This is a genomic window from Sporosarcina sp. FSL K6-2383, from assembly GCF_038618305.1.
Taxonomy (GTDB): Bacteria; Bacillota; Bacilli; order Bacillales_A; family Planococcaceae; genus Sporosarcina.
In genome coordinates this window covers 2556364-2787049 of record NZ_CP152017.1, presented here as the reverse complement: position 1 = coordinate 2787049, position 230686 = coordinate 2556364, and the positions used below count along the sequence as shown (strand labels likewise).

The 230686-nt window shown below is 41.5% G+C and carries 214 protein-coding genes, 2 riboswitches and 4 other annotated features (2 of these 220 running past the window's edge); of the genes, 170 read left to right on the top strand and 44 right to left on the bottom strand.

All coding sequences use genetic code 11. The annotated features are described in order from the left end of the window. On the bottom strand, positions 1–400 hold the 5' portion of the coding sequence (locus tag MKZ10_RS13720; RefSeq protein WP_342505504.1) for a metallophosphoesterase family protein. 311 nt of this gene lie to the left of the window's left edge; 400 of the gene's 711 nt are visible here — the first part of the coding sequence; its start codon is at positions 398–400; its stop codon lies beyond the left edge, outside the window. A 267-nt stretch (positions 401–667) separates the two neighbouring features. Between MKZ10_RS13720 and MKZ10_RS13715 the strand changes: the two genes are divergently transcribed. Together MKZ10_RS13715 and MKZ10_RS13710 are read left to right on the top strand one after the other, a co-directional pair. Then, positions 668–1387, top strand: a complete 720-nt coding sequence (locus tag MKZ10_RS13715; RefSeq protein WP_342505503.1) for an NAD-dependent deacylase — start codon at positions 668–670, stop codon at positions 1385–1387. Between the two features lie 70 nt (positions 1388–1457). Further along, positions 1458–2012, top strand: a complete 555-nt coding sequence (locus MKZ10_RS13710) for a hypothetical protein (RefSeq protein WP_342505502.1) — start codon at positions 1458–1460, stop codon at positions 2010–2012. Positions 2013–2058: 46 nt separating this feature from the next. Here the strand turns inward: MKZ10_RS13710 and MKZ10_RS13705 are convergent, their stop codons facing one another. Further along, positions 2059–2673: a DUF3298 domain-containing protein gene (locus tag MKZ10_RS13705; protein ID WP_342505501.1), complete on the bottom strand. Its 615-nt coding sequence runs from the start codon at positions 2671–2673 to the stop codon at positions 2059–2061. A 149-nt stretch (positions 2674–2822) separates the two neighbouring features. Between MKZ10_RS13705 and MKZ10_RS13700 the strand changes: the two genes are divergently transcribed. After that, positions 2823–3257: a YkvA family protein gene (locus MKZ10_RS13700; RefSeq protein WP_342505500.1), complete on the top strand. Its 435-nt coding sequence runs from the start codon at positions 2823–2825 to the stop codon at positions 3255–3257. Positions 3258–3365: 108 nt separating this feature from the next. On the opposite strand, the gene MKZ10_RS13695 is transcribed toward MKZ10_RS13700, so the two are convergent. Continuing rightward, positions 3366–4226 (bottom strand): S-adenosyl-l-methionine hydroxide adenosyltransferase family protein, encoded by an 861-nt coding sequence (locus MKZ10_RS13695; protein WP_342505499.1) that lies wholly within the window; start codon positions 4224–4226, stop codon positions 3366–3368. A 76-nt stretch (positions 4227–4302) separates the two neighbouring features. Beyond that, positions 4303–4580: a binding site (T-box leader), on the bottom strand. A 212-nt stretch (positions 4581–4792) separates the two neighbouring features. Between MKZ10_RS13695 and MKZ10_RS13690 the strand changes: the two genes are divergently transcribed. The 8 genes from MKZ10_RS13690 to brnQ all read left to right on the top strand — a co-directional run bounded on the left by MKZ10_RS13690 (position 4793) and on the right by brnQ (position 15887). Next, positions 4793–5167: a nucleotide excision repair endonuclease gene (locus MKZ10_RS13690; protein ID WP_342505498.1), complete on the top strand. Its 375-nt coding sequence runs from the start codon at positions 4793–4795 to the stop codon at positions 5165–5167. 75 nt (positions 5168–5242) lie between these two features. After that, a complete protein-coding gene (locus tag MKZ10_RS13685) occupies positions 5243–6505 on the top strand; it encodes a hypothetical protein (protein ID WP_342505497.1) in 1263 nt (420 codons plus the stop codon). Positions 6506–7186: 681 nt separating this feature from the next. Continuing rightward, on the top strand, positions 7187–7930 hold the full coding sequence (locus MKZ10_RS13680) for a metal ABC transporter ATP-binding protein (protein WP_342505496.1): 744 nt from the start codon (positions 7187–7189) through the stop codon (positions 7928–7930). Then, positions 7930–8787 carry a metal ABC transporter permease gene (locus MKZ10_RS13675; protein WP_342510208.1) on the top strand — a complete coding sequence of 286 codons (858 nt, stop codon included), beginning with the start codon at positions 7930–7932 and terminating at the stop codon, positions 8785–8787. The genes MKZ10_RS13680 and MKZ10_RS13675 overlap by 1 nt, the downstream gene beginning before the upstream one ends. 17 nt (positions 8788–8804) lie before the next feature. Next, a complete protein-coding gene (locus MKZ10_RS13670) occupies positions 8805–9737 on the top strand; it encodes a metal ABC transporter substrate-binding protein (RefSeq protein ID WP_342505495.1) in 933 nt (310 codons plus the stop codon). Between the two features lie 165 nt (positions 9738–9902). Continuing rightward, on the top strand, positions 9903–11060 hold the full coding sequence (locus tag MKZ10_RS13665; RefSeq protein WP_342505494.1) for an exonuclease SbcCD subunit D: 1158 nt from the start codon (positions 9903–9905) through the stop codon (positions 11058–11060). Then, complete coding sequence (locus MKZ10_RS13660) at positions 11057–14146, top strand: SMC family ATPase (protein ID WP_342505493.1); 3090 nt, start codon at positions 11057–11059, stop codon at positions 14144–14146. The genes MKZ10_RS13665 and MKZ10_RS13660 overlap by 4 nt, the downstream gene beginning before the upstream one ends. Before the next feature lie 382 nt (positions 14147–14528). Then, the gene (brnQ, locus tag MKZ10_RS13655; RefSeq protein WP_342505492.1) at positions 14529–15887 is read left to right on the top strand and encodes a branched-chain amino acid transport system II carrier protein; all 1359 of its coding nucleotides are present in this window, start codon (positions 14529–14531) and stop codon (positions 15885–15887) included. Positions 15888–15934: 47 nt separating this feature from the next. Here the strand turns inward: brnQ and MKZ10_RS13650 are convergent, their stop codons facing one another. From MKZ10_RS13650 to MKZ10_RS13640, 3 genes are all read right to left on the bottom strand, one after another. Next, positions 15935–16591 (bottom strand): GntR family transcriptional regulator, encoded by a 657-nt coding sequence (locus tag MKZ10_RS13650; RefSeq protein WP_342505491.1) that lies wholly within the window; start codon positions 16589–16591, stop codon positions 15935–15937. Positions 16592–16671: 80 nt separating this feature from the next. Next, a complete protein-coding gene (locus MKZ10_RS13645; protein WP_342505490.1) occupies positions 16672–17256 on the bottom strand; it encodes a VanZ family protein in 585 nt (194 codons plus the stop codon). Positions 17257–17283: 27 nt separating this feature from the next. After that, positions 17284–17799 carry a GNAT family N-acetyltransferase gene (locus tag MKZ10_RS13640; protein WP_342505489.1) on the bottom strand — a complete coding sequence of 172 codons (516 nt, stop codon included), beginning with the start codon at positions 17797–17799 and terminating at the stop codon, positions 17284–17286. 125 nt (positions 17800–17924) lie between these two features. Here MKZ10_RS13640 and MKZ10_RS13635 point away from each other — a divergent pair, with 125 nt between their 5' ends. Together MKZ10_RS13635 and MKZ10_RS13630 are read left to right on the top strand one after the other, a co-directional pair. Further along, entirely contained in the window at positions 17925–18509 is a 585-nt protein-coding gene (locus tag MKZ10_RS13635) for a 3D domain-containing protein (RefSeq protein ID WP_342505488.1), read from the top strand. A 155-nt stretch (positions 18510–18664) separates the two neighbouring features. After that, positions 18665–19387 (top strand): SDR family NAD(P)-dependent oxidoreductase, encoded by a 723-nt coding sequence (locus MKZ10_RS13630; protein WP_342505487.1) that lies wholly within the window; start codon positions 18665–18667, stop codon positions 19385–19387. A 47-nt stretch (positions 19388–19434) separates the two neighbouring features. Here the strand turns inward: MKZ10_RS13630 and MKZ10_RS13625 are convergent, their stop codons facing one another. Then, positions 19435–20022 (bottom strand): class I SAM-dependent methyltransferase, encoded by a 588-nt coding sequence (locus tag MKZ10_RS13625; protein WP_342505486.1) that lies wholly within the window; start codon positions 20020–20022, stop codon positions 19435–19437. Then, positions 20019–20978 (bottom strand): TIGR01212 family radical SAM protein, encoded by a 960-nt coding sequence (locus MKZ10_RS13620; protein ID WP_342505485.1) that lies wholly within the window; start codon positions 20976–20978, stop codon positions 20019–20021. Before MKZ10_RS13620 ends, MKZ10_RS13625 begins: the two co-directional genes overlap by 4 nt. Before the next feature lie 146 nt (positions 20979–21124). Between MKZ10_RS13620 and MKZ10_RS13615 the strand changes: the two genes are divergently transcribed. The 4 genes from MKZ10_RS13615 (at position 21125) to leuS (ending at position 26529) form a co-directional block, all read left to right on the top strand. Further along, a complete protein-coding gene (locus MKZ10_RS13615) occupies positions 21125–22312 on the top strand; it encodes an MFS transporter (protein WP_342505484.1) in 1188 nt (395 codons plus the stop codon). Positions 22313–22416: 104 nt separating this feature from the next. Beyond that, positions 22417–23103, top strand: a complete 687-nt coding sequence (locus MKZ10_RS13610; protein ID WP_342505483.1) for a CoA transferase subunit A — start codon at positions 22417–22419, stop codon at positions 23101–23103. A gap of 19 nt (positions 23104–23122) precedes the next feature. Then, on the top strand, positions 23123–23782 hold the full coding sequence (locus tag MKZ10_RS13605; RefSeq protein ID WP_342505482.1) for a 3-oxoacid CoA-transferase subunit B: 660 nt from the start codon (positions 23123–23125) through the stop codon (positions 23780–23782). 42 nt (positions 23783–23824) lie between these two features. Continuing rightward, positions 23825–24040 (top strand) — a binding site (T-box leader). 71 nt (positions 24041–24111) lie between these two features. Further along, on the top strand, positions 24112–26529 hold the full coding sequence (gene leuS / locus MKZ10_RS13600) for a leucine--tRNA ligase (protein ID WP_342505481.1): 2418 nt from the start codon (positions 24112–24114) through the stop codon (positions 26527–26529). A gap of 132 nt (positions 26530–26661) precedes the next feature. Here the strand turns inward: leuS and MKZ10_RS13595 are convergent, their stop codons facing one another. Next, positions 26662–27927, bottom strand: a complete 1266-nt coding sequence (locus tag MKZ10_RS13595) for an NAD(P)/FAD-dependent oxidoreductase (RefSeq protein ID WP_342505480.1) — start codon at positions 27925–27927, stop codon at positions 26662–26664. A 120-nt stretch (positions 27928–28047) separates the two neighbouring features. Here MKZ10_RS13595 and MKZ10_RS13590 point away from each other — a divergent pair, with 120 nt between their 5' ends. Beyond that, positions 28048–29664, top strand: coding sequence for a polysaccharide biosynthesis protein (locus tag MKZ10_RS13590; RefSeq protein WP_342505479.1), 1617 nt, complete (start codon positions 28048–28050; stop codon positions 29662–29664). A 4-nt stretch (positions 29665–29668) separates the two neighbouring features. Next, positions 29669–30388 (top strand): pseudouridine synthase, encoded by a 720-nt coding sequence (locus tag MKZ10_RS13585; protein WP_342505478.1) that lies wholly within the window; start codon positions 29669–29671, stop codon positions 30386–30388. A gap of 51 nt (positions 30389–30439) precedes the next feature. Here MKZ10_RS13585 and MKZ10_RS13580 read toward each other — a convergent pair whose 3' ends face one another. Next, a complete protein-coding gene (locus MKZ10_RS13580; RefSeq protein WP_203246612.1) occupies positions 30440–30661 on the bottom strand; it encodes a DeoR family transcriptional regulator in 222 nt (73 codons plus the stop codon). A gap of 319 nt (positions 30662–30980) precedes the next feature. Between MKZ10_RS13580 and dat the strand changes: the two genes are divergently transcribed. The 4 genes from dat to MKZ10_RS13560 are packed head-to-tail and all read left to right on the top strand — an operon-like array spanning position 30981 to position 34396. After that, entirely contained in the window at positions 30981–31835 is an 855-nt protein-coding gene (gene dat, locus MKZ10_RS13575) for a D-amino-acid transaminase (protein ID WP_342510206.1), read from the top strand. Between the two features lie 32 nt (positions 31836–31867). Then, the gene (locus tag MKZ10_RS13570; RefSeq protein WP_342505477.1) at positions 31868–32854 is read left to right on the top strand and encodes an NERD domain-containing protein; all 987 of its coding nucleotides are present in this window, start codon (positions 31868–31870) and stop codon (positions 32852–32854) included. 25 nt (positions 32855–32879) lie between these two features. Beyond that, positions 32880–33524: a tRNA (guanosine(46)-N7)-methyltransferase TrmB gene (gene trmB / locus MKZ10_RS13565; protein WP_342505476.1), complete on the top strand. Its 645-nt coding sequence runs from the start codon at positions 32880–32882 to the stop codon at positions 33522–33524. 26 nt (positions 33525–33550) lie between these two features. Further along, positions 33551–34396, top strand: coding sequence for an MBL fold metallo-hydrolase (locus tag MKZ10_RS13560; protein WP_342505475.1), 846 nt, complete (start codon positions 33551–33553; stop codon positions 34394–34396). A 43-nt stretch (positions 34397–34439) separates the two neighbouring features. Here MKZ10_RS13560 and MKZ10_RS13555 read toward each other — a convergent pair whose 3' ends face one another. Then, complete coding sequence (locus MKZ10_RS13555; RefSeq protein WP_342505474.1) at positions 34440–34754, bottom strand: hypothetical protein; 315 nt, start codon at positions 34752–34754, stop codon at positions 34440–34442. Between the two features lie 177 nt (positions 34755–34931). Between MKZ10_RS13555 and MKZ10_RS13550 the strand changes: the two genes are divergently transcribed. The 9 genes from MKZ10_RS13550 (at position 34932) to MKZ10_RS13510 (ending at position 44037) form a co-directional block, all read left to right on the top strand. Further along, entirely contained in the window at positions 34932–36005 is a 1074-nt protein-coding gene (locus tag MKZ10_RS13550) for a M42 family metallopeptidase (RefSeq protein WP_342505473.1), read from the top strand. 81 nt (positions 36006–36086) lie between these two features. Then, positions 36087–36605 (top strand): DUF84 family protein, encoded by a 519-nt coding sequence (locus MKZ10_RS13545; protein WP_342505472.1) that lies wholly within the window; start codon positions 36087–36089, stop codon positions 36603–36605. Between the two features lie 175 nt (positions 36606–36780). Continuing rightward, on the top strand, positions 36781–37290 hold the full coding sequence (locus tag MKZ10_RS13540; RefSeq protein ID WP_342505471.1) for a hypothetical protein: 510 nt from the start codon (positions 36781–36783) through the stop codon (positions 37288–37290). A 53-nt stretch (positions 37291–37343) separates the two neighbouring features. Then, the gene (locus MKZ10_RS13535) at positions 37344–38162 is read left to right on the top strand and encodes a DUF1444 family protein (RefSeq protein ID WP_342505470.1); all 819 of its coding nucleotides are present in this window, start codon (positions 37344–37346) and stop codon (positions 38160–38162) included. Next, positions 38159–38764, top strand: coding sequence for a YtpR family tRNA-binding protein (ytpR, locus tag MKZ10_RS13530; protein ID WP_342505469.1), 606 nt, complete (start codon positions 38159–38161; stop codon positions 38762–38764). Before MKZ10_RS13535 ends, ytpR begins: the two co-directional genes overlap by 4 nt. 112 nt (positions 38765–38876) lie before the next feature. Continuing rightward, positions 38877–41336 (top strand): DNA translocase FtsK, encoded by a 2460-nt coding sequence (locus MKZ10_RS13525; RefSeq protein ID WP_342505468.1) that lies wholly within the window; start codon positions 38877–38879, stop codon positions 41334–41336. Between the two features lie 55 nt (positions 41337–41391). Further along, positions 41392–42696, top strand: a complete 1305-nt coding sequence (gene murC / locus MKZ10_RS13520; protein WP_342505467.1) for a UDP-N-acetylmuramate--L-alanine ligase — start codon at positions 41392–41394, stop codon at positions 42694–42696. A 222-nt stretch (positions 42697–42918) separates the two neighbouring features. Next, positions 42919–43383, top strand: a complete 465-nt coding sequence (locus MKZ10_RS13515) for a DUF948 domain-containing protein (RefSeq protein WP_342505466.1) — start codon at positions 42919–42921, stop codon at positions 43381–43383. Positions 43384–43455: 72 nt separating this feature from the next. Beyond that, complete coding sequence (locus MKZ10_RS13510) at positions 43456–44037, top strand: YtxH domain-containing protein (protein WP_342505465.1); 582 nt, start codon at positions 43456–43458, stop codon at positions 44035–44037. A gap of 59 nt (positions 44038–44096) precedes the next feature. On the opposite strand, the gene MKZ10_RS13505 is transcribed toward MKZ10_RS13510, so the two are convergent. Further along, a complete protein-coding gene (locus MKZ10_RS13505) occupies positions 44097–46109 on the bottom strand; it encodes a cell division FtsA domain-containing protein (RefSeq protein WP_342505464.1) in 2013 nt (670 codons plus the stop codon). A 287-nt stretch (positions 46110–46396) separates the two neighbouring features. Between MKZ10_RS13505 and MKZ10_RS13500 the strand changes: the two genes are divergently transcribed. Further along, entirely contained in the window at positions 46397–47479 is a 1083-nt protein-coding gene (locus MKZ10_RS13500) for a bifunctional 3-deoxy-7-phosphoheptulonate synthase/chorismate mutase (protein ID WP_342505463.1), read from the top strand. 158 nt (positions 47480–47637) lie between these two features. Continuing rightward, a complete protein-coding gene (ccpA, locus tag MKZ10_RS13495) occupies positions 47638–48636 on the top strand; it encodes a catabolite control protein A (protein ID WP_342505462.1) in 999 nt (332 codons plus the stop codon). Between the two features lie 71 nt (positions 48637–48707). On the opposite strand, the gene MKZ10_RS13490 is transcribed toward ccpA, so the two are convergent. From MKZ10_RS13490 to MKZ10_RS13480, 3 genes are read right to left on the bottom strand one after another with little or no spacing between them, the layout of a single operon-like run. Beyond that, positions 48708–49871, bottom strand: a complete 1164-nt coding sequence (locus MKZ10_RS13490; protein ID WP_342510204.1) for an acetoin utilization protein AcuC — start codon at positions 49869–49871, stop codon at positions 48708–48710. Next, positions 49871–50518, bottom strand: coding sequence for an acetoin utilization AcuB family protein (locus MKZ10_RS13485; RefSeq protein WP_342505461.1), 648 nt, complete (start codon positions 50516–50518; stop codon positions 49871–49873). Before MKZ10_RS13485 ends, MKZ10_RS13490 begins: the two co-directional genes overlap by 1 nt. 16 nt (positions 50519–50534) lie before the next feature. Further along, a complete protein-coding gene (locus MKZ10_RS13480; protein WP_342505460.1) occupies positions 50535–51167 on the bottom strand; it encodes a GNAT family N-acetyltransferase in 633 nt (210 codons plus the stop codon). A gap of 365 nt (positions 51168–51532) precedes the next feature. Here MKZ10_RS13480 and acsA point away from each other — a divergent pair, with 365 nt between their 5' ends. Continuing rightward, the gene (gene acsA / locus MKZ10_RS13475; protein WP_342505459.1) at positions 51533–53251 is read left to right on the top strand and encodes an acetate--CoA ligase; all 1719 of its coding nucleotides are present in this window, start codon (positions 51533–51535) and stop codon (positions 53249–53251) included. A gap of 53 nt (positions 53252–53304) precedes the next feature. Here the strand turns inward: acsA and MKZ10_RS13470 are convergent, their stop codons facing one another. Continuing rightward, positions 53305–56193: a transglycosylase domain-containing protein gene (locus tag MKZ10_RS13470; RefSeq protein WP_342505458.1), complete on the bottom strand. Its 2889-nt coding sequence runs from the start codon at positions 56191–56193 to the stop codon at positions 53305–53307. 578 nt (positions 56194–56771) lie between these two features. Between MKZ10_RS13470 and tyrS the strand changes: the two genes are divergently transcribed. Continuing rightward, positions 56772–58037 carry a tyrosine--tRNA ligase gene (gene tyrS, locus MKZ10_RS13465; protein WP_342505457.1) on the top strand — a complete coding sequence of 422 codons (1266 nt, stop codon included), beginning with the start codon at positions 56772–56774 and terminating at the stop codon, positions 58035–58037. 205 nt (positions 58038–58242) lie between these two features. Here tyrS and MKZ10_RS13460 read toward each other — a convergent pair whose 3' ends face one another. Together MKZ10_RS13460 and rpsD are read right to left on the bottom strand one after the other, a co-directional pair. Next, positions 58243–59055 carry a cobalamin-binding protein gene (locus MKZ10_RS13460; RefSeq protein WP_342505456.1) on the bottom strand — a complete coding sequence of 271 codons (813 nt, stop codon included), beginning with the start codon at positions 59053–59055 and terminating at the stop codon, positions 58243–58245. 84 nt (positions 59056–59139) lie between these two features. Beyond that, a complete protein-coding gene (gene rpsD, locus MKZ10_RS13455) occupies positions 59140–59742 on the bottom strand; it encodes a 30S ribosomal protein S4 (protein WP_342505455.1) in 603 nt (200 codons plus the stop codon). Between the two features lie 343 nt (positions 59743–60085). Between rpsD and MKZ10_RS13450 the strand changes: the two genes are divergently transcribed. Then, positions 60086–61951 carry a sensor domain-containing diguanylate cyclase gene (locus tag MKZ10_RS13450; RefSeq protein WP_342505454.1) on the top strand — a complete coding sequence of 622 codons (1866 nt, stop codon included), beginning with the start codon at positions 60086–60088 and terminating at the stop codon, positions 61949–61951. An 81-nt stretch (positions 61952–62032) separates the two neighbouring features. Continuing rightward, complete coding sequence (megL, locus tag MKZ10_RS13445; RefSeq protein ID WP_342505453.1) at positions 62033–63223, top strand: methionine gamma-lyase; 1191 nt, start codon at positions 62033–62035, stop codon at positions 63221–63223. A gap of 51 nt (positions 63224–63274) precedes the next feature. Here megL and MKZ10_RS13440 read toward each other — a convergent pair whose 3' ends face one another. After that, a complete protein-coding gene (locus MKZ10_RS13440) occupies positions 63275–63754 on the bottom strand; it encodes a GAF domain-containing protein (RefSeq protein ID WP_342505452.1) in 480 nt (159 codons plus the stop codon). A 198-nt stretch (positions 63755–63952) separates the two neighbouring features. Here MKZ10_RS13440 and ezrA point away from each other — a divergent pair, with 198 nt between their 5' ends. The 8 genes from ezrA to rarD all read left to right on the top strand — a co-directional run bounded on the left by ezrA (position 63953) and on the right by rarD (position 72290). After that, complete coding sequence (ezrA, locus tag MKZ10_RS13435; protein ID WP_342505451.1) at positions 63953–65644, top strand: septation ring formation regulator EzrA; 1692 nt, start codon at positions 63953–63955, stop codon at positions 65642–65644. Between the two features lie 219 nt (positions 65645–65863). Beyond that, positions 65864–66997 carry a cysteine desulfurase family protein gene (locus tag MKZ10_RS13430; RefSeq protein WP_342505450.1) on the top strand — a complete coding sequence of 378 codons (1134 nt, stop codon included), beginning with the start codon at positions 65864–65866 and terminating at the stop codon, positions 66995–66997. Continuing rightward, a complete protein-coding gene (gene thiI / locus MKZ10_RS13425; protein ID WP_342505449.1) occupies positions 66997–68199 on the top strand; it encodes a tRNA uracil 4-sulfurtransferase ThiI in 1203 nt (400 codons plus the stop codon). Before MKZ10_RS13430 ends, thiI begins: the two co-directional genes overlap by 1 nt. Positions 68200–68280: 81 nt before the next feature. Further along, the gene (locus tag MKZ10_RS13420; protein WP_342505448.1) at positions 68281–68493 is read left to right on the top strand and encodes an alpha/beta-type small acid-soluble spore protein; all 213 of its coding nucleotides are present in this window, start codon (positions 68281–68283) and stop codon (positions 68491–68493) included. A 447-nt stretch (positions 68494–68940) separates the two neighbouring features. Next, complete coding sequence (locus MKZ10_RS13415; protein WP_342505447.1) at positions 68941–69147, top strand: alpha/beta-type small acid-soluble spore protein; 207 nt, start codon at positions 68941–68943, stop codon at positions 69145–69147. Between the two features lie 167 nt (positions 69148–69314). Next, entirely contained in the window at positions 69315–69518 is a 204-nt protein-coding gene (locus MKZ10_RS13410; RefSeq protein WP_340737325.1) for an alpha/beta-type small acid-soluble spore protein, read from the top strand. 132 nt (positions 69519–69650) lie between these two features. Further along, positions 69651–71222: an AMP-binding protein gene (locus MKZ10_RS13405; RefSeq protein ID WP_342505446.1), complete on the top strand. Its 1572-nt coding sequence runs from the start codon at positions 69651–69653 to the stop codon at positions 71220–71222. 162 nt (positions 71223–71384) lie between these two features. Then, on the top strand, positions 71385–72290 hold the full coding sequence (rarD, locus tag MKZ10_RS13400; RefSeq protein ID WP_342505445.1) for an EamA family transporter RarD: 906 nt from the start codon (positions 71385–71387) through the stop codon (positions 72288–72290). 18 nt (positions 72291–72308) lie between these two features. Here the strand turns inward: rarD and MKZ10_RS13395 are convergent, their stop codons facing one another. Next, positions 72309–73109: an NAD kinase gene (locus tag MKZ10_RS13395; RefSeq protein ID WP_342505444.1), complete on the bottom strand. Its 801-nt coding sequence runs from the start codon at positions 73107–73109 to the stop codon at positions 72309–72311. Between the two features lie 105 nt (positions 73110–73214). Here MKZ10_RS13395 and sppA point away from each other — a divergent pair, with 105 nt between their 5' ends. Genes sppA through MKZ10_RS13370 form a run of 5 tightly spaced genes read left to right on the top strand, consistent with a single transcriptional unit; the run spans position 73215 to position 77579 of the window. Continuing rightward, positions 73215–74228, top strand: coding sequence for a signal peptide peptidase SppA (gene sppA, locus MKZ10_RS13390; protein ID WP_342505443.1), 1014 nt, complete (start codon positions 73215–73217; stop codon positions 74226–74228). Between the two features lie 14 nt (positions 74229–74242). Then, a complete protein-coding gene (locus tag MKZ10_RS13385; protein WP_342505442.1) occupies positions 74243–74821 on the top strand; it encodes an RDD family protein in 579 nt (192 codons plus the stop codon). A gap of 43 nt (positions 74822–74864) precedes the next feature. Beyond that, complete coding sequence (tpx, locus tag MKZ10_RS13380) at positions 74865–75371, top strand: thiol peroxidase (RefSeq protein WP_342505441.1); 507 nt, start codon at positions 74865–74867, stop codon at positions 75369–75371. Positions 75372–75423: 52 nt separating this feature from the next. Next, positions 75424–76335 carry a class I SAM-dependent methyltransferase gene (locus MKZ10_RS13375; protein WP_342505440.1) on the top strand — a complete coding sequence of 304 codons (912 nt, stop codon included), beginning with the start codon at positions 75424–75426 and terminating at the stop codon, positions 76333–76335. Positions 76336–76388: 53 nt separating this feature from the next. Beyond that, positions 76389–77579 carry an acetate kinase gene (locus MKZ10_RS13370; RefSeq protein WP_342505439.1) on the top strand — a complete coding sequence of 397 codons (1191 nt, stop codon included), beginning with the start codon at positions 76389–76391 and terminating at the stop codon, positions 77577–77579. Positions 77580–77637: 58 nt separating this feature from the next. Here the strand turns inward: MKZ10_RS13370 and MKZ10_RS13365 are convergent, their stop codons facing one another. Then, the gene (locus MKZ10_RS13365) at positions 77638–78087 is read right to left on the bottom strand and encodes a universal stress protein (protein WP_342505438.1); all 450 of its coding nucleotides are present in this window, start codon (positions 78085–78087) and stop codon (positions 77638–77640) included. 293 nt (positions 78088–78380) lie between these two features. On the opposite strand from MKZ10_RS13365, the gene ald reads away from it, so the two are divergent. Continuing rightward, a complete protein-coding gene (gene ald / locus MKZ10_RS13360) occupies positions 78381–79499 on the top strand; it encodes an alanine dehydrogenase (protein WP_342505437.1) in 1119 nt (372 codons plus the stop codon). A 57-nt stretch (positions 79500–79556) separates the two neighbouring features. On the opposite strand, the gene MKZ10_RS13355 is transcribed toward ald, so the two are convergent. Next, the gene (locus MKZ10_RS13355) at positions 79557–80654 is read right to left on the bottom strand and encodes a Xaa-Pro peptidase family protein (RefSeq protein ID WP_342505436.1); all 1098 of its coding nucleotides are present in this window, start codon (positions 80652–80654) and stop codon (positions 79557–79559) included. A gap of 105 nt (positions 80655–80759) precedes the next feature. Here MKZ10_RS13355 and MKZ10_RS13350 point away from each other — a divergent pair, with 105 nt between their 5' ends. Together MKZ10_RS13350 and MKZ10_RS13345 are read left to right on the top strand one after the other, a co-directional pair. Then, on the top strand, positions 80760–81440 hold the full coding sequence (locus MKZ10_RS13350) for a metal-dependent hydrolase (protein WP_342505435.1): 681 nt from the start codon (positions 80760–80762) through the stop codon (positions 81438–81440). A 220-nt stretch (positions 81441–81660) separates the two neighbouring features. Beyond that, positions 81661–82968 (top strand): DRTGG domain-containing protein, encoded by a 1308-nt coding sequence (locus MKZ10_RS13345; protein ID WP_342505434.1) that lies wholly within the window; start codon positions 81661–81663, stop codon positions 82966–82968. Between the two features lie 161 nt (positions 82969–83129). Here the strand turns inward: MKZ10_RS13345 and MKZ10_RS13340 are convergent, their stop codons facing one another. After that, positions 83130–83444, bottom strand: a complete 315-nt coding sequence (locus MKZ10_RS13340) for a YtpI family protein (protein ID WP_342505433.1) — start codon at positions 83442–83444, stop codon at positions 83130–83132. 92 nt (positions 83445–83536) lie between these two features. Here MKZ10_RS13340 and MKZ10_RS13335 point away from each other — a divergent pair, with 92 nt between their 5' ends. From MKZ10_RS13335 to MKZ10_RS13300, 8 genes are all read left to right on the top strand, one after another. Then, positions 83537–84472: a bifunctional oligoribonuclease/PAP phosphatase NrnA gene (locus MKZ10_RS13335; RefSeq protein ID WP_342505432.1), complete on the top strand. Its 936-nt coding sequence runs from the start codon at positions 83537–83539 to the stop codon at positions 84470–84472. A gap of 22 nt (positions 84473–84494) precedes the next feature. Continuing rightward, entirely contained in the window at positions 84495–87527 is a 3033-nt protein-coding gene (gene dnaE / locus MKZ10_RS13330) for a DNA polymerase III subunit alpha (protein ID WP_342505431.1), read from the top strand. A gap of 158 nt (positions 87528–87685) precedes the next feature. After that, the gene (locus tag MKZ10_RS13325; RefSeq protein ID WP_342505430.1) at positions 87686–88369 is read left to right on the top strand and encodes a GntR family transcriptional regulator; all 684 of its coding nucleotides are present in this window, start codon (positions 87686–87688) and stop codon (positions 88367–88369) included. Further along, positions 88359–89201 carry an acetyl-CoA carboxylase, carboxyltransferase subunit beta gene (gene accD / locus MKZ10_RS13320; protein WP_342510202.1) on the top strand — a complete coding sequence of 281 codons (843 nt, stop codon included), beginning with the start codon at positions 88359–88361 and terminating at the stop codon, positions 89199–89201. Before MKZ10_RS13325 ends, accD begins: the two co-directional genes overlap by 11 nt. A gap of 1 nt (position 89202) precedes the next feature. Further along, positions 89203–90156, top strand: coding sequence for an acetyl-CoA carboxylase carboxyltransferase subunit alpha (locus MKZ10_RS13315; RefSeq protein WP_342505429.1), 954 nt, complete (start codon positions 89203–89205; stop codon positions 90154–90156). A 74-nt stretch (positions 90157–90230) separates the two neighbouring features. Then, positions 90231–91190, top strand: coding sequence for a 6-phosphofructokinase (gene pfkA, locus MKZ10_RS13310; RefSeq protein ID WP_342505428.1), 960 nt, complete (start codon positions 90231–90233; stop codon positions 91188–91190). A 126-nt stretch (positions 91191–91316) separates the two neighbouring features. After that, positions 91317–93077 carry a pyruvate kinase gene (pyk, locus tag MKZ10_RS13305; protein WP_342505427.1) on the top strand — a complete coding sequence of 587 codons (1761 nt, stop codon included), beginning with the start codon at positions 91317–91319 and terminating at the stop codon, positions 93075–93077. A gap of 204 nt (positions 93078–93281) precedes the next feature. Continuing rightward, on the top strand, positions 93282–93665 hold the full coding sequence (locus MKZ10_RS13300; protein WP_342505426.1) for an FxsA family protein: 384 nt from the start codon (positions 93282–93284) through the stop codon (positions 93663–93665). Here MKZ10_RS13300 and MKZ10_RS13295 read toward each other — a convergent pair. Then, a complete protein-coding gene (locus MKZ10_RS13295; protein WP_342505425.1) occupies positions 93655–94629 on the bottom strand; it encodes an AI-2E family transporter in 975 nt (324 codons plus the stop codon). The genes MKZ10_RS13300 and MKZ10_RS13295 overlap by 11 nt on opposite strands. 178 nt (positions 94630–94807) lie before the next feature. On the opposite strand from MKZ10_RS13295, the gene citZ reads away from it, so the two are divergent. The 14 genes from citZ to dnaI all read left to right on the top strand — a co-directional run bounded on the left by citZ (position 94808) and on the right by dnaI (position 110936). Then, a complete protein-coding gene (gene citZ, locus MKZ10_RS13290; protein WP_342505424.1) occupies positions 94808–95926 on the top strand; it encodes a citrate synthase in 1119 nt (372 codons plus the stop codon). A 90-nt stretch (positions 95927–96016) separates the two neighbouring features. Next, positions 96017–97285, top strand: a complete 1269-nt coding sequence (gene icd / locus MKZ10_RS13285) for an NADP-dependent isocitrate dehydrogenase (protein ID WP_342505423.1) — start codon at positions 96017–96019, stop codon at positions 97283–97285. Between the two features lie 123 nt (positions 97286–97408). Next, entirely contained in the window at positions 97409–97885 is a 477-nt protein-coding gene (locus tag MKZ10_RS13280; protein WP_342505422.1) for a MaoC/PaaZ C-terminal domain-containing protein, read from the top strand. Further along, positions 97885–98616, top strand: coding sequence for a response regulator transcription factor (locus MKZ10_RS13275; protein ID WP_342505421.1), 732 nt, complete (start codon positions 97885–97887; stop codon positions 98614–98616). The genes MKZ10_RS13280 and MKZ10_RS13275 overlap by 1 nt, the downstream gene beginning before the upstream one ends. Next, a complete protein-coding gene (locus tag MKZ10_RS13270; protein ID WP_342505420.1) occupies positions 98613–100031 on the top strand; it encodes an ATP-binding protein in 1419 nt (472 codons plus the stop codon). Before MKZ10_RS13275 ends, MKZ10_RS13270 begins: the two co-directional genes overlap by 4 nt. A 508-nt stretch (positions 100032–100539) precedes the next feature. Beyond that, the gene (gene hflK / locus MKZ10_RS13265) at positions 100540–101511 is read left to right on the top strand and encodes an FtsH protease activity modulator HflK (protein WP_342505419.1); all 972 of its coding nucleotides are present in this window, start codon (positions 100540–100542) and stop codon (positions 101509–101511) included. Next, positions 101511–102494 (top strand): protease modulator HflC, encoded by a 984-nt coding sequence (locus tag MKZ10_RS13260; RefSeq protein WP_342505418.1) that lies wholly within the window; start codon positions 101511–101513, stop codon positions 102492–102494. Before hflK ends, MKZ10_RS13260 begins: the two co-directional genes overlap by 1 nt. A 147-nt stretch (positions 102495–102641) precedes the next feature. After that, positions 102642–105266, top strand: a complete 2625-nt coding sequence (polA, locus tag MKZ10_RS13255) for a DNA polymerase I (RefSeq protein ID WP_342505417.1) — start codon at positions 102642–102644, stop codon at positions 105264–105266. A gap of 10 nt (positions 105267–105276) precedes the next feature. After that, entirely contained in the window at positions 105277–106149 is an 873-nt protein-coding gene (mutM, locus tag MKZ10_RS13250; protein ID WP_342505416.1) for a bifunctional DNA-formamidopyrimidine glycosylase/DNA-(apurinic or apyrimidinic site) lyase, read from the top strand. Between the two features lie 12 nt (positions 106150–106161). Continuing rightward, positions 106162–106758 (top strand): dephospho-CoA kinase, encoded by a 597-nt coding sequence (gene coaE / locus MKZ10_RS13245; RefSeq protein WP_342505415.1) that lies wholly within the window; start codon positions 106162–106164, stop codon positions 106756–106758. Between the two features lie 126 nt (positions 106759–106884). Continuing rightward, positions 106885–107907 (top strand): glyceraldehyde-3-phosphate dehydrogenase, encoded by a 1023-nt coding sequence (locus MKZ10_RS13240; RefSeq protein WP_342505414.1) that lies wholly within the window; start codon positions 106885–106887, stop codon positions 107905–107907. A gap of 217 nt (positions 107908–108124) precedes the next feature. Beyond that, a complete protein-coding gene (gene nrdR / locus MKZ10_RS13235; RefSeq protein ID WP_342505413.1) occupies positions 108125–108586 on the top strand; it encodes a transcriptional regulator NrdR in 462 nt (153 codons plus the stop codon). 48 nt (positions 108587–108634) lie between these two features. Further along, positions 108635–109990, top strand: coding sequence for a DnaD domain protein (locus MKZ10_RS13230; RefSeq protein WP_342505412.1), 1356 nt, complete (start codon positions 108635–108637; stop codon positions 109988–109990). Between the two features lies 1 nt (position 109991). Next, the gene (gene dnaI / locus MKZ10_RS13225) at positions 109992–110936 is read left to right on the top strand and encodes a primosomal protein DnaI (protein WP_342505411.1); all 945 of its coding nucleotides are present in this window, start codon (positions 109992–109994) and stop codon (positions 110934–110936) included. Positions 110937–111007: 71 nt separating this feature from the next. Here dnaI and MKZ10_RS13220 read toward each other — a convergent pair whose 3' ends face one another. Next, positions 111008–111202, bottom strand: coding sequence for a hypothetical protein (locus tag MKZ10_RS13220; protein ID WP_342505410.1), 195 nt, complete (start codon positions 111200–111202; stop codon positions 111008–111010). A 157-nt stretch (positions 111203–111359) separates the two neighbouring features. On the opposite strand from MKZ10_RS13220, the gene MKZ10_RS13215 reads away from it, so the two are divergent. The 7 genes from MKZ10_RS13215 (at position 111360) to MKZ10_RS13185 (ending at position 116465) form a co-directional block, all read left to right on the top strand. After that, a complete protein-coding gene (locus MKZ10_RS13215; RefSeq protein WP_342505409.1) occupies positions 111360–112133 on the top strand; it encodes a DUF2935 domain-containing protein in 774 nt (257 codons plus the stop codon). An 86-nt stretch (positions 112134–112219) separates the two neighbouring features. Continuing rightward, positions 112220–112387, top strand: coding sequence for a hypothetical protein (locus MKZ10_RS13210; RefSeq protein WP_342505408.1), 168 nt, complete (start codon positions 112220–112222; stop codon positions 112385–112387). Positions 112388–112480: 93 nt separating this feature from the next. Then, positions 112481–114415, top strand: a complete 1935-nt coding sequence (gene thrS, locus MKZ10_RS13205) for a threonine--tRNA ligase (protein WP_342505407.1) — start codon at positions 112481–112483, stop codon at positions 114413–114415. A 195-nt stretch (positions 114416–114610) separates the two neighbouring features. Next, positions 114611–114758, top strand: a sequence feature (ribosomal protein L20 leader region). 78 nt (positions 114759–114836) lie between these two features. Then, a complete protein-coding gene (gene infC / locus MKZ10_RS13200; protein WP_203246966.1) occupies positions 114837–115355 on the top strand; it encodes a translation initiation factor IF-3 in 519 nt (172 codons plus the stop codon). Between the two features lie 27 nt (positions 115356–115382). Then, positions 115383–115583, top strand: a complete 201-nt coding sequence (gene rpmI / locus MKZ10_RS13195) for a 50S ribosomal protein L35 (protein WP_203246687.1) — start codon at positions 115383–115385, stop codon at positions 115581–115583. Between the two features lie 41 nt (positions 115584–115624). Further along, positions 115625–115984 carry a 50S ribosomal protein L20 gene (rplT, locus tag MKZ10_RS13190; RefSeq protein ID WP_342505406.1) on the top strand — a complete coding sequence of 120 codons (360 nt, stop codon included), beginning with the start codon at positions 115625–115627 and terminating at the stop codon, positions 115982–115984. Between the two features lie 190 nt (positions 115985–116174). After that, complete coding sequence (locus tag MKZ10_RS13185) at positions 116175–116465, top strand: DUF1294 domain-containing protein (protein ID WP_342505405.1); 291 nt, start codon at positions 116175–116177, stop codon at positions 116463–116465. A gap of 29 nt (positions 116466–116494) precedes the next feature. On the opposite strand, the gene MKZ10_RS13180 is transcribed toward MKZ10_RS13185, so the two are convergent. Continuing rightward, positions 116495–116875, bottom strand: a complete 381-nt coding sequence (locus tag MKZ10_RS13180) for a sigma-w pathway protein ysdB (RefSeq protein ID WP_342505404.1) — start codon at positions 116873–116875, stop codon at positions 116495–116497. A 92-nt stretch (positions 116876–116967) separates the two neighbouring features. Here MKZ10_RS13180 and MKZ10_RS13175 point away from each other — a divergent pair, with 92 nt between their 5' ends. From MKZ10_RS13175 to MKZ10_RS13155, 5 genes are all read left to right on the top strand, one after another. Then, positions 116968–117453, top strand: a complete 486-nt coding sequence (locus MKZ10_RS13175; RefSeq protein WP_342505403.1) for a dUTP diphosphatase — start codon at positions 116968–116970, stop codon at positions 117451–117453. 94 nt (positions 117454–117547) lie between these two features. After that, positions 117548–118042 carry a helix-turn-helix transcriptional regulator gene (locus MKZ10_RS13170; protein WP_342505402.1) on the top strand — a complete coding sequence of 165 codons (495 nt, stop codon included), beginning with the start codon at positions 117548–117550 and terminating at the stop codon, positions 118040–118042. Further along, positions 118042–118914, top strand: coding sequence for a metallophosphoesterase (locus MKZ10_RS13165; protein WP_342505401.1), 873 nt, complete (start codon positions 118042–118044; stop codon positions 118912–118914). The genes MKZ10_RS13170 and MKZ10_RS13165 overlap by 1 nt, the downstream gene beginning before the upstream one ends. 139 nt (positions 118915–119053) lie before the next feature. Continuing rightward, the gene (locus MKZ10_RS13160; protein WP_342505400.1) at positions 119054–120037 is read left to right on the top strand and encodes a zinc-binding dehydrogenase; all 984 of its coding nucleotides are present in this window, start codon (positions 119054–119056) and stop codon (positions 120035–120037) included. Positions 120038–120172: 135 nt separating this feature from the next. After that, positions 120173–121837, top strand: a complete 1665-nt coding sequence (locus MKZ10_RS13155; protein ID WP_342510197.1) for a formate--tetrahydrofolate ligase — start codon at positions 120173–120175, stop codon at positions 121835–121837. A 91-nt stretch (positions 121838–121928) separates the two neighbouring features. Here the strand turns inward: MKZ10_RS13155 and MKZ10_RS13150 are convergent, their stop codons facing one another. Further along, complete coding sequence (locus MKZ10_RS13150; RefSeq protein ID WP_342505399.1) at positions 121929–123626, bottom strand: M3 family oligoendopeptidase; 1698 nt, start codon at positions 123624–123626, stop codon at positions 121929–121931. A 219-nt stretch (positions 123627–123845) separates the two neighbouring features. Between MKZ10_RS13150 and MKZ10_RS13145 the strand changes: the two genes are divergently transcribed. Both MKZ10_RS13145 and MKZ10_RS13140 read left to right on the top strand, forming a co-directional pair. Then, complete coding sequence (locus MKZ10_RS13145; protein WP_203246697.1) at positions 123846–124127, top strand: DUF6509 family protein; 282 nt, start codon at positions 123846–123848, stop codon at positions 124125–124127. Between the two features lie 176 nt (positions 124128–124303). Further along, positions 124304–125287: an NAD(P)/FAD-dependent oxidoreductase gene (locus MKZ10_RS13140; RefSeq protein ID WP_342505398.1), complete on the top strand. Its 984-nt coding sequence runs from the start codon at positions 124304–124306 to the stop codon at positions 125285–125287. 39 nt (positions 125288–125326) lie between these two features. On the opposite strand, the gene MKZ10_RS13135 is transcribed toward MKZ10_RS13140, so the two are convergent. From MKZ10_RS13135 to MKZ10_RS13125, 3 genes are all read right to left on the bottom strand, one after another. After that, a complete protein-coding gene (locus MKZ10_RS13135; RefSeq protein ID WP_342505397.1) occupies positions 125327–126433 on the bottom strand; it encodes a DUF5808 domain-containing protein in 1107 nt (368 codons plus the stop codon). Between the two features lie 3 nt (positions 126434–126436). Further along, positions 126437–126820 carry a GntR family transcriptional regulator gene (locus MKZ10_RS13130; RefSeq protein ID WP_342505396.1) on the bottom strand — a complete coding sequence of 128 codons (384 nt, stop codon included), beginning with the start codon at positions 126818–126820 and terminating at the stop codon, positions 126437–126439. 150 nt (positions 126821–126970) lie between these two features. Further along, positions 126971–128488: a polysaccharide deacetylase family protein gene (locus MKZ10_RS13125; protein ID WP_342505395.1), complete on the bottom strand. Its 1518-nt coding sequence runs from the start codon at positions 128486–128488 to the stop codon at positions 126971–126973. A gap of 415 nt (positions 128489–128903) precedes the next feature. Between MKZ10_RS13125 and MKZ10_RS13120 the strand changes: the two genes are divergently transcribed. From MKZ10_RS13120 to MKZ10_RS13105, 4 genes are all read left to right on the top strand, one after another. Continuing rightward, positions 128904–129878 carry a rhodanese-related sulfurtransferase gene (locus tag MKZ10_RS13120; RefSeq protein WP_342505394.1) on the top strand — a complete coding sequence of 325 codons (975 nt, stop codon included), beginning with the start codon at positions 128904–128906 and terminating at the stop codon, positions 129876–129878. Between the two features lie 263 nt (positions 129879–130141). Continuing rightward, positions 130142–130912, top strand: a complete 771-nt coding sequence (locus MKZ10_RS13115) for an SDR family NAD(P)-dependent oxidoreductase (RefSeq protein ID WP_342505393.1) — start codon at positions 130142–130144, stop codon at positions 130910–130912. Between the two features lie 22 nt (positions 130913–130934). After that, entirely contained in the window at positions 130935–132083 is a 1149-nt protein-coding gene (locus tag MKZ10_RS13110; protein WP_342505392.1) for a thiolase family protein, read from the top strand. Between the two features lie 19 nt (positions 132084–132102). Further along, the gene (locus MKZ10_RS13105; protein ID WP_342505391.1) at positions 132103–133251 is read left to right on the top strand and encodes an acyl-CoA dehydrogenase family protein; all 1149 of its coding nucleotides are present in this window, start codon (positions 132103–132105) and stop codon (positions 133249–133251) included. A gap of 37 nt (positions 133252–133288) precedes the next feature. On the opposite strand, the gene MKZ10_RS13100 is transcribed toward MKZ10_RS13105, so the two are convergent. Together MKZ10_RS13100 and MKZ10_RS13095 are read right to left on the bottom strand one after the other, a co-directional pair. Next, positions 133289–133720, bottom strand: a complete 432-nt coding sequence (locus MKZ10_RS13100; protein WP_342505390.1) for a hypothetical protein — start codon at positions 133718–133720, stop codon at positions 133289–133291. Continuing rightward, positions 133717–133926: a helix-turn-helix transcriptional regulator gene (locus tag MKZ10_RS13095; protein ID WP_342510195.1), complete on the bottom strand. Its 210-nt coding sequence runs from the start codon at positions 133924–133926 to the stop codon at positions 133717–133719. The genes MKZ10_RS13100 and MKZ10_RS13095 overlap by 4 nt, the downstream gene beginning before the upstream one ends. A gap of 249 nt (positions 133927–134175) precedes the next feature. On the opposite strand from MKZ10_RS13095, the gene MKZ10_RS13090 reads away from it, so the two are divergent. The 6 genes from MKZ10_RS13090 (at position 134176) to recQ (ending at position 142704) form a co-directional block, all read left to right on the top strand. Next, positions 134176–135003, top strand: coding sequence for a DUF368 domain-containing protein (locus MKZ10_RS13090; protein ID WP_342505389.1), 828 nt, complete (start codon positions 134176–134178; stop codon positions 135001–135003). A gap of 303 nt (positions 135004–135306) precedes the next feature. Further along, the gene (locus tag MKZ10_RS13085) at positions 135307–137202 is read left to right on the top strand and encodes a PrkA family serine protein kinase (protein WP_342505388.1); all 1896 of its coding nucleotides are present in this window, start codon (positions 135307–135309) and stop codon (positions 137200–137202) included. 52 nt (positions 137203–137254) lie between these two features. Continuing rightward, positions 137255–138421: a sporulation protein YhbH gene (gene yhbH / locus MKZ10_RS13080; protein WP_342505387.1), complete on the top strand. Its 1167-nt coding sequence runs from the start codon at positions 137255–137257 to the stop codon at positions 138419–138421. Beyond that, entirely contained in the window at positions 138418–139815 is a 1398-nt protein-coding gene (locus tag MKZ10_RS13075) for a SpoVR family protein (RefSeq protein ID WP_342505386.1), read from the top strand. Before yhbH ends, MKZ10_RS13075 begins: the two co-directional genes overlap by 4 nt. A 503-nt stretch (positions 139816–140318) precedes the next feature. Beyond that, positions 140319–140756 (top strand): hypothetical protein, encoded by a 438-nt coding sequence (locus MKZ10_RS13070; RefSeq protein WP_342505385.1) that lies wholly within the window; start codon positions 140319–140321, stop codon positions 140754–140756. A gap of 190 nt (positions 140757–140946) precedes the next feature. After that, entirely contained in the window at positions 140947–142704 is a 1758-nt protein-coding gene (gene recQ / locus MKZ10_RS13065; RefSeq protein WP_342505384.1) for a DNA helicase RecQ, read from the top strand. A 716-nt stretch (positions 142705–143420) separates the two neighbouring features. Here the strand turns inward: recQ and queF are convergent. Next, complete coding sequence (queF, locus tag MKZ10_RS13060; protein ID WP_342505383.1) at positions 143421–143918, bottom strand: preQ(1) synthase; 498 nt, start codon at positions 143916–143918, stop codon at positions 143421–143423. A 20-nt stretch (positions 143919–143938) separates the two neighbouring features. Further along, positions 143939–145093, bottom strand: coding sequence for an MFS transporter (locus MKZ10_RS13055; protein WP_342505382.1), 1155 nt, complete (start codon positions 145091–145093; stop codon positions 143939–143941). A gap of 306 nt (positions 145094–145399) precedes the next feature. Here MKZ10_RS13055 and MKZ10_RS13050 point away from each other — a divergent pair, with 306 nt between their 5' ends. From MKZ10_RS13050 to MKZ10_RS13025, 6 genes are all read left to right on the top strand, one after another. Beyond that, positions 145400–146380, top strand: coding sequence for a diaminopimelate dehydrogenase (locus MKZ10_RS13050; RefSeq protein WP_342505381.1), 981 nt, complete (start codon positions 145400–145402; stop codon positions 146378–146380). A gap of 308 nt (positions 146381–146688) precedes the next feature. Then, the gene (locus MKZ10_RS13045) at positions 146689–147087 is read left to right on the top strand and encodes a nucleoside 2-deoxyribosyltransferase (protein WP_342505380.1); all 399 of its coding nucleotides are present in this window, start codon (positions 146689–146691) and stop codon (positions 147085–147087) included. A gap of 22 nt (positions 147088–147109) precedes the next feature. Next, positions 147110–147583, top strand: a complete 474-nt coding sequence (locus MKZ10_RS13040) for a GNAT family protein (RefSeq protein ID WP_342505379.1) — start codon at positions 147110–147112, stop codon at positions 147581–147583. Positions 147584–148085: 502 nt separating this feature from the next. Beyond that, a complete protein-coding gene (locus MKZ10_RS13035) occupies positions 148086–149639 on the top strand; it encodes an efflux RND transporter periplasmic adaptor subunit (RefSeq protein WP_342505378.1) in 1554 nt (517 codons plus the stop codon). Then, on the top strand, positions 149636–152692 hold the full coding sequence (locus MKZ10_RS13030) for an efflux RND transporter permease subunit (RefSeq protein WP_342505377.1): 3057 nt from the start codon (positions 149636–149638) through the stop codon (positions 152690–152692). The genes MKZ10_RS13035 and MKZ10_RS13030 overlap by 4 nt, the downstream gene beginning before the upstream one ends. A gap of 39 nt (positions 152693–152731) precedes the next feature. Continuing rightward, positions 152732–153958 (top strand): TolC family protein, encoded by a 1227-nt coding sequence (locus MKZ10_RS13025; protein WP_342505376.1) that lies wholly within the window; start codon positions 152732–152734, stop codon positions 153956–153958. A gap of 187 nt (positions 153959–154145) precedes the next feature. On the opposite strand, the gene MKZ10_RS13020 is transcribed toward MKZ10_RS13025, so the two are convergent. Continuing rightward, on the bottom strand, positions 154146–154613 hold the full coding sequence (locus MKZ10_RS13020) for a DinB family protein (protein WP_342505375.1): 468 nt from the start codon (positions 154611–154613) through the stop codon (positions 154146–154148). 110 nt (positions 154614–154723) lie between these two features. Between MKZ10_RS13020 and MKZ10_RS13015 the strand changes: the two genes are divergently transcribed. The 5 genes from MKZ10_RS13015 (at position 154724) to MKZ10_RS12995 (ending at position 159116) form a co-directional block, all read left to right on the top strand. Beyond that, positions 154724–155617, top strand: a complete 894-nt coding sequence (locus MKZ10_RS13015) for a PhzF family phenazine biosynthesis protein (RefSeq protein WP_342505374.1) — start codon at positions 154724–154726, stop codon at positions 155615–155617. Between the two features lie 57 nt (positions 155618–155674). Next, positions 155675–156115 carry an NUDIX hydrolase gene (locus tag MKZ10_RS13010; protein ID WP_342505373.1) on the top strand — a complete coding sequence of 147 codons (441 nt, stop codon included), beginning with the start codon at positions 155675–155677 and terminating at the stop codon, positions 156113–156115. A gap of 108 nt (positions 156116–156223) precedes the next feature. Further along, positions 156224–157312 carry a M42 family metallopeptidase gene (locus MKZ10_RS13005; protein WP_342505372.1) on the top strand — a complete coding sequence of 363 codons (1089 nt, stop codon included), beginning with the start codon at positions 156224–156226 and terminating at the stop codon, positions 157310–157312. Positions 157313–157456: 144 nt separating this feature from the next. After that, positions 157457–158419, top strand: coding sequence for an ornithine carbamoyltransferase (gene argF / locus MKZ10_RS13000; protein ID WP_342505371.1), 963 nt, complete (start codon positions 157457–157459; stop codon positions 158417–158419). Between the two features lie 181 nt (positions 158420–158600). Then, a riboswitch (cyclic di-GMP riboswitch) is annotated at positions 158601–158686 on the top strand. A 64-nt stretch (positions 158687–158750) separates the two neighbouring features. Continuing rightward, positions 158751–159116 (top strand): response regulator, encoded by a 366-nt coding sequence (locus MKZ10_RS12995; RefSeq protein WP_342505370.1) that lies wholly within the window; start codon positions 158751–158753, stop codon positions 159114–159116. A gap of 101 nt (positions 159117–159217) precedes the next feature. Here the strand turns inward: MKZ10_RS12995 and sspI are convergent, their stop codons facing one another. Beyond that, a complete protein-coding gene (sspI, locus tag MKZ10_RS12990; protein ID WP_342505369.1) occupies positions 159218–159430 on the bottom strand; it encodes a small acid-soluble spore protein SspI in 213 nt (70 codons plus the stop codon). 92 nt (positions 159431–159522) lie between these two features. Between sspI and MKZ10_RS12985 the strand changes: the two genes are divergently transcribed. The 3 genes from MKZ10_RS12985 (at position 159523) to pheT (ending at position 164240) form a co-directional block, all read left to right on the top strand. After that, complete coding sequence (locus MKZ10_RS12985) at positions 159523–160287, top strand: RNA methyltransferase (RefSeq protein ID WP_342505368.1); 765 nt, start codon at positions 159523–159525, stop codon at positions 160285–160287. A 491-nt stretch (positions 160288–160778) separates the two neighbouring features. Continuing rightward, positions 160779–161816, top strand: coding sequence for a phenylalanine--tRNA ligase subunit alpha (pheS, locus tag MKZ10_RS12980; protein ID WP_342505367.1), 1038 nt, complete (start codon positions 160779–160781; stop codon positions 161814–161816). Between the two features lie 12 nt (positions 161817–161828). Next, on the top strand, positions 161829–164240 hold the full coding sequence (gene pheT, locus MKZ10_RS12975; protein ID WP_342505366.1) for a phenylalanine--tRNA ligase subunit beta: 2412 nt from the start codon (positions 161829–161831) through the stop codon (positions 164238–164240). Between the two features lie 48 nt (positions 164241–164288). Here pheT and MKZ10_RS12970 read toward each other — a convergent pair whose 3' ends face one another. Together MKZ10_RS12970 and rnhC are read right to left on the bottom strand one after the other, a co-directional pair. Continuing rightward, positions 164289–164858 carry a hypothetical protein gene (locus MKZ10_RS12970; protein WP_342505365.1) on the bottom strand — a complete coding sequence of 190 codons (570 nt, stop codon included), beginning with the start codon at positions 164856–164858 and terminating at the stop codon, positions 164289–164291. A gap of 43 nt (positions 164859–164901) precedes the next feature. Continuing rightward, positions 164902–165837, bottom strand: coding sequence for a ribonuclease HIII (gene rnhC / locus MKZ10_RS12965; protein WP_342505364.1), 936 nt, complete (start codon positions 165835–165837; stop codon positions 164902–164904). A 177-nt stretch (positions 165838–166014) separates the two neighbouring features. Here rnhC and zapA point away from each other — a divergent pair, with 177 nt between their 5' ends. The 14 genes from zapA to MKZ10_RS12895 all read left to right on the top strand — a co-directional run bounded on the left by zapA (position 166015) and on the right by MKZ10_RS12895 (position 181398). Beyond that, positions 166015–166275, top strand: a complete 261-nt coding sequence (gene zapA / locus MKZ10_RS12960; protein WP_342505363.1) for a cell division protein ZapA — start codon at positions 166015–166017, stop codon at positions 166273–166275. A 9-nt stretch (positions 166276–166284) separates the two neighbouring features. Further along, positions 166285–166824 (top strand): CvpA family protein, encoded by a 540-nt coding sequence (locus MKZ10_RS12955; RefSeq protein ID WP_342505362.1) that lies wholly within the window; start codon positions 166285–166287, stop codon positions 166822–166824. A 92-nt stretch (positions 166825–166916) separates the two neighbouring features. Further along, the gene (gene polX / locus MKZ10_RS12950; RefSeq protein ID WP_342505361.1) at positions 166917–168623 is read left to right on the top strand and encodes a DNA polymerase/3'-5' exonuclease PolX; all 1707 of its coding nucleotides are present in this window, start codon (positions 166917–166919) and stop codon (positions 168621–168623) included. Positions 168624–168639: 16 nt separating this feature from the next. Further along, positions 168640–170994, top strand: a complete 2355-nt coding sequence (locus tag MKZ10_RS12945) for an endonuclease MutS2 (protein WP_342505360.1) — start codon at positions 168640–168642, stop codon at positions 170992–170994. 214 nt (positions 170995–171208) lie between these two features. After that, the gene (locus MKZ10_RS12940) at positions 171209–171622 is read left to right on the top strand and encodes a DUF350 domain-containing protein (RefSeq protein ID WP_342505359.1); all 414 of its coding nucleotides are present in this window, start codon (positions 171209–171211) and stop codon (positions 171620–171622) included. A 267-nt stretch (positions 171623–171889) separates the two neighbouring features. Continuing rightward, positions 171890–173587, top strand: a complete 1698-nt coding sequence (locus MKZ10_RS12935; RefSeq protein ID WP_342505358.1) for an AMP-binding protein — start codon at positions 171890–171892, stop codon at positions 173585–173587. Positions 173588–173679: 92 nt separating this feature from the next. Next, the gene (locus MKZ10_RS12930) at positions 173680–174261 is read left to right on the top strand and encodes a TetR/AcrR family transcriptional regulator (protein WP_342505357.1); all 582 of its coding nucleotides are present in this window, start codon (positions 173680–173682) and stop codon (positions 174259–174261) included. 24 nt (positions 174262–174285) lie between these two features. Next, on the top strand, positions 174286–175059 hold the full coding sequence (locus tag MKZ10_RS12925; protein ID WP_342505356.1) for an enoyl-CoA hydratase: 774 nt from the start codon (positions 174286–174288) through the stop codon (positions 175057–175059). A gap of 26 nt (positions 175060–175085) precedes the next feature. Continuing rightward, a complete protein-coding gene (locus tag MKZ10_RS12920) occupies positions 175086–175859 on the top strand; it encodes an electron transfer flavoprotein subunit beta/FixA family protein (protein ID WP_342505355.1) in 774 nt (257 codons plus the stop codon). An 84-nt stretch (positions 175860–175943) separates the two neighbouring features. Next, on the top strand, positions 175944–176918 hold the full coding sequence (locus MKZ10_RS12915) for an electron transfer flavoprotein subunit alpha/FixB family protein (protein WP_342505354.1): 975 nt from the start codon (positions 175944–175946) through the stop codon (positions 176916–176918). Between the two features lie 107 nt (positions 176919–177025). Next, entirely contained in the window at positions 177026–177535 is a 510-nt protein-coding gene (locus tag MKZ10_RS12910; RefSeq protein ID WP_342505353.1) for a YfiT family bacillithiol transferase, read from the top strand. A 142-nt stretch (positions 177536–177677) separates the two neighbouring features. Beyond that, complete coding sequence (gene trxA, locus MKZ10_RS12905; protein ID WP_342505352.1) at positions 177678–177992, top strand: thioredoxin; 315 nt, start codon at positions 177678–177680, stop codon at positions 177990–177992. Positions 177993–178055: 63 nt separating this feature from the next. After that, positions 178056–179849 (top strand): excinuclease ABC subunit UvrC, encoded by a 1794-nt coding sequence (gene uvrC / locus MKZ10_RS12900; RefSeq protein ID WP_342505351.1) that lies wholly within the window; start codon positions 178056–178058, stop codon positions 179847–179849. A 48-nt stretch (positions 179850–179897) separates the two neighbouring features. Further along, a riboswitch (Lysine riboswitch) is annotated at positions 179898–180076 on the top strand. Positions 180077–180168: 92 nt separating this feature from the next. Then, positions 180169–181398, top strand: coding sequence for an aspartate kinase (locus MKZ10_RS12895; protein ID WP_342505350.1), 1230 nt, complete (start codon positions 180169–180171; stop codon positions 181396–181398). A gap of 39 nt (positions 181399–181437) precedes the next feature. Here MKZ10_RS12895 and MKZ10_RS12890 read toward each other — a convergent pair whose 3' ends face one another. Next, the gene (locus MKZ10_RS12890; RefSeq protein ID WP_342505349.1) at positions 181438–181854 is read right to left on the bottom strand and encodes a YslB family protein; all 417 of its coding nucleotides are present in this window, start codon (positions 181852–181854) and stop codon (positions 181438–181440) included. A 225-nt stretch (positions 181855–182079) separates the two neighbouring features. Between MKZ10_RS12890 and MKZ10_RS12885 the strand changes: the two genes are divergently transcribed. The 10 genes from MKZ10_RS12885 to MKZ10_RS12840 all read left to right on the top strand — a co-directional run bounded on the left by MKZ10_RS12885 (position 182080) and on the right by MKZ10_RS12840 (position 189685). Further along, on the top strand, positions 182080–182688 hold the full coding sequence (locus MKZ10_RS12885; protein ID WP_342505348.1) for a succinate dehydrogenase cytochrome b558 subunit: 609 nt from the start codon (positions 182080–182082) through the stop codon (positions 182686–182688). Positions 182689–182751: 63 nt separating this feature from the next. Next, on the top strand, positions 182752–184506 hold the full coding sequence (gene sdhA / locus MKZ10_RS12880) for a succinate dehydrogenase flavoprotein subunit (RefSeq protein ID WP_342505347.1): 1755 nt from the start codon (positions 182752–182754) through the stop codon (positions 184504–184506). Between the two features lie 5 nt (positions 184507–184511). Next, on the top strand, positions 184512–185291 hold the full coding sequence (gene sdhB, locus MKZ10_RS12875; RefSeq protein WP_342505346.1) for a succinate dehydrogenase iron-sulfur subunit: 780 nt from the start codon (positions 184512–184514) through the stop codon (positions 185289–185291). A gap of 152 nt (positions 185292–185443) precedes the next feature. Then, complete coding sequence (locus tag MKZ10_RS12870) at positions 185444–185887, top strand: thioesterase family protein (protein ID WP_342505345.1); 444 nt, start codon at positions 185444–185446, stop codon at positions 185885–185887. Between the two features lie 73 nt (positions 185888–185960). After that, positions 185961–186182, top strand: coding sequence for a LuxR C-terminal-related transcriptional regulator (locus MKZ10_RS12865; protein ID WP_203246748.1), 222 nt, complete (start codon positions 185961–185963; stop codon positions 186180–186182). A 330-nt stretch (positions 186183–186512) separates the two neighbouring features. Next, entirely contained in the window at positions 186513–186920 is a 408-nt protein-coding gene (locus MKZ10_RS12860; RefSeq protein ID WP_342510193.1) for a MarR family transcriptional regulator, read from the top strand. 9 nt (positions 186921–186929) lie between these two features. Then, positions 186930–187724 carry a glutamate racemase gene (gene racE / locus MKZ10_RS12855; RefSeq protein WP_342505344.1) on the top strand — a complete coding sequence of 265 codons (795 nt, stop codon included), beginning with the start codon at positions 186930–186932 and terminating at the stop codon, positions 187722–187724. A gap of 99 nt (positions 187725–187823) precedes the next feature. Beyond that, positions 187824–188582, top strand: coding sequence for a ribonuclease PH (gene rph / locus MKZ10_RS12850; RefSeq protein ID WP_342505343.1), 759 nt, complete (start codon positions 187824–187826; stop codon positions 188580–188582). Next, on the top strand, positions 188582–189184 hold the full coding sequence (locus tag MKZ10_RS12845) for an XTP/dITP diphosphatase (protein ID WP_342505342.1): 603 nt from the start codon (positions 188582–188584) through the stop codon (positions 189182–189184). Before rph ends, MKZ10_RS12845 begins: the two co-directional genes overlap by 1 nt. Positions 189185–189190: 6 nt before the next feature. Then, a complete protein-coding gene (locus MKZ10_RS12840) occupies positions 189191–189685 on the top strand; it encodes a metallophosphoesterase (protein WP_342505341.1) in 495 nt (164 codons plus the stop codon). Between the two features lie 767 nt (positions 189686–190452). Here MKZ10_RS12840 and MKZ10_RS12835 read toward each other — a convergent pair. Next, positions 190453–191196, bottom strand: coding sequence for an excalibur calcium-binding domain-containing protein (locus MKZ10_RS12835; RefSeq protein ID WP_342505340.1), 744 nt, complete (start codon positions 191194–191196; stop codon positions 190453–190455). A 2-nt stretch (positions 191197–191198) separates the two neighbouring features. Next, complete coding sequence (locus MKZ10_RS12830) at positions 191199–192290, bottom strand: DUF4236 domain-containing protein (protein WP_342505339.1); 1092 nt, start codon at positions 192288–192290, stop codon at positions 191199–191201. 999 nt (positions 192291–193289) lie between these two features. Here MKZ10_RS12830 and MKZ10_RS12825 point away from each other — a divergent pair. Further along, entirely contained in the window at positions 193290–194048 is a 759-nt protein-coding gene (locus tag MKZ10_RS12825; protein ID WP_342505338.1) for a hypothetical protein, read from the top strand. 189 nt (positions 194049–194237) lie between these two features. Then, on the top strand, positions 194238–194387 hold the full coding sequence (locus tag MKZ10_RS12820) for a hypothetical protein (RefSeq protein ID WP_342505337.1): 150 nt from the start codon (positions 194238–194240) through the stop codon (positions 194385–194387). Between the two features lie 78 nt (positions 194388–194465). Here MKZ10_RS12820 and MKZ10_RS12815 read toward each other — a convergent pair whose 3' ends face one another. Then, entirely contained in the window at positions 194466–194642 is a 177-nt protein-coding gene (locus MKZ10_RS12815) for a hypothetical protein (RefSeq protein ID WP_342505336.1), read from the bottom strand. Positions 194643–194892: 250 nt separating this feature from the next. Here MKZ10_RS12815 and nagA point away from each other — a divergent pair, with 250 nt between their 5' ends. The 16 genes from nagA (at position 194893) to MKZ10_RS12735 (ending at position 215808) form a co-directional block, all read left to right on the top strand. Beyond that, entirely contained in the window at positions 194893–196059 is a 1167-nt protein-coding gene (gene nagA / locus MKZ10_RS12810; protein ID WP_342505335.1) for an N-acetylglucosamine-6-phosphate deacetylase, read from the top strand. After that, complete coding sequence (gene nagB / locus MKZ10_RS12805; RefSeq protein WP_342505334.1) at positions 196056–196784, top strand: glucosamine-6-phosphate deaminase; 729 nt, start codon at positions 196056–196058, stop codon at positions 196782–196784. The genes nagA and nagB overlap by 4 nt, the downstream gene beginning before the upstream one ends. Positions 196785–196844: 60 nt before the next feature. Further along, positions 196845–197576: an SIS domain-containing protein gene (locus tag MKZ10_RS12800; RefSeq protein WP_342505333.1), complete on the top strand. Its 732-nt coding sequence runs from the start codon at positions 196845–196847 to the stop codon at positions 197574–197576. A gap of 313 nt (positions 197577–197889) precedes the next feature. Continuing rightward, positions 197890–198864 carry a DUF3196 family protein gene (locus MKZ10_RS12795; protein ID WP_342505332.1) on the top strand — a complete coding sequence of 325 codons (975 nt, stop codon included), beginning with the start codon at positions 197890–197892 and terminating at the stop codon, positions 198862–198864. Positions 198865–199122: 258 nt separating this feature from the next. Beyond that, positions 199123–200409, top strand: a complete 1287-nt coding sequence (gene tig / locus MKZ10_RS12790; RefSeq protein WP_342505331.1) for a trigger factor — start codon at positions 199123–199125, stop codon at positions 200407–200409. A gap of 152 nt (positions 200410–200561) precedes the next feature. Continuing rightward, the gene (gene clpX / locus MKZ10_RS12785; protein ID WP_342505330.1) at positions 200562–201830 is read left to right on the top strand and encodes an ATP-dependent protease ATP-binding subunit ClpX; all 1269 of its coding nucleotides are present in this window, start codon (positions 200562–200564) and stop codon (positions 201828–201830) included. 118 nt (positions 201831–201948) lie between these two features. Next, the gene (gene lon, locus MKZ10_RS12780; RefSeq protein WP_342505329.1) at positions 201949–204273 is read left to right on the top strand and encodes an endopeptidase La; all 2325 of its coding nucleotides are present in this window, start codon (positions 201949–201951) and stop codon (positions 204271–204273) included. Beyond that, positions 204270–204851, top strand: coding sequence for a ribosome biogenesis GTP-binding protein YihA/YsxC (gene yihA / locus MKZ10_RS12775; protein WP_342505328.1), 582 nt, complete (start codon positions 204270–204272; stop codon positions 204849–204851). The genes lon and yihA overlap by 4 nt, the downstream gene beginning before the upstream one ends. A 249-nt stretch (positions 204852–205100) precedes the next feature. Then, a complete protein-coding gene (hemA, locus tag MKZ10_RS12770) occupies positions 205101–206465 on the top strand; it encodes a glutamyl-tRNA reductase (protein ID WP_342505327.1) in 1365 nt (454 codons plus the stop codon). A gap of 139 nt (positions 206466–206604) precedes the next feature. Continuing rightward, a complete protein-coding gene (gene ccsA / locus MKZ10_RS12765; RefSeq protein ID WP_342505325.1) occupies positions 206605–207435 on the top strand; it encodes a cytochrome c biogenesis protein CcsA in 831 nt (276 codons plus the stop codon). 94 nt (positions 207436–207529) lie between these two features. Next, positions 207530–208459 (top strand): hydroxymethylbilane synthase, encoded by a 930-nt coding sequence (gene hemC, locus MKZ10_RS12760; protein ID WP_342505324.1) that lies wholly within the window; start codon positions 207530–207532, stop codon positions 208457–208459. Beyond that, positions 208452–209210 (top strand): uroporphyrinogen-III synthase, encoded by a 759-nt coding sequence (locus MKZ10_RS12755; protein ID WP_342505323.1) that lies wholly within the window; start codon positions 208452–208454, stop codon positions 209208–209210. Before hemC ends, MKZ10_RS12755 begins: the two co-directional genes overlap by 8 nt. Positions 209211–209212: 2 nt before the next feature. Further along, positions 209213–210193 carry a porphobilinogen synthase gene (gene hemB / locus MKZ10_RS12750; RefSeq protein ID WP_342505322.1) on the top strand — a complete coding sequence of 327 codons (981 nt, stop codon included), beginning with the start codon at positions 209213–209215 and terminating at the stop codon, positions 210191–210193. Then, positions 210194–211486 carry a glutamate-1-semialdehyde 2,1-aminomutase gene (gene hemL / locus MKZ10_RS12745; RefSeq protein WP_342505321.1) on the top strand — a complete coding sequence of 431 codons (1293 nt, stop codon included), beginning with the start codon at positions 210194–210196 and terminating at the stop codon, positions 211484–211486. A 252-nt stretch (positions 211487–211738) separates the two neighbouring features. Further along, entirely contained in the window at positions 211739–212446 is a 708-nt protein-coding gene (locus MKZ10_RS12740) for a hypothetical protein (protein WP_342505320.1), read from the top strand. Between the two features lie 433 nt (positions 212447–212879). After that, positions 212880–213116, top strand: a binding site (T-box leader). 46 nt (positions 213117–213162) lie between these two features. Further along, positions 213163–215808: a valine--tRNA ligase gene (locus MKZ10_RS12735; RefSeq protein WP_342505319.1), complete on the top strand. Its 2646-nt coding sequence runs from the start codon at positions 213163–213165 to the stop codon at positions 215806–215808. Positions 215809–215931: 123 nt separating this feature from the next. On the opposite strand, the gene MKZ10_RS12730 is transcribed toward MKZ10_RS12735, so the two are convergent. Together MKZ10_RS12730 and MKZ10_RS12725 are read right to left on the bottom strand one after the other, a co-directional pair. Further along, entirely contained in the window at positions 215932–216729 is a 798-nt protein-coding gene (locus tag MKZ10_RS12730) for an ATP-grasp domain-containing protein (RefSeq protein ID WP_342505318.1), read from the bottom strand. Next, positions 216726–217592: a RimK family alpha-L-glutamate ligase gene (locus tag MKZ10_RS12725; RefSeq protein WP_342505317.1), complete on the bottom strand. Its 867-nt coding sequence runs from the start codon at positions 217590–217592 to the stop codon at positions 216726–216728. The genes MKZ10_RS12730 and MKZ10_RS12725 overlap by 4 nt, the downstream gene beginning before the upstream one ends. 61 nt (positions 217593–217653) lie before the next feature. On the opposite strand from MKZ10_RS12725, the gene MKZ10_RS12720 reads away from it, so the two are divergent. The 14 genes from MKZ10_RS12720 to MKZ10_RS12655 form a co-directional block, all read left to right on the top strand. After that, positions 217654–218898 (top strand): folylpolyglutamate synthase/dihydrofolate synthase family protein, encoded by a 1245-nt coding sequence (locus MKZ10_RS12720; RefSeq protein WP_342505316.1) that lies wholly within the window; start codon positions 217654–217656, stop codon positions 218896–218898. A gap of 83 nt (positions 218899–218981) precedes the next feature. After that, a complete protein-coding gene (locus MKZ10_RS12715) occupies positions 218982–220685 on the top strand; it encodes a sensor domain-containing diguanylate cyclase (RefSeq protein ID WP_342505315.1) in 1704 nt (567 codons plus the stop codon). 98 nt (positions 220686–220783) lie between these two features. Further along, positions 220784–222508 (top strand): GGDEF domain-containing protein, encoded by a 1725-nt coding sequence (locus MKZ10_RS12710; protein ID WP_342505314.1) that lies wholly within the window; start codon positions 220784–220786, stop codon positions 222506–222508. Positions 222509–222759: 251 nt separating this feature from the next. Then, on the top strand, positions 222760–223515 hold the full coding sequence (locus MKZ10_RS12705) for a prepilin peptidase (RefSeq protein WP_342505313.1): 756 nt from the start codon (positions 222760–222762) through the stop codon (positions 223513–223515). A gap of 89 nt (positions 223516–223604) precedes the next feature. After that, entirely contained in the window at positions 223605–224255 is a 651-nt protein-coding gene (locus tag MKZ10_RS12700) for a hypothetical protein (RefSeq protein ID WP_342505312.1), read from the top strand. Between the two features lie 91 nt (positions 224256–224346). After that, positions 224347–224964 (top strand): Maf family protein, encoded by a 618-nt coding sequence (locus MKZ10_RS12695; RefSeq protein WP_342505311.1) that lies wholly within the window; start codon positions 224347–224349, stop codon positions 224962–224964. A 13-nt stretch (positions 224965–224977) separates the two neighbouring features. Beyond that, positions 224978–225655: a DNA repair protein RadC gene (gene radC / locus MKZ10_RS12690; protein ID WP_342510191.1), complete on the top strand. Its 678-nt coding sequence runs from the start codon at positions 224978–224980 to the stop codon at positions 225653–225655. A 163-nt stretch (positions 225656–225818) separates the two neighbouring features. Further along, on the top strand, positions 225819–226835 hold the full coding sequence (locus MKZ10_RS12685) for a rod shape-determining protein (protein WP_342505310.1): 1017 nt from the start codon (positions 225819–225821) through the stop codon (positions 226833–226835). A 19-nt stretch (positions 226836–226854) separates the two neighbouring features. Then, the gene (mreC, locus tag MKZ10_RS12680; protein ID WP_342505309.1) at positions 226855–227742 is read left to right on the top strand and encodes a rod shape-determining protein MreC; all 888 of its coding nucleotides are present in this window, start codon (positions 226855–226857) and stop codon (positions 227740–227742) included. Then, complete coding sequence (gene mreD, locus MKZ10_RS12675; protein ID WP_342505308.1) at positions 227739–228263, top strand: rod shape-determining protein MreD; 525 nt, start codon at positions 227739–227741, stop codon at positions 228261–228263. Before mreC ends, mreD begins: the two co-directional genes overlap by 4 nt. A 21-nt stretch (positions 228264–228284) precedes the next feature. Next, on the top strand, positions 228285–228956 hold the full coding sequence (locus MKZ10_RS12670; protein WP_342505307.1) for a septum site-determining protein MinC: 672 nt from the start codon (positions 228285–228287) through the stop codon (positions 228954–228956). A 1-nt stretch (position 228957) separates the two neighbouring features. After that, complete coding sequence (minD, locus tag MKZ10_RS12665; RefSeq protein WP_342505306.1) at positions 228958–229755, top strand: septum site-determining protein MinD; 798 nt, start codon at positions 228958–228960, stop codon at positions 229753–229755. A gap of 202 nt (positions 229756–229957) precedes the next feature. Then, complete coding sequence (locus tag MKZ10_RS12660) at positions 229958–230524, top strand: hypothetical protein (protein ID WP_342505305.1); 567 nt, start codon at positions 229958–229960, stop codon at positions 230522–230524. Further along, positions 230521–230686, top strand: partial view of a site-2 protease family protein gene (locus MKZ10_RS12655; protein WP_342505304.1) — the 5' end (the start) only. It continues 446 nt past the right edge of the window; only the first 166 of its 612 coding nucleotides appear in the window; its start codon is at positions 230521–230523; its stop codon lies off the right edge, out of view. The genes MKZ10_RS12660 and MKZ10_RS12655 overlap by 4 nt, the downstream gene beginning before the upstream one ends.

Here is a 230686-nt window from a genome sequence, read left to right as displayed (position 1 = left end):
TTTGAATGAATTCAAGATGTCCAGCTAGTTTTTCAGAGCTGAGCACAGGCTTGACGAACTCCCCGTTTTCAGGAACTATAAACTCGCTCTTGCTGAAACCATAGCTTTGTAAGGTGTTGCTACCCCCGTTGCGATAGGTCCAATGCTTCCAAGCACGTTCATCATCCATCGTTAGTGCTTTGATCATCATGTCTTCATGATTACCTTTTAGTACAAGCGCCCCTTGGGCTTTTAGTTTGATGACCTTATCGAGTACTTTTCTTGAATCGGGACCTCGGTCTACATAATCCCCTAGCAAAATAAGTTGATCATGAAGTGGATTGTACTGCATGTTAGATAAGAGCTGTTCAAATAGCTCTAATTCACCATGGATATCACTTATTACAAATGTTCGCTTCATCTATCTTCATTCCTTCAACAGTATTTTGTATGATTTTAGGCTACATGAATGGTAGAGTGATGTAAATGGATTATAAAGAATATTGGAGTATTTGTGCTTCTCGTTGAATTAAAATGATAAATATTTAATGGATAAATATGAAGGTCTTTGATTTATGGTGTAGACTACTTATTTCCCGGGTAATATTTAGTGTAACATCTTTTCACTATGAATTGACTAGTCAATAATGAAGCATAGTAATTGAATGAAGTGAAGGAGGTAATTAAAATGCTGCTAAACTTGATTAAAAAATCAAAGTATATCGTTGTTTATACAGGTGCGGGGATGTCGACGGAAAGTGGACTACCTGATTTTCGCTCTACCAAAAGTGGGCTTTGGGAACAGGAGGATCCAACGGCAGTCGCAAGTACGGATGCTCTCAATCGAAATGTGGAACTATTTTTCGAGTTTTATCGTAAACGGGTGGTAGGCGTGAAAGATTGCAGTCCACATAAAGGTCATGACATTTTGGCTAAGTGGGAAAGAGAAGGCATAATTCAGGGGATTATTACACAAAACGTCGATGGCTTTCATTCAGTCGCTGGATCTGACAATGTTATGGAACTGCATGGGACATTGCAAGAAGTCCATTGTCAGTCGTGCGGGCAAGTATATGGTAACGAAATGTATGAATCGGAAACCTTCTATTGTGCATGTGGAGGAAAGTTGCGACCATCCGTAGTGTTATTTGGAGAAGGATTGCAGGAGGATATATTCATGAAAGCAATTGATGCGAGTGAACGAGCAGATTTATTTATTGTGCTTGGGTCATCACTTACTGTAACGCCAGCGAATCAGTTTCCGCTTCTGGCAAAAGAACAGGGGGCGAAATTGGTGATTGTTAATTTAGAGCCAACATCATTTGACCATTATGCAGATCTAGTTATCCATAATCAAAAAATTGGTGAGGTGCTAGCGGAATTAAATCATCAACTTACTTCAAAATAGTTTGGAATGGTGTAACTTAGTTACGCGTAAAACGGACTAATAGAAAAATAGAAGGAAGAGGTGCATTGTCGTGAGACAAAAACGATTTGTGCTGCCGCTCTGTTTAGTCATTCTTCTTGTGTTAATGCTAAAACCTATGCCTACAGTAGCTTGCTCTTGCGCGATGATGCCATCCCCCGAGGAAGGAATTTCAAATGCTCAAGGCGTCTTCAGTGGCAAAGTGAACAGCATAAAAGAAAACAGCGGCTTGTTAGGTGGCTATGGTAAAACAGTTCTTTTTACTGTGAAGGAAACATGGAAAGGGATTAATAAGGCAGAAGTAGCGATTATGACAGGGAGTGGCGGTGGAGATTGTGGCGTAGCATTTGTTGTAGGGCAAGAATATTTGGTGTATGCCAGTGTCTCTGATATGTATGAGAAGCGATCATTGTCTACTACCATTTGCAGTCCAACAAAAGCACTTGGAGATGCCGCTGAGGATTTAGCAGCTTTTGGTCAGGGGCAAATTCCGACGGATGACGAGAATCCTATCGATAGTGGGAAAACAACTTACCTAATTATTGGTGGAGTCGTATTTATCGTTGGATTACTACTAATTTTTGGTTGGAAAAGGTATAGAAAGTAAAATTGTAAGAAAGAGCCTGTTGCTGATGTTTAGCAACAGGCTTTTATCATGTGAAGGCCATCATTCGATCAAGTGGTCCATCTGGTTGGATAATATCTGCAAGGTCCAAAATCGGTATTGGGAAATACGGGAATCCCCAGACGCCCGCTGTGATTTCGTATTGCTGAAAGTAGATGACGAGTGTCGTATCTGCGATATAGAAGTCTTGGTCACTGCGAATTTCTTTAAATGGCGGATCCAACAATTCTATATTCCAATCCTTGATGCGTTGTCTAATAATATCCGATAACTGTTTTACGTAATCACTACCAGGTTTGAATAACTCTTTTAACTCGTATTGTTTTCCTGTTTTTGTATCAAACGTCAGTGATTTAATAATAGTTGTACCATGTGCACCGCCTGTAAATGAATAGACGATGAGATTTAAGCTGAGCAGGCCACGTTGGTTGGTTTTCAGTTCGAAATAGGCCAATAATTCCACGAGTTCGGGTTTATAGTAACTTTGTTCGATAAGTATATTGTTTAAAGTTGTTACGATGGCATGATTGATTTTACTTTGTACATGGGTATTCGGTAAATGGACAACAACAGGGTAATAGACAGTTACTTTTGTTGTTGGGTGAGGCAATTTCTTTGTAACAATTGAAACAGGAAGTTCCATAAATAGATGTCCTCTCTTTTCATTAGAATAGTTCATCGTATGAAGGAGGGAACGAAAAAAGAAGAGGATTAGCACTGAGCTAACAAATGACTTTATGGTAGGTTCCATGTAGAATTAATGTACTAAGTGCTTATCCGGGAGGTTATATTATGTTAGATAAACAGCAGAAGCATGAAGAGAAAATGAAGAACTTTGATCCAGAATCACAAATGGCAACAACTGACAACCATTATTCAGATAAAAAGTTTTGGGACAAGGTTAAGAACTACGGTAAACAGGCTGGAAAGCAGACTATCTATTACAGTTTGCTGTTATTTTACACAGCGAAAAGTCCATCGGTACCTAAATCATCAAAAATGATCGTCGTAGGTGCACTCAGTTATCTGATTTTCCCAGTCGATCTCATCCCTGATTTCATCCCTGTGGTAGGTCTTGTGGATGATGCCAGTGTGATTGCTGCGGCTGTTATGAAAATCATTCAGCATATTGATGATGATGTGAAAGATAATGCAAAGCAGCAATTGGTTAAAATTTTTGGCGGGAATGGGGATTATGAAAATATTGATAAGCAGTTGCTAGGGTGAGGCCGATTAGCTAATTACTTTTATATTCGTCCCATTATTATAAAAAAGGTGAGTGTTTGATGATAAAAGCAAATGCTCACCTTTTAACATTCATTTGAATCCCAGGGGTCATTCATAAAAAATCCGCGGTGCTTTGCGAATGGTAACTTGCCAATTAGTTCCCGTTCCAATACGGTAGGCATCTGCAAATGAACCTTGGTTGATGGCGATTCCAATATTGTCAAGCGAATTGACATAGACGAGTGGTTCACCAATGTGTAAATCTGCAAAGGATCGTCCAAATGTCATGATGTTGTTGTAAATGGTACGGCCATCTGTCGTAATTGCCACTTCAAATGAGTCGCCATGCTGCTTGGCAATTTCTTTGAATTGGGCTCGGCTAATATTGGTCCACAGGTTACCAAAAGGTCTATCGATAATGTCAACATTTCCTGTGATGATTTCATCAATAATTTTAGATGTTTTCAAAGGCAAAGCAATTATCTTTTTTGTGTCGAGAATTGGTCCGACATCTTCAAATTGGATAACATCCGTAGCAAGTCGTGCACCTGTATAGGCGAAAATATCACGTCCGTGGAATGTATGGGATTCACCAGAGTTTGGAAGGCGATTGACCGTTTCGTCAATTTCTCTCACTTCGCTAATGCCGATGAATTGTGCAACATGTGTTAATGTGCCATTGTCTGGTGTCACGATATAGTGGTTGTTGACAGTTTTGGCGACAATCCCACGTCGTTCTGAACCTACGCCTGGGTCGACGATTGATACAAAAATGGTATTGTCGGGCCAATAGCTAATTGCTTGCAATAAACGATAAGAAGCTTCCCAAATATTATATTGAGGAATCTGATGTGTAATTTCATAAATAGGAATCCCACGTTGAACGGAGTTTGCCACACCATGCATCGCACTAACAGCCCCATCACTTTTACCAAAATCTGACTGAAAAACTAATAAACCTGTCGTCATAGTAAACACTCCTCGTATTTTTATTATATGAAATTAAAAAACAAAAAATCTCGTCCTTTTCAATCATTCAATGATTGAAAAGGACGAGATGCATACTCGTGTGACCACCTTTTTTCGTTGCCTATTCACATAGACAACCTCGGCAAGTACAAAATCCTATCATGATGGATTTTATACTGTGATATGGATAACGGGTACCAATTCCCGCTGCGGATCTACTAATGCAATCAACTTGCATGTTCAACGCAGAGCTCAGAGGCCATTGTTCAAGTAGGGTCTTTCTGCTTCTTTTCAGCTACCGAAGCTTTCTGTAAGAAATCCCATGTACTTTACTTTTCTCTTCAACGCTTATTAGTTATTAGAGTGTACTTTACATGAAGATGAAAGAAAGGTCAATGTTTTTAGATAATTTTCTTTAATAATGTATTTAGAAGAGTAGAATACATTTTTTAAAAGTGGAAGGTATTTTATTTTCATGGGTCAAGCTAATTTTACATCATCCTTCGCTTTTTAAACGGTTTTATGATACCATTTAAGTTCAGATTAGAAGAGGACGTGAAGTTGAATTGATTACAATTACAGTGCCAAATGCAGATATAACAATTGTGCAACGTAAACAAGAAATGGCTCCAGGTGTTGCGCCGATTAAACCGATTTATGGCTTTATTGATTTACATGAAATTCCACGTGATAAAGGCGGCATCATTTTATTTTATAATAATAAAGATGAATTGCTGTTTGCGGGGAAAGCACGTAAACTTCGTCAGCGTGTCAAGAAGCATTTTGAAGACACTGTGTCACCGATTAAAAATCATCGTGATGAGGTTAAGCAGATTTCTGTTATCATCGTTGAAGATCCGATGGAACGGGAAATTTACGAAACGTATATTGTGAATACGCAACGTGCGAAATATAACGTCGATAAAGTATTTTTTGACTGAACTTGAATCTGAGCTGACTGCCTTGTGCAATCGGCTTTTTCTTTTTGACTATATACATAAGAAAAGGGTGGAAGCATGGACGAGAGATTACAACGGATTGCTGATGACGCGCATGTGAAGTTTGGATTGGATGCATATAAGTTGGAGAGGCATTCGATTTCTAAACTTAGGAATACAAAAGGTGAAGCATATTATGTTTTCAATATGGAGTGGTTTCCGAAAGAATTGAACGAGCCCGTAGAAGAAGATATGAATCCAGAAGGTACTGCATGTATTGAATATAATATTCAAGAGCAGCGCTTTGATAGTGTTATTTTTACCCAGAGGCAATCATTTTCAACGATAGCGCCATTTGTAGAGAAAACACCAGGAGAAGTAGCGGTTTGGCTTGAAAAGCAAACGGGGCTGAAGTTTGGGGTTGATTTTAAACTCACGCAAGCGAGTGATGATGAATTTCACTTTGAAATGGATATAGAAGGCGTTAGAATGTCGCCAGGTTTTTTGATGAATGTGAAATTCGATGAAATGGGTAAACTTACTTCCTATTCAAGATATGGCACTGTTCCACGTAAGGAGGATATCGAGAAATCTGCATTCACGCTAACGCTGGAAGAAATCGAACAGCTTGTAAAAAAGCAGTTGCAACTCGTGAACTTTCCATCTGAACTAGAAAATCGATTCGTTTCGGCCTATGCGATGGAAGAAATATTTGTGACAGTGGTTGGTCAACGAGTCATTCCGTTTTTTGAACATGAACGGACAATTATTAAAGTGAACGAAGTATTGGAATGGGATCATCCGCTTAAACAAACATTCAAACGTGAAGAACTAATCCTTGTTTCTGAATCAACTGCCGAAGAAGCATTTGGTCATGTCGGTGTTGGTGATAAACTGCTGTTGACTGACGAGCAAATCGAGCGCAGTAAAGAGGTCGTACGTGATGTCTTACGATCAGAATACCCACAAGAATCGGGAAAATGGCAGCTTGCAGAACTTCGACGACAAGAGCATTTTATCGAGGCTCATTGCAGGTTTATGACGGAGAACTCGACGGTGTTTAATCGTAAAGTGGTTGTATTCATCCAACCGGACAATATGTCTGTCTTAAATTTTGTAGATAACGGAGCGATGATGGAGATATTCGACACCTTTGCCCCAGCGGAACAGGCCGTTGTTACACATGACGAAGCATTTGAGAAAATGATTTCTTATATTTCACTAGATCCAACTTACGTTTATGATGAATTGACAGGGAAATATATTTTGTGTGGACTGCTGGATGCGGCAGAAGCGGTGGATGGAGTGACGGGAGAAGTTATTTCGTTGAGTGATTTATGAAATGAATCGTAGTGGGAAATGAGGATGCCAAGACAATGGTGTCCTCATTTTTTTTATTACTTTGCGGTAGTCGAGTTTCTAGAATAGGTAGTCCAGTTCGGTAAAAAGGTAGCTGAGTTCTCGAAATAGGTAGCTGAGTTTCCGAGTGGTAGTCCAGTTTCTAGAATAGGTAGTCGAGTTCGGTAAAAAGGTAGCTCAGTTCGCGAAATGGGTAGCCGAGTTTCCAAGCGGTAGTCGAGTTTCTAGAATAGGTAGTCCAGTTCGGTAAAAAGGTAGCTGAGTTCTCGAAATAGGTAGCTGAGTTTCCGAGCGGTAGTCGAGTTTCTAGAATAGGTAGTCGAGTTCGGTAAAAAGGTAGCTCAGTTCGCGAAATGGGTAGCCGAGTTTCCAAGCGGTAGTCGAGTTTCTAGAATAGGTAGTCCAGTTCAGTAAAAAGGTAGCTCAGTTTTCGAAATAGGTAGCTGAGTTCCTCGTCCATCACTTCACTTCTAGCCATAAAAAACTTTTGCTTTACATTTCATCATGAATCTTTTACTATAAAGACAGAAAGTTTCCTGCGGGAAAGAATAATTGACTTCATTTTTTTTGCCTATAAAGTTTCCTGAGGGCAAAAAAATTTACATTACAAGTTGCCTTAAGGAAACTTATTGCATATCAATAGCTATATGGAGGTGCCGTGAAATGAAAAACGCAATGACTGTATCGAACTTACATGCGTCGTATTACGAAAAAGAAGTGCTGCATGATATTGGGTTTACCATACCGACAGGGAAATCAATTGGGATTATCGGCCCGAATGGAGCGGGTAAGTCTACTTTGTTGAAAGCCATTCTGAACTTGATTCCAAAAGATTCGGGTGAAATCAACATCCTTGGTTCCTCATTGAAAGAAGTGCGTAAACGGATTGCTTACGTTCCGCAACGAAGTGCGATTGACTGGGATTTTCCGATACGGGTGAAAGAAACCGTTCTGATTGGTACGTATCCTTCTGTTAGTTTACTGAAGAGACCGGGTAGGAAAGAAAAGGAATTGGCACTGAAATGTCTGGAAAAGGTAGATATGTTAGCATTCCAGGAAAGACAAATTGGTGAATTATCTGGGGGGCAGCAACAAAGAGTTTTCTTGGCACGTGCGCTCGCTCAGCAGGCGGATCTATTTCTGCTTGATGAACCGTTTGTAGGGATTGATGTGGTAAGTGAAGAAGTGATTGTCAGGATTTTAAAGGAGTTAAGGGATGAAGGGAAAACAATTATTGTTGTTCACCATGATTTAAGTAAAGCAGAAAAATATTTTGATGAGCTTTTATTGTTGAATAAGGTGCTGATATCAAGTGGAGATGTGAAGGAAGTGTTTACGCCACGTAATATTGCCAAAGCTTATGGCGGGCAGTTATCCTTTTTGGAAGAAATGGTGATGACAACATGATGAATTTTTTGAACTCTGTAATGGAGTATGGATTTTTACAAAAGGCTTTACTGACATCTGTAATGGTCGGTGTGATTTGTGGAGTTATTGGGTGTTTTATCATATTACGTGGGATGGCACTGATGGGAGATGCGATTTCGCATGCCGTTTTGCCTGGCGTCGCCATCTCATATATATTGGGCATCAATTTCTTCATCGGAGCAGTAGCGACAGGTATCCTAACAGCTGTAGGGATTGGTTTCATCAGTCAAAATAGTCGGGTGAAAAATGATTCCTCTATTGGAATTGTTTTCACGGCAGCGTTCGCTTTGGGAATTTTACTAATTACGGCCCTCAAGAGTAGCTCAGATTTATATCATATTTTATTTGGTAATGTATTAGCAGTAAGACCTTCAGATATGTGGATTACGCTTATTATTGGAGTGATCGTCTTAGGTAGTGTTTATCTTTTCTATAAAGAATTGCTGGTCAGCTCTTTCGACCCCATTATGGCGGAAGCTTACGGTTTACCGACAAAGTGGATTCACTATTTCTTGATGACGTTGTTGACACTTGTAACAGTTGCATCGTTACAAACAGTCGGTATTATCCTCGTTGTTGCGATGCTTATTACGCCGGCTTCGACAGCATACTTATTGACAGATCGCTTATCAGTGATGATTGGTTTGTCAGCACTTTTCGGTGCAGTTTCTGCGATAGGTGGATTGTATTTGAGCTTTACTTATAATCTTGCATCCGGTGCAACGATTGTTCTTATGGCGACAGGATTATTTATTTTTTCCTTATTGTTTTCACCAAAACAAGGAATTTTAGTGCGAAGTATTCGAACGAAACGGAAAATAACAATGACGGTATGATTGAGAGGAGATTTTAAATGAAGAAATGGATAGCGCTATTCATGACAATGGCGATTGTAGTACTCGTAGCTGCATGTAGCCAGGGGGAAGCTTCACCAAAAGAGCAAGGTGGAAAGCTGGAAATTGTCACGACTTATTCAATTATCTATGATATGGTGAAAAATGTAGGAGGAGATCATGTAGAGGTGCATAGTTTAGCGCCAATTGGATCAGATCCACATAATTATGACCCACTTCCTGCAGATCTTGTATTGACAACTGATGCAGATATTATATTTTATAATGGTTTGAACTTGGAGGAAGGCAATGCTTGGTTTAATGAAATGATTGAAACGGCTGGTAAATCAGTTTCAGACGACAATGTTGTTCGGGTCAGTGAAGGTGTTGAACCTATGTATCTTAGTTCTGATGAACATAAGAATGAAGAGGATCCACATGCGTGGCTCGATGTGCGAAATGGTATCCAATATGTTGAAAATATTCGTGAGGCATTGAAGAAAAATGATCCAACCCATGCGGATGACTATGATAAAAACACTGAACGATATATCGCGAAGCTACTGGAGCTTCATGAAGAAATCCTTGACATGACGCAAGCGATTCCAGAAGAAAAACGTATCCTTGTCACGAGCGAAGGGGCATTTAAATATTTCTCAGCTGCTTACGACTTCCAAGCTGCTTACATTTGGGAAATCAATTCACATAGTGAAGGGACCCCAGAGCAGTTGAAGAGTATCATTCGTATCATTAAAGATGATGGTGTACCTGCACTGTTCTTGGAATCTAGCGTGGACCCCCGAAGTATGGAGATGGTCTCGCGGGAAACAGGCGTACCGATCCATGGGAAAATATTTACGGATTCATTGGGGGAAGCTGGTAGTGATGGCGATACCTATATCAAAATGATCAAATGGAATGCTGATATGATTGCTGAAGGATTAGGAAAATAAAAAATGAACGAGTGATGCGTCATCTTTCAATAGATGATACATCACTCGTTTTTAGACCGACCATAAGTTGGGAAATAGAAAGGGAGGGGGAACAAATTCATTTTTTCTTCACAGTCCTGTAAAGTAGTAGATAATAGAAAAGAGCGGTGAAAGGGGAAATGGAAGTTGAAATTTTTTCATACAGCAGACTGGCATTTAGGTAAGCTTGTACAAGGTGTTTATATGACGGCAGGGCAATGCTATGTACTTGATCAATTTATAGAGGCAATAAAGGAAGAACAACCGGATGCAGTTGTGATTGCGGGTGATTTGTATGACAGGGCGGTACCCCCAACCGAAGCGGTTGCATTATTGGACGAAGTACTCGGAAAAATCATTATGGAACTGAAGATACCTGTTCTTGCGATTGGTGGAAACCATGATAGCCCTGGACGTCTTAACTTTGGTAGTGGCTTAATGCGGGCTAACGGTTACCATATTGCCGGTCAAATGATGAAGGACATTGAGCCAGTCGTTTTATCGGATGAACACGGTGAAGTCCACTTTCATCTAGTTCCGTTTGCAGACCCCTCCGTTGTCAAACACCTTCACGGTGATGATGAGATTTCAAATCATAACGATGCGATGAAAAAAGTAATTGAAGGAATTCAAGGAAACTTACATAAAGATGCTCGTCATGTTTTTGTGGGACATGCATTTGTCACTTCACACGGAGAAAGTGAAGCAAACACGAGTGATTCAGAACGTCCGCTAGCCATTGGTGGTGCAGAATATGTGTCAGCCCAGTTATTCGAGCCGTTTCATTATACAGCGTTAGGTCACTTGCATCAGGCGCATTTTGTGCTGAATGAAACCATTCGCTACGCCGGTTCACCGATGAAATATTCAATTTCAGAGCAACATCACAATAAAGGTTTTTTCATAGTCGAATTGGATGCTGAAGGTCAAGCAACCGTTGAAAAACGGGAATTGATTCCCCAGCATGATATGCGAACAGTCGAGGGCATGATGGAGGACATTTTAGTGCATCCAGTTAGTGAAGATTATGTCTTCGTTAAATTGCTAGATGACGCACCGGTTTTATTCCCAATGGAAAAAATTCGGTCTGTCTATCCGAACGCGATGCATGTGGAACGGAAAATGTTCATGCCGTCCAGGAACACAGAAATCGAGCAACGGATTGAACAGGGGAAACAGGATGATGTAGCCCTGTTTAAAGCATTTTATGAGGAAATGAAGGGCGAAGCGGCGGATGGGGAAACGGAAGAGCTGTTTGCACAAGTACTTCATGAGGTTATGCACAAGGAGGGGCTTGAGCGATGAGGCCTATTACATTGAAGATGACGGCATTTGGACCGTATAAAGGAACAGAAATTGTAGACTTTAGAGAGTTGGAGGATAACCGCTTATTCGTCATTTCGGGTGCAACGGGTGCTGGGAAAACGACCATTTTTGATGGGATTTGCTTTGCATTGTATGGACAAGCGAGTGGCGAAGACCGGACGGATAGCGGAGCGATGCGTAGTGACTTTGCGGACGATGCGGTGCCAACAACGGTTGAACTATTGTTTGCCATTCAGAGCCGAACGTATCGCATATTGCGTCAAATCCCCTATATCAAGCAAGGGAATAAAACAAAAACTGCCGCTCGTTATGAGTTTTATGAAGTGACAGTTGACGGTGAAATACCGATTGTCGATCGTCAAATTGTCTCTGAAATCGATAAGAAGGCTGAAGAGCTCATTGGTTTTACGCAGGCCCAATTTAGCCAAATTGTCATGCTGCCACAAGGAGAGTTTCGCAAATTTTTAACCTCGGATACAGAAAATAAAGAAACGATTATGCGCAAGATTTTTAGAACAGAGCCGTATCGTGAAATTGTCGATAAGTTGAAAAGTAAGAAAGACGAGGCACAAGCTGCATTGATGAGTGAAAGGCAACAAAAGGATGGGCTTATGAAGCAGATACCATCGCTATTGCCACAGCGTGATTCAGCTATTTTTAATGTATTGGCTAATGCTAGCGTTAATGATCATCAAGTGATGAGTGCATTGGAGACGGAGCAGTTATTTTATAATGAAAAAATAACGACAGATAAACAGCATTATGAACAAGCGGTCGAACAACATGCTCGGATGCTCGAAAAATACCATGCAGCCAAAGGATTAAATGAGCGATTTGATGAGTTGGTACAAAGAAAAACAGTATATGCCGAGTTGTCGAGTCAGGTTCCGTTTTTAGAAAAAGAAGCGAAGCGACTTGGGGATGCGGAACGAGCAGTGGCGATTGAACAATTAGAAATGCAGTTTACGGAGTTGAAGAAAGAAGTAGGGGCTAAAACGGAGCACCTTAATCAAGCAATTCGCACGGTGCAACAGGTGGCAAAAGAAATAGAAGAAATAGAAGCCCATTATACAATGGAAGAAAAAAAGAAGCCAGAGCGTGAAAAGCTGGCGGAGGGTTTGATTCGTTTACAGGACGCATTGCCGCAGGTTGCGATGTTGGCTTCTAAAAAAGAGATACTTGCTACATTGAAAAAAGAATGGGAGATGCGTCAAGTAACGTTACAAGCGACAACTGAAAAGTCAGCCCTTGAAATAGACAAAGTGGATGTCTATAAAAATCAAATAGAGCAATTAGAAAAGAAGCTAACTGTATTGGATGATCGAGTTGAACTACTGACGGTTACGACTGAAAAATGCCGACTAGTTGATGAATTTATGGCGCTGGCAACACAGCTGACAACATTTGATAATGAGCGAAATAAGCAGGAAATCCTGTATGCAGAAATTAAAAAAGACTATGAAACGTTAGCACAAGATTGGCTCATGAACGAAGCGACCGCATTAGCAGCGACACTTCATGATGGAGAAGCTTGTCCTGTGTGCGGGAGTAGTGACCATCCACAGAAAGCGCATCGTGGTGAAGTCGAGGTTACGAAGGAGGAGCTTGAAAAGGCAAATGCTGAGCTTGCACGTATCGAGAGCCATTACCGGACAGCGGTAGCGAATTATGACAGTTCATTTAAACAAGTAACGGTGAAAAAGACTGAGCTTGTCAAAATTGATGTTGATGCTGAACATGTAGAAGCGGAAAGTAGTAAATTACATGCAATGAAAAAGCAGTTGGAACAAGAAGTGACTGCACTTCGTGCGATGAGACAAGAGCTAGTTCAATTGAAGGACAAGCTAACGCAGCAGAGCAAAGCGGTCGAAGAATTGGCACAAAATAAGGCAGTCATTGAACGCGCTGCATTTGACTGTCAGGCATCTTATGAAAAAGAGCAAGCCCTTTTTGAACAAATAGTGAATGCTATACCAGAAGACATTCGAGAGCTGAATGTGTTAGAACAACGTATTTCCACATTCAGCCAACAAAAAAGAGCGTTAGATACGGCGTGGGAGACGATTCAAAAACGTCGTGAAGAAGGTAGAGAGCGTCTAACAACTAGTAAATCAGCTGAAATTCATGTGAAACAGGCGCTTGTGGAGACAGAGGGGAAACAGCAGACTGCACAGCAACGATTTGTAGAGGCTTTACAAAAATCTGAGTTTCCAACGGAGCAAGCTTACCACGAATCGAAAATGGACGAAGCTTCACGTATGAAATTAAAGGCTGACATTGAGAACTTTAAACAACAGTTTTATGCTGTTCGTGAGTCTGTGAAAGAGCTTGCGTCTCTGCTAGAAGGGAAAGAAAAGATTGATATAAGTGGAGTTGATCTTGCGTTAGTCGAATTGAAAGCTACCTATGAAGCGGCTTTGACGGCATATAATAGCTCGATGGAATTTGCTAAGCAGGCCGCACAATTACAAGTGAAAATCGGAGAGTCCATGACAATCGTTGCGACGCTCGAAAAAGAATATGGCAAAGTGACTGATTTATATGATGTAGTCAGAGGGCATAATGGATTACGCCTCTCGTTTGAACGGTTTATTCAAATTGAATATTTGGAGCGAATTATTCAATCCGCAAATTTACGACTAAAAGAGATGTCGAGTGGTCAGTTCGAATTGATACGCAGTGATCGCCAGGAAGTTCGGGGTAGGCAGAGTGGGTTAGGGCTTGATGTCTACGATGCCTATACGGGACAAATGCGCGATGTGAAAACACTGTCAGGCGGTGAAAAATTCAATGCGTCCCTTTGTCTAGCACTTGGTATGGCAGATGTTATTCAAAGCTTCCAAGGTTCCGTATCGATTGATACAATGTTTATTGATGAAGGCTTTGGTTCGCTCGATGAGGAATCTCTGAACAAAGCGATTGATATACTGATTGATCTACAGAAGTCGGGTAGAATGATTGGCGTTATCTCACACGTAGAAGAATTGAAAGCGGCATTCCCAGCTATTCTAGAAGTGAAAAAGTCGAGGGAAGGTCATAGTCAAACGAAGTTTACCCTCAAGTGAATAGCAAGTAAGTCCGTCTGCACATTGTACGATGCAGACGGACTTTTTTTATGAACGGCCCAGCAATCCGCGTTCACATAGTGTTTGATTGTGCTTATATGCACTGAATATTGCGGAGTAAACAACTAGATTTAGAAAACTATTCAGATTTTGGAAGATTCATAAATTACAAACGTTTTATTAGTTATTTAATAATGTGTAAATAGATAATAATCAGAATAAACGGCGTATTCAATGAGGTAAATGAGGATATTCTTTGTTGTGGGAAAAAATAAAGTTATCAGAAATATATTGCTTTTTTCAGAAAAAAATAGTATCATTATTCTCGGCAATATATTGCATAAACGTAATCGGATTTGACATCGAAGGGGGAACTGAAAGTATGCAGAAGAAATTAGCATTTTCATCATATTTGGTTATTGGTGTTATGTTATTTGCATTGTTTTTTGGAGCAGGAAATCTAATTTTCCCTGCACAGCTTGGACAGTATGCTGGGACAAATCTTTGGCCGGCTATCATCGGATTTTTAATTACGGGAGTTGGATTGCCGTTCCTCGGTATTTTGGCTATGGGCTTCTCAGGGAGTCGTAATTTACAGGACTTGGCAAGTAGAATTCATCCTGCATATGCAGTGGTTTTTACGTCACTCCTTTATTTAACAATCGGGCCATTTTTCGCAGCTCCTCGTACGGGTGCGGTTGCATTTAATATTGGGATTTCTCCTTTTATCAGTGAAGAAAATATGCAGATTGCATCCATTATTTTCACATTATTGTTCTTTGGACTGACATTATGGTTATCTCTGAATCCAGCGAAAATTGTCGATCGAGTCGGTAAAATATTATCGCCAGGTATTATAATCCTTCTTCTTGCACTGCTTACGATGGTTGTTTTGAAGCCGATGGGAGCTATTGAAGCACCGCAGGAAGCTTACGCAAGTGGAGCATTTATGAAAGGATTTACAGAGGGATATAACACGATGGACGCTCTTGCATCACTCGTTTTTGGGATTATCGTCATTAATGTTCTTCATTCGATGGGTGTGACATCTAAGCGTGGAATATTGACGGCTACAGCCAAAACGGGTGCTGTTGCAACTGCATTCCTTGCAATCATTTATGTTGGGATTGCTTATCTAGGGGCTACGAGTACGGAAAAATTAGGCCTGTTTGAAACGGGAGGTCCTGTTTTAAGCGAGGCATCCTCACATTACTTTGGTTCATTCGGGCTTGTTTTATTGGCAGTTGTCATTATTCTTGCCTGTTTGACAACAGCCATTGGTTTAATGACAGCTTGTGGAGAATACTTCCATATGCTTATGCCTAAAATTAGCTACAAACTATTCGTTGTGATTTTTACGACATTTTGTTTCGTTATTGCGAATTTCGGATTGGCGAACATCATTACGTATTCAATTCCAGTATTGATGTTCCTTTATCCACTGGCAGTGGTACTAATGCTTCTAACGTTTACATCACCGCTGTTTAATCATTCTCGCATTGTCTATGTAGCGGCGACAGCTGTTGCATTCTTGATCAGTATCATTGATGGACTGAAAACGCTTTGTAAATCACTCGAAATTGATTATTTCGGTTGGTTGTCCCCGATTGTTTCATTTTATGAACGTATATTGCCGTTCTATGATGAAGGACTAGGATGGCTGTTGCCGGTACTAGTGGTCATGGTCATCACCGGTGTACTCGCTCGTTTTGTGTTCAGAACATCAACTGTAGATGTATAATAAAAAGCCGGTTCCTCATGAAGAGAAGCCGGCTTTTACTCTTTAGTTTAAGGTAGTGAATGAAATTCATCAATCGCTCGTAGCCAATTATCACGCATCGTTGAGGAAACCGTTAGGGCATCGCGTTCTTTCAGTAATTGGATAATTTTATGATGTTCTTCAATCGATTGTTCCGTTAAGACAATCGAGTTGTGGAAAAATAATCGCCTAACATGTGCCTGAAGGGAAGCTACCATTGATAGAATATAGGAATTATCTGCAATATCAACAACAATTTGATGAAACTTTTCATCGATTTTCAAGGCGGAAAAGTAATCCTTTGTATACACAGCTTTCGCGAAATCTTCATTTGTACTTTCAAGAAGTGCAATAGCATCATCAGTAAGGTGTGGGATTGCAAGTTCGGCAGACAATGCTTGTAATGCAGCCAGTGGTGGGAGGAGTTCTGTAATCGAATTCCTATCCACTTCGGTTACTTGTGTAGCTTTCCCAGGGAACATTTTTACGAAGCCTTGTACTTCAAGCAACTGCAAAGATTCGCGGATTGGCGTCCTGCTTACACCTAGTGCTTCGGCAAGTTCCGTATCATTAAGTTTTTCGCCAGCTCGTAGCGTACCGTCAATAATCCATTGTTGGAGCTGGTTGAATGCATTTTCCTTCGCAGTAATACGAATCGGTTTTGCATGATCTGTAGGTATCGGCATTGTGAATCACCATCCTGTATAAGTAATTATGTAATTAGTATACAGTAAAGTGAATGATATTGATATATGCAATATATCGCTTAAAAAGGTTTGATTTTTGTTAACCTGCCAACGAATTGTGGGTAAAGTCTTCTTATAAGCGAGTAAATCCCATAACCAATCATACTACCTAATGTATTTAGCCACAAATCATCGATATCTGTGCTTCTTGCTTGTGTCAATTGCATTGTTTCAATAAACAAGGAGATGCCAAGCCCGGCAAGGGCAACCTTCCAAAATCGATTGAACCTTTTCCATAATAATGGAATCATAAAACCAATCGGGATAAAGATGCAGATATTACCTAAAAAGTTAATGATAAAGGGCTGCCAATAATTTAATTCTGTTATCGCATAATAATTATCTTGAAAAACTCTGAAAGGGATAAGATTGATATTCGCAAATGTACGAGTAACAGCCGGACCCGTATATAAAAATGTGAGTATCGTTTGTGAAAATAATGCAGTCATAAATAACAGAAAGCCGACAACCCCGATTTCACGGGGCAGGCGAGGCTTGCCGAATCCACGAAGCCTATTATATAGGAAGCGAAAGATAAGAATGACAGGTAAAACAATAATCATATATGGAATCATTTCACTAATATAGCCAATGATTGCAGCCATGATACTCTCCTTTCTAGGCTAGATACCTTAAATTCCACGTCGATATTTCAAAGAAATATCTTGGTCTTCTTCGATTGTATCGTATGCCAATTCTTCATGATGGAAGATAAACCCTTTTGACTCGTAAAAAGGAATGCCGTAATGATTCCCTTTGGCAACAGACACCCATTGTTCTGTAGCGCCGTACGTGTGCTTTTGGATTTTCGTAAAGAAGTCAAGCAGTCGCGTACCAATACCTTGACCCAGTAGTGTAGGATCTAAATAGAGTACATACACTTCGCCTGCTGTTTCATCGTTCATCCCACCCCCAATGGCTCCAACAATTCTGCCGTTCATTTCTGCAATAAAGTAACCGTGCCACTCCTCGCTAATGAAGACGATTTCCTGCTCAATACGTTGCACATTGTAATATTGTTCAATAAGCCTTTGAATATAATCCTCACTGTATAGTTTCTTATATGTAAACCATTGGCTCTTTGTAAGTACGTCTGATAGGTCCTTTGCATCAATTTTGTATGCCCTGCGAATAGAAATGTTTGTCATACTGGTACATTCCCCTCATGTAATATTTCGACCATTTTTGTAACGGGAAAGGTGGAAGATTGTAATATTGTTGTAATATAAGCCTGCTAAGATAAGTATAGACTAAAAAGCAGGGAGTAGAGTACTTGAGAAAAATTCTTGGAACACTCATTATTACGATTGCATTATTGGTCAGCGGGGCGAATGAAAGCTGGGCAGCACCTTCAACTTATACAGTGAAGAGTGGGGATACGTTATTCGGAATTGCAAAGAAGCATCATATATCCATAACTAATTTAAAAGCATGGAACAACTTGAAGTCAACTACCATTCATCCGAACCAGAAGCTAGCTGTTGTTTCTAAAGGGAATACGGCAAAACAGGCAACTACATCGAAAGCAGTGGCAAAGACACCGTCACGTTCTACTACAGACAAAGTGGTTAAAGAATTCACAGTGTCGGCTAGTGCATTTACAGCAAATTGCAATGGCTGCTCGGGTCTCACTGCAACAGGTATTAATCTCAAAAGCAATCCTGATATGAAAGTGATTGCTGTCGATCCAAACATTATTAAACTTGGGACAAAGGTTTATGTAGAAGGTTATGGCTATGCCGTCGCTGGAGATACGGGAGGTTCCATCAAAGGGAATAAGATTGATGTCTTTTTCCCGACCAAAGCTGAAGCTTATAAATGGGGCCGTAAATCTGTTAAAATTAAAGTATTAGAATAAATGAACCAATACCAACTTCCCTTCGGGGAGGTTGGTTTTTTTAATGTAAGCCGTGAGTGCTTATCTAATTTAATTCCCGTTTTTGGAGTGGTACACTGAAGGAAGTGAATCGTATCAGTAACCAATCAAATAAGCTCGTGGAAGGGGAGAGATAAATGGATTTTTTTATTGTCACAGGTGCTTCGAAAGGGATTGGATTTGAACTTTCAATACAGCTTCGATCGAAAGGGAATAAGGTAATAGGGATTGCAAGAACGGTGCCCGCGGACGTAGAGGGTTTTATTGCTACTGATCTGGCACAAACAGCAGGTCTAGTGGAGTTGATAGATACATTAATTGACGAAAATCGTGAGATGGCGACTAGTTTTACACTTGTTAATAATGCTGGTATGGTTGATCCAATTGGATTGATAGGGTCTGTGAGTGCTGACGAAATGATAACAGCAATGGCTGTCAATTTGACTGCGCCGATGATTTTATCGAATGCTTTTATTGCAAAGCTAAATGATTTTACAGGTCCTAAGCGAATCGTCAACATATCATCTGGAGCAGGTCGTAATGCGTATGAGGGCTGGGGGACTTACTGCACAACGAAAGCGGGGCTCGATCATTTTTCAAGAGTCGTTGCGCTTGAACAGGAAAATGTAGAGTATCCTGTTAGGATTGTCTCGATTGCACCGGGCATCATCGATACAGGGATGCAGGAAACAATTCGTGCGAGTCAGAAAGAGGCATTTCCCTTACTTGAGCAGTTTATTGATTATAAAGAGCAAGGGCTGTTAAGTAGTGCGGAGCAAACGGCTGAGAAATTGATTTCCTTTATGGAAAATGAAGATTTTCAAGTGGTTGGTCCGATTGCAGATATTCGAAATTTTTGAATGAAAAAAGGTTGTCACTGATAAATCGTGACAACCTTTTTTCTATGCTATTCCACTTGCCTAGCAGTCTCAAAGTCTTTCATCTTTTCTAGAGCAATGAGGAATGGAGGATTGTTGCGCTGATTGAGAATTTCATATCGAGCAACATGGACATCTGCTTGATGCAGATTTTTGACATAGGCGAGAAGGGCATCGCGTTCTTCTGCTCCACCTTCATGTCCATCGTAGACAGAAATGGCTATAATACCACCTTTTTTTAGCATACCAAGCATGATGTCAATTGCTTTGATGGTTGAATCAGGTGTTGTGACAATGGACAAATCTTCACTATGTGGTAAATAGCCAAGATTAAAAACGGCACCACCAATTTGTCCTTTGACGTACTGTTGAACGTTTTCATGGCTGTCTAGTACAAGCGTAACACGCTCATTTAAGTCGCTAAGACGTTCGCCAGTGGCATCGAGTGCAGGTTGTTGAATATCGAATGCGAAGACATGTCCTTTTTCACCGACAAATTGGGCTAGAAATTCTGTATCGTTTCCATTTCCTGCAGTTGCATCGATAACAGTTTCTCCTGGAATGATTGTGTCGCGGAGTAATTGTCTTGCAAAAGGCAGGATACGAAGTAGCTTCATGTTAATTCAACCGCCCCTGCAAAATGCTTTCCTTGCCAGCTGCCACGACGTTCAAGCTCTTTGTCGATGCCGTTCAACACTTCCCATTTTGTGACACTCCACATCGGACCAATCATCAATTCGATCGGACCATCACCCGTGATGCGGTGGACAATCATCTCAGGTGGCAGGATTTCCAGTTGGTCTACGACAAGATTAATGTATTCCTCTTTTTCAAGGAACTCCAATTGTCCTTTTTCATATTGCTTGACCATCGGCGTTCCTTTTAATAGATGCAACAGATGGATTTTGATGCCTTGAACGTCTAGTTTTGCTACTTCACGGGCTGTTTCCATCATCATGTCGTAGTCTTCTAGTGGAAGTCCGTTGATGATATGTGTGCAGACGCGGATGCCACGCTTTCGGAGCTTCTCGACGCCTTCCACATACAGTGCAAAATCATGGGCGCGGTTGACAAGATTGGCTGTTTTTTCGTGAATGGTTTGCAGTCCAAGTTCAACCCATAAATAGGTGCGTTCATTTAATTCCGCTAAATAGTCGACAACTTCATCCGGCAAGCAATCGGGACGTGTTGCGATAGACAAAGCAACGACACCTTCTTGTGCTAGCGCAGCTTCAAACTTTTCTTTTAGCTTTGGCAGGGGTGCATGTGTGTTCGTATATGCTTGGAAATACGCCATGTATTTGCCGTCTTTCCATTTCTTGTGCATTCTTTCACTGATTTCCTTGAATTGAACATCGATCGGGTCGACGCGGTCACCGGCAAAATCTCCAGATCCTGCAACACTGCAAAACGTACAACCACCAAATGCGACAGTACCATCCCTGTTTGGGCAATCAAACCCTGCATCGAGTGCAACTTTCATCACTTTAAACCCGAATTCATCTTTCAAGTGACGTGACCATGTATGATAGCGTTTCCCTTCAGACGGAAACGGAAATAGATTATTTTCCATTGTTATCAGCTCCTCTAATAGTACATTGTATCATCTTTTTTAAGGAGACATCATCTGAATTATGGAACATCTTGTGGACATATTGTTGAATTGCAAAAAAAGGAATACACTCGACTTATAATCGTAAATGAACGGAGGCAGACAATATGCCTGAAAAAGTATGGCTTCTTGTAATTGGAATGTTCGTCAACGTCATGGGAAACTCTTTTCTATGGCCATTGAATACAATCTATATGCATGATTATTTAGGGAAGTCACTATCAGTGGCAGGGCTAGTACTGATGGCGAACGCAGGCGCAGGTGTCATAGGGAACTTACTGGGTGGTTATCTGTTTGACCGCATTGGTGGCTATAAGTCGATTATCGGGGGAATTCTTATTTCCATCGTCGCACTTGTCGGTCTTGTATTTCGACATGATTGGTATCCATACGTCACACTTTTAACACTGCTCGGCTTTAGTGGTGGAATCATTTTCCCAAGTATGTATGCGATGGTTGGGACGGTTTGGCCTGAAGGAGGGCGAAAAGCCTTTAACTCTATTTATCTTGCACAAAATGTGGGAGTTGCAATCGGACCTGCTCTTGCTGGTTTTGTTGCGGTAGCTAGCATTGACTATATTTTTTCAGCGAATTTGGTCTTTTATGTACTGTTTTTCTTTATCGCATTATTTGGCTATAAAAAACTTGAAATTGCACCCGATAGACATACAAATGTTATTCGAGAGAAGAAGAAAATTAAGCACAAAGCACCTTTTTATGCTCTGCTAATTGTCACGTCGGGTTACTTGCTAACATGGCTGATCTATTCACAATGGCCAACAACGATTTCGACACATGCTTTATCAATCGGTGTGACCTTAACAGAATATAGTTTCCTTTGGACGTTGAATGGCTTACTCATTGTCGCAGGACAGCCGCTTATTAATCCAATTATCAAACGCTTGGAGCATAGATTAAAAGCACAGATCATTATTGGCATTGCTATCTTTATCATTTCATTTTTGGTCGTCAGTTATGCGGGAACGTTTACGATGTTCATCGTGGCAATGGTTATTTTGACGTTTGGTGAAATGTTTGCTTGGCCTGCCATTCCGACGCTTGCTAGTAAGCTTGCACCAAAAGGAAGGGACGGCTTCTATCAGGGCATCGTCAATTCTACGGCAACCATTGGTCGGATGATTGGCCCATTTGCAGGGGGCGTACTGGTCGATTTATATGGCATGCAAGTTATGCTGTTCATATTGACAGCGCTAGTCAGTATTGCCATTATCCCGACATTGCTTTATGATCGACCACTGAAAAAAGCAGGCTATACTCCAGAAAACCACTCATAGGTTTTCTGGATTTTTATTTTGACGACCATTGCAACATCTCATATAGTCTGATTTAATTAAATAGAAGAGTAATAGTGAATGAAGTGAAAGGGGATGTATTACGTATGAAACCGATTTATTCATCTGCAATGGAAGCGGTTACAAATATTGAAGATGGTGCAACGTTAATGGTTGGTGGCTTTGGGCTTGTAGGTATTCCAGAACAGCTCATCTTAGCGCTTGTTGACAAAGGGGTTAAGGATCTAACGGTTATCTCAAATAACTGTGGAGTCGATGAGTGGGGACTTGGACTTCTATTGAAAAATAAGCAGATTAAGAAAATGATTGGCTCGTATGTTGGGGAGAATAAGGAGTTTGAGCGCCAGGTGCTGTCTGGTGAAATTGAAGTGGAGCTAACGCCACAAGGCACGCTCGCTGAAAAAATCCGTGCAGGCGGGGCAGGAATTCCTGCTTTTTACACGCCTGCGGGTGTCGGAACGACAGTTGCGGAAGGTAAAGAAATTCGTGTCTTTGAGGGTAAAGAGTATGTCCTTGAAGAAGCGCTTCGTGCAGATTTTGCATTGATTCGTGCGGCAAAAGCGGATAAGTTCGGCAACCTTATTTATAATAAAACGGCACAAAACTTCAATCCAATGATGGCGGCTGCAGGCAGGTTTACGATTGCGGAAGTTGAGGAGATTGTGGAAACGGGTGATTTGGATCCAGCGACGGTTCACACACCTAGTATTTACGTGCAAGGATTGCTGCAAGCAGCGCAAGAAAAACGGATTGAACGTCTAACAACACGCTAAGGGAAGGGGAATGTTGATAATGACACAGGTAAACGTAAGAGAACGTATAGCGAGACGGGCAGAAAAAGAAATTGAAGACGGCAACTATGTCAATTTGGGGATTGGCATGCCGACACTCGTTGCAAACTATATTTCGGCAGATAAAACAGTGGTCCTCCAATCGGAAAACGGACTTTTGGGCATTGGACCTTATCCGACTGAAGATGAAGTGGACCCTGATTTGATTAACGCAGGAAAAGAAACGGTGACAACGATTCCGGGTTCTGCCTATTTTACGAGTGCAGAATCCTTTGCGATGATTCGTGGAGGGCATGTCGATGTAGCCATTTTGGGCGCGATGGAAGTGTCCGAAAAAGGAGATCTCGCCAACTGGATGATTCCCGGTAAGATGATTAAGGGCATGGGCGGTGCGATGGATCTTGTGCACGGTGCGAAGAAAATCATTGTTATTATGGATCATGTGGCGAAAGATGGCTCCGCTAAAATTAAAAAACAATGCTCACTTCCGCTGACAGGGAAAGGCGTTGTACATAAAATTATTACAGAGCGTGCCTTGATAGATATCACTCCAGATGGATTAGAATTAAAAGAAGTATTCGAGGGTTTTACAATTCAAGAAGTTATTGATTCCACTGAGGCTCCTTTGATTGTTAAGGATGTTATCGAAGGCGTAAAATGATTGTTGTTAAAATGACAGGATTCGGGTAAACTAAGAGCAATAGCTTTGGCATTGATGAGGAATAGTAATCTTTGCTGTCGATTTTTAGAGAGCAGGCGGTTGGTGGAAGCCTGTACGACAGAGATGAACTCGCCTTGGAGCCTGCATTGGTGAACTTATTAGTAACCCGTGCCGTTTTCCGCGTTAAGGAATCAAGTTGGGCGGTATTACCGTCAATTTGGGTGGCACCGCGGGAATTATACTACTCTCGTCCCTTATATTTTTAAGGGACGGGAGTTTTTTATGTTCATCGCACAGATGTCGCAGATTTTGAATAGGAGGAGTTTTACATGAGTTACAATCACGGTCAGATCGAGAAGAAGTGGCAACAGTATTGGAAAGACAGTCAAACATTCAAAATGACGGATGATCCGTCGAAACCGAAATTTTTTGCGCTAGATATGTTCCCTTATCCATCAGGTGCGGGACTTCACGTTGGGCATCCGCTCGGCTATATCGCAACGGATATTTTGAGTTCATTCAAACGCAAGCAGGGCTATAACGTGTTGCATCCGATGGGCTGGGATGCTTTTGGTTTACCGGCAGAGCAGTATGCGCTTGATACGGGTAATGATCCTGCAGAGTTTACTGCAAAAAATATTGCAACGTTCAAACGCCAGATGAATGACCTTGGTTTTTCATATGACTGGGATCGCGAAATCAATACGACAGATCCTTCATATTACAAATGGACACAGTGGATTTTCATCCAACTGTATAATAAAGGCTTAGCTTATGTGGATGAAGTGGCTGTGAACTGGTGCCCTGCACTTGGCACTGTTCTTGCTAATGAAGAAGTCATTGATGGCTTATCAGAGCGTGGTGGGCATCCGGTTGAGCGTCGTCCAATGCGTCAATGGGTATTGCGTATTACGAATTATGCAGATCGCTTATTAGAAGATTTGGATGATCTGGATTGGCCGGAAAGCTTGAAGGATATGCAGCGTAACTGGATTGGTCGTTCAGAAGGAGCACAGCTGACGTTTGACATTGACGGCACTGACTTGTCGTTCGAGGCATTCACAACACGTCCGGATACAATTTTCGGTGCGACTTATGCGGTGCTTGCACCAGAGCATAAGCTGGTTGCTACAATTACGACAGCTGATCAGAAAGTGGCTGTTGAAAAATATTTGAATGAAGTAAAAATGAAGAGTGATCTTGAACGGACGGATTTAGCAAAAGAGAAAACTGGTGTTTTCACTGGTGCGTATGCCATTAACCCAGCAAGTGGCGAGAAAATGCCGATTTGGATTGCAGACTATGTGTTGGCTACGTATGGCACAGGCGCAATCATGGCGGTTCCTGCCCATGATGAGCGGGATTATGAATTCGCGAAAGAATTTAATCTGCCAATCATTGAAGTTGTAGCAGGTGGCGATGTTGCGAACGAAGCATATGTTGGAGACGGCGATCATATCAACTCTGGTTTCCTGGATGGTTTAGGTAAAGAAGAAGCAATCGACAAAGCGATCGCTTGGTTTGTTGAACAAGGAAAGGGCGAGAAGAAAATTACGTTCCGTCTGCGCGATTGGTTATTCTCGAGACAACGTTATTGGGGCGAGCCAATTCCAATTATTCATTGGGAAGATGGCACAATGACACCGGTTGATGAAGCTGATTTACCGTTGAAATTACCGGTGACAGATGATATTAAACCGAGTGGTACAGGTGAGTCACCACTAGCGAATATTACGGAGTGGATTAACGTTGTACATCCAGTGACAGGCATGAAGGGTCGCCGTGAGACGAATACAATGCCGCAATGGGCAGGTAGCTGCTGGTATTACTTGCGTTACATTGATCCTGATAATGATGACATGATTATTGATCCAGAATTGGCGAAGCGTTGGTTACCAGTCGATATTTACGTTGGCGGCGCAGAACACGCGGTTCTTCACCTTCTGTATGCACGATTCTGGCATAAAGTGTTATATGATATCGGTGTGGTGCATACGAAAGAGCCATTCCAGAAATTATTTAACCAAGGAATGATTCTTGGTGAAGGTAATGAAAAAATGTCGAAATCAAAAGGTAATGTTGTCAATCCTGATGATATTGTTCATTCACACGGAGCAGACTCATTACGTCTTTATGAAATGTTTATGGGGCCATTAGAAGGTTCAAAAGCATGGACGACGAATGGTCTAGACGGTGCACGTCGATTCCTTGATCGTGTTTGGCGTTTATTGGTCAATGAAGATGGTACATTGAGTGCGAAAATCAATGGTGAGCCAGGCGGAGCACTTGAAAAAGTCTATCATCAAACGGTGAAAAAAGTGACTGAAGACTTTGAAGCGATGCGCAATAACACAGCGATTTCTCAGTTAATGGTGTTCATTAATGACGGTTATAAAGCTGATTCGATTCCACAAGAATATGTGGAAGGCTTCGTTAAAATGATCTCACCTGTTGTTCCGCATTTGGCTGAAGAACTATGGGAGAAACTAGGTCATAGCGATACGATTACGTATGAAGCATGGCCAACGTACGATGAAACGAAATTAGTTGATGATACAGTGGAAATGGCTGTTCAAATTAATGGTAAAGTTCGTGCGAAAATCGTTGTATCGAAAGATGTGACGAAGGATGAGCTTGAAAAATTAGCTGTGGAGGATGAGCATGTCAAGGAGCTTCTTGTAGGTAAAGAAGTGAAAAAGGTCATCGCAATTCCAGGAAGACTGATTAATATTGTTGTGGCTGGTTAATCGTAGTGAATGGTGGTCATAACTAGGCTAATGGCGGTCATAAACTACTCGATGGCGGTCATAAAGGTCTAAAACTATAAAAGGTGTCAAATTGGTCGGAAAATAGACCAGTTTGACACCTTTTTACGTGCATTATACTATTGTTGCATATTCCCCAGCACTCATCCCGGCAATTCTCCCCGTCACAAGCGCAGACGTAATATTATAGCCGCCAGTGTAACCATGAATGTCCAATATTTCACCGCAGAAATAAAGTCCATCTTTCTTGCGTGAAGCCATCGTCTTCGGCACGATTTCTTTCACGGAGACACCGCCGCCTGTGACGAATGCTTTCTCAAGTGGTTGTGAGCCATTGACGTTCATCGAGAAGGCTTTTAATAATTTTGCTAATGCCCGCATTTTTTCAGCGGACATTTGTGCGCCCGTTTCGGTAGGATCAATGCCAGCTCGGTCGAATAAAAAGAGCAACCAACGTTCAGGTGTTAATCCTTTTAACACATTTTTTACAGCTTTTGTTGAATCCTCTTTTAGCATTGCATGGAGCGTTTGAAATACTTTTTCTTCATTCATAGAAGGCAATGAATCGATGCGCATTTCAACAGGCTGGTTGCCATTTTTCATGCGTTCTTTGACGACGAATTGGCTACAACGTAAAATAGCTGGGCCACTCAATCCGAAGTGAGTAAACAGCATGTCCATCTGATGGGTAATCAATGTTTTCCCTTTTGCATTTAAGACTGAAACTGCTACATCACGTAGAGCGAGGCCTTGCAATTCTTTTGAAACGATAAATGGTGCATTGGATAATAGCGGAACTTCCGTAGGGTAAAGCTCAGTCACGGTATGACCAGCCCTTTCAGCCCACGGATAACCGTCGCCAGTTGAACCCGTTTGGGGAACTGCCTTTCCACCAACCGCTAATACGACAGCTTGTGATCGGATTTCCTCACCGGAGTCTAATCGAACACCAAGAATTTGTTCATCATCCATCAGCAGCTTCTTCACGCGTGTTTCTAGTCGAACTTCAACATGCAAACGCTCCATTTCCGTAAGTAATGCGTTGACGACATCTTTTGCTTTATTCGAAACGGGGAACATTCTACCGTGATCCTCTTCTTTCAATGCGACACCGAGACCTTCAAAAAATTGAATGATGTCTTCATTATTAAACACAGAGAATGGGCCATATAAAAATCGACCATTGCCTGGGATGTTTTTGACGATTTCTTCTTGTGGTAGGCGATTGGTGACATTACAACGTCCTCCACCGGAAATGGCTAGTTTGTTCCCAAGCTTTTTCCCTTTTTCGAGCAGTAGTACTTTTCGACCGTTTTCAGCCGCAGCGATAGAAGCCATCAATCCTGATGGACCCCCACCGATGATTATGACGTCATACATAGTGGAAACCACACTTTCAGTTTTTCTTCATTATACACAAATTAAGGCTAGTCATTGTGAAATGTGTCATCTGGGGGTAAACTGTATAAAGTAGATTTACGTAGAATGGAAGGATCATACATGTCATCGAATCTTTTAAAAGGCACTGCCATACTTACAATTGGGTTATTTCTTTCGAAAGCGCTTGGGTTATTATATGTCATTCCGTTTTATGCAATCGTCGGGATAGATAGTGTTGGGCTCTACCAATATGCGTATATACCGTATAATATAGCATTGTCTATTGCAATTGCCGGGGCACCACTTGCTTTTTCAAAATACGTTGCAAAATATAATGCCCTGGGTGATTATGCGACCGGACGTAAATTGATGAAGTCCGGAATGACCGTCATGGCGATTACGGGAGTCCTATCGTTTTTGGCATTGTACTCATTAGCAGAACCGATTGCACATCTTGTAATAAAAAGTGACGAGCAAGATTTTACGATTAATGAAATAGCTTCAGTCATTCGTTGGGTGAGCTTTGCATTACTAATTGTCCCAATGATGAGTCTTGTGCGTGGGTTTCTACAAGGCTATCAGAAGATGGAGCCAACTGCTGTCTCACAGTTAGTAGAACAAATTGTTCGAATTATTTTTGTGCTTGCTGGAGCGTTCATTGTTGTTAAATTGATGGATGGATCACCAAAAACAGCAGTTAACTTTGCTGTATTTGCCGCATTTATTGGGGCAATTGCTGGGTTTGCTATTCTATACAAGTATTGGAGAGGCTTTAAACCAGAATTTGATCATCTGTTGGCGAATAGTCCACCGGCAGATAATGTGTCGTTTAGTCGTATGTATAAGGAACTGTTCACGTATATATTTCCGTTCATTCTTGTTGGGGTCATTAATCCGCTCTATCAATTTGTCGATATGATTACCTTCAACGATGCGATGGTTTCCATTGGATTAGAAGATGTGACAGACAATTATTTTACGATGTTGAATTTTTTAACGCATAAAATCGTTATGATTCCTGTAATGATTGCCACAGGATTTTCAATGGCATTGATTCCGGTTATTACGAGTTATTACGCTAAACGTGATCAGAATGGTATTACCCGTTCTCTTGACCAAACATACCAAATTATGTTGTTCCTAACCATTCCGATTGTTATCGGATTGATGGTACTGTCCAATGAGTTTTATCACTTTCTTTATCAAGAAAGTGAAGTTGGGGCAGCTGTTTTGATGAGTTATGCACCTGTCGCGGTGTTGTTTGGTCTCTATACAGTTACAGCTGCGATTTTACAAGGGATCGACCGTCATAAGTGGATTGTTTTCACGTCGTTGCTCGGATTGCTATTCAAACTAGCACTGAATATCCCGCTTATCAAAGAGTTTCAAACGAATGGAGCAATCTTGGCGACTGCCATCGGCTATACCATCGCAGTTGGTGTTAATATCTTGATTATTAGCAAGACATTAGGGTATAGGTCCAAGATGGTATTCAGAAGGTTGATTCTCATCGTGATTTTAAACGCTATCATGCTGGTTGCGGTCTTTGCGACAATAAAAGGATTGACAGCAATCAGTCCTGCAGGCGGGAAAATGCATGCATTTCTGTACATTTTGATTTGTACCATCGTCGGCGGGGCCATTTACGGCTATTTGTCATTCAAAGTAGGCTTGGCACAGAAATTATTCGGAGATCGATTGACACGATTGGCCAACAAGCTTGGGTTAAGGAGATAAATGTATGAGACTAGATAAATTATTATCCAATATGGGCTTCGGCTCGCGAAAAGAAGTAAAACAGTTATTGAAAAAAGGCGCGGTCCGGGTCAACGCAGAAGCGGTAAAAGATGCTGCCTTACACATTGATACAGAGAAGGATGATGTGACGATACTTGGTGAACGTGTTGTTTATAAGGAATTCATTTACCTGATGATGCATAAACCGCAAGGCGTGTTGTCAGCGACGGAGGATAATCGTGATCGCACAGTTATCGACTTGTTAGATACGGACAGTCAACATTTTGAACCTTTTCCTGTCGGTAGGTTAGATAAGGATACAGAAGGTTTTCTGTTGCTGACGAATGATGGCAAGCTTGCTCATAATTTATTGTCCCCGAAAAAAGGGGTGCCGAAAACGTATTATGCGCATGTTGAAGGCGTTGTGACGGAAGAGGATGTAGAACGATTCGCGGAAGGCGTAATACTAGATGACGCTTATTTGACGAAGCCAGGTAAACTCAAGATTTTGAAGTCAGCAGACATATCTGAAATTGAGTTGACGATTACCGAAGGCAAGTTTCATCAGGTGAAGCGGATGTTTGTGGCAGTAGGTAAGCAGGTTGTCTATTTGAAACGATTATCAATGGGACCACTTTCTTTGGATGAAAAGTTACCACTTGGCTCTTACCGGGAATTAACGGAAGAGGAATTAGATTTACTATTGCACCTATCCGAGAACTAGCAAAAGAGGTGAACCAGATAAATCGGTTCACCCCTTTTTTGTGTGTGCAGGTCAAGAAGATAGTTTCACTTTTTTTGCTGTCGTCGTCCATTTACCGCGGATTGGACTCATGATGAGCCCGTTGTATTCAAGGACGTTTAAGTCCCTTTGGACAGTACGGTGAGTGATACCAAATTCTTCGACCAAATTCTCTGTTGTGACAGTACCGTTATCATGGATATACATATAGACATCCTTAATGCGGGTAAGCATACGATCAGTAGCAGGTTTCAAGTGTGGAATCACCCCTTCATCTTCATTTTCCAAATAACAATGGACATGAGACTTATGAATGTTGCCTAAAGCACGTTGATAATATCCCTGACACTGCACATCCTTTCTAGTTCAAAGCAATCTTTCAGAATCAAACTATCATTAGTAGAAATGATCTCTCTACCGAATGAAGTTAATCTTCTGATAATATTAGTATAACGTATTTCCACATAATTTGCATGTAATTTTATTGTAAAGAGTAAGATTGTGCGGATTGCACTTTATTTTATTAGCCTAACGTGTGAGAATAGGATTAACGGAAAATGAGAGGGGAATAATGATGACTTTGTATTTTATGGATGGTAAATTTACGGAACAAGGGGAATTGAATATATCGATTGATGACCGAGGCTACTATTTCGGTGATGGGGTTTATGAAGTCATTAAAGTGTACGGCGGCGAGTTATATACGGCAGAAGAACATATAAGTCGATTATTTCAAAGTGCAGCTAAAGTGAAAATGACGATCCCATATTCAGAAGGGCAAATGCTAGAAATAGCACGTGAGTTAGCGCTATGTAATACGATTTCTGTTGGACACGTTTATATTCAAGTGACGCGTGGGGCTGCACCTCGTACGCATCAGTTTCCTGCATCAACTGTTGTACCAGTTGTTTCGGCATATGCGATCCAAAATCCAAGACCAACAAGTAATATCGACAATGGCGTTCCAGTAAAGTCAGTGGAAGATATTCGTTGGCTACGCTGTGATATTAAGAGTTTGAATTTGCTTGGCAATGTTCTGGCAAAGCAAGAGGCTTATGAGGTAAATTGTGCAGAGGCACTTCTTCATCGGGATGGTGTTGTGACTGAAGGATCTTCGTCCAATATGTTTGGCGTCAAGGGTGGAACGATTTACACGCATCCAGCGAATAATCTAATTTTAAACGGTATTACACGTCAAGTTGTACTAGGACTTTGTCAGGAGCTTGCGGTTCCATTGAAAGAAACTGCATTTACAATTGAAGAGGCATTCAAAATGGATGAGTTGTTCTTGACGTCTACAACATCCGAAATAATGCCGATTACATCGATTGATGGACATTCAATTGGTTCAGGAATCCCAGGAACACTGACTAGGAAGTTACAAAAAGCATTCGCTCTACAAATCCCCTCTATCATTGCGGGCGAGTAATGTAAAAGCAAAGTGAATCGGAGTGATTGAAAATGGCGCAGCTTGTCAAACTGCTCGATTATATATCCAGATATGAAAAAGATTTGTCTCGCTATCCGACGCAGTATATACGCTTGAAAAAATACCAATGGGATCGCATGAAAACTCAATGGGAAAATGGCGCGGATTTAACAGAATGGCAACAAGGAGAAGTAGAAGAGGTGGAAGAAGTAGAAGAGGCTACAAAATGGTTTTCCCCTCTGTTCAGGCTCTTTGGGCAAAGAAAAACGGAGCTAATGGATGAAGAGGCCCTCGATATAGTGGATGAAGAAAAGAGTGAGGAAGAAGATGATTTTGGCTTTAGCCCTAATATTGTCTACAACCCAAATAATCTTGAACAATTGAGAAGACTCTATTTAGATCAGCTCTTTCATTTTCAAATCAAATGGGCAAGCTCGACGTTAATGGATAAGTCGCGGGTCGATCCGCGTTATATGCGCGATACTTTGTTACGAAACTTTGCACAACAGTTGCCGGATAGTTTCCTCTTATTTTATTATCCGATTTTAAAACTGCAGAAAGCGCCCGTTGAACTCGATATTATTATGGTGACGCCTGTTGAGTGCATGTGTATTAAAGTACTTGAAGCAGAGGATGTATCTGCATTTATAGGCAGTGGGGATCGATTCTGGGAGAAGAAGTCAGGAGAGAACGAAACGAAATTGCTAAATCCTCTCATTGCATTGAACAGGATGGAGAAAATAGTCGCGAGTATTTTTAATGGGCAAGAGATTGATTTTCCAATTAAAAAGTATTTGATTTCTCGTAACGGGTATGTCGATTATCCGGGCGCACCGTATGATGTGAAAATCATTGATAGACGCTCTTATCAAAATTGGTTTGCAGCACTACAAAAATTACCTGTACCGTTGAAATCGACTCAATTCAAAGCAGCTCAAGCGATTTTGGATATTGGACAAACGACGTCAATCAGTCGATTGTTTGGAGAAGATGATGAACAATTGGAAGAAGACAAATAATAATGAATAGAAAAGAGTGTGTGCAATGCGGCTTCGCAATAAACCATGGGCAAGGGATTTCATGGCTGAACATCCGGATGTCTTATTAGCAGAACCTAAAAAAATGAATAACGGCTGGCATGATCTTTTTGGTAATGATCATCCTATTCATATTGAAGTTGGGACAGGGATGGGTCAATTCATCATCGGAATGGCGATTGCAAATCCAGACATTAACTATATTGGTATTGAACATTTTGATAATGTCATCGTTTCGGCGCTTGAAAAAGTGATTGAAGCGGGCAAGCCTTCAAATTTACGATTATTCCGTGCAAATGGTGTAGAACTTGCAGAGATTTTCAGTAAAGGCGAGATTGACCGTGTGTACCTGAATTTTTCTGATCCGTGGCCGAAAACAAGGCATGCTAAGCGAAGATTAACGCATGAAACATTTTTAAAACTGTATGAATCGGTGCTTATTCCGGAAGGAGAAATCCATTTTAAAACGGATAATCGGGGATTGTTCGAGTATTCGCTTGTATCGATGTCCGATTACGGAATGAAGCTACGTTTTGTTTCGCTCGATTTACATGCAGAAATGCCGGAAGATAACATTATGACAGAATACGAAGAGAAGTTTTCGGCAAAAGGTCAACCGATTTATAGGCTGGAATCACAGTTTAAGGTTTAATCGAAGGCTGGGGGAGGGTGATTTCGATGGATGCATATACATTTCATGATATGAAGTTGACGTGGTTGGATGGGGGAGTCAACTATTTGGATGGCGGAACGATGTTCGGTGTTGTTCCAAAGGCACTGTGGTCGAGACGCTATGAGGTGGATGACAATAATCTAATTGAGTTACGAACTGATCCGATTCTCGTTCGTTATGCAGGCAAAACGATTTTAATAGATGCGGGCATAGGTAAAGGCAAACTCGATGATAAAATGAAGCGTAATCTAGGTGTAAGGGCAGAAACAAGAGTGGTAGAAAGTCTTGGGGAGCTCGGTTTAACACCAGAAGCGATTGATATTGTTCTGATGACGCATTTACATAACGATCATGCAGCTGGTTTAACGGAATGGCAAGGGGGAGAGCTTATATCCGTTTTCCCGAATGCTAACATTTATGTTTCACAAATTGAGTGGGATGAGATGCGTAACCCAAATATTCGATCCAGAAACACCTATTGGAAAGAAAATTGGGAGTCAGTCCAACAGCAGGTGAAAACCTTTGAGGGCAGTATTGAGATTCTTCCTGGTGTTGAAATGATTCATACGGGTGGGCATAGTGATGGGCATAGTATTATTAAACTGACGCAAAATGGCGAAACAATTCTCCATATGGGTGACATTATGCCGACACATGCACATAGCAATCCATTGTGGGTGCTTGCTTATGATGATTATCCGATGACATCGATCTTCGCAAAAGAGAAGCTGATGAAAGAGGCAATCCCAGGTGGCTTTAGATTCATCTTTTATCATGATGCTGTTTATAGGCTTGTGAAATGGGACGACAGTGGTAAGGAGATTGTAGAATCTGTGAAACGAACACAATAAAGAAACCGTCACTTGCCAAATAATTTAGCAAAGTGACGGTTTTTTACATTTTAGTCAGCTCAACGACAGAACCCGTTTTAGCATCAGCTGCAAATTCAAATTGCTCTAGCTCGCCGTCTTTAATACGTGAAATTCCACCGCGGTAGACATCCATTGTGATGACATTGTTTGTGTACACTTCTGTTTTCATAAGGATCCATGAACCATCTATTGGACCTTCATTTTTAAATGCACTTTTCACTGTATTCAAGACAGAATCAGCTGCAACATGCCGATTTGTGCGGTCAATGGCTTCATTGACAACGATTCCTGCTGCAACACCTGTCAAAACTCCTGCTAAAAAATCTTTCACTTTCATAATTTGAGTGGCCCCCTATACATCAGTCTTTCACCCAGTGTACCACAATTTTATATCGCATTGCAGTGAGAGGGCTGAATGATAGATAATTCGGTTACCTAAATAAAATGATGGAAAATAGTTGACTAATCGTCTACACTATTTATAGTACATACATAACCGGGGAGGCAATTTGCAATGCAGAAAGAGACAATTGAAATGTTTAAAACGTTAACTGAACTTCCGGGTGCACCAGGGAATGAGCATGCGGTTAGAAAGTATATGCGCAGCGAGCTTGGGAAGTATTCTGATGAATTAATCCAAGATAATCTTGGTGGTATTTTTGGTGTTAGAAAAGGGCCAGAGGATGGTCCGCGCATTATGGTTGCGGGTCATATGGATGAAGTTGGTTTTATGGTAAGTGCTATCACAGATAATGGGATGATTCGTTTTCAACCACTGGGTGGCTGGTGGAGCCAAGTATTGTTGGCGCAACGAGTGGAAATTATAACAGACAATGGGGCGGTCGTAGGTGTGATTGGTTCCATCCCACCGCATTTATTAAGTGATGCAGTGCGCAGTAAGCCAATGGATATTAAAAATATGCTCATTGATATCGGTGCAGACGATAAAGAGGATGCTGAAAAGATTGGCATTCGTCCTGGACAGCAAATTATCCCGGTATCTCCATTTACGCCAATGGCAAATGGTAAGAAAATCCTTGCAAAAGCATGGGATAACCGTTATGGCTGTGGGCTTGCCATTGAACTATTGAAAGAACTACATGGTGAAAAACTGCCGAATAACTTGTACTCAGGTGCCAATGTTATGGAAGAGGTTGGACTTCGGGGTGCACAGGCGGCAGCAACAATGATTAATCCAGATCTATTCTTCGCACTGGACGCAAGTCCGGCAAACGATGCTTCGGGCGATAAAAATGAATTTGGGCAGCTAGGTAAAGGGACATTATTACGTATTTTTGATGGTTCGATGGTTACGCATCGTGGAATGCGGGAGTTCATCCTTGATATGGCAGAAACGCATAGTATTCCGTATCAGTATTTTATTTCCCCAGGTGGGACGGATGCAGGGCGTGTCCATATGTCCAATGAAGGTGTTCCGAGTGCCGTCATCGGTATTTGTTCACGCTACATCCACACATCGGGCTCCATTATTCATACAGATGATTATGCAGCTGCAAAAGAACTGCTTGTGAAACTTATCACAGCGTGTGATAAGACGACGCTGGCGACGATTAAGCAAAACGTGTAAATGTAAGCCGGTGCTGTCCTTCTCTTACATAAATAGAGAGGGACGGCTTTTTATTCGATAAAATCTAAGGGGGGACTTTAAATGGAATTTATGATTGGCTCGACAAATAACGCAAAGGTTACCGCGGCACGGCGTGTAATACTTAGCTATTTTCCCAAGGCGATTGTATATGAGATTGATGCTAAATCGGGTGTTTCAGATCAGCCCTTCGGTGATGAAGAAACAAGGATCGGTGCCATCAATCGCGCATTACGGGCAATAGGCATGAAGGAAAAGACCATTGGAATCGGCTTAGAAGGTGGTGTCCGGATGCTAGAGGGGCAAATGTACCTTTGTAATTGGGGCGCATTGGTGCTACCAGATGGGACAAAATTTACAGCTGGGGGTGCGCAAATTCCGTTACCGCAGGAGGTTGCTGAAGAACTTATTACCGGTAAAGAACTTGGCCCGGTTATTGACGCTTATTTCAAAGCGAACGGAATTCGTCACAAGGAAGGTGCAATCGGCATGTTTACTGCCCAGACAGTGAATCGAGATGGACTGTTTGAACATATTGTACAACTTTTGATTGGCCAATTGAAATATTCAATGGCTGATTGACATACTTATTGCTAGGATGAGTCGATTAAATCGCGAAGGTTGCAACTGCAAGAGGATATCTTTAAAATAGATATGATATCTGACTTTATACAGTAGTTAGAAGGCACGCTGTATAAGGGAGCTCAGACTAAGTACGCCGCGTATTTGATATTAATTAAAGATTGGAGGAACACGAATGTTCGGGAAATGGAAATTCATATTCCTACTGGTGATGTCAGTATTCCTGCTTACCGCATGTAATGAATCACTCAGTGATCAAGTAACTGCGGGCGTTGAGGCTGCAGAGGCAGCATTTCACTTGAATGATAAAGAACCTACTGAAGAAATAGATGGTATTCAATTATATAAGCCTACTGGATTTGTCATCAGTGAACAGTCTGATGCCCAAAATATTGTCATGACAAAAAATAAAGAAACTTTTATCTTATTTAATAATCCAAACGAAAAAAATGATAGTCAATTGTTTTATGATTTGCTGTTGGCGGATCAAAACAAAGAAATTATTGAACAGTCGACGTTCAATGACGATGGGATTTTTGGCTTTGTGGCAGTTGTGAAAAGTGATGATGACCATGTTGAACTGATTACCAGTGTAGGTGGCTCAAAAATGACAACATTAACAACTATAAAGAATATCGAAGAAAATATAACTGAGATGATGGAAATTGTGCGTTCTGTTAAGTAGGATATGATTGACAGATAAGTATCGTGTTTTTGCGAATGGAGGGAATTAGGCGGATGAATTCTGAACAACTTATAGATATTTTAAAAGAGCATCTTCCATCCGAACATTTTCAATGGCGGTTTGACCGGAAGGCAGATAAGGTTCGTCTAGAGCATACGGTATTGAAAAAAGGGATGGATATTTCGCTGCCGGAAATTCTAGTGAAGTACGAAAAGAAAAAACAGGTAGCTATTGACGAACTCGTCCATATTATTAGAGAAACCTTCAATGCGATGGAAAAAGAACAAATGGAGGGGTTCGGCAGTAATTCCGCTATCTATCCTGTTATTCGGTCGACTTCATTTCCAAAGGAGTCTGCGGCAGGACAAACGTTTCTCATGAAAGACCATACTGCTGAGACACGCATCTATTATGCGTTGGATCTAGGAACGACGTACCGCTTAATAGATAAAGGGATGTTAGCATCGATCGGTCTAACTGAAATAGAAATAATGGAATCGGCATTGTTCCGAGTAAGGTCATTGCCGGTTGCTATGAAACAAGATGTTGTTTCGGATAATATCTATTATTTCATCAATAATAATGATGGATATGATGCAAGTAGATTATTAAATAATGCATTTTTGAAAGAGATGGAAGCGAAAATGGAAGGACATATGACAGTATCAGTGCCTCACCAAGATGTTCTGATCATTGGTGATATTCGTAATGATACGGGCTATGACGTTTTGGCTCAAATGGCCATGCATTTCTTTACGACGGGTGCTGTGCCGATCACGTCTTTGTCATTCCTTTACAAAGAGGGGAAGCTAGAACCTATTTTCATTCTGGCTAAAAATCGTTTGGCAAGAAGGGAAGGAAAGAAAAAGTGAATCTATTTTATAACAGGGATGGTGTGGGCGATGTGCTGTTGATTCAGCATACGGTTACACGTCCAGACGCAATTACAACAGCGTCTTATGGAGATGTGACAGTCATTCGCAATGCGGAAACTGATGAGGTAGCTGCTATTAACTTATTTAAAGCTTCCTCTTATTTCACGATTGAAACCGTTGGCAAAGTTGAAATGACGGAAGAAATCGTAGACCAACTACAGGGAGCATTCCGTAAGAATGGTGCTGAAGTCGAACTGAATGCCGATTTTTCACCAAAATTTGTTGTCGGTCATGTGCTAACAAAGGAAAAACATCCAAATGCTGATAAATTAAGTGTTTGTACAGTAGATCTTGGTAGTGAAACTGTTCAAATTGTGTGTGGAGCGCCGAACGTAGAGTTAGGGCAGAAAGTTGTGGTTGCGAAAATCGGGGCAGTTATGCCATCAGGAATGGTTATTCGCGATGCTGAACTTCGTGGTGTGGCTTCTACAGGAATGATTTGTTCGGCTAAGGAACTTGCGCTGCCAGACGCCCCTGAAGAAAAAGGGATTTTAGTGCTAGATAGCAATGCTGTCGTCGGTGAAGCATTTACAAAGTAAGTGTAAGAAAAACGTGCCGCCATGGTACGTTTTTCTTATTTCGAAGATTGATTTGATTTAGTAGTGTCAGTACTGTTAAAATAGATTGATTGACACGGAAAGAGTGATAGTCTTGAGTTGGTTTACTACACTAATGAACCGGCTTTTTGGTCCGGATGATAGCAGTAGAGATGAAGTTGATTATGAGAAACTTAGAGATGAATATGAAGTAGAAGAAGCAGTAGAGCGATTGGATTCAAGGCAAGCCTCGTCATTTCGTTTTCCAATTATTTCAGATGCAGAAATATATGGATGGGATGAGGAACTGCCGAGGGAACGTGAAATACCGTATTCTCCTATAAACGACGTAAAAGCAGAGGAATTATATGAGCCGACGCCTCTCTATGAAAATGAAAGATGGTCAAGTGATTCGACAGTTTCAAATGTGTTTCGGGCTCGTTCAGATTCAAAGCATTCTCCAGCGACTGAGCCTGAAGGATTTCCTTTTAAAACGGTGGAGAAGGAGCAAAGAGTAGAGCAACCAGTACAAATTAAATCGACTATACCAAAACGTTCAAGTAGACCGTTTAGTCCAACATCAGTACCTTCCCCAGTTTTTGGGTATCGGGATCCAAGGCAAGTAATAAGCCCTTTGGAGACAGAGGATGAAACAGAATTCCGACAAGCGGAAGAAATGACAGTGACACATGAATCCATTGTTCAAGAAGATTTCGTACAACAGACTGCTGATGAGGGTGCTACTGATCTGCAACAAATTGTAGTAGAAACACCGGTTTTTGCATCTGATTTATTAGATCATGAGTCCACTGTTGATGAACAAAAGTCGGTTGTCTTAGAATCAGCTGAAATAGAGTATACTAGGGATGCATTTGAAGAGTTAGAGACAGATGTCCTTATCGAACCTATCGAACTGATGGAAAAACCAGAACTAGTAACGGAGCAGAAACAAGAGCGAATTGTTCCTTTCAATGTATTAATGTTAAAGTCTGACAAAGAAAAAATAACGAGAGTTTCTTCAGAGGATACGCCGGTAACGGTAGAGAAAGTTTCTGTGCCTACTCAGCCGCTACCTGAATTTCAGACAGCAGTTGAAGTGGTGAAAGAAGTACAGGAACAGCTAAGTGATCATGGTGATATGGTAGAAGAAGAGCCTTATTATGCTTTTCCATCGCTTAATTATTTAATTCCACCTGAAGCACAAATTGAAGATAAGGAATGGTTGGATTCCCAGTCGGAAAAGCTTGAAGAAGCATTGTCCCATTTTGCAGTCCAAGCAACGGTTATCGAAGCGGTCCAAGGACCAACTGTGACACGTTTTGAACTGACGGTCGGGCAAGGGACAAAAGTTAGTAAAGTTCGAAATTTAACGGATGATTTGAAGTTAGCATTAGCGGCAGAAGACATTAGAATCCAAGCACCGATCCCTGGCAAGAGCTCCATTGGTATTGAAATACCGAATCGTAAAACGCGGGCGGTGCGAATCTCTGAAGTAATAGCGACGGATAGTTTTCAGACCTCCAGGTCCCCCTTAGAGGCGGTGCTCGGACTGAGCTTAACCGGAATGCCTGTCACATTAGACCTGCGGAAAATGCCGCATGGGATGATAGCAGGTGCTACAGGTTCAGGGAAATCAGTATGTATTAACTCGATTTTGGTTAGCTTATTATACAAAGCCGCACCAACGGATTTGAAGATGATGCTTATTGATCCTAAAATGGTCGAGCTTGCGCCATTCAACGGGATTCCACATCTTATTAGTCCGGTTATTACGGATGTTAAAGCCGCAACAGCTGCACTCAAATGGGCGGTTGCTGAAATGGAACGTCGTTATGAGCTACTTGCACATGCGGGTGTCCGAGATATTGAACGGTATAATAAAGTAGTCATGGACAGTCGACGCTTCTCTTTGAAGATGCCGTATTTGTTAATTGTCATTGATGAGCTTGCCGACTTAATGATGATGGCCCCGGCAGATGTTGAGGTATCCATTAGTCGTATCGCACAGAAGGCACGTGCCTGCGGTATTCATTTGATCATCGCGACACAGCGTCCATCTGTTGATGTCATTACTGGGACGATCAAAGCAAATATCCCAACGCGTATCGCATTTTCAGTGTCATCCCAAATCGATTCAAGGACAATTATTGATTCTCCTGGAGCGGAACGCTTACTAGGCAAAGGTGATATGCTTTATATTGGCAATGGACAGTCGGCTGGTGTCCGGCTTCAAGGGACATTTGTCACGGATGACGAGATAGAACGTATAATAGAACACGTTCGCAACGAGGCATCCCCAGACTACTTGTTCGGTCAAGATGACCTGCTTGCAAGTGCTATCGAGGAAGAAGAGACAGACCCATTATTCGAAGAAGTATGTCTATTCGTACATGAACAAGGCAGCGCGTCGACATCGTTATTACAACGTAATTTTAGCATCGGATACAACCGAGCGGCTAAACTAATTGATAGAATGGAAAAGCACGGTTTTATCTCTGGACAGAGAGGAAGCAAGGCGCGTGATGTCTTTTTGACAGAAAGTGATCTTGATAAGCTGACGGATCGTTTAGATTAACAACTGATTTTGATTTATTATTGAGGGAACAGAAATGATCCCAGGAGGTTGCAATATGACATTGTTCCATTTTATAGGGATTAAAGGATCCGGCATGAGCCCACTCGCCCAGATTCTCCATGACTCTGGCCATACAGTACAAGGTTCAGATGTGGAAAAGTATTTTTTTACGGAAGATCCATTACGTGAAAGAGCTATTCCGATTTTACTTTTCGATGAAAATAATATTACAAAAGACATGACCATTATTGCTGGAAATGCATTTCCAGACAGTCATCCTGAGATTGTGAAATCGAGGGAACTTGAACTTGAAGTGATCCGTTACCATGACTTTTTGGGTCGCTATATGGAGAAATTCATCTCCGTTGGTGTGACAGGTTCTCACGGTAAAACATCAACGACGGGATTGCTTGCGCATGTCCTATCAGGCCATTCGCCAACATCTTATTTAATAGGCGATGGTACAGGGAGTGGTCCTAAGGATAGTGAGTATTTCGTATTTGAGGCCTGTGAATATAAGCGACATTTCCTGGCCTATGAGCCTGACTATGCAATCATGACGAACATCGACTTCGATCATCCCGATTACTTTAGAGATTTAGAAGATGTGATGGATGCTTTTAGCGAAATGGCATTGCGTGTTAAAAAGGCACTAATAGCCTGCGGGGATGATAACCATCTTCAACAAATTCAGGCCAAAGTACCCGTTGTCTACTATGGATTTGATGAGTCAAATGATTTTGCTGCGAAAAATATCATGAAAACTGTAGAAGGTTCGACATTTGATGTGTTCGTGCGCAATGAATTCTATTACACTTTCTCAATTCCGCAGGCGGGTGACCATACAATCCTCAATGCTCTAGGCGTGATTGCACTTTGTCATTATGAAGGAGTAGAGGCTTCAATTATCCAAGAAAGACTTTCCACTTTTCAGGGGGTAAAAAGAAGGTTCACAGTGAAAGAAGTCGGGGACCGGATTATCGTAGACGATTATGCACATCATCCGACTGAGATACACGCTACTTTACAAACTGCTAAACAAAAATATCCCGACCGAGAAATCGTTGCGATATTCCAACCACATACATTTACAAGGACAGCTGCTCTATTAACAGAGTTTGCTGCTAGTCTTGCACCAGCGGACCACGTTTATTTATGTGATATATTTGGATCTGCTCGTGAAAAATCTGGGGATTTAACGATTAAAGATTTAGTCAATAAAATTCCCGGTGCCAAACATTTGGAGCTCGATGATATTCAAGTTCTAGATGTACATGAACGTGCCGTGTACCTCTTCATGGGTGCAGGTGATGTGCAAAAGTACATCAATGAATTTGAAGTTTATTTGAAAAAAATATAATTATGAAAACAGTCGAATCAAGAGTAAAGGTATAAATACCTTTGCTCAGAGGCGGCTGTTTTTCATCTGAAATGTAAATAAACTGTGACAAAATGCAAAAAAATCTATTTGCATGCAGGGAAACTGATAATGATGTCGAAAAGGTTATAGAGACATAACGTTTAATTTCCTTTAAAAAAGGGTAAACAGTATTTATGTCTAGTAGTGGAAGGGGTAATACTTATGGAAAATTTATTGTACATAGCGGCTATTATCGCAGCCATCGCATTTTTAATATTATGCGTAAGCTTGGCGATGACGTTGTTCTCGGTGAAGACAACATTGCAAACCGTTTCTGAAACGATGGATGGGCTGACGACCCAATTGGAAGGCATTACAAAGGAGACAGCTGATCTCCTGCATAAGACGAATAGCCTTGCTGAAGACATTCAGCATAAGGCTGAAAAATTGAACTCCGTTGTCGATGCTGTAAAAGGAGTTGGAGATTCCGTAACGGGGCTGACATCATCCGTTCGGCGCGTTTCGGACACAATTACGACAGAAGCAGAGCGCAATGGAGATAAAATTGCACAAGTCGTTCAATGGAGCAATGTTGTGATTGACATCGTCGGTAAAGTCAAAGATCGACAGCCTAAAAAGACAAATGGCTGGACTGTCTATCAATCTGTTGATGAGAAGAAAAAATAAAATTGTTCTAAATAGTGCTTTTGGTAGTAACAAATAGATGCACTAGTTATGAATATTTAGGAGGAATCGGATATGAGTGAAAACCGCGGAGTGAAACCAAATTACAATCATGAGTATAATGCAGAAAAAAATCAGTATGAGAATTCTTTTGGTGAACCATCTTATTTACCAGTAAGCTACGAATCCGACCGTAGTTATACAGACTCTTTTTATGAAGAAAAGGGTAGCTCTTCTGCCGGAAGTTTTTTATGTGGCGCGCTAGTCGGAGGGATTATAGGTGCAGCAACGGCTTTGTTCCTAACGCCGAAGTCTGGTAGTGAAATGCGTGTAGATTTTACGACTCAAGCGGGACAATTGAAGGATAAAAGTATTGAAATCAGTACGGTAGCGAAAGAAAAAGCAACAGAACTTACTTCCGTAGCTAAAGAAAAAACGGGAGAGTTATCTAAAACGATTCAAGAGCAATCCGAACAATTAGTGGAAAAGGTTAAGTCGATGAAGTCGAAAACTTCTGTACCAATGGATGATGGTACCGCATCATCAGAAGGGGAAGAAGCAACAGATTTTATCGGAAAAACAATTGAAGAGGAGCTACCAGAAACAGCTACTGCGGAAGCCCTCCATAAAGCTGTCGTTGAAGAGGAAGAAAAGTGAGGTAAGCAAGTTAACTAAAATAGAAAAGCTCGTCTACCTATTAGGTGGACGAGCTTTTCTTATGTGAAGGTAATTTCAAGAACATCCCCACCGAAAATCGGATCATTAAATCCAATCTGTGATCCATTACGCAGCAGTTGGTAATGACTCGAACTATTCTCCGGTAAGCTATAATCCGTAAAGGCAAAAATATCACCAAAAACAATTGGGTTATCATCCAGTGTAATGAACTCCAGCTTGTCGCCAGGTCTGACAGTCTCTGTTCCTGTAGCTGCTTGTCCGTTTAAGCGTACAGAGAGTCGTGGTTTATGAATAGTAATTACTTCATCGTTAAATGTGACAGTCATTTCGTCAAATGCTTTTTTACCAATTTCTAATGCCACTTCATTTGCACTCGGTAAAGGTGGTTTTTGTAGTGAAATGACGTCCTGGTCCTTTATCACATAAGAGGGGCGTATAGGCATCTTGCCGACGAAAAACTCAGGATGACGATTTTTTAATGTGACCGATTTTTGATTGACCGTAACAATGAAAGTCTCTTCTTCAAGTAGTTTACTTTGATTATTTTTTGTCAATGCAGCTGCTAATGTTTTTGTTTGTGTAATGGTAATTTTATCGCGATCTTGTACGTTTGTGTCGATAGATTGCCGGATGCCATTGACGATGATTTCAGGTTCTAATGTAACAGCTTGCCCAAGAATGGTTGCATGAATGGTCACTGTTTCTTCTAGTAGATCACGTATAGTTGCAGAAGCATTTACCCCATCTTGGCCGGGAAGTAATTCAATTTGGTCAGTGTCTTTTATGCGATCTTTTGTACTAGCTATATTTCCATTCAAGTGAACAATGGATGGAGTTCCGTGTTCTCCAGGAATAAGGATGTCATTGCCGTTTACAGATATGGACATACCGAGTCCTGGCATTCCATAAAGTTGACGACTTGTAATATTGGCGGCAAGAAGTGCATCACTGACAGTCATTTCCTTTAGTTCGAACAGTCGTATCGTTTTGCTGTTGACTGAAACGGACATATAGTGAATCGGTGCTCTTCTGGCGGCAATTGCAATTCCGATTGGTGTAACAAGCTCTGGCGAAGAAACAATACTTGGTTCTAGCGTAATTTCAGTAAGTGCATCTAATCCTCGAATTCCAACCCTGTTCTCGGGAAGCCCCAGACAAATGCTTAGTTCTTTCGTAAGTCCAGGCGTTAGGCTTCCCCCTCCGACAACCATAACAGCTTTCGGAGCTTGCCCATTATTGAGTTGCTTGATTTCATCAGCAATGGATCTTGCTAGGCGCTCAACAGCAGGTTTAATAACAGTAGTCACTTCAGCTGCTGGAACATGTTGTTCAAAGCCAAGAATATCTGTGAGTACGATATCGTTGCCCGTTGAAATACTTCTTTTAGCATTTTCAGCGAGTGGAAAGTCCAGTAAATAGTGATTGCTAAGTTCTTCAGTGATTTCGTCCCCAGCGAGTGGCACCATACCGTAAGCGACAACCGTGTTATTATCAGTGATGGCAATATCCGATGTTCCTGCACCAATATCGACTAGAGCAACGTTCAGGCGTCTCATGGAGGGAGGAATTAGGACGTTGATGGCTGCAATAGGCTCCAGTGTCAAAGCCTCCATTTCCAATCCTGCTCGTTTCAGTGCAGATAGCAAAGATTCAACGACGACTCGTGGTAGGAATGTGGCGATGACATCTACAGATGCAGAACGACCTGCTTGGTCGATCAAACTGCCGATTTCTTCTCCTTCAAGCTTATAGTGCAGAACGGAATAACCAACACAATAATAGTATTCCTCTTTGGAAATAGAGTCCGACGATAATAATTTCTGTTGAGCATGTTGGACGGCTGCTAGTTCTAATCTGTTAACATCCTCGGTCATGATAAGAGAGTGCTCTGATATATCGACAGCCATTGTCCCTTCGGTTGTTTTCAAAGCACGGCCAGCCGCCGCGACACTTACACGTTTGAGTGGACCATGTTTTTCCTCCAACTTTTCTTTAATTTCTGAAATGACGTTTGCGACACTTAAAATATTATGTATTTGTCCATCAATCATTGAACGCTCTTTATGTTCAATTGAAATAAGATCAGCGACATGATATGTCCCACCGTTTTCCTTAAGGATAATGCCAACTACGGATCGTGTTCCAATGTCGAGTGCAAATAGTGTAGTAACCAGGATAATCCACCCTTTCTGTCGATAAATATCTAATATAAAAAATAATTTGAAGAAATAACGTGACTTTTCAAATAGTCTTCTTTATACTAGGTCTATTATCTAAAAATGTAACATATATTCCCCTCTTCGGAAAGGGAATCATATGTGGGGGAGGAGACGGACAGATGAGACAGAATGAGCTAGATGAGTTAAGAGGTCGTGTAAATGACCTGAATATCAAGGTTTTGGACTTGATTAATGAAAGAACAGCAGTAGTTCAAGAAATTGGTAAAGTAAAAGAGAAGCAGGGTGTTAATCGCTATGACCCGATTCGTGAACGGGAAATGCTTAACACTTTGAAGGAACACAACAACGGTCCGTTGCCAAATGGAGTTCTCGAGCAGATTTTCAAAGGAATTTTCATGTCTGCACTTGAGATACAGGAAGATGACCAACTCAATGCATTACTTGTATCACGTAAACGTAAAGCGGAGGATACAATTGTTGATATTAATGGTCATAAGATTGGAGATGGGAAACCATCGTTCATCTACGGACCTTGTGCAGTGGAATCATATGAGCAAGTCCTCGCTGTCGCGCAATCCATTAAAGCTAAAGGGTTGACGATGATTAGGGGCGGCGCATACAAGCCACGTACATCACCATACGACTTTCAAGGATTAGGTTTGGAAGGCTTAAAAATTTTAAAGCGTGTTTCTGATGAAACGGGACTTTCAGTTGTAACGGAAATTATTACACCATCACACTTAGAAGAAGCAATGGATTATATCGACGTTGTTCAAATTGGTGCTCGTAACATGCAAAACTTTGAACTATTGAAGGAAGCTGGTATGATTAATAAACCGGTTCTTCTGAAACGTGGTCTATCTGCAACTATTGAAGAATTCATCCATGCTGCTGAATACATTATGTCAAAAGGAAATAGCCAAATTATTCTTTGCGAACGCGGAATCCGTACATATGAACGGGCTACACGTAACACATTAGATATCTCAGCTGTTCCAATTTTGAAACAAGAAACGCATCTACCAGTCTTTGTTGACGTAACGCATTCAACAGGTAGAAAAGACTTGTTGCTACCGACTGCGAAAGCTGCAATTGCAGTAGGAGCAGATGGCGTAATGGCAGAAGTGCATCCGGATCCAGCTGTCGCATTGTCCGATTCTGCGCAACAGATGGACTTGCAACAGTTTGATGAGTTCTACGAGGCGATTCAGAAATTTATGAATACGCATCAAACAATCTAATGAGCGGACGCCGGACCATTTTGGTTCCGGCGTTTTGACTTAATATAGTAGGTATTACCTACTATATTAAGTCGAATCCTCGGCGGATGTCACAAAACTTGGATGCCATCATGCTGATGTGTAATTGATGTATTAATGTAATGAAAGGAGCTAACAAGATGGCTGTAACGATCTACGATGTTGCTAGGGAGGCAAATGTTTCGATGGCAACCGTTTCTCGTGTTGTAAATGGCAATCAAAACGTCAAACCAGCAACGAGAAAAAAAGTATTAGATTGCATCGAACGCCTTGGCTATCGCCCAAATGCTGTAGCGAGGGGGCTTGCCAGTAAAAAAACAACAACAATCGGAGTAATTGTCCCCGATATTTCGAAAAACTTCTATTCTGAGCTTTCTCGTGGGATAGCCGATGTTGCAACGATGTACGAATACAATATTATTTTGTCAAATTCCGACGAACGTACAACGAGAGAAGTAGAACTGATAGAGGATCATCTTGGTAAACAGGTGGACGGACTCATCTTCATGAGTGACTCGATTTCTGATGAAGTACGTGCCGAGATGTCGACATCTAGCGTTCCGATTGTATTGGCAGGGACATTAGACGTTGAAGAGGAATTAGCGACAGTGAATATTGATTTTGAAGAAGCTGCGTTTGTAGCTGTAAATAAACTAATTGCAAACGGTCATAAAAGAATTGTTTTTGCATCTGGCCCATTTACTAGAGATATTAACCGTATTAGTAAAAAGTCTGGTTATATTCGTGCTCTACAAGCTGCTAATCTTGCTGTAGATGAAGAACTTATTATTGAAATTGAAAATACCTATGATGGTGCTTATGAAGGATGTAAAAAAATCTTGGAATTAGAAGAGAAACCAACCGCTATTTTTACAGGAAGTGATGTCATTGCAGTTGGTTTATTGAACGGAATAAGGGATAGCGGGCTTTCTGTACCGAGAGACTACGAACTTATTTGTTTTGAACATTCTATTTTACCAAGAGTTGTCCGACCGCAATTAACATCTATTGTTGTGCCGCTTTACGATTTAGGAGCAGTAGCTATGCGTCTGTTGACAAAATTGATGAATGGTGAAGAAATAGATGACAAGCATGTTATTTTACCATTTAGATTAGAAGAACGAGATTCAACGAAATGAAAAACGGACAACGTCATCATGTAGATGGCGTTGCCCGTTTTTTTATTGTTAAAAAATTACTTCCAACGGATTTATTTTGACATTTGTTCATTCCGAATTATATGTAAGGCTCGATTAAGCATATGTTCATTTTTTTCAGTTATTTCAGCTTTCCTCGGTATGGACTCATAAAGCGGGTGAGGATCTTCCCATGTGGGAATGAGCGGCACTGGAGACTGCTCCTGCCATTTTGCAAGCCAATCTGCTGGAAGAGGGCCAGTAGGAGCTGGATTATTTGTCATCGCTAGCCAAATATGGGCCCAGGCTCTTGGGACGACACGCCATATATCATATCCACCACCGCCGACAGCAATCCACTTGCCGTCGCAATACTCATCGGCAATTTCTCGGGCAATACGTGGGATTTCTTTAAAAATTTCCATTGTTCCATATAAGTGGGTAAGAGGGTCAAAATAATGTGCATCTGCACCATTTTGCGTCAAAATGACATCGGGTTTGAAAAATTCAGTCACCTCTTTGATAGCTGTTTTATAAATACTTAAAAAAGATTCATCTTCCGTAAAGGCATCAATTGGAAAATTGAAAGAAGTCCCATAGCCCGTTCCGTTACCGCGTTCTGTAACATTCCCAGTGCCGGGGAATAGATAACGACCTGTTTCATGAATAGATAGTGTGCAGACAGATGGGTCATCATAGAAGCTCCATTGAACTCCGTCACCGTGATGCGCGTCCGTGTCGATATACAGGACACGTGCACCGTACTTCTTCTGTAAATATTTAATAGCTACAGAGCTATCATTATAGACACAAAAACCTGAAGCGCGTCCATGGAATCCGTGATGCAATCCACCCCCGAGGTTCAAAGCGTACTTGGAGCGTCCTTCCATCACTTCATCGACCGCAGTCAGTGTACCACCGACGAGCAAGGCGCTAGCTTCATGCATATTGGGGAAGATAGGTGTATCATCTGTACCGATACCATAAATATTCCCCACATCTCCATGTAGTAATCCTTTTCCCGCCCTTTTAACAATATCGATAAACTTGCTATCATGGGCAAGTAGTAACTCTGCATCTGTCGCCATTCTAGGTGAAATAATATCACTTTCCTGAATGGCTCCAGACTTTTCTAATAAATCGAGTGTTAATAAAATTCTTTTCTGATTGAATGGGTGTGTGTCTGAAAACGAATAGTCAAGCTGCTCTTTTGAAAAGATAAATGAGGCGTTTTTCATCATATGACGATTCCTGGCACATTTGGCCATAGGACCTCAAACCCACTATCCTTTAATCCTTGAATAATGGCTAATGGATTCATCGAATTAATGCGAATGACTAAAATTTTTGTTGCATCGTTTTCTTTATCGGGATAGACGAGCACACTCAATACATTTGTTTTCTGTTCATGAAAGACTTTCGATACTTCAAAAAGGATACCAGGCACGTTTGGGACTCGTACTTCAATTTGCGAGCCGGGTTGATGGGCACCTGTCAATTCAATATACTTGTAGAGTAAGTCGGTTTCTGTGATGATGCCAACTAGTTTGTTATTGGAAATGATAGGAAGGGCACCAATTTTATTGTCATAAAATATGACGGCTGCTTCTTCTACGAAATCCATGGGATGCCCGACAATTAAGTTGGTCGTCATGATTTCGGAAAGTTTTACCGTGTAAATACTATGATCTTTTATTTCAGAAATAGAGGAAGGCACAATTTCTTTCAAGTCTCGGTCAGAAATAATGCCAACCACTTCCCCCTCCGCTGTAACGATAGGAACGTGACGAAATTTGTAATGGCGCATTGTTTGTAAAGCGTCCTCCACCGTATCGTTAGGCGAAAGTGTTGTGACATTTTTAATCATGATTTCTTCGATTAGCATGTAACTACACCTACTTTCAATACATGAATCTGTTCATAAAACGTAAGCCATCGAATTGTTGAACAGAATCTTGATCAATTCTTTTTCCAATACGCGCCATTAAACAATTGGCGGGATGCGAGCAGATTTCTGGATCATCGGTTGCGTAGTATTCTAATCCACCTGCATTCATCATCTTCTCCATAATTTTTCGGTACTCCCAAACGTTGAGCTTCGTCCCTTTTAAATCCCAGTGCCAATAATACTCTGTCGTTAAAATGATATAATCTTCCATCGCATCATCCATCATGGAAACCCGTAGTAGCGATTTACCAACTCCGCCACCTCGAAACTTAGGTATTACTTCAATAGCGCCAAGTTCAATGAGGTTTTTCATACTCCCCTGTGACCAGCGTTCCAAAGGATCCGGATACAAATACGTGACATAACCGACGACGGTATTCATATCACGCACGATTAAAATACGTCCCTCGGGAAGACCGGCGATTTCAACGAGCGCCTTGTGTTGTTGAGCGGGGGGTCTAAATGCGACAAGATCTTCATGAAACTCCAAATTCTCGAGATCTTCGGCAGATATTGGACCTTCAATAATAATATCGCCATTCTTATGCTTAATTTCCATTGCATTATACGTTTTTACATGTTCCAATACAATCACCACCTCATAAGATATGTACATATTCCTAGTATACAACAAAATCAAGAAAGAAAAGCCAGTTGATTCTTACAAAATCAATTATGGCTTGGCGTAATTGTGTCCGGATTTTGAATCGAGCAAGCTCGATTGACTCCTTACAAAATCTGTGACATCCGGCGGAGGCTTTATTTTCATTCAGCAAATGTATTTGTACTGAAAGCGAAGCGTCAGTTGCAGGGGTTTGTATACCCGCTAAACAGGTGGAAGAATATTGCTGAATAAAAATAAAAACTGACGGAAAAATAAAATTAATTAACTAATTCAGTATTAAGTAAGGTAGAATGAATAGTGTAAATATTTATGAAAGGGTGAGATGGATGGTAATGAAAACTTTGCCAGTTGTTCAAGGGGATTATCAACTGAGAGATTATGATCGTAAAATTGCGGAATTCAGTTGGACAGATGTGGAGAAAGAATTTAGTTGGTTCGAAAGTGGTAAGATGAATATTGCTCATGAAGCAGTTGATCGCCACGCGGAATCCTATCGCAGAAATAAGATTGCACTCTATTATAAAGATGATGATAGAAAAGAATCTTATACTTATAGAGATATGAAGAAGATGTCAAATAAGGCTGCAAACGTTTTGCGTAATCAGTCACCGCTGGAAAAAGGGGATCGTATTTTCATTTTCATGCCACGCTCTCCGGAACTATATTTTGCGCTTCTAGGTGCTTTGAAGTTAGGTGCTATCGTAGGACCGCTTTTCGAAGCGTTTATGGAAGGTGCTGTTTACGACCGATTATCTGACAGTGAAGCAACTGCAATTATTACGACACCGGCGCTTGTGGATCGGATTCCTGTAGACAAATTACCTCATCTAAAAACAGTTTTCCTCGTTGGGGAAAATATTAAAGAAGAAGGCATTTTCGTAGATTATAACAAATATATGAAGGATGCTTCACCAAACTTCCAGGTCGAATGGATGGAGCGAGAAGATCCGACATTGCTTCATTACACATCAGGTTCGACAGGCAAGCCGAAGGGTGTTTTACACGTTCAGGAGGCGATGGTGCAACAGCTACAAACAACTCGCTGGGTGCTTGATTTAAAAGATGCGGATACATTTTGGTGTACGGCAGACCCGGGCTGGGTGACAGGTACGGCTTACGGCATTTTCGGTCCTATGCTTGCTGGAGCAACAATTCTTGTTGTTGGGGGTCGGTTTTCATCAGATACATGGTATGAGGCAATTGAGGACTATGGTGTGACGGTATGGTATAGTGCTCCAACGGCATTCCGAATGCTGATGGGAGTAGGGGAAGGTCCATTAAGTAAATACAACCTTTCTTCGTTACGCCATATTCTATCTGTTGGAGAACCATTGAATCCAGAAGTTATTCGTTGGGGAACTGAAGCATTTAAACTGCGTATCCATGATACATGGTGGATGACTGAAACAGGTGCGCAAACGATTTGTAATTTTGGCTGTCTGCCGATTAAACCAGGCTCCATGGGGAAACCAGTTCCAGGAATTGAAGCAGCTATTGTGGATAACCAAGGGAATGTTCTACCGCCAAACCATATGGGGAACTTAGCGATTAAAAAAGGTTGGCCAGCTATGATGCGCCAAATTTGGAATAATCCAGAGAAGTACGATTCCTATTTCTTAAATGATGAATGGTATGTATCAGGTGATTCTGCTTACGTTGATGAAGACGGTTACTTCTTCTTCCAAGGTCGTGTAGATGACGTCATTATGACGAGTGGGGAGAGAGTTGGGCCGTTTGAGGTGGAAAGTAAACTGCTAGAGCATCCTGCAATCGTTGAAGCTGGGGTTATTGGAAAACCAGATCCGGTACGAGGTGAAATTATCAAAGCGTTTGTTGCACTTCATGATGGCTATGAACCAACAGATGAGTTGAAAGAAGATATTCGTCAGTTCGTTAAAAAAGGACTTGCAGCACATGCGGCACCGCGTGAAATTGAATTTAAAGATAAATTACCAAAAACGAGAAGTGGTAAAATTATGCGCCGTGTACTAAAAGCTTGGGAATTAAATTTACCAACCGGCGATTTATCGACGATGGAAGACTAAAAATAAATAAAAAGGCATGCCTATTTTATTACAATAGACATGCCTTTTTATTATTATTGTTGTTCAGGATCTTCCGTATCATTTTCGTCAGGTGGGGGCGTATCACCTTCTGGATCACCACCGTTTTCCGGAGGGGGAACAACTGGTGGAGTGATAACAGGAATTTCCTCTTCGGGTAATATCACTTCAATCTTGGCGACATTTGATATTACTGAAAGTTTTCCAGTGATATCAACAGCCTTTACCGTATATGATCCACTTCCAATGACGAAAGTTTTGGGTGAGCCATCGACTACAACGCCGATTTTCACACCATCCTCATAGATGTAGTAGCCGACCACGTCGTCTGAAGCTGAATCATTCCATGTAATAGTATTGTCACTTAGCGTGAGCTGCACGGGTGCGGGAGCTACGTCATCAGCTTCAAAAATTGAGTTAGATACTATATTCGAAGCGAAGACTGAATTAGCCGGAAAAAGTTTAGAAGCATCACCTTTCCAAGGTCCAAGCATTCGCTCGATGAAGGACTCATTGACACCTACGCCACCTGATGAAACAAATTCAATCGGTGTTGTAGGGTGTGCAAGATATTTCTCCCCTTTTACTAAAACATATGAAGAGGAGATAATGCTATCATCTGCATTTGTTGGCAACATCGCCTTGGCGTTGAATAAATCGGATTTTACAAGTCCAGCAGTTGAACATTCAGCTGATGGTGCAAGTCCAGAAATTCCACAGAACGACCTAGAAACAACACCATCTGGTTGCTTAAATTTAGAAGCAGCACCGACTAACTCAGGCGTTACTTCATTCGCAGCATTCATAATACGTGCAAACAGTGTGCTTGTTCGTGTGGAAGGGTGCAAGGTTTGCCGTTCAAGCCCGAAATAGAGACTGCGTTTTCGTTCTTTATAGCCAAGCCAAACTCCAAGAGAAACATTTGGATTGTAGCCGACAAGCCACGCATCGCCGTAGCCTTGCGTTGTTCCCGTTTTAGCTGCTAGATCCGTATTAAAATTCATATGTTTTGGCACTTGAGCACCCGTGCCACCCGTTTTTAAAACATCTCTTAGCATATCTGTGATCATATAACTCGTTTCTGGGCTGAATACATCGACAGGTTCAGCGGTATGTTCAAAGACGATATTGCCATGCATATCTTCAATTTTCTCGATGATATAAGCGTCAATAAATTGTCCGCCATTGGCAAATGTTGCAAAGGCATTTGTATTTTCCTCAACGCTCATACCGATATCCATTCCTCCATAAGAGGTGGCAAAGTTAACGTAGTCCCCGGGAGTTAGTTTTGAAATACCCATCTTTTTCAAAAATTCAGCTGGTCTTTGGTCGATAATATCGCGGTATAGCCTTGCTGTTGCTAAGTTTAAAGATCTTGAGAGGGCTTCCCTTGCCGGGACAATCCCTTTCTCCAGTGATTGTGTATAGTTATTCGGTGCCCAAGTGGAGCCATCTGGCTGTTTGACGCTGAATTTCACATCTACAACAGGGCTGCCAGCTCCAATGAGGCCATATTCAATGGCCGGTGCAAAGACAAGCAGTGGCTTCATAGAAGAACCATTTTGTCTGTATGCTTGCGTCGCATGGTTTGTTGCCTCTTTACTATGATCACGTCCACCGATAAAGGATAGAATTTTCCCCGTACTATTTTCAATCATGATTGCACCGACTTGTACTGGGTCTTCTTTCAACTCGATTTCGCCAGAGTGTGGATCTTTCTCTTCTCGCGTATAAGTAAATCCGTAATGTTCAAAGGACTGACCGACTTCATTCATCTTGTCATATAAAGGCTTATTGACTGTTGAATAAATTCGATAGCCGTCAATTTTCATAGAGCGTGTTGCCAAAATGTAATACTTTTCTTTCAGCTTATCTTCTTTATCCAAGCGTTCTGGATCTATCCCGTCTTTCTCGGCAATGATTTTCATTAAAATCTCAATCGTTCGATTTTGGATTTCTTGTGTTAAATAAGGATATTTTTCATTGGCACGTAAGGCAGGTTCGCGAAAGTCTTGTGTAATATCATAGGCCATGGCTTCCTTGTATTGCTGCTCGGTAATATAATTTGTTTCTTTCATTCTAAAAAGAACGGTTTTCATCCGATCAATCCCAGGCTTTAGAAATTTTTCGTCCTTGAGTCCACCGCCACTTTTAAATGGTGTGTAGCCAAATGGAGCTTGTGGAATTCCGGCGATGAATGCAGCTTGTGCGAGTGTTAGGTCGGCTGCTTTTTTGTTAAAAATCCCCTCAGCTGCCGTTTCAATCCCGGCAATATTTTGTCCATTAGCGTTTCGACCATACGGAATGATATTTAAGTAGGCTTCTAAAATTTCATCTTTTTCCATGAAGTGTTCCAGTCTCATGGCAAGTAAAATCTCTTTCGCCTTACGCTCGTAGGAAACTTCGTTCGTCAAAATTTGGTTTTTAATCAATTGCTGTGTCAGCGTTGACCCACCGGTTTGATTGTCGGAATTGGTCACGTCCTGAAGAAGTCCACGGAAGATGGCCTTTGGCACAATTCCGCTATGCTCTGAAAAATACTCGTCCTCCGTAGCATAGACTGCATCGATAACAAACGGAGAAACCTGTTGAAGTTGAGTATCTTTTCGCTCGATATCAGAATTTATTTTACCAATGTAGACATTATCGGCAAGATATATTTCAGATGTCTCCTCGTAATTGAAAATAGCATCTCGCATCTCACTTTTCGAACGAAGTGGTTCTTTTGCGACTAAGGATGCAAAATAGCCAGCACCTACTGAGGCAGCGAAAACTGATAATGTGAGTCCGAAAACGATGAACAATAAGAACAGGTTCCAGACAACACCAGAGGTGATGCGCATGCTTTTTGCCCACTTGGTTTTATTCAACTCATCAATTTTATCTTCTATAAGGTCAATTCGATTTTTTCTACGTTCACTCAAGTCAATCTCCCCCTAAAATCTTTCCTATTATAGCACATTTTGATTGTAGGTTAACGATTATATTTGACAACCTCTGAATATGGGTTAGAATGAGTGATATATATTTTTTTGCATGTTGAAAAAGTCGAAGTAGTGGCGATAGAATCGTTTAGAGAGACAGCGGGTGGTGAAAGCTGTTCGGTATATCGTGCATGAATTACAGCTTTGGAGTGTGACGCGGATGCGGCGTTAGTGCATATTGAGCGGAGAATTGTATTCTCAAGCTGGGTGGTACCGCGTTAATCATATAATTAGCGTCCCTGCATGATTTTTTTTAATCGTGCAGGGGCTTTTTTAATTTGATTTAGCAGAGATTAAACTCCCTGCTAAATCAAATTAAGCCTCCGGCGGATGTCACAAATTTTGAGGGTAGTTAATTGCGGGCAGTCTAAGTTCGCGACGTCCTGTCGCAACGACTGCATACCCGCATCCTACGGGCACAATTCAAAATTTGGACTCAATTACGCCTCGGCGTAATTGATTGTTAGTTTCAGTACCTAAAGAAATATGCTTTTTTACTATGTTTAGGAGGAATTTAAATGACAAACGCATTGATGGAAGATTTAAAGTGGAGAGGCTTGTTGTATCAACAAACGGATGAGCAAGGTCTTGAAAAGGTATTGAATGAGGAAAAAATCTCACTCTATTGCGGTGTTGACCCTACAGCAGATAGTATGCATATTGGACATATTGTTCCATTGCTAACACTGCGTCGTTTTCAAATGCACGGGCATCGTCCAATTTTACTTGTTGGTGGGGCGACGGGTATGATTGGGGATCCATCGGGGCGTTCTGACGAAAGGCAGCTTCAGACAACGGAGCAAATTGCGAAAAACGTTGAGGGCATTAAAGGGCAGTTGGAACGGATTTTTGATTTTAAGACGGATAATGGGGCCCAAATGGTCAATAATCATGACTGGATTGGGTCACTAAGCATCATCGAATTTCTACGCGACTATGGAAAACTATTAGGCGTAAATTACATGCTAGCAAAAGATAATGTCGCTTCACGACTTGAAGGTGGAATTTCCTTTACTGAATTCTCATATATGTTAATTCAAGGAATCGACTTTAACCATCTTTACAATAACTATAATTGTCGTGTGCAAATCGGTGGCTCAGACCAGTGGGGAAATATTACAACAGGTCTTGAAGTGATTCGTAAAACACATGAAGAAGAAGCGAAGGCGTTCGGCATTACGATTCCGCTTGTGACAAAAGCAGATGGCACAAAGTTCGGGAAAAGTGCAGGCGGTGCGGTGTGGCTAGATGCATCGAAAACGTCAGCATATGAGTTTTACCAGTTCTGGATTAATACAGCTGATGCAGATGTTATCAAATACATGAAAATTTTCACGTTCATGGAGCGCGAGCAAATTGAAGCATTAGAAGTATCTGTGCAAGAAGAACCGCATTTACGCAAAGCGCAGCTGACGCTTGCTGAAGAAATGACAAAATTGATTCACGGGCAGGATGCACTGGATCAGGCAATTCGTATTTCAAAAGCGTTATTTAGTGGAGATTTAAAGGCGTTGACGGCTAGTGAAATGAAGGATGCATTTAAAGATGTTCCTTCATTTGAAATGGCAAAAGAAGACAAGAACATTGTTGATTTCATTGTTGAATCGGGTGTGTCACCATCGAAGCGTCAAGCACGTGAAGATGTGACGAATGGTGCGATTTCTTTGAATGGCGAACGTGTGACGGATACAGCTTATGAAGTAGATGCTACGGATCGTTTGGAAGATGCGTTTATCATTGTCCGCCGCGGGAAGAAAAATTATAAAATGGTGAAGTTTATTTGATAATAGGCTTAGCAAGTGGAGTGCTCTTCAATACCGCTTTGTCGCTTGGTGATGGCCTCTCGCAATTAGCCTGATAGAAAACCACTATCAGTCTTATTGCTTCGGCTCACACTTGTCGCTCCTTCGCTGGATATTAGCTAGAAACAACATTTGTAAAAATAAAAGCTATTTTCCTTATGATATAGGAAAATAGCTTTTTACTGTTTTATGCATTGGTAATCCAGTCAGGCAATTTCAAATCTGCATATACTTCTGGATGAATCATTTTCCCTAATTTCAAGGCACCTTCAAGAAGGCGTGGGGAAGGGCGGCAGTAAAGTTCTTCTTCCATTTTAGCTAGACGTCCCTCTTTGACGGCAGCAAGTTGTTGCCAGCCCGGTCGTTTTAGGACGACTTCTGTTTTCATTTTATTAGTCTGAACACCAACCCACGCGAGCAGAATGTAATCGGGATTTCTCTTTAAAACATCCTCCCAATCTGTCTGTACACTGGCAAGTTCAACGTCACTGAATTCATTGAGTCCACCTGCAATCGAACTAATCTCAGTAAGCCAATTAATTCTCCCGGGCGTAAATACAGGTTTCGGCCACCATTCCCAGTAAAGGGAGGGAGTTGTTTCAACGGTTGCCGCACGTTTTTTCATATCGTCGATAAAGGCTAGGTATTCCTTTTTAATGTAGAGAGCTCGCTCTTCAATTCCGCATGTTTGTCCAACGGTTAGCAAATCTGCAGCAATATCATTCAAACTTTGTGGATCCAAAATAATATGGGGGATATTGCGTTTTTTCAGTTCTTCAACATTTTTCTCCATGCCGGGTACACTTAGTGACGCAAACACAAGATCTGGTTCATACAGTTCGAGCTTATCCATATCAATCGATAAATCAGGTCCAAGGCGAGGGAGAGTTGCTATGCTTGCTGGCCAGTCCGAAAAATCATCAACCGCAACGAGTTGATCTACGAGACCGAGATAGGCGAGTAATTCTGTGTTACTTGGACAGATTGAAATTAGTCTCATGAAGACACTCCATTCGTATGTAGTATTTTTATTGTACCACGAAAAAAAAGAGCCCTGTGAAGGACTCTTTTTTGGGAAAAACGATTAACGGTTGTAATACTCAACGATAAGTGCTTCGTTGATTTCAGCCGCTAGCTCGCTGCGCTCAGGCATACGAACGAATTGACCAACTTTAGTGTCTTTGTTGAATGTAACGAACTCAGGAACATAGCTGTTCACTTCAATTGATTCGTTTACAACATCTAGGTTTTGAGATTTCTCACGAAGAGAAATTTCTTGACCAGGTTTTACACTGTAAGAAGGGATATCAACGCGTTTGCCATCGACTAATAGGTGACCGTGGTTAACAAGTTGGCGAGCTGCACGACGTGTGCGAGCAAGACCTAGACGGTATGCAACGTTGTCAAGGCGAGTTTCAAGAAGAATCATGAAGTTCTCACCGTGTTTACCAGGCATTTTACCTGCTTTGATGAACATCGTTTTGAATTGGCGTTCGTTTACGCCGTACATGAAACGAAGTTTTTGTTTCTCTTGTAATTGCAATCCGTATTCGGAAAGTTTTTTACGTTGGTTAGGACCGTGTTGTCCTGGTGCGTAAGGGCGTTTTTCAATTTCTTTTCCTGTTCCTGAAAGTGAGATTCCAAGACGACGGGATAATTTCCAAGCTGGACCTGTATAACGAGCCATGAATGACTCCTCCTCTGTTTTTGGTTTTATTTTGTTGTAAAATAAGAACCAGATGTGTTCAATTCAAATGCCATTCTATTATCTTGCATCTTCGCCTCCGCAGCCAGGAGGTTACGTGGTGCACCTTGTGAAAGGAATAGACTGGACAATCTGAAACACACAACTGCTGCAACTATTTTACACAATTTTCATCATAACAATTATAAAGGTTTGAGTCAAGTGTCATCAATCGAAAAGAGAGTGAGTACAAATGCTTACTGAAAAGGGTAGTATAAGTAGTCCAAATGCATTAAAATAGAGAAAGATACCAATTTTCAATATATATTACTGTTGAGGTGAGGGAATGATAGATTACCGATTAATATTATTTCAAATTAAGAATGAGTTAATAGATTTGATAACTGGAGATACAAATGTCGAGTCATATGGACAATGGTTTGACATTCTGAGGCCGAGACTACGACATTATTTTGATATTGAGGAAGTTGATTTCTTCATTAGTAATCATACAAAGCTTATGCCCATCGGGAGGCACCGGTCTGCTACTGAAATAAATAATGCTGTTCCCATATATAAGTTGGATCGTACAACATCATCTGCAAAAAAAGCTTACATTAAAGAATTTACAAATAGAGGATATGAATATGCGGATGATTTTTTACCTTTTCGTGACGAGCAATCAGGAATGCTTGGACTTTTGCTCGTCAAGTCGTCAGAAAAATGGCGCGAATTTTCCGAATCATCATATATAGATGAACTCGAATATGCCATCAGTCGGCTAATCCTAGCGGTGAAAAGACTCATCATATTACGAAAAAGAGAAAAGGATGCAAGACGGCTGTACGGTGTAATGGAGTTATTCAATGCAACGATGGACAGTGAAGTCATCCTTGATGGGATTGTAGAGGCGACATCAAAGGCGTTTCCAGACTTTCCTGTCGAATTATTTTTATCCCATGAACAGAAGGAATTTAGACACTCCTATAAACTGTTGGACTATATGAATGAAAGGGAGCCAACGATGACTGCCTTTGTGTCAGGCGAAGTGACGATAGAGGAGATGCTTGAACTTGAAGGACGTTTCATCAATGTGCCTATTGTGGGAAGGCAGGGTATTTATGGAGTGTTGCGCATGGAAGTCCCAATCGACTTTGTTTTTTCAGCATCGGATGACAACTTCATCCGAGTTGTTGCAACGACAGCAGGTAATGCTTTAGAAAATGCTAGTTTGTACGATCAATCGCATCGCGTTATTGAAGACTTACAGTTAATCAATGAGACGTCGAGAAAGTTGAATAGCAATATGCCCTTCAATGAAATGATTTCATTTTTGAAAGAGCAGCTCAAACAAACATTTTACCCGATGGAAACGGCATTCATTTTTTACGATGAAACAGGCGATTACAAAGTTTCTCCATTGAGCTCGGATTTCTTCAGATTAAAAACGGGTGGTGAGTATATTAAGCTTGCTTCTACAAACTTGAAGAATGGTAAAGAGGCTTTGTTTGAGGCAAATTATAGTAGCACTGTTAGTGAGAAGGTACTCTATGAGTCTATTATTGCAATACCGATTATGAATCAAGAGAAAGTAGCCGGCTTTGTCATCTTAGTACATAAAGAACCGTACTTTTTCTCGTTCGAAAGCTTTAAGCTGATGGGTTCACTTATTGGACATTCCTCACTTGCTCTTGCGAACTCAATTTTGCAGGGACAGCTACAAGAACTGGTGGATAAAGATAACTTAACTAAACTGTATACACGTAGTTATTTAGACAAGGTTGTTGAGGAATCGATTGAAAATGATGAGACGGGCGTGTTTTTATTATTGGATGTCGATAATTTTAAATTCGTTAATGACACTTATGGCCACGCGAAGGGAGATGGTGTATTACAGCAAATCTCATCCGCAATTTTATCGGAAGTGACTGACTTGGGCACAGCGGCGAGATGGGGTGGGGAGGAAATCGCGATTTACTTACCATTAGTTGATCTGACTAAAGGTACAGAACTTGCGAGTCGGATGGTCGAATTGATTCCAACAGTTACAGAGCCACAAGTAACCGTTTCGATAGGAGTAAATAGCTGGAAAAAGGAACAACCGATGACATTCCAAGAGCTTTTCCATTACACTGATACAGCGTTATATATGGCGAAAAACAACGGAAAAAACCAATTCGTAATTTATGGAACAGCTATCACTCAATTGTAAGATGAGTTTTATAGTTTTTCTTTGTTAAAATAATGTGTAAAATAAAATGACAGAACGTTATGAAAACGGAGGATGGATACTATGAAAAATCAAGGGCTACACAAGGATACAATCGTCGTACATGAAGGCTATGTAGATAAGGATCATCATGGTAGTCTAGCTGTTCCGCTTTATCAAACATCAACATTTTCATTTGAAACAGCTAGTCAAGGAGCAGATAGATTTTCAGGTGCTGAGGAAGGAAATATTTATTCTAGACTTGGCAATCCAACAGTACGTGTGCTAGAGGAACGTATGACGGCTCTCGAAAATGGTGGGGGAACGCTTGCTTTCGGTTCAGGGATGGCAGCCGTTAGTGCGATTTTGGTGCATTTGACTAAATCGGGTGATCATATATTATGCCCGCGAGGAATTTATGGCTGTACATTTGGGCTATTGGGGATTATGGAGCGCAAATATAACATTCAGCATGACCTAATCCGAATGGCAACGGAAGAAGAAATCGAACAGGCGGTTAAGCCAGAAACGGTTTGTATTTATATAGAAACACCTATCAATCCAACGATGGAGCTCGTAGACATTCAGGCAGTCGTCAATGTTGCAAAGCGTCATGGTTTGCGAGTAGTTGTTGATAATACGTTTTCATCACCCTATTTGCAAACGCCACTGGATTTTGGTGTGGATTTTGTCCTTCATAGTGCGACAAAATACATCAATGGTCATGGTGATGTCATTGGAGGGCTATTGACAGGTAAAGATAAGGAAGAGATGGAATCTATTCGGATGACCGTACAAAAGGATTTTGGAGGCATTATGTCACCATTTGATGCTTGGCTCTTAATTCGCGGATTAAAAACTTTACCGGTTCGGATGGAACGTCATTCATCGAATGCAGAGAAGCTCATTGCTTATTTAAAAGGCCAGCCGCAAGTGAAGGAAGTTTTCTATCCGTTCGACCCGGATAACCCGCAATATGCAATTGCTCAACGACAAATGCGAGCAGGTGGCGGAATCATTTCATTTACAGTAAAGGGCGGAAAAGAGGAGGCGCAGTTATTTATGGATCGCCTTGCACTTATTAAGATTGCGGTAAGTCTTGGAGATGCGGAGACACTCATTCAACATCCGGCAACGATGACTCATTCTAGTATTCCTGAGCAGGAGCGTCTTCGCATGGGGATTACGGATTCCTTGCTACGCCTTTCTGTAGGGCTCGAGCATGCTGAAGATTTAATTCACGATATGGATGCGGCATTTTCAGCAATGACATAAATATAAAACGAAAAAACAGCCTTGGTCAAAATAAACCAAGGCTGTTTCTGTTTAAATATGTTGAATAAGAATTTGAGCGATTTGCTCGAGGCCAAGACGATCCTCTTCAGTGAAGCGATTAAGTTCAGGGCTATCAATATCGAGTACGCCGAGAAGCTGGCCATTTTTGACGAGCGGTACGACAATTTCAGATTTCGAAGCTGCATCGCAGGCAATATGTCCTGGGAATGCATTGACGTCTTCGACCACGATAGATTGCTGTGTCTTGGCGGCAGTTCCGCAGACGCCTCTGCCGAGAGGAATGCGAATGCACGCGGGAAGTCCTTGGAAAGGTCCAAGTACAAGCTCTTCCTCATCTAGTAGATAAAAGCCGACCCAATTGATGCGGTCGAAAAATTGATTGAGTAATGCTGAAGCGTTACTCAAATTGGCATATCTATTTTTCTCACCTGTCAATAAAGCATCTAATTGGCCTGCCAGTTGCTTATATTTCAAGTGGCTGTCAGTTGCATAATCGATTTCTACGAACAAAGAAAGCACCCCTTTATACAAAATCATTAATGAAATAAGTATACAATTTCAGCCATTCATAGACAAATTTTTTGAATGAAATGAGTGGAAAACAGATTTTTCCCTATAAATCATTCATTTTCGCAACTAAAAGACTTTAAACGTGGTACTATATAGGATATATATCAAGGCACAGTGACTCGGGATAGGGGGACCACGATGATATACTTCATCATTCCAATTATAGTACTCATCATAGCAATAACAATCATCTTTATGTTCAGACGCAAGCATATTCAGCAAGTCGGTCGACTGGAGCAGGAGAAATTGCAAATCCAACACAAACCGATTTTAGAAGAGATGACAAAAGTCAAACAACTGAATATGACAGGTGAAACCGAGGAAAACTTTGAACGTTGGCGCAACGAGTGGACAGAAGTAATGGATATACATATGCCCAAAATTGACTCACTGTTATTCGACGTTGAAGATTTGGTCGATCGTTTTCGTTTTGGGAAAGCAACTGAAGTAGAAAAGGGTATCCAGGAGAAGATTCTTTTTTGTGATAAAAAGATGAATGATATATTACAAGAATTGAATGAACTCGTTGGAAGTGAAGAGAAAAACCGGATTGAAATGGAAAAATTGAAGGAGCAGCATCGTGCTGCACGAAAAACAATCCTTGCACATCAGCATTCATTTGGGATGACGGCTAATCCATTGGAGAAAGAACTGGAAGCGTTTAATCCGAAATTTGACGAATTTGACGAGCTGACAGATAACGGAAACTATTTACTGGCGAGGGAAATTGTTATTTCTTTGTCGGCAAAAGGGGACCGACTGTTTGAAATTATTCATGAAACGCCTTCCTTATTGGCGGAGCTCCAAAATAAGATTCCAGCAGCTCTTCGTGAGCTCCGGAACGGAATGAAAGAGATGGAAGAGCAATCTTATTATCTGCAACATTTAGAATTGACGGACCACCTCGACGCCATTGAAAGTGAACTGGAAGAGTTGCAGTCTAAAATGGCTGAATTACAAATTGAATCTGTCCAACAGGGCACTTCAGAAATAAATGATCGCATCGATTCCTATTATGATGCTTTAGAAAATGAAGTAACTGCCAAGCATTATGTCGATGACAATCATGGCGAAATTGCAGCAAAGCTAGTAGAAATTACTGCACTAACAAAGGAAACTTCAGACGAAGCGGCATTTGTACAGCAAAGTTATCGACTAAATGAACAAGAGGCGCAAATACCACAGCAATCACTTAAAAAATTGTCGGCAATTGATAAACGATTTGAAATGCTAGCTGGTCGAATTGAGGAGAAAGTATCTGCCAATTCAAGCTTACAAGAAGAGCTACAGCAGATTTCTGAGGAACTCATGCAAATAGCTGATGAGCAAGATAGCTTCGCTAATCGTATGAAAAATTTACGCATCGACGAAAATAATGTCCGAACAAAGCTGGAGGAACTTTCTCGTAAATTACAACATACAGATCGAATGCTTCAAAAAGGGAATATTCCAGGGATTCCAGATGAAATGGAAGCACGACTTGAAGAGGCTGACGAACAAATTTATATTGTGACACAAAGCTTGCAGGAAGTACCCCTTAATATGAGCCTTGTGGACACATACTTGGAAAGTGCAGAAAAAGCGGTTATTGACGTTACCGGAAAAGTGGAAGAGCTACTCGATAATGTCATGCTAATCGAATGGATTATTCAATACGGGAATCGCTACCGTGCTTCTAATCCGGAAATGCATGAACGCCTGTTGGATGCCGAAGAATCGTTTAGACAATTCCGGTATGCTAAAGCATTGGAAGAAGCGGCGACAGCAGTCGAGGAAGTTGAACCGGGTGCTATGAAGCGAATTCAGGAACTTGTCAAAGAACATGTGTAAGATGATACAATAGAAGAACTTGTGAAGGTTTGGTAACGAAAAAATAGCCACCGGCATAGTAAGTGCAGGTGGCTTTGTCACGTTTATCTTCATTCAGCAGAAGCCTCCGGCGGGTGTCACTTATTTTTAGGGGAGCTTTTCGAGTTAACTCGAAAAAAATCCGGGCACAATTACGTCAAGGCGTAATTGATATTTGTGATGATTGAAAGGATGAAACAAATGATTTACTTTGACAACAGCGCGACGACTGTTCCAGATGAAAGTGTCTTGAACTCTTTCGTGGAAGTGAATAAGCGATTTTTTGCAAATCCAGCTTCTATTCATCTTGCGGGGAAGCAAGCGGAAGCCTTGCTAGAAAAATCAAGAGCACAAATTTTATCGATTCTTGGCGTGCCAGATGGTCAAGTTGTATTTACTTCTGGAGGGACAGAAGCGAATAATTTAGCAGTCATCGGTTTTGCACAGGCACTGCGGTCCAGGGGAAACCACCTTATTACGTCAGAAATTGAGCATCCTTCTGTTCTGAATGCGATGAAATATCTAGAAACACAAGGGTTTGAGGTTGATTACTTAACGGTGGATGAACAAGGGATGATTTCTACCGAAGAGCTAAAGAGTAAGCTGCGGGTAGAAACAACTGTAGTAAGTATTATGCATGTTAACAATGAAATTGGCACAATTCAGCCGCTAGCTGAGTGTGCACGTATTATTAAAAAGTGCTCACGCGCATTATTCCATTCGGATGCGGTGCAAAGCTTTGGAAAATTACCAGTTTCGCTGGCGGGCGATGGACCGGACGCTATTACCATCTCAGCCCATAAAATTAATGGTTTAAAAGGGTCGGGTTTATTAGCATTTAGAAAAGGCATTTCACCACAAGCTTTGAACTTTGGTGGAGGTCAAGAAAATGGGCTGCGAAGTGGTACGGTAGCCGTTGCTGATGCTGTTTCACTTGCTAAAGCGATACGTATTAGCGCATTAGATGAAGAGCAGAAGGATTTCAGATATTGGAGAAATCGGCTGATTCGTTTTATCGAGCCTTATAGGGATGCTGTTATCCTTGCACCTGATAAGGCGGCGCCGCATATTGTTTCGATTGCATTTTACAAAGTAAAAGGTGAAGTTGCTGTTAATTTCTTTCAAGAAAAAGGCATTACAGTATCGACTTCCAGTGCTTGTTCTTCGAAAAGTGGCGCCGCCGGGCATGTAATAGAAGCAATTCAATTGGCCGACAAATATAAAAACGGAGTCATCCGGGTAAGTTTTGGGAAAGATAATAGTGAACAACATGTAGTGGAATTCGAGCAGGTATTTGCTCAGTTCATGGAGCTGCTTGGAAGGGGAAATGACTGATGGAATGGAACGAATTATTAATCCGCTATGGTGAAATATCATTAAAAGGTCGGAATCGAAATATCTTTGTTAGGAAGTTACGCAATAATATAAAAGAAGCTTTAAGTGATTTACCGACAGTTGTGTTAAAGTCGGAACGCGACCGGATGTTCATGTTTGCAGATGACAAGCAGGACATGGAGCAAGCAATTGAGAGGTTACCATATATTTTTGGCATACAATCCTTCAGTCCGGTCGCAAAATGCGAAGCTACACTTGAAGCAATCAAAGAAACTGCTATCGATGTAATCGGAGCTGGTGAAACGGCAGGAAAAACATTTAAGGTAGAAATTAGGCGGACGGACAAATCATTCCCGCTCGTAACGGGAGAGTTACAACAAGAAATAGCGGCGCATGTATTAAAACAATTTCCTGAATTGATTGTGCAGATGAAAAAACCAGAAATACTATTGCATGTGGAAATTAGAAGTGAAGGTGCTTTCTTGACAGCGAAAGTACATAAGGGCGCTGCTGGTATGCCAGTTGGGTCAAATGGTCATTCGTTATTGATGTTATCAGGAGGCATTGATAGCCCAGTTGCGGGTTACTTAATGATGAAACGCGGAGTGTCAATTGACGCGATTCACTTTGCAAGTCCGCCGTTTACAAGTGAAATGTCAAAAAAGAAAGTTATGGATTTGGCTGAGAAATTAAGTTCTTTCGGTGCGGCAGTCCGTCTTCATATTATTCCGTTTACAGAGATTCAACAAACAATCGTTAATCAGGTACCGGACAACATATCGATGACGACAACGCGGAGATTAATGCTGCAAATTGCCGATCAAGTCCGTGCAGAAATAGGTGCACTCGCTATTGTGACTGGAGAGAGTCTTGGGCAAGTGGCAAGTCAGACGCTTGAAAGTTTGACGGCTATCAATGCCGTAACATCAACGCCGATTTTGCGTCCTCTTGTTGCTTCAGACAAGCTTGATATTATAGAGATTGCACAAAAAATCGGGACTTATGATATTTCGATTCAACCATACGAAGATTGTTGTACAATCTTTTCACCTTCGAATCCAAAAACAAAACCGAAGCTTGAAAAAGTTATCCACTATGAGAGTTTTACTGATTTCGCACCGATGGTTGAGGAAGCGGTGAATGAGCGGGTAACCATTGACTTGCCGCTTCAGCAGCAAGACGAATTCGAAGATTTGTTGTAAGTGATACAAAAATTACCAGTGAAACCTTGTGCATGAATTTGCGTACGCGGCACATTCTACATGCACAAGGAGGTGGTAATCATGGCTAGTAACAACAGCGGTAATTCAAATCAGCTTGTCGTTCCAGGTGTAAGACAAGCACTTGATCAAATGAAAAATGAAATTGCAAACGAATTTGGTGTACAGATGGGCCCAGATGCTACATCGCGTGCCAACGGATCCGTCGGCGGAGAAATTACGAAGCGATTAGTACGTCAGGCGCAACAACAAATGGGTGGCACTAACCAACAATAATTACAATATGAAAAGCTGTTTCGGAATTTTTCCGGAGCAGCTTTTCGCTTTTATCTTCATTCAGCAAATGCTTTTGTACTGAAAGTGAAGCGTCAGCTAAAGGAGACTCCCACCTCTCTAGATAGTGAGAAGAACGCGTTTTTGTTTTCCTATTAAGTGGGTGTTCAAACTCCCGCTGAATGAAGAATGGAAGGCAACCTAAGTTCACCGCGTCCTGCGGCAACGGTTGCTAACCAACATCCTGTTGGCCTGCGGATGTCACAGATTTTGAATCGAGCAAGATCGATTCAAAATCTGTACGCAATTACGCCGAGGTGTAATTGATAGTGTAGGCAGGAATGGGCGTATTTAAACGATTTCAGTCAACTTGGCGGAAGTTACCTAACGATAGGATTGCATGAATTTTTGTCATTGGTACATGCTATCTGCATAAGGAGGTGACATACAATGCCAAACAGTGGTAATTCAAATCAACTTGTTGTTCCAGGCGTAAGACAAGCACTTGATCAAATGAAAAATGAAATTGCAAACGAATTTGGTGTACAGATGGGTCCAGACTCTACATCGCGCGCCAATGGATCCGTTGGCGGAGAGATTACAAAACGGTTAGTACGCCAGGCACAACAACAAATGGGCGGTTATAGCCAAAAGTAATGATGTGATATAACAGGTTGTTTAGGAATCGTTTTTCTTCCTAACAGTGTAGGCGTAAAGGGAGTATTTTAAACTTCTTTAATTATTTTGGGAGAAGTTACCAACTGCTCGATGTGCATGAATTTTCACCCAAAGCACAATCTACCTGTACAAGGAGGTGACATACAATGCCAAACAGTGGTAATTCAAATCAACTTGTTGTTCCAGGTGTTAGACAGGCGCTGGATCAAATGAAGAACGAAATCGCAAATGAATTTGGAGTACAAATGGGCCCAGATGCTACATCGCGTGCCAACGGATCCGTCGGCGGAGAAATTACAAAGCGATTAGTACGTCAAGCTCAAGAGCAAATGAAGGGTTACCAAAAATAATGAAATAGATGACAAGCCGCCTCTAAAACTAAGAGGCGGCTTGTTCGTGTTTTTATTTCGAAAAGTAAATTATTTTTGAATTATTGTACAAATGTTTGTATAATTAATATAGAAAGAAAAGGGGGAATTATTATGAACCGTGAACAACTGATTGCACCAGAACAATATAATCTTGTGAGTGAATTTGAAAAGTATGCGACAGGAATCGGAAAGAAAGCACTTATTTACATAAATGCACAAGGCGACAAGAAAGAAATTACATACGATGCACTAATGATATTAGCGAACAAAGCGGCTAATGTATTCAAAGCGAACGGACTCCAAAAGGGGGATGTCGTTCTTGTCATGGTACCGCGCTTGATTGAGGCGTACGTGACGTATATTGGAGCACTAAAAGCGGGACTTGCTGTCATTCCTAGTTCTGAAATGCTTAGATCCTCAGATATTGAATATCGTTTGGCTCATAGCGATGCGAAAGCGATTGTGGCCTATGACGCGTTCACTGATCAATTTAACGAAGTAAACAATATGAAGGATATTCAATTGTTTGTAGTTGGGAAAGCAGAGGAAGGACAGCAATCATTAACAGAACTGATGGAGATGGCATCACCAGAATTTAGCGCACCTGACACCAAAAGCTCAGACATGGCATTTTTATCGTACACATCAGGGACAACTGGCAAACCAAAAGGTGTCGTTCATTCACATGGATGGGGTTATGCTCATTTACGAACGACGGGTGCAAGCTGGCTTGGTATTGAAGAAGAAGATGTTGTATGGGCAACTGCTGCACCAGGCTGGCAAAAATGGATTTGGACACCATTTCTTTCCGTTTTGGGGAGTGGAGCAACGGGTTTAGTTTATGATGGGAAATTCGATGTTAAAACGTATTTGGGGCTCATTGCTAACTATCAGGTGAATGTGCTTTGTTGTACACCAACAGAATACCGATTTATAGCGAAAGCGGACAACCTAAAGGAATACGATATTTCTTCGATTCGAAGTGCTGTATCGGCAGGAGAGCCACTGAACCGTGAAGTGATTGACATATTCGATAAAACATTCTCCCTTCAAGTGAGAGATGGCTATGGGCAGACGGAAAATACATTGCTTGTAGGAACAATGCTTGGCATGGAAGCAAGACCTGGTTCAATGGGGAAACCAACGCCGGGGAACAAAGTCGATATCATCGATGATGAGGGGAATCCTATTACGGCAGGAGAAGTTGGAGACATTGCGGTACATATGTCAACGCCTGCGTTATTTAAGGAATATTTAAAAGACCCGGAACGGACGCACATGCAGTTCCGTGGGGAGTATTATGTAACAGGCGATCGTGCAAAAATGGATGAGGACGGTTATTTTTGGTTTGAAGGTCGGGGAGACGACATCATTATCAGTTCTGGTTACACAATTGGACCATTCGAAGTGGAGGATGCCTTAACGAAACATCCAGCAGTCCGTGAATGTGCAGTTATCGGAAGCCCAGACGAAGTACGTGGTAATATTGTCAAAGCATTTGTTGTGCTACGTGATCCCGAACGAAAAAGTGAGGACGGTCTCATTGCAGAATTGCAAGAGCATGTGAAAACATTAACAGCGCCTTATAAATATCCCCGTAAAATTGAATTTTTAGAAGAATTGCCGAAGACAGCTTCAGGAAAAATTATGCGTGTTGTATTAAGGAAACAGGAACAACAGTAAGTTATAGGTTAAGCCGCATTTGGAAGACGGTGAATCCGTTTTGACAAATGCGGTTCTTATATGTAATGAAAAAGTATATAGAAATTTTCAACTTTACCTAGCAACACAATGGGTCTATACTTAGCTTGTTATTTCGGAAAACTAAATAAAGGGGGATATCGTATGCAGACAGAAAGAAGCGGTGTCCTCTGGGCGGTCGGGTCATATTTAATCTGGGGAATTATGCCGATTTATTGGAAGAGTCTTGAGCATGTTAGTAGTACTGAAATAATTATTAGTCGTATTATTTGGGCATTTGTCATGACGTTTTTACTTGTGCTTATGATAAAGGGAGGACGGCATCTTAAAGAGGATATAAGAGGGCTCTGGAAAGCGCAGAGAGATTTTTGGTTATTAATTTTTGCATCCTTCCTCGTATCTGGTAATTGGTTCATCTATATTTGGGCTGTGAATCATGATTATATTGTCCAAGCGAGTCTCGGCTACTATATGAATCCGCTCATTTCAGTGTTGCTAGGAATCTTTTTTCTGAAAGAAAAGCTTAGTCGAGCACAGCAAGTGGCATTTCTACTTGCGACAATAGGTGTGGCGATTTTAACAATTTCATATGGTCAATTTCCGTGGTTAGCATTTTCGTTGGCCGCCACTTTCGCAGTGTATGGGCTCATCAAGAAAAGAATTCAACTAGATGCGTTGCGTGGACTAACAATTGAAACATTTTTTATTATGCCATTTGCTGTCATTTATTATATTTGGCTATTCATAGATGATAGTACAGTTTTTTTGCAAGTGGATATAAAGACCGATGTGTTACTGATTTTAACAGGTGTAGCAACTGCGTTACCACTTGTCATGTATGCCAAAGGAGTTCAAAGGATTCCACTCTACATGGCTGGATTTTTGCAGTATATTGCACCGACGATGATGTTGTTTATCGGAGTTGTCGTCTATAAAGAGTCATTTGACAAAATCGATTTGTTATCATTTTCGTTTATCTGGATTGCACTTATTTTGTTCACGGTGTCAAAAGTGCTAGAAGTGGTAAAAATAAAGAAGAGCCTCCTATAATTGGATGGCTCTTCTTTATCATAAATAAATACGCTGTACTTTTTCCCAAAATGAATTATCTTTCAGTTTTACAGTTTTAATTGTTTTTTCGCTTAACCGAATTTCCACATGTTCAACTTGGCGAATACCGAGTGCTTCGTTATCAGCAGCCATCGAAGGGAATGTATTGCCATCTTGGTGTATTTTAAGTTGTAGTTTTCTGCTGCCACTCATAATAAATGAAGAGCCGAGTGTTCGGTATTTATTGTTATTGACAGATGCTAGTTCGCTTACTTGGAAACAAGGCAGTAAAGGGTCAACAACTGCACCTTTAACAGATTTATTATAAGCTGTGCTACCTGTAGGTGTTGAAATGATTAGACCATCTCCAAGAAAAGCTTCGAATAATTTGTCGTCAATAATAACATCAAGTGCAAACGTTCGAAGAATGTTTGAGCGAATACTGAATTCATTCAAGCAATAGAATGGTTGGTGATTGTCAATCGTCACTTCGATAAGTGGGTATCTTCTTACCTCGAGTTTTTCTTGGTGAATAGCCTGCGTCATTTCGTAAAGATTGTTATAATGAAAATCGCAGTATAGTCCATGCTTGCCGGTTAGTGATAGTCCGGCATATAAGCAGTCCTGTCGAAAACCGGTTTTACGGACTGCTTGTAAAAAAGAACCGTCACTACCGATACTGATGATAATATTGGCCTCTTGGTCATTTTCAGTCATCGTAAAGCCCTCGTGGATGAGTGCTTCTTCGACCTTCGATTTTTTATCGAGTGAGTCTTTGTCGTGCTTACTGTAAATATAAATGTTCATCCGCTCTGTCATTAGTTTTGCTCCTTCCGAATGAGGTATCTTTATCTTAACACGGAAGTGAAACATTTTGGACTTTCAAACGTATAGAGTGATGTAAGAAAAAAGGAGGAATCGTAAATGACAATGAAACGATGGATCGCTATCATCGCCACGGCAGCACTTGTTTTTGTATCAATAGGTGTCAATTCGCTATCGTACATATTTACAAGAGATTTTAATAGTTTTTTTGAAGAGATGTTGGCGACATCGACATCGGGATATAGTGAAAACATATTGGAAGAGGGTGTGGGTAGGGAGAAAATCGCTGTCCTTACACTCGATGGAGTTATTCAAGATTTAGGAAATTCATCATCGATATTTCAACCAGTAGGCTATAATCATCAATTTTTTATGAACCAATTAGATGAGATTCGTGGGGATGAAAGTGTCAAAGGTGTTGTTCTCAAAGTGAATTCACCTGGTGGTGGAGTTGTCGAGTCGGCAGATATCTACGACGCTATTCGTGAAATTCAACTGACTAGAGAAATTCCACTCTATGTTTCAATGGGAGGCATGGCTGCTTCGGGAGGATATTATGTAGCAGCACCGGCAGATAAAATATTTGTCAATCGTGAAACAATTACAGGGTCAATCGGTGTCATTATGGAAAGTGTCAACTACGCAAAACTGGCTGAAAAATACGGCATTGATTTTAATACCATCAAAACAGGACCATACAAAGATATCATGAGCGGATCACGTGAAATGAAAGATGAAGAACGAGTGATGCTACAAGAAATGATTAATGATTCGTATGAACGCTTTGTGGATATCATTGAAGAAGGTCGTGGGATGACTGAGGCACAGGTCAAGGCTGTGGCAGACGGCCGAATTATGAATGGGCGCCAAGCGATTGAAGCTGGACTGGCAGATGGTATCGGCAAAGTTGATGATGTCATTATAGCTATGAAAGAAGATTATAACCTTCAAGACGCGACTGTATTTGAATATACAACACTCGATAGTTGGGGTTCGATTTTTAGTGTGAAAGCCAGTAACTTATTCGGAAGCAATATCGAATCGGAATTAATCGGTAAATTGCTGTCTGATTACAATGCCCCACGAATGATGTATTTGTATGGTGAAAGATAAGGGGGAGTGAGCATATGTCAGAGTATATCGAACAACCACCGAATCTACCGGAACAGCCTATTACAGTGAAATCAGTTGTAGACTCTCCAACTATTCAAACAGAGCATTTTAGGGCAAAATATGCCGGATTTTGGACTCGTTTCTGGGCGTATACCATCGATCTGCTTGTCCTTTATGCAATCAGTGGAATCCTCATTAAACCCATTTTTAGAGTGGTGGGTATCGATATTAACAACCCGTCATTTTTATTATTTAGCCCTTACAAAGTGACGGCACTACTGTTGTTGTTACTCTATTTTGCGCTTATGACGAAATTATTTGGGCAGACTGTAGGCAAAATGATTATGGGCATAAAAGTTGTGGCGAAGAATGGTGCACCGTTAACATGGGGGGCTGTCCTGTTCCGTGAAGTCTTTGGTAGATTCATTTCAAAAATGCTTGTGGTGCCCTATTTGCTAGTCTTGTTCATGCCTAAAAAAGAGGCTTTGCATGATGTTTTTGCGGACACAGTCGTTGAGTTTGAGTTTGTCTATGAAAAAGAGCTACACATAGGTCAACGCCAACAGCTTGAGGGACAACAGTTGCAAGAGTAGACTGCGATTTAGTATGATGGAGAAAGAAAAAGGAGGCGTCTTAATGGCTAACGTTACATTCAAGAATAATCCTGTTACATTACTCGGTAAAGAAGTTGCAGTAGGTGATACAGCGCCTGATTTTACAGTACTTGCAAATGATTTAAGCCCGGTTACACTGGCTGATTCAAAAGGCAAAATCCGTCTTATCAGTGTTGTACCTTCAATCGATACAGGTGTTTGTTCAACGCAAACACGCAAATTCAACGAAGAGGCTGCATCACTTGGCGATGATGTCCAAATTTTGACGATTTCAGTAGATTTACCGTTTGCACAAGCAAGATGGTGTGCAGCAGAAGGCATTGCAAATGTTCAAACATTATCTGATCACCGTGATTTGTCATTTGGAGAAGCGTATGGCGCGGTTATTGAAGAACTTCGTCTACTGACACGATCCATTTTTGTTATCGATAAAAACGATAAAGTTACATATGTCCAATATGTACCTGAAAATACAGATCACCCTGATTATGATAAAGCAATTGAAGCCGTTAACCAGTTAAAAAACTAATTACTGAAACCCACTCGGTGACGGGTGGGTTTTGTCGATAGAGGGATAGGAAATGACAACAGATACAGAAAAAGTATTTTCATTTATTGATACATATGCAGAAACATCCGATCAGCTTTATTTAGAAGCGATTATTGGGGCGTGCGAACACTGGCTTTCAGGTGAAGGTGGTCCTAGCCTATCGGAGTCTGTATCAAAAGAAGATATCCGTAGAGGAATTCAGCTTGCTATCCTTAAGGGAATGAAGCAAAATGCTCAACCACATCATCAGATGACCCCCGATTCGATTGGAATGTTAATCGGACATATTGCTAATAAATTGACGGTAGATGGGCATAATTTGACGGTACTGGATCCAGCGGCAGGGACGGGTAATTTGCTGTACACCGTTATGAATGCAATCGGCAACGGAGTAACGGCGACAGCGGTTGAAATCGACGATATACTTATCCGATTAGCTGCAGTTGTAGCAGAAGTCCTTGAACATCCCGTGACATTTTACGTTCAGGATGCTCTGCGTCCTTTACTTGTCGATCCCGTAGATATTACCGTCTGTGATGTACCTGTGGGGTATTATCCAGATGATGAGAATGCATTGAATTACGCATTGATGCCGGCTGAAGGGCATGCTTATGCACATCATCTCTTTATCGAACAATCAATGAACCATACAAAACCGGGTGGTCATGGATTATTTATTGTCCCGGCAAATTTGTTTGACTCTGAACAGTCACCTTTATTGCACCCGTTTTTGAAAAAACAAACCATTATTCGAGCTGTCATTCAGCTGCCGGATTCATTATTTAAAAGTTCGACACATGCAAAAAGCATTGTCGTTTTACAAAAGCCTTCTTCAGAAATTATTGCAACACCAGACGTCATGCTTGCGAAGGTTCCCAACATGACAGATAAGCGTGCCATGGCACTATTTCTTCAAAAGATTGATATGTGGGCTACAGAATAAGTAAGTCTTAATTAAAGTTACACCAAGTATATAGTTGAAATGAGGCATGAGTGATGCAAAACATTTTAGCGATTAACGCAGGTAGTTCGTCTCTAAAGTTTCAGCTTCTTCAAATGAAGAATGAACATGTAGTTGCAAAAGGACAAATTGAACGAATTGGTCTTTCTGATTCTATTTTTACAATGAAATCAGAACAAGGTAAAGTAGAAAAAATTCAGGATATCCACAATCATGCTGATGCAGTGAGCATACTTTTGGCTATGCTTTTGGACGAAGGAATTGTTCGCTCTTTCGATGAAATCGATGGGATTGGTCACCGTGTTGTTCACGGTGGGGAAGTGTTTAGTGATTCTGTATTAATTACTGAAGAAGTCCTATTAAAACTTGAGGAACTTTCTAACCTTGCACCGCTCCATAACCCAGCTAATATTATCGGTATTAGAGAATTTCAAAAGGCTTTGCCATCTGTACCAGCTGTTGCTGTTTTTGACACAGCTTTTCATCAGACGATGCCGGAAAGTTCGTTTCTCTATCCGCTACCGTATGAATATTATGAAAAATATGGTATACGGAAATATGGATTTCATGGGACGAGTCATAAGTATGTAACGGAGCGTGCGGCGGTACTATTGAATCGTCCTCTTGAACGCACGCGACTTATCTCTTGTCATTTAGGAAACGGTGCGAGTCTTGCGGCTGTTGAAGGTGGTCGGTCACTTGATACGTCGATGGGCTTTACACCGCTTGCGGGTTTAACGATGGGAACACGCTCGGGTGACATCGATCCGGCGCTGATTCCTTATATTATGGAGCAGACGGGAAAATCGGTAGAAGAAGTGCTCAATATATTGAATAAAGAGTCGGGTATGCTTGCTGTTTCAGGTTTTTCAAGTGATTTACGTGATATTGAAATTGAGGCATCGAAGGGCAATAGCCGTGCGCAGCTTGCATTAGATGTATTTGCCGACAAGATCCATAAATATATCGGGTCCTATGCAGCGCGAATGGGCGGTGTCGACGCAATCATTTTCACAGCGGGAATTGGTGAAAACAGTGATGTTATTCGTCGGAAGGTGCTCGAAGGTCTTGAATTTATGGGCGTGTATTTCGATCCGGATTTGAATAACATAAGAGGAAAGGAAGTTTATATCAGCTTCCCACACTCACCTGTGAAGGTATTGGTGATCCCAACTAACGAAGAAATCATGATTGCCCGCGATACGATTCGAGTTGCGGGATTATAAGTGTTAATTAAAAAGAGTTACCCGGCGAATATGTCGGGTAACTCTTTTCATTTTTTCATTACGCTTCTTCGGCTGTACGTACAACAAGCACATCACATTTTGCAGAGCGGACAATATTTTCAGAGACACTACCAATGAGGAAGCGTTCAACTGCATTCAATCCTGTTGCCCCACAAATGATAAGGTCTGCTTGTAGCTTTTTCGACAAATCGCGTGAAATCATTGTTTTAGGCGAACCGTACTCGACTATGATATTGACATTTTGTACTCCCGCTTTTTCGGCCTCCACTTTATAATCGTTCAATAGCTCTTCCGCAAATTTTTGCGCCCGTTCTGCAATTGATCGGTCATAGGCTTCAACAGCCGCGTAGGAACGTGTGTCAATAATATTTATCAAGTTCAAAGTCGCATCGTTACGATCTGCAATAGCAACAGCCTTTTTAAAAGCCCATTCTGATTCTTTTGATCCGTCCACCGCAACAAGAATTTGTTTGTATACTAATGTCATAGAAACCACTCCATTCTTAATTGGTATAATAACTACTTCGATAATAAAATCGGAAATCCTTTTAATCTATAAAATAAATTATTATGAATCGTTTAGTTATCACAATTTTGTTACATACTTTGTCGATAAATGGTACTTGTCAGGAGAGTGGCACAACCGTGTGATTGAGTATTCTGCGAATATTGAAAAATAGAGCGAAATGATTTTCTATCTGATAGAATAAAGTAAACATTGGATTACACAGCAAGTTAACGTGTAGCCAACGAAATAATCATTTTCTAGGGGGAAGAACAATGCGTATTGGGGTTCCAAAAGAAATTAAGAACAATGAAAACCGTGTCGCGATGACACCGGCAGGAGTTTTTACTCTAAAATCAGCTGGACACGAAGTCTTCATCGAAACAGGGGCTGGTCTCGGTTCAAGCTTTACAGATGAGCAGTATATTGCATCGGGTGCGCAAATCGTTGCGACTGCGGAACAAGCATGGGATACCGATATGGTGATGAAGGTAAAAGAGCCAATTACTTCAGAGTACGGCTTTTTCCGTGAAGGGCTTATTCTATTCACTTACTTGCATCTTGCGCCTGAAGTGGAACTGACAAATGCGCTACTTGCTAAAAAGGTTATTGGGATTGCTTACGAAACTGTTCAACTTCCGAATAATACCTTGCCTCTTCTTGCACCAATGAGCGAAGTGGCAGGACGTATGGCTACACAGATTGGCGCACAATATTTGCAACAGACGAACGGTGGTAAAGGAATTTTATTAGGCGGTGTACCAGGCGTTTCCCGCGGCCAAGTAACGATTATTGGTGGAGGACAAGCAGGAGCAAATGCAGCACGAGTTGCAGTGGGTATGGGAGCAAAGGTAACCGTGCTAGATCTGTCAGTAGACCGTCTGCGTTATTTAGATGAAATCTTCGGCAATGATATTCAAACACTGGTTTCTAATCCATTCAATATCGCTGAATCTGTGAAAAATTCAGACCTTGTTGTCGGTGCGGTTCTAATTCCAGGAGCAAAAGCGCCGAAATTAGTGTCAGAAGATATGGTGAAGTCGATGAAATCAGGCTCTGTACTTGTTGATATCGCTATTGATCAAGGGGGAATTTTTGCAACATCAGACCGTGTCACAACACATGATAATCCAACATACGAAAAACATGGTATTGTTCACTATGCAGTGGCAAATATGCCAGGGGCTGTTCCGCAAACTTCGACAATGGCACTTACAAACGTCACTGTGCCTTACGCATTGCAAATTGCTAACAAAGGTTATAAACAAGCATGTTTAGATAATTTAGCTCTACAAAAAGGTATTAATACATTAGAGGGACATGTAACGTACAAAGCTGTAGCAGATGACCAAGGCATTGACTATGTAACGGCTGAAACATTACTCAACCGTTAACTTGATTTATAAGAAAAAGGCTGTCCGCGAACTCGCGTGGACAGCCTTTCCCTATTTTTACGGTTGAATAATTTGTAATTCTTTCGGGAACTTCGTCAATACTTCAACGCCATTCGCAGTAACGACAACATCATCTTCGATTCGAACACCTGTGATCGCTGGATGATAAATACCTGGTTCAATGGTAAAGACCATCCCTTCTTCAAGCTCAAGCTCATTAGTCCCCGTAATTGATGGGAATTCATGCACTGAAATTCCTAACCCGTGACCAACGCGGTGTGTGAAATATTCTCCATAACCTGCCTCATCAATGACATCCCTTGCAGCTTTATCAATTTCAAAAGCCCGGACACCCGGTCGTACTTTATCAATTGCAGCCTGTTCGGCTTGTCTAACGGTTTCGTAAACTTCACGCATTTTTTCAGTTGGCTCGCCAAAAGCAACTGTTCGGGTAATATCGGAACAATAGCCGTTATAGACGACACCAAGGTCAAATAAGATGAAATCCCCCTGCTGAATTTTACGATCTCCTGGTGTGCCATGTGGAGAAGCTGTTTTCGGTCCAGATAGTACCATCGTATCGAATGACATTTTCTCGGCACCTTTTCTTTTCATCTCAAACTCAATCGCCATCAGTATTTCTAACTCGGTCTTACCTTCAGCAATTTCTTTGCAGCCAACTGTAATTGCATAATCAGCTAGCTCTGCTGCTTTTCGTAAATTAATCAGCTCGTCCTCACTCTTAATATTTCGCATAGTATTTAACTGTTCATCGAGTCGACTGAATGTCGTATTTGGCAATAGTTGTCCCATTCGCTCGAAGCGTTCCACGGTCAAATGTGCTTTTTCAATAGCGACAGTAACAGGAAGATCACCACGACTACGAATAGCCGACATCACGACATCCCATGCATCTTGCGTATCTTCATGTCCAACTGCTTCAAAAGACCACCCAGCCGCCTTGACGTCAGGCACTTCCATCAATGGACAGATGATGAAAGGTTCGGCATCCTTGAACACCATAACCCCTAATAATCGTTCGTGGGGATTACTGTGAAATCCTGTAATGTAAAAGACATTGTCAGGTGTTGTAATAAAAGCAGCATCGATATTCTCTTTGTGCAGATATTGTTGAATTTCTTTCACTTTACTCACTTTAATGACCTCCTTTTTATATAACATAATCATATCAAAAAAGAGGGTTTTTGGGTTGAATAACGAAAATTATATCTATGGATAAAAATGAAGGAGGTATTTTTGATGCGAATTTCATATCACGGACATTCCGTTGTAAAAATAATAACAGGCAACAATACCATTCTTATTGATCCGTTCATTACCGGAAATAAGCTGACGGACCTAGTTGTTAGTGATGAAAAGCCGAATATTATATTGCTGACACATGGCCATAATGACCATGTTGGTGATACAGTAGCCATTGCTAAAGCAAGTGATGCACTCGTTATTGCGACCTTTGAACTTGCTAACTATCTTGAAAATCAGGGTGTGAAAACGCACGGCATGGGTATTGGCGGAGCGTGTACCTTTGATTTTGGGACAGTGAAATTTACGCAAGCGTTTCATAGTTCATCCTACGAGACGGAGGATAATGATATCGTCTATACAGGGATGCCAGCGGGTATTTTACTGACAGTGGAAGAGAAAACAATTTATCATGCAGGGGATACAGCACTCTTTGGTGATATGCAAATGATTGGCAAACGTCATCCGATTGATGTAGCTTTCTTGCCGATTGGCGATAACTTTACAATGGGACCCGAGGACGCAGCTTATGCTGTGGAATTGCTGAATCCGCAAGTAACGGTTCCGATTCACTTCGACACATTTCCGCCCATTAAGCAGAATCCAGAAGTTTTTAAAAAGCTTGTCACTAATCATACAGTGAAAATTATGCGGGTTGGCGAGTCGTTCGAATCTTGAACAATTATTGGGATTTTAAATTCATTCAGCAAATGTGTTTGTACTGATAGGTAGCGAGATGAATGCGAAATAGATTTGTAATTCAGTGGGTGTTCAAACTCTTGCCCGGGGCGTGATTGATTTTCAACTCTATTCACTCCCTAGCCTACAAGCATCTAGCGCTTTTCTTTCCCTTTTGTGGTAGAATGGCTGTAAAGTCATGATAGGAAAAGGTGAAAACATGGCGACGAAGCATGAGTTAATATTACAGCATATTGAGGGGCTTGCTGTCGGCGAAAAAATATCTGTTCGCCAAGTAGCCCGTGCGCTAAATGTCAGCGAAGGAACGGCATACCGAGCTATAAAAGAGGCGGAAAACCAAAAACTCGTCAATACAATTGAACGCGTGGGGACAATTCGTATCGAAAAGAAAAAGAAAGACAATATTGAGCGGCTAACATTTGCAGAAGTGCTAAATATTGTCGATGGCCTTGTGCTTGGGGGACGTGGGGGCTTACATAAAACGTTGACCAAGTTTGTCATTGGTGCGATGCAACTGGATGATATGATGCGCTATATCGACGCAGGTAGTCTACTAATTGTAGGAAATCGCTTGAAAGCACATGAAACAGCTTTATTAGCAGGTGCTGCGGTGCTCGTTACAGGTGGTTTTGACGCATCAGATGATGTGAAAAAATTAGCGGATGAACTGGAGTTACCGGTTATTTCAACAAGCTACGACACATTTACTGTAGCGACAATGCTGAATCGAGCGATTTACGATCAGTTGATTGAAAAGGAAATTTTGCTTGTAGAAGATATTTTGACCCCGTTAGCGAAAACAATCACATTATCAACGAAGGATAAGGTTACTCATTTCAATGAAGTGAACCGCCAGACGTCCCACTCAGGCTATCCCGTTATTGAAAAAAACGGTAAACTCGTAGGTATTATTACGTCACGTGATGCCATTGGTAAATCGAATGAAGAATTGATTGAGAAAGTGATGACACGCCATCCGATTACGGTTACAGGTAAGACAAGTGTAGCATCAGCGGGGCATAGTATGATTTGGGAAGGTATCGACCTCATGCCAGTTGTGACGGATGCAGGAATGCTTGCAGGTATTATTAGCAGGCAGGATGTGTTGAAGGCATTCCAAATGACACATCGGCAGCCACAGCAAGGTGAGACCATTGATGATATCGTAAAAAACCAAATGAAAAGCTCGGCAGATCAGAAAATGACTGTAGAATTTACAGTTATTCCGCAAATGACAAACCAGTTTGGTTCGTTGTCCTATGGCGCATTGACGACGTTATTGACAGAAGCCGGGAATCGAGCCATCAAAATGCGTAAGCGTGGGGAAAGTGTTCCAGAAAATATGACATTGTACTTTATAAAGCACGTCCAACTAGGTAGTGTCGTCATCGTAGAACCGCGTATTTTGCAAATAAGCAGACGGTTTGTCAAAGTAGATTTCGATATTTTATCGGAAGGTGAATTTGTCGCAAAGGCTGTGTTCATGTACCAATTGTTTGAGCGTTAATGTTAGATCAATTACGCCTCGGCGTAATTGCGTCCAGATTTTGAAACGAGCTTCGTTAACTCCTTTCAAAATCTGTGACATCCGCCGGAGGCTTGACTTTAATCAGCAAAAGTACACTTCTTTTGCTGATTAAAGTCAAAAACTGATGCACGTAAAGCGCATCAGTTTTTGTTCAACTTATTTTCTTCATCTACGAAGCTTAGATAATGTTTATATGCTTTGAAATTGAAAATCGCGACATAAGCGCCTAATCCGATGAATAGAGCTGCGATTACGTATGTCACAATGCCGCTAAATAGGATAAGTTGATTGATTCCAAAAAACAATAGGAGAGTACCTAGAGATGAACCGGCCATACTGGCAAACATTTTTTTGCGGATGGGGAAGACAGATTTTGTTCTGAATTGCCGCGTTTTAAAATAAAAATAAAAGACAAAAGAAGCAATAATAAGAAATACTAAAATGAAATTTAACATAAAAGCCCTCCATAAAATACAAACTCCTTATATTGTAGCGGCTTTTAGAACGAAATGCGACTCGAATCAATCGAGACCTGGAGGAATCGGACTTGAAAAGACAAATCATTGACACAATTGAAAAGTACGACAAAATTATCATTCACCGTCATGTAAGACCAGATCCAGATGCTTACGGATCTCAAATGGGCTTGAAGGAGTTAATACAAGCCAATTATCCATCGAAGCAAGTGTATGCGGCAGGCGCACATGAAGAGTCACTTACATACTTAGCACTTCCTGACCAGGTAGACGAAGCATTATATGAAGGTGCTCTTGTGATTGTCACAGATACAGGCAATACGGGACGAATTGATGGCGAATTTTATACAAAAGGCGATTTACTAATGAAAATTGACCATCATCCAGATGCAGATCCTTATGGTGATGTGAAATGGGTGAACACAGAATCAAGTTCAACTTCAGAAATGATCCATTCATTATTTGTGATCGGCCAGGCAGAGTATGGATGGAATATGACGACTGTAGCGGCTAGATTGTTGTTTGCGGGAATTGTCGGAGACACGGGACGCTTTATGTTCCCAAGTACGAAGGTACATACGTTTGAAGTTGCGAGTGATTTGATTAAATACGATTTTAATCGAACAGAGTTGTTTGCAGGAATGTATGAAGTGAATCGAGAGCTGCTGCATTTAAAAGGCTTTATGTATCAAAACTTCCAAATGGATGAGAACGGGGCGGCATTCGTCAAAATAGACAAGGCGATATTGGATCGATTTAATGTGACGGCTTCTGATACATCTCAGCTTGTAGGAGCACTTGGGGATGTCAAAGGAATTTGTGCATGGGTTATTTTCATTGAAGAAGAAGACCAGATACGTGTGAGATTACGTTCGAAAGGTCCTGTTATTAACCAATTGGCAGCTGAGTTTGGAGGCGGGGGTCATCCGCTGGCTTCTGGCGCATCAGTCCATTCATGGGAAGAAGCAGACGTAGTCATTGCAAAGCTAACACAATTATGTAAGTAAAAAAACGAGCGGAGGGATTGCGTTGAGACTTGTCTATCCGCAAGTAGTAACTGGCGCAGATCTTTTGCGCGGTATTATAAAACTCGATCGACTAGCCCCACTTCTACAGAGGAGAGGGGCTAGCTCTGTTGCTATCGTCAACTCTAAATTATATGGAGTACGTTCATTTTATAAAGTGATGACGAAGTATGGAATTCGTCCGGTTATTGGATTATCTATTTTTGTGGAAGTCAGCGAGACAGAAGCCGTTTTGCTATACATATATGCGAAGGATGATGAGGGCTACCATAATTTGTTGAAAATGAGTAGCGCCGTAGCTGTCAGAGACTCCGAAACACTACCGTTACAATGGTTAAAGGCCTATAGCTCAGGATGTATCATCGTTTGTCCACTAACGGATATTTCGTGGAATGGATTACGTACGACAGATGTATTTCAACAACTGCTGGCGAATTGTGGAAAATCGCAAATTGTGATTGGAATAAGCCGTTCTGGGGGTGTTAAGCATTCTGAAGAAGAAGCAATTGAAGCAATTGCAGAACTGGAACTGACAATGATTGTAGCTGTCCATGAAGCTCGCTATCTTATGCAGGAGGATGCTTTTGCCTATGAAGTTGCGGATGCAATTCGAACAGGGTATAAGCTGAATGATCCAGCAAGACCGACCGTCATGCAGCAAGCTGCCTATGTTCCAGAAGAAAGTGAGCTTGTCGAATGGTTTGCAGATAGACCACACTGGCTTGGAAATATGTCCGAACTGCTCTTAGCCTGTGAAGTTAGTTTACCTCCAAGCAAGTCGCTTATGCCGATATTTCCCGTTCCGACAGGAGAAACAGCTACCTCTTTATTAAACAAAAATAGCATCGCAGGTTTGCAACGAAGGCTTGGAACAGTAACAGAAGCTTATATGGAACGTCTACGCTATGAAATAACGGTCATAAGTAGCATGGGCTTCGCAGATTATTTCCTCATTGTTGAAGATTTCATGCGCTATGCGAAGGATAATCACATCCTAACCGGGCCGGGTCGAGGGTCTTCAGCAGGCTCGCTTGTAGCCTTTGCACTTGGCATTACAGATGTTGACCCTCTTAAATATGGATTATTATTTGAAAGGTTTTTAAATCCAGACCGTATTACAATGCCTGATATTGATATTGATTTTGCCGATAACCGTCGTACTGAAGTAATTGATTATGTCGCACAGAAATATGGTAAAACACATGTGGCACAAATTATTACATTTGGTACTCTATCTGCCAGATCTGTTGCGCGTAATGTGGCACGTGTATTTGATTTTTCGAATGAAGAAATGGCTTTTCTTTCGAAGGAGATTCCGAATCGACATGAGGGGACTTTGGAGGAAGCTGTTGTCCAATCGAAGGTACTACGTGACTGGATGGCTATAGATCCTGAACGTAGTAAATGGTTGGAGGCGGCATCGCTGATTGAAGGGCTACCCCGAAATGCATCGACACATGCGGCGGGTGTTATTTTATCGCCTGTGCCACTCGTGGAGGTTGTGCCGTTACAAAGTGGGGGAGATGATATTTACCTCACGCAATGGCCAATGGGAGATGTTGAAGCGCAAGGGTTATTGAAAATGGATTTTCTAGGCTTGCGCAATTTGACTTTATTGGATCGAATTCGCTCAATGATTGACTATGATCAGCGTATGCGCTTGGATTTTGAGGCAATCCCACTCGATGACGAAAAAACATTTGAACTGTTTCGAAAAGGTGATATGACGGGGATTTTTCAGTTTGAATCGGAGGGGATGAGGGAAGCGTTACGACTTATTCAGCCGACGTCGTTTAATGATATTTTTGCTATTAATGCGTTGTATCGTCCGGGTCCGATGGATCATATTCCACTATATAGCCGCAGGAAAAGTGGTAGCGAGAGCGTCACGTATCTTCATCCACAGCTGGAAACGGTGTTGAAAGAAACCTATGGCGTCATTATTTATCAGGAACAAATTATGCAAATCGCAGTTCGAATCGCGGGATTTACGATGGGTGAGGCCGATTTGTTGAGAAGGGCCATTAGTAAGAAAAATCGAGATATTCTTCAAAAAGAACGTGCGCATTTTACGCAAAGTGCAGTAAACAATGGGTTTCCGGAAAATGTAGCTGTCGCAGTATATGATTTGATTGTTAAATTTGCAGATTATGGATTTCCAAAAAGCCATGCAGTAGCATACTCGCTTATTTCGTACAGGCTTGCTTATTTGAAGGCTAATGAACCAGCCTATTTTTATGCGGCGTTGCTGTCAACGATGACAGGTAACAATCATAAAACGATGGAGCTACTGCGTGAATCGGAGGCGCATGGTGTCAAAATTCTTCCGCCGTCTGTCAAGAAGAGTCGATATATGTACACCGTGGAAAACGGAGCAATTCGGATGGGGTTAGGAGCCATTAAAGGTGTTACCCCTGTTTTTTTCGGGGCACTTAAAGAGGCAAGGAAGTCCAATGGGAGCTGGAGAACTTTATTTGATATGGCAGATGGACTTGGGGTGGAAGCCTTTACAGAGAAGGCAATCCTTCCTCTCATTAAAGCGGGGGCACTCGATGATTTTGGACAATCGCGGTCGGTACTACTCGCATCTATCAAAGGGGCAATCAGTCACCAGTTATTTGGCGGGGAAGCTAGTCCGAAGTATTCGCCTGCTAACGATCAGGAGCGTATGGAAATACTTGAATCTGAAAAAGAGGTGCTTGGCTTCTATCTTTCGGATCACCCTGTTACAGAAGTAAAAAGAGCAGCAGGCGAAGAATTTAACGCGATTGCAACGTTAGCTAGCGCTAAGGATCGTGAGCAAGTGAAAATTGCTGGCCTCATTACAGATATTAAACTAATTCGGACGAAGAAAGGAGAAGCGATGGCATTTGTCACCATCCAAGATGAAACGGCAGATATTTCGTGTACCTTTTTCCCGAGACAATATGCATCCTCGGTTAACCGGTTAGTTGAAATGACCATTATTCAACTGCTAGGGACTGTGGAACGTCACAGAGGGAAGCCGCAAATAATTGTGCAACAGTTAAAAGAATAACAAAGGGGCTTGTGCAATAAAGACAAGCCTCTTTTTAGAATTGGGAAGTTCCCATCTTTCACTTTACGCCACGCCCTCTTTTCTGTATGCTATAGAAAGAAGTGGTCTGACCACTTTTTGTTTCATTTGTTTATTTCATTATCCAGAGGGGTTCATGTATGCAAAATCCAAAACCGTCATCGAAGATGTTCCTCGATATTGTCGGTGAACTTAGAACAATTATTAAAGAAGAGGGCATTAAAACGGGTGGAAAACTACCATCAGAGCGAGAATTGGTGGAACGTCTACAAGCCGGAAGATCGACAATCCGCGAAGCGTTGCGTAGTTTGGAGCTGCTTGGATTGATTGAAACACGTCGTGGAGAAGGGACGTTTCTCGTCGATTTCCAAAAGCATCAGCTTGTTGAAGTACTGGCCGCATTTATCATGCAGCAACCGAAATCACTCATTGATGTGCAAGAAACAAGACAGATTCACGAAACAGCTGCGCTAATGTTAGTATGTAGGGATAGGTCACTACGCAGTTTGCCTGTATGGGAAAGTTTACTCGTTAAAATTGAAACAGATGGGCAAATTCTTCGAGAGGATCTCATTCGTGAAATGATTGTTGCGACTGGCAATAGATTGTCGCTTAAAATCTGGTTTTTATTGAAACAATATAGTAAGGTCCCTTACGGTGAAATGACAGCAGCCGATGAAAATAACATCGTAAAAGGTCTGCTTCAAAATGTGCTCGATGGTGATGAATTGAATGCGTTGCAAGCCTATTCGAAATGGATAGAACTAGTTGAAGGTGAAAGAGGGGAAAATAGTAATGATTCGCGATATATTCATGAAAAATAAAAAAAGGCATCCGATAACGATACCTTCTGATGATGCAAAAAATGATGTGCCTGAAGGAATTATGACAAAATGTCCGCAATGTAAAAATATTATTTTAACAAAGGATTTAATGAAAACATTAAAGGTTTGCCCGAAATGTGATCATCACTTAAAAATGACGGCGGCAGAGCGTGTAGATTGCTTATTTGATGAAGGCACTTTTGAGTCCATCGACAATCATCTGAAAACTGAAAATCCACTCCAATTTCCAGCGTATACGGAAAAGATTGAATCGGATGCTAAGAAAACAGGGCTAAATGAAGCAGTCTTAACAGGAACTGGGAAAATTGATGGCTATGAAGTAGCCGTTGCGATTATGGATGCCCATTTCCGCATGGGATCAATGGGCTCAGTTGTCGGTGAGAAAATTACACGTGCGATTGAAAAGGCAACAATGCTTGGTATTCCAATGATTATCTTTTCGGCGAGTGGCGGTGCTCGTATGCAAGAAGGTGTATTATCGCTTATGCAAATGGCGAAAACGAGTGTTGCACTGAATCGCCATGCTACGAAAGGCTTGCTATATATTTCTGTCATGACCTATCCAACAACGGGCGGTGTGTCGGCTAGCTTTGCATCCGTAGGTGATATTAATATCGCAGAGCCGAAAGCGCTTATTGGGTTTGCTGGTCGACGAGTTATTGAACAAACAGTTAGGGAGAAGTTACCGGAAGACTTCCAAACGGCTGAGTTTTTGTTGGATCATGGACAACTGGATGCGGTTGTTCATCGTAATGATATGAAAAATACATTGGCTAAAATTGCTCGACTTCATACGAAGGAGGCGAAGTGAGATGAGTAAAACGTTAGCATTCGAAGAACCAATCGTCAGACTTCGTGAAAAGATCAAAGAACTTGAAGAATTTACAGAGACGAACACAGTAGATTTATCTGAAGAGATAGGCACACTAAAAACACGTTTAGCGAGCCTAGAGGCAGATATTTATGGTAATATGGAACCGTGGGACCGTGTTCAAGTTGCCAGACACCCAGAACGTCCCACGACGTTGGATTATATAAATGAGTTATTTGAAGGTTTCATGCAGTTGCATGGGGATCGGACATTCGGTGATGATGCGGCTATAGTGGGGGGAATTGCCTCATTTGAAAAAGCTGCGATAACAATTATCGGTCATCAGCGTGGAAAAGATACGAAAGAAAATGTTAAAAGGAATTTCGGAATGCCTCATCCAGAAGGCTATCGCAAAGCGTTACGTCTAATGAAGCAGGCAGAGAAATTCGGGCGTCCGATTATTTGTTTCATCGATACGAAAGGCGCATACCCAGGTAAAGCTGCTGAGGAGCGTGGACAAAGTGAAGCGATTGCACGTAATTTAGTTGAAATGGCAGGATTGACAGTGCCGGTTATTTCGATTGTCATTGGGGAAGGTGGAAGTGGTGGTGCGCTAGCACTTGGTGTAGCGAATCATATTCACATGCTGGAGCATTCGACTTATTCTGTTATTTCTCCCGAGGGTGCGGCTTCAATTCTTTGGAAAGATTCAAGTCTTGCCAAACAGGCTGCTGAAGCGATGAAAATTACGGCACCTCATTTAAAGGAAATGGGCATTATTGATGATATTATTCCAGAGGTACTGGGTGGTGCACATCGTGATCTACAAATGCAGGCTAGCTATATCGGGGATGCCATTCGTGCTTCTTTGGAAAAGTTAGGGACACTTGACGGTGATGGACTTATTGAGGATCGTTACAATAAGTTTAGACAAATGGGTGTGTTTTCTGGCTAGGGAGTAGATGTGTGAAATCGCATCTACTCGTGTTCAATGGAAAACCAATTATACATATACGAGGAGCGATTTTAATGAAAAAGATTGCTGTTTTGACAAGTGGAGGAGACGCGCCGGGCATGAATGCGGCAGTTCGTGCGGTTGTTCGGAAGGCTATTTTCGAAGGGTTCGAAGTGGCGGGTATTTACAATGGTTATCAGGGACTGATTGAAGGGAAAATTGAGCTATTAGAGCTTGGTTCTGTTGGTGATATTATTCAACGTGGTGGAACGAAGCTCCGTTCTGCTCGTAGCGTGGAGTTCCGGACGCCAGAAGGAAGAGACAAGGCTGTCGAGCAATTGAAGGCACATGGTATTGAGGGAATTGTTGTCATTGGTGGAGACGGTTCATTCCAAGGTGCTTTTGAGTTGACGAAGCTTGGTATTCCTTGTGTAGGTGTTCCAGCGACGATTGACAACGATATTAAAGGAACTGATTTTACAATCGGCTTTGATACTGCATTGAATACGGTCATTGATGCAATCGATAAAATTCGGGATACAGCTTCATCACATGAGCGGACATTTATTGTAGAAGTGATGGGCCGTGACGCAGGTGACTTGGCTTTGTGGGCAGGACTTGCGGGCGGTGCGGAAACAATTTTAATACCGGAAGAGAAATATGATGTTCCAGCAATTATTGAAAGACTGAAAAGTGGCTCAGGCCGTGGCAAGAAGCATAGTATCATCATTGTTGCCGAAGGAGTTATGCCGGCAGTAGAACTAGCGGATTTGTTGAAGCGGGAAGCGGGTATTGATACACGTATTTCAGTACTTGGCCATATTCAAAGAGGTGGATCACCTTCCGCGCGTGACCGTGTAATTGCCAGCCAATTCGGTGCAAGAGCAGTGGAGGTCCTAAAAGAGGGCCGCGGTGGTGTCGCTGTAGGCATGAGAAACAATGGTATAGTGGAGTATGAATTAAAAGATGTTGTAGAAGCTAAGAATGAATGGAAATCAGAGATGTACAAGCTTTCAATAGAATTATCTATCTAATATAGAACTAATAATTTTATGTGACCAATGCGCGGGAGACTTTCCCAAGCACCGAGCGTTATTTGGAAAATTTATTTCAAAAGATCTATCTGAATGGTTTTATCATTGGAAAAGGGGCGAGAATAGATGAGAAAGACGAAAATAGTTTGTACAATTGGTCCTGCAAGTGAGTCACCAGAAATATTAGGGCAACTGATTGACGCGGGGATGAATGTTGCAAGGTTGAATTTTTCACATGGAGATCATGCAGAGCATAAGGCGCGTATCGATACGATTCGAAAAGTGGCCCATGAAAAAGGTAAAGTGGTCGGTATTTTGTTAGATACAAAAGGCCCTGAAATCCGAACACATTCTATGAAAAATGGCGAAGTTGATCTGGTCACGGGACAACATGTTGCTATTTCTATGCAAGAAGTCGAAGGGAATCAAAGCGTATTCTCTGTTAGCTATGAAAAACTAATTGAAGATGTTGAAGTAGGCTCAGTTATTTTACTGGATGATGGACTCATACAATTAGAGGTAACAGGAAAAGATGAAGCGCAAGGGCTTATCCAGACACTTGTTATCAATTCAGGTACATTAAAGAATAAAAAAGGTGTCAATGTCCCGGGTGTTTCGGTACAGCTTCCTGGAATTACAGACAAGGATGCAGCAGATATTTTGTTTGGGATTCAAGAAGGTGTCGATTTCATTGCAGCATCATTTGTTCGACGTGCTTCTGATGTCATGGAAATTCGTGAAATCTTAGAAGCAAATGACGGGGCTCATTTGCAAATTATTCCTAAAATTGAAAACCAAGAAGGCGTTGATAATATTGATGAAATCATTAATGTGTCTGACGGTTTAATGGTTGCGCGTGGTGATCTTGGGGTCGAAATTCCAGCAGAGGAAGTACCTATTGTACAGAAAGATCTTATTAAAAAATGTAATCAGGCAGGTAAACCGGTTATTACTGCTACACAAATGCTCGATTCAATGCAACGTAACCCGCGTCCTACACGTGCAGAAGCGAGTGACGTTGCGAATGCCATTATGGATGGCTCCGACGCTATTATGTTGTCGGGAGAAACAGCGGCAGGTTTGTATCCAGTTGAATCAGTCCGCACAATGGATCGTATTGCTACGACAACAGAAGATGCAATTGACTATCGTTCAGTCGTATCAACTCGACGTCGTGAAAAACATGGTAATATGACAGATGCGATTGGGCAAGCAGCGGCCTACACAGCTATTAACTTAAAAGTGAAAGCAGTTCTTGCACCGACCGAAAGTGGTCATACAGCTAAGATGATTGCTAAATACCGTCCGGGTTGCCCAGTTATTGCGGTGACATCTACTGAATTATGCTCAAGAAAACTGTCACTTGTTTGGGGCGTCTATCCGATTGTGGGTAAAAAAGTAACTTCTATTGATGAGGTTTTGCAGGAGTCTGTTGAAGAGAGTATTAAGCATCAATATGTTGGTCATGGTGATGTAGTGATTATTACTGCCGGGGTCCCAGTCGGTGAAGCTGGAACGACGAACTTGATGAAAATTCAAGTTGTGGGCGATCAACTTGCACGCGGGCAAGGAATTGGTAGAACGACTGCATTTGGTCGTACGGTTGTTGCCAGAAATGCAGCAGAGGCACTAGCGCTTGATACAACAGGTGCTATTCTTGTTACAGTTGGTTCGGATCGGGATATGATGCCTGCTATTGAAAAGTGTGCTGGACTCATTACAGAAGAAGGTGGACTCACTAGTCATGCGGCAGTCGTAGGACTTAGTTTAGGTATCCCTGTTATTGTAGGCGTTGAAAATGCAACAAAACTGATTAAGCATGGTAACGAAGTGACAATGGATGCTGAATCTGGTGTGATTTATAACGGACATGCAAGTGTCCTGTAATAATCAGTAATTAGTAAAGGCTGCTTCCGAATTGGTCGGTAAGCAGCCTTTTCACTTAATTCAGCACAAATACATTTGCTGAATTAAGTGAAAGCCACCGGCGGATGTCACAGATTTTGAAAGGAGTTAATTGAGCAAGCTCAATTCAAAATCTGGACGCAATCACGCTGAGGCGTGATTGATAATTAGGAGGTCGACTACAATATGAAATGGCTAATTCTTTCCTTTATTGCAATTCCAACTGCGGAGCTCGCTTTGCTAATCTATTCAGGGAAAACGCTAGGTCTTTTCCCTACGATTGCTATCATCCTACTAACAGGTGTAGGTGGTGCTTACATGGCGAAACGGCAAGGGATGAAAGCGTGGAATGAGCTGAGAACTCGAATGGCGACAATGGAAACACCGGGGAATGCCCTGATTGACAGTGTCTGTATTTTTTTTGGTGGTATCTTGCTCATCATGCCTGGCTTTATAACAGATATTGTTGGGATAATGCTGTTATTCAAAGGACCGAGAAACTTCATTCGTCCTTTTATCCAAAAGTGGATTTATAACAAAATGAAAAATGGCCGTATCATTATGATGTGAACAAGGGATGTTGTTTAATTTTCAGGGCGGCAAATAATAAAAACGGTGTGAGTAAAATGCCGGGTAATCCGAATAAGTAAACTGAGCATGCAGTAATGAAAAACGCATGGATTGGTTTTAATTGGAACGTGGAGGCCCACATATATGATTCGGCCATTTGACGGGTAATCATCGTAAACAAATAGAGCAAAATAAGCGTAATTCCAACATAAAGATTATTTGTATAGATGAAAAATGCTGCCATAGGTAGCAGGAACAAGCCAATTCCGAGAAAGGGAAGGCTGTCTGCAAGTGAAATTAAAAACGCCATACCAATGGGTGAAGTGAATCGAAGAAAGAAGAACCCAGCGGTGATAATTAAAAAGGTGAGGAAGAATAGCCGCATTTCCACGGCTATGAACGTGCCAATTAGTTGCCCAGCTTTTGTAAACATCCTTTTTGCAGGTTGGCGGACTTTGGCGGGAAAATAGACTAGAAACCAAAACCGATTTTTTCCAGATTCGCGAAGTGCAAAGAAATAAGCGATAAGGAATATAAAAAGGCTAAACAACTGTTGGAATATCATGCTAATCATTGTGACAGCATATTCCAGTATGGCATGTCCATATTGAACAACTTTATCTTCAAGAAAAACGAATAGCTTCCCCGCGATATTGGTATTTTTTGTGAACGGCGCAATATGACGCTCAATAGCGGGAATCGTGTCCATTAATCCGTGAAGTGCGACGAAGGTAAATGTACTAAATAGGAATATGATTAGGGTCATAACGAATAGTGTTGCAATCGTTAAAGGCAGTTTTATCATGGTGCGTAAAGACACCAAAATGGGTGCAGTAAAATAGGCAATAATGACTGCGATGGCAGCAGGAGGGACAAAAAAGAAAAGAATTGCTGTCATAATAACAGGTAGCCATTTAAATAATATTAATTGGAAAGTCTGTTGCTTGTCGCGGTTTGTAGCCATTTATCTCCCCCCTTTTTACAAATATAAAAACAAAAATAAGCGTAACCATTCACAAAGATGACGAAATTGATTATAATGGTCGTTGTAAGCGTTTTTAGATAGTATATTATTATTAGCAGACTGGCCGTCCTTCTTTTTTTAGGAATGAACGGCTACACTGAAAGAAGGAGCGATTTATATGACATCAACCAAAGGGTTGGAAGGAGTCGTAGCGACACAGTCAGCAATCAGTTCAATTATTGATGACACACTTACATATGTCGGCTATGATATTGACGATCTCGCAGAGAATGCCAGTTTTGAAGAAGTCATTTATCTTCTATGGCATCAACGTCTTCCAAAAGAGGATGAGCTTGCGGAACTGAAAAAACAGCTAGCAGATCATATGGCTGTTCCTCAAGAAGTACTTAATCATTTTAAAACGTATCCAATCCAAGAAGTACATCCGATGGCGGCACTTCGTACAGCTGTCTCACTTCTAGGATTATACGATGATAAAGCTGAAGATATGTCTGATGAAGCTAACTACGAAAAAGCGATTAAGCTTCAAGCTAAAATTGCGACAATCGTTACTTCATTTGCTCGTATTCGTAAAGGTCTTGAGCCAGTTGCTCCAAAAGCGGGTATTGGTTATGCTGAAAACTTCCTTTACATGCTTTCTGGTAAAGAACCAGCAGCAATTGCAATCGAAGCATTCGACAAAGCATTAGTTCTTCATGCTGACCACGAATTAAATGCATCGACGTTCACAGCGCGTGTCTGTGTTGCAACACTTTCCGATGTGTACTCTGGCGTAACAGCTGCGATTGGTGCACTTAAAGGACCACTTCATGGTGGTGCAAACGAGCAAGTGATGAAAATGTTAATGGAAATCGGTTCTGAAGAAAATGTAGAGCCTTACATCCGTGAAAAACTAGCAAACAAAGAAAAAATCATGGGCTTCGGGCATCGTGTATACCGTAAAGGTGACCCGCGTGCGAAGCATCTACGTGCGATGTCTAAAAAGTTGACAACATTACGCGGTGAAGAGAAATACTACAATATGTCAAATCAAATCGAAGCAATTGTTACGGGTGAAAAGAATCTACCACCGAACGTAGACTTCTATTCGGCATCGGTATACCATTCACTTGATATCGATCATGATTTATTCACACCTATTTTTGCAGTTTCCCGCGTATCTGGTTGGATTGCGCACATTCTTGAGCAATATGCAAACAATCGTTTGATTCGTCCACGTGCAGACTATATTGGACCGGGTATGCAGAAATATGTACCGATTAACGATCGTAAATAACAAGAAATGAAGCAGTAAGGTATTGACTAACTGTGGGGCGGCGTATTCATATGTCAGCCCTATGATTTTGAAATTAGGAGGAAATTATTCATGACTAACGGTGGAAAAATTACAGTAACTAACGGTGTACTAAATGTTCCAGATCACGCAACAATTCCTTTCATTATCGGTGACGGTACTGGACCGGATATTTGGCATGCGGCATCACGTGTACTTGAAGCGGCTGTAGACAAAGCGTACGACGGCAAGAAAAAACTTGTATGGAAAGAAGTTCTTGCAGGAGAGAAAGCATTCAACGAAACGGGCGAATGGCTACCACAAGAAACACTTGACACAATCGAAGAGTATTTGATCGCTATTAAAGGACCTCTTACAACACCAATCGGTGGCGGTTTCCGTTCATTGAACGTTGCACTTCGCCAAGAGTTGGATCTTTACACTTGCTTACGTCCAGTGCGTTACTTTGAAGGGGTTCCTTCACCCGTTAAGCGTCCAGAAGACTGTGATATGGTTATTTTCCGTGAAAACACAGAAGATATTTATGCAGGAATTGAATACAAAGAAGGTACGCCGGAAGCTAAGAAAATGATTAATTTCTTGCAAAATGAAATGGGCGTTAAAAATATCCGTTTCCCAGAAACTTCTGGAATCGGTATTAAGCCGATTTCTGAAGATGGTACAAAACGTCTAGTGCGTGCTGCTCTTAACTACATCATCAAAGAAGGCCGCAAATCATTGACGCTTGTTCATAAAGGTAACATCATGAAGTTCACGGAAGGCGCGTTCAAAAACTGGGGCTATGAAGTGGCTGAACAAGAATTTGGCGATAAAGTATTTACTTGGAACCAATATGACAAAATTCAAGAAGCTGAAGGAACAGAAGCCGCGAACAAAGCTCAATCAGATGCTGAAGCAGCAGGCAAAATCATCGTTAAAGATGCAATTGCTGACATCTTCCTACAACAAATCTTGACACGTCCAAAAGAGTTTGATGTTGTTGCAACAATGAACTTGAATGGTGACTATATTTCTGATGCACTTGCTGCACAAGTTGGTGGAATCGGTATCGCACCTGGTGCGAACATTAACTACGATACAGGCCATGCAATCTTTGAAGCAACACACGGTACTGCACCGAAATATGCAGGTCTTGATAAAGTAAACCCATCTTCAGTTCTTCTTTCAGGTGTTTTAATGCTTGAACACCTTGGATGGAACGAAGCTGCAGCAATGATCACAGCTTCAATTGAACATACAATTGCATCTAAAGTTGTTACTTACGACTTTGCACGTCTAATGGACGGTGCTACTGAAGTAAAAGCTTCAGAATTTGCTAATGAATTGATCAAAAACCTATAATGTTGAAGGGGGATATTTCCCCTTCGTACATAATTTGAAAATCGAGTAGCAGATGCTACTCGATTTTTTTTCTGATTATTGTTAAACTTATAGTGTTCGAGTATATCTAAAGGGGGAAGCACGTTGATACTTGGAAAGAAAAGACGTCTTGGAAGAAAGATTGAAGATATTACTGTTGGAGAAAAGTTAAAGTTGACAGAAAAAATAGAAGATAAAGACCTACTACTTTACCTAGGGTTAACGAATGATAGTAACCCGCTTTATATTCAGCATGATTACGCTTCGCAGACTACTTTTGAAAAACCAATTGTACCAACCATTATGCTGACTGGAATTGTAACCTCGGCTATTTCAAAATATTTGCCAGGCCCGGGCTCACATGTTGTGGAACAGCACCTAACATTCCAAAAACCTGTCTATCACTATTCGACGATTGAGTTTCTGTTCGAGGTGACCCGTGTGACTAGAGAAGATAATCGTATTGATATTTCGGTAGAAGCTCGTGATGAGCAACAAGGGATTGTCATTTCAGGAACAGTGTCGGCACTACCACCAAAAGTGGAGGAACGTCTTACTTCACAAGCGATGGATAATTTTTGATGGGAGAGCTGATTGAGAGAATGTCTAAACAAAAGAAAATTTTAATTGTCGATGACGAACAACCGATTCGTACATTGCTCGAATATAATTTACAGCAAGCGCAATATGAAACGATTTCAGCGGCTGATGGTGAAGAGGCGGTTCAACAAGCAGAGTTGGAAAAGCCCGATTTAATATTACTCGATTTAATGCTTCCGAAAATGGATGGTTTAGATGTTTGTAAAACATTAAGGCAGCGTGGCGTCGATATTCCAATCATTATGTTAACGGCAAAAGGGGACGAGTTCGACAAAGTGTTGGGGCTTGAAATAGGTGCAGATGACTATATGACTAAACCATTTAGCCCGCGTGAAGTAGTAGCCCGTGTGAAAGCTGTGCTACGACGTAGTGGAGATGCTGCAGCGCGTAGCGAAGATAATAATAGCGTCATGAGTTCTGGGGCGCTAACTGTTCATCCTGAGCAATATGTGGCGTATCTAAACAATGAAGAATTAGAATTTACACCAAAGGAATTTGAGTTGCTTGTATATTTTATGCAAAATAAAAATCGAGTCCTGTCGCGTGACCAATTATTAAGTGCGGTTTGGAATTATGACTTTGCGGGAGATACACGCATTGTCGATGTTCATGTCAGCCATTTACGTGAGAAAATTGAAGAAAATACAAAGAAGCCAGCATTCATTAAAACGGTAAGGGGAATTGGCTATAAATTTGAGGAGCAGAAAGCATGAGCAAAAGTCTTTACGCTCGCCTTGTAGTTGCTTGTGCAATCCTTCTATCAGTCCTTTTAACTGGCCTTGGAATTGTTCTTGGTCAGTTTTTTCCGTTATTTGCGGAAAGCAGTCAACTTGCATTGCAACATCAATATTGGTTATTCCTAATCGCCACACTCGTTATTGCCTTTTTGTTGTCTATATTTATCGCTTCAAAGATGATGTTGCAATATGCCCGTCCAATTGATGATATGACGAAAATAGCGACTCGGATTGCGAATGGTGATTATTTGGTGCGGGTCCAAACGGTCGACTCGGATTATGATAATGATTTAGGGATGGCTCTTAACAAAATTGCAAGCGATTTTCAGGAAATATCGACGCAGCAAGTCATGGAAAAAGAGCGTTTGAAAACACTGATTGAAAGCATGGGTAGCGGACTTCTTATGTTTGGACGAGGAGGGACGGTCAATCTTTTCAATGAAGTATTTAAAAAAACGTTCGGATTATCAGAGCGTGAAGTGGTCGGTAAAACGTTTAAAGAAATCGGTTTACCAATTGCGATTGAAAATCTGATTGAAGATGTTTTTATGACAGAACAAGTTCGCGCAAAACAAATACGCATTGATAGTAGTGATCATCCTGCTTATATGAGTGTATATGGAGCGCCTGTTATTGGTATTCATGGAAATTGGCTAGGGATTGTTGTCGTCATCCATGACATCACGGAGCTCATCCGACTTGAAGAAGTAAGAAAAGACTTTGTCGCGAACGTTTCTCATGAATTACGCACACCCATTACATCTATAAAGGGATTTACGGAAACATTATTAGATGGCGCAATGAATGAACCTGTTATTATGAAAGAATTTCTTGGGATTATTCAGAAGGAAAGTGACCGTTTGCATTTGCTAATCGACGATTTACTCGAATTATCGGGAATGGAAAGGGAAGCTTTTTCGCTTACGTATGCAATTGTTAATGTGAAAGAAATGATACAAGATGCAATGAAAATCGTCTCTAGAAGCATGGAACGCAAGAAGATGAACATAGTTTCGGAGATTCCTGAAAATCTATTCATCGAAGCAGATGCTAGTCGACTCATTCAAGTGATGGTCAATTTGTTATCGAATGCTATTAGTTATTCGAAAGAGGATACAAAGGTTACAGTTACTGTCACTAGTTCTGTGAACGAGGTAGTGATTACAATTCGCGACCAAGGGATTGGGATTGAGCAATCAGAGTTACCGCGACTATTTGAGCGATTTTATCGGGTGGATCGTGCTAGGAGCCGAGATTCAGGTGGAACAGGGTTAGGTCTAGCAATTGTCAAGCACCTTGTTGAAATTCATGGTGGTCGCGTTGAAGTAGAAAGTACGATTGGCGTCGGGACTACTTTTTGTATTCATTTGCCGATTACGCATGATAAGTGAGCGATCCGCAACTCGGAATTCCTGGTCACACATACAATTCAAAAAATAAAGCCCTTCGACCGAGTATCATTGTCGATTCAAGGGCTATTTCAGTATCATGTTCTTATTATTCCTAGTATAAATGCAACAGCCATTACCATATCTCGATATGGAATAAATGATTTGTCGCACTTTAACATTGTAAGTATATCTATTCCCTATACAAACCAAGCAAAGGCGCCTTAATGGCGGGAGGCATCCCCCCTAGCGCCGAAGCGGATTCAATGGAATGTTTTATTGTTTAGGCATTTTCTCTAGGAAATAAGTCGAATCGGGAGTGAGGGGACAGGCACTGCCACAATTTGAAGTGCACGAATGGTGTCAATGTCTGTCCCCGTTTGTGCTTTCCAACCAAAAAGCGTAGGGCTCTCAATTATTCGAGAGTCCTACGCTTTTTCACGATATTATGAAACTTCCAGCAAACTAATCCGTATAACATAGAGGATACATATAAAGGAGGGACTTTAAAATGAGTACACGCCGAATTTCAGTTATTGTCGGTATGGCGATTGCCGGTTTATTACTTATCGTTATTGCTTTTACAACTTGGTACACAGTTGATGAGTCAGAGCAGGCTGTTGTGATTACTTTTGGGAAAGCAGATACACCTATTACAGAATCAGGACTGCATTTCAAACTGCCTTGGCCGATTCAGAATGTAGAAATACTTTCGAAGGAAACGTTTAGTCTTCAGTTTGGCTATAAACAGGATCCAGGTGGCGAACTTGTATCATTTGATAAAGAAACAAAAATGATTACAGGGGATGAATATATTGTCCTGACAGATCTTGTTGTGCAGTGGAAAATTACAGAGCCGCAAAAATATTTATTCAATGCACAAGACCCTCAGGAAATTCTTTCTGATGCAACGTCTGCATCGATTCGTTCAGTTATTGGAAGCTCGACGATAGATGCTGCGTTAACAGACGGTAAAGCTGAAATCGAAGCACAGACACGTGAACTGCTTTCTACACTCATTGAAAAATATGATATTGGTATTGCGATTCAAGGTGTGAAATTGCAAGATGTTGAACTTCCGAATGCGGAAGTTAGGGCAGCTTTTACAGCAGTGACAGATGCCAGAGAAACGAAAAATACGAAAATAAATGAAGCGGAAAAATATGAAAATCAGAAAAAGAATGAAGCACAGGGGGAGCGTGACGCTATCAAATCGCGGGCAGCAGGGCAAAAGACAGCTCGTGTCGAACAGGCACGCGGTGATGTCGCCTTGTTTAACAATCTGCATACGGAATATATGAAAAATAAGGAAATTACGCGCCAACGATTAGTACTTGAAACGCTCGAGCAAGTGTTACCAAAAGCGAAAATTTATATTATGAATGATCAAGGTGAAACTGTGAAATATCTACCCTTGCAACAATTGGAAAACCAAACACCTCCACCAGTAGTAGAATCGACTAAAGAAGGAGGCGGGAAGTAATGGCAAATGATAATAATCCATTTAAAACAATTGAAGGTAAACTAGCAGAAAAGCAACGTAAGAAACAACAAGGAACTGGAGAACCTAAGGCACCGATAGAAGTAAAGAAATATGTGAAGCTGACACTTTTTTGGACCGCTTTATTTGCGATTGTCATTATCCTAATCGCCAATGTCTTTGTCGTCAAAGAAGGAGAATATCACGTCGTCCGTCAATTCGGTGAGATTAAACGTACAGTCCAAGAACCGGGTATTAACATAAAAATACCATTCATTCAAAGTGTCACGACCTTACCGAAAAGTCAAATGACGTTCAATGTATCTGAAGAGGAAATTAACACAAGAGACAAAAAGCGTATTATTATTGATAACTATGCTGTTTGGAAAATTACACATCCAGGTGATATGATCTCCAATGCACGAAACATCGTCAATGCTGAAGCGCGAATGGAAGAGTTCATTTACTCAGTTGTAAGGACAGAGCTTGGACAACTTGACTATGTAGACGTTGTCAATGATGAGAATTCTTCACGTGGGAGTTTAAATGACCGGGTAACAGAGCGAGTCAATGAATTTCTTGCTGAAGGTAATTATGGAATCGAAGTGGTTGACGTACGCATGAAGCGCATTGATCTACCACAAGAAAACGAACAATCCATCTACACACGGATGATATCTGAACGTGAATCGACTGCACAAACGTATTTATCTGAAGGGGATGCAGCCAAGCAACGTATCGAAGCGGAAACAGATCGTGAAGTGCAGGAAATGCTTGCCTTAGCGAAAAAAGAAGCAGCTATTATCCATGCTGAGGGTGAATCTGAAGCAGCAAAAATCTACAATGATACTTTTTCAAAAGATCCTGAGTTTTATAACTTATATCGTACACTTCAGTCATACAGCAAAACAATCGGTGATGACACGATGATTATTCTTCCAGCCGATTCTCCGTATGCGAAAGTGTTAACGGGTTACTTGGAATAATGGAATGCCTGCATGGTTAGCGGAAAACCCGCCATGCAGGCATTTTCATTTACTATGGCTATCGTGGTAAGATAAATGCAGATGATGTCTTAATTTTATTCAGCAACCTCCTGCCGAATAAAATTAAATAAGAGGAGTGGACCGAACATGTCGACAAAGAAAATTGTTTTATTGGATGGCAATAGCTTGGCTTACCGTGCCTTTTTCGCCTTGCCTTTATTAACAAATGATAACGGAATTCATACGAACGCTGTGTATGGTTTTACGATGATGTTACAAAACATTCTCGAGGATGAAAAACCGACCCATATACTAGTGGCATGGGATGCAGGGAAAACAACATTTAGGCATTCGACATACGGGGAATATAAGGGAGGACGTCAGAAAACGCCACCTGAATTATCCGAGCAGTTCCCCTACTTGCGTAAGCTGCTAGATGCCTATCAAATTCCTCAATATGAACTGGATCAGTATGAGGCGGATGACATCATTGGCACGCTGAGTAAAACGGGCGATGCAGATCAAGCGGAAGTTGTAGTTATCTCAGGTGATAAGGACTTGACGCAACTGGCGAGCGGTCATACGACGGTGTACATCACCCGAAAAGGGATGACGGATATTGAAAAGTATACACCTGACCATGTACGTGAGAAATACGGCATTGAGCCACATCAAATTATTGATATGAAAGGCTTAATGGGCGATGCATCTGATAATATTCCTGGTGTTCCAGGTGTAGGGGAGAAGACAGCACTTAAATTGTTAATCGAATACGGTTCAATTGAAAATGTCTACCAATCCCTCGATAAAATTACGGCTAAAAAGCTGAATGAGAATTTGACGAATAATGAAGCACAGGCATTTATGAGCAAAGAGCTAGCGACGATTGAAGTCGAAGCACCTATTACTGTTACATTGGATGATTTGGTGTATAGCGGACCCGATTTGGACGAAGTGGCTGCGATTTATCAGGAATTAAAATTTAAAACACTATTAGAAAAGATCGCACCACAAGCAGCGAATGAGCCGCAAATTGCGATTGAAGTGACAATCGTCAGCGACTTGACGCAGGCTGACTTAACAGATGACATGGTCGTCCATATTGAGATGATGGATGAAAACTACTTAACGGCAGATATTCTTGGAATTAGTCTAGCCGATGCAATGGGTACGCAGTTTGTCCCGCTACGAGTTGCTAAGAAATCCGTTGCATTCCAAGAATGGTTAAAAGATCCTGCTAAAAAGAAATATGCGTCGGACTCAAAAGCAGCCATTGCGTCACTAGCTCGTGAAGGGCTGGAAGCAGATGGTTTTGAATTCGATTTCCTGCTAGCTACGTATATTGTCAATCCATCGACGACATATACAGATGTGGCTTCGATTGCGCGTGAGTTCGGCTATATGGATATTCAGCAAGACGAAGTGGTCTATGGCAAAGGTGCTAAGAAAGCAGTACCAACTGAAGAAGTTATTGCGGAACATGCTAGTCGCAAAGCACAAGCGATTTGGCAGTTACGTCCAACTGTTGAAGAAAGATTGAAAGAAAATGACCAATACGATTTATATCACGAACTTGAATTACCACTTGCTAAAATTCTTAGTAAAATGGAAATAACAGGCGTGAAGACAGACTTGGCGACACTACAAGAAATTGGTGTCGATTTGACTGCTAAGTTAACGGAACTTGAAGCGGCCATTTACGAAGCGGCTGGAGACAAGTTCAACATTAATTCACCAAAACAGTTGGGTGTTATATTATTTGAGAAAATAGGGCTAACGCCGATTAAAAAGACCAAGACGGGATATTCAACGGCGGCAGACGTCCTTGAAAAGCTCGAAGGTGAACATGAAATCATTAGTTTGATTTTAACGTATCGCCAATTGGGTAAACTGAATTCAACATATATCGAAGGATTATCTAAAGAAATTCATGATGATGGAAAAATCCATACACGCTTTCAACAAGCACTAACAACAACAGGTCGTCTTAGTTCCATTAACCCGAACTTGCAGAACATTCCTGTTCGATTAGAAGAGGGAAGAAAAATCCGTGCAGCATTTGTCCCGTCTGAACCAGGCTGGTATTTATTTGCGGCGGATTATTCTCAAATTGAGTTGCGTGTACTTGCTCATATGTCACAGGATACCAAGATGATTGAGGCGTTCCGTGCAGGTGTGGATATTCATACGCAAACAGCAATGGACGTGTTTGGGGTAGATAAAGAATCTGTGACGTCAGATATGCGCCGTGCTGCGAAAGCGGTCAACTTCGGAATTGTTTATGGCATTAGTGATTATGGATTGTCGCAGAACTTGGACATTACTCGAAAAGATGCGGCGAAATTTATTGATACGTATCTCAATAGCTTCCCGGGTGTGAAGCAGTATATGGCTGATATTGTAGCAGATGCAAAGCAGAAGGGGTATGTGACGACACTCATGAATCGTCGCCGTTATTTGCCGGACATTACGAGTTCGAATTTCAATTTACGCGGTTTTGCTGAACGAACAGCTATGAATACGCCGATTCAAGGGAGTGCCGCAGATATAATTAAGAAAGCAATGATTGATATGGCAGCTAGGCTGGAAGCGGAAGGCTTGCAAACGCGTATGCTGTTACAAGTGCATGATGAATTAATATTTGAAGCGCCAGAGGATGAAATTGAAAGGTTAAAAGTAATTGTACCAGAAGTGATGGAATCCGCACTTACACTCGATGTGCCACTAAAAGTCGATTGGGCATTTGGATTATCTTGGTACGAAACGAAGTGAGGGAAATGATATGCCAGAATTACCGGAAGTAGAAGGGGTTGTCCGTTCGCTTGCACCAATCGCAACGGGCAGGACAATCTGTAAAGTAACCGTGTCGGATACGGTGATAAAGTCGAAGCAACTGGGGAAAGAAGCGATTGTAAAGGGGATTACAACGGAGGACTTTTCGGTTGATTTGGTAGGTATGACGATTGCGAACGTCACGCGCCGTAGCAAATACATTTACTTTCATTTGATAAAAGACGGTAATACTTGTCTCCTTGTTAGTCATTTAGGAATGTCAGGCGCATGGTTCACGGTCAAATCTATTGATGATATTACGGAAATGAAATTCCGTAAGCATATCCATGTTATTTTGTCGATGGACGACGGGGGATTGCTCGTTTATTCAGATATACGAAGATTTGGAGAGCTGCGGCTCATCGGTTGTGAAGCAGATCACCCGCCCCTGTTAAAAATGGCGCCAGAGCCGTTTGCGGAAGAAGCTTGTCGGCATTTCTTAGATATGGCGGCTATGCCGAAGTATGCGCGAAAGGCGATTAAAGACGTCATCATGGATGGGCATGTGCTTTCGGGTTGCGGCAATATTTATGCAACGGAAGCGTTGTTCAAGATGAATATGCATCCCGCGCGAACGGCTGAACAGGTTAGTTTGGCTCGGAAAAAAGAATTGTTCCAGGTGATTGTGGATGTGCTACAGGAGAGCATTGATGCGGGCGGTAGTTCGATTTCGGATTACCGCAATATTGATGGACAAGCAGGGACAATGCAAGACCGCCTGAAAATGTATGGCCGGAAAGTATGTAGTGCATGTGGTGCGAATACGGAAAGCTTGAAAATTGCAGGTAGAACATCGGTTTATTGCCCAGCGTGTCAGAAGTGAGGAGAATGTCACATGATCATTGGTTTGACAGGTAGTATTGCTAGTGGGAAAAGTACAGTGTCTGCCATGCTGCGAAAAAAAGGGTTTCCAATTGTGGATGCGGATGAGATTGCCAGGCTTGTTGTTGAGCCGGGCAGTCCCGTTTTGCTTGAAATCAGCCGTCAGTTTGGTGAGGATATTGTCAATAAGGATGGTTCACTTAACCGCGAAAAATTGGGTGGACGTATTTTTGGTAATGATGAGGAAAGACAAAAGTTGAACAGCATTATCCATCCTGCAATACGTCAGGAAATGCTGCGACAAAAGGAGGAGTGGCTGTCGAATGGAGCAAACACAGTCATTATGGATATCCCCTTGCTGTTCGAAAGTAAGCTCCAATCATTTGTCGATAAAATCATTGTTGTGTCTGTTTCACCAGAAGTCCAAAAAGAACGGCTTATTGCTCGAAATGTGTTATCGCAAGAAGAAGCGGATACACGAATACGTTCACAATTGCCTATGAAGATTAAAGAACAGGGAGCAGACGTGGTTTTGTACAATGATGGTACACTAGAAGAAACGGCGAAACAGCTTGAAAATATACTGTTAGAGTGGCATATTGCACCTTGATTTGTATTCTGAAAAGTGGGAATATATTAATGTTCTCACGTAATCTTTTCTTTTGCGTTTAATGTGTTATACTAATTAATGAAAAGTGATTAAGAGTATAACATACATGCAGGAGGACTGGTTTTTATGACTACTTCTATAGCGATTAACGGGTTTGGACGGATTGGACGGATGGTTTTCCGCCAAATGATCACCGAGAAAGAAGTAACGATCGTAGCGGTGAACGCGATGTACGCACCAGAAACTCTTGCCCATCTACTCAAGTACGATACCAATCACGGACCATTTGATGGTGAAGTGATTGTGGAAGAACATGCACTTGTTGTCAATGGAAAACGTGTTATGATCGTTTCAGATCGCGATCCGCTCAATCTACCTTGGAAAGAGCTTGGTGTAGACATTGTGATTGAAGCGACAGGTAAATTTAATTCACGCGACAAAGCCGCACTTCATCTAAAGGCGGGTGCAAAAAAAGTTATCATCTCTGCACCAGGTACCGATGAAGATATAACAATCGTTTTGGGCGTCAACGATGATAAGCTTGATATTGAAAAACATGATATTATTTCAAATGCTAGCTGTACAACGAATTGTTTGGCACCAGTAGCAAAAGTATTGAATGATACATTTGGTATTGAAAATGGGTTGATGACAACTGTTCATGCCTATACGAATGACCAAAAAAACTTAGATAATCCGCATAAGGACCTTCGGCGTGCACGTGCTTGTGCACAGTCCATTATTCCAACTTCAACAGGGGCGGCGAAAGCGCTATCACTTGTACTTCCTGAATTGGAAGGGAAGATTCATGGCTTGGCATTACGTGTGCCGACGCCAAACGTATCACTTGTCGATCTTGTTGTAGATGTGAAAACAGATGTAACAGTTGAAATGGTAAACGAAGCATTCAGACAAGCATCCGTTGGAACAATGACTGGTATACTGCGTTTTACGACTGAACCGCTAGTTTCCATTGATTTTAACACGACGACGGACTCTGCGATTATTGACGGGTTGTCAACGATTGTCATGGGTGACCGAAAAATAAAAGTGCTTGCTTGGTATGATAATGAGTGGGGCTACTCCGCCCGCGTTGTTGACTTAACAAAAAAGGTAGCCAAGGCCTTACAAACTGCTATAGCAGCCTAATCATGAGTCCTCCATCAAACTGATGGAGGATTTTTTTCCTTTGCACGGTTTTCTGATGTTCTTGCTAATGTTCTGTTATAATTAACTTGATTCATCAAAAATCCCCCTCATTTTATGAGTAGCGGGATGAATGTTAAAATGGCATATAAATATGGACTCAATTATGCTGAGGCGTAATTTATTAAATATATCTATGAAAAATCGGAGGATACACATTATGAAATGTCCAGCTTGCCAATACAATGGCACTCGGGTCATCGATTCTAGACCGGCCGAGGAGAATCGATCGATTCGACGTCGTAGAGAATGTGAACAGTGTTCGTTCCGATTTACGACTTTTGAAAAAGTGGAGGAAACACCACTCGTTGTTGTGAAGAAGGATGGTTCACGGGAAGAGTATAGTGGAGAAAAAGTATTGCGGGGCCTTATTCGCGCGTGTGAGAAACGTCCTGTAGCTCTAGAGGATTTGAAAGCCATCGTTTATTCCATCGAAAAAGAATTGAGAAGTGCCGGAGTCGCGGAAATCAATTCTGATGAGGTTGGAGAAATGGTGATGAAATTATTAGCAGATGTCGATGAAGTGGCTTATGTTCGATTCGCATCGGTTTATCGTGATTATCAAGACGTGACAGTTTTTATTGAAGAGCTTCAACGATTACAGCAGCGTTCGCAAAAATAATAGTTTACTTCAATTTATTAGTCACCTAGAGAGGGAGGAGGAGCCGTGATGGCATACCTCTACAAGGAGCTTCAGCCAATTGATGCTTATACAATCATGTTGGCACACCCATTTACAGATTATGACCGCCAATTAGTTACGTTATTTTATCAGCCGCTTATTGGTCGGGATGCTATGAGCCTATTTATGACACTATGGGCAGATGCAGAGCAGCAAGAGAATTTGGTCTATAACCACTATCACTTGATGAATATTTTGACGATGCCACTTGGACCTGTTTTTGAAGCGCGTATCTCGCTCGAAGCTATCGGGCTATTGCGAACATCCAGAAAGAAAAGTGGTGATGCTAGAGAGTTTTTGTACGAGCTATTGCCGCCACTTGATGCCAAGGCTTTTTTTGCAGATCCCTTACTATCGACGTTTCTATTTAGTAAAATAGGTGAGCAGTCGTATCGGGGCTTACGTGCTCGATTTTCATTAGACCTTAAGCGGGATAATGACTTTGAGGATGTATCTAGAACATTTTTGGATGTATACACTCCTATCCAAAAAGGAACGATTATAGATGAAGTTGCTGATTTTAAAGGCCGTACTGAGTCGTTAGGCGTTCCGTTTGTGCAGACAGATTTTGATTTTGATCTTTTGCAATCTGGTTTGTCTGAGCAAATGGTTCCGCAAGCTGCATTATCTACTGTTTCAAAGGCAATGATTGCAAAATTGGCCTTTTTATATACATTGAATCCACTAGATATGCAAAAAGTGGTGATAATGGCGCTTGATGAGGACCTTAAATTGCCGGAAGAGCGATTGCGTAAAGCTGCTTCCGAATTTTATAAGATGAATGTAACAAAACAGCCGCCCCAATTGCAAAAAGTCTTTGTACAGGAGCCACCTAAACAATCAGCTGAACTAAAATCACGGGGCGATGCAAACGCCTATTATCTTGAAAACACTTCTCCGATTGAAATCCTACGTGAATTAAGGGGCGGCAAGGAGCCGTTATCTGTGGATGTGGAGTTGGCTGAAAGGCTAGTCAATACATATGAGTTGTCTTATGGCGTCGTCAATACGCTATTACAATATGTTTATCTCCGCAATGATGGGAAATTGACAAACAAGTATGTGGAGCGAATTGCCTCCCATTGGGCGAATAAAGAACTAGAGACAGCAGAAGCGGCAATGGAGTTGGCGCGCCAAGAACATGATAAGTATACGAAGTGGAAAAATGAAGGTCAAAAGCCAGCAGTGCAAAGAAAACCAACGCGCGAAGAAAAAGTGCCTGATTGGTTTTACAAAAAAGAACAACCGCAGGACAAGAAAGAGCCGAAGAAATCGGTAGCTGTCGACGAAGAGCGTAGGCGATTATTGAAGGAATTAGGTGTAACAGGAAACGGGGTGGAGTGAAATGGAACGAATTGGAGATACAATGAAACGTGTCGTAAAAGCACCAGCTTTTGCAGCGCGCTATGAAGAGTTGCGTAATGAAGTGATGGAAAGTCCGGGTGTCCAGCAGTTTTTGACGGATCATGCAGATGACATTAACAAAGATGTTGTCGACCGGAGCCTGCCGAAATTATACGATTATGCATCAGCTTCGCATGATTGTGGTAAATGTGCGGACCTTGGAGGCTGTATTAATGTGTTGAAAGGGTTCGAACCGAAATTGGTACTGACGCGTGGTCTAATTGATGTGGAGTATATGAAATGTAGGAATAAGCTCATAGACGAAGAAAGTAGAAATGTGTCTAAGATGATTGACAGTTATTATATGCCAAAGGATGTCATGGAGGCGAGACTGCAAAATATTGATATGTTTTTCGATGATAGTCGAGTTAGAATTGTGCGTGTAGCGAAAGACTTTTTGAATGCTTTTGACGAAACGGGGAAGCTTCCTGAAAAAGGGATGTATATTTACGGTCCGTTTGGTATTGGGAAGTCCTTTATTTTAGGCGCCTTAGCTAATGAATTGGCAAATCGTCGAATTCGTACAGTTGCTGTCTATGTGCCGGAGTTTGTGCGTGAGATGAAACAGTCGATACAGGATCAGTCGCTCAATGAAAAAATTGAGTTTGTGAAAAAAGCACAGGTGCTTATGCTTGATGATATCGGTGCGGAGGCAATGTCTGCTTGGACACGTGATGAAGTGATTGGGACTATTTTACAATTTAGAATGGCTGAAAAATTACCGACATTTTTCACATCGAATTTTAGTTATGAAGAATTAGAACATCATTTGACGTATAGCCAGCGCGGTGAAAAAGAAGCAGTTAAAGCTGCGCGTATCATGGAAAGAATTCGTATGGTCAGCAGTCCATTGCGACTTGATGGTGAAAATAGGCGCGGGAAGTAAAATAAATGCGTATGATTAAGAAGCGATTCTTAGTCATACGCATTTGTGATTATTATAGCAATGGACCGATGTTAAAAGTTTCTTTTTCCAGGATCTAAATCATTGTTGTTATTCCGTCTTTTATTGTTGTTTTTTTGATTATTCAACCGATCGATGTCAAATGTATCGCCAAATTCTCCACGCATGTCATTTTTGCTTGCGTCTTGATTTTGTTTAGGGTCTTTGTTTTCAATGCGCTTATTGTCCGTATTGTTGTTTTTGGGCAAGATTAATCACCTCCATGAATATATCATGTGCATTAAAGTAATTTTTATTCGTTGAAAAATTTCATGTGTAGAAATGACCTAATTTTACACCGTTTACATATTCCAAAACAGCCTCGCATAGCATACGAGGCTACTACTAATATGGAAGAGGTGGGTTATGCCTTACACGGATAATTATGAAAGGGATACCTTTGGCATTATTGACTTTTGGGTGCGCAATAATTTTGAGCATGGGGAATTTTTTGATCGGGAAATTAGTCATCATGAGTTAGAGCTAGCCCGTGCTAATCAGCTTATGACGCAACGAATGGGGATAATTTTTAAAAAAGCAGAATCAAAAACGGGTGATATCGGGACTTTATTGGATGAAGCCAAAAGCTCCACACATGAATTTCATGACTTACTTGTCCATACGATGGATAAGGCGTTACACTGCGAAGTCATTATTTCGACACCCACATCTCTACTCGACCATATGATACGTGAAGCAGAAGAAGCGCAAAAGGTTTTTAAATTAATTGAAACAGGTGCTTATGTCTCTCCAGCAAATGCAACGATCCATGAAAATAACTTTTGGCTGCGGCAAATGGTCGATCATCTCATTTTCATCAGCCATTATGTTGATGCCTCGAACTATGAACTACATGACCAAGTTAGGGCAATGACGAGAAAATTTGAGAACTTATTCCTCCAAGCAAATGCACTTAAAACAATACTACGTCAGCCACGTAACGAAGTATCCCCGGTATTAAACACCTTTAACCAAATGGTTATTAAAGAAGCCAAAGCCCTAGAAGCATTTAAACTAGAATTAAGCGCACTCATCAAATCCTGTGCTGCCATCACAACAGCTCCGCCAGATTTGCTGGAGCATATTGCTAGGGAAGCGCATCATTTATGGAGAAACCTAGAGGATCAAGTAGTGCTTTGAAAAACAGGCTTGCATTTACTTTGCAACCGGCGTATACTCAATTATATTAATTAATCTGAAATGCAACGAAGAGGACAACAATTGTTTTGTCGACCTACAGAGAACGGGGTCATTGGCTGGAAGCCCCGACGGATAGACGAACGATTTACCACCTTGGAGCAGCGATGGTGAATATTTTAGTAATCATTGACGGTCCCGGCCCGTTAGCCGATGTCAAGCTTCATCTTTCCAAACATTTATTTGTGTTGGACTGAAGAAACAAGGGTGGAACCGCGAGCTAAAGCTTCGTCCCTTTCCAGGGATGGGGCTTTTTTTGATTCCCAAAAATAAAAAAGGAGTGTTTACAAATGGCAGATATGATTAAATTACAATTTCCAGATGGCGCAGTGAAGGAGTTTCCACAGGGGACAACAACTGAGGATGTTGCAGCATCCATTAGCCCAGGACTACGCAAAAGTGCGTTGGCGGGTAAAGTGGGGGACAAGCTCGTCGATTTAAAAACACCACTTACTGAAGGTGGTGACTTTGGCATCATTACACCACAATCAGCTGAGGCATTAGAAATTTTACGTCATAGTTCAGCGCATTTATTAGCACAGGCTGTGAAGCGTAAATTCCCGGATGCGAAATTGGGCATTGGACCTGTTATCTCTAGCGGATTCTATTACGATATTGATTCACCAACACCGATTACGGCAGAAGATTTACCAGAGCTTGAAAAAGAAATGAAACGAATTATTGCTGAAAATGTTGAAGTCATCCGTCACGATGTATCACGTGAAGAAGCAGCAGAAATTTTCAAGAAAATTGATGATGAATACAAATTGGAATTGCTTGAAGCCATTCCAGCAGGAGAGCAAGTATCCCTTTACGAACAAGGCGATTTCATCGACCTATGTCGTGGTGTTCACGTGCCATCCACTGGGAAATTAAAAGAAATCAAATTGCTAAGTATCGCAGGAGCGTATTGGCGCGGTGATTCCAATAACAAAATGCTACAACGTATTTATGGGACAGCGTTCTTCAAAAAAGAAGAACTAAAAGAGCATCTTCATATGCTAGAGGAAGCAAAAGAGCGTGATCACCGTAAAATCGGTAAAGAATTGAATCTGTTCATGAACTCACAAAAAGTGGGTCAAGGCTTACCAATGTGGTTACCGAAAGGCGCAACAATCCGCCGCATTATTGAACGTTATATCGTCGATAAAGAGCAAAAGCTTGGGTATGATCATGTCTACACACCAGTTCTTGGAAGCGTAGAATTGTATAAAACGTCGGGTCACTGGGATCATTACCAGGACGGCATGTTCCCTGTGATGAGCATGGACAACGAAGATCTTGTGTTGCGTCCGATGAACTGTCCACACCATATGATGATTTACAAAAATGGTATTCATTCATACCGTAACCTTCCATTGCGTATTGCAGAACTAGGAACGATGCACCGTTATGAAATGTCAGGTGCACTATCAGGCTTGCAACGTGTTCGTGGGATGACATTAAATGATGCCCATATCTTTGTCCGTCCCGATCAAATTAAGGACGAGTTCAAACGTGTTGTGCAACTTGTCATTGACGTATATAAAGATTTCAAAATCGAAGACTATTCATTCCGTGTGTCTTATCGTGATCCAGCAGATACAGAAAAATATTTTGATGACGATGCAATGTGGAATCGTGCACAAACAATGTTAAAAGAAGCGATGGATGAAATGGGACTGGATTATGTGGAAGCGGAAGGCGAAGCAGCATTCTACGGACCAAAATTAGACGTTCAAGTAAAAACAGCCATTGGTATGGAAGAAACGTTGTCAACTGTGCAACTAGACTTCTTACTACCAGAACGTTTTGACCTGACATATGTAGGAGAAGACGGCAAGCAACATCGTCCGGTCGTTATTCACCGTGGTGTTGTGTCAACGATGGAACGTTTTGTCGCATTCCTAATTGAAGAATACAAAGGTGCATTCCCAACTTGGTTGGCACCTGTTCAAGTAGAAGTGATTCCTGTATCACCAGATGCACATTTCGACTATGCAGATGGTGTACGTGAAAAATTAGTTGCAGCTGGCTTCCGTGTAGACATTGATAGCCGTGAAGAAAAAATCGGTTATAAAATCCGTGAAGCGCAAATGCAAAAAGTACCTTATATGCTTGTACTAGGTGATAAAGAAGTAGAAACGGGCGAAGTGAATGTTCGTAAATACGGTGAGCAAAAATCTGAAAGCATGCCGTTTGAGGAATTTATTGTGAAATTGCAAGAAGAAGTCACTTCTATATAACTTGAATCGGCAGAAAATCTGCCGATTCAAGTTAAGCCTCCGGCGGATGTCACAAATTTTGAAAGGAGTTAATTGCGCAAGCGCAATTCAAAATTTGGACGCAATTACGCCGAGGCGTAATTGAATATAGTTGTTGACATGTATAACGTCTTGTGTTAAAGTAATTAAGGTTAGTAAATAACTGAATACAGTTTGTGGTATAAGAAGAGGCTACCCGCTTCTCACCTGTTTGACGCCTAGACGTTGTTGACAGGTCAACACATGAGTGAACGTGCCGTGCATTTCGATGTACGTACACATACGCGGGTAGACAAATCTAATTTGTCTACCTTTTTTGATTGGATGGACCTGTGGGATCGACCTAAGTGGTTGATATACCCAAACCATGTATTCGCGAGATAACATCCGGAGGTGGATTACTATTAGCAAAGACATGTACGTAAATGAGGGTATTCGTGCCCGCGAGCTGCGAATTATCGACCATAACGGCGATCAGCTCGGAATCAAAACTCGTACCGAGGCACTAGAAATCGCCGCTCGTGCGAATTTGGATCTCGTCCTTGTCGCTCCACAAGCGAAACCCCCAGTAGCTCGTATCATGGACTATGGGAAGTTCAAATTTGAGCAACAGAAAAAGGACCGCGAAGTACGTAAAAATCAGAAGATTATCCTACTCAAAGAAGTTCGACTAAGCCCGACAATCGACGAGCATGATTTTCAAACGAAACTACGTAACGCAATCAAATTCCTTGAAAAAGGCGACAAAGTAAAATGCTCTATCCGTTTCCGTGGACGTGCAATTACACACAAGGAAATTGGACAGCGTGTCCTTGACCGTTTCGCAGAAGCGTGCAAAGATGTATCTACGGTTGAACAAAGACCGAAGATGGAAGGTCGCAGTATGTTCTTAGTACTTGCACCAACTGCTGAAAAACAGTAACAACGAAAGATTTAGGAGGAACAGAACATGCCAAAAATGAAAACTCACCGCGGTTCAGCGAAACGTTTCAAAAAAACCGGTTCTGGTAAATTGAAACGCGGCCGTGCTTACACAAGTCACCTTTTTGCGAATAAATCGACAAAAGCGAAACGCCACCTGCGTAAAGCTTCACTCGTTTCTTCAGGAGACTACAAACGTATCCGCGAAATGCTGACATACGTAAAATAATTCAAACCATAATCGGACAGAAAAGCAGGAGGTAATGAACTATGCCACGCGTAAAAGGTGGAACAGTGACGCGCAAGCGTCGTAATCGAGTATTGAAATTAGCAAAAGGTTATTACGGTTCAAAACATAGACTTTACAAAGTCGCAAACCAACAGGTCATGAAATCATTTAACTATGCATACCGTGACCGTCGTCAAAAGAAACGTGAATTCCGTAAACTTTGGATCACACGTATCAATGCAGCTGCACGTATTAACGGTCTTTCATACAGTACACTTATGCACGGTTTAAAAGTGGCTGGCATCGACGTTAACCGCAAAATGCTAGCTGATCTTGCGGTAACTGACGCATCAGCGTTTGCACAACTTGCAGATGCAGCTAAAAAATCAATCGCAAAATAAGTCTATAACTAAAAGCCACCTCGAAAATCGGAGTTAATCCGATATCGAGGTGGCTTTTTTGTCTATTAGCAAAGTAGAAGAGGTGGATAAGGGATATCGAGTTTGCCAGGGGTAGCCCAGTTTCACACAATTAGGGACATTCTGATTAAAAAATAGTGTAAAATGAAGCAAGAGAGAAGGAGGGAAATGGGTGCAATCGATAATAATAAGTTGGATTATGTTTATGTCCATTTGGGTTTTTGCAGCAATGGGGTATGATAAGCGACAAGCGAAGAAAAGAGGGCGCAGAGTGCCAGAAAGAAATTTATGGTTACTGGCGATCCTTGGCGGTGGCATTGGTGCTTATTTAGGTATGCAAATGTTTCGTCATAAGACACGGCACACATCATTCCGTATCGGCTTCCTTCTATTAGCAATGGTTTATGGGGTGGGTATGTTATATTTGTTAGGTGTTCGGATGCCTGGGGGATTCACCGCATAAGAAAAGCCCGTCAAACCGACGGGCCATCATTAAGCATTCATCAATTGCTCAATAGGATTTTTCCAACCGATATCTGCTTTTGGATAGTTAGAAAGAATCTCGGATTTAAGGAAATGGAAATCATCCTTTGTGAAACCTTGTAGTTTTGCTTCGTCTTTTACCCAGACGAAAATGGATACAACATCAAATGAGTCCTCAGTTGTTCCTAAGTATTTCTCGCCTTCAAACATAGCACCTTTGTACGTAATGAAGAAGTTTTTTCGAACATTTTTCACATCATCATAAAAGTAAAATTGCTGTTGTTCATAAGCTTCATCTAATTTTCGTTTAGGGTCCGTTAAATAACGAATACCTCGGTAAAATAAATAAATGATGAAGGCGATAATGACAAAACGGATCAGCAATGGCATAACAGATCCCCTCACTTTAAATGTAGTACTCTCTTATACGGATGAGGGATGGGATTGGTTTCACTATTATTGAATTTTTCGGAGGTTTTTTTATGCAACTGACAATATTATTTACTATGCAACAAGAACTGGATTCATTTATCCAAAATAATCGACAACAGCAGACAGATGTATTTCAAGAAAAAGGACTTGCACTGTTGGTCGAGTTGGCGGAGTTGGCGAATGAGACACGTTGTTTTAAATTTTGGAGTGCGAAAGGTCCATCAGAGGATACGATTATTTTGGAGGAATACGTGGACTCCATTCACTTTTTACTGTCGCTTGGGATTGAAAAGGACTTACATACACTGACGACTTGGCCGGTGGGAGAAGTGGAAGGGAATTTAACACAGTTGTTTTTGGCAACAAACGGCGTTATTCACCGTTTTTTGGAGGAGCTGACAATGGAGTCTTATGAGCAAGTGTGGGTCTATTACGGTGCGATTGCTAACAAACTAGGCTTTACGAATGAGGACATCATTCAGGCTTACATAGCGAAGAATGAAGAGAATTATAATCGACAGAAAACAGGTTATTAAAAAGTTTTATAGAAAAATCAAAAATTGATTGACAGAAACCTCTGAATAAAAAATAATAGAGTATAGCAAGTGAACTATTAGAGGAGGCATCAATATGAATGAATGGAATAAAGAGGATTTTGGTGTACGTTTAAAAACATTGCGGGAGCAACGTGGATTGTCCATGATGGCGTTTGGTACGGCTATTGGAACATCGGCTAGTCGTATCAAAGACTGGGAAAAAGGAAAAAATGCCCCGTCCGCTGCATGGATTGCGAAAATTTCAGAACGTTTTAATGTTTCGACAGATGAGCTAATTCTTGGGAATGCGAAGGTTTCAAAAGCGTTTAAAAACACCGGGTCACCGAATGTTGATTTATTGTATGATAAGTTACGAGAAACAATTGCGGATGAGTTGGGAGCAGATGAAGAAACTGATCGTACAGCTGACTTGTATGCAGAACTGGATGCAATTAATAAGGAAAACTATAGAAGTGGAAAAGGGAGAAGACGTGCGGAGCGCGAACTGTTAGCTATCTTGACGGAACTTCCTAAAAAAGAAGTCCTTGAATTGCTAGAGCTTGCTAAGGTTAAAAAGCGCTGGATGTAATGGAATCGACTGCTATTACGAGCAAAAAGAATAGGAAGACAATTTGGCTCCTCATGATTGCACTACTTTTTGTTTTTATTTTGCTGACTTATTGGGGCAATACAACAGTTGGTGTAACGCAATATACCATTGTTTCCGATAATGTTCCAGCTGATTTCAACCAATACAAAATCGTTCAGTTATCCGATTTGCATGATGCGAAGTTCGGTGAAAATCATGCAGATGTCGTCGATAAAGTGAAACTGATTACACCTGATGTTATTTTCATCACGGGGGATTTTATTGACAGCAATCGTTATAATCTTGAGCAAAGTTTACTTCTTGTTGAAAGACTACAAGGAGTTGCGCCGATGTATTATGTCACTGGAAATCATGAAATCGCAACGAATGATATGGTACGTATCAAGGCAGAGTTGGAAGATTTGGGCGTTCAAGTCTTATCAGATGAAGCAGAGATTATCACGTTGAATCAGGATGATGCGATAGCAATTGGTGGGATTGAAGATCCGCTATTCAGCTATCTGGATGATGAAGAGGCGGTCAAGACTTCAATGAACCGAGCATTTGAACATGTACCTGATGGGATGTTTAAAATACTTTTGTCACATAGACCGGAGCAATTTGAGGCTTACGTCGAGCAAGGAATGGATATCATATTTAGTGGTCATGCACACGGAGGTCAATTCCGATTTCCGGGATTAGGCGGACTTGTATCGCCGGGACAAGGTTGGTTTCCAACTTATACAGCGGGCGTCCACAAAAAGGATGATAGTCAGATGGTAGTTAGTCGTGGGCTGGGAAACAGTATCATTCCTATCCGGATTTTCAATCAACCAGAAATCGTTGTCGTTACATTAAAAAATGAAAAATAGTAAGAAAAAGCGCAAAGAGCAAAGTGCTTCTTGCGTTTTTTTGTTGTATAGACAATTTCGAACAGTGTGAACCTACTGGTGATTTCATGGTATAATAGAAGTAGTGTGTAAGGGTATTGAGTGGGAAAGGGTGACAGTTGTGAAAGCGTTTATTCATGAAGCTGGACAGTTGAAAATTAGTGAGATGGAAGAACCTGTTGCGGCAAAAGGGGAAGTTGTTGTCGCGATTCGGGCGGCGGGTCTGAATCGGCGTGACCTATACATACCTGCTCGTAGAGGGGATGCAACGGAGGCATTAATCATCGGTTCAGACGGAGCAGGTGTAATTGAGTCAGTTGGTGAAGAGGTAACGGCATTTAACATTGGGGATGAAGTCATTATCAATCCTGCACTTCGTTGGTATGACAAAAGTGATGCACCACCAGAAGGCTTTGATATTTTGGGTATGCCTGATCACGGAACGTTTGCGAAAAAAATTGCTATTTCGGCGGAGCAGATTGAGAAAAAACCGATTCATTTAACGTGGGAAGAGGCTGCGGTGTTAGCTTTATCCGGGGTGACTGGTTATCGTGCTTTGTTCACAAAAGGGAGCTTGCAGGCAGGCGATACGGTTTTCATACCAGGGGCTGGAAGTGGTGTAGCAACCTATCTGATTGCATTTGCAAAAAATAGTGGGGCACGTGTCATTGTGACATCGCGCAGTGAGGAGAAGCGAAAGCAGGCACTTGAGCTCGGGGCGGATATCGCACTGGATACAGCTAGTGATTGGCAACAGGAACTAGCAGGTGAAACGATTGACTTGGTGATTGAAAGTGTTGGACAAGTAACATTCAATCGTTCGCTAGGTGTGCTAAAAAAAGGAGGGCGTATCGTTGTGTTCGGGGCGACGGCAGGCGATACGGTTGACTTTGATTTACGTGCCTTTTTCTATGGCCAATATCAATTATTTGGCTCGACGATGGGTAGTAGAGAAGAACTGCGTGACATGCTGGCACATATTGAAAAGCACGGAACTCGTCCAGTAATCGATACAGTGTTTCCTATGAATGATGCGAAGGCGGCGTTTAATTATATTGAAGACAGTAAGCAGTTTGGAAAAGTGGTATTGCGGATAAGTGAGTGATTCGCCAAGTACCTTAGTGGTTTCCGAAACCAGTAAATTTGTCGCGTGAATGTCAGAAAGTAAGGATTAATCCGAAATATGAATGCGCTATACTGTAGATAAAGAAAGGTGGGGGTTGTTGTGACAGAAGAAGTTATTCCGTTGACGGATTTAGAAATTGCATCAAAAGCGATTATGCAACCGATATGGACTATTGCCGCTAAGGCCGGTATTCCCGAAGAAGCGGTTGAGCCATACGGTAAGTATAAAGCGAAAATTGATGTTACGAAACTGACTGGAACAAGCAAAAACGGTAAAGTAGTACTCGTTACAGCAATTAGTCCGACACCGGCAGGAGAGGGGAAGTCGACTGTTACCGTCGGACTGGCGGATGCACTTTCGAAGTTGGGTGAAAAGACAATGATTGCATTGCGAGAACCATCCCTTGGTCCAGTTATGGGGATGAAAGGCGGGGCAACTGGCGGTGGTTATGCGCAAGTGTTACCAATGGAAGAGATTAATTTACATTTCAATGGGGATATTCATGCTATTACGACGGCAAATAATGCACTGAGCGCTATGATTGATAATCATCTTCATCACGGCAATATTCTTCGAATTGACCCGCGAAGAATTACGTGGAAGCGTGTACTGGATATGAATGATCGAGCACTACGTCATGTGACAATTGGTCTAGGAGGACCTGCTCAAGGTGTACCGAGAGAAGATGGCTTTGACATTACGGTAGCCTCTGAAATTATGGCAGTATTTTGCTTGGCAACTAGCCTAACGGATTTGAAGGAACGAATTGCTCGGATTGTCATTGGCTATACATATGACAAGGAAGCGGTTACTGTTCGTGATCTTGGCGTACAAGGTGCATTGACACTGCTGTTAAAAGAAGCATTCAAACCTAATTTGGTTCAGACGATTGAAGGAACTCCAGCCTTGATACACGGTGGACCATTTGCCAATATTGCACACGGTTGTAATTCACTCATGGCAACAAATACAGCACGTAAACTAGCGGATATTGTCATTACCGAGGCGGGATTCGGAGCTGATTTGGGTGCCGAGAAATTTATGAATATTAAAGCCCGACATGGAAATTTTGCGCCCGATGCTGTTGTTATTGTCGCAACAGTACGCGCATTGAAAATGCATGGAGGCATGCCAAAAAATCAGCTGAAAGAAGAGAATGTTCAAGCTGTGAAAGATGGCATGGAAAACTTGGCAAAGCATGTCGAAACAGTACTGGCTTTCGGTGTAGAGCCTGTCATTGCACTCAATCGTTTTATAACAGACAGACCAGATGAGCTCGAAGTGATTTTTGATTGGTGTGAAACGAATGCGATCCGTGTGGCATTGACAGATGTTTGGGAGCGTGGTGGAGAAGGTGGGCTCGCGTTAGCACAAGAGGTACTCAGCCTGCTGGAGAAACCAAACCATTTTGCTCCACTGTATGGTATAGAGCAATCTGTGCGTGATAAAATCACAGCAATTGTACAAAAGGTATACGGTGGTCAAGGTATCATTTTGACAGACAATGCATTGAAAAATCTGCGGAATATCGAAAAAAATGGGTGGGATGTCCTACCGATTTGTATGGCGAAAACCCAATATTCATTTTCTGATGATCCGACAATGTTAGGGCGACCTGAAGGATTTACAATCACAATTCGAGAAATCATTCCGAAACTAGGTGCAGGGTTCCTTGTTTGCTTAACGGGTGATATTATGACCATGCCTGGACTACCGAAAACCCCAGCGGCACTTGGTATGGACATAGATGCAGACGGTAATGCAAAAGGTTTAATGTAGTAAATTCGAAAATTAGTTCAGCTTTTACAAAATGATGGAATGAACATAAAGAAACAGGCTATCCGCAATACTCGGATAGCCTGTTTGATTTTTACAACGCTTGATCATCTACTGAATTCAGCCATGATTCAATTGTGCCAATGACAGACTCTACGCAGCCATCTTCAAATGGGGAGATTAGATTTGCCTCACCAACGAGTTGCGTAAATGGTTTTGAACCGCCAAGCGTGCACAAATGTAAATAGTCCTTCCAAGCAGCTGCATGGTCTTCACGTGAGCGTTTCCAAAATTGGAACGCACATATTTGGGCTAGCGTATAATCGATATAATAGAAAGGACTTGCGTAAATATGTCCTTGACGTTGCCACGCTGCGCCTGATTCCAAGTATTCGATACCATCGTAATCACGCATAGGTAAATAGATTTGCTCAATTTTTTTCCAAGCGGCTTTGCGTTCGGCTGGCGTCATTTGTGGATTTTCATACACAACATGTTGGAACTCATCTACAGCCACACCGTATGGTAAAAAGAGCAATGCATCGCTCAGATGTGAAAACCTATATTTATCGGCTTGTTCTTTGAAGAAGAGTTCCATCCACGGCCAAGTGAAAAATTCCATACTCATGGAATGGATTTCAGCTCCCTCATATGTGGGCCACATATATTCTGGAATACCGATATTGCGGCTAGAATACACTTGGAATGCGTGCCCGACCTCATGCGTTAGTACATCAATATCGCCGGAAGTACCATTAAAGTTAGAAAAGATGAACGGAGAATCGTAATCATCGATGAATGTACAATAACCGCCTGATTCTTTTCCTTTCTTCGCTTCTATATCCAACAAATTTTTGTCCGTCATAAATTTGAAAAACGTATTTGTTTCAGGTGACAGTTCGGCATACATCTTTTGACCGTTTTCAATAATCCATTCAGGAGAACCTTGTGGTGTCGCATTACCTGATAGGAAATTGAAAGACTGGTCATGGTATTTTAATTTATCGATCCCAATTCGCTCTGCTTGACGTTCATAGAGGCGGTTAGCAAGTGGGACGATGAAATCTCGTACTTGATCACGGAATTTTTTCACCATATCTGCATCATAATCAATGCGATTCATGCGTACATAGCCAAGTTCTACATAGTTTTTATAGCCAAGTGTTGTCGCAATTTGATGGCGAAGTGAAACGAGTTCATCATAAATTGTATCGAATTGCTCCCCGTTATCCGCATAGAATTTTTGCGTAGCTTCCATCGCAGATTTGCGAATTGAACGATCTGTCGATTCTGCATACGGTCCCATTTGTGCAAGCGTTAACGTTTTTCCATCAAATTCGATTTGTGCAGATGCTACGAGTTTTGAGTAGTCAGATGATAATTTGTTTTCCTTTTGGAGCAATTCTACAATTTCTGGTGCAAATGATTTGATTGAATTGTCGGCTAGCGCAAATAATTGAGTCCCCCATTGTTCTTCAAGCTGAGCTCTAAAGGGAGTAGAGACGAGTTCCTTATAGTAAGCAGCTTCAAGTTCTTGGTACTCTGGTCCAATTTCATCGAAATAATCCCGTTCCTTTTGATAGAATTCGTCATTCGTATCAATAGAGGCGCGGATGTAAACAAGATTAGATTGCGTCGAGTAGTTACTACCAATGGCATTAATCTTTTTCATCGCGTCGTTTTGCTGTTCAAAAGAGCTTGCGGAACGAAATTCCTGAAGCAGGGCTTCAAATTCTTTTTTTAACGACGCCATTTCAGGTTTAGTGTATTGATAGTCTTCAAATTTTAACATACGAATTCCCCCCTGGATTTTTACTAGTGAAATACTTCACTGTTTCTATTGTTCACGAAGTTCGGACAGATTGCAAAAGATAATGATAATAATTGTGAATTTCTTTTGAGGAAAAAGGGTAAGTTGCATCATTTTGTTGGAGAATGATGTATGATGGAGAGTAGTGTGCAGTTAATGCATCGTTATGTGAAAAAATGTAAGTGAGAGGTTGTTAAAACTATGGAAATTAATGAACATATTGTTGATCAAATTCTTGATCCAACTGGAATTATTGCAGGTGAACGTTATCAATTTCGACTCTATTTAACGTTAGACGAAGAAGATGAGTTGTACGCTGAAGGTGGAACTGGGCTTCGCGTTATTTTTGCTGTTGATGGTGAGGAAGAACGTATTGCGTCTTATCATTTTTTTGAGCGTGCGACTGAGAAAGTCCTTGATTTTGAATTAGAGGATGACGAAAAAGAAATCGTCCTTGCTTTTTGCAAAGCGAATCGGGAATAATAAAAGACAACAGCCTGTACATTTAATTGTGCAGGCTTTTCTCTAATTCACCTTACAAATGTAAAACATATTATGTGTTTTTTTGAGTGAATTAGTAGATAATGAGTGAAGTGGATGCAAAGGGTTTTCTTTTTCATCCAGACGAGAAAGAAAAACTATAACAGGAGTGTTTGCTAATGGATAACAAAATCGTTGATATTACAATTATCGGGGGAGGACCCACTGGGCTTTTCTCTTCATTCTACGCGGGAATGCGGGAGATGTCTGTGAAAATTATTGACAGTCTGCCACAGCTTGGCGGTCAACTCATTGAGCTTTATCCTGATAAATATATATATGATGTCGGAGGATTCCCGAAAATACTTGCGAAGGATTTCGTTGCGAATCTTGTGACACAGGCACATTACGCGAAGCCAGAAATCATTTTGGGTGAAACAGCACTTTCAGTAACACGCGATGGCGATCACTTCATCCTGCAAACAGACAAAGGTACCCATCTGACACGTACAATCTTGTTGACGGCAGGGATTGGCGCGTTTCAACCACGTAAAATTGGTTTGAAAGAAGAAGTAGATTTCGAAGGAACAACACTGCATTATGGTATTAAGGATCTGTCCATTTTCAAGGATCAAAATGTTGTTGTTTGTGGCGGTGGAGACTCAGCTGTTGACTGGTCACTGATGCTTGAAGACATTGCTACAAGTGTGACACTTGTTCACCGTCGTGAACGTTTTACTGCGCATGAAACGAGCGTTAATCAGCTGATGGAATCGAAGGTGACTGTTAAAACGTCACGAGCAGTAAAAGCGATGGAAGGCGAAGCAGGAAAGATTAGCGGCGTTGTATTAGCTGATAAAGAAGGTATAGAAGAACATTTGGCCGTCGATCATCTAATCGTTAACTACGGCAACATCTCATCACTCGGACCATTGAAAGAATGGGGCCTTGAGATGGATCGTAATTCGATTTTGGTTAATACAAGAATGGAAACGAATATCGAAGGTATTTACGCGGCCGGGGATATTACAAACTATGATGGAAAGGTGAAATTGATTGCTGTTGGACTAGGCGAGGCACCGATTGCTGTTAACCATGCAAAGTCGCATATTGATCCGAAAGCAAGAGTACAACCTCTTCATAGTACGAGTGTATTTAGCTAAATAGTTTACATGAAAAAAGCCGCATAATCGCGGCTTTTTTTATAATAGGAAAGTAATGACCAAGATTAGCAATAATGGACCAAACAAGATGATATAGCCAACAGGGTGCCCAAAATTGAGAGTCCAGCCAACACCGAACCTTTTTTCAACAAAAATGGAGGGGTCGTTTTTATTAACATAAAAGATACCGAATTTCCAGTTGTGGTCATCATCGACTGCGGTAATGCCAGGTTTGGCTTCATCTTCAAAAGGCACATGAATGCGTGACCCACTTTGACCTACTTTAAATGCATAGACTGCAGTTCCAATTAGGATGAGCAATAGAAATCCAATCGGTAGCGCAAACATAATAGCTGCATTCGCAAGGCCTTGATGAATCGTTGTCAGTTGTAGGTAGCCAAAAAGAATCGTCATCAGTACACTTACCATGAATAAAAACCAACTCGTATATTTTCGAAATGCCAACTGCTGAACTTGTGACGTTTTCCCTTTAGCTGGATTTAGCTTAATACCAGAACGTTTTGTAAACGCATGAATTCCAAGCATCATTCCTTGTATTACAAGGAGGATAAGTAATAGGGCGACTACTGAAAAAGGTGTTTTGGGACTAAAAGCATCAGGTTGTCCATTTGGTCCCCAATGTGTTGGAATCATGTTTGGTATATGGCCGTATTGTGTACCTGTATATGCGATTAATCCAATTGTGATAAGCATTGGAAGGGCATAGAGAATACTTGGTAACATCTCATTTTTTGAGTGGATGGCTAAGTCAGCAATTTGTATTTGCTTTAACTCTACTCCCCAATGATTGCTGTGTTTAAGACGTGTTGTTTTTGTGTGAAAGTATAAATAAAGTGCCATGCTAAGAAACAGTAGTCCAAATTGAATCGCTAATCCTGCTAGTACGATTTGTGCTCCGGTAACTGTGTCACCATTTGCCCAAAATGCATAGCCGATAAGCGAAAAAAGACCGATGATGAGGATAATTGTTGAATAACTTTTTTTATAGGATGCAACGGTAGTATCGTCTGTATATCCCTCTGGAATCGTAACACCAAAGGCAATCGTGTGTCTTAGTAAAAATGGTATAGCAGCTTGAATAATGACGATGAAAGCGATAATGATAAGAAAAATGGTGAGTTCCATTTTTTATTCCCCCTTGATGTCTGAAATGATAGATGATGCAAGTGCTAGTAAGTCTTCTTTGCTCATCCCAAGTACAATCGCCTCGGCAAGTATAGGCTTCAATTCATCTATAATCCTGTTACGATGATTATCCTGTATCCCCTGTTGGATAATCGGGTTAATAATCGCTCCAGACTTCGGTACAATTTGAATGATAGCTTTCTTCTCAAGTGTATGATAAGCCTTGTTCACTGTATGCATATTCATACTTAGATCAGCTGCCAGTGAGCGTACAGAAGGCAAGGCGTCTCCGCCAATAAGCTCCCCCCGTGCAATCAATTCAGTTAACTGATTAGCTAATTGTGTATAAATAGGTATGTCTGAAGAAGGTTCAATTTGAATAAACACGATAATCCCTCCTAACTGTTCTAATTTTATTATAACAAATTTGTTCTAGTATGTATAGAATAGAAGTATTCTATTTTGAAACTGAAAACACCCCATAAATGTTAGTTAGTACCTAACATTTATGGGGCATTTCATCGGTAGAATTTTCAACTAGTCTAGCTCTGAAACGGTTACAAATATATAGCCCTCACTTTGTAAATACGCAAGAACGGCATCGAGTCCATCGGCTGTGGATTGGTGGATATCATGCATAAGGATAATACTGCCGTCTTTTGTTTCTTCTTTGACTTTCATCAATAGCCGATTAGCATTACGATGTTTCCAATCGAGTGTATCGACATCCCACAGTACGACAGGTAAACCTGTTTGGCTACTTACCTTTTGATTCACCGCGCCATAAGGTGGTCTGAAGGCTGTTGCTTTTGTTCCAGTTACCGTCTCAATAATTGTTGATGTCCGATTAATCTCATTGCCTATTTTTTCCGAATCTGCTTTGGTCAAATCAGGGTGATTCCATGTATGGTTCCCAAGTTCATGGCCAGCATCTTTGACATTTTTAGCGATATCAGGATAATATTCAACCCGGCTACCGAGCATGAAAAATGTGGCTTTAGCATTGTATTTTTGTAATGTATCAAGAATTTGAGTCGTTACCTTAGGATCAGGTCCATCATCAAATGTTAGTGCAACTTTTTTTACAATAGTTTCTCCAGTCCCGTCGTGAAGTGGAGTTCCACCGGAGTTTTGATCAATATCCCTGATTTGCTCCTCGTTGCTAGGGGGGGCGTTGACATCAGGTGTTGTGCCATCGTCGGGCTTTTCAACTTCGATATTTTCATCTAGTGATGAATCTGACTCTTGGACTTGTATTTTAAACTCATCAGCTAGCAAGTCATTGATCGCCCCGAGGGGAATCGCGACAATTGGAGGTCCAATGGCTCCAGCAGCCAATTCATATTCATCGAAATAAAAGATAATGGAGTCATCTGTCAAAGCAAAATTACTATAATTCTCCCAAACTGGCTCTGTGTTAAGGTGGAGCTCCTCGGGATATAAATGGTCTTTCAAAGTCGAATCGTTATAAAGGTGATCCCTTACTAAAGTAGAAATCGTTTCAAGTCGTTTCTGATCCCATTTAAAGACATCTTCAATGGAAATAATTTTCTCTGTTACAGGATTTAAGTGAAAGGAACGGATTTCTGTTGCACCATTTGCACCAACGATAGAATTAGAGTTGACAATGACAAACGAATAATTTCCAGAGTGATGGGACAATGTTTCAAAGGAGATATTCAATTCGCCTTTATATTTACTCGCTAGTTCTCTATTCTTTTCCATGGCAGTCAAATAGCTTTTTTTCGTATATGTGATATAAGTAGAAATCGCATCATTGAATGTGCTATGTAAGCTTTGTGGGTACTGAATAGCAAATGGAGAATATGTATCATTCGATGTTTCGGTAATAATTTTGATGCCTGGATAGCTGGAGTCAATCGTATCGATTACTACAGGAGTCGGTTTGGCAGCTTGTGTTTTAGGGGGTGAAGCAGCTGTGTTTTTGCCGTTCAGTGAAATTAAATAAATAGTGGCAACGGTTAGGGCGATAATGATTGTTGAAAATGTAATGTCAATCCAAGTCGAACGGCGCTTACGATGTGTTCTTGTCATGCTGTGGGCTCCTTTATTGGTTGTAAAAAGTTAGACGGATGAAACTAGTAAATAGTTTCACTTGAATCAACATATAAAAATAAAACATAATGTCTACTAATGCGTTGAACATATTCTATCAGTATACATGAAAGATAGTAGTGAACCAATGAAATGAAAGTATTTGTGGTTCTCCAGGTTTAACCATGTGTTTAATTCCCTTTGGGTCCTCTTAGAAGATCGTGAAAAACTTTTGACAATCGCGTAGGAACAAGTTCTAAGCAATCAAAATCTCTTTTTCCAATTGCACATATATGGTACAATGGCAGCATCTCGTATTGTGCATATGCGGGTATCTTTTGTATGTTTACACTTAATACCGATCCGGTTGTTGACTTATAACATGCAATTATAAAAAAACAAGGTGGTTGGAAAATTGGAAAAAAGTACTTATCGGGTTCTTCTGTATTATAAATATGTCCCTGTCGAAGACCCAGAAACATTTGCTGTTGAACATTTGAAAGCTTGTAAAGAAATTGGCTTAAAAGGCCGAATTTTAGTCGGTGCTGAGGGGATCAATGGTACATGCTCAGGAACGATTGAACAGACGGATGCCTACATGAACCTATTGAAACAGGATGAGCGTTTCGCGGATATGGTTATCAAAATCGACGAAGCTGATGGGCATGCTTTCAAGAAAATGCATGTACGTGTGCGTGAGGAAATCGTTAACTTGAGCCTTGCGGAAGATATCAATCCAAATGAGTTAACAGGTAAACGCTTGAGCCCAGAAGACTGGTTCAAAAAAATGCAAGAGGAAGATACGATCATCATTGATGCACGCAATGATTATGAGTTTGATTTAGGTCATTTCCGTGGTGCAGTACGTCCGGATATTGAAAACTTCCGTGATTTACCGGAGTGGATTCGTGACAACAAAGAGCAGTTTGAAGGGAAGAAAATCCTGACATATTGCACAGGTGGTATTCGTTGTGAGAAATTCTCTGGATGGCTTGTACGAGAAGGTTTTGAGGATGTATCCCAATTACACGGTGGAATTGCGACATATGGCAAAGACCCTGTGGCACAAGGGCAGCTATGGGATGGACAAATGTACGTCTTTGATGAGCGTATTGCTGTGCCCATCAATCAAGTCGAGCAAGTTATCGTTGGACGTGATCATTTTGACGGGACACCATGCGAACGCTATGTGAACTGTGCGAACCCGGAATGTAATGCGAAAATTATTACATCTGAAGAAAATGAGCATCTATACATGCGCAGTTGTTCAGATGAATGCCGTACACATCCTCGCAATCGTTATTTCGTAGAGCATAATATGACGGTTGAAGAGTATGATGAACGACTTGAAGCCATTGAAAAGCGTAAAAACGCAAGTATCTTAAATTAAATAGCTAGAGCCGACAGGAAGTTGGTTCAAAAAGGCCGCCGAAACAGTTGCTGTTTTGGCGGCTTTTTTTATTTAGCAGCTCATTCAGTCTGCTTAAAAAAATGAATAGTCTGATAGAAATGTGTTATCGCTATTTACTAAACTGCTTTAATCGTCTAATATGAAGCCAAATCCTACTACACCAAAATTGAAAGCGTATACATAATTCCGTAGGATAATAAAGTATTTTCAATTCGAAAATCAATTTTGGGGGGAATGTAACATTGGATATCAAAGATAAGGTTGCAATTGTGACAGGGGGAGCTTCCGGGTTAGGGCTAGGAGCAGTAAGAAATCTAGTAAATAAGGGCGCAAAGGTCGTCATTTTCGATTTGGATGAGGATGCTGCCGAAGAAATCTGTCGGGAACTAGGGGGAAATGTTGATTTTTTCTATGCCGATGTAACAAGTGAAGAATCCGTTGAGGCGGGTATCCAAAAAGTAATAGCGAAATTCGGTGCGATTCATATATGTGTGAACTGTGCGGGTATTGCTCCACCGCAAAAAGTTGTTGGTCGAACGGGTGCAATGCCGTTAGCGAATTTTAAAAAGGTATTGGATATTAATTTAACTGGTACGTTTAATGTATTGAGACTTGCAGCAGTGGAAATGGCAAAAAATGAGCCTTTAACAGAGGATGGAGAACGTGGAATCATCATTAACACAGCATCGGTTGCCGCTTTTGATGGACAGATGGGACAGGCTGCTTATACCGCTAGTAAAGCTGGAGTGGCAGGAATGACGTTACCAATCGCACGTGATCTATCATCTTATGGAATTCGTATCAATACCATCGCACCGGGATTATTCCATACACCAATGGCTGCGGGACTTCCTGAACCTGTTATAAAAAGATTAGAGAGTATGGTTGAGTTTCCAAAACGCTTAGGCGATCCGAATGAGTATGCTTCCTTAGCGATATTCATGATGGAAAATGGCTATCTCAATGGGGAAGTGATTCGTCTGGATGGCGGTATTCGTATGTCACCTCGTTAAATTAAGAAGGAGTGAAATGGTCATGACAGAAGTGGTAATTGTAGAAGGAGTTCGCACAGCAGTAGGACGTAGAAAAGGAGCGTTTGCAGGTTATCGACCGGATGAACTAGCTGCTGTTGTACTCGATGCGCTCGTACTCCGTGCTGGGGTTGCGAAGGAAGATGTGGAGGATGTCATTTTAGGTTGTGTCACACAAACAGGAGAACAGGCGAGTAATGTTGCTAGAACAGCGCTACTCATTGCGGATTTTCCGATTGAGGTGCCAGGTGTCACGATTGATCGACAATGCGGCTCCAGTCAACAAGCGGTCCATTTCGCATCACAGGCAATTGCTTCTGGCGATATGGACATCGTCATTGCAGGCGGTGTTGAAAATATGACACGAGTACCGATGATGTCTAATGTTGGCGACGTCAAGCCAAGCACTAAGTTAACGGACAAATACGAAATTATTAACCAAGGTTTATCGTCAGAACGTATGGTCAAAAAATGGGGGTTGACGCGTGAAGCATTGGATCGTTATTCAGTCGACAGCCATCTCAAGGCAATAGCAGCGATTGAAAAAGGCTATTTCGAGGCGGAAATTGTCCCAGTTGATGTCGAGCTGGAAGATGGCACAATCACCCGTTTTGCTGTCGATGAAGGACCGCGACCTGGCACAACAATGGAAGTGCTTGGTGACTTAAAAACAGTTTTTGATGAACATGGTGTCATTACAGCAGGCAATGCAAGTCAAATCAGTGATGGAGCGTCAGCGGTGTTGCTCATGTCACGTGACAAGGCAGATGAACTTGGCTTAAAACCGAAAGCACGTATCGTTGCTCGCAGTGTGACAGGATCAGATCCAACACTTATGCTGACAGGCCCGATTGAAGCGACGAGGAAAGTATTACAAAAAGCAGGGCTGACGATTGAAGAAATTGATACGTATGAAGTGAATGAAGCCTTTGCACAAGTACCGCTTGCTTGGTTACAGGACATTGGAGCAGACCCTGAAAAACTAAATCCTGACGGTGGCGCCATTGCACTTGGGCACCCTTTAGGGGCTACGGGAACAAAATTATTAGTGACGTTGATGAATAGATTGGAACGAACAGGCGGGCGCTATGGTTTGCTAGCAATTTGTGAAGGTATGGGGATGGCTAACGCGACGATCATTGAACGACTGTGATAAGTAAGGGGGGCTAGAAATGGCGAGATACAAATTTGAAACAGAAGAGCATATCATGTTCAGAGATTCACTAAGGAAGTTTCTTCAAAAAGAAGCAGTCCCGCATTATGATACATGGGAACAACAACGTATCATTCCGATTGCATTTTGGAAAAATCTTGGGGAAATGGGCTTCCTGTGCCCACAAGTAGAAGATGAATATGGTGGACTAGGACTTGACTTTAGCTTTGGTGTCATCATATCCGAAGAATTAGAAAGAGTAGGTACAAGTTTAGTTGGTGTCGGCTTGCATAATGATATAGTTGTACCTTATATCGAATCATACGGTTCTGCTGAACAAAAGAAACGTTGGCTACCAGGATGTGTGTCAGCCGATATCATTACGGGAATTGCCATGACGGAACCGGGTACAGGATCTGATTTGGCGAATGTGCAGACGACCGCTATTCGTGATGGGGATTATTATGTCGTCAATGGACAAAAGACATTCATTACAAATGGTATTAATGGCAATCTTTTTGTCGTTGTGGTGAAAACAGATGCACATGCCGAACCGAAGCACCGAGGGATTAGCCTACTTGCCGTAGAAGAGGGAACAACGGGGTTTACGAAGGGGCGCAAACTCGATAAGGTGGGTCTCCATGCGCAGGATACGGCTGAATTATACTTTGAGGATTGTAGAGTTCCCGTTAGCAATCTACTTGGCGAAGAAGGAAAAGGCTTTGGTTATCTTATGTCGAAACTACAACAAGAGCGGTTGGTTGTTGCGATTGCTGCACAAATTGCGTCGGAGGATATGCTAGAGACGACCATCCGTTATGTGAAGTCCCGAGAGGCGTTTGGAAAATCGGTCTCTTCATTCCAAAATACACAGTTTAAAATTGCAGAGATGGCAACGAAAGTTGAGCTTGGCAAAGCATTTTTGGAATCATTGATCGAGGATCATATTGCCGGTAAAGACGTCGTGACGAAAGTGTCGATGGCAAAATATTGGCTGACTGAAACGGCACAGGAAATTTCAACGGAATGCATGCGACTGCATGGCGGTTATGGCTATATGGAGGAGTATACGATTGCTAGGCGTTACAGGGATATCCCAGTAGCCTCTATATACGCCGGTACGAATGAAATTATGAAAGTGATTATTGCGAAGAATATGGGGTTGTAGATCAAAGTGCCTGTGAGTGATTTGCTGGCACTTTGATTCATTGCAAATAATGATAGCGGTATGAAAAATAATAGGCGATTAAACCGACAATCGGAATAGTGGCTACAAGCAAAAAAGTTAGTAAGCTTGAACCTTCAAACATCATAATCCCTGCTAATAAGAATAAAAAAAACGGGGTAGAGATAAGGATGGCTGATAATGCACTTTTCGCTGCTTTCCCAGTCAGCTCTATTTCACGTTCGTCTTTTGATGAAAACTCAGGTAGAACAAGATCCTTTGTAGATGGTCTACCATCTGGTTCGCTTTTATACTGTTTTTTCATTTGTAAATAGAGCAGGAATAATATAATCCAATAAGGTAGTGTGAAGTAAAAGCTATAAGATGTAAAGCGACCTGTGTTGAACGCAAACAAGGCAAGTGTGATAAAAAATAAAATCCTGAGTACTATCGCAACCGTTAAATTCTTCATATTTTCCCCTCCTTCGAAAAAATCTTTTCAATCGGCATGTCAAAAACTTCCGCAATATTCATTGCGAGCAGCAGAGAAGGGGTGTAACTACCCTTTTCAAGCGACACAATCGTCTGCCTCGTCACCCCAACCTTGTCCGCCAAATCACCCTGCGTCAAATTAAAACGTGCTCTCAATTCTTTCACCCGATTTCTAAGCAATGGGATTCCTCCTTGCTGGTAAGCTGGTTAGTTTATATATAAAAACTAAGCGTTAGGCGCAGCGGATTCAATGGGATTTCTATACTAACTTATTAGAATTGTATAGCAAACTATTCTATTTGTAAAGTTAACTATACATAATGTGTAATCAACTGTACTTCTAGTGTTAACATTATTGTAACGACTATACTTACTTAGGAAGAAGCAAAAGTGGTATACTATGAGCATTGAATTAAAATTGGAGGAACTTGTTTTATGCAGTGGAGAAACTTATATCGAGGATTCTTTATGGGAATCAGCGATCTGATTCCTGGAGTGAGTGGGGGAACCATCGCGTTCATTCTTGGGATATATGATGAATTATTAGCATCAATTAGCGGATTTTTCAGCCGTGACTGGAAAAAGTATATCGGTTTCCTGTTGCCGCTTGGTATTGGAATTGGGGTTACCCTTTTACTATTCAGTAGAGTGATTGAATTTTTATTGAAAAACTATAATGAGCCTACACAATTTTTCTTTATGGGGCTTATTCTCGGCGTGCTGCCTTTCATTACGAAACAAGCAGGAGTCAAAAAGAACTTTAAATGGACGCACTTCCTACTTATTCTCCTTCTAGGAGTAGCACTTGCTTCAACTGCCTTTATTAAACCGTTGGATACAACGCCGATTACAACATTGACAGCCACCAACACAATTGGCTTGTTCCTTGCCGGCTGGGCAGGTAGCATGGCGATGCTTCTTCCCGGTATTAGCGGCTCATTCATCTTGTTGCTGCTAGGTGTCTATTCGACGGCAATTGGCGCATTGTCCAATTTCAATTTACCAATCATTGCAGTCATTGGTGCTGGTGTCATAGTCGGTTTTATCGTCAGCAGTAGAGTCATTAGCTATTTACTAGCTAATTTCACGTACATTACCTTTGCGGCCATTATTGGTCTGATTATCGGTTCAGTGTTCGTTGTCTATCCGGGTATTCCGGAAAGCGGGACGCCATTTGTGATGAGTGTCATAGCCTTCATTACAGGTCTGATTGTTGCGAATATGTTTAGCTCACCAAATAAGACTTCTATTATGCACCACTAACAACCTAAAAGCACCAGACTCTTAGTACTTTGGAGTCTGGTGCTTTTGTGTTTAACTTAATTCAGCAAATACATTTGCTGAATTAAGTTAAACCTCCGGCGGATGTCACAGATTTTGAAGGGAGTTAGAAGGTAACCTAAGTTCACCGCGTCCTGCGGCAACGGTTCCATGACCAGCCTCGTGCTGGCCCCAAGCTCAATTCAAAATCTGGACGCAATCACGCCGAGGCGTGATTGATCCTGCATCATAACTCGCCCCTGCGCATACTATGGATAAAACCATGCCCTGACTGGAGGGAATAGTATGGATATATTAAACCAAGTAAAAAGTTTTCGAGAAGAAGAAAACAAGCTGAAATGGCAAGGCACGTTTGCGGAATACTTGGGTATTGTGAAGGAACGAAAAGAAGTTGCTCAAACGGCACATTCACGCGTATACCATATGATTAAAAGTTCAGGTTTGGCGGAAAAAGATGGGCAGAAGCTATATGACTTTTTTGGAGCAGAAATTTTTGGTCTTGAAGAGGCAATTGAAAGGCTCGTCGAGGAATATTTTCATCCTGCCGCTAAAAGACTAGATGTTCGAAAGCGAATCTTATTGTTGATGGGGCCTGTTAGTGGAGGGAAGTCGACCATTGTTACCTTGTTAAAAAGAGGGCTTGAAAGCTATTCCAAAACAGAGGAAGGCGCGGTTTACGCCATCAAAGGCTGTCCAATGCACGAGGATCCGTTGCATTTAATCCCACAGCATTTACGCAAGGATTTTTTAGAACAATATGGTGTTCGCATTGAAGGCAGCTTGTCTCCGCTTAATACAATGCGCTTGGAACAAGAATATGACGGACAAATTGAAAATGTGTTGGTTGAACGTATTTTCTTCTCAGAGGACAAACGAGTCGGTATTGGTACATTTACACCTTCTGATCCGAAATCACAGGATATTGCTGACTTAACGGGCAGTATAGACTTTTCAACAATTGCTGAATTTGGGTCTGAGTCTGATCCACGTGCCTATCGCTTTGATGGCGAATTAAACAAAGCGAACCGAGGCATGATGGAGTTCCAAGAAATGTTGAAGCTAGACGAGAAATTCCTATGGCATTTATTGTCCTTGACGCAGGAGGGGAATTTTAAGGCGGGCAGATTTGCGCTCATCAGTGCTGATGAACTCATCGTTGCCCATACAAATGAAACAGAGTATCGTTCCTTCATTGCCAATAAGAAGAATGAGGCATTGCATTCTAGAATTATTGTCATGCCGATTCCATACAATTTAAAGGTCAGCGAGGAAGAACGAATTTATGAAAAAATGATTAATGAAAGTGATATTGCTGACGTTCATATTGCGCCTCATGCTTTACGAGTGGCAGCGATTTTTTCTATTTTGACGAGGCTAGAAATCTCCAAAAAACAAGGCATTGATGTTGTGAAAAAAATGTATTTGTATGATGGGCAAAGCGTGGAAGGCTTTAATCCGATGGATGTTGATGGGTTGAAGAAAGAGTTCCCGAATGAGGGGATGAATGGCATTGATCCGCGCTATGTCATTAACCGTATTTCTTCCGCCATTATCCGCAAGGAAATCCCGGCGATCAATGCACTTGACGTGTTGCGAGCCTTGAAGGATGGGCTTGACCAACATGCTTCCATTTCACAGGAAGACCGTGAAAAATATATGAATTATATTGCGGCTGCCAGAAAAGAATATGATGAAATTGCCAAACAAGAAGTGCAAAAAGCATTTGTCTATTCATATGAAGAGTCGGCAGTCAATTTGATGGATAATTATTTAGATAATGTGGAAGCATTTTGTAATAAAAATAAATTAAGAGACCCTTTAACAGATGAAGAGATGAATCCTGACGAGAAACTGATGCGTTCTATCGAAGAACAAATTGGCATATCAGAAAATGCTAAACGAGCATTTCGCGAGGAAATTCTCATTCGGATTTCTGCTTATGCACGAAAAGGGAAACGTTTTGAATATAAATCACATGATCGTTTACGTGAAGCGATTCAAAAGAAGTTATTTGCTGATTTAAAGGATGTCGTGAAGATTACAACTTCCTCGAAAACACCTGATGAATCCCATTTGAAAAAAATCAATGAAGTCGTCGCGAGACTTATTGATGAACATGGTTATAATTCAATCTCGGCTAATGAATTGCTGCGCTATGTAGGGAGTTTACTGAATCGCTGATGCTAATACACTGATGTGTTCAAGTTTGCCAATAGGTAGGTGTGAATGAAAAATGAGCGAACGACAAAATCAGTTTATCGTTTCACAGGAAAATTGGTCTCTTCATCGGAAAGGTCATCGTGATCAAGAGCGTCATATGGATAAAGTGAAGGAAGCTATTCGCAACAACTTGCCGGATTTAATCAGTGAAGAGAGCATTGTGATGTCCAACGGGCGAGATGTTATTAAAATTCCCATTCGATCGTTAGATGAATATAAAATCCGCTATAATCATGACAAGTCGAAACATGTTGGGCAAGGTGATGGCAGTAGTCAAGTTGACGATGTTGTCGCAAGTGACGGCAAGCAAGGTCAAAGTGGTCAAGGGCAAGGAAAGCAGGCAGGTGATCAGCCTGGGCAGGATTACTATGAAGCAGAGGTATCGATGGCCGAAATCGAAGAAATTCTTTTCGATGAACTCGAATTACCTAATTTACAGCGAAAAGAACAGGCTGAAATAACAGATGAAAAAATTGAGTTCAATGATATTCGAAAAAAAGGCCTGATTGGTAATATCGATAAAAAACGAACGATATTAACGGCTATTAAAAGAAATGCGATGAAAGGAAAAGCTGAAATCGCACCGATTCATAATGATGATTTACGCTTCAAAACGTGGAATGATATTCAAAAACCTGAGTCCCGAGCAGTTGTACTCATGATGATGGATACGAGCGCCTCTATGGGGAATTTTGAAAAGTATATGGCGAGAAGTTTCTTTTTTTGGATGCTGAAGTTTTTGCAGACGAAATATGAAACAGTTGACATTGAATTCATTGCTCATCATACAGAAGCAAAAGTGGTCACACAGGAAGACTTTTTTTCAAAAGGGGAAAGTGGGGGAACGATTTGCTCATCGGCTTATGAGAAGGCGCTAGAGCTTATTAAACAACAATACAACCCTTCGCGCTATAATATTTACCCTTTCCATTTTTCTGATGGTGAAAATATGTCATCGGATAATGAGAAATGTATGAGATTGGTCAATGAGCTGATGGAAGTTTCAAGCCTATTTGGTTACGGTGAAGTCAATGCGCATAGTCGGTTTTCGACATTGATGGCTACTTATAAAAAAATCGAACATCCAAAATTTCGGCATTATATTTTAAAAGAAAATCAAGATGTATACCATGCGTTAAAACGTTTTTTTAATAATGGTGATTCGGAGGGGAGCGATTGACGAATCGACATACACTTGAATATGCCATCGACGAAATTACAGAAATCGCCACTGGATTCGGGCTAGATTTTTATCCGATGCGCTATGAAATATGTCCTGCGGATATTCTTTATACATTCGGTGCATACGGCATGCCAACACGTTTTACACATTGGAGTTTTGGTAAGCAGTTTCACAAAATGAAGCTACAATATGATCTTGGGTTAAGTCAAATCTATGAATTGGTCATTAACTCCAATCCGTGCTATGCATTTTTGTTGGATACGAATAGCCTGATTCAAAACAAGCTCATTATTGCTCATGTCCTTGCCCACTGTGACTTTTTCAAAAATAATGTTCGGTTTTCTAATACGAGGCGGGACATGGTGGAAAGCATGGCGGCTACGGCAGAGCGGATTGCGAATTATGAAATGCTTTACGGGAAAGGGAATGTTGAAAGTTTTTTAGATGCAGTTTTAGGCATTCAGGAACATATCGACCCTTCTATCCGAAGACATCATCTACCAGAGGATATTGTAGAAGAGGAAGAGGTTGCAAGAAAAACAGATTATGATGATTTATGGAATTTGGATCAACAGCAAAAGGATAAGAAAAAAACGACTCACATGACTTATAAAATACCCCCAAAGCCTGAAAAGGATCTTCTGTTATTTATTTTACAATACAGCCGTGAATTAGAAGAATGGCAGCGTGATATTTTAACGATGATGCGAGAGGAAATGCTCTATTTTTGGCCCCAGCTGGAGACCAAAATTATGAATGAGGGCTGGGCATCCTATTGGCATCAGCGAATTATACGTGAGATGGATTTGACGACAGATGAGACCATTGAATTTGCGACATTAAATGCGAACGTTGTACAGCCTTCCAAAACAAGCATTAATCCGTACTATCTGGGTGTGAAAATCTTTGAAGATATTGAACAGCGCTACAATCATCCAACGGAAGATATGAAAAAGTTTGGTGCCAAACCAAACAGTGGAAGAGAAAAAATGTTTGAAGTGAGAGAAATTGAATCGGATATTTCCTTCATTCGCAACTATTTAACGAAGGATTTGGTTCAACGAGCTGATCTGTATTTATTTGAAAAGAAGAGGGAAGATTACCGGATTACTACGAAAGATCATGAAGCGATTAGGGATCAGCTAATTGCAATGCGAGTGAATGGTGGATTTCCTTATATTGTCGTTGAAAATGGCGATTATTTACGAAATGGTGAATTGTATTTGGTGCATCAATTTGATGAAAAGGAATTAGATGTTCGTTATTTGGAGCATGTCCTTCCCTATATTCATCGATTATGGGGGCGAATTGTCCATTTAGAAACGTATGTGGAGAATAAGCAAATTGTTTTTTCATATGACGGAAAAAAGGTTTATCGCCGTTTTGTATAAAGTAAAACCCACTCTAATTTTGCGAGTGGGTTTTGTCATTTGGACAATTTCGAGAAAATGTGGCAACCTGCTTTATGACCGTTTATTTAAATGCAATAGTTTCGATTCATTCTTCCTAGATTCAAAGTTATGTGCATACATTTTTGAATCTGTTAATTGGAAAAAGTTATGGAAATTGTCTGCAACTGACGAGAAGAAGGCAATACCGATGCTTGGCTTAATTTGTATTGAAATGATGAGTATGCTGGTCGTACCGGATGTTAGTTGAAGCATAAAGGAACTATGGGAATCAAGGAGCGAATACCTGATGAACTCCAAGAGGAAATGAAGCTATACTTTACAAGCTATGATGAAGATGACATTTATTTGACGAATCAAACCGATTCTTCAAAAATTGGGATGAGCTTTCATTTCAAATTACACCTGAATCTGGTATGGTTAATCTATGTTTATCTCTAGTCAGCATGATTCAAACCTTATTTGATAATGAAAGGATGATTACAATGGCAGCAACTAATTCAGTACCTAAATCTGGCCCCGCCTTGAAACAACTTTCTGCACATCACGCGATTCACGAGGGCGGCTTAGCCGGGGCAGTTGACAAGACAAATGATATGATGGATTACTTAAAAAAAGGTGATTTAGAAACGGCTAATCGAGCGGCGGATGCCCTGATAGACTATTGGCTCACCCGTATTATTGCACATGCGGATTCGGAAGAGGCTGGGTTTTATGAGGAAGTTGCAACGCAGAAGCCGGAATTGAAAGACACTGTCATTCAGTTGACACGCGATCATGATTTACTGCGCATTATCGTCAAGGACATCGAAGAGCTTCGTGAAAAGGAAAACTTAAGTCCTGGTGTACTTCACCGTTTTCATTCATTACTAGTTGTCAATGAAATACATAGCCGTGACGAAGAAAGACTATTGTTTGAATAAAAGCACCTATCCCGGTGCTTTTTTTGTCTAGCTCTGGGCGCCAGATGCTCGGGTCATAAGCCAAACTAGCTATGCGGCAAAAAGCGCCACGTCGCAAGTTCGTCTTATGCCTGTCGCATCTAAGCAGGCGCCCTCCGCATTTCGTTATCTTTGACGAAGGAACAAGGAGAGGATTTACATCGAAAAAGCTTTGAACATTTTAACAACGTATTTTGGATATCCTTCATTTAGAACAGGGCAGGAGCAAGTCATTCGTGGGGTTATGCAAGGGCAGGATACACTATGCGTTATGCCAACAGGGGGCGGGAAATCGGTTTGTTATCAGGTGCCAGCACTTGTTATGGAAGGAACCGTTCTCGTCATTTCACCACTTATTTCTCTCATGAAAGACCAAGTCGATGCGCTCCACCAAGTCGGTATCCCTGCTGCGTACATTAATAGCTCGTTATCATCGGAAGAATATTTCGGTACGATGGAACTAGCAATGGAAGGCAAGTATCGCTTGCTCTATGTTGCACCAGAACGACTCGATTCACCAGCGTTTAAAAATCAGTTACGCCAAATGAACATTCCGATGATTGCCATTGACGAAGCACATTGTATTTCGCAATGGGGTCACGATTTCCGTCCAAGCTACCGTAATATTAGTAGTATCGTCTCTCTATTCGATGAAAAACCAGTCGTCCTTGCTTTGACGGCAACTGCAACACCTGATGTGCGGGAAGATATTTGTCGTCAGCTCGGGATTAGTGAAGACAATACGGTGATGACAGGCTTTGAGCGAGCTAACCTTACCTTTTCTGTTGTAAAAGGACAAGACCGTGAGAAGTTTGTCAAAGAATATGTCAAGAAGAATGACGGGGAAGCTGGTATCATTTACGCAGCAACGCGCAAAGCTGTTGATTCTGTCCATGAAACGCTGCGCAAGAGTGGGGTAGCTGTTGCCAAATACCATGCAGGTTTAGGTGATGTCGAACGACAATCAGAGCAGGATAGATTCTTGATGGATGAAGCAACGGTAATGGTCGCTACGAATGCTTTTGGTATGGGGATTGATAAATCGAATATTCGCTACGTCATTCACTACCAAATGCCGAAAAACATGGAGAGTTACTATCAAGAAGCAGGTCGCGCAGGACGTGATGGACTCGATAGCGCCTGCACAATCTTATTTTCATCACAAGATGTGCAAACACAACGATTCCTCATCGATCAGTCACAGGATGAAAATCGTATCCCTGCGGAATTGGAAAAATTACAATCGATGATTGACTTTTGCCATACAGAAGCCTGCTTGCAGAAATTCATCATTACCTATTTCGGTGAAACTGATGTAGTCAATTGCGGTCGCTGTGCGAATTGTACAGATACGCGAGAAAGTTCAGATGTCACGGTAGACGTTCAAATGGTATTATCTTGTGTCATCCGCATGAAGCAGCGTTTTGGCAAGACGATGATTGCACAAGTTTTGACGGGATCTCGTAATAAGAAAGTGCTAGAATTTGGCTTTGAAAAACTGCCCACCTATGGTTTGATGAAAGACCGAAGCGCAAAAGACATCTCCGATTTCATCGAATTCATTATTTCAGAAAACTATCTGGGTGTTGAAAATGGGCAATTCCCCATTATTTATGTTAGTGAGCAGGGCAAGGATGTCTTAACAGGCGGCGTAAAAGTGCATCGCAAAGTATCTGTCATCACTAAACAAATTACAGCTGACAATCCATTATTTGAGCAGCTTCGTGCCTTGCGCCGTCAACTAGCACAAGATGCAGGCGTACCTCCGTTCGTTGTCTTTTCGGATAAATCCTTGCAAGACATGGCAGCAAGAATGCCTATCACAGAAGAAGATTTCCTCGCAGTGAATGGCGTTGGACAAGCTAAATTAGAGCGCTATGGCGAGGCGTTTATCAACGAAATCAAGTCATATACCATGCAAAATGTATAATAAAAACCATCTGGATTCTGACATCCGGATGGTTTTTGACTTATAAAATATCACATCTGTGTATAGTTTTCTTTTGGCTCGTTTTGGAATGAACGACTTCTATACAATAGCCGTATTGTTTTAATGTATAGGGATGCGACTTCGCCGCATCCCTATACGTTCTTCCGGTAATCGTATAGTAGTCATTCATCCGTCGCTCACCAAAAATACTTGTACTCGAAGTGCTAATGCTTTTGGGAACTAGTGAATAGAAGCCTCTCTATCTAGATAAAGTCCGCCAAAGATGAAATTTTGGCGGATGGAGCTTTCACTATGATCTTTTCCATTATTATATTAGGAAGTGTCACTTTCTATAAAGCTTACTAGGAATAACGAAAGAATACCTTGTACAAAGTACAATAGAGCCCGAAATTGTATCTTTGGGCACTACAATTTTTATAGTAAGCCATCTATTCTTTTCTTTCCAATCAACCGCATTTTTCACTTAAGCATTGTAGGTACGCGACAGGCAACAATTCATAACAAGATGACCGAAAAAGCATGGCTAGAAATGACGAAGTCGTTTCTAGCCATGCTTGCTCCACGGTAATTATGTCTTGAATAGTCAGCCGAAAGCGAACTGGAAATACTCTAGTGGACTAGTAGCTTTCAAGACATTACTTACCCGTAATTTATGCAAGTAAATGGTTATTCAACAGACGTGGCTTCTAACATAATTACCGATTATCAATTTTCTCCGGGTACATATCATGATTCATCATCCGATGATCTGCCATTTGTTCGTATTTTGTCCCAGGTTTTCCGTAGTTGCAATAAGGGTCAATCGATAAGCCACCACGTGGTGTGAATTTCCCCCATACTTCGATATACCGTGGTTCAATCAGTTTGATCAAATCATTCATGATGATATTGATACAGTCTTCGTGGAAATCACCATGATTTCGGAAGCTGAACAAATATAATTTCAGTGACTTGCTTTCGATAATTTTTTCATCGGGAATAAAACTAATCGTTAAAGTTGCGAAGTCAGGCTGTCCCGTTTGTGGGCATAGTGTTGTAAACTCTGGACAGTTAAATTTCACAAAATAATCTCGATTGACATGTAAGTTATCAATTGCCTCTAAAATATCAGGACTATATTGGAATAAATACTGAGTGTTTTGATTGCCGAGTAAGGTTAGGTCGGCTAATGATGCTTGGTCTCTAGTTGTCATCTTGAACCCTCCAGTTCCATTTATGAAGTAATTGACGTTAATTCTTTTCTCATGCCGATGAGAGCATACGTAGCAACAGCTAGTAAAATAGCACCTGTTAGCATAAATGCGCTCTTGTAAGTGAGGTCAAGGAATCCGATGAAACTGGATCCTGCAACAACACCCATTGAGAAGAAGGCGTAGAAGTAGCCATATGCTTTTCCACGGAACTCAGCAGAAGATGAATCGATGAGCAATGAATTAATGGAAGGGAACAAGAATGCGAATCCAGCCCCGTAAACTGCCATTGCCGCGTATAAGTAATTCAATTGTTCAATTTGGCTGAGCAATAACATAGCCAGTCCCATTAACGAGATCCCGAAAGCTAACGTGACTATCGGGCGAACGCGGTCAAACACCCGGTTGATGGGTAATAAAAAGATTAGGATAGCTACAACACCAAATGTACTAAGTAACATACCGCTTGTTTTCGTATCAAAGCCAAGTGCTTCCACTTTTAACGGTAATACAAGTGCTAGTACGCCTTGTGAAAACATTAAAAAGAATGCTCCTGCAAATGCACGTACCATACCTGGATGTCGGAACAAGTGTCTAACTCTAAAATGCTTAGTTTGTTCAGTTGATTGCTTGCGCTTATAGGTAAACGAGCGTAAAACAAAAAAAGCCGCTACTGCCAACACCAGCATAATACCACCGTTAACAGCCATAATAAAAGGTGTACTTGTCTTAGCGGCAACAATGCCACCATAGGCTGGACCAACAATGGCCGCCATTCCGACAAATGCACCGGAAATAGCTACACTTTTACCACGTTTTGAACCTTCTGCACGATTCGCAAGGAAAGTGAAGGCAGCTGGGACAATGAGCCCTTCCATAAATCCATGGACAAAACGGACACCGAGTAGTGATAATGGGCCAGTTGCGAAAGAATAAAGGAAAAGTGATAATGCCGCTGCAAAAAGACCAATGATAAGGATAACAAAGGGTCCTCTTTTATCCGTCATAAAGCCAGAAATAATATTCCCAATCGTATTGGAAAATGAGTACATACCTACTGCTAACCCAATTAAAAAGGGCGATGCACCAAGTGATAAAGCAAACGGACTCATCACAGGTAATTGTGAAAATAAATCAAAAAACGAGAAAAATACAATTAGATAAACAAAACCCCGCATAATAAATAAAGCCTCTTTTCGTTTGAAGATACCATCCTCTAGCTTACCATTTTTCAGGCATGATTGGAAAAGGATAGATTGTGAACAATTAGCAACTTTATTCAGCAGAAGCCCAAACACCTGCTGAATGAAGTTAAGCCTCCGGCGGATGTCACAGATTTTGAAGGGAGTCAATTGAGCAAGCTCAATTCAAAATCTGGACGCAATCACGCCAGGGCGTGATTGATATAATTATTAGAGATAGCTTTTCAAGCGTTAGAACGCTAAAATTATGAAATAGAAGAGTTATGAAAGGGGAAATGGACAATGACAATCAGAGTTGGAATTGCAGGATACGGAAATTTGGGGCGCGGAGTGGAATACGCCATTGGTCAAAACAAAGATATGGAGCTAGTAGGCGTATTCTCAAGAAGAAATCCAGCCGATGTGCAATTGCTAGATAGCAATGTGTCGGTGCATGCGATGGATGATATTCAAAATTTCACGGATGCAATCGATGTCCTAATCCTTTGTGGCGGATCGAAAAATGATTTACCTGAACAGGGCCCCGCATTAGCTGCATTGTTTAACACGGTAGATAGCTTTGATACGCATGCGAAAATTCCAGATTATTTTGAAGCCGTTGAGGCTACAGCGAAACCGAACGGCAAGACAGCAATTATTTCGGTTGGCTGGGATCCGGGTCTATTTTCTATTAATCGCTTGTATGGCGAAGCAGTGTTGTCAGAGGGTGCGACGTATACATTTTGGGGGAAAGGCTTGAGCCAGGGGCATTCCGATGCAGTTAGACGAATTCCTGGAGTCAAGGGGGCTGTGCAATATACCATTCCTGTTCCGGATGCAGTAGACCGTGTGCGTAGCGGGTCATTGCCTGAACTGTCAACGCGTGAAAAGCATACACGTGAGTGCTATGTCGTACTTAATGAAGGTGTAGATGCCGAGCAAGTGAAACAAGCCATCGTTACAATGCCTGACTATTTCACAGACTACGATACGACAGTGACGTTCATTACCGAAGAAGAGTTGGCTCGTGATCATACTGCTATGCCACATGGAGGGTTCGTTATTCGTAGCGGGAAAACGGGTGAAGGCAATGCGCAAGTGATGGAGTATTCGTTGAAGCTGGATAGTAACCCTGAATTCACATCAAGCGTTTTAGTTGCTTATGCTCGAGCGGCTTATCGTTTGAATCAAAACGGTGACACAGGTGCGAAAACAGTGTTTGATATTGCACCGGGATTGTTGTCACCGAAGAGTGCGGCTGAGTTGCGTAAGGAATTGCTGTAATAGATAGCATTTGATTCTGTTAGCTAGTGTGAGAGTAGTTTGATGTCACTCATATCTTGTTATGACCGGCATGGGTTGTGTTATGCTTGCCATGGACGCGTTTATGACCGGCACGAGTTGTGTTATGCTCGCCATGGACACGTTTATGACCGTCACACAATTAATTAGCATGGAACCTCTTCAGGCAAATCAAGTTGGAAGTCTTTCACTCAACCTATATAGTATTGGATTACTTAATGATGGTGTTACCTTTATAATTAGGGTAACACTGTTTTTGGTAGGTAGGAATAATGGAAGGAGCGGGATGTATGAAGTTTTATCTTGCATCGAGTTTTCAAAACAAACAGGCTGTCAACTATGTAAGTGAAAAGTTGATAGAAGCAGGTTATGTACATACATACGATTGGACGAGGAATGATAGAGCCTCCACTCTTGAGGAATTAAAGGTGATTGGTGAAGCGGAGAAAAATGCCATATTGGCATCTGATGTTGTAATTGTTTTATTGCCTGGAGGAAAAGGAAGTCATATCGAATTAGGTATTGCACTCGGGCGAGGAAAGAAAATCTTTTTGTATTCAGCAGATGAAAGAGTGAATGATTTTGACACCACAAGCACCTTTTATCATTTATCGGAAGTTGAACAGGTGATTGGTACATTGGATGAGTTGGTGGGTAGGGTTTGCAATTTTCGGGAGAGCCATCGTTGATTGATCAATAGGGGTGAAAATTATGGATTATCAATTTAAAACAATGACACAGGAGCAAGCAGAAGATATTGCCTTTAATTGGCACTATGATGGTGAATATTCTATTTACGATATGGAAGCGGATCAAGGAGATTTAGTCGAGTTTTTAGACTCTGAAAAACGAGGAGACTCTACGTTTATTGTTATGAAAAGTCATACAATTATTGGCTTTTTTAGTTTTACTAAAGTAGAGGAAAATCATATTGATATTGGGTTAGGGATGAGACCGGATTTAACAGGAGGCGGAGAGGGTCTGGCTTTTGTAAATGCAGGTTTAGCATTTGTAGAATCAACATTTTCGCCAGATAAAATAACGCTATCAGTAGCAACATTTAATAAAAGAGCAATCAGAGTATATGAAAAAGCCGGATTTACGGCAGGAACTACGTTTATGCAAGAAACAAATGGTGGTAGATATGAATTTCTTGAAATGACTTTTGCAGTTGAAAATCATTGACACTGCTTTGAAGTGAACGAAAAGGAATAATCTTGGAGGAGCTTAATGGATATCATAAATCGGCTTAAAGATAAAAAAGTAAAGGTCAGAGAAATCTCGGGTGGGGTCCTTACTCTCTGTATAGATTTCCTGTAAAATAAACTAAATCTTTGGATAAATAAATAATGAAGGCGTTATCTCTATTTCTAAGAGGTGACGCTTTTTTGATTGAACAATTATAGATGTGGTGTCTATTTAGTCTGTTATTATCTTTCGTTTTCGGGAAATGGACTTATCATGAAATAGCAAAGTGGGTCTACGTGGTTTAAATGACTGATTTAGAAAAACGGTCTTTCTTCATTTTCATATGTGACAAAACTGTTAGGTACATGTAACACCGAGCGATGGTTGAGATAAGTTAGACATGGTACATTTTGTATTAATTGAATTTCATTAGGTAGGTTACATCCGTGGCTAAAATTTGGAAGTTCATAACGACTAGAGAGGAAGGGTGCGACTCATAATGTTTGAAAAACGGACTATTTCACTAAGTTTAGTGATGGGATTAGTGTTGGTGCTAACAGGTTGTGCCACCAATAATTCAGCTGGAGAGCTGGACGATTTTTCTTTACCGCAAGAGGAAAAGAAAGTGATTGTTGAAACAGCTGAAATTAAACAAGGAAATCTTTATTCAGAAAGAGGAATTTCAGCTCAAGTAGTTTCAACGCAAGAAGTAGAAGTATACGTAAGTATTGGCGGTAGAATTATAGAAATGGCTGTTAAAGAAGGAGACACTGTAGAAAAAGGACAGATCATTGCACTTCTTGATTCTGAAGAGCAGGAAATGGTAATTAGCCAGGCGAATAATGTAGTAGATCAAGCGAAGGCACAAATCAATCAAGCTAAGCAGCAGTTGCAAACTGCGGAGCATGGCAAGCGACAGGCTAGTAGTCGCCATGAGCAATCGAAGTTAGCGCTAGCTAGACTTGAAAAACAATATAGTAAGATTCAAGATCCACAGAAAGAAAGTGAAATGGAAACGCCTCAAAGTCTCGATTTAGCAGAACTAAAAAGTCAATGGGATCATGCGCTTAGTAACTTTGAAAAGTCATCACGGCTTTATGATAAAGATATTATCCCTCGTAAAGAATTAGAGCAAGCGCAGGCACAAGAAGAAAGTGCAAGAAGAAGCTATGAAAAAAGTTTATTGTCCGCAAAGGAAGTAGCTGAAAACAAAGTGCTTGCTGGCAATGAGGCTTCCGAAGAGTTAAAGAATACTATTGAAAACGATAAAATTGGTTTATTAATATCTGAAATGGAGCTTCAACAAGCAGATGTCGGAATAGAACAGGCAAAAATAATAGTGACACAAGCAGAGCAGGCCGCACAGCAGGCGAAGAAGGTGTCTGAGAAAGCGGAAAATAAAATGAATGAATCAGCCATCCGAGCTCCTTTTACAGGGGTTGTCAACAATGTCCATATGAAAGAAGGGGGGTATGCAGCGCCACAAGCTCCGATAGTCACGATGTTTAATAATCAACAGCTAAAAGTTGTGGCAGCCATTTATCCTTCACAGAAAAAGGATTTAGTGAAAGGGCAAAAGGTTAAAATAGTCGGTGTGAACGGAGAAATCAGTCATGACGGAGAAGTTACACATATCTCCCCTTATGTTGACGACAAAGGTTTTATACAATTGGAAGCTTCTATACAAGGAGATTCTAAAAATTTTATTGTTGGGGAGTATGTGGAGTTGGTAGCGGAAACAATAATAGGCGAGAACCAATTAATCATACCTACAAAAGCAATTACCGAAAAGGATGAAAGGGCATTTGTTTATATAATACAAGATTCTAAAGCTGTCTACCAAGAAATAGAGATTTTGCAAATGCAAGAGGAATGGACTTCTGTGAAAGGGAATCTTAAACCTAATGAAAAAATCGCTGTGAAAGGAATGGTGTTACTATCCGATGGTTCGCCTGTACAAGTTGCTGGTGAAGGCAAGCCAGTTGAAAAGATAACGAACCCAGCTACGGATGGTAAGGATTCATCTAAAGAGAAAGATGGTGAATCGCAATGATTACATTGGCTGTCAAGCGTTCGGTTGCTGTAACTTTATTCCTAGTAGGAATCGTAGCGGTAGGTATCTTTTGTATTCAAAAATTCAATGTAGAATTGATGCCTGAGTTTAAAGTGTCGATGGCGTTTATCACGGCAAGTTATCCCAATGCTTCTGCTGAAGAAGTCGATCAAAAAATTACTGTGCCACTGGAGCAGTTACTTAAAGAAGATCAGGATATTACAAATGTAAGCTCCACTTCTTCTAAAGAAAGTTCTAGTATTCTCATTACTTTTAAATCGAATGTTAATCTGGAGAGAAAAATCCAAGATCTGCAAACGCAGATTGACGCAAGTAGAAGTGTGATGCCAGCCGGTGTGCGATCCTTAGCTGTTACTGATTATAATAGTAGTATGGGAAGGGAACCAGTTATTGGATTTTCTGTTTTAGGAGCAAAGGGAGATGAATCCTTTCTTCAGCGTATAGAGCAAGAAATCGCCAATGTACCGGGTGTGGCAGAGGTTGATTTTCTAGGAAGTAATGTGAAGGAAATTCATATTAATTTGAATTCGCAACAGCTTACGACGTATAAATTAGCGACGAGCGATTTATTGAATTCACTTGCGATAAGTCCGATGCAAACGATTGGGACAATACAAGAAAAAGGAAAAGAGTTACAACTTGTCGTCCCAGAAGAGCAATATACAGTTGCTGCTATTGAACAAATTAAGATACCCACAAAGGATGGTCAATTTGTATCCATTCGGGATATTGCTGACATAACCATTGTGAGTAACGAAGAAAAAAATCTCTATACGGTTAATGATAAGCCGACAATTGGATTCTCTGTTGCCAAGGATTCGAATGCGAATATTGTAGAAGTAACGGATGCAGTTATTGAAAAAATAGAAGCATTGAAAGGAACGTTGCCAGAAGGAATTGACATCCAAATAGGGGATAATGCGGGGATCTTCGTGAAAGACTCCATTGAGCAAGTAACGAATAACTTAATTATGGGCGCATTGTTAGCTAGTGCAGTTTTGCTTTTCTTCTTCAAAAATATTCGCATCCTACTCATTATCATTTTATCTATTCCCATCTCGATTATCATGGCACTAATTGCGCTGTATTTTTCAGGTCAAACATTAAATGTGCTTTCGTTAGCAGGACTTGCACTTGGTGTCGGCATGATGGTGGATAGCTCAATCGTTATACTCGAAAATATTATTAAATATAAACAACAAGGATACCCGATATTTGAAGCAGTCAAACAAGGCAGTAAAGAACTGCGCCAGGCGGTTATTGCCTCTACATTAACAACCATCATTGTTTTTTCGCCGATGTTTTTTATCGGTGATTTAACAAGTATAACGATACCCTTTGCTCTTGCTGTTATATTTACGTTAATTGCTTCTCTTCTCGCGGCATTAACGATTGTGCCCATGCTCTCTTATAAATGGATTGGTAGTGAAAAAGTAGTCATACAGAATGATGCGAAGTGGCTTAGTTGGCTGACCATTCAGTATCAAAAAGTAGTAAAGTGGTCATTGAAAAAACGATGGGTGCCAGTCTTGGTTACGCTCGTTTTGAGTATAGGTAGCTTATTGTTGATTCCTGTAATTGGCTTTGAGGCAGAAACTGTGGAAGATGACGGCAGGCTCTACATTGACGCTTTTCTAGAAGGAGAGCTTTCCGAGGATGAGCTATTGCTGTTGATGAAGCAATTAGATGACGCAATAGAGCCCTTTGACGACGTCATTCAAGTAAAAGAGAAGAGTGTTGAGCAAGATTTTATCTCTTATTTCATTCAATTAGTACCAAAGAGTGAACGGAAAGAACAGTTGAAAGAAATTATTGCTCAAGTGAAACAGTCATTGGTGCCTTCATCGATGGTCTCTTTATATATAAATCGAGAATCACTTCAAGTTTTCGATGCAAATCAAGAACGGCGAATAGATGTTACTTTATCTGGAACAAATTATGAGGTTTTAAAGGCCTTAACGGAACAAGTGACGCTATTTCTAGAAAACACACCGGGAATTACGGATATCGATGTTCCAGGTATTAGTGGAGAACCCCAACTAAAATTAGTAGTCGAGAACGCATTAGCTGCAAAGTATGGCTTGGACCGGGAGCAAATTGTCATGCAAATGCAAGAAGCTGTCATGAATGATGAAGTCATGCATTTTTCTGAAAATGAAACTGACTATCGAGTCTATGTGAACTATGCAAATCGACAAACCGATACGATGGCTTTTTGGGAGAATCTGAATATACAAACGGCTAGTGGAGATCATATTCCTTTATTCGCTGTGGCGTCATTTGAATCGACACATGGTCCAATATCTATACAACGTAAAGGGTTTAAACAAGGTATAACGGTTCGTGCAACAGTTGCAAATACTGAGCAATCAGATGAAATCATCAATGAATTTAATCAGATGTTGGAGGAGATTCCATTCCCTCCAGAGTATGGCTATGAGTTTTTTAGTTTTGATACTGGAGACGAGGAGTTAATTACTAAGCTGGTAATAGCTGTAGTTGTCGCGATAGCGCTTGTCTACGCTGTCTTGGCCATTCAATTTAATTCATATAGTCAACCGATTCTTATTATGCTAGCAATTCCGCCAACAATCATCGGTGTCGTTTTGGGGCTTTTACTGACGGGTCAACCTTTGTCCCCGATGGTAGCACTCGGTGTCATTATTTTGGCAGGAATCGTAGTCAATAATTCGATTTTATTAGTCGATTATATTAATCAACATAAGGAAGAGCATTGGGATCGTACAAGGGTTGTTGTCGCTGCGGGAAAAGAGCGACTTCGTCCGATTTTGATGACTACGCTGACAACTGTATTAGGGATGATCCCTTTGGCATTGGGGTTAGGTGATGGGGCAAGTTTACAACAGCCTATCGGAATCGTAACGATTTTTGGCCTAACCGTTTCTACCGTGTTTACGCTTGTCTTCATTCCCGTGATGTATACATTATTCGATGACTGTACGAACTTCCTAAAACGTCTTTCAAAAAAAGTAACAAGAAAACCAGTTATAAAACAAAAAACAGCTGCCTAAGAAAAATTGTCAAGCAGCACAAGATGAGGAGAGAAGTATATGCGTAAAAGTCTAATCATCACGACTTGTTTACTTACGCTGCTACCTTTATCAAAAGTGGCAGCAAATGAGTCATTAGTAGAAGTAGTGGATGCAGTAATCAATGAAAGTTTAGAGGCGAAGTTGCTTGATACTGATAAGGATATCCCGTTATCGTCAGATGCTTATAGGTACCAAGATGGATTTCAAGTATTAAAAGATATGAATAATGAGCAGAAAAATTTGAACAAAAAAATGACCATGCAAGGAATTAAGTATGAAGCGAACCAGTTGGTCTACGGTTATTACAAGGAAAAGCAAGCCTTTAAATTACAAGAGGCGAATTTGAAGCTGGTTGAAAAAGAATACGAAAATAGCCAAGAAAGATATAAGGAAGGAATGTCGACTAAAGGAGCCATGTTAAAAGCGGAAATAGGTGTCAATGAAGCTAAGTTAGCAGTGAAAGCAGCAAAGTTGACATTGAAAGAAGCGACTTCACGACTTAACCAAAAACTGGGGAAGGAATTTAATGTGGAACTCGAGATTCGAACCCTTCCTGAATTTAGTTTGTTACCTTCAGCTGACTACGGTGCTGAAATGATAGCGAAAGAGTTGAATAACAAGCAACCATCGCTAGTTCTAATTCGGAAGAAATTACAAGAGTACAGCAACATCTTACATCAAATTGACTCCCTTCCTCATTTAGATGAAGAAGAGCTTTTAAAACAATTACATGATCTTGACCAACAAATTTCAAAGCCTCCTACTCAAATCGAGGATGTTGATGGCAAAATTCCTGGGGGAGAAGAAGCACCAGATTTATGGAAGGGTGTTAATGAGGAACTGGAGGCATCTCGTGAAGCACTATTAAAGGAGTATAATAAATCACTCGAAAAACAGAGCAAGGCAAAGCTAGAGCTCAAAGAGTATTATGCAAATGAAATTCAAAAAACAGAGATTGAACTCGTACAGGCGGAAAGAAAAGTAAAACTCAAAGCTTATGAGTTTGAGAATCGATTCGAAGTATTAAGTGATCGAATAAAAATTGCAGAAGGAAAAGTAGAGCAGACGAATAGTGAACACAATCAGCAAAAAGAATTGTACGAGTTAGGAGAAATTATTTTCCTAGATGTGCAAAAATCACAACAACAACTCCGCGCAATCGAACTGGATTTAATGAATGATCAATTAGATTACCAACTATTAAAGGAAGAATTTAGCTTGTTTAAAGAAGGCTATATGATGTGATTGGATGAGTATAGGCGATGTTACAAAGGAAATAATCTCCCCTGGCATTTTGTCGCTAGGATAGATTATTTCTACTTGGGAACTGGCCTATTATAAGTACCACACCGATGCTCTACTATCGGTGTGGTCTTTTTAATATATCCGCTACTATAGTAACCAGAGGTAGGGTATGTAGTTTGGTAATCGTTTAATATTCCCTAAACAGTAAATCAGAAGAAATAGGTTTCATCTCAAGCTCCCTAGACCAGACGGATACTTGGCCTATATGATGAATTTCGTGTGAAATGATATGTCGCATTATTTTCCCGTATGTAAAGTAGGACGTATCGCCATTTCGCCTTTTCATTTCAAAGACCTTTTGTTCACAATCAGGTGTCCATGATTGCATAAAACCTTGGGTTATCAATTTTGTACTGGTAGAAAACTCTATGACCTCTTGTAGAGTAGAAATGCTGTTCATATCTTTCACTATCACAGGCGTTCCATTCATTTGATTAATCCAAATCTGTTCACAATCAATTACATGAAATAAATTACGCAAAATACTCCCCATACCACCTGTTCGTTTTTGTGTAAGTTCTTCGATTGAAATCTGTTGACTCCAATCAAACCAATCATCTCTTACTTGCCAATTATAAGAAAACATATCGAGCATATACGATTCCACCTCAAAAAGTATTTTCTTTTATAGTAACTCAAAGACTGATAAATTTGTTAAAATTCTAAGTGTGCAGTAAGAAAGTTATTAAGATGGGGGAATGAGACATGAAGTCTGTTACGGTTTACCATTATGATGCATTTAGCACAGAGCCGAATAAAGGAAATCCTGCGGGAGTTGTGTTAAACGGAGATGACTTAACCGATAAGGAGATGCAAGAAATCGCTGTTAAAGTTGGATTTAATGAGACTGCTTTTCCGGTTCAATCATCTGTGGCGGATCTTCGAATTCGTTATTTCACGCCGGGGCATGAAATGGACTTATGTGGGCATGCGACAATGGCAACCATATTTGCTTTAAAATCTAGGGGTTTATTAACTGAAAAAGATGAATTAACAATTGAAACGAGAGCCGGGATTTTGCCAATCCGTATAGATTCGCTAACTGATGATACATTCTACATAACGATGAAACAGGCTTCACCACAGTTTGAAGAATTTAATAGTTCATCTGAAGAATTGGCTCATGCAATCGGACTTGAGAAATCTGATATTGACGGGGATTTTCCAATTGTCTATGGTAGTACAGGGATATGGACGCTATTAGTTCCGATTAAGACACTTAGTGCGTTCAAGAGAATGAAACCAAATACTGAAATATTCCCAAGCATTTTAAAAGAAATACCTAAAGCATCGATCCATCCTTTTTGCTTGGAAACATATGATGAAAATGCTGATATGCATGCCCGTCATTTTTCATCCCCTTTTTCAGGAACAATTGAGGATGCAGTGACAGGAACAGCTTCAGGTGTCATGGGTGCTTATTATGCAACGTATATCGACAATGATTTTGAAGAACACTTGAATCTTGTGGTAGAGCAGGGCCATGAAATTGGCAAAGATGGTCGTGTACAGGTTGGTGTTTCTAAAAATCAGGAAAGTTATGATATTGAAATCAGAGGAAATGCGGTATATGTTAAAGAATTTGAGATTGTAATTTAACATAAATCAAGGGGATGATGGTCACAAATTAATGAAGTGAAAAGGAGAGCTGAAAAGATGAAAAGGGTTGATGTTGCGTATGTCTTGTTAGTTGACGAGCACGAGGAGAATGTATTATTAGTTAAGAATAAAGGACCTGGTGCTTCTTACTATACACTTCCGGGCGGAGCAGTGGAGCGGGGGGAAACGCTTGAAGAGGCCGCTATTCGTGAGGTGAAAGAAGAAACGGGATTAGATGTACAATTGGGCGGGATTTTTAGTGTAGGTGAAGCGTTTTTTGAGGAAAGAGGACATCACACTATTTTCTTTACTTTTACAGGGAAAATAATCGGTGGGGAAATCAATATTTCACTACCAGAAGAAATCGAGGAAGTTACTTGGATGAACTTGCAACAGGCAGAACCGTATATCCATATCTCGAATGAGTTCGAAGGGGCGATTGATAGTAAAACTACGGTGCCATATATGTTGAGGGATGCAGGTAGATATCGATCTTAACGGAGCATGCTGCCTCCTATTTTTTGATTTTCAATCCGAAATGTTTTGATAATAGCCTCCATTTCGCATATACTACTCATGTATGATTTATTTAGGAGGTCGAAGTAATTGACGAAATTAGATGAAACGTTAGAAATGTTGAAAGCGCTCACAGATGCGAAGGGGATTCCGGGAAATGAACGTGAACCGCGTGAAGTGATGAAGAAGTACATAGAGCCGTATGCGGATGAAATTGATCAGGATGGTTTGGGTTCATTAATTGCTAAAAAAACGGGCGATGTGAATGGTCCGAAAATCATGCTAGCAGGGCATCTTGATGAAGTTGGTTTCATGGTTTCAAAAATCGACGACAAAGGATTCTTATCCTTCCAAACGGTTGGTGGTTGGTGGTCACAGGTAATGCTAGCGCAGCGTGTGACGATTGTGACACGCAAAGGAGATACAGTAACAGGAGTTATCGGATCGAAGCCTCCACATATCCTCTCGCCAGAAGCACGTAAAAAACCAGTCGATATTAAAGATATGTTCATTGATGTTGGGGCTACTTCAAAAGAGGAAGCAATGTCATGGGGCATTTTACCGGGAGATATGGTAGTACCTTATTTTGAATTCACAGTAATGAATAATGATAAATATTTACTTGCGAAAGCATGGGACAACCGAATTGGTATCGCCATCGCAATTGAAGTATTGAAAGCGTTGAAAGCTGACAATCATCCGAACATCGTATTCGGCGTGGGAGCAGCACAAGAAGAAATCGGTCTTCGTGGTGCACGTACAGCGGCAACGAAAATCCAGCCGGACATCGGTTTTGCGGTGGACGTAGGTATCGCTGGCGATACACCGGGAATTACGTCGAAGGAAGCAACAGGTAAAATGGGTGATGGTCCACAAATTCTATTGTTTGACGCTTCGATGGTATCTCATAAAGGATTGCGTGATTTCGTTGTAGACACGGCTGAAGAGCATGGTATTCCTTATCAGTTCGAGACAATTCCGGGGGGTGGCACGGATGCGGGATCTATCCATCTTTCAGGACATGGTGTACCATCATTGGCAATCTGTATTCCGACTCGATATATTCACTCCCATGCAGGAATTTTACACCGTGATGATTTTGAAAATACGGTGAAGTTGATTGTTGAAGTCATTAAGAAATTAGACCGTGACGCGGTAAATACCATTACATTTGATTGATTAAAAGTTTGAACTGCCTTGGCTACCTAAAAGTAGCTAGGGTATTTTTTATTTTTATAAATCTATAAAAATGCGCTTGACTTTATAATTATGCATATATATACTGTGATATACAAAGTGAAAACAGTGATAGGGGATGACGATATGGTGAAGATTGAAGAGGAAAATAGTGCTATTGCAAATGGTTTGAAGGGGAAGGATTTATTATCTCTTCTTGAGTATACGAGTGAAGAAATTTCCTATTTATTAGATTATGCAAATAACATGAAAAAGGAAATGCTTGCGGGCAATATGCCACCTATTTTAGCTGGCAAGACGCTCGGGATGATTTTTGAAAAGCATTCAACGCGTACGCGCATATCATTTGAAGTGGGTATGATCCAACTGGGGGGGCATGCGATGTTCATGAACGCACGTGACCTACAAATCGGACGTGGGGAGTCGGTGTATGATACAGGGCATGTGCTGTCGGAGTATTTGGACGGCGTTATGATTCGTGCAAACTCACATGAAATGGTGAAGGAATTGGCAGAGCATACGTCGGTTCCGGTCATTAATGGCTTAACGGATATTTTTCATCCATGTCAGGCGTTAGCAGATTTATTGACGATTTTGGAAGTGAAAGGCTCGCTAGCAGGCAAGAAAATCGCTTATGTTGGAGATGGAAATAATGTAGCGCACTCGCTTATCATCGCAGCGGCGCATATGGGGATGCATGCAGCGGTTGCAACGCCAGTGGGCTTTGAATATAATGCAACTCTTCTCGTCAAGGCACAAGAGCTTGCTGCTAAGAATGGCGGCAGTGTTGTGACAACTACGAACCCGGTTGAAGCGGTACAAGATGCAGATGTCGTCTATACAGATGTCTGGACGAGTATGGGTCAAGAAGAAGAGACTGCGGCGCGTCTAGAAGCATTTAAGGAATTCCAAATTAATGATGCTTTGGTTGCGCATGCGAAAGCAGATTATATGTTCTTGCATTGTCTGCCCGCACACCGTGAGGAAGAAGTCGCAACATCTGTCATTGACGGACCAAACTCATTCGTCTTCCAGCAAGCAGGCAATCGTCTACATGCACAGAAAGCTGTTTTGGCTAACGTGTTGTAAGTAAATGGATTAACGGGTCCGGGTATGTTGCCTGGGCTTTTTTGTGTTTGAGTCCGCATCTAGCTGCATTGCCTTTATTCTTACAATTTATTATGGTCAAACCGTGCATGTTATTCATCACCAAATTTGCTGCACTCTCGTCTTAAACCTTTTTGGAGATTGTTTGATTAGAATATGATAGCCTATATATAGGCAAACTTATCGAAAGCTAAGGACGCAAAGCCAAGGGCCTAATACAACTATTTGTAATGGTAGCCGGTTACCGAGTGTATCACTTTAGAAGCCATCTACTTCTATAAATAGCTAGATGAGATTACTCGTTAAATGAGAGGTGATTATTTTGAGTAAAACAGTAATGCTTGTGGATGATTCAAGGTTTATGAGAAATTTATTAAAAAGTAAAATTGAGAGTAGTGGGTATATCGTAGTAGCTGAGGCTGGTAATGGAGAAGATGCTGTGAAGCTTTATGAAAAACATTCACCGCATATCGTTTTACTGGATATCACTTTACCGAATATGAATGGAATCGCTGTACTTAAAAAAATTAAAAAAATAAATCCTGATACACATGTTATAATGTGTTCAGCAATGGGGACGCAAGATTTTGTAATTGAAGCTTTAGAAAATGGTGCCGATGATTTTATTGTAAAACCCTTTTTCGATGACCTTATTATTAAATTAAATAAAATCAATTGAAAAATGTAGTGTTCTACGGAAAAGACAAGTAAACTTTTTAATACTATAAAACCCGTAAAATTGCGCGGGCTACCAATGGTCCCGCGCAATTCACTCATAATTCAACTTGCTGCAAATACTTGTGCTAACTCTCCAGCCATTTTCGATTTTTCTTGCTCACCTGAATTATTCCATAGCTTTTCAAAGAACACGCCGAGTCCTGGTAATAGATGTTCTTCCCCTCGCTTAATGGCATCTTCGACGACATTACGGACATCCTCCGCTGAATTATTTTCCATATTTGCCGTAATCGCATCTCGTATTTGAAAATCCATTTTATCAACCTCCTATGCTCATTTTGGACACAAATATCGCTAACTATACGGGCATTTGTTACACTAAAAAGAAAAAGGCGGTAACAACGATTATGAAACGCATCGAATCCCCACAAAATTCACTAGTGAAACATTGGAAAAAACTCGTGACAACGCGAAAAGAACGTGACAATACGGAAGAATTTCTTGTAGAAGGCTTCCATTTGGTTGAAGAAGCACTTAAAAAAGACGGAGCCATCATTGCATTGATCATTCGAGACGGAGTTGAATTTCCCGCTGGCTGGTCAACGGAAAGTGTACATATTGTTGAAGTAAACAGTGCAGTTGCGAAAGAAATCTCAGAAACGGAACACTCACAGGGAGTTTACGCACATTGTCGTCAACCCCATCATGCTGAAGAAGACTTCGCAACATGGAAAAAACTTTTACTTGTTGATGCGGTTCAAGATCCGGGCAATGTCGGTACGATGATCCGTACTGCAGACGCAGCTGGCATGGATGCAGTTATACTCGGTAAGGGGTCAGCAGATCCATATAACCCAAAAACCGTCCGTTCTGCACAAGGTTCTCACTTCAATATCCCTGTCGTCAGAGGCGATTTGATGGAGTGGGTGACGAAATCAAAACAAATAGGTATTAAGGTGATCGGTACAGGATTGCAAAATGCAGTCAATCATTCTGAAATTGAACCACAAACTGAATTTGCTTTAATTATGGGGAACGAAGGTAGTGGTGTTACACCTGAATTATTGGCGTTGGCTGAGACCACAGTAAAGATTCCAATGTACGGCAAAGCTGAGTCGCTGAATGTTGCAGTAGCGACGGGGATTTTGCTGTACTCGTATTCAAAAAACTAAAGCATTCCGCTGTTGATGAACAAAATGATTTCGGGTATACTATTAGTTATGAATTAAAATAAAAAGCAATGACTGGGAAAAGTAAGCATCACACGAACCAAAAGGGAATCTACGCCTTGACTGAAAGCGTAGGTAGGCGAGTATTTGTTGAAGTTCACCCCATGAGCTGCCATCAGGACCAGTGTGAGCTGTAAAGATGTGCCGGTGCCGGACCGTTATTCCGATTTGAGTGATCATATCTTCGGGTGTGATAATCAGGGTGGTACCGCGAAATCGTCCTCGTCCCTTTTATAGGGGCGGGTTTTTTTGTTTTTAATAATTGGGGTTGAAACCTCAATTATTAAAAACAAGCCTCCGGCGGATGTCACAGATTTTGAGGGGAGTCAATTGAGCTTGCTCAATTCAAAATCTGGACGCAAACACGCCAAGGCGTATTTGATTTTATATGGTAGGTGCACTACACTTTTGTTAATTTCGAAAGGAGAATTACAATGGAAGCACAATTAGAACAGTTGAAAGATGAGGCACTCGCAAAAATTGAGGCTGCTTCAGATGTAAAAGCGTTAAACGAAGTCCGTGTTGCTTACTTAGGGAAAAAAGGGCCTATTACTGACTTGCTAAAAGGCATGGGGAAATTACCGGCTGAGGAACGTCCGAAAATGGGGGCGCTCGTCAATGTCATTCGTGAAGCAGTAACAGAAGTACTGGAAGAGCGTATGGAGAAACTTGAGGAACAAGCCATCAACGAACAGCTTGCCAACGAATCAATTGATGTGACATTGCCAGGTCGTCCAGCGCGTACGGGTAATCATCACCCGCTGACACGTGTTGTGGAAGAAATCGAAGACTTCTTCATCAGCATGGGCTATGAAATTGCGGAAGGTCCTGAAGTTGAAAAAGATTATTATAATTTTGAGGCACTGAACTTGCCGAAAGGGCACCCAGCACGTGATATGCAGGATTCTTTCTATATTTCAGAAGATATACTTCTTCGCACGCATACGTCACCTGTTCAAGCACGGACGATGGAAGCGAAGGGCGGCGCGCCGATTAAAATCATTTGCCCGGGTAAAGTGTATCGTCGGGATAGTGATGATGCGACGCATTCGCATCAATTCACACAAATTGAAGGGCTTGTCATCGGCGAAGATATTCGCATGAGCGATTTGAAAGGGACATTGTCTTTATTCTCGAAAAAAATGTTTGGTGATGAGCGGGAAATCCGTTTGCGCCCAAGCTTCTTCCCGTTCACAGAGCCATCTGTTGAGATGGATATTTCATGCTTTAAATGTGGCGGAGACGGTTGTAATGTATGTAAAAAAACGGGTTGGATTGAAATTTTGGGTGCCGGTATGGTACATCCAAACGTGCTGAAAATGGCTGGTTATGATCCTTCTGTCGTATCAGGTTTCGCTTTCGGTATGGGGCCTGAACGGATTGCAATGTTAAAATACGGTGTGGAAGATATTCGTCATTTCTATACGAATGACGTGCGTTTTGTATCACAATTCCATCGGACAGAAGCTTAAGGAGGAGAAGACATGTTAGTATCTACAAAATGGCTAAGTGATTATGTAAATATAGAGGGTATTTCTCCTGAGGAACTTGCGGAAAAAATTACACGTTCAGGCATTGAAGTCGATTCGATTATCGACCGTTCTCAAGGCATGACGAACGTAGTAGTTGGCTATGTAAAGGAATGTGTGAAACACCCAGAAGCCGATAAATTAAATATTTGTCAAGTGGACGTTGGAGAAGAAGTGACACAAATTATTTGTGGTGCGTCAAACATTGCTGAAGGGCAAAAAGTAATCGTTGCACGTCCTGGTGCAGTACTACCAGGTAATTTTAAAATTAAAAAAGCAAAATTGCGTGGTGAAGAGTCGAACGGTATGATTTGTTCATTACAAGAGCTTGCTGTTGAAGGTAAACTTGTACCAAAAGCGTACGCGGAAGGTATATACGTGCTACCTGATACTGCAGTACCTGGAGAAAATGCATTGCCGCTTATTGGACTCGACGACATGGTGCTTGAATTTGATTTGACACCAAATCGTTCGGATGCGCTTAGCATGTTAGGTGTAGCTTATGAGGTTGGTGCGATTTTATCACAAGGCATTCAATTGTCTGAAATTACGTATACGGAATCGACTGATAAAGCAGAAGATGTACTGAAATTGCGTATCGATGCAAAAGAAGATAATCCGATGTATGTAGCAAAAGTCGTGAAAAACGTCAAAATTGCTGAATCACCTTTATGGTTGCAAAACCGTTTGATGGCGGCTGGTGTACGTCCGCATAATAATGTAGTCGACATTACGAACTACGTATTGATGGAATACGGTCAACCACTTCATGCATTCGATTACGATCGTCTTGGTACGGGTGAAATCGTTGTTCGTTTGGCAGAAGAAGACGAAAAAATTACGACGTTAGATGAAACAGAGCGGACATTGAAATCGCATAACCTCGTTATTACAAATGGCAAAGAACCTGTCGCTATTGCAGGTGTTATGGGTGGATTAAATTCCGAAGTGCATGATGGCACGACAACAGTTGTCATTGAATCGGCTTATTTTGCACCTGGATCTGTCCGTCAAACTTCGAGAGAGCTTGGACTGCGCAGTGACGCAAGTACACGCTTTGAAAAAGGCGTTGATCCGCAGCGTGTCATTGCAGCGGCAGAACGTGCAGCTCAGTTGATGGCTGACATCGCAGGCGGCGAAGTGTTAAGTGGTTCAGTTATTGTCGAAGAACTTGATAAGACACCAGTACGCATTACAGTTTCACCAGATTATATTAATAATCGTCTTGGTATGAAAATCTCACTAGAAGAAATGCTGTCCATTTTAGATAGACTGCAAATCCCAACAGAAGCTGTTAATGGCAAACTCGTGATTGACGCACCGACGCGCAGACAGGATTTGCGTATCGAAGAAGATATTATCGAGGAAATCGCGCGTATGTATGGCTATGACCATATTCCAATGACACTCCCGGTTACGGAATCAACACCAGGTGGCTTATCACCATATCAGGCAAAACGCCGTACAGTGAGAGCGTTCCTTGAAGGGGCAGGATTGTATCAGGCATTGTCCTATTCATTGACATCGAAAGAGCAGGCGCAAGCCTATGCACTTGAAACTGCACCTGTCACGGAGCTGTTGATGCCAATGAGTGAAGACCGCAGTATACTGCGTCAAAGTATCATTCCGCATTTATTGGAAGCCGCGACTTATAACGTGGCACGCCGTATGGACTCGGTTGCATTGTATGAAACAGGTTCCGTATTCCTCGGGGAGCAAGAAGATGGTCTGCCACAGGAAGTTGAGCATGTAGCAGCAGTGATGACGGGTAAATGGGTGGATCACGCATGGCAGGCTGAAACGAAGATGGTTGATTTCTTCGTGCTGAAAGGCATTGTCGAAGGCATGATGGATAGTCTTGGGCTAGTGGAAGGCTTATCATTCGAACAAGCACAGCTAGATGGTATGCACCCAGGTCGCACAGCAAATGTTTTCTATAATGGCGAGCGAATTGGTTTGATTGGCCAAATTCACCCGACAGAACAGAAAAAGCGCGATTTGAAAAACACCTATGTGATGGAGATGAATCTTGCGAAAATCCTTGCGATTGAAACGGCTGAATTAGTCTATGTACAAGTTCCACGTTTCCCATCGATTTCAAGGGATATTGCACTTGTTGTATCGAGTGAAACATCTGCAGGTACACTGGAGCATGTTATTCGCAACGCGGGTGGCAAATTGCTGAAAACGGTTCGTTTGTTTGACTTGTACGAAGGAGCGAACGTCGAGGAAGGCAAGAAATCTGTTGCATTCTCATTGACGTACGCAGACCCAGAGCGCACATTGACAGATGAAGAAGTCGTCAAAGCGCATGACAAAGTGTTGAATGCACTAACAACTGAAGCAGGAGCATTGCTTCGAGGGTAACTAAAAAGACTGCACAAGGAATTTAGATTCCATGTGCAGTCTTTTGCTTTATCGACTAACAGGCTCCACAACTGTAAAGCCAATATCAACTTGCAATTGAAAACGTTCTTCGTCCGTTGTTTGTGAAGGGTCAGCGGTCGTAAATTGGGCAGAGCCATGAATGATATATTCGCCCTCGGGAAACTCTTCATTTATCATTGACTTAATAAATTCGACGTATTCTTCCTCATCTTGATCACTATAACCGCCGGCGAAGTTATATTTTTGACGCAACGGTTCTCCTTTTTTCAACGTCGTGATAATAAGCGGTTCATTCATCGCGTAATCGACTTCGATGCCACGTGTCCTTTCCTCCAATGGGAAATGAAATGGAGACGCTGCATGGTAAATATCAATGGAGTCCTTTTCCCCTATATACGTTAATTCCGCGAAAATTGCAGAACCACTGAATGTATCATAGACATCTTTTTCAGTGGACAGCTTGTAAATGAAATCACCTTCTTGTACTTCAGCTTCTGGTGGTGGAAGAGAGAGCTGTTTACCAGAGTTTACTTTCCCGCTAACTCCACATGCGCTAAGCAAAAAAATACAGCAGAATAGAAAAAAGAATTTTCTCACTAGTATCACCTCATTTAATTAGAACGGTTGAAGTTCAAAAAAGTTACTTTCTTTTTCGGGCAGCAATCGCCTTTGCTTTTCCCGCATTAGCAAAATGCCATTTCGTCATTGATTTCAGCGTTTCTTCGCCACTTTTCAATAAAATTCTGGCAACCACCTCATCTACTTTGGCTCCTGCACCTTTCGGCAGCTCTAGCCCTGCGATTTCGCTAAGCCGATCCATCTCTTCTAAAAAGGCCACACGCGCAATAATGGATGCCGCGGCGACAGACATATGCAGACCTTCAGCTTTCGTTGAAAACAAGACGTTTTCTCGTACAATTTCGGCTTCGGCTTTAATATGATTATAATAAATCCCGCGTTCTGCAAATTGGTCAATCAAAATATAATCAGGTTTTTCGCCATCCATTTTCCGTAATACATGCTTAAGGGCTTGGTTATGAAGAAGTGCTTTGATTTTCCCTTGTGACCAGCCACGAGCTTGTACTTCATTGTATTTGTCATTTTCTAATGTCAGAACGCTGTAAATAAGAGCGGCTTGTAAATCGGGTGCAATCTTTCGCATGAGGTCATCCGTTAATTGCTTAGAATCCTTGACGCCGAGTTCACGCACGAGCTCCACTTGATCGGCACGCACAAAACAAGCAGCGACTGTCACAGGGCCGAAGAAATCCCCGGTGCCCGTTTCATCTGAACCTAAAACGGACAGCTCTGCAAGTCGGTCGGGCAGTGTATCGCCTTTCGTAGTGACCTTTGCAGATGCTTTAGTCCCTTCTGCCTTGGCCCAACGAGCGGCCTCTCTTTCAGCTCCGCCACCTTGAAACAGTACTTTTCCGGATTTATACGCTGTGATGGATGTGTCCGTTAGCTTTGCTGCAAAAACGACGCCGGGTGCATTGCGCACAATTTTGGATGCTGCATAATGGGACATTACTTTATTCAATCCTTGATCATCCACTAAAATAACTTGATTACTCAATGTAAAACTTCCTTTCGTTGGCCAGAAAAGGTCATCTGTAAACTTATACTATATGACGTTACAAGTGAAACCGTTTCATGGTATGATTGGTAACAGAGTTTTTAACTTGCTTCAGCGGATGTTTACCCTGCTGAATCTATTACGCTATGGCGTATTTTATCGTGGGAGGTCAGGTCATTGGCAGACGAACAGAAGACACGCATAACCGTTGACATTTACGGGCAGACTTATACAATTGTCGGTACCGAAACTAGCAATCACGTGCGGTTGGTCGCTTCGATGGTTGATGACAGGATGCGCGAAATCAGTGCCCGTAATCCGTATCTCGATAGTTCAAAAATCGCAGTGCTCACCGCCGTTAATAGTGTACATGATTATCTTAAATTAAAAGAGCAAGTTGAACAAATAGAAGAAGAATTGAATAAGTTGAAGGGTTGACGGTCTTACATGCTTGATATACTAATATTAATCCTCCTATTTGGAGGGCTCGTCACTGGATTTAGACGAGGACTCATTGTACAAATTATACATATGACAGGATTTATCGTAGCACTAGTTGTTGCTTTTTCGTACTATAAGCAACTCGCAGAGAAGTTTGTTCTATGGATTCCTTATCCGGGTGTAACGGCAGGTTCTAAACTGTCAATAGCAGTGGAACAATTGGATTTGGATAGTACTTTTTATCGTTTGCTAGCATTTGTGCTCATTTTCCTTGTCGTAAAATTTGCTTTACAGCTTATAGCGTCTATGTTCGATTTCTTGAAATACTTACCTGTCTTAGGCTTTATTGCGCGATTTACAGGAGCTTTATTTGGATTTATCGAGTTCTACATCCTCATTTTCCTCGTCCTTTATTTGCTCGCAATGGTGCCAATAGATTTCCTTCAAGCATTGATCAGCAAATCAATGCTGGCGGAAACGATGTTTGAACACACTCCGTTATTATCTGAAACGGTGAAAAACTGGTGGTTCATTTACACGAAATGACAGCTTCCCCCTTAATGGAGGGGAGCTTTTTTCAAGACGATTTAGACTTTTAAGGAGTGCTGATACTTTATATTAGCAAGGGAGGGCTTTTGTTGAATAAAAAAACGATCATCCGAACATTTGAAAAAATTGCTTTGTATATGGAGTTGCTCGGAGAAAATCATTTTAAGGTATCTGCTTTTAGAAAAGCAGCTAATGTACTGGAACTCGACCCGCGTAGTTTAGCTGAAATGGATGATATATTGACTTTAAAAAGAATCGGCAAGGGAACGGGTGCGGTGATTATGGATTTGCTGGAAAAAGGCGAGTCTGATCTATTACAAGAGCTAGAAGCGACGGTACCTAAGGGGCTAATTCCTTTATTGAAAATCCCGGGACTTGGTGGTAAGAAAATAGCCAAATTACGTGAAGCACTCGGTATCGATTCAGTTGAATCATTGCGCGATGCATGTGCGGCTCAGGAAGTTAGTAAGGTTCCCGGTTTTGGTAAGAAAACGGAAGAAAATCTGTTGGCTGAAATAGAATTGCTAGGCACCCGGCAAGGTAAGTTTCCGATTTGGCAGGTGGAAAAAGTCGTATCATTTGTGGAGCAAGAATTACAAGGAATCCCTGAGATTGCCCGTTTTTCTGTTGCAGGCAGTTATCGCCGGACAGAGGAGCAAAGCAGTGATGTGGACTTTATCATCGTGACGGACGAGCCTAGCGTTGTACGCGAGAAACTGCTAGCTTCTTTACCAGTCGCTGCGACCATTGCAGCTGGAGACGCTAAATTATCTGTCACACTCGACTTGGAGGAACAGATCGATGCGGACTTTCGGTTTGTGAAGGAAGTGCAATTCGCCTCTGCCATCCATCACTTTACAGGTTCAAAGGATCATAATGTGCGCATGCGTCAACTAGCGAAGTCTAGAGGGTTGAAAATTAGCGAATACGGCGTGGAGGATGAAGAGGGAATTGTTACGAAATTTGAGTCGGAAACCGAATTTTTTGCCCACTTCGATCTGCCTTTCATTCCACCAGCGTTGCGTAGAAATGGCAGTGAAATCGATCGTGTCAACGAGCTGGCCGGTTTGATTACGCTGGAAGATATTCGCTCGGATCTTCATATGCATACAACTTGGTCAGATGGGGGCTATTCCATTCGCGAAATGGTGGAAGCTTGCCGTGCCAAAGGGTATTCCTATATGGTCATCACGGATCATACCGAGTATTTGAAGGTGGCGAATGGTTTAACGCCGGAACGCGTGCGTCAACAAATTGCAGAAATCCGTGCGTTAAATGAAGAATATGATGACATTGAAATCTTTTGCGGAACGGAGATGGATATTCTTCCAGATGCAACACTCGATTTTGATGACGACTTGCTAAGTGAACTCGATTTTGTCATTGCTTCGATCCATTCAAGTTTCAGTCAACCGCAGGAGCAAATTATGGAAAGGCTGCATACGGCAATGAAAAATCCTAATGTCGATATGATCGCGCACCCAACAGGGCGTATTGTTGGGCAGCGTGAAGGCTATAATCCGGATGTACCCCAGCTTATTCAATGGGCAAAGGAATACGGTAAAGTGTTAGAATTAAATGCCAATCCTTACCGATTAGATCTTGCGACGGACCACTTGATCATGGCGCAGGAAGCAGGCGTTTCTATCGCCATCAATACAGATGCCCATGCTATTGATCAATTGAAATATATGGATATCGGTGTAAAATACGGTCAGAAAGCTTGGCTGAAAAAAGAAACGGTCGTCAATACATGGCCGCTCGATAAATTCCTCCGTGACATCGTCCGGAAATGAAAGGAAGTGTAAGACATTGGAAACCCGTGTCTTAAAAACACTTGAGTTCGATAAAATCCGGGATATTGTGGCTACCCATTGCACATCATTTGCGGGTCGTTCTTATATAGAAAAATTAGTACCTGTCAGTGAGTTTGAAGAGGTTGTTCGATTGCTAGAAGAAATGGATGAAGGGCTGGCTATTTTACGCGTCCGCGGAAATGTGCCGATGGGGGGGATTAGCGATATTAGACCCCACGCAAAACGAGCACAACAAGGAGGCATGTTAAGTGCTTATGAATTAATGGAGGTTGCGAATACCATCCGTGCTAGCCGAATTTTACGTCAATTCATTGAAGCGATTGTAGCTGATGAAGATATTGAAATTCCACATTTCGTTGCAAAAAAAGAATTGATTCCTATTTTGACGGGCTTGGAGCATGACATCAATGCGTGTATTGATGACAATGGACATGTTGTAGATAGTGCATCTAGTTCGTTACGCTCGATTCGACAAGGATTGCGTATACAAGAAGGTCGAGTGCGTGAAAAACTAGAGAGCTACACACGCGGGCGCAATGCGGCGAAAATGCTGTCCGATTCTATCGTAACGATACGTAATGACCGTTTTGTGATTCCTGTAAAGGCGGAGTATCGCTCCCATTATGGCGGTGTCATTCATGATATGTCGTCATCTGGACAGACGTTGTTCATCGAACCAGATGCAGTCGTTCAGGCGAATAATGAAATTAGACGCTTGAAAATGCAGGAGCAGGAAGAAATCGAGAAAATTCTTCTTGAACTGTCTGCCAAAGTGCAGGAAATCGCCCATGATCTGTTCACATTAGTCGCTGTCTTGGCGGAAATTGATATCATCCTTGCGAAAGCAAAATTCGGCATGGTGCATAAATGTACGAAGCCAGAAGTGAACAACGAAGGCTATATTCGCTTGGCGAAAGCACGACATCCGCTATTACCGATTGAAACGGCCGTTGCGAATACGATTGAATTTGGTAAAGATATTACGACCATCGTCATTACTGGACCTAATACAGGTGGTAAGACAGTGACATTGAAAACAGTTGGCCTATGTACATTAATGGCGCAAGCTGGTCTGCCGATACCTGCCCTCGATGGTTCGGAAATTGCTGTATTCGATTCGATCTACGCGGACATTGGGGACGAGCAATCTATTGAGCAAAGTCTAAGTACATTCTCTTCTCATATGGTCAATATCGTCGACATTATCCAAAAATACGATGATCGTTCGTTAATTATTTTCGATGAGCTTGGTTCAGGTACCGATCCACAGGAAGGGGCGGCACTGGCCATCTCAATTTTGGATGAAGTACATGGGCATGGTGCACGCGTAATGGCAACAACCCATTATCCAGAATTAAAAGCGTATGGCTATAATCGCCCAGGCGTTGCCAATGCGAGTGTTGAGTTTGATATTGAAACGCTGAGTCCGACCTATCGTCTACTAATTGGCGTGCCAGGTCGCAGTAATGCGTTTGAAATTTCGAAGCGGCTCGGCTTACAAGAGCGCATTATCGAGCGTGCAAAAACCTTCACAGGGACAGATCGTGGTGAAGTCGATTCGATGATTGTGTCACTAGAAACAAGTCGTGTTCAATCGGAAAAAGATGCCGAACAAACGCATGAAGTATTGCTTGAAACAGAGCAATTGAAACGTGAACTGGAAGGACGATTGGCCGAGTTCGAAAGTATGAAAGAGCGTTTGGAAGAGAAAGCAAAAGAAAAGGCGAAGAAAATTGTTGAGGAAGCCAAACGGGAATCGGAAGCAGTCATTTCAGACTTACGTGCAATGCGTTTAAATGTCGGAGCCAATATTAAAGAGCATGAACTAATCGAAGCGCGCAAACGTTTGGAAGGTGCGACACCAGTTGAAGCGAAAAAAGTGGTCAAAGCAAAAGTAGCACCAAGACCTTTGCAAGCTGGCGATGAAGTGAAAGCACTGAGTTACGGTCAAAAAGGTACACTCATTGAAAAGGTATCGAGCACAGAATGGGTCGTTCAAATCGGTATTTTAAAGATGAAGCTAGACCAATCTGGTTTAGAATACGTTAAGCCAGAAAAAGAGAAACCAACCTTTGTGACGACTTCTGTAAGAGGAAGAGATTCGCATATCAAACTAGAACTGGACCTCCGAGGAGAGCGCTATGAAGATGCCATCTTCCGTACCGAAAAATATTTGGATGATGCATTATTATCAAATTATCACCAAGTATCCATTATTCACGGCAAGGGTACTGGGGCATTACGACAAGGGATTCAACAATATTTAAAAAATCATTCTCGCGTGAAAAGCTATCGGTTTGGTGAAGCGGGTGAAGGTGGACACGGCGTGACAGTCGTGGAATTGAAGTAATACTAATCAATCACGCCTCGGCGTGATTGCGTCCGGATTTTTTTCGAGCTTGCTCGAAAAGCTCCCATGAAAATCCGTGACATCCGCCGGAGGCTTTGTTTGAGTTCAGCGCGGGTTTGGCTGAATTCAAACAAAAAATATGCTCCTATTTGAAACCTTTTCTCTCCTTATCCGTATAGGTAGGAATGACTGAACGTAAAAGGGGCTTGAAATTATGACGAAAACTGGGTTTTGGAGTAATCCATTAGTAGAAACAGCGGGCTATTTTAGCGTTGTTGTCCTTTGTCTTCTTGTTTCGATGGTGCTTTTTGAGCTCGTTACGAAATATAAGAATTGGGAAGAAATCCGAAAAGGGAATCTATCTGTTGCTTTTGCAACAGGCGGCAAGATTTTTGGTGTCTGTAATATTTTTCGTTATTCAATCGAACGGCATAATTCGTTGCCTGAAATGATTGGATGGGGATTATTTGGCTTTACATTGCTCATCTTTGCTTATCTATTATTTGAGTTTCTAACACCGAAATTTAATATTGATAAAGAGATTGAAGCAGATAATCGTTCCGTTGGATTTATATCTTTGGTGATTTCAGTAGGATTATCCTTTGTCATTGGGGCAAGTATTTCATAGGAGTCGTTAATATGGAAAAGTTAGCAAAAATTTTACTAGTAGTTTGTGTTCTTTTCGTCGCTGTAGGAATTTACTGGCTAACCTTTGGCACGCCAAGCTGGTTATTCTTCAAAATGCCTTGACCGAAATATGCCGGTCAAGGCATTTTTTTGTCTATTTTCTATTCTAAAATAAATATTCATTGTAAGCGTATTCAATTAGCTCTATAATTAACTATAGGAAGAATATTCAAAGTTATTGAATAGAGAGAAGAAAGGGGTTTTTTACATGACGGCAAAACCATGGTTGGATTTATATCCTTCCGAAATTGCGAAGACGCTTGATTATGAACAGATTCCAATTCAGGAATACTTAACACGATCGGGCAAAAAGTATCCAGAAAAAATAGCGATGCATTTTATGGGCAAGGACATTACCTACAAGGAATTCCATGAATCTGCTTTGAAATTTGCTAACTATTTAAAGTCGCTGGGTATTGAAAAAGGAGATCGTGTGGCAATTATGTTGCCAAACTGTCCGCAAGGAGCAATAGCTTATTTCGGTATCCTCTACATTGGGGCGATTGTTGTTCAAACAAACCCGCTTTACACAGAACGTGAGTTATCCTTTCAAATGGTAGACTCAGGTTCAAAGGCAATCATTTCTCTTGATATTTTATTTCCGCGGATTTCAAAAATCATTAAGAACACGGAGCTTGAGCACGTCATTATTACGGGGATCAAAGATTATTTACCATTCCCGAAAAACTTGATTTATCCATTTATCCAGAAAAAAGAATATGGCATGACGGTCAAGGTGGAGCATCGTGGAATGAATCATCTCTTTACTGAAATAATGAAAATCTCCAAACCAACCCCTGTAAGCTATGCATTTGATTATGATGAAGATATTGCATTATTGCAGTATACCGGGGGGACAACAGGGCCGCCGAAGGGCGTCATGTTAACACATGCGAATCTTAACGCCAATGTTAAAATGTGTGATGAGTGGCTTTACAAATGTGAAGAAGGTAAAGAAACAGTCATGGCCATTCTACCCTTTTTCCACGTTTATGGTATGACAACCGTCCTAGTCTTATCGGTTATGTTAAGTAACAAAATGGTTATCATTCCGAAATTTGATTTTGAAACGGCTTTGAAAACCATCGACAAACAGAAACCTACGCTATTCCCGGGAGCGCCAACCATTTATATTGGTCTATTGAATCATCCGGATCTAGCAAAATATGATTTATCATCTGTAAAAGCGTGTATTAGTGGTTCGGCGGCATTGCCGGTTGAAGTACAGGATAAATTCGAAAAGATTACGGGTGGGAAGCTAGTCGAAGGCTATGGCTTGACGGAAACCTCGCCAGTGACACATGCTAATCTTGTTTGGGGAACAGAACGTGTGAAAGCCTCTATTGGAATACCATGGCCAGATACGGATTCTTGTATACTAGGTCCAGATTCATCAGAGCCGCTTGCGAATGGTGAAATTGGCGAAATTGCGGTAAAAGGTCCTCAAGTGATGAAGGGCTATTGGAATAGACCAGAAGACACGGAGCAGACTTTCCGTGATGGGTGGTTCTTAACGGGTGATCTCGGTTACATGGATGACAAAGGCTATTTCTATGTGGTGGATCGTAAAAAAGATATGATTATTGCAAGTGGCTTTAATATTTATCCGCGTGAAATTGAAGAAGTTCTCTATGAGCATGAGGCGATTCAGGAATGTGTCGTTGCAGGGGTTCCGGATCCTTATAGAGGAGAAACTGTTAAAGCGTATGTCGTCTTGAAGGATGGTGCTTCAGTTACAGAAGAGCAGTTAGATGAGTATTGTCGTGAAAATTTAGCATCTTTCAAAGTACCTCGCAAGTATGAGTTCCGTAGTGAGCTGCCAAAAACAGCTGTCGGAAAAATTTTACGTCGTGCACTTGTTGATGAAGAGAAGAAGAAAGCTGAACAAGAACGACTCACTTCGTGATATAATAATGCTTGACACAATGATAAATAAATAATAATATGAAAATATGAATGAATCATCATTCATATTTTCTTTTTTGGTGGTGATTAGTAGTGAAGCGGGATAGGCCGAAATATAAGCAAATTGTGGATGCGGCAGTAGTTGTCATTGCCGAAAATGGATTTCATCAGGCACAAGTTTCTAAGATTGCAAAGGAAGCTGGTGTTGCGGACGGGACGATTTATCTTTATTTTAAAAATAAAGAAGATATTCTTATATCTGTGTTCAGGGAAAAGATGGCTATTTTCGTCAATAACGTTGAGGTTATATTGAAAAAAGATATTGGTACCTCTGAAAAGTTATTCAGAATGATTGACAATCATTTCCGTGTGCTACATGAAGACCGTCAACTAGCAATCGTCACACAGCTGGAACTCAGACAGTCGAATAAAGAGTTACGATTTCGTATTAATGAAGTACTAAGGGAATATTTAATGCTCCTGGATGCTATCTTGAAAGAGGGAATTGAAAACGGGGTGCTTAATGCAGAACTCGATATCCGACTTGCGAGGCAAATGGTATTTGGAACAATTGATGAAACAATCACTTCATGGGTGATGAACGACCAGAAATACGAGTTAATGAAACTGACACCCGAAGTACATAGACTCATCATGAATGCATTGAAAGCTTGAATTACCTTTGAAAGTGGGGATTGAATGGAATTTCTAACAGTCGTTATTGAAGAAGGTGTCGCTGTTGCGACTATTAACAGACCACCTGCGAATGCGCTTTCACGCGGGCTTATACTAGAAGTAGATGCGCTCCTTGACCTTGTGGAACACGATGAATTAGTACGAGTCATCGTGTTACACGGTGAAGGAAAGTTTTTCTCGGCAGGTGCGGATATTAAAGAATTTACATCCGTTACAACAGGTGAAGAGTTCTCGAAGTTGGCGGCCAGTGGGCAAGCGGTATTTGAACGTTTAGAGCGCTTCTCCAAGCCGGTCATTGCAGCTATACATGGCGCAGCACTGGGTGGTGGACTGGAACTAGCAATGGGCTGTCATATGCGCATCGTCACCGAAACGGCGAAATTAGGATTACCTGAATTACAATTAGGTTTAATTCCTGGATTTGCTGGGACGCAGCGATTGCCGCGCTATGTTGGAATGCCAAAAGCGGCAGAGATGTTACTGACAAGTGAGCCAATCAGTGGTTCAGAAGCAGTTCGTTTTGGGCTTGCTAACCAAGCTTATTCAGATGAGGAGTTATTACCTAAAACAATGGAACTGGCTAAGAAGATTGCCAAGAAAAGCCCTGTCGCAGTGAAAGCTGCACTAGCCATGCTGCAATATGCAAAACCAGCTTCTTATTATGAAGGTGTCAAAGCGGAATCCGATTCGTTCGGTGAAGTTTTCGTCTCAGAAGATGCAAAAGAAGGAATCCAAGCATTCCTTGAAAAACGCCAACCTGTATTTACAGGAAAATAATTAAAAAAGTTGAGGAGGCCTGCAAGATGAATATTTATGTACTAGTAAAACGAACGTTTGATACAGAGGAAAAAATTACAGTTGCCAACGGTAAAATCGCTGATGATGGTGCAGAGTTTATCATAAATCCATATGATGAGTATGCAATTGAAGAGGCGATCCAAGTACGCGATGCGCACGAAGGTGAAGTTACGGTCATTACAATCGGTGACGAAGATGCAGAGAAACAATTGCGTACGGCACTGGCAATGGGCGCAGATAAGGCGGTCCTTATTAATACTGAGGACGATCTTGATGAGATGGATGAATTTACAGCGGCAAAAATTATCGCTGAATACTTGAAGGATAAAGATGCAGATCTAATCCTTGCTGGTAACGTAGCAATTGACGGCGGTTCAGGTCAAATCGGACCACGAGTTGCTGAGCTTTTAGGCATTAACTATGTGACAACGATTACAAATCTTGAAATCGACGGCACATCAGTGAAGATTGTTCGCGACGTTGAGGGGGATTCTGAAACAATAGAAACAGCATTGCCTTTACTCGTAACGGCGCAGCAAGGCTTGAATGAGCCGCGTTATCCATCCCTGCCGGGTATTATGAAAGCGAAGAAAAAGCCGCTTGAAGAGCTTGAATTGGATGATTTGGATCTAGACGAAGACGATGTTGCTGCAAAAACAGAAACGATTGAAGTGTATCTTCCACCACAAAAGGCGGCAGGACGAGTCCTTGAAGGTGATATTGCTGATCAAGTAAAAGAACTTGTCACGCTACTTCATTCTGAGGCGAAAGTAATCTAACTGCCTTCAGGCAAGGGCTTGCCGAGGCAAAATGAGTTTGACGAATAGAACATAACTTTGAATTGTCATAGGAGGGAATTATAGATGTCTAACAAGGTAGTAGTACTTGGGGAAGTAAGGGAAGGAGCATTGCGTAATGTTTCTTTTGAAATCATCGCAGCTGCAAAACAAATTTCTGGCGGCGGTGAAGTAGTTGGTGTGTTGCTAGGTGATGCAGTTCAATCATTAGGGGCGGAAATGATCCAGTACGGTGCGGATCGTGTCGTTACTGTGGAGCATCCACATTTGAAACAATATACATCTGACGCTTTTAGTCAAGCGTTTATGGCGGTTTACGAGCAAGAGAAGCCGGATGCTGTTGTATTTGGTCATACAGCACTTGGGAAAGATTTATCACCAAAAATTGCGAGTAAATTGGCGTCTGGTTTAATTTCAGATGTAACCGCTATCGAAGGTGAAGGCGAAGCGGCTGTATTCATTCGCCCGATTTATTCTGGAAAAGCGTTTGAAAAAGTGAAAAACAAAGAAGGATTATTGTTCATCACAGTGCGTCCAAACAACATTGCCCCACTAGAGCAAGATGCGAGCCGTACAGGCGATGTGTCAGTTGTTACAACAGAAATTACGAGCCTACGTTCAGTCATTGCTGAAGTTGTTCGTAAATCAACTGAAGGCGTTGACCTTTCTGAAGCAAAAGTAGTTGTTGCAGGTGGTCGTGGCGTGAAAAGTGCAGAAGGGTTCGAGCCGCTACAAGAACTTGCAACGCTATTAGGCGGAGCAATTGGGGCATCTCGTGGTGCTTGTGACGCAGATTATTGTGATTACTCCCTACAAATTGGTCAGACAGGTAAAGTAGTAACACCAGACTTGTACATTGCTGCTGGTATTTCAGGTGCGATTCAGCACGTGGCAGGAATGTCGAACGCCAAAGTCATCGTTGCGATTAATAAAGACCCGGAAGCAAATATTTTCAAAATAGCAGATTACGGAATTGTTGGAGATTTGTTCGAAGTCATTCCAACGATGATTGAGGAAATTAAGAAATTGAAAGCGAACTAAAATGATATGTAAAAGGGCTTCGGAGTAGTTTCATTCCGAAGCCCTTTAAGCTAATTATTTTTAAAAATAGAGTAATGAATACAATAAAAAGGGAAGAGGGATTGAAGATGGATGTCACATTTCCAATTGGAAAGCTACAAGTTCCTGAAAAAGTAACGCTAAGTAATATTCAAGAATGGCTTAAAGAAATCGAAACTTACACCATCCGATTACAAAAAACGGTCGGTTCATTAAACGATGAGCAATTAAGCAAAACATACCGTGATGGCAGCTGGACAGTTCGTCAGCTTGTTCATCATGTTGCAGATTCACAGTTAAATATGTATCAGCGTTTGAAGCTAGCTTTAACAGATGACAATCCAACTATACCGGCATTCGACCAGGATAAGTGGGCTGTTCAACCTGATACAAATTTTCCTATAGAAAGTTCTATTAAAATGTTAGAAGGTATAAATGAACGCGTCGTATCTTTAGGAAATAGTTTAACTGACGAGCAATTAAACCGGATTTTCACACATCAAGAAAACGGAGAAATTACAGTGGCAACAAAAGTGGCAAAGTTAGCATGGCATGAAGAGCATCATTTAGCACATATAAAAATTGCATTATCAAAGTAATTAAATGATTGAAAATTGGCTGGTTCCTTGGTGTCTGTATCAAACGTAACGGGAGACATTTCTGATTCAAAGCATATATTTAGCTCACGCAATGACTGCATGATATACTACGAGCATAGTTATTAAAGGAGGAAATTTTATCATGGCAATTATTAATGCGACTGATCAAAGCTTTGCAGAAAATATTAAAGAAGGACTTGTCCTTGTTGACTTTTGGGCACCTTGGTGCGGACCGTGTAAAATGATCGCTCCTGTTCTTGAGGAATTAGATGGCGAATTCGAAGGCAAAGCACAAATTGTTAAAGTTGATGTAGATGACAACCAAGGAACAGCAAGTAACTATGGCGTTATGTCTATCCCAACGCTTATCCTGTTCAAAGATGGCGAGATTGTAGATAAAGTGGTTGGTTTCAAACCGAAAGAAGCACTTGCTGAATTAATCGAAAAACACGCATAATATAATTTCATTAATAACCGGGTCCCTTCATTGGCGCCCGGTTTTTTTAGGTAGGTGACGGATATGAATGAATTGATTGAACAAAAATTGGCGATTTTACCAGAGTTGCCGGGCTGTTATTTTATGAAGGATCGACAAGGAACTGTTATTTATGTAGGAAAAGCAAAAGTATTGAAAAATCGGGTGCGTAGCTATTTTACGGGCAGTCATGACGGAAAAACACAGCGACTTGTCGGTGAAATTGAGGATTTTGAGTATATGGTCACCTCATCTAACATTGAGGCACTCGTGTTGGAATTAAACCTTATCAAACAGTACGATCCGAAATATAATATTATGTTGAAGGACGATAAGACGTATCCTTATTTGAAAATTACAGCTGAACGCCATCCGAAATTGATCATCACGCGCCAAGTGAAAAAGGACAAAGGAAAATATTTTGGTCCATATCCGAATGCTTACGCAGCAGGAGAGACGAAAAAGCTGCTTGATCGTTTGTATCCATATCGGAAATGTCAGACGATGCCTGATCGTGTGTGCTTGTATTATCATATCGGCCAATGCCTGGCGCCGTGTGTCAATGAGGTGGATCAAGAAGTTTATAAAGAAATGGTCGATGACATTAGTCGATTCCTTAATGGAGGCTATAAAAGTGTTAAAAAGGAATTGACTGAAAAAATGTCTGCCGCAGCGGAAAACTTGGAGTTTGAACGCGCGAAAGAGTACCGCGATCAAATTACAAATATTGAAGCTGTTATGGAAAAACAGGTAATGACGATGAATGATTTTACAGATCGTGATATTTTTGGCTATTCCGTTGATAAAGGCTGGATGTGCGTCCAAGTTTTTTTTGTGCGACAAGGGAAATTGATCGAACGGGACGTATCGTTGTTTCCGCTTTATCAGGAGCCAGAAGATGAACTATTGACATTTATCGGTCAGTTTTATGGTAAGTCTGAGCATTTGTTGCCGAAGGAAATCCTGTTGCCACAAGGCATTGATAGTGAGCTCGTTCGCGAGCTATTGAACGTCCATGTGCTTATTCCGCAACGAGGTAAAAAGAAATCACTAGTGGATCTTGCTATTAAAAATGCAGAGATGTCACTAGGAGATAAGTTTCAGCTGATGGAACGGCAAGAGCAGCGAACAATCGGAGCTTGTGAGGAGCTTGGTGAGGCGATGAATATTACAATACCGCTCCGCATTGAAGCTTTCGATAACTCTCATACGTATGGTGCTGATCCTGTTTCTGCTATGGTGTCGTTTGTTGATGGTAAACCAAATCGTAAGAATTACCGCAAATATGTGACGAAAACTGCCGCTGCGCATGATGATTATGGGGCGATGCGCGAAGTTGTCAGGAGGCGTTATAGTCGTGTGTTGACAGATGACTTGCCTTTACCTGATTTAGTCGTCATTGACGGCGGTAAAGGGCATATGGAGGCAGCAAGAGAGGTTATTGAGGATGAGCTAGGCTTATCTATTCCTATTGCAGGGCTGGCGAAAGATGATAAACACCAGACGGCGCAATTATTGTACGGCAATCCCATCGAGATGATTCCGTTGAAACGGACAAGTGAGGCCTTTTATTTATTGCAGCGGATACAAGATGAAGTACACCGTTTTGCCATTACATTCCACAGGCAACGGCGTGAAACGAATTCATTAACATCTACGCTCGATGGATTGCCGGGTGTTGGACCAAAACGTAAACAACAGTTATTAAAGCATTTTGAGTCGGTGAAAAAGATTCGGGAAGCCTCTGTCGAAGATTTGCAACAAGCGGGCTTACCGGCGGCGGTTGCCGAAGCGGTCGAAACGTATTTTCGTCAAGAGGCATTGCGAGAGAAAGAATAATATGATAAAGTAAGTGCACTGAATTTTTTCACTTATAATTAAATATGAAGTGAGGATAGAGGCGCGGATGCTAATAGTACATTTCCAGAAGGCGACAGCTTGATGAAGGGAATCGAAAGGGGTATTCGCCGAAGCGGAAAAATCGACTGTCACGATTGTTTTGCTGGATTTCCATTGAAGAAGTGGGAGTCTGTCAGGTATTAACTACCTGGAGAGCTATCCGTTCGGAGCATCTTTTTACTGATGTCTCCCATCGGAATAGGCTCTCAATTTATTGAGGGCCGTTTTTGCGTACAGGATAAAGACGGAGGAATGGATAATGGAACGAATTGTAATGAAATTCGGGGGGACTTCGGTCGCTAATCCGGAAAGAATTGCACGCGCTGCACGACTTGTAGCAGGGGAAGTTAATCGAGGGAAGCAAGTGGCGGTCATTGTCTCGGCGATGGGGAAAACGACGGATGAGTTATTGGTACTTGCACAAGAAGTGAATCCAGCTGCAGGGCGACGTGAGCTCGATATGCTACTGGCAACAGGCGAACAAGTGACAGCGTCCCTCCTGGCGATGGCAATCACCGCACAAGGCGTGGAGTCACATTCTTATACAGGTTGGCAGGCGGGTGTCCTAACGGAGTCCGTTCACGGCAACGCGCGAATTGAACAAGTGCAAGCAGACAGAGTGAATGCTGCTCTTACATCGGGTACTGTCGCAGTTATTACAGGCTTCCAAGGAGCTGATGCACAAGGAGAACTGACAACACTTGGTCGTGGAGGCTCCGACACAAGCGCGGTCGCTATCGCCATTGCGCTAGGGGCAACTGTTTGTGACATTTACACCGATGTCGAAGGGGTATTTACGACGGATCCAAGGCTCATTAAAAAAGCCCAAAAGCTTGAGGAAATATCTTATGATGAGATGCTCGAAATTGCTAATTTAGGTGCGGGTGTTCTTCATCCAAGGGCAGTTGAATTTGCTAAAAATCATCAAATGCCAATGCGCGTTAGGCCAGCTCATATAGATGGACAAGGAACGATTATCAAGGAGGAAATTGATTTGGAAAATAATTTAGTTGTGCGGGGCATTGCTTTTGAGCAAGATATTGTTCGGATTACAGTGATGTACGATGTTCCATATAACGGCTCACTTGCCAATATATTCACAGCACTTGCAAAACACCATGTCAATGTTGATATCATCATCCAGACGATTAGGGAGGATGTGCAACCATCCGTGTCATTCTCTATTAAAAAAGAGGATTTTGCCGAAGTGATCAATGTTCTAGAATCCAATAAAAAAGCACTGGGTTATAGTCGTGCAGATTTTGAAGTAGGACTAGCAAAAGTATCAATTGTTGGCAGTGGCATGGTTTCTAATCCAGGTGTTGCGGCAAATATGTTTGATATTTTACGCCAAGCGGAAATTCCGGTGAAAATGGTTAGTACATCGGAAATCAAAGTGTCTGTCGTTATTCCAGAGTCTGATATGGAGAAGGCTGTAGCGACACTTCATGAAAAATTTGGATTGGATGCAGTCATAGTGAATTCATAAAGAAAAAAGAGGTGTAGCCATCATAGCCACATCTCTTTTTTACGAGTCAATTTTAGTTTTGGTATCCCATTTTACTTGGAATGACACGCGTCCTTTTTTAGATTGAGCTTCTCCATAGCATTCAGTCAGAAGTCCGTTCAACTTCTGATACTGTTCTGCAAGAAAGCCAGCTTCTAGCTGAAAAGATCTGTCTTGAATATTTATTTCATCGCCGTTTGTCATTGTATAAAAGGCTTCATCTTTTTGTGTTTTTTCAAGGGAAAGAATTCCCCAACCTGCCTCTTGAAAGAAAACAGGGAGCTCTTCAACGCTAAAAACAGGAAATTTTCTAGCGATTTCTTTTCCTGCCCAGTAGAGAATTTCACCTTGATGAGCCCCTAGAATGCTGGGTAAGACATGGTCGCGTAAAAGGTCATAGCCGAAACGAGTCGGTGAAAGGTTTGTAGTATTTTCCAATTGAGTATGCAATCCTTTCGGATGAAAATAAGTGAAATACTTTTTAATAGAAGGAATACGTTTACAACAAATAAATCACATCATCTTGACCTCTTTAAAACAGAGGAGTACAATGGACATGTTCTAATATTGTACCACGAAGAGGGAAGCCGTCAATGATTGCTTCGTGTCGAAACGATGACAACACTGATTTGCTAACCTCAGTAATAAGGGAGGGTAAAAGACTTGTCGAGAGAATCAGATTTTTACTTACGTCGTCTTCATTCATTGCTCGGAATTATTCCGGTTGGACTTTTTGTTGCCCAACACTTGGTCATTAACCATTTTGCAACACGCGGCGAAGAAGCATTCAACACTGCATCTAACTTTATGGGGAACTTACCATTCGTTCTGTTTTTAGAATGGTTTATCATCTACATCCCGCTTATGTTCCATGCGTTTTACGGCCTGTACATAGCTTTCACAGCAAAAAATAACGTACAACGCTTCGGAACTTTCCGTAACTGGATGTTCATGCTACAACGAATGACAGGGGTATTCCTTGTAATCTTTATTGCATGGCATATCTATGAAACAAGAATTCAAAAAGCATTGGGTGCTGAAGTAGACTTCAATATGATGGCTAACATCTTAGACAACCCATTCATGCTGGCATTCTACATCGCGGGTGTTATCGCGGCGACGTTCCACTTGGCGAACGGTTTGTGGTCATTCCTAGTGACATGGGGGCTGGCACAATCACCACGTTCACAAACAATTGTTACGTACGTTACAATTGCGGTATTCCTAGTATTAGCTACAATCGGTGTGCAAGCACTACTTGCATTCGTTTAATTAGATTCGATTTGCAACATGATTGAAAAAGAGATCACTGATAATTTGAGGAGTGAAACAATAATGGCAAAAAGCAGATTGATTGTCGTTGGCGGCGGTCTTGCAGGCCTAATGGCAGTCATTAAAGCAGCGGAAGAAGGTACACCGGTTGACCTGTTTTCACTTGTCCCGGTTAAGCGTTCCCACTCTGTATGTGCACAAGGCGGCATCAACGGTGCAGTAAACACTAAAGGGGAAGGCGACTCGCCTGATATCCATTTAGATGATACTGTATATGGTGGTGACTTCCTCGCGAACCAACCACCCGTTAAAGCGATGACAGATGCAGCACCAGGTATCATTCACTTACTAGACCGGATGGGTGTTATGTTCAACCGTACACCTGAAGGTTTGTTAGACTTCAGACGTTTCGGCGGTACACTTCATCACCGTACAGCGTTTGCAGGCGCAACAACAGGACAACAGCTGTTGTACGCACTAGATGAGCAAGTACGTAGCCATGAAGTGGCTGGTCTTGTAACGAAATACGAACACTGGGAATTCCTTGGTGTTGTTTTAGATGAAGACGGCGTTTGTCGTGGTATTAAAGCACAAAACCTTAAAACAATGGAAATCAAAGCATTTAAAGGTGATGCAGTGATTATGGCAACAGGTGGACCTGGGATTATTTTCGGGAAAACAACAAACTCTGTTATCAATACAGGTTCTGCTGCTTCTATCGTTTATCAACAAGGAGCTTACTATTCGAATGGTGAGTTCATCCAAATTCACCCAACGGCAATTCCGGGGGACGACAAACTGCGTCTTATGAGTGAATCTGCACGTGGTGAAGGTGGACGTGTTTGGACATATAAAGACGGTAAGCCTTGGTACTTCCTAGAGGAAAAATATCCAGCTTACGGAAATCTTGTACCACGTGACGTTGCGACACGTGAAATTTTTGATGTCTGTGTCAATCAAAAACTAGGTATCAACGGTGAAAATATGGTGTACTTGGATCTGTCACATAAGGATCCAAAAGAGCTTGATATCAAGCTTGGCGGAATCATCGAAATCTATGAGAAATTCACAGGTGACGATCCACGTAAACTACCGATGAAAATCTTCCCGGCTGTTCACTATTCAATGGGTGGACTATGGGTCGATTATGATCAGATGACAAATATTCCAGGTCTTTTTGCGGCTGGAGAATGTGATTATTCACAGCACGGTGCAAACCGTCTTGGTGCGAACTCACTTCTTTCCGCAATTTACGGTGGAATGGTCGCAGGACCAAACGCAGTTCATTACATGGCTGGTTTGAAGCGTACTGCTGAAGAACTACCATCGACTATTTTCGATGCAGCAGTTGCGGAAGAGCAACAGAAGTGGGATGACACACTCAAAATGGATGGTACTGAGAACGCTTACGTCATTCATAAAGAGCTTGGCGAATGGATGACAGATAACGTAACAGTTGTTCGTTATAATGACAAGCTACAAGCAACAGACGATAAAATCGTAGAGCTTCTTGAGCGCTATGAGAACATCAGTATGACAGATACGCAACAATGGTCTAACCAAGGCGCAACATTTACGCGTCAGTTGAAAAATATGTTGTATTTAGCACGTGTTATCACACTAGGAGCACTGAACCGTGATGAGAGCCGTGGCGCTCACTACAAACCAGATTTCCCGAACCGTGATGACGAGAAATTCATGAAAACAACGATGGCGAAATTCGATGGACAATCTGCACCAATCTTCCACTATGAAGAGATTGATGTGTCCCTAGTAGCGCCACGTAAACGCGACTACTCCGCGACGAAAGGAGAATGACGTAAATGAGCGAGCAACTAACTGCGACGAAAACAGTAGTATTTAAAGTTCGTCGTCAGGATACAGCTGAATCTACGCCGTATTGGGAAGAGTTCGAGTTGGAATACAGACCGAATATGAACGTTATTTCTGCTTTAATGGAAATACGTCGTAACCCAGTCAATAAGGAAGGTAAGAAAACGACTCCAATCAACTGGGATATGAACTGTCTGGAGGAAGTTTGTGGTGCCTGTTCAATGGTTATCAATGGCCGTCCACGTCAATCGTGTACAGCACTTGTTGACAAATTGACGCAGCCGATTACTCTTGAACCGATGAAAACATTCCCGGTCGTCCGTGACTTGATTGTTGACAGAGAATTCATGTTTGATTCACTGAAAAAAATCAAGGCATGGGTTCCGATCGATGGGACGTATGATCTTGGAGAAGGTCCACGTATGCCTGAGCGTAAGCGCCAATGGGCATACGAACTTTCGAAATGTATGACTTGTGGTGTCTGCCTTGAAGCATGTCCGAACGTTAACGACAACACGAACTTCATGGGTCCTGCATTGCTATCACAAGTTCGTTTGTTCAACACGCATCCAACTGGTGCGATGAACAAAGACGAACGTCTAGCGGCATTGATGACGGATGGTGGTATCGGTGAATGTGGTAACTCACAAAACTGTGTAGTGGCTTGTCCGAAAGGCATACCGTTGACGACGTCTATTGCAGCGATGAACCGTGCAACAACTGTACAAATGTTCAAAAACTTCTTCGGAAGCGACCATATGGTAGACTGATTTTGGTCTCAAGCCCCGCTTTGGCATTATGCCTTGCGGGGTTTTTGCTGTCTAAAGGATTGCTTTATTTCCGTATAGAAGTTTGATAGAATAAAAGAATGAATGTTCATTCATTTTTTTATTCATTCTTATGGGAGGAAGGGGTTTTATCAATGAAAGCAACTTACATAGAGGATGTTGCCGTGTGGGCATCGGAATTTACGTTTTCAGTTCCGGTGTCTGTCCGTTTTTCAGAAACAGATATGTATGGTCATTTAAATAATACAGTGGCATTTACTTATTTTGAGTATGCGCGAATTGAGTTTTTGAAACATGCAGGATTGATGAATGATTGGCTCAATCCTGAAGGCAGTACGATTCCGGTTGTTGCAGATTTACAATGTGATTATTTGAAACAGGTCTTTTTTGACGAAGCGTTAGCTGTTCATGTAAAAGTAGCTACGTTGGGCAATAGTTCGATGGATATTCATTATATGGTGAAGAATGCTAAAGGTGACATTGTCATCACAGGTCGTGGTTCGATTGTTCAGATTGGTCGAGAAACAGGGAAAGGTGTTCATTGGACTGTTCAAGAGAAGTCGTTGTTCGTCAATTAAAAGATCAAGTAGCCGGCACAGCCAACCTTATCTTCACATATTTTAGAGTGAAAGTGGATAGGAGGGGCGCGTCTTGACAGAGGAATCAAAAAACCGTTCATTGCTAACGGCAAGGGAACGAGAAATCTTTCATCTGCTCGTTGACGATCATACGACAAAAGATATCGCGGGACGGCTCGGAATCAGCGAAAAAACTGTTCGGAATCATATTTCGAACACGATTCAAAAGCTTGGCGTTTCCGGCAGGGCACAAGCCATCGTCGAATTATTGCGACTGGGCGAGTTACAACTGTAATCCAATCTCACGTAGCAGCTGTGTGACCTGTTTATAGCAGGCTTTTCACAGCTGTTTTTTGCGTCTGGATTTCTTTGGGCTTGCTAGTAAGATCCGTCTGAGGATTTACCTTGAATCGGCGGAATTTTGAATACTCACTGAATGAACTGCATAACAAGTATTCATTATCAACACCTATAGAGATAGGAGTCTTCTACTGATTCGAGATAAAAGGTATTGCCTTAAACATAAAAAAGGGCGACAATAGACAAAGTAATCTTTTTCAAGGAGCTGGTTTAGTTGACGGAACAAAGCGATTTACCTAAACACTATTCAAGTGAAGTGGCAAGGATGGAGAAGGATTTAAGATATATTGCAGCAATCATTAAACAGCAAGGACGTAGAATTCTTAGTAATTATACAATTACACCACCCCAGTTCATTGCGCTGCAGTGGTTATTTGAACATGGTGATATGACAATTGGTGATTTGTCGAACAAAATGTTTTTGGCATTCAGTACGACGACTGATTTAGTAGATCGAATGGAAAAAAACAATTTGGTGAAGCGAGTTCGTGATGAACAGGATCGCCGCGTAGTTCGGATTCACTTGTTAAGTGAGGGAGAGCGTGTCATCGAGGAAGTGATTGATAAGCGTCGCGTATACTTGGACATGGTGTTAGCTGATTTTGATGAAGAACAAGTGAAGGGTTTTTCTGAGCTACTAAGTAAATTACATCAAGAGATGAAAAAGGATTGAGGGATTCAAGTGGAAGCACCTATAGGCGTAATTGATTCGGGAGTGGGCGGTCTAACTGTTGTCAAAGAACTGCTGAATCGATTGCCGAACGAACCGATTGTTTACATAGGCGATGATGCACGTTGTCCATATGGGCCGCGGTCAACGCAAGAGGTCCGAAAGTTTACAATGGAAATGGCTACTGCGTTGTCCGAAACGGGCATTAAAATGCTTGTTATTGCGTGTAATACGGCAACTGCTGTAGCACTGGATGAAGTTCGTGAGCATTTTTCGTTTCCAGTTATTGGCGTTATCGTACCAGGTGCGCGAGGTGCAGTAAAGGCGTCAAAAACAGGTGATATTGCGGTGCTCGGAACAGTTGGAACAATCAAAAGTCATGCATACGATGATGCAATCCATGCATTGTTGCCAAGTGCAACGGTTCATCCGCTTGCATGCCCTGACTTTGTTCCGATTGTGGAAAGTGGGCTGTATAAGTCGGAAAATGCGAGTGGTATTGTGAAGAAAGGGCTTGCGGGGCTTGTGGTGAAGGATTTTGATGTTGCTATTCTTGGATGTACGCATTATCCATTATTACAGAACCATATTCAAGCGCATTTGCCGAGCGATGTTCAAATTATTTCATCGGCAGTGGAGACAGTGTCTGATGTTGAGTGTATTTTAGTGTCAAGGAACATCGAACGAGATGACAGTAGAAGAGTAGCTCCTATCTTTTACACAACGGGACAGACTGAGCAATTTTTGTCGATTGTCGAGGATTGGTTAGCGATTGACAAGCCGGATGTTAGACATATTATATTGTGAAATAGCTCGAAATGTCCGTTATCGGGTATTTCGGGTTTTTGCGCATGTGAAATAGGTTATGATAAGATGAATGCGCAAACTGAATGGTGGAGGGTTTAAATGACGAGACATGATGGAAGAGTGGCTGACAAGAACAGGCCAGTAACAATTGAATCGGATTATTTAATGCATCCCGAGGGATCTGTATTAATTTCAGTTGGAAATACAAAAGTAATTTGTACGGCTACGATAGAAGAGAGAGTTCCACACTTTTTACGGGGTAGCGGCAAAGGTTGGGTAACGGCGGAATATTCCATGTTGCCACGTGCTACTGGACAGCGGACGCAGCGCGAGTCTTCAAAAGGTAAAGTTGGTGGACGCACGATGGAAATCCAGCGTCTCATTGGACGTGCACTGCGTGCGGTGATGAATTTAGAAGCGCTTGGTGAGCGGACGGTTTGGATTGACTGTGATGTCATTCAAGCGGATGGTGGAACACGCACAGCTTCGATTACAGGTGCATTTGTAGCAATGACGATGGCAGTTGCTAAATTGCATGAAGCGAAAGGATTGGCTGTTTTCCCAATTGCTGATTTCCTAGCGGCAACGAGTGTTGGAAAGACGACAGAAGGTGAGCTAATCCTCGACCTCGATTATGTGGAAGATTCTTCCGCAGCCGTTGATATGAATGTTGTGATGACAGGTGCAGGTGCGTTTGTGGAGCTGCAAGGAACAGGTGAGGAGTCTACATTTACACGCGATGAAATGAATGGGCTTGTGACACTTGCTGAAAAAGGTATCCAGCAGTTATTTGCGGTGCAATCGGCAGCTCTTGGATCAATTGCTAAACTGATTGGCAAGAAAGAAGAGGGTAAATAATGAAGGAAGTTTTAATTGCAACAAATAATGCTGGAAAAGCAAAGGACTTTGAGGCGCTGTTTGAACCATTTGGTGTACGCGTATTGACGTTGAATGATTTGGACGAGGCGATTGACGTTGAGGAAACGGGTGTCACGTTTGAGGAAAATGCGATTTTGAAAGCTGAAACGGTTGCTCGCATGCTTGGCAAGATTGTCATTGCAGATGATAGTGGGTTAGAAGTCGACGCTTTAGACGGAGCTCCTGGGGTTTATTCTGCGCGTTATGCGGGTACCGAGAAGAGTGATGATGCCAATATCGATAAAGTGCTTAACGAGCTTGTGGAGGTGCCTACAGAAGATCGTACAGCTCGCTTCCGTTGTGTGCTTGCCGTTGCGGGCCCTGGCATTGAAACAGAGACTTTTTCGGGCAGCTGCGAAGGTCTGATTCACACGGAACGCAAGGGTACAAATGGCTTTGGCTATGACCCGATTTTTTATGTGTCGCAGCAGGAGCGTATGATGGCTGAATTGTCGCCTGAGGAGAAGAGTTTGATTTCACATCGCGGAGCGGCACTGGAAAAGTTGAAAGTAAAGCTACCCCAATTCATAGAAGGAAGGTGATCACAAGTGAAACTAGTTGTCATGAGTGATTCGCATGGAGATAAGGAAACGGTGAAAGCCGTTTCTGCATTACCTGCGGATGCTATTTTTCATTGCGGAGATAGTGAATTGTCATTTGATGATCCGGTATTGCATAATATGCATAGAGTTCGTGGTAACTGTGACTATGATCGCCAATTCCCGTCTTCAGTGTTAGTGGAGGTGCAGGGGAAAAAAGTTTTAGCGGTTCACGGTCATGAGCATGATGTGAGGTCATCGCTGATGGGTCTTTATTATAGCGCGAAAGAGCTTGGCGCTGATGTTGTACTGTTTGGCCACTCTCATTTGTGTGGGGCGGAGATGAAGGACGGCATTTTATTTCTAAATCCGGGAAGCACTGTTCAGCCTCGTGGCGGCAAAAAGGCGACGTATGCCGTCGTGGATTGGGACGAAACAGTGCGTGTATTATTTAAAAATATGTTGCATGAAACGGTTGATGAAAAAGAAATAAAAAATATTTAAAAATAGCGTTGACTTTTGTTGTGATAGAATCTATACTAAAGCTTGTCCTTAAGGATAGAACGTCTTTAAGCGCATGTCTCAGTAGCTCAGCTGGATAGAGCAACGGCCTTCAACAATAGGAGCCTTTACAGGGAAACAAAACTTGTAAAGTGGACGACACCGTATCGGTGAAACCTTAACAGATCATGCTGATGGCAATACCGAGGAAACTTACGATCTTTATTATACATAATCAAGATCAAGGAAATTCAAAGGTCCGATAATATCGGAGGTAGAAATTCCGAAGCATAATCAACTGATTATCGTGAGGTTCCGTAGAGACTAAACGTGTCGCACCTGAAATGGTGAAGTTATAGTCCAGACTACAAACAGTAATTGCTGGTGGCGAAAGCCATAGTGGTAAGCTAAGCCGTCGGTCGGGGGTTCGAATCCCTCCTGGGACGTTTGAAGTGTGAAAATGGTCATTTTTAAGAAAAGAAAGAAGTGCTTTGAATCCTTGATACATAAGGATTTGAAGCGCTTTTTATTTTGTGTGTATTCGATTAGGTATTTAAAAGTTGTTACACAAAAAAGAGTTAACTATTAACTATGAAAACTGTGATTTTAATAGTAGGTTGGAAGTGTACTATATGGGCGTAGATATAAATGGAACTTATAAGGGGAGAACCAAAAAAAGGAGGGGATTTTTACCCATTCCTCCCGTGTGTTTGGTTATGTTCAAATTACTTTTTAGACGATCAATCTAATTAGCACGATTGTTTCAAAATTTATCTTTCGCATGCCCAACCATCTTTGTCACGATCCATCTTCGATTGATAGGCAGGATGATCCGAGGCCACTCCGCTAGGGTATTTCGTGCGGAGTTCTGTACAGTTTTTGAACCACTCAGACTCGACCGGTGTAGAAGTGGTTTCTATCTTTTTTTCTTCCTCTTGCTTCTTGATTCTGGCTTGTTCCTCTTCTAACCTTTTTGCTTCCTCGGCAGCAGCCTGCTCCTCTTCCAATCTTTTTGCTTCCTCAGCAGCAGCCTGCTCCTCTTCCAATCTTTTTGCTTCCTCAGCAGCAACCTGCTCCTCTTCCAATCTTTTTGCTTCCTCAGCAGCAACCTGCTCCTCTTCCAATCTTTTCGCTTCTTCGGCAGCCTGTTCCTCTTCCAACCTTTTCGCTTCCTCGGCAGCAGAGTGTTCCTCTTCTAGCCTTGTCGCTTCCTCAACGGCGGCTTGTTCTTCTGCTCCTCGTGCTTCCTCTTCTACTTTTTTGATTTCTTCCTTAGCGACATCATTAGATTTAGAAGCAAATCCAATAGACATTATCAGTAAGCCGATGGCAATAATAATCATTGGAACTTTAGATCTGACGTTCAATTTCCGATTTGTTCGCCATTGATAGATTGCCCAAATAATTAAAGCCAAACCAATGACTCCGACAATATTACTAAAAATCATTTGAATTATTGCTATACCAACAGCTAATGCTATGATTCCACCTAAACATCCCAATAAATACTTCAAGATTAGTCACCTTCTATTCTTTCGACAGATTGAAAACCTTTTGTTTTCAAAAAGTTCATATTATGACGGAAAAGTTTGATTGTTTCTTCTGGATTAATGTGGTCATAGATGATAATGTCCAATTGTTTTTTATCGAAAACAACTGATAATAAGACATTATTTTCCTTGATACCAGTTGATGGATTTATAATTGCATCAATGCAGTGGACATTTACAGTGCTTACTGGTAGCGTAGCAAAGGTTTCCTTGGCAATCGCTATTGCGCCACCTGTAACATATAAATTTAATAATTCATTGAAACGGGTGACACCCATTTTACGAGTAGATACCTTTCCTGTTTTAGTCAAAGTTTTTATTTCGTCTGGGATAACAACATTTGAATTGATGTTGAATTCAATATTAATAACATTGTTGTCCGTTGTAGTATAGGCTGAAACTCGACTACCCAATGCTAAATGATATTGATAAGGCGGGAATTTTACCAAAGCATCCATCAGGGCTTGTCGTTCCTTTTTAAGTACTTTTTTTGCAAGTTGTGTCGAGCTTTGCCAATCATTGAAGAGTTCAGTATCTACTTTAACTGCATCTAACCTTTCCTCGTGGATAATTTCCTTTCTAGCTTCTACACGTGAAAATAGCTTGTCCATCATGGACGGCTTGAATTTTTTTAGTTTTCCTAGTACTTGCTCCTCGTTTGGACCAATTGCGTTTTCGGGAAAAGGAGGGGAGGTGTTCGATAATTGAATCCAGTCAATTCTATTCACTGGCATTTTGTGCATATTTGAAATAGTTTCAACCCGTTTTTCATAGTTAGGAACTTCATTGCTCAAGTTCAAGTTTGTGTTTGTTTGGTTAACAACATGCGAAGAGTTGTTTTTAGAAGTTGTTTTTGCCCCTAGGCGTTTTTCATAATAAACACCAGTCCCTGGTACAGTAGCCCTCATTCGTGAACCAGACGGTCCGGTCCCAATTCTAAACCCCTTAACGCCAGCGCTCAAACCTATACCACGTTTGCTTACATTGAGCCTAACTCCCTTACCAATCTTTATACTCTTTCTGAAACCCAACCCCATTGCAATCATCCCCCATTGCAATCATCCCCCTTTGGAATTACCTGGTTTTAAATAGGATAATTAGAATTATTTAATGATGTGATTAAATATACCTAATTAACTATTAAAAATAAACACGGTTGTATAACCGTGTAAGTGTAGTCTCATGTTTTAAAAATGTTTTTAATATTCCTTCTTATATCTCATAATAATCTACCGTATCTGCTTCAACGCTTCGAGATCCTCTTCTTTAGAGTTCGACAGGTCCTTATACCAGCGCCCCGATTCTGGATTGTTGGCAAAGGCTTCAAAATCTTTATCTGCCGATAAATTATTCCTCTGGCGAGCAACAATCACGGTATTCGTTTGTTCGACTATTCTTTACTAACTCGTAATTGTTTCAACCTTTTCGGGAACATTTAAAATATCCGCTTCTACTAATATATTTGTATTCATTATACAGCAACATGTGGTCGTGTGTATTGAAATTTATTGAAAGTAACTATAAGTTGCTTTTAATGCTTGATATAACTATTAGTTGCGTGTGTAATTAGATGCAACTATTGTTTGAAAATATATCACAATCGAAGATTTGAAAGCGCTTCTTATAGGTAAGAGGAGCAAGTTGAGATACCTGCATCAAGACGTTGCAGGTCTATCCGGTGCAAATATTTTAAGACAATTCAACGGAATGATTGAAAGTGGTGAAAGGAGACCAGCAGTTGACGTTGTAAAAAGATAGACATTGTATATTAAAAGGTACTGCCCTTGAGTAAATAATTGCCGCATTGTTTTGAGCCTTAAAGTGAATACTATCTTTTACTATGCTAAGTAGCTTCGAACTTTGACTGTAGAGATATCTATGTGATGTCAGGTAATGAAATGTATCACCCTGACATAGTTTTACCTCTGAATGATAAGATGTACCACTTTTTAGCTTCTTATGGAAGTTCAATGGCACAGTTGTTATGCGAAAGTCAAACTTCCGCCAATGGGCCCTTTTCAGTTGAATAATTATAAGAGAATCCGAGGAGGCATCACATGAGTCCAAGTGAAATTATTTCTTTTTTATTAATAGGAGCCGCGGTGATTGTTGCGATCGTAGTCTTTTGGTTTATTTTTAGAAAAAGAATTAAGTTTGCAATTGCATTAACCGCTGTGCTTGTCATTGGGTATATAGGATACTTTATATACTATCCTACTTTAAAGGTGAACACGCATGCTAAGCGATATGAACAAGTTATGGAATATCTCACAGAAAAGTATCCGGATAAGGAGTACAGTGTTTCACCTGAGCATTATGAAAAAGGATATAGTGTGGGGGAGTTTAATGTTAATGATGTTGAGACACCGACGATGGGTGTGACGTTACGTGTCGATAGAAAAGGACAAGTGACACAAATATTAACTTGGTCAAATCTTGGCTATCCAGCACAGCAAGAACTTTGGCGGAAAATCGAGTTTTTTTATGGAGAAACCTATACGTTGGATAAAGATATCGCAGATGTAACAAAGGAAGATGAATGGATTAATGGTGAGCTAACAGCCTTTGCACTAACTATTGATGAGATGCCGGCAATTGCTTTTTATAATTACTCGAAAGCAAGCTTTAGCTTATTGGGTTTAGAACTGGGGGAGCGTGAAGGATTCGTTGTTCTTGAAGAGGATGGCTATTTATTCATTTATGTAGATAAACGCTATGAAAGAGAAACCATCACGGGAATTCTCGAAAATGGTAAAGAATTCATGTTGAACATCGACCAGAAAAAAGGACGATTAATTGTTGAGAAACAGCAGTAATCACTAGTAAATGATTCGTTAGATCTTTATTTAAGTGTGATGAAATAAAAAATTACTCGAAACATTTATTTTGAAAATGTAAAATTATAAAAGTTGATGAACAGAATAGTGTTAACACTTCAGTAAAATAAGGTATATTATATTGGTTGAATAAATTCTCTTTAAAGACAAGAAAAGTAGGTGAACAAAGTGGGGAAATATCAATTGGATAGCAAAGGACATATGGCTGTAGCAAAGTATCATGAAAAAAACAAGCCGGCCAAATTTGATAAAAAGCAGCAACTTGAAAAAATACGTGCGGAGTATTTGAAAAAAAAACAAAATCAAACAGATAAATAATATGAATGAAAACATAGGAAGACTAAAATCTCCCTATGTTTTTCTTATTTGAAGTTCTTTTTTCATTTCAATCATAATTTAAGGCATATTATGGTGATCGAAACGTCCCACTTCTCGTTGGGCACCGGCTTTCGCTATGTTCTGATTCAATGATTCTTCCTGTTCGCTAAAATTATATTTCCGCCCAGTTAAAAAATCCACAAGATTGATGACTACGAGAAAAGCTACAATGGAACCCCAGAAAATCCAATGCATAACAATCACTCCTTTTTAAGTATATACGTAATGCTTAGTTAAAAGTTTCAATTATTCCGCTATCGCGACAATTCGCTCCGCCATCTTGAGTAGATAATCAGTTACTTTGCATTGTACATAACATTCAAATGGTCTTGCTAGATAGCCAGTCTAACAAGGTGTATAGTGAAAGTGACGTTTTATAATAATCGACATCAAACTAGGGAATGCTATGAGCATTTTTCTGGTTTGTCATTAGGAGGGAAATCTAGTGGGTAAATCGTTATTAATTTCAAATATTACGATTGCAGATGCAAAAAATTCACATTTTACAGGTGATGTCTTTGTAGAAGATGGTAAAATTAAAGAGGTCGCGGCTTCCATTGCCAAAGTGGCAGATGTTCATATTGATGCGGCGGGTAAAAATTGGACTGTGGTTCCTGGGTTTATAGATGTACATATTCATGGGGCGTCTAGCTTCGATACAATGGATGCAACGACCGAAGCATTGAACGGGTTTGCAAGTGCGCTACCGCGTGAAGGGACTACGAGTTTTTTAGCGACGACGATGACGCAGTCAGATGAAGCTATTTCCGCTGCGTTACATAATGCGAGTCTTTTTACTGCGGATGAAACGCAAGCTGAAATGCTAGGGGTTCATCTGGAGGGACCTTTTGTATCGACAAAAAGAGCAGGTGCACAGCCGGTTGAACATATGATTGCACCTTCGTCGGAACTCTTTAACAAATGGCAAGCACTCAGTGGCAATCGTATTAAACTTGTGACGGTTGCGCCAGAACTGGAAAATGGGCTTGCGTTTATTGAAGAAGTGACAAAGAGTGGTGTTGTTGCGTCTCTAGGTCATACGGATGCGACTTCTGACATTGTTCATAGTGCAGTTGAGGCTGGGGCAAACCATATTACACATCTGTACAATCAGATGAGTCCATTCCATCATCGGGAGCCTGGTGTTGTCGGAGGAGCTTTTTTAGAGGATACGGCAATGGTTGAATTGATCGTCGATGGGATTCATAGTCACCCAAAAGCAGTAAATTTGGCGTATCGTCAAAAAGGGGCTAGTCGTATTATACTCATTACAGATGCGATGCGCGCGAAAGGTTTGCCGCCTGGAACGTATGATTTAGGTGGGCAAGACGTAGAAGTGACGCATAACGACGCACGTTTGCCAGATGGCACGCTTGCGGGTAGTATTTTAACGATGGAGAATGCAGCGAAAAACATGAAGGCCATGACGAATTGTACATTGGCCGAACTCGTTGCTATGACATCTACCAATGCTGCAAACCAACTCGGTCTTGTCAATAAAGGGAAGATTGAGCCGGGCAAAGATGCGGACCTTACAATCGTCGACGAGGACTGGAATGTTCAGTTGACCATTTGTAGAGGGAATCTCACATATTCAAAGGAGGAACTATGATGAAAGTATTAGTATTTGATAATTATGATGAAGCAAGTGCACAGGCAGCTCAATTAGTAGAGGCACAGGTTCTTGAAAACGCTCAATCTGTTCTTGGGCTAGCAACAGGTTCAACACCAGTCGGAATGTATAAAAGCTTAATCGAGGGTGTTAAAACACGTGGCGTATCTTATAAAAATGTGAATACGATTAATCTAGATGAGTATATTGGTTTGCCAACAGACCATTCAGAAAGTTACCATACATTTATGGCTGAAAACCTATTCAACCACATTGATATTGCGATTGACAATACGTATGTGCCGAATGGAATGGCTGTGTCGCCAGAAGAGGAATGTGTGCGTTATGAAGAAATTATTGACAGTGTCGGTCCAATTAATTTGCAAATTCTTGGAATCGGTACAAATGGACATATTGGCTTTAATGAGCCGGGAACAGATCCGGAAAGCTTGACGCATGTCGTTGAACTAGTGGCATCTACTCGTGAAAGTAATGCACGTTTCTTCCCGTCAATTGATGATGTGCCAACACATGCTGTCACTACAGGTATTAAATCTATATTGAAAAGCAAAAAAATCGTTTTGATTGCTTCAGGAACAAGCAAAGCGGAAGCTGTGAAGCAATTGTTGAGCAAAGAAATCTCACAAGATTTCCCAGCTTCTTATTTATGGAATCATGATGATGTAACGCTAATTGTTGATAAAGACGCCTATAGCTTAGTCTGATTTCAATCAGCCTATGTTTTGAGCGGATTGTTATAAGTCCCATAAGTGAAGTTAGGGGGTATGAGTACAGTGAATCCATATTTTGAAGGCATTGACACGTTGATGCAAGAAGTTTCGAGTGAGGAACAGCAAACGATTGAAAAAGTAGCGGTTGAAATTGCGAAACGTCTTGAACGTGGCGGTATTATTCAGTTGTTTGGCTGTGGGCATTCGCATTTGATTGCAGAAGAATCTTATTTTCGCGCGGGTGGTTTAGTGCCTGTACAACCGATTTTTATCGAATCTCTTATGCTACATAAAGGAGCGACAAAAGCTTCTGCGCATGAGAAGGATGCTGCGTTTATACAAACATTTGAAGACCAACTCGATTTTCGTCCAGATGATACAGTAATTGTTATTTCGACTTCGGGTCGTAATCCAGTACCGATTGATGTGGCAAATAAGGCGAGACAGAGTGGAGCGTATACCGTTTCCATTCAATCGCTTTATTATGACGCAGCTATTCAGCCTTCTAGACATCCATCAGGCAAGCGGCTGGAGGATGCTGTGGAAGATCAGTTAAATACGCATGTGCCACTCGGAGATGGACTTTTGACATCCGGTGAGCTGCTCTATGGTCCAGCTTCTAGTATTATGGCAAACTTACTTCTTCACGCAACCTTTAACCGTGTAATGGAGATTATGATTGCCGATGGTCAGGAACCACCTGTCTTTAAAAGTAGCAATATAGATGGAAGCGCAGCTCATAACGAGCGAATGATCGCAAAATATTCTAATCGTATTCACTTTTAACTTAATTCAGCAGGGGGTCCAACCCCCTACTGAATTAAGTTAAGCCTCCGGCGGATGTCACAGATTTTGAAGGGAGTTATAAAGAAGGCAGTCTAAGTTCGCGACGTCCTGTCGCAACAACTGCATGACCAACTTCCTGTGGGCCTCAAGCTCAATTAAAAATCTGGACGCAATCACGCCGAGGCGTGATTGATAATAGGAACAATCAGCGCCCTCGTCACAAGCGAGTGGCGTTTTCTTGTTCGATTGTATCAATTTCAAAATGGAAATTGCTATGCTATAGTGAGTAGTATGATGAAAGAAGGTGAGCGTGGTGCGTAGGAAATACGGAAGAATTCGGAAAACGGAAAATGTAATTGTCTTCCCGGGTACATATGAAAAACTTGTTGAACAAGGGCTGGTCTCTGTGGAACAGTCGAATTTCGATGAAGCAGTCAGTGTATTTGACCAGGCTATTTTGTATGAGCCTGATTACCCTGAATTTCTTGGCCCATACGCTGTTGCCCTTTATGAAATAAAAGAGTTTGAGCGTGCGAAGGAAATTGCAGCAAGGCTGCTGCATAGTGGGGCAACGGATTATATTGATGCGATGGAGCTCTATTTAACGATTAGTATTCAATTGCAGGAATATGAGGAAGTTGAAATGACAATAGATACGTTGATTGGCGAGGGAATTGTTCCAAAGGAAATGCTACAAAAATTTAATTATTTACGTGAATTGAACGGTCGGTTATCCAACCGCTATTTTGAGGAAGACCAGACTCAATCTGTTAAGTCTTTCACATTGGAGGAATTCAATGCGATGGACAAAATGCAACAGCAGTATGCACTTGCTTCTATTGAAGGGCTGGATTTGTCGGAAATGATTCCGCAGTTAGTAGCCATTGCCGAGCAGGAAGATATTGCGCCGCTCGTTATTTCGTTTGCGCTAGCGCTATTGTACGAAGCGGGCTATACGGAGGACATCACTGTGCGGAAATTTGGTCGGGAGCTGACGATTAATCTTCCTGAAATGACATTGCCTGGTCACGATGATTTAACTGGTGATGTGCTTGAGGAGATAGAGAAGCTGTTACTCAAAGATCCGTCGCGTTTAGAAATGGCGCGTGGTTTGATTGAAAAGTTCGCTATTACTGCATTTCCGTTCGGTTGGGGTGAATACTCAGCCTATGAAGTGGCTGTCGCATATGTCAACTACATAGAAAGCTTGTTTTCGGGGGACTCATTGCCGGAGACAGAATTATACAAACTGATCCAACAAGTCGATAGTGATTTGGATGATTTGTAAAGTAATTGCGTCCAGATTTTTTCGAGCTAAATCGAAAATCTGTGACATCCTTTAATTTGATTCAATAGGGTTTGAAAGTCGACTTAGATTGAATGCATATTTACCATTCATCCCGCGACTTAAATAGAAGTGAGAGACTTCTGTTGAATCAAATTAAATCTGTTGAAAGATGCAAAGACTATGATATACTGTAAGGGTTGTCAATGAGTATATAAGTACGAAAACATATTGGCCAAAATGATTCGGAGGTATTTAATTATGTCAGTTAAATGGGAAAAACACGAAGGTAATACAGGTACACTAACAGTTGAGGTTCCAGCTGAAGAAGTAACAGCAGGTATTGACAAAGCTTTTAAAAAAGTTGTAAAACAAGTTCAAGCACCTGGATTCCGTAAAGGTAAAATGCCACGTCCGATGTTTGAAAAAATGTACGGTGTAGAATCACTTTACAATGATGCACTTGACTTCATCCTTCCAGAAGCTTACGCAAAAGCAATCGAAGAAGCGGATGTTGAACCAATTGACCGCCCTGAAATTGATGTCGAGCAAATGGAAAAAGGCAAAGCGCTTATTTTCAAAGCGGTTATTACATTGAAACCAGAAGTGAAACTTGGAGACTACAAAGGTCTTGAAGCGACACGTCAAGAAACGACAGTAACAGATGAAGAAATCGAAGAACAACTTCAAGAAAGCCAAAAAGCATTCGCTGAATTGGTAATTAAAGAAGATGGCGCTGTCGAAAACGGTGATACAGTGAAGCTTGACTTTGAAGGATTTGCGAATGGCGAAGCATTCGAAGGCGGTAAAGCTGAGCAATATGAGCTTGAAATTGGTTCTAACTCATTTATCCCTGGCTTTGAAGAGCAAATGGTTGGTATGAAAATAGGCGAAGACAAAGACATCGAAATTACATTCCCTGAAGAATACCATGCGGCAGAGCTTGCAGGCCAACCAGCAGTATTCAAAGTGAAAGTACATGAAATTAAAGCAAAAGAAATTCCGGCACTTGATGATGAATTGGCAAAAGAAATCGATGAAGAAGTTGATAGCCTTGAAGCATTGCGTACGAAGTTGAAAGAAAGAACAGCGGACGATAAGAAATCTGCTTCTGAAACAGCACTTCGTGACGATCTTGTTGAAGCAGCTGCACGCAATGCAGAAATCGACATTCCAGAAGTGATGATCACATCTGAAACGGATCGTATGATGGACGAATTCGGACAACGCCTTCAACAGCAAGGTATGAACATGGAGCTTTACTTCCAATTCTCAGGTCAAAACGAAGAAGCTCTTCGCGAACAGATGAAAGACGATGCACTAAACCGCGTCCGCGTTTCATTAGTGCTTGAAGCAATTGGGGCAGCGGAAAATATCGAAGTAACAGAAGAAGATATCAACGCTGAGCTTGAAAAAATGTCTGAACAATTTGGCATGGAAATTGAGCAAATCAAGAAGACACTTGGTGGAACTAAAGTTCTTGAAAATGATCTTCGTTTCAATAACACAGTTGAGTTTCTTGTTGAAAACGCAAAAATTACTGAATAATAATGTGGAATAAGGACAAGGTACGGAAGACCGTACCTTGTTTTTCATAGAAAGATAAAAAATATACTTTCTTACATAGTGGTACAAATTCTAATTAGTTGATTATAATCGGGGAATCTTGTAAGATTGTCACTTGAATAGGGGTGAGCATAATGTTCAAATTTAACGATGAAAAAGATAACTTCAACTGTTCTTTTTGCGGGAAATCCCAGGAGCAGGTTCGTAAGCTAGTCGCTGGGCAAGGCGTCTATATTTGTGATGAATGTGTTGAACTTTGTGCGGAAATCGTTGAAGAGGAAGTCGGACTCGAAGAAGGTTTCGAATTGAAAGACGTTCCAAAACCGAAAGAAATACAAAGCATACTCAATGATTATTTGATTGGGCAGGATCGTGCAAAAAAATCTTTGGCAGTTGCTGTCTATAACCATTATAAGCGTGTTAATTCGAACAGTAAGATTGATGATGTGGAGCTGTCGAAATCTAATATCGTTCTAATCGGACCTACTGGAAGCGGTAAAACATTACTTGCTCAAACACTTGCAAGAATCCTTGATGTTCCATTTGCGATTGCAGATGCTACATCATTGACAGAGGCAGGGTATGTCGGAGAAGATGTTGAAAACATTTTGTTAAAACTGATTCAAGCGGCTGATTATGATGTTGATCGTGCAGAAAAAGGGATTATTTATATCGATGAAATCGATAAAGTCGCCCGTAAATCCGAAAATGCATCGATTACACGTGATGTATCAGGTGAAGGTGTCCAACAGGCACTTCTTAAAATTCTTGAAGGAACTGTTGCGAGCGTACCGCCACAGGGTGGGCGTAAGCATCCACATCAAGAATTTATCCAAATCGATACAACGAATATCCTCTTTATCGTAGGGGGAGCTTTCGATGGAATCGAAGATATTATTAAACGTCGCATCGGGCAAAAGGTCATTGGTTTTGGTACAGAGCAGAAGAAGGTATTGAAAGAAGACCAATCCCTGCTTGCGAGATTGATCCCAGAAGATCTTCAACGTTTTGGCTTGATACCGGAGTTCATCGGCCGCTTACCTGTTATCGCTACGTTGGAACAGTTGAGCGAAGACACGCTTCGTCAAATCTTAACGATTCCTAAAAATGCAATTGTTAAGCAATATCAGAAGATGTTTGAACTTGATGATGTAGCTCTTCGTTTTGAAGATGATGCATTACTAGAAATTGCCAAAGAGGCGATTGAACGAAAAACAGGTGCTCGTGGATTGCGTTCTATTATCGAAAATATTATGTTAGATGTAATGTACGAACTGCCTTCTTTAGAAGAAGTAACGGAATGTGTCATTACAAAAGGTTCTGTCACTGGAGAATCAACACCTATCCTGTTAAGGGAAGACGGTTCTTCTGTCGACTTGGATCCTGAGAAAAATTCGGCGTAACGCCTGAAGGTTGAGCTGACTCCGACGACGCGCGTACAAATGCGCTCATCGGTCGTCAGCTTTTTTTTCCACATACTATAATGTCTAGTTATACATAACTCATGGAGGTGACTTCCACATGACAACAAATAAGAGAACAAACATACCAGTACTACCGTTACGTGGGTTACTCGTCTACCCATCACTTATTTTACATATTGATGTGGGAAGAGAACGTTCTGTTTTTGCAATTGAACATGCGATTGCGCAGGACAATCTGATTTTTCTAGCAACACAAAAGGATATCAGTATTGAAAACCCCGAGCCGGAGGACCTGTATGAAGTTGGTACGCTGGCTTTAGTAAAGTCATTGACGCAGCTACCGAATGGTACGTATCGGGTACTCATTGAAGGGGTAGAGCGTGCAGAGTGGTCGAATTACGAAGAAGCAGATCTGTATCCGATCGTTGAAGTGATGGGCTACCCAGATGATGAGGAAAAAGATGCTGAATCAGAAGCCCTGATGCGGACGTTGCTTACATATTTCAAGAAATACTCGAAGATTTCTAAGAAAGTAACGAAAGAAACGTATGATTCGGTCGCTGCCATTGCGGAGCCGGGAAGATTGGCAGATATGGTGGCTTCTCATTTGCCGCTTAAACTAATCGCGAAGCAGGAAGTTCTTGAAATGACCGATGTTAATGAACGTCTGGAATGGTTGATTACAAGGCTTTACAATGAGCAAGAAGTACTGAACCTTGAACGCAAGATTAATGAGCGTGTCAAGGAAGCGATGGAGAGAACGCAAAAGGAATTTTATTTGCGCGAGCAGATGAAGGCCATTCAAACTGAACTTGGCGATAAGGACGGAAAAGGTCTGGAAGTTGCGGAGTTAACTGAACGGATTGAGGAAGTGAATATGCCGGAAGGGGTCAAGGAAGCGGCGTTGCGTGAGCTTGACAGGTATGAAAAGATTCCATCCGCTGCAGCTGAAAGTGGTATTATCCGAAATTACATTGATTGGTTGGTTTCTTTACCTTGGTCTGATGCCTCGAAAGATCAGCTGGATATTAATCGTTCAGAGGAGATTTTAAACCGTGATCATGATGGATTGGAAACTGTCAAGGAGCGGATTTTGGAATATTTAGCAGTTCGACAAATGACCAATTCGTTGCGCGGTCCTATTTTATGTTTGGGTGGCCCCCCAGGAGTCGGGAAAACGTCTCTTGCACGGTCGATTGCTGAATCACTCGGCAGGAAATTCGTTCGTATATCGCTAGGTGGCGTACGTGATGAGTCTGAAATACGTGGTCATAGACGGACCTATGTAGGCGCGATGCCTGGTCGAATTATTCAAGGCATGAAAAAAGCAGGGACGATCAATCCTGTTTTCCTTCTCGATGAAATCGATAAGATGTCAAATGACTTCCGCGGTGATCCATCGTCTGCGATGCTTGAGGTACTTGATCCAGAGCAGAATAATTCTTTTAGTGACCATTACATTGAAGAGCCATATAATTTGTCAAATGTGTTATTCATTGCGACTGCGAATGATTTGAGTGCGATTCCAGGACCCCTTAGAGATCGGATGGAAATCATTTCGATTGCTGGCTATACAGAAATTGAGAAATGTTCGATTGCGAAAAATCATTTGATTCCGAAACAGTTGAAGGAGCATGGGTTAAAGAAGTCGCAAGTTCGTATTAGTGATCCAGCGATTCTAGATATTGTTAGGTATTATACGCGAGAAGCTGGTGTGCGTGGTTTAGAGCGTGAAATCGCAGGTATTTGTCGTAAAGCCGCGAAACAGATTGTAACGGGTGAGAAGAAAAGTGTGACGGTTAGTCCGAAAACGCTTGAATCATTAATCGGCAAAAAGAAAGTTCGCTACGGTCAGGCAGAGACGGTGAATCAAATCGGTGTGGCAACAGGACTTGCTTATACGCAGGTGGGTGGCGATACGTTGCAAATCGAAGTTTCTTTATCACCTGGGAAAGGAAAACTGATCCTAACTGGGAAACTTGGCGATGTGATGAAGGAGTCTGCGCAAACTGCATTATCGTATGTGCGTTCAAAAACAGAAGAGTTTGGGATTGACCCAAAATTCCATGAATCGTATGATATCCATATACATGTTCCGGAAGGCGCAATTCCGAAAGATGGTCCATCGGCAGGTGTAACAATTGCCACTGCACTAGTATCAGCGTTGACGAAGCGACCTGTGCGTCGTGAGGTTGGTATGACTGGTGAAATTACGCTACGCGGCCGTGTGTTACCGATTGGTGGCGTGAAAGAGAAAACACTAAGTGCCCATCGTGCTGGCTTGACGACAATTATCTTGCCGAGTGAAAATGAGCGCGACATCGAAGATATTCCAGAAAGTGTTCGGAAAGAGTTGACCTTTAAACTTGTTTCAGACGCCGAAGAAGTTCTCGATATAGCATTGGAGGAATCTTCAACATGAAAGTCCATAACGTTGAAATGATTATGAGTGCCGTGAGGCCAGAACAATATCCATCTGAAGGATACCCAGAGTTTGCGCTTGCAGGACGATCGAATGTGGGAAAGTCGTCATTTATCAATAAGATGATTGGCAGAAAAAGTCTTGCTCGTACGTCTTCAAAGCCAGGCAAGACGCAAACGCTGAATTTTTATAAAATTGAAGAGCAGTTATTTTTCGTTGATGTCCCGGGATATGGCTATGCAAAAGTATCGAAGTCATCTCGTGAAACATGGGGGAAATTCATCCAACAATATATGGTGGAGCGCGAGCATTTGCGTGCTGTCATTCAAATTGTGGATTTACGTCATCCACCGACTAAGGATGATTGTTTGATGTACGACTTTTTGGTGAATTATAATATCCCTGCGATTATTGTTGCGACAAAAGCTGACAAGATTCCAAAAGGGAAATGGGATAAGCACTTGAAAATTGTACGAGAAACACTTCAGATGAGAAGCTTTGATTCCCTTATTATGTTTTCAGCTGAAAAAGGGATTGGTATGGAAGAAGCTTGGCGAGAAATCGAAAGTAGAATGTAAGCTATATGGAAAAATCCGAGGGTGATCATTATCTTCGGATTTTTTATTTGTCTGCTATCAGGTTAGAGGCGTTAGCCTGTGCAGATGTTTTGCATTTTGACGGAATAACTACTAAGATAGATTAGAATCATTATAAATTATCTGTTAAAACTGTTCATAGTCATACGTTGTTCACAAATTATTAAGGAGAAATAATTGTCGTATGATATAATATAATCACGAATAGAATGTGAAAGGTGTGGGCACCTGGTGTATACAATCGTAGTTGGTGTTAATCACCGGACGGCACCCGTTGAGATAAGAGAGAAATTATCTTTTATTGAATCGGAGCTGCCACAAGCGATGCAAACATTGCAACAGCAAAAAAGTATATTAGAAAATATCATTATATCGACATGTAACCGGACAGAAATTTATGCCGTTGTCGATCAATTGCATACAGGACGTTATTACGTAAAAAACTTTTTGGCTGAATGGTTTGATTTACCATTAGAGTCTTTTTCGTCGCATTTGATTATCCAAGAAAGTGACGGGGCGATTGAGCATCTGTTACGTGTATCAGCAGGTATCGATTCTATGGTGCTTGGTGAGACACAAATACTCGGGCAAGTACGCGATAGTTTCTTGGAGGGCCAAAACATTGGGACGACAGGAACTGTTTTCAACGAGCTCTTTAAACAGGCAGTTACATTTGCGAAAAAAGCGCATACGGAAACGGCAATTGGTGAAAATGCGGTGTCCGTTTCGTATGCTGCCGTAGAATTAGGTAAAAAAATATTCGGTTCCCTTAACGATAAGAATATTGCGATACTGGGTGCGGGCAAAATGGGCGAGTTAGCCGTGAAGAACCTGCATGGCAGTGGGGTTGGAAAAGTGACTGTCATTAATCGGACACTGTCCAAAGCCGAAGAACTTGCAGAGAAATTCGGTGGTCAAGCAAAATCAATGAAAGAATTGCAGTGTGCACTTCTTGAGGCTGATGTTCTCATTAGCTCAACAGGTGCGAATGGTTTCGTCATTGACTATGAACTGATGCAGTTTGCGGAGCGGTTACGTAAAGGCAAACCGATTTTTATGGTTGATATTGCGGTGCCACGTGATTTAGATCCGCGTATCGGTGATTTACCAAATGTTTTTCTTTACGATATTGATGATTTGCAAGACATTGTCGAAGCAAATCTTGCGGAAAGAAAAAATGCTGCCGAAGAAATTGGTCTGATGATTGAACAGGAAATTGTCGTATTTAACGAATGGGTAGCGACTCTTGGCGTTGTTCCTGTTATTTCAGCACTTCGTCAAAAAGCACATCGTATTCAATCAGAAACGATGGCAAGTATTGAGAATAAAATGCCGAATTTGACGGATCGCGAGAAAAAAATATTAAGTAAGCATACAAAGTCGATTGTCAATCAATTATTGAAGGATCCAATATTACAGGCAAAAGAGTTAGTGATGGATAAAAAAGCGACTGAAAAACTGGAATTATTCCAGCAAATTTTTGGAATTGACGAAGAAGTTGTTAAAGAAAAGGATTTGCTTGCGACGCAGGCGAATGATCGTTTGAAGAGCAAGGTAAAAAGAACAGTGATAACACAGCCTGATGTTCAATATTGAGTAGGATTAGGGAGTATTTTGCATCTATAGCAGTATAGTAGGTGTTAAAATACTCTTTTTTTAAGAGGATATAAATTGTAAGTGGTTGGCTCCACCCATATGTTTATTGTTTTTTAAGTGGAAAGGTAGAGATGGTATCATGGCTGATATGACGATGGCGAGGCTGCATGAAGTGATGGTCATCTTGTACGCAGTAAGCCTCGTCTTTTATTTTATAGATTATTTGAATAAGGATAGGATTGCACACCGAAGTGCATTCTGGATTTTGTCCGTAGTTTATATTTTGCAAACGCTATTTCTTGTGTTCTTTATGATAGAAGCAAAACGATTTCCGATTTTATCTCTGTTTGAGGGGATATACTTTTATGCGTGGCTACTCATTACATTATCCATCGTGTTGCATTTGTTTTACAAGATAGATCATGTTGTCTTTTTCTTGAATGTCATAGGCTTTTGCTTCATGACCATTCATACATTTGCTCCGGCGCAGATTGCACAATCGCCGATAGGGGATACGCTTGTTTCAGAGCTGCTATTTATCCATATTATGTTTGCGATTTTATCTTATACAGCATTCTCAATGTCTTTTGTCTTTGCGATTTTATATTTGTTAGTTTATAAAGTTTTGAAGAAAAAGAAATGGTCAAAACAATTTAGTCGACTGCCATCCTTGCATCAAACAACAATCGGTATGAAAGCTTCAATTTACATTGGCATTCCATTGCTGCTGGTTAGCCTAATTTTAGGGATGCAGTGGGCACAAGTAGCACTAGACGACTGGTCACTTTTTGATATGAAGATTGTGGGATCATTTATTCTTCTGGGGATTTATAGCTCTGTATTATTTTTGCGGCGGAGTGGCAAGCTGACAGGAAACGATTTCGCTTGGCTGAATATCTTTGCGTTCTTGTTTGTTATTATTAATTTTTTCCTAGCAAGCAAATTGTCTACATTCCATTTTTGGCTCTAACTTACTATAGTTGAGCCTGCTGGCATACATGCAATGAAAATCTGTGCCAAATACGTCAGGTCCATTAGATTATGAAAGGTTGGATTGAAATTATATGAGGAAAATCATTGTAGGTTCAAGAAGAAGCAAGTTAGCATTGACTCAAACGAATTGGTTTATTGATCAAATGAAGGCGGCGGGGGTACCGTTTGAATTTGAAGTGAAGGAAATTGTTACAAAAGGTGATCAGATTCTTGATGTTATGCTCTCGAAAGTAGGGGGAAAAGGGCTGTTTGTTAAAGAGATTGAGCAAGCGCTTTACAATAAAGAAATCGATTTTGCTGTCCATAGTATGAAGGATATGCCAGCAGTTCTTCCGGAAGGGCTTGTCATTGGCTGTATTCCACCCCGTGAAGATGCGCGGGATGCTTTTATTTCAAATGGGCATGTCAAACTTATGGATTTACCAGTAGGTGCTGTTGTCGGTACATCTAGTTTACGACGCAGCTCGCAGTTGTTGCTGCTACGTCCGGATTTAGACATCCAATGGATACGTGGCAATATCGATACACGTTTGAAGAAATTGCACGATGGTGAATATGATGCGATTCTTCTTGCGGCAGCGGGTATGAAGCGACTTGGCTGGAGCGATGATGTCGCAACGGAACTAATCTCTGTTGAAGATTGTATTCCAGCAGTTGGTCAAGGTGCGCTAGCAATCGAATGTCGTGCAGATGATCAGGAATTGCTTGCAGAACTTGCGAAAATTTCTGATGATAAAACTTGGAAAGAAGTTGAAGCCGAGCGTACATTCTTGTCGGAAATGGACGGTTCATGCCAAGTGCCGATTGCAGGCTTTGCAAAATATGACGGTGTGAATGTTGAATTGACTGGCTATATTGCTTCCCCGGATGCAACGCAAATTTTCAAACAGTCTTTTGTTGCTGCTGATCCTGTTGAAGCAGGTAAGGAAGTTGCCAAGATATTGCGTGCACAAGGAGCTTCTGAAGTGATTGAGAAAGTGAAGGCGGAAATGGATGCGTAATGGGCAACCACTGTTAGGGGAAAAGGTCATTTTTACGGGGACACCGAAATCACAAGATGTCTTTGAACGTGTGAAGCAATATGGTGGTGTACCGCTATCATTCCCACTGATTCGAGTAGCGGAGTTGGTAGAGTCGACGGATGAGCTTCGTTTAAATGCTTGTCCGACGTATGATTGGCTAATTTTTACGAGTCAAAGTGCAGTGGCTGCATTTGGTGCTAAACTTGAACGCTACGCAATTCCGTCAGCAACCATTCCAGCTAAAGTTGCAGCAGTCGGTACGCGGACTGCTGAGGCACTTGAAAAGCTTGGTTTTACTGTTGACTTCATCCCAACTGTGTTCAGCGCGGATGTCTTCGTTAAAGAATTCAAACCGGATGAAATGGCTATTCGCCGTCTATTATTCTTACGAGGATCAATAGCTGGTGTCACCATCAAGGATGAATTACCTTTTGAGGTGGATGAATGGACGGTTTATACAACAGAAAAAGTTAGTGATTCAATTGGCTCACTTATCGATTTATTGCACGAGAACAAGCAACTAAATGTCTTGTTCGCAAGCCCCTCGGCGGTCAGCGTATTTGCTGAGGAAGTTGCTCCTTTGGTAGGTTGGGATGGTTATACGATTGCGGCAATCGGCCATGTGACGGAAAAAGCGCTCTTTGAAGTCGGCGCGCCTGTTCATGTGAAGCCAGATACATATACATTAATGGACCTCGTCGAGGAATTGGCGGGACGGAAGGAAGGATAACTTTGGGAGACTTACAATTTAGACGTAACAGACGTTTACGTAATTCAGCTACACTACGTGCGATGGTGAGAGAAACGGTATTGAGTAAAGAAGATTTCATCTACCCGCTATTTGTTGTTGAAGGGGAAAATAAAAAAAATCCAGTGTCTTCGATGCCGGGTGTTTTTCAATTCTCATTAGATCAATTAGCAATTGAAATTGATGAAGTTGTTGCACTTGGGATTCATGCGGTCATTTTGTTCGGCGTTCCAGTCGATAAGGATGCTACAGGTACGGGGGCTTATCATGACCACGGGATTGTTCAACAGGCAACTCGTTTTGTCAAAGAACGTCATCCAGAACTGATTGTCATTGCTGATACTTGTCTTTGCGAGTATACCGATCATGGGCATTGTGGTGTGATTGAGGGTGACAAGGTATTGAATGACCCATCACTTGATTTATTAGCACGAACGGCTGTTAGCCAGGCACAAGCGGGTGCTGATATTATTGCACCGTCTAATATGATGGATGGTTTTGTCGTTGCAATTCGCCAAGCACTGGATGCTGCAGGGTTTTTAGATATACCGATTATGTCTTACGCTGTGAAATATGCTTCTGCTTATTACGGTCCGTTCCGTGAAGCGGCAGGTTCGGCACCACAGTTTGGGGATCGTAAAACGTATCAAATGGACCCAGCTAATCGCTTAGAAGCAATGCGTGAAGCAGAGTCAGATGTGGCAGAAGGTGCAGATTTCTTAATCGTTAAACCGGCACTATCGTATTTGGATATCATTCGTGATGTGAAAAATAATTTTGTCTTACCGATTGTGGCTTATAATGTCAGTGGCGAATATGCGATGGTTAAGGCAGCTGCTCAAAATGATTGGATTGACGAAAAGAAAGTCGTTCTTGAAACGTTGACAAGTATGAAGCGTGCGGGTGCGGATCTGATTATGACGTACCACGCCAAAGACGCGGCGCGCTGGTTGGAGGAGAACTAAGTGGGAAGAAATTATGAGTTGTCTAAACAAGCATTTACAGAAGCGGTAGATTTGTTGCCAGGTGGCGTGAACTCGCCTGTCCGTGCGTTCAAATCGGTCAATATGGACCCGATTTTCATGGCCAGCGGAAAAGGCGCAATTATTACAGACATTGATGGTAATGAATACATTGACTACGTGCTATCATGGGGTCCTCTGATTCTCGGTCACACGGATCCAGATGTTGTTGCGGGTATCCAGCGTGTCGCGGAAACGGGGACTAGCTTTGGCGCACCAACATTATCAGAGAACGAACTAGCGAAGCTCGTTATTGACCGTGTGCCATCGATTGAAATGGTCCGTATGGTATCATCTGGAACGGAAGCGACGATGAGTGCATTGCGTTTAGCGCGTGGCTTTACTGGCCGCGATAAAATCTTGAAGTTTGAAGGCTGTTACCACGGACACGGTGACTCATTGCTCATTAAAGCAGGTTCTGGTGTTGCTACGCTAGGTTTACCAGATAGCCCAGGTGTACCGGAATCAGTTGCGAAAAATACCATTACAGTTGCCTATAATGACTTGGAGAGCGTCAAAGCTGTTTTCAATGAATTCGGTGATGACTTGGCGGCTATTATTGTTGAGCCGGTTGCGGGTAATATGGGGGTTGTACCACCTGAACCTGGTTTCCTAGAAGGTCTGCGTGAGCTAACAGAAAACAACGGCACGCTTTTGATTTTTGATGAAGTGATGACGGGCTTCCGCGTAGGCTATAACTGTGCACAAGGTCATTTCGGTGTAACACCTGATTTGACATGCCTTGGCAAAGTAATTGGTGGTGGACTGCCAGTTGGTGCATATGGTGGGAAGCGTGAAATTATGGAAAATATAGCACCTGCGGGAACTGTTTATCAAGCGGGAACATTGTCAGGTAATCCACTGGCGATGACGGCAGGTATTGAAACATTGAAAAAATTGACGCCAGCATCATATGATTATTTCATGAAATTGGGCGATCAGTTAGAGGCAGGTTTCCGTGCGGCGGCGGAGAAGTATGATATTCCACATACTGTGAACCGTGCTGGCTCGATGATTGGCTTTTTCTTCACGAATGAAAAAGTAACAGATTATGATAAAGCGAAAACATCTGATCTCAACATGTTCGCAGAATACTATCGCCTAATGGCTGAAGAGGGTATTTTCTTACCACCTTCTCAATTCGAAGGAATGTTCTTATCGACCGCGCATACGGAAGAACATATTGCTCGAACAGTTGAAGCGTTCCATACGGTTTTTGCTAAGTTAGTTCAATAATGATGAGGAAAGCCTTCGCGGAAATGAAAATTTTCGTGGGGCTTTTTTGGTACGTCAATAGCAAGTGAATGGTTGAAGACTTAGCCGATTTTGTTGGAGACATTCCCATTTTTGTTGGACACTTATGTGAAGTGGTTGGAAGCTTTGCGCTTTATGTTGGACAAATCAAACTTCAAGTTTCTCAAGAAATCCTTCTATCCCACCCAATCCGTGCATACAATTATTTGTGTAGGAATAGAGGAGGGAACGATAATGGAGAAGAAGCAGTGGACGATGCAGGAGGATTTTATTTTCCCAGCGGATGCGGGTGTACCCGCGGGGGCGGAGTTGTTGCAGGTGACGCCGATGTATACAGAGGAACGGACGGCGGATTCAGTTCGGTTAACAGGTGTTTATCATATTGCGGCGAATGTCGTATTTGATGAGGGGGAGAGGGCTGAGGAGTTTTTAGATTCAGCGATTCTTATTGATGATGTTGATTTGCAAGGAGAGGCTGGCTATTTTGAATATGCGGTGCCGCTCCATATTGATTTGCCGTTGGAAGTTGTTAGCCCATTACAAGTTGTCACAACGGCCACATCAATTGAATCAGATGGACAAGGCTCTTTTAGTGTTGTTTGGGATGTCGAGTGCTCGTACGAAGAGGTGCTTGCTCAAATAGAAGAGCAGGTTGCCCAAGTAGAAGAACCGGCAATTGTTGTGTTAGCTGAAGAGTTGGTAGAGGAATTGGTAGAAGCCGATGATTCGTTCGCGCTGGCGACGGTGATGGCAGAGGAAGTTGAAGTCGACGATGCTGAAGCTGTTGTGGCAGTGGCTACACCGATTGCGACGCAGCAACAACAGGCCAGCACCTCATTCAATGAGATGGATGAAGCGCTGGCATTCATTGCAGGGCTAGAAGACGGTGTTTCTACGACGAGTTTCCGTTCAAATGATGTTTTTGTAAAAAACGAAAGCTAAGCCGCAGAGTAAGCACAGTAGTAGGAAATCACCAGTTGTCGGTACGATTAACAGACGGATCAGTTGAAAAATACAAATCGGGATGATGATTCCTTTGCAATAAAAACGGCACTTCCGCAGCCAAGGCGGTAGTAAATAAGGGTTATATCCTCTTCTCATTACACTATCCTTTCATCTTTATTCAGCATAAGACTCTCACCTCTATGGGGAGAAATGACTTTAGTTTTATATCCTGTTTAGGGGGCGTTCAAACGCCGGCTGAACAAAAGGGGAATGCAGGCTAAGGTCACCACATCCTGTGGCGCCGCCTGCATGACCAACTTCCTGTTGGCCCAAGCTCGATTCAAAATCTGGACGCAATTACGCCAAGGCGTAATTGATAATATACTTGACGGGCGACCTACTATTCCGCTACAATAATAAGCAACTATATATTGATGCGATGAACGGGATAGTAAGTGAATTTGATTGCTCCAGAGAGGGTGCCGGTGGTGAGAGGCCCTGTAATCGATTGACCGAATGTCACCCGTGAGCAGTTTCTGGGAACAGGTGAAGTTTTCATCTTTAGTAGCAGAAACCGGTTTGAAGCCGTTATCGAAGTGTGAGGTGCACAAGTTCTTTGGTGTGCACGAATAAAGGTGGTACCGCGAACAGCTCCTTCGTCCTTTAAGACGAATGGAGTTTTTTTGTTGTCCAAAAACAGAGGAGGAACTACTATGTCAAATGAAAACTTGTCGATGCCGACAAAATATGATCCGCAGTCTATTGAATCAGGTCGCTATGAATGGTGGCTAAAAGGGAAATTCTTCGAAGCACAACCCGAAAGTGATAAAAAACCCTATACGATTGTGATTCCACCGCCAAACGTAACAGGTAAACTTCACTTGGGCCATGCATGGGATACAACGCTACAAGATATTCTCACACGCATGAAGCGTATGCAGGGCTATGACGCATTATGGCTACCAGGAATGGACCATGCGGGAATTGCTACGCAGGCACGCGTTGAAGCAAAATTACGTGAAGAAGGCGTTACACGTTATGACTTAGGTCGTGAGAAATTTGTTGAAGAAACATGGAAATGGAAAGAAGAATATGCCGATCATATCCGTGCACAATGGGGCAAACTTGGTTTAGGTCTAGACTATTCACGCGAACGTTTCACATTGGATGAAGGTCTGTCAAAAGCAGTACAGGAAGTATTCGTCAAGCTGTACGAAAAAGATCTCATTTACCGTGGCGAATATATTATCAACTGGGATCCGGCGACGAAAACGGCTATTTCTGACATCGAAGTCATCCATAAAGATGTGCAGGGTGCCTTCTATCATATGCGCTATCCACTAACAGATGGCACGGGGAATATCGAAATTGCAACAACACGTCCGGAAACGATGCTTGGGGATACAGCCGTTGCGGTACACCCTGAAGATGAGCGCTACAAGCATTTAATCGGTAAAACAGTACGCTTACCAATCGTGGGCCGTGAAATTCCAATCGTTGCGGACGATTACGTTGATATGGAATTCGGAAGTGGAGCGGTGAAAATTACACCTGCACATGACCCGAATGACTTTGAAATTGGTAACCGTCACAGCCTAGAGCGTGTTCTAGTTATGAATGAAGACGGTTCTATGAACAAGCTAGCAGGTAAATACGAAGGAATGGACCGTTTCGAATGTCGTAAAGAAATCGTCAAAGACTTGCAGGAAATGGGTGTTTTATTCGAAATCGAAGATCATTTGCACTCTGTTGGTCACTCAGAGCGAAGCGGCGCTGTTGTTGAACCGTATTTATCGACACAATGGTTCGTCAGAATGCAGACGCTGTCCGATGAAGCCGTTAAGCTTCAACAAACAGAAGGCAAAGTCAATTTCGTACCTGACCGTTTCGAGCACACGTATTTACAATGGATGGAGAACGTACATGACTGGTGTATTTCTCGCCAACTTTGGTGGGGCCACCGTATTCCGGCTTGGTATCATAATGAAACAGGCGAAGTACATGTTGGCCACGAAGCGCCAGCAGATATTGAAAACTGGACACAGGACAATGACGTACTTGATACATGGTTCTCCTCTGCGCTATGGCCGTTCTCAACAATGGGCTGGCCGGATGTCGATAACGAGGAATTCAAACGTTACTACCCAACAGATGCGCTTGTTACAGGCTATGACATCATTTTCTTCTGGGTATCACGTATGATCTTCCAGGGAATCGAATTTACAGAGCAACGTCCATTTAAAGACGTGCTCATTCACGGACTCGTGCGTGCAGAAGACGGCCGTAAAATGTCTAAATCACTAGGCAATGGTATTGACCCAATGGATGTCATCGACAAATACGGAGCAGATGCGCTGCGCTACTTCCTTTCTACTGGTTCATCACCAGGGCAGGATCTTCGTTACTCAACAGAAAAGGTAGAATCCATTTGGAACTTTGCCAATAAAATCTGGAATGCTTCCCGTTTCGCGTTGATGAATATGGATGGCATGACGTATGAAGAGATTGACTTGTCAGGTGAAAAATCAGCTGCAGATGCATGGATTTTAACACGTTTGAATGAAACCATCGAGCAAGTGACGAAGTTAGCAGATCGCTACGAGTTCGGTGAAGTCGGCCGTGCATTGTATAACTTCATCTGGGATGATTTCTGTGACTGGTATATTGAAATGGCGAAGCTGCCATTGTACGGAGAAGATGAAACAGCGAAGAAAATGACACGCTCTGTTCTCGCTTACGTTCTCGACAACACAATGCGTTTACTACACCCATTCATGCCGTTCATCACAGAAGAAATCTGGCAAAACTTGCCGCATGAAGGGGAGTCTATTACAGTAGCAGCATGGCCGGTTGCAAATGCAACGCTGACGGATGAAACACGTGCAACAGATATGAAATTATTGATGGACATCATTCGTGCCGTGCGTAATATCCGAGCTGAGGTTAACACACCAATGAGCAAAAAAGTACCGTTGTATATTGCGGCGAAAGATGATGCAACGGTTGCGGTACTCGAAGCTAACCGAGGCTACATCGAACGCTTCTGTAACCCAGAGACATTAACGCTTGGCAACGGAATCGCAGCACCTGGAAAATCAATGTCAGCAGTTGTCACAGGCGCGGAACTGTTCTTGCCACTTGAAGGACTCTTGAATATTGATGAGGAACTTGCCCGTCTTACAAAAGAGTTAGGTAAATGGCAAGGTGAAGTCAAACGCGTCCAAGGCAAACTAGCCAACGAACGCTTCATGTCCAAAGCACCTGAAGTTGTCGTGGCAGAGGAACGTGCGAAAGAAAAGGACTATCTTGAAAAATACGCAGCAGTTGAACGTCGTATGCAAGAATTGAAGGAAATTTAAGATGAACATACAAAGACCCAATTGTGGAAATAGACAATTGGGTCTTTGCATTTGAGAAATGATTGTAATTAAAATAGAAGTTAATCAACATTTTGTCTAGTCGGTTTCAATGCATGCAGGCAATCACTTCAAGGAAAGTTTCTCCTTAATATACCCAATCAATTCTCCCGCCACCGAGAAATCATGTGTCGTATACAACGACCGTGCGCCTACTGGATCTTCAATTTCATTGAATAACCATCTTCCATCAGGTAGCAAAATAAAATCAACTCCGATGTAGTCGCTTTTCAATGCTTGCGCGATACGCTTAACTTCTTGTACCTGCCAGCTGGCGAGTATATATTTTTCGACAGAGCCACCTAGGGTGTAATTCGATTTGAAAGAATCGTTACCGGTCCGTTTAACAGCCCCGACCACTTCATCACCTATCATGAAGACGCGGACATCGCGCGCGCCAGATTCAATGTATGGTTGGACGATTATGGTATGGTCATGGAATTGTGCGAAAAATTCTTCCGCCTGCTTTGCTGATTTACAAAGAATCACTTCTAGTCCGCCATGTCCATCCACCGTTTTTAAAACACATGGATACGAGTTGATTTGATCTATTTGGCGTACTTTTTTAGTAGGTACTGCTGCAATACCAAGAAGGCTAGCAAGCTCGAATGATTTCAGCTTGTCGTTGGCAATGCGGTTCACCTCGGCTTTGTTCATTAAACGGAAGCCTTCGTTTTCAAACAGAGTGGCTAGACTTGGATTACGATCCCGAAAAAGGATGAATTCTACATCCGTATCCGGTCGCTCCTCTCCGATGAGTAAGCGTAAATCTATGCCATTTCGTCCTGCCTCTATTAGTAAGTCGTCGATGAATTGACGGTTTCTAACCGCTTCATTTTCCGAGTAATAGACATTGCCCTTCATGCAAGTCTCCTCAAAATATAGGCAATCATCGCATCTGCGACATTGACACCCGTAATGTTATAAATATTGCGGATATGAGCGGCTGCATTTACCTCGCAAACGAGTGGTTCCTCATTTTCTCCGAATAATAAATCGACACCCGCAAACTCAGCACCGACTGCTTCTGCAGCGCGTATTGCTAATGCTCGTTGGGCATCGGTTAGCTCGACTTTTGACGCTACACCGCCATTCGTAATGTTGGCTCGGAAATCCGTTTCCGAATGTCGATACATCGCAGCAACAATGTCACCGCCGACAATATTGACACGGATATCACGTCCTCGGCTTGTTGCGATGAATTTTTGGAATACATAATCGACACCGCGTAATTCATCCGTCTTGTCGTAAAATTGCTGTTCAGTTTCGATTAAATACACCTTCATGCCAAATGAACCATGACCTTCCTTGATAATCATAGGCAGACCAAGGCGCTGCAATACTCGTTCATAATACCCTGAATCTCGGATGGTGAATGCGGGATATACTTTTGGTGCAATAATTGTTTCAGGCATAGGAACACCTGATACTGCCAATTGTAAATATTGTTTCGCTTTGTTATCGCAAGTTTCTATGACATCGGGGTCGTTGAAGACAGCAATCCCAGCATTTTTTAAATATTGCGCAAGTAAAATATCTTTGTCTAAAAAAACGACAAAGCTTGGGCGGTATTCAACTGTGTTGGCTAAATCTATTAACACATCATAATTTCTTTTGAGTTCGACCTGAACTCCCGCTTGCTCAGCAGCTCCCTGCAATAATTCTGCCTGATCCTTAAATTTATCGCTCGTTAAACTTCCATTATAAATTATCCAGCAACTTAACATTGTGATCCTCCAGCCGTGATATACTTTTCCTATGTAGATTCTATCATATGGAGGGATAATTTTGATTCCAAAAATGGACGAATATAAAAAACGATGGGCAATCGAAAGTGATGATGCTATAAAACCAGGGCTTGAAGCTATCCAAGAGGCGCTTGCACTTGTTGGAAATCCAGAAGCCGATTTGCAGATTATCCATGTGGCAGGGACGAATGGTAAAGGATCAACGATTGCATTTATGGAAGGGATTTTGCGCCAGCATGGTTTTTCGACAGTTGTTTTTTCATCGCCAGCGCTAATTGATATACATGACCAAATTCGTCTCAATGGACACCCTATTTCGACTGAGGACTTGGATACCGCGTTCAAATTAATAAAAAAGGTGGGCTTGAGCGGTAAGCTTACAGATTTTGAATTGTTGACGGTTGCCGCATTTGTCGCATGTCGGCAGTTTGCTCCCGATTTTGTTCTTTTAGAAACGGGGATGGGTGGAAAGTTGGATAGTACGAATGTCGTCATACCACTTGTTTCAGTCATTACTTCCATTGCACTAGATCACACGTCATTTCTTGGAGAAACACTTGAAAAAATCACTGATCATAAGGCAGGGGTTATAAAAGCAAAAAAACCAATTGTGATTGGGGCATTGCCGAAAGAGGCTTTGGCAGTCATACAATACACCGCAAGAGAGCTGCATAGTGAATTATTCGCTTATGGAGAACAGTTTACGCTGACTACAGAAGATGCGTTTAACGGACTACAAACTTTTCAGTTAAATGGGAGAGGGATGAAAGGGGCTCATCAAGGTGTAAATGCCGCTGTTGCTATCGAAGCACTTCTTGCAGCGGGAGTCATGTTGGAAGAGGACAAAGTGGCGGGTGGAATTGCGACGACACAATTGCCCTTCCGCTTTCAAGAAGTGTTTCCAGGTGTATTTATGGATGGTGCACACAACCCTGCTGCAGCGAAAGTGCTTACTGAAACGATTCAATTGGAGTTTCCAGGAGAGAAAGTGGATTTCATAATCGGTATGTTAAAGGGCAAGGATGTTGAGCAAACGTTGAACGAGTTAGTACCTGTAGCTGCTTCCTTCACGTTCGTTACTTTTCCGCATCTTCAAGCTGAAAAGCCAGAAAAATTGATGGAGTATTGCCATCACGAGAAGAAAAAGATGACAAATATCGAATCTGATACTATAATACTAGAAAAGGAATGCGGAAGAAGGACAATTGTTACAGGTTCTCTCTACATGATTTCAAGACTTATGACCCATTCATTAGGGTTTCAAAATAGAAGTGATTTGTCGTGACAGAGTGTCTTTAGTTTGATAAGTTATATATTAGTTCTATATATTCCGACTCATTGATCTATTTGTTAGGGGGTGTAAATGTAATGTCAGCTGGAAATAAGTCTACTTTTAAGTACTTTATAATGTGGATATTGGTTGTACCACCAGGTATGTATATGATTTTTGTCAATTATCCGCCTGTACAAGTGGACTGGCTAACTGTAGTTGTCTTTTCAATTCTCAGTTTTCTAGCTGTCTATTATCCTATCAAGAGAAATGAATCACCAATATTTCTGGTAACATGGCTAACAATCCCGGCTTTTTTAATGTACGGCTTATTTGTGGAGATAATTGTGATGCAATTAGCAATATTAGCAACTTTGTTCAATAAGTCTAGCTCGTTATCATTGCTCTTGCGATTTTTCTTCAATTCGACACTCTTTTTCATCTTATCTGTTCTTGCGGCAATTGCTTTTTATGCTGTTGGAGGAGAGGTTAACTCACTTGAGTTTTGGCCGGTGTTAGTCAGCATTGCTGCCTATCAGATTGTCCACACATTTATTAATGATATCGCACTAAGGATTTACACTCGTTATAAAAGAATTAAAACATTGTATACAGCTAATGAGATTTTGGCCGATTATGTCATTGTACTTGCCATTATCCCCATGGCACTATCACTGTATTATATGATTTACATAGTTGGATCAGGTGCTTTTCTTCTGTTAGTAATGCCATTTTTCTTTATCACATTTATTCTTCGACTCTATAATAATACCGAGCAGATTAATAATTACTTGCAACAAGCTAGTCAAATCGGTCAGGAACTTTCGGGCTTGATGACGGAAAAAGAAGTGCTTCATCAGTTCGTTAGTAAAGTATCGATTCTTTTTAATGTGGAATTTGCTTATTTATTTGACCACAAAGAGGGCTGGTTAGAAGTAATTAGCTCTTATGAGTATGGTCAATTTGAAAATATTGAAATTGCACGTTTTGGGAAGGGGCAAGGATTGGCAGGACGCGTTTTGGAAACAGAGGAGCCGATCATTTATTCCTCGAAGGAGGAATGGATGGTAAAGACGCATGACTATATGCCTGACGAGATACAAAGTGTTATCTGTATACCGATTGCGAGAAATCAAAAAATCGAAGGCGTTTTGCTACTAGGCTCTAAAAAGAAATCTGCTTTTCTGGAATACCAAGTTAAGATTATGGATTTACTTTGTTCTTATTTTACTGTATCTGTTGAAAAAGCGCGCTATATGGAAGAAGCAGTCACGAAAAACGAGCGTTGTGCGTTAACCGGACTTTATAATTATCGGTATTTGGAGGAACAACTGACTTATCATATGGGGCAGGTGACAAATGATGACTCCATGGATTTGTCTGTTGTAATGCTCGATATTGATTATTTTAAAAAAGTAAATGATGAATATGGACATCAAAGTGGGAATGACATTCTCTACATTTTAGCAAGGAAGCTAGAAGCTGCACTCCCGGAAGACGGGATAGTAGGACGGTACGGTGGAGAGGAGTTTGTCTTCATCTTGCCCGGGATGACGAAATCGGGAGCCTATGATTTTGCAGAAAATTTGCGTGCAGATATTGGTGGACATAACTTTTTAATCGTCCCTGACCTTGGTGACGACAAATATCCGCTAGTAGTTCATATTACATGTAGTATAGGGATTTCGTCGGCTCCTCAAGATACGGATGAGGCGATGTCATTGCTACGTAATGCGGATCGTGCATTGTATATCGGCGCTAAACAAGCTGGACGGAATCGTGTAGCTATGTATGTAAAGTGACTAGATCTGTTGAAATTCTGTGCTTGCTATAATCTCCAGGCACAGAGCGTTGCAGGGGATTCATTCGTCAACAAATAGAAAGAGAAGGAGGAGAATGTATGGATTTGTCCGTGAAAAGACGATTATCATTAGTGGCAATCTGGATCATCATTGCTCCTCTTGCTTTCTATTTTTCTTACTATTATATGCCTGTTAGGAACGTTGATTGGGTAACAATTTCTTTATATTTTGTCATTCTTATGATTACAATGATGTTGCCAGTACGGTTGACCAATATATCGATTTCATTAGAGCGTTGGATTACATTTACCGTTTTTTTTCAATATGGCCTATTTGCTGAGCTAGTTTTCATGCAAGTTGCAATGATTTTACTTCTTTTTACTGGAAAGACGTCTATGCCGACGGCTCGGCGTTTTTTGATCAATTCGTCGATGTTTGCCATCGTATCGGTAACGAGTGCATTGGTCTTCTATGCAGTCGGTGGTGAAGTAGGCACGGTAAACTTTACTTCGATTGTGATGTATGGTGCTATTTACGCTGTGACCTATATGCTAATGAACAGTTTATTGCTAAAGGTATTTTTTACAATCGTAGATAGGAAATTTACAATCTGGAATAGAGGGACGCTTTGGGACTATACGACAACGATACTCGTCTTCCCATTTAGTGTATCTTTGTATTATTTGAATATATTTTTTGGGAATAAATCTATTTTAATATGTGGGATTCCTTTTCTCTTTATTTTAATTATTATTAGCTTGTATCACCGGTCAGATAATTTAAATGATAAATTATCATCTGCGAATGTAATTGGGAGAGAGCTCGCAGATCGTCTCGGTTTTGAAGATGTCGTCCGAACGTTTATCGTCAAATTGCAGAATGTAGTTTCGTACGATGGTGCCTATGTGTTGGATTTACGTTCCGGCAAACATCTTGTCACATTAATGGGCTCTGAAAATGCTGTTGTTTCAAAAAAAGTGAATCATATTACATTTAAATCGAAAGTTGAGTGGGATGACGGACTGGATTTGGATGTCCCGAAAATATTTGGTGCAAAAAAAGAAGTAGTTCAATTAAAAAACTTTATGTTTTCGGATAAGGTGAAAAGTGTGATGACTGTGCCCATTAAACGTAACCAAAGGACAGAAGGGATGCTAATTCTTACATCTCATCATAAAAGTATATTCAAAGCACTTGAGATGAAAATTGTCGATATGCTAACTGGTTATTTCGCGATTTCACTGGTCAAGGCACGTTTATATGAAAAAACAGTTGAGCAAAGTGAACGATGTGGACTTACAAATTTAAATAACTTTCGCTATTTAGATAAAAAGTTAGATGAAGATATTATTCGTTATCACACAGGTGAATTACATTCGTTATCTGCTATTATTCTAGATATTGATTATTTTAAAGCGATTAATGATACATATGGACATCAAAGTGGCAATGATTTACTTCGTGCGCTTTCGGGAGTTCTAATGTCGTTCGTCGACCAAGAAGCTACGCTTGCTAGATACGGCGGTGAGGAGTTCGTTTTCATCTTACGCGATAAAGGCAAGGCGAGAACAATTGAGCTCGCCGAGGAAATTAGGAAAGAAGTGGAGGAGATGACATTCCGCATAGTTCCTGACTTATCGAAGAATCGTAGTCCAATAGATGTTCAAATGACGATTAGTGTCGGTGTTGCAACGGTACCAGAAGACGCAGAAGATGCTAAATTATTATTGCGTAATGCAGATCGCGCACTTTATATTGGTGGTAAGCAAGCGGGTAGGAATCGTGTGGGTGTATATTCGGAGAAAGAGATTGTCACTGTGTAAGAAAATGATGACGGTTCAAAATAGCGGCGAAGCATGTAGGGAAATACTGCGTTCTTTTCGCCGATTGACCAAGTGGTGGAAATTGAACGGATATTGAATTTCTATCAACTTTTCTTACATCATAAAGGTAAAAATTTTATCGATGAGATTGTTGAGCAAATGCAATCGACTATCGACAAACCGATTACTATAAACAAATTTCTGTAACTGTCCAATTAACGATGTTTTACGCAGAGGATGTGGGCAACTAAATGGATGTAATCTACCTCGTTTTATTCTTCATCTACGGCATCATCTTTGGCTCTTTTTTTAACGTTGCTGGCTTGCGTGTGCCGAAAAAAGAATCCATCGTATCGCTGCCTTCCCATTGCACGACCTGTAACCGGAAACTTGGCACGCTTGACCTCATGCCTGTATTTTCGTACCTTTTACTAAAGGGGAAATGTAGAGGTTGTGGCTCGAAAATTAGTCCAATCTATCCGTTTATGGAGTTTATGACGGGGTTGTTATTTGCGCTATCTTTTTACAAGCTAGGCTTTAGTGGAGAGCTGTTTATTGCGCTGCTCTTCATGTCGTTGCTCGTCATCATTACGGTAACAGATATCACCTACATGCTTATTCCAAACAAAGTGTTGCTACCGTTCGCAGTGATGTTGCTAGTAGCTCGGATATTCATTCCCTTTGAGCCATGGTGGGATAGCTTGCTTGGGGCGCTGATTGGCTTTGGTATTCTGTATATTATCGCAGTTGTGTCGAAAGGTGGTATGGGTGGCGGCGACATTAAGTTGTTTTTTGTCATCGGGCTTGTTCTAGGCACAGTTCATACATTGTTGACGTTATTTCTTGCGTCGGTTATCGGGACGATTGCAGGGATGATTATATTGAAACGAGCAGGGAAGGGAAGAAAGACGCCTATTCCGTTTGGCCCATCTATTGCGCTTGCGGCGGTCATTGCCTACTTCTGGGGCGCTGATTTTGTCGCATGGTATGGCAATCTATTCTATTAGGTCGATAAATTTTTAGAACAAGGCGACATACGTCTTGTTCTTTTTCATGTTCATTCTGCTACGCTAAAGATAAAACGGGGTGATCTGAGATGAAATTTGGAAAACGTTATTCAAAAGCAACTGTTCTGATGGCGATGCTACATGGTGTTGCCGTTGGAGTAGTGGCGGTTGTTGTCGTTGGTTTAATCCTTTTTATGATGAAGGGGAAGGAGGTGCCGAGTGCCAATGGTCAAGAAGTACCGACGGTTGGCCCTGCACCGATTGAAGCGTCATCAGAAGATGCGTCGAAGAAAGTCTTGCCGTTATTTGCGAAGCAACATGGGGCATTTTCTACAGCAGAAGCGGCGACATTATTTATAACAGAAGATCCTGCGCTGGCAAAAGCAGCAGTAATTCATGCGGGTGATAATTATTTCGTTTGGTCGGCGGTCGGATTGACGTCAGATGAGATTGAAACGAGTGAGTACGAAGGGACTTATCGCAAAGCCTTCTCAGTAAATACGTTAGCCTGTGGGGCAATTGGGGCAGGGGAATTGCAAAAAGTACTAGCGTCTACAGAAATAGACCAAATTAAAAATTTGGTGGAAAAAAAGGACACAGCGAATACTTCAGAGAACGTTACGGAGTTTTATAAGAATATGACTGTCATGACGGCGTTTACAAAGGATATGAGAGTTGTCCGATTACAGCTTTTAGCACATTATTCATCAACGAATAGTTGTGTTAAATTTGTATTTTAAGGGTTGAAAACAGGCCAAATTTAATATTTCCTTTTTTGGTGCAATTCCCACATTCCTCATAATCCAGTATGATTGGGGAAAGGGGGAATGAATGATGAAATTCAAAAATGCTCGACCTGTTATTTTAGCTTCGGCCTCACCAAGACGTAAGGAGATTTTAAGTCTATTGGGTTTTCCGTTTACTGTATTACCGAGTCATGTTTCGGAGGATATCGCGATGACTACAGATGATTTTGCGGGCTATGCAAGGGAGTTGGCTTCCAAAAAGACGGCGGTCATTGCTGAGGACTATGGTGATCATATTGTCATAGGAGCCGACACGATTGTTATTCATGAAGCAAAGCATTATCCGAAGCCAGAGAGCAAGGAACAAGCCAAACAATTTTTGCGGGAACTATCCGGTAAAACACATACGGTTATTACGGGTGTTGGTATTTCCATTGGCGGGACGCTACGCGTTTTTTCAGTCGAAACAGCTGTTACTTTTCGTGAGCTAGATGATGTTTTAATAGATGCCTATGTAGAGTCTGGTGATCCGATGGACAAGGCGGGGGGCTATGGTATACAAACGGCTGGTGCACTGTTTGTTGATAAGATTGATGGAGACTATTTCAATGTAATGGGCTTACCGATTGCTCAGTTGACGGAGCATTTACGTAGGCTTGCTTTAATCAGTTTGAAGGAAGGTGATCCTTTCATTGACTATTGACCTTCAGCCTAAAATGATGATTCGTGATGTACATATTGCGGACAGACCACGGGAAAGGCTCATCAATCAAGGTGCAAGCAGCTTGTCCAACCAGGAGCTCATTGCAATTTTGTTGCGCACAGGTACAAAGGATGAATCGGTGCTGGTGCTCGCAAATCGCATCCTTTCTTCGTTCGACAAAATTCAAGACTTGAAAGATGCTACAATCGAGGAATTGATGACTGTTAAAGGAATTGGAAAAGCTAAAGCGGTTCAGCTACTCGCAGCTGCTGAGATTGGTAAACGACTGTATCGCAAGCACTCCGATGGACGTTATACAATCCGTTCGCCAGAGGATGCGGCCGCTTATTTAATGACGGATATGTCATCCTTGAGCCAGGAGCATTTCGTCGTACTTTTTTTAAATGTCAAAAACGAAGTACTTCATAAGCAGACGATTTTCATTGGTAGCCTAAATTCAAGCATCGTACACCCAAGGGAAATTTTCCGTGAAGCGGTAAAACGTTCTGCGGCCTCAATAGTTGTTTCGCATAATCATCCAAGCGGTAATCCCACGCCATCTCCAGAGGATATTGAAGTGACGAAACGGTTAATGGAAGCTGGGTCTATCATGGGGATTGAAACACTCGATCATATTATTATCGGTGACCATCAATTTGTCAGTCTGAAACAGAAAGGCTATATGGAATAGGTTGTTGGACGGGTATTTTTAAGCAGTCAGAAAGAAGTGGAAATAGTATTAAAGCTTTCCTATTGCCTTTGACACTGTAAATTTGTTCTCCAATCCGTTATACTAGGTTGTATGATTTCATGAAGGCCGTAATTGAGCGGTTATGGAGAAAGGAAGAACAGTCTTGTTTGGATTTGGATCAAAGGATGTCGGGATTGACCTCGGCACAGCAAATACATTAGTTTTTATTAAAGGGAAGGGGATCGTCCTTCGGGAGCCCTCTGTAGTAGCAAAAAATATTCAAACTGGTGAAATTGTAGCAGTTGGTAGTGCAGCAAAAAATATGATTGGTCGTACTCCGGGTTCCATCGTGGCAACTCGCCCGATGAAAGATGGCGTAATTGCTGATTTTGAAATTACAACAGCAATGATTGAGCATTATATGAAAGAGGCAATGAGATCGGCGGGTAGTTCGTTCAAAAAGCCGAATGTTATGATTTGTGTACCTTATGGTATTACATCCGTTGAACAACGTGCGGTGACGGATGCTGCACGTCAAGCAGGTGCCAAGGATGCGTTTACGATTGAAGAGCCATTTGCAGCTGCAATTGGTGCGAATCTTCCGGTTTGGGAACCTACGGGAAGTATGGTCGTCGATATAGGTGGCGGAACGACAGAAGTTGCGGTTATTTCCCTCGGAGGCATCGTTACAAGCGAGTCGATTCGTGTCGGAGGTGACACGATGGATAACGCGATTATTAGTTTTATTCGTAAAACGTATAATTTGACAATTGGTGAACGGACGTCTGAAGCTATCAAAATTGAGATTGGTTCTGCAAAAGTGACAGATGATCTTAAAAAGATGGAAATTCGTGGACGTGACTTGTTAACGGGCTTACCGAAAACGATTGAAATTTCTTCGGATGAAATTGCAGACGCATTACGTGAATCGATTACACAAATTATTGATGGTGTAAAGAAAACGCTTGAAACGACACCTCCTGAACTATCTTCAGATGTGATGGAGCGTGGAATAGTGTTGACAGGTGGAGGAGCGTTGCTTCAAAATCTTGACAAAATCATTTCTGATGAAACGAATATGCCAGTCTTCATCGCTGAAGAACCACTCGATTGTGTAGCTATTGGGACGGGTAAAGCGCTTGATAATTTTGATTTGATCAAAAAAATGCAAACTAGATAAATGAGGGAGGATACAGGCAATGCCGCGATTTTTTTCAAATAAACGATTGATATTACTGCTCGTCGGCGTAATTGTCCTCGTTGCATTAATATCCTTCTCCCTCAAAGACCGGCAGAATGCCTCACTCCCAGAACAAATTGTGAAAGACGTCGTCGGCTTCGGGCAATCATTTTTCTCGAAGCCGGCGCATTATATGACAGGTGTCATCGGGAATATTGATGGGATTTTGAATACATATGAAGAAAATAAGCGATTGAAAATGAGGCTAAGTGAATATGCCTCCAACCAAGCGAAGCTGACAGATATTCAAGCAGAAAATGAACGGTTACTGGGTATTATCGGCAAGGAAGATGATTTACGGGCTTACAATTCGATTCATGCAACTGTCATTTCTCGTAATCCTGATCAATGGGAAGATAAAATTATTATCGACAAAGGGAAAGATCACGGTATTGAGAAAAATATGGCAGTCATTACGGCAAATGGTTTAATCGGTAAAGTTGTGTTAGTCAATAAATACACATCCACGATTGAATTATTATCGACTGAAAATCGTAATTTTCGTGTAGCTTCAGTTATTCCTGGAGAGGATCCTGCGTTTGGGCTGATTGAAGGGTATGATCGTCAACGAAGCGAGCTTATTATGAAACGGATCGACTCGAGTTTTACGATTGAAGTCGGTCAACAGGTCGTGTCATCTGGTCTTGGTGGAATTTTTCCGAAAGGGCTTCTCATTGGAGAAGTGACAGAAATTTCGACGGATGATTATGGTTTGACGAAGTTAGTCTATATCCGCCCGGCAGCAGATTTTAGAATGCTCGATCATGTGATGATTGCGAAAAGGGTATCCATTACCGATGAATTTGGAACAGATAGCGATAGTACTGAGGGGGAGGAAGGATCATGATCCGATTCGTCATCCCTCTCATTGCCGTTATATTATTTTTCCTGGAGCCTGTCTTTAGTCTTTTTTCACCTATTGAAATCGGTGGAATGCGATATACGCTTGTTCCACGCTTTGTTATCGTGTACCTTATCTTTATAGCGGTTTATTATAATCAGCGAAATGCTATCATCTATGGAATTGTGCTTGGACTCTTGTATGATATGTTCCACATTGATATTATTGGACTATATGCATTTCTTTTTCCGTTAGTTTGTTATATCGCTACGCTAATTATTCACCAGATTCATCGACATATTCTTACGGTGATGTTTTTAGCGTTATTTCTGATAGCTGTACTTGAGCTACTGTCCTACTTTTTTGCGAGTCTTGTTTCATTGACATCAATCGGATTTGACGAATTCATTACGGATAGGCTTATCCCTACAATGATTGCCAATTCTGTTTTTGTCGGCATGTTCGGTTTGTTATTTAAGAATTTTATAGATAAAAAAGGATTGCAACGCCAAGGCGCAATTGATTAGAGAGAACGCGGGGTGACGCAAATGACGAAACAGCAATATGTAACAATCAAAGGGACGAAGGACGGTCTAATCCTACGCCTTGACGATAAATGCGCCTATTCGGATATGATTGCGGAGCTTTCTAGGAAAGTAGAGGAAAACAGCTTGGAGGGACTGGCGGAAGTTCAGGTCCATACAGGTAGCCGCTATTGTAATGAAGATGAACTAAAGGAAATTATGGGTACCATTCATAAATCTCCTCATTTACGTGTTTCAAAGATTCAAAGTGATGTCATTACGATGGAAGAATGTAATCGTAAAGTACTGGAGAAACAATCTGAAACGTATATTGGCATTGTCCGATCAGGACAGGTTGTGAAGGCGGATGGGGATCTTGTGGTTATTGGGGATGTCAATCCAAACGGTCGTGTTGTTGCAGCAGGTAGTATATTCATCCTTGGTCGACTTAAAGGGATTGCACATGCGGGCGTCAATGGGAATGAAGAATCAGTCATTGCCGCTTCATGGCTAGAAGCAACACATCTCATCATTGCAGACAAAACGGAAACGATGACAGATGAATTGACAGTCTTGTCGGAGCGTCCAGAAATGGAATGTGCTTATTTGCATCCGAATGGCTCCATTGCCATTAATCGTCTGCAGGAGCTTAGGGTAATTCGACCGGGTCTATCGTCATTCAAAGGAGGAAGCTAATGTGGGAGAAGCGATTGTAATAACATCTGGTAAGGGTGGTGTCGGAAAAACGACGACATCCGCAAATCTGGGAACTGCATTGGCCCTTCAAGGTAAGAAAGTCTGTCTCATTGATACCGATATTGGACTTCGGAATCTAGATGTCATTCTCGGACTTGAGAACCGAATTATCTATGACCTTGTCGATGTGGTTGAAGGACGCTGTAAGGTGCAGCAGGCTCTTGTGAAAGATAAACGTTTTGAAGATGGTTTGTTTTTATTGCCAGCTGCGCAGACAACTGATAAAAATGCAGTGAATCCGGAGCAAATGAAATTGTTGGTGACGGAGCTAAAGCGGGATTATGATTATATTTTGATAGATTGTCCTGCTGGTATTGAACAGGGTTTTAAAAATGCTGTCGCGGGAGCGGATCGTGCGATTGTCGTGACGACTCCGGAAATTTCAGCTGTTCGTGATGCGGATCGTATTATTGGTCTGTTGGAGCAGGAAGATATTGACCCGCCAAAACTCATTATTAATCGCATTAAACGGCAATTGATTTCGTCAGGTGAAGCACTCGATGTTAACGACATCACATCCCATTTGTCGATTGATTTACTGGGCATTGTGTTGGATGATGAAAATGTTATCTCTTCTTCGAATAAAGGGGAGCCAATCGTCATGGACCCATCTAACCCGGCAGCAATTGGTTATCGTAACATTGCTCGCCGTATCCTTGGCGAATCTGTCCCACTTATGTCGCTCGACACGGGTAAACCCGGATTTTTCGATAAAATCAAATTGATATTTGCCAAATAAGCCGACCCCGATGCATATCGCATCGGGTCTTTTTATTTAGTTTGCTAGCCGAGTCCTTTAAATTGGTAGCTCAGTTTGCGAATTAGGTAGCCGAGTTCTCGCGTAATGTACAACTCAAAAAACTCGTTCTCCCGTAACGTCTGTAAACAAGTATTTATTCTCTCAACCAGTCATATACTGAAAAAAACGGGTGGTGTGACCGGTGAGGTGGAGGACAAAGTGGTTGGTAGCGATTGTGTTAACACTTGCGGTGATTGGAGTAGCGAAGCTAGAGGAGGCAGAGGTGATTCGGCAGCCTATTACGCAACACATTACATCGGGACAGGATTTTTTGGTGGTGAAGAAATGGGTGGCATCGATGATGAAGGATACAGAGGCTGATAAAATTGCGGTGACGGCAGGTATGGAATCAGATGATCCTTTTTCGTTGTATGAATCAATGCAACCTTATAAAAATGGCGTGCTCGTCTCTTATACAAACCCATTGTCAATTACAGCACAAGGACGAGGTCTTGTTGTTTTTACGGGCTTCACTCGCGAATCGGGCAAGACGATTACGGTGCTCTATGATAATGGGGATGAAGTGACCTATGGCTTTGTCGGAACAATACCGATACTACCCTATACGTCGGTAAAAAAAGGGGACACGCTAGCGTTAATGGAAGAAGGGGCAATTTATCTACTGGTGAAGCGTGATGGTGTGGCGTTAGATGTATCTTTACTGCCAACTTATCTTTCGGGGGATACTCCAGTGGATGTAGATGAATGAAGTTTAGGCTCCATCCTGTGCTTATACCCTTATTTTTATTTCTTATTATGACGGGAGATATATCGGTTTATGCGCTTCTTTTCATATCACTACTTATTCACGAGGCGGGTCATCTGATAGCGGCATATGCTACAAGAATGCGCGTTCGATCATGTATCATTA

Excerpts from the sequence above, each read along its gene's own strand:
- MKZ10_RS13715 (WP_342505503.1), top strand. The coding sequence starts at position 668 with ATGCTGCTAAACTTGATTAAAAAATCAAAGTATATCGTTGTTTATACA.
- MKZ10_RS13705 (WP_342505501.1), bottom strand. The coding sequence starts at position 2,673 with ATGGAACTTCCTGTTTCAATTGTTACAAAGAAATTGCCTCACCCAACA.
- MKZ10_RS13700 (WP_342505500.1), top strand. The coding sequence starts at position 2,823 with ATGTTAGATAAACAGCAGAAGCATGAAGAGAAAATGAAGAACTTTGAT.
- MKZ10_RS13695 (WP_342505499.1), bottom strand. The coding sequence starts at position 4,226 with ATGACGACAGGTTTATTAGTTTTTCAGTCAGATTTTGGTAAAAGTGAT.
- MKZ10_RS13685 (WP_342505497.1), top strand. The coding sequence starts at position 5,243 with ATGGACGAGAGATTACAACGGATTGCTGATGACGCGCATGTGAAGTTT.
- MKZ10_RS13680 (WP_342505496.1), top strand. The coding sequence starts at position 7,187 with ATGAAAAACGCAATGACTGTATCGAACTTACATGCGTCGTATTACGAA.
- MKZ10_RS13675 (WP_342510208.1), top strand. The coding sequence starts at position 7,930 with ATGAATTTTTTGAACTCTGTAATGGAGTATGGATTTTTACAAAAGGCT.
- MKZ10_RS13670 (WP_342505495.1), top strand. The coding sequence starts at position 8,805 with ATGAAGAAATGGATAGCGCTATTCATGACAATGGCGATTGTAGTACTC.
- MKZ10_RS13660 (WP_342505493.1), top strand. The coding sequence starts at position 11,057 with ATGAGGCCTATTACATTGAAGATGACGGCATTTGGACCGTATAAAGGA.
- brnQ (WP_342505492.1), top strand. The coding sequence starts at position 14,529 with ATGCAGAAGAAATTAGCATTTTCATCATATTTGGTTATTGGTGTTATG.
- MKZ10_RS13650 (WP_342505491.1), bottom strand. The coding sequence starts at position 16,591 with ATGCCGATACCTACAGATCATGCAAAACCGATTCGTATTACTGCGAAG.
- MKZ10_RS13645 (WP_342505490.1), bottom strand. The coding sequence starts at position 17,256 with ATGGCTGCAATCATTGGCTATATTAGTGAAATGATTCCATATATGATT.
- MKZ10_RS13640 (WP_342505489.1), bottom strand. The coding sequence starts at position 17,799 with ATGACAAACATTTCTATTCGCAGGGCATACAAAATTGATGCAAAGGAC.
- MKZ10_RS13630 (WP_342505487.1), top strand. The coding sequence starts at position 18,665 with ATGGATTTTTTTATTGTCACAGGTGCTTCGAAAGGGATTGGATTTGAA.
- MKZ10_RS13625 (WP_342505486.1), bottom strand. The coding sequence starts at position 20,022 with ATGAAGCTACTTCGTATCCTGCCTTTTGCAAGACAATTACTCCGCGAC.
- MKZ10_RS13620 (WP_342505485.1), bottom strand. The coding sequence starts at position 20,978 with ATGGAAAATAATCTATTTCCGTTTCCGTCTGAAGGGAAACGCTATCAT.
- MKZ10_RS13615 (WP_342505484.1), top strand. The coding sequence starts at position 21,125 with ATGCCTGAAAAAGTATGGCTTCTTGTAATTGGAATGTTCGTCAACGTC.
- MKZ10_RS13610 (WP_342505483.1), top strand. The coding sequence starts at position 22,417 with ATGAAACCGATTTATTCATCTGCAATGGAAGCGGTTACAAATATTGAA.
- MKZ10_RS13605 (WP_342505482.1), top strand. The coding sequence starts at position 23,123 with ATGACACAGGTAAACGTAAGAGAACGTATAGCGAGACGGGCAGAAAAA.
- leuS (WP_342505481.1), top strand. The coding sequence starts at position 24,112 with ATGAGTTACAATCACGGTCAGATCGAGAAGAAGTGGCAACAGTATTGG.
- MKZ10_RS13595 (WP_342505480.1), bottom strand. The coding sequence starts at position 27,927 with ATGTATGACGTCATAATCATCGGTGGGGGTCCATCAGGATTGATGGCT.
- MKZ10_RS13590 (WP_342505479.1), top strand. The coding sequence starts at position 28,048 with ATGTCATCGAATCTTTTAAAAGGCACTGCCATACTTACAATTGGGTTA.
- MKZ10_RS13585 (WP_342505478.1), top strand. The coding sequence starts at position 29,669 with ATGAGACTAGATAAATTATTATCCAATATGGGCTTCGGCTCGCGAAAA.
- dat (WP_342510206.1), top strand. The coding sequence starts at position 30,981 with ATGACTTTGTATTTTATGGATGGTAAATTTACGGAACAAGGGGAATTG.
- MKZ10_RS13570 (WP_342505477.1), top strand. The coding sequence starts at position 31,868 with ATGGCGCAGCTTGTCAAACTGCTCGATTATATATCCAGATATGAAAAA.
- trmB (WP_342505476.1), top strand. The coding sequence starts at position 32,880 with ATGCGGCTTCGCAATAAACCATGGGCAAGGGATTTCATGGCTGAACAT.
- MKZ10_RS13560 (WP_342505475.1), top strand. The coding sequence starts at position 33,551 with ATGGATGCATATACATTTCATGATATGAAGTTGACGTGGTTGGATGGG.
- MKZ10_RS13555 (WP_342505474.1), bottom strand. The coding sequence starts at position 34,754 with ATGAAAGTGAAAGATTTTTTAGCAGGAGTTTTGACAGGTGTTGCAGCA.
- MKZ10_RS13550 (WP_342505473.1), top strand. The coding sequence starts at position 34,932 with ATGCAGAAAGAGACAATTGAAATGTTTAAAACGTTAACTGAACTTCCG.
- MKZ10_RS13545 (WP_342505472.1), top strand. The coding sequence starts at position 36,087 with ATGGAATTTATGATTGGCTCGACAAATAACGCAAAGGTTACCGCGGCA.
- MKZ10_RS13540 (WP_342505471.1), top strand. The coding sequence starts at position 36,781 with ATGTTCGGGAAATGGAAATTCATATTCCTACTGGTGATGTCAGTATTC.
- MKZ10_RS13535 (WP_342505470.1), top strand. The coding sequence starts at position 37,344 with ATGAATTCTGAACAACTTATAGATATTTTAAAAGAGCATCTTCCATCC.
- murC (WP_342505467.1), top strand. The coding sequence starts at position 41,392 with ATGACATTGTTCCATTTTATAGGGATTAAAGGATCCGGCATGAGCCCA.
- MKZ10_RS13515 (WP_342505466.1), top strand. The coding sequence starts at position 42,919 with ATGGAAAATTTATTGTACATAGCGGCTATTATCGCAGCCATCGCATTT.
- MKZ10_RS13510 (WP_342505465.1), top strand. The coding sequence starts at position 43,456 with ATGAGTGAAAACCGCGGAGTGAAACCAAATTACAATCATGAGTATAAT.
- MKZ10_RS13505 (WP_342505464.1), bottom strand. The coding sequence starts at position 46,109 with ATGATTGATGGACAAATACATAATATTTTAAGTGTCGCAAACGTCATT.
- MKZ10_RS13500 (WP_342505463.1), top strand. The coding sequence starts at position 46,397 with ATGAGACAGAATGAGCTAGATGAGTTAAGAGGTCGTGTAAATGACCTG.
- ccpA (WP_342505462.1), top strand. The coding sequence starts at position 47,638 with ATGGCTGTAACGATCTACGATGTTGCTAGGGAGGCAAATGTTTCGATG.
- MKZ10_RS13490 (WP_342510204.1), bottom strand. The coding sequence starts at position 49,871 with ATGAAAAACGCCTCATTTATCTTTTCAAAAGAGCAGCTTGACTATTCG.
- MKZ10_RS13485 (WP_342505461.1), bottom strand. The coding sequence starts at position 50,518 with ATGCTAATCGAAGAAATCATGATTAAAAATGTCACAACACTTTCGCCT.
- acsA (WP_342505459.1), top strand. The coding sequence starts at position 51,533 with ATGGTAATGAAAACTTTGCCAGTTGTTCAAGGGGATTATCAACTGAGA.
- tyrS (WP_342505457.1), top strand. The coding sequence starts at position 56,772 with ATGACAAACGCATTGATGGAAGATTTAAAGTGGAGAGGCTTGTTGTAT.
- MKZ10_RS13460 (WP_342505456.1), bottom strand. The coding sequence starts at position 59,055 with ATGAGACTAATTTCAATCTGTCCAAGTAACACAGAATTACTCGCCTAT.
- rpsD (WP_342505455.1), bottom strand. The coding sequence starts at position 59,742 with ATGGCTCGTTATACAGGTCCAGCTTGGAAATTATCCCGTCGTCTTGGA.
- MKZ10_RS13450 (WP_342505454.1), top strand. The coding sequence starts at position 60,086 with ATGATAGATTACCGATTAATATTATTTCAAATTAAGAATGAGTTAATA.
- megL (WP_342505453.1), top strand. The coding sequence starts at position 62,033 with ATGAAAAATCAAGGGCTACACAAGGATACAATCGTCGTACATGAAGGC.
- ezrA (WP_342505451.1), top strand. The coding sequence starts at position 63,953 with ATGATATACTTCATCATTCCAATTATAGTACTCATCATAGCAATAACA.
- MKZ10_RS13430 (WP_342505450.1), top strand. The coding sequence starts at position 65,864 with ATGATTTACTTTGACAACAGCGCGACGACTGTTCCAGATGAAAGTGTC.
- thiI (WP_342505449.1), top strand. The coding sequence starts at position 66,997 with ATGGAATGGAACGAATTATTAATCCGCTATGGTGAAATATCATTAAAA.
- MKZ10_RS13420 (WP_342505448.1), top strand. The coding sequence starts at position 68,281 with ATGGCTAGTAACAACAGCGGTAATTCAAATCAGCTTGTCGTTCCAGGT.
- MKZ10_RS13415 (WP_342505447.1), top strand. The coding sequence starts at position 68,941 with ATGCCAAACAGTGGTAATTCAAATCAACTTGTTGTTCCAGGCGTAAGA.
- MKZ10_RS13410 (WP_340737325.1), top strand. The coding sequence starts at position 69,315 with ATGCCAAACAGTGGTAATTCAAATCAACTTGTTGTTCCAGGTGTTAGA.
- MKZ10_RS13405 (WP_342505446.1), top strand. The coding sequence starts at position 69,651 with ATGAACCGTGAACAACTGATTGCACCAGAACAATATAATCTTGTGAGT.
- rarD (WP_342505445.1), top strand. The coding sequence starts at position 71,385 with ATGCAGACAGAAAGAAGCGGTGTCCTCTGGGCGGTCGGGTCATATTTA.
- MKZ10_RS13395 (WP_342505444.1), bottom strand. The coding sequence starts at position 73,109 with ATGACAGAGCGGATGAACATTTATATTTACAGTAAGCACGACAAAGAC.
- sppA (WP_342505443.1), top strand. The coding sequence starts at position 73,215 with ATGACAATGAAACGATGGATCGCTATCATCGCCACGGCAGCACTTGTT.
- MKZ10_RS13385 (WP_342505442.1), top strand. The coding sequence starts at position 74,243 with ATGTCAGAGTATATCGAACAACCACCGAATCTACCGGAACAGCCTATT.
- tpx (WP_342505441.1), top strand. The coding sequence starts at position 74,865 with ATGGCTAACGTTACATTCAAGAATAATCCTGTTACATTACTCGGTAAA.
- MKZ10_RS13375 (WP_342505440.1), top strand. The coding sequence starts at position 75,424 with ATGACAACAGATACAGAAAAAGTATTTTCATTTATTGATACATATGCA.
- MKZ10_RS13370 (WP_342505439.1), top strand. The coding sequence starts at position 76,389 with ATGCAAAACATTTTAGCGATTAACGCAGGTAGTTCGTCTCTAAAGTTT.
- MKZ10_RS13365 (WP_342505438.1), bottom strand. The coding sequence starts at position 78,087 with ATGACATTAGTATACAAACAAATTCTTGTTGCGGTGGACGGATCAAAA.
- ald (WP_342505437.1), top strand. The coding sequence starts at position 78,381 with ATGCGTATTGGGGTTCCAAAAGAAATTAAGAACAATGAAAACCGTGTC.
- MKZ10_RS13350 (WP_342505435.1), top strand. The coding sequence starts at position 80,760 with ATGCGAATTTCATATCACGGACATTCCGTTGTAAAAATAATAACAGGC.
- MKZ10_RS13345 (WP_342505434.1), top strand. The coding sequence starts at position 81,661 with ATGGCGACGAAGCATGAGTTAATATTACAGCATATTGAGGGGCTTGCT.
- MKZ10_RS13340 (WP_342505433.1), bottom strand. The coding sequence starts at position 83,444 with ATGTTAAATTTCATTTTAGTATTTCTTATTATTGCTTCTTTTGTCTTT.
- MKZ10_RS13325 (WP_342505430.1), top strand. The coding sequence starts at position 87,686 with ATGCAAAATCCAAAACCGTCATCGAAGATGTTCCTCGATATTGTCGGT.
- accD (WP_342510202.1), top strand. The coding sequence starts at position 88,359 with ATGAAAAATAAAAAAAGGCATCCGATAACGATACCTTCTGATGATGCA.
- MKZ10_RS13315 (WP_342505429.1), top strand. The coding sequence starts at position 89,203 with ATGAGTAAAACGTTAGCATTCGAAGAACCAATCGTCAGACTTCGTGAA.
- pfkA (WP_342505428.1), top strand. The coding sequence starts at position 90,231 with ATGAAAAAGATTGCTGTTTTGACAAGTGGAGGAGACGCGCCGGGCATG.
- pyk (WP_342505427.1), top strand. The coding sequence starts at position 91,317 with ATGAGAAAGACGAAAATAGTTTGTACAATTGGTCCTGCAAGTGAGTCA.
- MKZ10_RS13300 (WP_342505426.1), top strand. The coding sequence starts at position 93,282 with ATGAAATGGCTAATTCTTTCCTTTATTGCAATTCCAACTGCGGAGCTC.
- MKZ10_RS13295 (WP_342505425.1), bottom strand. The coding sequence starts at position 94,629 with ATGGCTACAAACCGCGACAAGCAACAGACTTTCCAATTAATATTATTT.
- citZ (WP_342505424.1), top strand. The coding sequence starts at position 94,808 with ATGACATCAACCAAAGGGTTGGAAGGAGTCGTAGCGACACAGTCAGCA.
- icd (WP_342505423.1), top strand. The coding sequence starts at position 96,017 with ATGACTAACGGTGGAAAAATTACAGTAACTAACGGTGTACTAAATGTT.
- MKZ10_RS13275 (WP_342505421.1), top strand. The coding sequence starts at position 97,885 with ATGGGAGAGCTGATTGAGAGAATGTCTAAACAAAAGAAAATTTTAATT.
- MKZ10_RS13270 (WP_342505420.1), top strand. The coding sequence starts at position 98,613 with ATGAGCAAAAGTCTTTACGCTCGCCTTGTAGTTGCTTGTGCAATCCTT.
- hflK (WP_342505419.1), top strand. The coding sequence starts at position 100,540 with ATGAGTACACGCCGAATTTCAGTTATTGTCGGTATGGCGATTGCCGGT.
- MKZ10_RS13260 (WP_342505418.1), top strand. The coding sequence starts at position 101,511 with ATGGCAAATGATAATAATCCATTTAAAACAATTGAAGGTAAACTAGCA.
- polA (WP_342505417.1), top strand. The coding sequence starts at position 102,642 with ATGTCGACAAAGAAAATTGTTTTATTGGATGGCAATAGCTTGGCTTAC.
- mutM (WP_342505416.1), top strand. The coding sequence starts at position 105,277 with ATGCCAGAATTACCGGAAGTAGAAGGGGTTGTCCGTTCGCTTGCACCA.
- coaE (WP_342505415.1), top strand. The coding sequence starts at position 106,162 with ATGATCATTGGTTTGACAGGTAGTATTGCTAGTGGGAAAAGTACAGTG.
- MKZ10_RS13240 (WP_342505414.1), top strand. The coding sequence starts at position 106,885 with ATGACTACTTCTATAGCGATTAACGGGTTTGGACGGATTGGACGGATG.
- nrdR (WP_342505413.1), top strand. The coding sequence starts at position 108,125 with ATGAAATGTCCAGCTTGCCAATACAATGGCACTCGGGTCATCGATTCT.
- MKZ10_RS13230 (WP_342505412.1), top strand. The coding sequence starts at position 108,635 with ATGGCATACCTCTACAAGGAGCTTCAGCCAATTGATGCTTATACAATC.
- dnaI (WP_342505411.1), top strand. The coding sequence starts at position 109,992 with ATGGAACGAATTGGAGATACAATGAAACGTGTCGTAAAAGCACCAGCT.
- MKZ10_RS13215 (WP_342505409.1), top strand. The coding sequence starts at position 111,360 with ATGCCTTACACGGATAATTATGAAAGGGATACCTTTGGCATTATTGAC.
- thrS (WP_342505407.1), top strand. The coding sequence starts at position 112,481 with ATGGCAGATATGATTAAATTACAATTTCCAGATGGCGCAGTGAAGGAG.
- rpmI (WP_203246687.1), top strand. The coding sequence starts at position 115,383 with ATGCCAAAAATGAAAACTCACCGCGGTTCAGCGAAACGTTTCAAAAAA.
- rplT (WP_342505406.1), top strand. The coding sequence starts at position 115,625 with ATGCCACGCGTAAAAGGTGGAACAGTGACGCGCAAGCGTCGTAATCGA.
- MKZ10_RS13180 (WP_342505404.1), bottom strand. The coding sequence starts at position 116,875 with ATGCCATTGCTGATCCGTTTTGTCATTATCGCCTTCATCATTTATTTA.
- MKZ10_RS13175 (WP_342505403.1), top strand. The coding sequence starts at position 116,968 with ATGCAACTGACAATATTATTTACTATGCAACAAGAACTGGATTCATTT.
- MKZ10_RS13170 (WP_342505402.1), top strand. The coding sequence starts at position 117,548 with ATGAATGAATGGAATAAAGAGGATTTTGGTGTACGTTTAAAAACATTG.
- MKZ10_RS13165 (WP_342505401.1), top strand. The coding sequence starts at position 118,042 with ATGGAATCGACTGCTATTACGAGCAAAAAGAATAGGAAGACAATTTGG.
- MKZ10_RS13150 (WP_342505399.1), bottom strand. The coding sequence starts at position 123,626 with ATGTTAAAATTTGAAGACTATCAATACACTAAACCTGAAATGGCGTCG.
- MKZ10_RS13145 (WP_203246697.1), top strand. The coding sequence starts at position 123,846 with ATGGAAATTAATGAACATATTGTTGATCAAATTCTTGATCCAACTGGA.
- MKZ10_RS13140 (WP_342505398.1), top strand. The coding sequence starts at position 124,304 with ATGGATAACAAAATCGTTGATATTACAATTATCGGGGGAGGACCCACT.
- MKZ10_RS13135 (WP_342505397.1), bottom strand. The coding sequence starts at position 126,433 with ATGGAACTCACCATTTTTCTTATCATTATCGCTTTCATCGTCATTATT.
- MKZ10_RS13125 (WP_342505395.1), bottom strand. The coding sequence starts at position 128,488 with ATGACAAGAACACATCGTAAGCGCCGTTCGACTTGGATTGACATTACA.
- MKZ10_RS13110 (WP_342505392.1), top strand. The coding sequence starts at position 130,935 with ATGACAGAAGTGGTAATTGTAGAAGGAGTTCGCACAGCAGTAGGACGT.
- MKZ10_RS13105 (WP_342505391.1), top strand. The coding sequence starts at position 132,103 with ATGGCGAGATACAAATTTGAAACAGAAGAGCATATCATGTTCAGAGAT.
- MKZ10_RS13100 (WP_342505390.1), bottom strand. The coding sequence starts at position 133,720 with ATGAAGAATTTAACGGTTGCGATAGTACTCAGGATTTTATTTTTTATC.
- MKZ10_RS13090 (WP_342505389.1), top strand. The coding sequence starts at position 134,176 with ATGCAGTGGAGAAACTTATATCGAGGATTCTTTATGGGAATCAGCGAT.
- MKZ10_RS13085 (WP_342505388.1), top strand. The coding sequence starts at position 135,307 with ATGGATATATTAAACCAAGTAAAAAGTTTTCGAGAAGAAGAAAACAAG.
- yhbH (WP_342505387.1), top strand. The coding sequence starts at position 137,255 with ATGAGCGAACGACAAAATCAGTTTATCGTTTCACAGGAAAATTGGTCT.
- MKZ10_RS13070 (WP_342505385.1), top strand. The coding sequence starts at position 140,319 with ATGGCAGCAACTAATTCAGTACCTAAATCTGGCCCCGCCTTGAAACAA.
- queF (WP_342505383.1), bottom strand. The coding sequence starts at position 143,918 with ATGACAACTAGAGACCAAGCATCATTAGCCGACCTAACCTTACTCGGC.
- MKZ10_RS13055 (WP_342505382.1), bottom strand. The coding sequence starts at position 145,093 with ATGCGGGGTTTTGTTTATCTAATTGTATTTTTCTCGTTTTTTGATTTA.
- MKZ10_RS13050 (WP_342505381.1), top strand. The coding sequence starts at position 145,400 with ATGACAATCAGAGTTGGAATTGCAGGATACGGAAATTTGGGGCGCGGA.
- MKZ10_RS13045 (WP_342505380.1), top strand. The coding sequence starts at position 146,689 with ATGAAGTTTTATCTTGCATCGAGTTTTCAAAACAAACAGGCTGTCAAC.
- MKZ10_RS13040 (WP_342505379.1), top strand. The coding sequence starts at position 147,110 with ATGGATTATCAATTTAAAACAATGACACAGGAGCAAGCAGAAGATATT.
- MKZ10_RS13035 (WP_342505378.1), top strand. The coding sequence starts at position 148,086 with ATGTTTGAAAAACGGACTATTTCACTAAGTTTAGTGATGGGATTAGTG.
- MKZ10_RS13030 (WP_342505377.1), top strand. The coding sequence starts at position 149,636 with ATGATTACATTGGCTGTCAAGCGTTCGGTTGCTGTAACTTTATTCCTA.
- MKZ10_RS13025 (WP_342505376.1), top strand. The coding sequence starts at position 152,732 with ATGCGTAAAAGTCTAATCATCACGACTTGTTTACTTACGCTGCTACCT.
- MKZ10_RS13020 (WP_342505375.1), bottom strand. The coding sequence starts at position 154,613 with ATGCTCGATATGTTTTCTTATAATTGGCAAGTAAGAGATGATTGGTTT.
- MKZ10_RS13015 (WP_342505374.1), top strand. The coding sequence starts at position 154,724 with ATGAAGTCTGTTACGGTTTACCATTATGATGCATTTAGCACAGAGCCG.
- MKZ10_RS13010 (WP_342505373.1), top strand. The coding sequence starts at position 155,675 with ATGAAAAGGGTTGATGTTGCGTATGTCTTGTTAGTTGACGAGCACGAG.
- argF (WP_342505371.1), top strand. The coding sequence starts at position 157,457 with ATGGTGAAGATTGAAGAGGAAAATAGTGCTATTGCAAATGGTTTGAAG.
- sspI (WP_342505369.1), bottom strand. The coding sequence starts at position 159,430 with ATGGATTTTCAAATACGAGATGCGATTACGGCAAATATGGAAAATAAT.
- MKZ10_RS12985 (WP_342505368.1), top strand. The coding sequence starts at position 159,523 with ATGAAACGCATCGAATCCCCACAAAATTCACTAGTGAAACATTGGAAA.
- pheS (WP_342505367.1), top strand. The coding sequence starts at position 160,779 with ATGGAAGCACAATTAGAACAGTTGAAAGATGAGGCACTCGCAAAAATT.
- pheT (WP_342505366.1), top strand. The coding sequence starts at position 161,829 with ATGTTAGTATCTACAAAATGGCTAAGTGATTATGTAAATATAGAGGGT.
- MKZ10_RS12955 (WP_342505362.1), top strand. The coding sequence starts at position 166,285 with ATGCTTGATATACTAATATTAATCCTCCTATTTGGAGGGCTCGTCACT.
- MKZ10_RS12940 (WP_342505359.1), top strand. The coding sequence starts at position 171,209 with ATGACGAAAACTGGGTTTTGGAGTAATCCATTAGTAGAAACAGCGGGC.
- MKZ10_RS12935 (WP_342505358.1), top strand. The coding sequence starts at position 171,890 with ATGACGGCAAAACCATGGTTGGATTTATATCCTTCCGAAATTGCGAAG.
- MKZ10_RS12925 (WP_342505356.1), top strand. The coding sequence starts at position 174,286 with ATGGAATTTCTAACAGTCGTTATTGAAGAAGGTGTCGCTGTTGCGACT.
- MKZ10_RS12920 (WP_342505355.1), top strand. The coding sequence starts at position 175,086 with ATGAATATTTATGTACTAGTAAAACGAACGTTTGATACAGAGGAAAAA.
- MKZ10_RS12915 (WP_342505354.1), top strand. The coding sequence starts at position 175,944 with ATGTCTAACAAGGTAGTAGTACTTGGGGAAGTAAGGGAAGGAGCATTG.
- MKZ10_RS12910 (WP_342505353.1), top strand. The coding sequence starts at position 177,026 with ATGGATGTCACATTTCCAATTGGAAAGCTACAAGTTCCTGAAAAAGTA.
- trxA (WP_342505352.1), top strand. The coding sequence starts at position 177,678 with ATGGCAATTATTAATGCGACTGATCAAAGCTTTGCAGAAAATATTAAA.
- uvrC (WP_342505351.1), top strand. The coding sequence starts at position 178,056 with ATGAATGAATTGATTGAACAAAAATTGGCGATTTTACCAGAGTTGCCG.
- MKZ10_RS12895 (WP_342505350.1), top strand. The coding sequence starts at position 180,169 with ATGGAACGAATTGTAATGAAATTCGGGGGGACTTCGGTCGCTAATCCG.
- sdhA (WP_342505347.1), top strand. The coding sequence starts at position 182,752 with ATGGCAAAAAGCAGATTGATTGTCGTTGGCGGCGGTCTTGCAGGCCTA.
- sdhB (WP_342505346.1), top strand. The coding sequence starts at position 184,512 with ATGAGCGAGCAACTAACTGCGACGAAAACAGTAGTATTTAAAGTTCGT.
- MKZ10_RS12870 (WP_342505345.1), top strand. The coding sequence starts at position 185,444 with ATGAAAGCAACTTACATAGAGGATGTTGCCGTGTGGGCATCGGAATTT.
- MKZ10_RS12860 (WP_342510193.1), top strand. The coding sequence starts at position 186,513 with ATGGAGAAGGATTTAAGATATATTGCAGCAATCATTAAACAGCAAGGA.
- rph (WP_342505343.1), top strand. The coding sequence starts at position 187,824 with ATGACGAGACATGATGGAAGAGTGGCTGACAAGAACAGGCCAGTAACA.
- MKZ10_RS12845 (WP_342505342.1), top strand. The coding sequence starts at position 188,582 with ATGAAGGAAGTTTTAATTGCAACAAATAATGCTGGAAAAGCAAAGGAC.
- MKZ10_RS12825 (WP_342505338.1), top strand. The coding sequence starts at position 193,290 with ATGAGTCCAAGTGAAATTATTTCTTTTTTATTAATAGGAGCCGCGGTG.
- MKZ10_RS12815 (WP_342505336.1), bottom strand. The coding sequence starts at position 194,642 with ATGCATTGGATTTTCTGGGGTTCCATTGTAGCTTTTCTCGTAGTCATC.
- nagB (WP_342505334.1), top strand. The coding sequence starts at position 196,056 with ATGATGAAAGTATTAGTATTTGATAATTATGATGAAGCAAGTGCACAG.
- MKZ10_RS12800 (WP_342505333.1), top strand. The coding sequence starts at position 196,845 with ATGAGTACAGTGAATCCATATTTTGAAGGCATTGACACGTTGATGCAA.
- tig (WP_342505331.1), top strand. The coding sequence starts at position 199,123 with ATGTCAGTTAAATGGGAAAAACACGAAGGTAATACAGGTACACTAACA.
- clpX (WP_342505330.1), top strand. The coding sequence starts at position 200,562 with ATGTTCAAATTTAACGATGAAAAAGATAACTTCAACTGTTCTTTTTGC.
- lon (WP_342505329.1), top strand. The coding sequence starts at position 201,949 with ATGACAACAAATAAGAGAACAAACATACCAGTACTACCGTTACGTGGG.
- yihA (WP_342505328.1), top strand. The coding sequence starts at position 204,270 with ATGAAAGTCCATAACGTTGAAATGATTATGAGTGCCGTGAGGCCAGAA.
- ccsA (WP_342505325.1), top strand. The coding sequence starts at position 206,605 with ATGGCTGATATGACGATGGCGAGGCTGCATGAAGTGATGGTCATCTTG.
- hemC (WP_342505324.1), top strand. The coding sequence starts at position 207,530 with ATGAGGAAAATCATTGTAGGTTCAAGAAGAAGCAAGTTAGCATTGACT.
- MKZ10_RS12755 (WP_342505323.1), top strand. The coding sequence starts at position 208,452 with ATGCGTAATGGGCAACCACTGTTAGGGGAAAAGGTCATTTTTACGGGG.
- MKZ10_RS12740 (WP_342505320.1), top strand. The coding sequence starts at position 211,739 with ATGGAGAAGAAGCAGTGGACGATGCAGGAGGATTTTATTTTCCCAGCG.
- MKZ10_RS12735 (WP_342505319.1), top strand. The coding sequence starts at position 213,163 with ATGTCAAATGAAAACTTGTCGATGCCGACAAAATATGATCCGCAGTCT.
- MKZ10_RS12730 (WP_342505318.1), bottom strand. The coding sequence starts at position 216,729 with ATGAAGGGCAATGTCTATTACTCGGAAAATGAAGCGGTTAGAAACCGT.
- MKZ10_RS12725 (WP_342505317.1), bottom strand. The coding sequence starts at position 217,592 with ATGTTAAGTTGCTGGATAATTTATAATGGAAGTTTAACGAGCGATAAA.
- MKZ10_RS12715 (WP_342505315.1), top strand. The coding sequence starts at position 218,982 with ATGTCAGCTGGAAATAAGTCTACTTTTAAGTACTTTATAATGTGGATA.
- MKZ10_RS12710 (WP_342505314.1), top strand. The coding sequence starts at position 220,784 with ATGGATTTGTCCGTGAAAAGACGATTATCATTAGTGGCAATCTGGATC.
- MKZ10_RS12705 (WP_342505313.1), top strand. The coding sequence starts at position 222,760 with ATGGATGTAATCTACCTCGTTTTATTCTTCATCTACGGCATCATCTTT.
- MKZ10_RS12700 (WP_342505312.1), top strand. The coding sequence starts at position 223,605 with ATGAAATTTGGAAAACGTTATTCAAAAGCAACTGTTCTGATGGCGATG.
- MKZ10_RS12695 (WP_342505311.1), top strand. The coding sequence starts at position 224,347 with ATGATGAAATTCAAAAATGCTCGACCTGTTATTTTAGCTTCGGCCTCA.
- radC (WP_342510191.1), top strand. The coding sequence starts at position 224,978 with ATGATGATTCGTGATGTACATATTGCGGACAGACCACGGGAAAGGCTC.
- mreC (WP_342505309.1), top strand. The coding sequence starts at position 226,855 with ATGCCGCGATTTTTTTCAAATAAACGATTGATATTACTGCTCGTCGGC.
- mreD (WP_342505308.1), top strand. The coding sequence starts at position 227,739 with ATGATCCGATTCGTCATCCCTCTCATTGCCGTTATATTATTTTTCCTG.
- MKZ10_RS12670 (WP_342505307.1), top strand. The coding sequence starts at position 228,285 with ATGACGAAACAGCAATATGTAACAATCAAAGGGACGAAGGACGGTCTA.